The 230686-nt window shown below is 43.3% G+C and carries 246 protein-coding genes and 1 pseudogene (1 of these 247 cut by a window edge); 119 read left to right on the top strand and 128 right to left on the bottom strand.

Annotation, left to right across the window (positions count from 1 at the left end):
* Both modB and modC read left to right on the top strand, forming a co-directional pair.
* On the top strand, positions 1-158 hold the 3' portion of the coding sequence (gene modB, locus AC6R00_RS15955) for a molybdate ABC transporter permease subunit (RefSeq protein WP_500641104.1). It extends 541 nt beyond the left edge of the window; the window shows 158 of its 699 coding nt (coding positions 542-699); its start codon lies beyond the left edge, outside the window; its stop codon occupies positions 156-158.
* A complete protein-coding gene (gene modC, locus AC6R00_RS15950) occupies positions 155-1261 on the top strand; it encodes a molybdenum ABC transporter ATP-binding protein ModC (protein ID WP_500641103.1) in 1107 nt (368 codons plus the stop codon). Before modB ends, modC begins: the two co-directional genes overlap by 4 nt.
* 41 nt (positions 1262-1302) lie before the next feature.
* On the opposite strand, the gene AC6R00_RS15945 is transcribed toward modC, so the two are convergent.
* Positions 1303-1740: a DUF3069 domain-containing protein gene (locus AC6R00_RS15945; protein ID WP_500641102.1), complete on the bottom strand. Its 438-nt coding sequence runs from the start codon at positions 1738-1740 to the stop codon at positions 1303-1305.
* A 224-nt stretch (positions 1741-1964) separates the two neighbouring features.
* On the opposite strand from AC6R00_RS15945, the gene AC6R00_RS15940 reads away from it, so the two are divergent.
* Positions 1965-2900 carry a GGDEF domain-containing response regulator gene (locus tag AC6R00_RS15940; protein WP_500641438.1) on the top strand — a complete coding sequence of 312 codons (936 nt, stop codon included), beginning with the start codon at positions 1965-1967 and terminating at the stop codon, positions 2898-2900.
* Here AC6R00_RS15940 and AC6R00_RS15935 read toward each other — a convergent pair.
* On the bottom strand, positions 2897-4132 hold the full coding sequence (locus tag AC6R00_RS15935; protein ID WP_500641101.1) for a GGDEF domain-containing protein: 1236 nt from the start codon (positions 4130-4132) through the stop codon (positions 2897-2899). The two genes, AC6R00_RS15940 and AC6R00_RS15935, sit on opposite strands and share 4 nt — an antisense overlap.
* Before the next feature lie 220 nt (positions 4133-4352).
* On the opposite strand from AC6R00_RS15935, the gene AC6R00_RS15930 reads away from it, so the two are divergent.
* The 21 genes from AC6R00_RS15930 (at position 4353) to AC6R00_RS15830 (ending at position 21166) form a co-directional block, all read left to right on the top strand.
* A complete protein-coding gene (locus AC6R00_RS15930; RefSeq protein ID WP_500641100.1) occupies positions 4353-4715 on the top strand; it encodes a late competence development ComFB family protein in 363 nt (120 codons plus the stop codon).
* Between the two features lie 20 nt (positions 4716-4735).
* Positions 4736-5014, top strand: coding sequence for an HlyU family transcriptional regulator (locus AC6R00_RS15925; protein ID WP_500641099.1), 279 nt, complete (start codon positions 4736-4738; stop codon positions 5012-5014).
* Positions 5015-5312: 298 nt separating this feature from the next.
* A complete protein-coding gene (pntA, locus tag AC6R00_RS15920) occupies positions 5313-6863 on the top strand; it encodes a Re/Si-specific NAD(P)(+) transhydrogenase subunit alpha (RefSeq protein WP_500641098.1) in 1551 nt (516 codons plus the stop codon).
* Between the two features lie 13 nt (positions 6864-6876).
* Positions 6877-8253: a Re/Si-specific NAD(P)(+) transhydrogenase subunit beta gene (gene pntB / locus AC6R00_RS15915; protein WP_500641097.1), complete on the top strand. Its 1377-nt coding sequence runs from the start codon at positions 6877-6879 to the stop codon at positions 8251-8253.
* A gap of 154 nt (positions 8254-8407) precedes the next feature.
* Entirely contained in the window at positions 8408-9859 is a 1452-nt protein-coding gene (gene vxrA / locus AC6R00_RS15910; protein WP_500641437.1) for a sensor histidine kinase VxrA, read from the top strand.
* Positions 9834-10493, top strand: a complete 660-nt coding sequence (vxrB, locus tag AC6R00_RS15905) for a response regulator transcription factor VxrB (RefSeq protein ID WP_500641096.1) — start codon at positions 9834-9836, stop codon at positions 10491-10493. Before vxrA ends, vxrB begins: the two co-directional genes overlap by 26 nt.
* A complete protein-coding gene (locus AC6R00_RS15900; protein WP_500641095.1) occupies positions 10493-11371 on the top strand; it encodes a DUF2861 family protein in 879 nt (292 codons plus the stop codon). Before vxrB ends, AC6R00_RS15900 begins: the two co-directional genes overlap by 1 nt.
* Positions 11372-11430: 59 nt before the next feature.
* Positions 11431-12609, top strand: coding sequence for a conjugal transfer protein TraF (locus AC6R00_RS15895; RefSeq protein WP_500641094.1), 1179 nt, complete (start codon positions 11431-11433; stop codon positions 12607-12609).
* A gap of 90 nt (positions 12610-12699) precedes the next feature.
* Positions 12700-12849: a YoaH family protein gene (locus tag AC6R00_RS15890; protein ID WP_004742753.1), complete on the top strand. Its 150-nt coding sequence runs from the start codon at positions 12700-12702 to the stop codon at positions 12847-12849.
* A gap of 523 nt (positions 12850-13372) precedes the next feature.
* Positions 13373-13456 carry a M15 family metallopeptidase gene (locus tag AC6R00_RS15885; protein WP_500641436.1) on the top strand — a complete coding sequence of 28 codons (84 nt, stop codon included), beginning with the start codon at positions 13373-13375 and terminating at the stop codon, positions 13454-13456.
* On the top strand, positions 13453-13863 hold the full coding sequence (locus tag AC6R00_RS15880) for a hypothetical protein (RefSeq protein WP_500641093.1): 411 nt from the start codon (positions 13453-13455) through the stop codon (positions 13861-13863). The genes AC6R00_RS15885 and AC6R00_RS15880 overlap by 4 nt, the downstream gene beginning before the upstream one ends.
* Positions 13863-14018 (top strand): hypothetical protein, encoded by a 156-nt coding sequence (locus AC6R00_RS15875; RefSeq protein WP_500641092.1) that lies wholly within the window; start codon positions 13863-13865, stop codon positions 14016-14018. The genes AC6R00_RS15880 and AC6R00_RS15875 overlap by 1 nt, the downstream gene beginning before the upstream one ends.
* Positions 14019-14391: 373 nt before the next feature.
* Entirely contained in the window at positions 14392-15072 is a 681-nt protein-coding gene (locus AC6R00_RS15870) for a hypothetical protein (protein WP_500641091.1), read from the top strand.
* Between the two features lie 93 nt (positions 15073-15165).
* Complete coding sequence (locus tag AC6R00_RS15865) at positions 15166-16068, top strand: hypothetical protein (protein ID WP_500641090.1); 903 nt, start codon at positions 15166-15168, stop codon at positions 16066-16068.
* Between the two features lie 121 nt (positions 16069-16189).
* Positions 16190-17404, top strand: a complete 1215-nt coding sequence (locus AC6R00_RS15860; protein WP_500641089.1) for a DUF6161 domain-containing protein — start codon at positions 16190-16192, stop codon at positions 17402-17404.
* A 141-nt stretch (positions 17405-17545) separates the two neighbouring features.
* Positions 17546-17854, top strand: coding sequence for a hypothetical protein (locus tag AC6R00_RS15855; RefSeq protein ID WP_500641050.1), 309 nt, complete (start codon positions 17546-17548; stop codon positions 17852-17854).
* Between the two features lie 590 nt (positions 17855-18444).
* The gene (locus AC6R00_RS15850; RefSeq protein WP_258455580.1) at positions 18445-18774 is read left to right on the top strand and encodes a hypothetical protein; all 330 of its coding nucleotides are present in this window, start codon (positions 18445-18447) and stop codon (positions 18772-18774) included.
* Between the two features lie 160 nt (positions 18775-18934).
* Positions 18935-19453: a cysteine hydrolase family protein gene (locus AC6R00_RS15845; RefSeq protein ID WP_500641088.1), complete on the top strand. Its 519-nt coding sequence runs from the start codon at positions 18935-18937 to the stop codon at positions 19451-19453.
* A gap of 223 nt (positions 19454-19676) precedes the next feature.
* Complete coding sequence (locus AC6R00_RS15840) at positions 19677-19922, top strand: hypothetical protein (RefSeq protein ID WP_021485064.1); 246 nt, start codon at positions 19677-19679, stop codon at positions 19920-19922.
* A 152-nt stretch (positions 19923-20074) separates the two neighbouring features.
* On the top strand, positions 20075-20626 hold the full coding sequence (locus AC6R00_RS15835) for a hypothetical protein (RefSeq protein WP_500641087.1): 552 nt from the start codon (positions 20075-20077) through the stop codon (positions 20624-20626).
* Between the two features lie 213 nt (positions 20627-20839).
* On the top strand, positions 20840-21166 hold the full coding sequence (locus tag AC6R00_RS15830) for a hypothetical protein (protein WP_500641086.1): 327 nt from the start codon (positions 20840-20842) through the stop codon (positions 21164-21166).
* A gap of 39 nt (positions 21167-21205) precedes the next feature.
* On the opposite strand, the gene AC6R00_RS15825 is transcribed toward AC6R00_RS15830, so the two are convergent.
* The gene (locus tag AC6R00_RS15825; protein WP_425666994.1) at positions 21206-22162 is read right to left on the bottom strand and encodes an IS110 family RNA-guided transposase; all 957 of its coding nucleotides are present in this window, start codon (positions 22160-22162) and stop codon (positions 21206-21208) included.
* Positions 22163-22517: 355 nt separating this feature from the next.
* Between AC6R00_RS15825 and AC6R00_RS15820 the strand changes: the two genes are divergently transcribed.
* The 8 genes from AC6R00_RS15820 (at position 22518) to AC6R00_RS15785 (ending at position 27065) form a co-directional block, all read left to right on the top strand.
* Positions 22518-23006 carry a hypothetical protein gene (locus AC6R00_RS15820; RefSeq protein WP_500641085.1) on the top strand — a complete coding sequence of 163 codons (489 nt, stop codon included), beginning with the start codon at positions 22518-22520 and terminating at the stop codon, positions 23004-23006.
* A 452-nt stretch (positions 23007-23458) separates the two neighbouring features.
* Positions 23459-23767: a hypothetical protein gene (locus AC6R00_RS15815; RefSeq protein WP_500641084.1), complete on the top strand. Its 309-nt coding sequence runs from the start codon at positions 23459-23461 to the stop codon at positions 23765-23767.
* A 198-nt stretch (positions 23768-23965) separates the two neighbouring features.
* Positions 23966-24316: a hypothetical protein gene (locus AC6R00_RS15810; protein WP_500641083.1), complete on the top strand. Its 351-nt coding sequence runs from the start codon at positions 23966-23968 to the stop codon at positions 24314-24316.
* A gap of 122 nt (positions 24317-24438) precedes the next feature.
* The gene (locus tag AC6R00_RS15805; RefSeq protein ID WP_500641082.1) at positions 24439-24780 is read left to right on the top strand and encodes a hypothetical protein; all 342 of its coding nucleotides are present in this window, start codon (positions 24439-24441) and stop codon (positions 24778-24780) included.
* A 150-nt stretch (positions 24781-24930) separates the two neighbouring features.
* Positions 24931-25296 carry a hypothetical protein gene (locus tag AC6R00_RS15800; protein WP_500641081.1) on the top strand — a complete coding sequence of 122 codons (366 nt, stop codon included), beginning with the start codon at positions 24931-24933 and terminating at the stop codon, positions 25294-25296.
* Positions 25297-25473: 177 nt separating this feature from the next.
* Positions 25474-25812: a hypothetical protein gene (locus tag AC6R00_RS15795; RefSeq protein WP_500641080.1), complete on the top strand. Its 339-nt coding sequence runs from the start codon at positions 25474-25476 to the stop codon at positions 25810-25812.
* On the top strand, positions 25796-26215 hold the full coding sequence (locus AC6R00_RS15790) for a hypothetical protein (RefSeq protein WP_500641079.1): 420 nt from the start codon (positions 25796-25798) through the stop codon (positions 26213-26215). Before AC6R00_RS15795 ends, AC6R00_RS15790 begins: the two co-directional genes overlap by 17 nt.
* Positions 26216-26489: 274 nt before the next feature.
* Positions 26490-27065, top strand: a complete 576-nt coding sequence (locus tag AC6R00_RS15785) for a hypothetical protein (protein WP_004744200.1) — start codon at positions 26490-26492, stop codon at positions 27063-27065.
* Between the two features lie 219 nt (positions 27066-27284).
* On the opposite strand, the gene AC6R00_RS15780 is transcribed toward AC6R00_RS15785, so the two are convergent.
* Entirely contained in the window at positions 27285-27707 is a 423-nt protein-coding gene (locus AC6R00_RS15780; RefSeq protein ID WP_500641078.1) for a phage protein, read from the bottom strand.
* A 361-nt stretch (positions 27708-28068) separates the two neighbouring features.
* On the opposite strand from AC6R00_RS15780, the gene AC6R00_RS15775 reads away from it, so the two are divergent.
* Positions 28069-28440: a regulator gene (locus tag AC6R00_RS15775; protein WP_500641077.1), complete on the top strand. Its 372-nt coding sequence runs from the start codon at positions 28069-28071 to the stop codon at positions 28438-28440.
* Positions 28441-28447: 7 nt separating this feature from the next.
* On the opposite strand, the gene AC6R00_RS15770 is transcribed toward AC6R00_RS15775, so the two are convergent.
* The 15 genes and pseudogenes from AC6R00_RS15770 to AC6R00_RS15700 all read right to left on the bottom strand — a co-directional run bounded on the left by AC6R00_RS15770 (position 28448) and on the right by AC6R00_RS15700 (position 37895).
* Entirely contained in the window at positions 28448-29518 is a 1071-nt protein-coding gene (locus tag AC6R00_RS15770) for an MBL fold metallo-hydrolase (protein ID WP_500641076.1), read from the bottom strand.
* A 16-nt stretch (positions 29519-29534) separates the two neighbouring features.
* The gene (locus AC6R00_RS15765; protein ID WP_500641075.1) at positions 29535-30095 is read right to left on the bottom strand and encodes a hypothetical protein; all 561 of its coding nucleotides are present in this window, start codon (positions 30093-30095) and stop codon (positions 29535-29537) included.
* 4 nt (positions 30096-30099) lie between these two features.
* The gene (locus tag AC6R00_RS15760) at positions 30100-30849 is read right to left on the bottom strand and encodes a hypothetical protein (protein WP_500641074.1); all 750 of its coding nucleotides are present in this window, start codon (positions 30847-30849) and stop codon (positions 30100-30102) included.
* Positions 30850-31004: 155 nt separating this feature from the next.
* Positions 31005-31412, bottom strand: a complete 408-nt coding sequence (locus tag AC6R00_RS15755) for a hypothetical protein (RefSeq protein WP_500641073.1) — start codon at positions 31410-31412, stop codon at positions 31005-31007.
* A gap of 35 nt (positions 31413-31447) precedes the next feature.
* Positions 31448-31909: a hypothetical protein gene (locus AC6R00_RS15750; RefSeq protein ID WP_500641072.1), complete on the bottom strand. Its 462-nt coding sequence runs from the start codon at positions 31907-31909 to the stop codon at positions 31448-31450.
* Positions 31910-32289: 380 nt separating this feature from the next.
* Positions 32290-32481 (bottom strand): hypothetical protein, encoded by a 192-nt coding sequence (locus AC6R00_RS15745; protein ID WP_500641071.1) that lies wholly within the window; start codon positions 32479-32481, stop codon positions 32290-32292.
* 2 nt (positions 32482-32483) lie between these two features.
* Positions 32484-33872, bottom strand: a pseudogene (locus tag AC6R00_RS15740) (zonular occludens toxin domain-containing protein); the annotation flags it as partial.
* A 33-nt stretch (positions 33873-33905) separates the two neighbouring features.
* Entirely contained in the window at positions 33906-34250 is a 345-nt protein-coding gene (locus tag AC6R00_RS15735) for a hypothetical protein (protein ID WP_500641070.1), read from the bottom strand.
* Positions 34251-34258: 8 nt separating this feature from the next.
* Positions 34259-34876 carry a hypothetical protein gene (locus AC6R00_RS15730; protein WP_500641069.1) on the bottom strand — a complete coding sequence of 206 codons (618 nt, stop codon included), beginning with the start codon at positions 34874-34876 and terminating at the stop codon, positions 34259-34261.
* Positions 34855-35529, bottom strand: coding sequence for a hypothetical protein (locus AC6R00_RS15725; RefSeq protein ID WP_500641068.1), 675 nt, complete (start codon positions 35527-35529; stop codon positions 34855-34857). The genes AC6R00_RS15730 and AC6R00_RS15725 overlap by 22 nt, the downstream gene beginning before the upstream one ends.
* Positions 35530-35646: 117 nt before the next feature.
* Positions 35647-35877, bottom strand: a complete 231-nt coding sequence (locus tag AC6R00_RS15720; protein WP_500641067.1) for a hypothetical protein — start codon at positions 35875-35877, stop codon at positions 35647-35649.
* An 8-nt stretch (positions 35878-35885) separates the two neighbouring features.
* Positions 35886-36119 (bottom strand): transcriptional regulator, encoded by a 234-nt coding sequence (locus AC6R00_RS15715; RefSeq protein WP_500641066.1) that lies wholly within the window; start codon positions 36117-36119, stop codon positions 35886-35888.
* Positions 36120-36122: 3 nt separating this feature from the next.
* Entirely contained in the window at positions 36123-36431 is a 309-nt protein-coding gene (locus AC6R00_RS15710; protein ID WP_500641065.1) for a CTX-RstB family phage integration protein, read from the bottom strand.
* Positions 36422-37678 carry a replication initiation factor domain-containing protein gene (locus AC6R00_RS15705; RefSeq protein ID WP_500641064.1) on the bottom strand — a complete coding sequence of 419 codons (1257 nt, stop codon included), beginning with the start codon at positions 37676-37678 and terminating at the stop codon, positions 36422-36424. The genes AC6R00_RS15710 and AC6R00_RS15705 overlap by 10 nt, the downstream gene beginning before the upstream one ends.
* On the bottom strand, positions 37671-37895 hold the full coding sequence (locus AC6R00_RS15700) for a hypothetical protein (RefSeq protein WP_069666308.1): 225 nt from the start codon (positions 37893-37895) through the stop codon (positions 37671-37673). The genes AC6R00_RS15705 and AC6R00_RS15700 overlap by 8 nt, the downstream gene beginning before the upstream one ends.
* A 132-nt stretch (positions 37896-38027) precedes the next feature.
* Here AC6R00_RS15700 and AC6R00_RS15695 point away from each other — a divergent pair, with 132 nt between their 5' ends.
* Positions 38028-38396 carry a DUF3693 domain-containing protein gene (locus AC6R00_RS15695; RefSeq protein WP_500641063.1) on the top strand — a complete coding sequence of 123 codons (369 nt, stop codon included), beginning with the start codon at positions 38028-38030 and terminating at the stop codon, positions 38394-38396.
* 8 nt (positions 38397-38404) lie between these two features.
* Here the strand turns inward: AC6R00_RS15695 and AC6R00_RS15690 are convergent, their stop codons facing one another.
* Positions 38405-38677 carry a transcriptional regulator gene (locus AC6R00_RS15690; protein WP_171325074.1) on the bottom strand — a complete coding sequence of 91 codons (273 nt, stop codon included), beginning with the start codon at positions 38675-38677 and terminating at the stop codon, positions 38405-38407.
* 40 nt (positions 38678-38717) lie between these two features.
* On the opposite strand from AC6R00_RS15690, the gene AC6R00_RS15685 reads away from it, so the two are divergent.
* From AC6R00_RS15685 to AC6R00_RS15550, 28 genes are all read left to right on the top strand, one after another.
* On the top strand, positions 38718-38966 hold the full coding sequence (locus AC6R00_RS15685; protein WP_500641062.1) for a hypothetical protein: 249 nt from the start codon (positions 38718-38720) through the stop codon (positions 38964-38966).
* Between the two features lie 74 nt (positions 38967-39040).
* Positions 39041-39400: a hypothetical protein gene (locus tag AC6R00_RS15680; RefSeq protein WP_500641061.1), complete on the top strand. Its 360-nt coding sequence runs from the start codon at positions 39041-39043 to the stop codon at positions 39398-39400.
* The gene (locus AC6R00_RS15675; protein WP_500641060.1) at positions 39340-39969 is read left to right on the top strand and encodes a hypothetical protein; all 630 of its coding nucleotides are present in this window, start codon (positions 39340-39342) and stop codon (positions 39967-39969) included. Before AC6R00_RS15680 ends, AC6R00_RS15675 begins: the two co-directional genes overlap by 61 nt.
* 160 nt (positions 39970-40129) lie before the next feature.
* The gene (locus tag AC6R00_RS15670) at positions 40130-40279 is read left to right on the top strand and encodes a hypothetical protein (RefSeq protein WP_500641059.1); all 150 of its coding nucleotides are present in this window, start codon (positions 40130-40132) and stop codon (positions 40277-40279) included.
* Between the two features lie 130 nt (positions 40280-40409).
* On the top strand, positions 40410-40718 hold the full coding sequence (locus tag AC6R00_RS15665) for a hypothetical protein (RefSeq protein ID WP_500641058.1): 309 nt from the start codon (positions 40410-40412) through the stop codon (positions 40716-40718).
* Positions 40719-40906: 188 nt separating this feature from the next.
* Entirely contained in the window at positions 40907-41149 is a 243-nt protein-coding gene (locus AC6R00_RS15660) for a hypothetical protein (RefSeq protein ID WP_171325458.1), read from the top strand.
* Entirely contained in the window at positions 41139-41609 is a 471-nt protein-coding gene (locus AC6R00_RS15655; RefSeq protein WP_500641057.1) for a hypothetical protein, read from the top strand. Before AC6R00_RS15660 ends, AC6R00_RS15655 begins: the two co-directional genes overlap by 11 nt.
* Positions 41593-42090 carry a hypothetical protein gene (locus tag AC6R00_RS15650; RefSeq protein ID WP_500641056.1) on the top strand — a complete coding sequence of 166 codons (498 nt, stop codon included), beginning with the start codon at positions 41593-41595 and terminating at the stop codon, positions 42088-42090. The genes AC6R00_RS15655 and AC6R00_RS15650 overlap by 17 nt, the downstream gene beginning before the upstream one ends.
* Positions 42059-42778, top strand: a complete 720-nt coding sequence (locus AC6R00_RS15645) for a hypothetical protein (protein WP_500641055.1) — start codon at positions 42059-42061, stop codon at positions 42776-42778. The genes AC6R00_RS15650 and AC6R00_RS15645 overlap by 32 nt, the downstream gene beginning before the upstream one ends.
* A gap of 106 nt (positions 42779-42884) precedes the next feature.
* On the top strand, positions 42885-43016 hold the full coding sequence (locus AC6R00_RS15640) for a hypothetical protein (protein ID WP_257214423.1): 132 nt from the start codon (positions 42885-42887) through the stop codon (positions 43014-43016).
* Positions 43017-43025: 9 nt separating this feature from the next.
* Entirely contained in the window at positions 43026-43847 is an 822-nt protein-coding gene (locus AC6R00_RS15635; protein WP_195876971.1) for a major capsid protein P2, read from the top strand.
* Positions 43848-43856: 9 nt separating this feature from the next.
* Positions 43857-44129, top strand: a complete 273-nt coding sequence (locus AC6R00_RS15630) for a hypothetical protein (RefSeq protein WP_500641054.1) — start codon at positions 43857-43859, stop codon at positions 44127-44129.
* A gap of 9 nt (positions 44130-44138) precedes the next feature.
* Positions 44139-44279, top strand: coding sequence for a hypothetical protein (locus AC6R00_RS15625; protein WP_171323606.1), 141 nt, complete (start codon positions 44139-44141; stop codon positions 44277-44279).
* Positions 44279-44482, top strand: coding sequence for a hypothetical protein (locus tag AC6R00_RS15620; RefSeq protein WP_195876938.1), 204 nt, complete (start codon positions 44279-44281; stop codon positions 44480-44482). Before AC6R00_RS15625 ends, AC6R00_RS15620 begins: the two co-directional genes overlap by 1 nt.
* A complete protein-coding gene (locus tag AC6R00_RS15615; RefSeq protein ID WP_500641053.1) occupies positions 44463-45386 on the top strand; it encodes a hypothetical protein in 924 nt (307 codons plus the stop codon). The genes AC6R00_RS15620 and AC6R00_RS15615 overlap by 20 nt, the downstream gene beginning before the upstream one ends.
* Complete coding sequence (locus AC6R00_RS15610; protein ID WP_500641052.1) at positions 45383-46033, top strand: hypothetical protein; 651 nt, start codon at positions 45383-45385, stop codon at positions 46031-46033. Before AC6R00_RS15615 ends, AC6R00_RS15610 begins: the two co-directional genes overlap by 4 nt.
* Positions 46033-46446, top strand: coding sequence for a hypothetical protein (locus tag AC6R00_RS15605; RefSeq protein ID WP_500641051.1), 414 nt, complete (start codon positions 46033-46035; stop codon positions 46444-46446). The genes AC6R00_RS15610 and AC6R00_RS15605 overlap by 1 nt, the downstream gene beginning before the upstream one ends.
* Before the next feature lie 16 nt (positions 46447-46462).
* Positions 46463-46891: a M15 family metallopeptidase gene (locus AC6R00_RS15600; RefSeq protein ID WP_099608738.1), complete on the top strand. Its 429-nt coding sequence runs from the start codon at positions 46463-46465 to the stop codon at positions 46889-46891.
* The gene (locus tag AC6R00_RS15595; RefSeq protein WP_272274104.1) at positions 46888-47298 is read left to right on the top strand and encodes a hypothetical protein; all 411 of its coding nucleotides are present in this window, start codon (positions 46888-46890) and stop codon (positions 47296-47298) included. Before AC6R00_RS15600 ends, AC6R00_RS15595 begins: the two co-directional genes overlap by 4 nt.
* Complete coding sequence (locus tag AC6R00_RS15590) at positions 47295-47453, top strand: hypothetical protein (RefSeq protein ID WP_180275383.1); 159 nt, start codon at positions 47295-47297, stop codon at positions 47451-47453. The genes AC6R00_RS15595 and AC6R00_RS15590 overlap by 4 nt, the downstream gene beginning before the upstream one ends.
* 367 nt (positions 47454-47820) lie before the next feature.
* Positions 47821-48129, top strand: coding sequence for a hypothetical protein (locus tag AC6R00_RS15585; RefSeq protein ID WP_500641050.1), 309 nt, complete (start codon positions 47821-47823; stop codon positions 48127-48129).
* A 165-nt stretch (positions 48130-48294) separates the two neighbouring features.
* Positions 48295-48600 (top strand): DUF6678 family protein, encoded by a 306-nt coding sequence (locus AC6R00_RS15580; protein WP_494504996.1) that lies wholly within the window; start codon positions 48295-48297, stop codon positions 48598-48600.
* Positions 48601-48754: 154 nt separating this feature from the next.
* Positions 48755-49039 carry a hypothetical protein gene (locus AC6R00_RS15575; protein WP_500641049.1) on the top strand — a complete coding sequence of 95 codons (285 nt, stop codon included), beginning with the start codon at positions 48755-48757 and terminating at the stop codon, positions 49037-49039.
* Positions 49040-49176: 137 nt separating this feature from the next.
* The gene (locus AC6R00_RS15570) at positions 49177-49602 is read left to right on the top strand and encodes a hypothetical protein (RefSeq protein ID WP_500641048.1); all 426 of its coding nucleotides are present in this window, start codon (positions 49177-49179) and stop codon (positions 49600-49602) included.
* 148 nt (positions 49603-49750) lie between these two features.
* Positions 49751-50146, top strand: coding sequence for an ACT domain-containing protein (locus AC6R00_RS15565; protein ID WP_500641047.1), 396 nt, complete (start codon positions 49751-49753; stop codon positions 50144-50146).
* Between the two features lie 129 nt (positions 50147-50275).
* Positions 50276-50800 carry a DinB family protein gene (locus AC6R00_RS15560; protein ID WP_500641046.1) on the top strand — a complete coding sequence of 175 codons (525 nt, stop codon included), beginning with the start codon at positions 50276-50278 and terminating at the stop codon, positions 50798-50800.
* A 147-nt stretch (positions 50801-50947) separates the two neighbouring features.
* Entirely contained in the window at positions 50948-51331 is a 384-nt protein-coding gene (locus AC6R00_RS15555) for a nuclear transport factor 2 family protein (protein WP_500641045.1), read from the top strand.
* A gap of 139 nt (positions 51332-51470) precedes the next feature.
* Entirely contained in the window at positions 51471-52034 is a 564-nt protein-coding gene (locus AC6R00_RS15550; RefSeq protein WP_500641044.1) for a VOC family protein, read from the top strand.
* 118 nt (positions 52035-52152) lie between these two features.
* Here the strand turns inward: AC6R00_RS15550 and AC6R00_RS15545 are convergent, their stop codons facing one another.
* Both AC6R00_RS15545 and AC6R00_RS15540 read right to left on the bottom strand, forming a co-directional pair.
* Complete coding sequence (locus AC6R00_RS15545) at positions 52153-52512, bottom strand: hypothetical protein (RefSeq protein WP_500641043.1); 360 nt, start codon at positions 52510-52512, stop codon at positions 52153-52155.
* A gap of 4 nt (positions 52513-52516) precedes the next feature.
* Positions 52517-52810: a hypothetical protein gene (locus tag AC6R00_RS15540; RefSeq protein ID WP_500641042.1), complete on the bottom strand. Its 294-nt coding sequence runs from the start codon at positions 52808-52810 to the stop codon at positions 52517-52519.
* Positions 52811-53022: 212 nt separating this feature from the next.
* Here AC6R00_RS15540 and AC6R00_RS15535 point away from each other — a divergent pair, with 212 nt between their 5' ends.
* Positions 53023-53601 (top strand): hypothetical protein, encoded by a 579-nt coding sequence (locus AC6R00_RS15535; protein WP_500641041.1) that lies wholly within the window; start codon positions 53023-53025, stop codon positions 53599-53601.
* Between the two features lie 202 nt (positions 53602-53803).
* On the opposite strand, the gene AC6R00_RS15530 is transcribed toward AC6R00_RS15535, so the two are convergent.
* The 3 genes from AC6R00_RS15530 to AC6R00_RS15520 all read right to left on the bottom strand — a co-directional run bounded on the left by AC6R00_RS15530 (position 53804) and on the right by AC6R00_RS15520 (position 55363).
* Positions 53804-54226 (bottom strand): phage protein, encoded by a 423-nt coding sequence (locus tag AC6R00_RS15530; RefSeq protein ID WP_500641040.1) that lies wholly within the window; start codon positions 54224-54226, stop codon positions 53804-53806.
* A 441-nt stretch (positions 54227-54667) separates the two neighbouring features.
* Entirely contained in the window at positions 54668-54979 is a 312-nt protein-coding gene (gene yciH / locus AC6R00_RS15525) for a stress response translation initiation inhibitor YciH (protein WP_054962890.1), read from the bottom strand.
* A gap of 6 nt (positions 54980-54985) precedes the next feature.
* Positions 54986-55363 (bottom strand): DUF3319 domain-containing protein, encoded by a 378-nt coding sequence (locus tag AC6R00_RS15520; RefSeq protein WP_500641039.1) that lies wholly within the window; start codon positions 55361-55363, stop codon positions 54986-54988.
* Positions 55364-55462: 99 nt separating this feature from the next.
* Here AC6R00_RS15520 and AC6R00_RS15515 point away from each other — a divergent pair, with 99 nt between their 5' ends.
* A complete protein-coding gene (locus tag AC6R00_RS15515) occupies positions 55463-56419 on the top strand; it encodes a tyrosine-type recombinase/integrase (RefSeq protein WP_500641038.1) in 957 nt (318 codons plus the stop codon).
* Here AC6R00_RS15515 and AC6R00_RS15510 read toward each other — a convergent pair.
* Positions 56416-57408 carry a D-alanine--D-alanine ligase gene (locus tag AC6R00_RS15510; protein WP_500641037.1) on the bottom strand — a complete coding sequence of 331 codons (993 nt, stop codon included), beginning with the start codon at positions 57406-57408 and terminating at the stop codon, positions 56416-56418. The two genes, AC6R00_RS15515 and AC6R00_RS15510, sit on opposite strands and share 4 nt — an antisense overlap.
* Before the next feature lie 155 nt (positions 57409-57563).
* Positions 57564-58139 (bottom strand): SPOR domain-containing protein, encoded by a 576-nt coding sequence (locus AC6R00_RS15505; RefSeq protein WP_500641036.1) that lies wholly within the window; start codon positions 58137-58139, stop codon positions 57564-57566.
* A gap of 218 nt (positions 58140-58357) precedes the next feature.
* Between AC6R00_RS15505 and AC6R00_RS15500 the strand changes: the two genes are divergently transcribed.
* The 3 genes from AC6R00_RS15500 (at position 58358) to arsB (ending at position 62684) form a co-directional block, all read left to right on the top strand.
* On the top strand, positions 58358-61039 hold the full coding sequence (locus AC6R00_RS15500; protein WP_500641035.1) for a bifunctional acetate--CoA ligase family protein/GNAT family N-acetyltransferase: 2682 nt from the start codon (positions 58358-58360) through the stop codon (positions 61037-61039).
* Positions 61040-61182: 143 nt separating this feature from the next.
* Positions 61183-61524, top strand: coding sequence for an ArsR/SmtB family transcription factor (locus AC6R00_RS15495; protein ID WP_004742710.1), 342 nt, complete (start codon positions 61183-61185; stop codon positions 61522-61524).
* 89 nt (positions 61525-61613) lie between these two features.
* Positions 61614-62684 (top strand): ACR3 family arsenite efflux transporter, encoded by a 1071-nt coding sequence (gene arsB, locus AC6R00_RS15490; protein WP_500641034.1) that lies wholly within the window; start codon positions 61614-61616, stop codon positions 62682-62684.
* A gap of 52 nt (positions 62685-62736) precedes the next feature.
* Here the strand turns inward: arsB and AC6R00_RS15485 are convergent, their stop codons facing one another.
* From AC6R00_RS15485 to AC6R00_RS15460, 6 genes are all read right to left on the bottom strand, one after another.
* On the bottom strand, positions 62737-63603 hold the full coding sequence (locus AC6R00_RS15485) for an EAL domain-containing protein (protein WP_500641033.1): 867 nt from the start codon (positions 63601-63603) through the stop codon (positions 62737-62739).
* 261 nt (positions 63604-63864) lie between these two features.
* Complete coding sequence (locus AC6R00_RS15480; protein WP_004742707.1) at positions 63865-64260, bottom strand: GFA family protein; 396 nt, start codon at positions 64258-64260, stop codon at positions 63865-63867.
* Between the two features lie 19 nt (positions 64261-64279).
* The gene (locus AC6R00_RS15475; protein ID WP_500641032.1) at positions 64280-65137 is read right to left on the bottom strand and encodes a mechanosensitive ion channel family protein; all 858 of its coding nucleotides are present in this window, start codon (positions 65135-65137) and stop codon (positions 64280-64282) included.
* Positions 65138-65296: 159 nt separating this feature from the next.
* On the bottom strand, positions 65297-65764 hold the full coding sequence (locus tag AC6R00_RS15470; protein ID WP_004742705.1) for a DM13 domain-containing protein: 468 nt from the start codon (positions 65762-65764) through the stop codon (positions 65297-65299).
* Between the two features lie 76 nt (positions 65765-65840).
* The gene (gene pepT, locus AC6R00_RS15465; RefSeq protein WP_500641031.1) at positions 65841-67070 is read right to left on the bottom strand and encodes a peptidase T; all 1230 of its coding nucleotides are present in this window, start codon (positions 67068-67070) and stop codon (positions 65841-65843) included.
* Positions 67071-67252: 182 nt separating this feature from the next.
* Positions 67253-68461, bottom strand: a complete 1209-nt coding sequence (locus AC6R00_RS15460; protein ID WP_500641030.1) for a NupC/NupG family nucleoside CNT transporter — start codon at positions 68459-68461, stop codon at positions 67253-67255.
* Between the two features lie 537 nt (positions 68462-68998).
* Between AC6R00_RS15460 and AC6R00_RS15455 the strand changes: the two genes are divergently transcribed.
* Entirely contained in the window at positions 68999-69445 is a 447-nt protein-coding gene (locus AC6R00_RS15455) for an exoribonuclease R (RefSeq protein WP_500641029.1), read from the top strand.
* Between the two features lie 122 nt (positions 69446-69567).
* Positions 69568-70488, top strand: coding sequence for a hypothetical protein (locus AC6R00_RS15450; protein WP_500641028.1), 921 nt, complete (start codon positions 69568-69570; stop codon positions 70486-70488).
* Between the two features lie 34 nt (positions 70489-70522).
* On the opposite strand, the gene AC6R00_RS15445 is transcribed toward AC6R00_RS15450, so the two are convergent.
* From AC6R00_RS15445 to AC6R00_RS15430, 4 genes are all read right to left on the bottom strand, one after another.
* Positions 70523-71248, bottom strand: coding sequence for a carbonic anhydrase (locus AC6R00_RS15445; protein ID WP_500641027.1), 726 nt, complete (start codon positions 71246-71248; stop codon positions 70523-70525).
* Positions 71249-71417: 169 nt separating this feature from the next.
* The gene (locus tag AC6R00_RS15440) at positions 71418-72515 is read right to left on the bottom strand and encodes a Fic family protein (RefSeq protein ID WP_500641026.1); all 1098 of its coding nucleotides are present in this window, start codon (positions 72513-72515) and stop codon (positions 71418-71420) included.
* A gap of 301 nt (positions 72516-72816) precedes the next feature.
* Complete coding sequence (gene tdh / locus AC6R00_RS15435; RefSeq protein WP_069669486.1) at positions 72817-73848, bottom strand: L-threonine 3-dehydrogenase; 1032 nt, start codon at positions 73846-73848, stop codon at positions 72817-72819.
* Positions 73848-75044, bottom strand: coding sequence for a glycine C-acetyltransferase (locus AC6R00_RS15430; protein WP_239855288.1), 1197 nt, complete (start codon positions 75042-75044; stop codon positions 73848-73850). The genes tdh and AC6R00_RS15430 overlap by 1 nt, the downstream gene beginning before the upstream one ends.
* A 225-nt stretch (positions 75045-75269) precedes the next feature.
* Here AC6R00_RS15430 and AC6R00_RS15425 point away from each other — a divergent pair, with 225 nt between their 5' ends.
* Positions 75270-76184, top strand: coding sequence for a LysR substrate-binding domain-containing protein (locus AC6R00_RS15425; protein ID WP_494503537.1), 915 nt, complete (start codon positions 75270-75272; stop codon positions 76182-76184).
* Between the two features lie 29 nt (positions 76185-76213).
* Here AC6R00_RS15425 and AC6R00_RS15420 read toward each other — a convergent pair whose 3' ends face one another.
* From AC6R00_RS15420 to AC6R00_RS15405, 4 genes are all read right to left on the bottom strand, one after another.
* Positions 76214-77680 (bottom strand): PepSY-associated TM helix domain-containing protein, encoded by a 1467-nt coding sequence (locus AC6R00_RS15420; RefSeq protein ID WP_500641025.1) that lies wholly within the window; start codon positions 77678-77680, stop codon positions 76214-76216.
* 119 nt (positions 77681-77799) lie between these two features.
* On the bottom strand, positions 77800-78165 hold the full coding sequence (locus AC6R00_RS15415; RefSeq protein ID WP_500641024.1) for a hypothetical protein: 366 nt from the start codon (positions 78163-78165) through the stop codon (positions 77800-77802).
* A 122-nt stretch (positions 78166-78287) separates the two neighbouring features.
* Positions 78288-78671: a cytochrome b562 gene (locus AC6R00_RS15410; protein WP_500641023.1), complete on the bottom strand. Its 384-nt coding sequence runs from the start codon at positions 78669-78671 to the stop codon at positions 78288-78290.
* An 81-nt stretch (positions 78672-78752) separates the two neighbouring features.
* Complete coding sequence (locus AC6R00_RS15405; RefSeq protein WP_500641022.1) at positions 78753-79496, bottom strand: phosphatase; 744 nt, start codon at positions 79494-79496, stop codon at positions 78753-78755.
* 180 nt (positions 79497-79676) lie between these two features.
* Between AC6R00_RS15405 and AC6R00_RS15400 the strand changes: the two genes are divergently transcribed.
* The 5 genes from AC6R00_RS15400 to AC6R00_RS15380 all read left to right on the top strand — a co-directional run bounded on the left by AC6R00_RS15400 (position 79677) and on the right by AC6R00_RS15380 (position 86956).
* Complete coding sequence (locus AC6R00_RS15400) at positions 79677-82553, top strand: HD domain-containing phosphohydrolase (protein WP_500641021.1); 2877 nt, start codon at positions 79677-79679, stop codon at positions 82551-82553.
* A 363-nt stretch (positions 82554-82916) separates the two neighbouring features.
* Entirely contained in the window at positions 82917-84419 is a 1503-nt protein-coding gene (gene zwf / locus AC6R00_RS15395; RefSeq protein WP_500641435.1) for a glucose-6-phosphate dehydrogenase, read from the top strand.
* The gene (gene pgl, locus AC6R00_RS15390) at positions 84416-85132 is read left to right on the top strand and encodes a 6-phosphogluconolactonase (RefSeq protein WP_500641020.1); all 717 of its coding nucleotides are present in this window, start codon (positions 84416-84418) and stop codon (positions 85130-85132) included. Before zwf ends, pgl begins: the two co-directional genes overlap by 4 nt.
* 35 nt (positions 85133-85167) lie before the next feature.
* Positions 85168-86616 (top strand): decarboxylating NADP(+)-dependent phosphogluconate dehydrogenase, encoded by a 1449-nt coding sequence (gnd, locus tag AC6R00_RS15385; RefSeq protein WP_008079725.1) that lies wholly within the window; start codon positions 85168-85170, stop codon positions 86614-86616.
* Positions 86617-86812: 196 nt separating this feature from the next.
* Positions 86813-86956, top strand: coding sequence for a hypothetical protein (locus AC6R00_RS15380; protein ID WP_500641019.1), 144 nt, complete (start codon positions 86813-86815; stop codon positions 86954-86956).
* 62 nt (positions 86957-87018) lie between these two features.
* On the opposite strand, the gene AC6R00_RS15375 is transcribed toward AC6R00_RS15380, so the two are convergent.
* Positions 87019-87915, bottom strand: coding sequence for a LysR family transcriptional regulator (locus tag AC6R00_RS15375; protein ID WP_500641018.1), 897 nt, complete (start codon positions 87913-87915; stop codon positions 87019-87021).
* Positions 87916-88167: 252 nt separating this feature from the next.
* On the opposite strand from AC6R00_RS15375, the gene AC6R00_RS15370 reads away from it, so the two are divergent.
* Positions 88168-90324 (top strand): TonB-dependent hemoglobin/transferrin/lactoferrin family receptor, encoded by a 2157-nt coding sequence (locus AC6R00_RS15370; RefSeq protein WP_500641017.1) that lies wholly within the window; start codon positions 88168-88170, stop codon positions 90322-90324.
* A 446-nt stretch (positions 90325-90770) separates the two neighbouring features.
* Here the strand turns inward: AC6R00_RS15370 and AC6R00_RS15365 are convergent, their stop codons facing one another.
* The 4 genes from AC6R00_RS15365 to AC6R00_RS15350 form a co-directional block, all read right to left on the bottom strand.
* Entirely contained in the window at positions 90771-91022 is a 252-nt protein-coding gene (locus AC6R00_RS15365) for a hypothetical protein (RefSeq protein WP_171323520.1), read from the bottom strand.
* The gene (locus tag AC6R00_RS15360; RefSeq protein WP_500641016.1) at positions 91022-92740 is read right to left on the bottom strand and encodes an SgrR family transcriptional regulator; all 1719 of its coding nucleotides are present in this window, start codon (positions 92738-92740) and stop codon (positions 91022-91024) included. The genes AC6R00_RS15365 and AC6R00_RS15360 overlap by 1 nt, the downstream gene beginning before the upstream one ends.
* Before the next feature lie 77 nt (positions 92741-92817).
* A complete protein-coding gene (locus tag AC6R00_RS15355; protein WP_500641015.1) occupies positions 92818-93051 on the bottom strand; it encodes a DUF3389 domain-containing protein in 234 nt (77 codons plus the stop codon).
* 2 nt (positions 93052-93053) lie between these two features.
* Positions 93054-93500, bottom strand: coding sequence for a hotdog fold thioesterase (locus AC6R00_RS15350; RefSeq protein ID WP_500641014.1), 447 nt, complete (start codon positions 93498-93500; stop codon positions 93054-93056).
* A 104-nt stretch (positions 93501-93604) separates the two neighbouring features.
* On the opposite strand from AC6R00_RS15350, the gene AC6R00_RS15345 reads away from it, so the two are divergent.
* A complete protein-coding gene (locus AC6R00_RS15345; protein WP_500641013.1) occupies positions 93605-94393 on the top strand; it encodes a M48 family metallopeptidase in 789 nt (262 codons plus the stop codon).
* Positions 94394-94435: 42 nt separating this feature from the next.
* On the opposite strand, the gene AC6R00_RS15340 is transcribed toward AC6R00_RS15345, so the two are convergent.
* The gene (locus tag AC6R00_RS15340) at positions 94436-95518 is read right to left on the bottom strand and encodes a site-2 protease family protein (RefSeq protein WP_500641012.1); all 1083 of its coding nucleotides are present in this window, start codon (positions 95516-95518) and stop codon (positions 94436-94438) included.
* 253 nt (positions 95519-95771) lie between these two features.
* Here AC6R00_RS15340 and AC6R00_RS15335 point away from each other — a divergent pair, with 253 nt between their 5' ends.
* A complete protein-coding gene (locus tag AC6R00_RS15335; protein ID WP_004742678.1) occupies positions 95772-96329 on the top strand; it encodes a PhnA domain-containing protein in 558 nt (185 codons plus the stop codon).
* 63 nt (positions 96330-96392) lie between these two features.
* Here AC6R00_RS15335 and pulA read toward each other — a convergent pair whose 3' ends face one another.
* From pulA to AC6R00_RS15310, 5 genes are all read right to left on the bottom strand, one after another.
* Positions 96393-102434 carry a pullulanase-type alpha-1,6-glucosidase gene (pulA, locus tag AC6R00_RS15330; protein WP_500641011.1) on the bottom strand — a complete coding sequence of 2014 codons (6042 nt, stop codon included), beginning with the start codon at positions 102432-102434 and terminating at the stop codon, positions 96393-96395.
* A 324-nt stretch (positions 102435-102758) separates the two neighbouring features.
* Positions 102759-103457: a DUF1223 domain-containing protein gene (locus tag AC6R00_RS15325; RefSeq protein ID WP_500641010.1), complete on the bottom strand. Its 699-nt coding sequence runs from the start codon at positions 103455-103457 to the stop codon at positions 102759-102761.
* 129 nt (positions 103458-103586) lie between these two features.
* Entirely contained in the window at positions 103587-103778 is a 192-nt protein-coding gene (locus tag AC6R00_RS15320; RefSeq protein WP_004742675.1) for a hypothetical protein, read from the bottom strand.
* Between the two features lie 286 nt (positions 103779-104064).
* Entirely contained in the window at positions 104065-105024 is a 960-nt protein-coding gene (locus AC6R00_RS15315) for a TerC/Alx family metal homeostasis membrane protein (RefSeq protein WP_239856160.1), read from the bottom strand.
* 498 nt (positions 105025-105522) lie between these two features.
* Entirely contained in the window at positions 105523-107274 is a 1752-nt protein-coding gene (locus AC6R00_RS15310; protein WP_500641009.1) for a bifunctional metallophosphatase/5'-nucleotidase, read from the bottom strand.
* Between the two features lie 231 nt (positions 107275-107505).
* Between AC6R00_RS15310 and AC6R00_RS15305 the strand changes: the two genes are divergently transcribed.
* The gene (locus AC6R00_RS15305) at positions 107506-109137 is read left to right on the top strand and encodes an ATP-dependent endonuclease (protein WP_500641008.1); all 1632 of its coding nucleotides are present in this window, start codon (positions 107506-107508) and stop codon (positions 109135-109137) included.
* A 111-nt stretch (positions 109138-109248) separates the two neighbouring features.
* On the opposite strand, the gene AC6R00_RS15300 is transcribed toward AC6R00_RS15305, so the two are convergent.
* The gene (locus AC6R00_RS15300) at positions 109249-109734 is read right to left on the bottom strand and encodes a DUF1097 domain-containing protein (RefSeq protein ID WP_500641007.1); all 486 of its coding nucleotides are present in this window, start codon (positions 109732-109734) and stop codon (positions 109249-109251) included.
* A 165-nt stretch (positions 109735-109899) separates the two neighbouring features.
* The gene (locus AC6R00_RS15295; protein ID WP_049846217.1) at positions 109900-110805 is read right to left on the bottom strand and encodes a LysR substrate-binding domain-containing protein; all 906 of its coding nucleotides are present in this window, start codon (positions 110803-110805) and stop codon (positions 109900-109902) included.
* Between the two features lie 250 nt (positions 110806-111055).
* Between AC6R00_RS15295 and focA the strand changes: the two genes are divergently transcribed.
* On the top strand, positions 111056-112504 hold the full coding sequence (focA, locus tag AC6R00_RS15290) for a formate transporter FocA (protein ID WP_500641006.1): 1449 nt from the start codon (positions 111056-111058) through the stop codon (positions 112502-112504).
* Positions 112505-112616: 112 nt separating this feature from the next.
* Here focA and AC6R00_RS15285 read toward each other — a convergent pair whose 3' ends face one another.
* The 3 genes from AC6R00_RS15285 to AC6R00_RS15275 form a co-directional block, all read right to left on the bottom strand.
* The gene (locus AC6R00_RS15285) at positions 112617-113186 is read right to left on the bottom strand and encodes a YceI family protein (protein ID WP_500641005.1); all 570 of its coding nucleotides are present in this window, start codon (positions 113184-113186) and stop codon (positions 112617-112619) included.
* Positions 113183-113722, bottom strand: a complete 540-nt coding sequence (locus AC6R00_RS15280; protein ID WP_500641004.1) for a cytochrome b — start codon at positions 113720-113722, stop codon at positions 113183-113185. Before AC6R00_RS15280 ends, AC6R00_RS15285 begins: the two co-directional genes overlap by 4 nt.
* Positions 113723-113863: 141 nt before the next feature.
* Positions 113864-114112, bottom strand: coding sequence for a DUF2164 domain-containing protein (locus tag AC6R00_RS15275; RefSeq protein ID WP_038197765.1), 249 nt, complete (start codon positions 114110-114112; stop codon positions 113864-113866).
* A gap of 103 nt (positions 114113-114215) precedes the next feature.
* On the opposite strand from AC6R00_RS15275, the gene AC6R00_RS15270 reads away from it, so the two are divergent.
* The 4 genes from AC6R00_RS15270 to dcuC all read left to right on the top strand — a co-directional run bounded on the left by AC6R00_RS15270 (position 114216) and on the right by dcuC (position 118468).
* Positions 114216-114851 carry a hypothetical protein gene (locus tag AC6R00_RS15270; protein WP_239854648.1) on the top strand — a complete coding sequence of 212 codons (636 nt, stop codon included), beginning with the start codon at positions 114216-114218 and terminating at the stop codon, positions 114849-114851.
* 76 nt (positions 114852-114927) lie between these two features.
* Positions 114928-115716: a lipase family protein gene (locus AC6R00_RS15265; RefSeq protein WP_500641003.1), complete on the top strand. Its 789-nt coding sequence runs from the start codon at positions 114928-114930 to the stop codon at positions 115714-115716.
* Between the two features lie 283 nt (positions 115717-115999).
* On the top strand, positions 116000-116845 hold the full coding sequence (locus AC6R00_RS15260) for an EAL domain-containing protein (protein WP_500641002.1): 846 nt from the start codon (positions 116000-116002) through the stop codon (positions 116843-116845).
* Between the two features lie 255 nt (positions 116846-117100).
* On the top strand, positions 117101-118468 hold the full coding sequence (gene dcuC / locus AC6R00_RS15255) for an anaerobic C4-dicarboxylate transporter DcuC (protein ID WP_500641001.1): 1368 nt from the start codon (positions 117101-117103) through the stop codon (positions 118466-118468).
* Positions 118469-118532: 64 nt separating this feature from the next.
* On the opposite strand, the gene AC6R00_RS15250 is transcribed toward dcuC, so the two are convergent.
* On the bottom strand, positions 118533-119165 hold the full coding sequence (locus AC6R00_RS15250) for a response regulator (RefSeq protein ID WP_500641000.1): 633 nt from the start codon (positions 119163-119165) through the stop codon (positions 118533-118535).
* Entirely contained in the window at positions 119152-120885 is a 1734-nt protein-coding gene (gene narQ / locus AC6R00_RS15245; protein ID WP_500640999.1) for a nitrate/nitrite two-component system sensor histidine kinase NarQ, read from the bottom strand. Before narQ ends, AC6R00_RS15250 begins: the two co-directional genes overlap by 14 nt.
* Positions 120886-121127: 242 nt before the next feature.
* Between narQ and napF the strand changes: the two genes are divergently transcribed.
* The 6 genes from napF to AC6R00_RS15215 all read left to right on the top strand — a co-directional run bounded on the left by napF (position 121128) and on the right by AC6R00_RS15215 (position 125706).
* Entirely contained in the window at positions 121128-121610 is a 483-nt protein-coding gene (napF, locus tag AC6R00_RS15240) for a ferredoxin-type protein NapF (RefSeq protein ID WP_500640998.1), read from the top strand.
* Between the two features lie 14 nt (positions 121611-121624).
* Positions 121625-121936, top strand: coding sequence for a chaperone NapD (locus AC6R00_RS15235; protein ID WP_004748082.1), 312 nt, complete (start codon positions 121625-121627; stop codon positions 121934-121936).
* Positions 121933-124422, top strand: coding sequence for a periplasmic nitrate reductase subunit alpha (gene napA, locus AC6R00_RS15230; RefSeq protein ID WP_500640997.1), 2490 nt, complete (start codon positions 121933-121935; stop codon positions 124420-124422). The genes AC6R00_RS15235 and napA overlap by 4 nt, the downstream gene beginning before the upstream one ends.
* 72 nt (positions 124423-124494) lie before the next feature.
* Positions 124495-124950, top strand: coding sequence for a nitrate reductase cytochrome c-type subunit (locus AC6R00_RS15225; protein WP_004748078.1), 456 nt, complete (start codon positions 124495-124497; stop codon positions 124948-124950).
* Between the two features lie 26 nt (positions 124951-124976).
* Complete coding sequence (locus AC6R00_RS15220; RefSeq protein WP_004748077.1) at positions 124977-125555, top strand: NapC/NirT family cytochrome c; 579 nt, start codon at positions 124977-124979, stop codon at positions 125553-125555.
* A gap of 13 nt (positions 125556-125568) precedes the next feature.
* Positions 125569-125706: a TIGR02808 family protein gene (locus tag AC6R00_RS15215; protein ID WP_500640996.1), complete on the top strand. Its 138-nt coding sequence runs from the start codon at positions 125569-125571 to the stop codon at positions 125704-125706.
* A 303-nt stretch (positions 125707-126009) separates the two neighbouring features.
* On the opposite strand, the gene galE is transcribed toward AC6R00_RS15215, so the two are convergent.
* Both galE and AC6R00_RS15205 read right to left on the bottom strand, forming a co-directional pair.
* The gene (gene galE, locus AC6R00_RS15210) at positions 126010-127023 is read right to left on the bottom strand and encodes a UDP-glucose 4-epimerase GalE (RefSeq protein ID WP_500640995.1); all 1014 of its coding nucleotides are present in this window, start codon (positions 127021-127023) and stop codon (positions 126010-126012) included.
* Between the two features lie 61 nt (positions 127024-127084).
* The gene (locus AC6R00_RS15205; protein ID WP_500640994.1) at positions 127085-129076 is read right to left on the bottom strand and encodes a diguanylate cyclase domain-containing protein; all 1992 of its coding nucleotides are present in this window, start codon (positions 129074-129076) and stop codon (positions 127085-127087) included.
* A 222-nt stretch (positions 129077-129298) separates the two neighbouring features.
* Here AC6R00_RS15205 and AC6R00_RS15200 point away from each other — a divergent pair, with 222 nt between their 5' ends.
* Genes AC6R00_RS15200 through AC6R00_RS15190 form a run of 3 tightly spaced genes read left to right on the top strand, consistent with a single transcriptional unit; the run spans position 129299 to position 131687 of the window.
* On the top strand, positions 129299-130054 hold the full coding sequence (locus AC6R00_RS15200) for a 5-oxoprolinase subunit PxpA (RefSeq protein WP_500640993.1): 756 nt from the start codon (positions 129299-129301) through the stop codon (positions 130052-130054).
* Positions 130051-130758 (top strand): 5-oxoprolinase subunit B family protein, encoded by a 708-nt coding sequence (locus AC6R00_RS15195; RefSeq protein ID WP_500640992.1) that lies wholly within the window; start codon positions 130051-130053, stop codon positions 130756-130758. The genes AC6R00_RS15200 and AC6R00_RS15195 overlap by 4 nt, the downstream gene beginning before the upstream one ends.
* Entirely contained in the window at positions 130755-131687 is a 933-nt protein-coding gene (locus AC6R00_RS15190; RefSeq protein WP_500640991.1) for a 5-oxoprolinase subunit C family protein, read from the top strand. Before AC6R00_RS15195 ends, AC6R00_RS15190 begins: the two co-directional genes overlap by 4 nt.
* Positions 131688-131707: 20 nt before the next feature.
* Here AC6R00_RS15190 and AC6R00_RS15185 read toward each other — a convergent pair whose 3' ends face one another.
* The 3 genes from AC6R00_RS15185 to AC6R00_RS15175 all read right to left on the bottom strand — a co-directional run bounded on the left by AC6R00_RS15185 (position 131708) and on the right by AC6R00_RS15175 (position 136557).
* Positions 131708-133153 carry an FAD-dependent oxidoreductase gene (locus AC6R00_RS15185; RefSeq protein WP_500640990.1) on the bottom strand — a complete coding sequence of 482 codons (1446 nt, stop codon included), beginning with the start codon at positions 133151-133153 and terminating at the stop codon, positions 131708-131710.
* Between the two features lie 288 nt (positions 133154-133441).
* Positions 133442-135883: an ABC transporter permease gene (locus AC6R00_RS15180; protein WP_500640989.1), complete on the bottom strand. Its 2442-nt coding sequence runs from the start codon at positions 135881-135883 to the stop codon at positions 133442-133444.
* 2 nt (positions 135884-135885) lie between these two features.
* Entirely contained in the window at positions 135886-136557 is a 672-nt protein-coding gene (locus AC6R00_RS15175) for an ABC transporter ATP-binding protein (RefSeq protein WP_500640988.1), read from the bottom strand.
* On the opposite strand from AC6R00_RS15175, the gene tesA reads away from it, so the two are divergent.
* From tesA to AC6R00_RS15150, 5 genes are all read left to right on the top strand, one after another.
* Positions 136556-137155 (top strand): multifunctional acyl-CoA thioesterase I/protease I/lysophospholipase L1, encoded by a 600-nt coding sequence (gene tesA / locus AC6R00_RS15170; RefSeq protein WP_500640987.1) that lies wholly within the window; start codon positions 136556-136558, stop codon positions 137153-137155. The genes AC6R00_RS15175 and tesA overlap by 2 nt on opposite strands.
* A gap of 77 nt (positions 137156-137232) precedes the next feature.
* On the top strand, positions 137233-138423 hold the full coding sequence (gene fabV, locus AC6R00_RS15165; RefSeq protein WP_500640986.1) for an enoyl-ACP reductase FabV: 1191 nt from the start codon (positions 137233-137235) through the stop codon (positions 138421-138423).
* A 216-nt stretch (positions 138424-138639) separates the two neighbouring features.
* Entirely contained in the window at positions 138640-140562 is a 1923-nt protein-coding gene (locus AC6R00_RS15160) for a bifunctional diguanylate cyclase/phosphodiesterase (protein WP_500640985.1), read from the top strand.
* Between the two features lie 78 nt (positions 140563-140640).
* Positions 140641-142296 (top strand): P-loop domain-containing protein, encoded by a 1656-nt coding sequence (locus AC6R00_RS15155; RefSeq protein WP_500640984.1) that lies wholly within the window; start codon positions 140641-140643, stop codon positions 142294-142296.
* A gap of 64 nt (positions 142297-142360) precedes the next feature.
* Positions 142361-142894, top strand: a complete 534-nt coding sequence (locus tag AC6R00_RS15150) for a GNAT family N-acetyltransferase (protein WP_500640983.1) — start codon at positions 142361-142363, stop codon at positions 142892-142894.
* Here the strand turns inward: AC6R00_RS15150 and AC6R00_RS15145 are convergent.
* Positions 142891-143508, bottom strand: a complete 618-nt coding sequence (locus tag AC6R00_RS15145) for a DNA-J related domain-containing protein (RefSeq protein ID WP_500640982.1) — start codon at positions 143506-143508, stop codon at positions 142891-142893. The two genes, AC6R00_RS15150 and AC6R00_RS15145, sit on opposite strands and share 4 nt — an antisense overlap.
* Before the next feature lie 132 nt (positions 143509-143640).
* Complete coding sequence (locus tag AC6R00_RS15140) at positions 143641-144480, bottom strand: isopenicillin N synthase family dioxygenase (protein WP_500640981.1); 840 nt, start codon at positions 144478-144480, stop codon at positions 143641-143643.
* A 229-nt stretch (positions 144481-144709) separates the two neighbouring features.
* Between AC6R00_RS15140 and AC6R00_RS15135 the strand changes: the two genes are divergently transcribed.
* The gene (locus AC6R00_RS15135) at positions 144710-145321 is read left to right on the top strand and encodes a DUF2238 domain-containing protein (RefSeq protein WP_500640980.1); all 612 of its coding nucleotides are present in this window, start codon (positions 144710-144712) and stop codon (positions 145319-145321) included.
* On the opposite strand, the gene cutA is transcribed toward AC6R00_RS15135, so the two are convergent.
* Together cutA and helD are read right to left on the bottom strand one after the other, a co-directional pair.
* Positions 145285-145605: a divalent-cation tolerance protein CutA gene (gene cutA, locus AC6R00_RS15130; RefSeq protein ID WP_500640979.1), complete on the bottom strand. Its 321-nt coding sequence runs from the start codon at positions 145603-145605 to the stop codon at positions 145285-145287. The genes AC6R00_RS15135 and cutA overlap by 37 nt on opposite strands.
* Before the next feature lie 9 nt (positions 145606-145614).
* On the bottom strand, positions 145615-147675 hold the full coding sequence (gene helD, locus AC6R00_RS15125; protein WP_500640978.1) for a DNA helicase IV: 2061 nt from the start codon (positions 147673-147675) through the stop codon (positions 145615-145617).
* A gap of 242 nt (positions 147676-147917) precedes the next feature.
* Here helD and yccS point away from each other — a divergent pair, with 242 nt between their 5' ends.
* From yccS to AC6R00_RS15105, 4 genes are all read left to right on the top strand, one after another.
* On the top strand, positions 147918-150086 hold the full coding sequence (gene yccS, locus AC6R00_RS15120; protein WP_500640977.1) for a YccS family putative transporter: 2169 nt from the start codon (positions 147918-147920) through the stop codon (positions 150084-150086).
* 202 nt (positions 150087-150288) lie between these two features.
* Complete coding sequence (locus tag AC6R00_RS15115) at positions 150289-150450, top strand: hypothetical protein (protein WP_004743716.1); 162 nt, start codon at positions 150289-150291, stop codon at positions 150448-150450.
* A gap of 53 nt (positions 150451-150503) precedes the next feature.
* Positions 150504-150785, top strand: coding sequence for a hypothetical protein (locus tag AC6R00_RS15110; protein WP_500640976.1), 282 nt, complete (start codon positions 150504-150506; stop codon positions 150783-150785).
* Positions 150786-150873: 88 nt separating this feature from the next.
* Positions 150874-152133, top strand: a complete 1260-nt coding sequence (locus AC6R00_RS15105) for a hydroxymethylglutaryl-CoA reductase (RefSeq protein WP_500640975.1) — start codon at positions 150874-150876, stop codon at positions 152131-152133.
* Between the two features lie 48 nt (positions 152134-152181).
* On the opposite strand, the gene luxQ is transcribed toward AC6R00_RS15105, so the two are convergent.
* From luxQ to AC6R00_RS15075, 6 genes are all read right to left on the bottom strand, one after another.
* Positions 152182-154728, bottom strand: coding sequence for a quorum-sensing autoinducer 2 sensor kinase/phosphatase LuxQ (gene luxQ, locus AC6R00_RS15100; RefSeq protein ID WP_500640974.1), 2547 nt, complete (start codon positions 154726-154728; stop codon positions 152182-152184).
* Positions 154728-155825 (bottom strand): autoinducer 2-binding periplasmic protein LuxP, encoded by a 1098-nt coding sequence (locus AC6R00_RS15095; protein WP_500640973.1) that lies wholly within the window; start codon positions 155823-155825, stop codon positions 154728-154730. The genes luxQ and AC6R00_RS15095 overlap by 1 nt, the downstream gene beginning before the upstream one ends.
* A gap of 147 nt (positions 155826-155972) precedes the next feature.
* Positions 155973-157130, bottom strand: a complete 1158-nt coding sequence (locus AC6R00_RS15090; protein WP_500640972.1) for a conjugal transfer protein TraF — start codon at positions 157128-157130, stop codon at positions 155973-155975.
* An 85-nt stretch (positions 157131-157215) separates the two neighbouring features.
* On the bottom strand, positions 157216-157518 hold the full coding sequence (locus AC6R00_RS15085; protein WP_500640971.1) for a GIY-YIG nuclease family protein: 303 nt from the start codon (positions 157516-157518) through the stop codon (positions 157216-157218).
* Positions 157518-158171 (bottom strand): YceH family protein, encoded by a 654-nt coding sequence (locus tag AC6R00_RS15080; protein ID WP_500640970.1) that lies wholly within the window; start codon positions 158169-158171, stop codon positions 157518-157520. The genes AC6R00_RS15085 and AC6R00_RS15080 overlap by 1 nt, the downstream gene beginning before the upstream one ends.
* A gap of 34 nt (positions 158172-158205) precedes the next feature.
* Complete coding sequence (locus AC6R00_RS15075; RefSeq protein WP_500640969.1) at positions 158206-158400, bottom strand: hypothetical protein; 195 nt, start codon at positions 158398-158400, stop codon at positions 158206-158208.
* Positions 158401-158584: 184 nt separating this feature from the next.
* Between AC6R00_RS15075 and AC6R00_RS15070 the strand changes: the two genes are divergently transcribed.
* Positions 158585-158902 carry a DUF496 family protein gene (locus tag AC6R00_RS15070; RefSeq protein ID WP_004743727.1) on the top strand — a complete coding sequence of 106 codons (318 nt, stop codon included), beginning with the start codon at positions 158585-158587 and terminating at the stop codon, positions 158900-158902.
* A gap of 306 nt (positions 158903-159208) precedes the next feature.
* Positions 159209-159448 carry a YgjV family protein gene (locus tag AC6R00_RS15065; RefSeq protein ID WP_174263834.1) on the top strand — a complete coding sequence of 80 codons (240 nt, stop codon included), beginning with the start codon at positions 159209-159211 and terminating at the stop codon, positions 159446-159448.
* Between the two features lie 85 nt (positions 159449-159533).
* Here the strand turns inward: AC6R00_RS15065 and AC6R00_RS15060 are convergent, their stop codons facing one another.
* Entirely contained in the window at positions 159534-160151 is a 618-nt protein-coding gene (locus AC6R00_RS15060) for an OmpA family protein (protein ID WP_500640968.1), read from the bottom strand.
* Positions 160152-160430: 279 nt separating this feature from the next.
* Here AC6R00_RS15060 and AC6R00_RS15055 point away from each other — a divergent pair, with 279 nt between their 5' ends.
* Together AC6R00_RS15055 and bamJ are read left to right on the top strand one after the other, a co-directional pair.
* On the top strand, positions 160431-161051 hold the full coding sequence (locus AC6R00_RS15055; protein WP_500640967.1) for a thiol:disulfide interchange protein DsbA/DsbL: 621 nt from the start codon (positions 160431-160433) through the stop codon (positions 161049-161051).
* A 17-nt stretch (positions 161052-161068) separates the two neighbouring features.
* On the top strand, positions 161069-161542 hold the full coding sequence (gene bamJ / locus AC6R00_RS15050; protein ID WP_500640966.1) for a BamJ family beta-barrel-assembly machinery protein: 474 nt from the start codon (positions 161069-161071) through the stop codon (positions 161540-161542).
* A 74-nt stretch (positions 161543-161616) separates the two neighbouring features.
* Here bamJ and AC6R00_RS15045 read toward each other — a convergent pair whose 3' ends face one another.
* From AC6R00_RS15045 to nrdD, 5 genes are all read right to left on the bottom strand, one after another.
* Positions 161617-162009: an NUDIX hydrolase gene (locus tag AC6R00_RS15045; protein WP_500640965.1), complete on the bottom strand. Its 393-nt coding sequence runs from the start codon at positions 162007-162009 to the stop codon at positions 161617-161619.
* 213 nt (positions 162010-162222) lie between these two features.
* The gene (locus AC6R00_RS15040; RefSeq protein ID WP_500640964.1) at positions 162223-162879 is read right to left on the bottom strand and encodes an ATP-dependent zinc protease family protein; all 657 of its coding nucleotides are present in this window, start codon (positions 162877-162879) and stop codon (positions 162223-162225) included.
* A 62-nt stretch (positions 162880-162941) separates the two neighbouring features.
* A complete protein-coding gene (locus AC6R00_RS15035; RefSeq protein ID WP_367939014.1) occupies positions 162942-164123 on the bottom strand; it encodes an amino acid aminotransferase in 1182 nt (393 codons plus the stop codon).
* Between the two features lie 174 nt (positions 164124-164297).
* On the bottom strand, positions 164298-164765 hold the full coding sequence (gene nrdG, locus AC6R00_RS15030; protein ID WP_425667038.1) for an anaerobic ribonucleoside-triphosphate reductase-activating protein: 468 nt from the start codon (positions 164763-164765) through the stop codon (positions 164298-164300).
* Positions 164766-164834: 69 nt separating this feature from the next.
* The gene (gene nrdD / locus AC6R00_RS15025; protein ID WP_500640963.1) at positions 164835-166955 is read right to left on the bottom strand and encodes an anaerobic ribonucleoside-triphosphate reductase; all 2121 of its coding nucleotides are present in this window, start codon (positions 166953-166955) and stop codon (positions 164835-164837) included.
* 293 nt (positions 166956-167248) lie between these two features.
* On the opposite strand from nrdD, the gene AC6R00_RS15020 reads away from it, so the two are divergent.
* Positions 167249-168136, top strand: coding sequence for an endonuclease/exonuclease/phosphatase family protein (locus tag AC6R00_RS15020; RefSeq protein ID WP_500640962.1), 888 nt, complete (start codon positions 167249-167251; stop codon positions 168134-168136).
* A gap of 19 nt (positions 168137-168155) precedes the next feature.
* On the opposite strand, the gene AC6R00_RS15015 is transcribed toward AC6R00_RS15020, so the two are convergent.
* Genes AC6R00_RS15015 through AC6R00_RS14995 form a run of 5 tightly spaced genes read right to left on the bottom strand, consistent with a single transcriptional unit; the run spans position 168156 to position 173767 of the window.
* Entirely contained in the window at positions 168156-169202 is a 1047-nt protein-coding gene (locus AC6R00_RS15015; RefSeq protein ID WP_500640961.1) for an efflux RND transporter periplasmic adaptor subunit, read from the bottom strand.
* Positions 169195-172536, bottom strand: coding sequence for an efflux RND transporter permease subunit (locus tag AC6R00_RS15010; protein ID WP_500640960.1), 3342 nt, complete (start codon positions 172534-172536; stop codon positions 169195-169197). Before AC6R00_RS15010 ends, AC6R00_RS15015 begins: the two co-directional genes overlap by 8 nt.
* Before the next feature lie 17 nt (positions 172537-172553).
* On the bottom strand, positions 172554-173012 hold the full coding sequence (locus AC6R00_RS15005) for a DUF6691 family protein (protein WP_500640959.1): 459 nt from the start codon (positions 173010-173012) through the stop codon (positions 172554-172556).
* Positions 173013-173019: 7 nt separating this feature from the next.
* Positions 173020-173436 (bottom strand): YeeE/YedE family protein, encoded by a 417-nt coding sequence (locus AC6R00_RS15000; protein ID WP_500640958.1) that lies wholly within the window; start codon positions 173434-173436, stop codon positions 173020-173022.
* 19 nt (positions 173437-173455) lie between these two features.
* A complete protein-coding gene (locus tag AC6R00_RS14995) occupies positions 173456-173767 on the bottom strand; it encodes a metalloregulator ArsR/SmtB family transcription factor (protein ID WP_500640957.1) in 312 nt (103 codons plus the stop codon).
* A gap of 164 nt (positions 173768-173931) precedes the next feature.
* Between AC6R00_RS14995 and AC6R00_RS14990 the strand changes: the two genes are divergently transcribed.
* From AC6R00_RS14990 to AC6R00_RS14975, 4 genes are all read left to right on the top strand, one after another.
* Positions 173932-174117 carry a YgaP family membrane protein gene (locus AC6R00_RS14990; RefSeq protein WP_004743759.1) on the top strand — a complete coding sequence of 62 codons (186 nt, stop codon included), beginning with the start codon at positions 173932-173934 and terminating at the stop codon, positions 174115-174117.
* An 11-nt stretch (positions 174118-174128) separates the two neighbouring features.
* A complete protein-coding gene (locus tag AC6R00_RS14985) occupies positions 174129-175832 on the top strand; it encodes an FAD-dependent oxidoreductase (RefSeq protein ID WP_500640956.1) in 1704 nt (567 codons plus the stop codon).
* A gap of 187 nt (positions 175833-176019) precedes the next feature.
* Positions 176020-176202 (top strand): hypothetical protein, encoded by a 183-nt coding sequence (locus tag AC6R00_RS14980; protein WP_069669565.1) that lies wholly within the window; start codon positions 176020-176022, stop codon positions 176200-176202.
* Positions 176203-176344: 142 nt separating this feature from the next.
* Entirely contained in the window at positions 176345-178114 is a 1770-nt protein-coding gene (locus AC6R00_RS14975; protein ID WP_500640955.1) for a choice-of-anchor I family protein, read from the top strand.
* A gap of 76 nt (positions 178115-178190) precedes the next feature.
* Here the strand turns inward: AC6R00_RS14975 and AC6R00_RS14970 are convergent, their stop codons facing one another.
* The 5 genes from AC6R00_RS14970 to AC6R00_RS14950 all read right to left on the bottom strand — a co-directional run bounded on the left by AC6R00_RS14970 (position 178191) and on the right by AC6R00_RS14950 (position 189634).
* Entirely contained in the window at positions 178191-178670 is a 480-nt protein-coding gene (locus tag AC6R00_RS14970) for an aminoacyl-tRNA deacylase (protein ID WP_500640954.1), read from the bottom strand.
* A 251-nt stretch (positions 178671-178921) separates the two neighbouring features.
* The gene (locus AC6R00_RS14965) at positions 178922-179230 is read right to left on the bottom strand and encodes a DUF8220 family protein (RefSeq protein WP_171803035.1); all 309 of its coding nucleotides are present in this window, start codon (positions 179228-179230) and stop codon (positions 178922-178924) included.
* Entirely contained in the window at positions 179227-179376 is a 150-nt protein-coding gene (locus tag AC6R00_RS14960; RefSeq protein ID WP_500640953.1) for a polymorphic toxin type 37 domain-containing protein, read from the bottom strand. The genes AC6R00_RS14965 and AC6R00_RS14960 overlap by 4 nt, the downstream gene beginning before the upstream one ends.
* Positions 179377-179657: 281 nt before the next feature.
* A complete protein-coding gene (locus AC6R00_RS14955; RefSeq protein WP_500640952.1) occupies positions 179658-183266 on the bottom strand; it encodes an RHS repeat domain-containing protein in 3609 nt (1202 codons plus the stop codon).
* 92 nt (positions 183267-183358) lie between these two features.
* Complete coding sequence (locus tag AC6R00_RS14950; protein WP_500640951.1) at positions 183359-189634, bottom strand: LamG-like jellyroll fold domain-containing protein; 6276 nt, start codon at positions 189632-189634, stop codon at positions 183359-183361.
* Between the two features lie 463 nt (positions 189635-190097).
* Between AC6R00_RS14950 and AC6R00_RS14945 the strand changes: the two genes are divergently transcribed.
* Positions 190098-190343 carry a hypothetical protein gene (locus tag AC6R00_RS14945; protein ID WP_500640950.1) on the top strand — a complete coding sequence of 82 codons (246 nt, stop codon included), beginning with the start codon at positions 190098-190100 and terminating at the stop codon, positions 190341-190343.
* 121 nt (positions 190344-190464) lie between these two features.
* Positions 190465-193221, top strand: a complete 2757-nt coding sequence (locus AC6R00_RS14940) for an immune inhibitor A domain-containing protein (protein ID WP_500640949.1) — start codon at positions 190465-190467, stop codon at positions 193219-193221.
* A 75-nt stretch (positions 193222-193296) separates the two neighbouring features.
* Here the strand turns inward: AC6R00_RS14940 and AC6R00_RS14935 are convergent, their stop codons facing one another.
* Positions 193297-194736 carry an aerolysin family beta-barrel pore-forming toxin gene (locus AC6R00_RS14935; RefSeq protein WP_500640948.1) on the bottom strand — a complete coding sequence of 480 codons (1440 nt, stop codon included), beginning with the start codon at positions 194734-194736 and terminating at the stop codon, positions 193297-193299.
* 421 nt (positions 194737-195157) lie between these two features.
* Here AC6R00_RS14935 and AC6R00_RS14930 point away from each other — a divergent pair, with 421 nt between their 5' ends.
* Complete coding sequence (locus tag AC6R00_RS14930) at positions 195158-196399, top strand: SGNH/GDSL hydrolase family protein (RefSeq protein ID WP_500640947.1); 1242 nt, start codon at positions 195158-195160, stop codon at positions 196397-196399.
* A gap of 51 nt (positions 196400-196450) precedes the next feature.
* Here the strand turns inward: AC6R00_RS14930 and AC6R00_RS14925 are convergent, their stop codons facing one another.
* From AC6R00_RS14925 to AC6R00_RS14885, 9 genes are all read right to left on the bottom strand, one after another.
* Positions 196451-197620 (bottom strand): MFS transporter, encoded by a 1170-nt coding sequence (locus AC6R00_RS14925; protein ID WP_500640946.1) that lies wholly within the window; start codon positions 197618-197620, stop codon positions 196451-196453.
* A complete protein-coding gene (locus tag AC6R00_RS14920) occupies positions 197617-198309 on the bottom strand; it encodes an aspartate/glutamate racemase family protein (RefSeq protein ID WP_500640945.1) in 693 nt (230 codons plus the stop codon). Before AC6R00_RS14920 ends, AC6R00_RS14925 begins: the two co-directional genes overlap by 4 nt.
* A gap of 427 nt (positions 198310-198736) precedes the next feature.
* Positions 198737-200515, bottom strand: a complete 1779-nt coding sequence (gene phaC, locus AC6R00_RS14915) for a class I poly(R)-hydroxyalkanoic acid synthase (protein ID WP_500640944.1) — start codon at positions 200513-200515, stop codon at positions 198737-198739.
* Between the two features lie 55 nt (positions 200516-200570).
* Positions 200571-200918, bottom strand: coding sequence for a phasin family protein (locus tag AC6R00_RS14910; RefSeq protein WP_004743779.1), 348 nt, complete (start codon positions 200916-200918; stop codon positions 200571-200573).
* Positions 200919-200953: 35 nt separating this feature from the next.
* Positions 200954-202162 (bottom strand): acetyl-CoA C-acetyltransferase, encoded by a 1209-nt coding sequence (locus AC6R00_RS14905; RefSeq protein ID WP_425667016.1) that lies wholly within the window; start codon positions 202160-202162, stop codon positions 200954-200956.
* Between the two features lie 12 nt (positions 202163-202174).
* The gene (locus AC6R00_RS14900) at positions 202175-202915 is read right to left on the bottom strand and encodes an SDR family oxidoreductase (RefSeq protein WP_500640943.1); all 741 of its coding nucleotides are present in this window, start codon (positions 202913-202915) and stop codon (positions 202175-202177) included.
* A gap of 657 nt (positions 202916-203572) precedes the next feature.
* Positions 203573-206635, bottom strand: a complete 3063-nt coding sequence (locus tag AC6R00_RS14895) for an efflux RND transporter permease subunit (RefSeq protein ID WP_500640942.1) — start codon at positions 206633-206635, stop codon at positions 203573-203575.
* Positions 206632-207687, bottom strand: a complete 1056-nt coding sequence (locus tag AC6R00_RS14890) for an efflux RND transporter periplasmic adaptor subunit (RefSeq protein WP_500640941.1) — start codon at positions 207685-207687, stop codon at positions 206632-206634. The genes AC6R00_RS14895 and AC6R00_RS14890 overlap by 4 nt, the downstream gene beginning before the upstream one ends.
* Before the next feature lies 1 nt (position 207688).
* Positions 207689-208765: an efflux RND transporter periplasmic adaptor subunit gene (locus AC6R00_RS14885; protein WP_500640940.1), complete on the bottom strand. Its 1077-nt coding sequence runs from the start codon at positions 208763-208765 to the stop codon at positions 207689-207691.
* Positions 208766-208946: 181 nt separating this feature from the next.
* On the opposite strand from AC6R00_RS14885, the gene AC6R00_RS14880 reads away from it, so the two are divergent.
* Positions 208947-209678: a TetR/AcrR family transcriptional regulator gene (locus tag AC6R00_RS14880; RefSeq protein WP_500640939.1), complete on the top strand. Its 732-nt coding sequence runs from the start codon at positions 208947-208949 to the stop codon at positions 209676-209678.
* A gap of 190 nt (positions 209679-209868) precedes the next feature.
* Positions 209869-210132 (top strand): hypothetical protein, encoded by a 264-nt coding sequence (locus AC6R00_RS14875; RefSeq protein WP_500640938.1) that lies wholly within the window; start codon positions 209869-209871, stop codon positions 210130-210132.
* A gap of 2 nt (positions 210133-210134) precedes the next feature.
* Here AC6R00_RS14875 and AC6R00_RS14870 read toward each other — a convergent pair whose 3' ends face one another.
* Positions 210135-211028: a LysR family transcriptional regulator gene (locus AC6R00_RS14870; RefSeq protein WP_500640937.1), complete on the bottom strand. Its 894-nt coding sequence runs from the start codon at positions 211026-211028 to the stop codon at positions 210135-210137.
* Between the two features lie 120 nt (positions 211029-211148).
* Here AC6R00_RS14870 and AC6R00_RS14865 point away from each other — a divergent pair, with 120 nt between their 5' ends.
* Positions 211149-211787, top strand: coding sequence for an NAD(P)-dependent oxidoreductase (locus tag AC6R00_RS14865; protein WP_500640936.1), 639 nt, complete (start codon positions 211149-211151; stop codon positions 211785-211787).
* A 44-nt stretch (positions 211788-211831) separates the two neighbouring features.
* Here AC6R00_RS14865 and AC6R00_RS14860 read toward each other — a convergent pair whose 3' ends face one another.
* The 27 genes from AC6R00_RS14860 to AC6R00_RS14730 form a co-directional block, all read right to left on the bottom strand.
* Positions 211832-212167, bottom strand: coding sequence for a nucleotide pyrophosphohydrolase (locus AC6R00_RS14860; protein ID WP_500640935.1), 336 nt, complete (start codon positions 212165-212167; stop codon positions 211832-211834).
* Positions 212168-212237: 70 nt separating this feature from the next.
* On the bottom strand, positions 212238-212717 hold the full coding sequence (locus tag AC6R00_RS14855) for a GNAT family N-acetyltransferase (protein WP_500640934.1): 480 nt from the start codon (positions 212715-212717) through the stop codon (positions 212238-212240).
* 157 nt (positions 212718-212874) lie between these two features.
* Positions 212875-213024 carry a hypothetical protein gene (locus AC6R00_RS14850; protein WP_500640933.1) on the bottom strand — a complete coding sequence of 50 codons (150 nt, stop codon included), beginning with the start codon at positions 213022-213024 and terminating at the stop codon, positions 212875-212877.
* 119 nt (positions 213025-213143) lie between these two features.
* Complete coding sequence (locus AC6R00_RS14845) at positions 213144-213365, bottom strand: VF530 family protein (protein ID WP_004743799.1); 222 nt, start codon at positions 213363-213365, stop codon at positions 213144-213146.
* A gap of 120 nt (positions 213366-213485) precedes the next feature.
* Positions 213486-213833: an SH3 domain-containing protein gene (locus tag AC6R00_RS14840; protein WP_500640932.1), complete on the bottom strand. Its 348-nt coding sequence runs from the start codon at positions 213831-213833 to the stop codon at positions 213486-213488.
* A 66-nt stretch (positions 213834-213899) separates the two neighbouring features.
* Positions 213900-214310 (bottom strand): GNAT family N-acetyltransferase, encoded by a 411-nt coding sequence (locus AC6R00_RS14835; RefSeq protein ID WP_500640931.1) that lies wholly within the window; start codon positions 214308-214310, stop codon positions 213900-213902.
* Positions 214311-214395: 85 nt separating this feature from the next.
* Positions 214396-214863, bottom strand: coding sequence for a GNAT family N-acetyltransferase (locus tag AC6R00_RS14830; RefSeq protein ID WP_500640930.1), 468 nt, complete (start codon positions 214861-214863; stop codon positions 214396-214398).
* 11 nt (positions 214864-214874) lie between these two features.
* Positions 214875-215213 carry a hypothetical protein gene (locus AC6R00_RS14825; RefSeq protein WP_500640929.1) on the bottom strand — a complete coding sequence of 113 codons (339 nt, stop codon included), beginning with the start codon at positions 215211-215213 and terminating at the stop codon, positions 214875-214877.
* 14 nt (positions 215214-215227) lie between these two features.
* Positions 215228-215872 carry a glutathione S-transferase family protein gene (locus AC6R00_RS14820; RefSeq protein WP_500640928.1) on the bottom strand — a complete coding sequence of 215 codons (645 nt, stop codon included), beginning with the start codon at positions 215870-215872 and terminating at the stop codon, positions 215228-215230.
* A 171-nt stretch (positions 215873-216043) separates the two neighbouring features.
* On the bottom strand, positions 216044-216790 hold the full coding sequence (locus AC6R00_RS14815) for a PhzF family phenazine biosynthesis protein (RefSeq protein ID WP_500641434.1): 747 nt from the start codon (positions 216788-216790) through the stop codon (positions 216044-216046).
* 173 nt (positions 216791-216963) lie between these two features.
* Positions 216964-217464, bottom strand: a complete 501-nt coding sequence (locus AC6R00_RS14810; RefSeq protein WP_500640927.1) for a GNAT family N-acetyltransferase — start codon at positions 217462-217464, stop codon at positions 216964-216966.
* Positions 217465-217642: 178 nt separating this feature from the next.
* A complete protein-coding gene (locus AC6R00_RS14805) occupies positions 217643-218167 on the bottom strand; it encodes a GNAT family N-acetyltransferase (protein ID WP_500640926.1) in 525 nt (174 codons plus the stop codon).
* 67 nt (positions 218168-218234) lie between these two features.
* A complete protein-coding gene (locus tag AC6R00_RS14800; protein ID WP_500640925.1) occupies positions 218235-218750 on the bottom strand; it encodes a GNAT family N-acetyltransferase in 516 nt (171 codons plus the stop codon).
* Positions 218751-218905: 155 nt separating this feature from the next.
* A complete protein-coding gene (locus AC6R00_RS14795; protein ID WP_500640924.1) occupies positions 218906-219784 on the bottom strand; it encodes a transglutaminase-like domain-containing protein in 879 nt (292 codons plus the stop codon).
* A 151-nt stretch (positions 219785-219935) separates the two neighbouring features.
* Complete coding sequence (locus AC6R00_RS14790; protein WP_500640923.1) at positions 219936-220343, bottom strand: NUDIX hydrolase; 408 nt, start codon at positions 220341-220343, stop codon at positions 219936-219938.
* A 138-nt stretch (positions 220344-220481) separates the two neighbouring features.
* Positions 220482-220886 (bottom strand): GFA family protein, encoded by a 405-nt coding sequence (locus AC6R00_RS14785; protein WP_500640922.1) that lies wholly within the window; start codon positions 220884-220886, stop codon positions 220482-220484.
* A gap of 137 nt (positions 220887-221023) precedes the next feature.
* Positions 221024-221518: a GNAT family N-acetyltransferase gene (locus AC6R00_RS14780; protein ID WP_500640921.1), complete on the bottom strand. Its 495-nt coding sequence runs from the start codon at positions 221516-221518 to the stop codon at positions 221024-221026.
* A gap of 39 nt (positions 221519-221557) precedes the next feature.
* Positions 221558-222196, bottom strand: a complete 639-nt coding sequence (locus tag AC6R00_RS14775; protein ID WP_500640920.1) for a DJ-1/PfpI family protein — start codon at positions 222194-222196, stop codon at positions 221558-221560.
* 116 nt (positions 222197-222312) lie between these two features.
* A complete protein-coding gene (locus AC6R00_RS14770) occupies positions 222313-223287 on the bottom strand; it encodes a D-2-hydroxyacid dehydrogenase family protein (RefSeq protein WP_500640919.1) in 975 nt (324 codons plus the stop codon).
* Positions 223288-223328: 41 nt separating this feature from the next.
* The gene (locus AC6R00_RS14765; protein ID WP_500640918.1) at positions 223329-224171 is read right to left on the bottom strand and encodes a DUF3626 domain-containing protein; all 843 of its coding nucleotides are present in this window, start codon (positions 224169-224171) and stop codon (positions 223329-223331) included.
* A gap of 143 nt (positions 224172-224314) precedes the next feature.
* Entirely contained in the window at positions 224315-224869 is a 555-nt protein-coding gene (locus AC6R00_RS14760) for a chloramphenicol phosphotransferase CPT family protein (RefSeq protein WP_500640917.1), read from the bottom strand.
* A gap of 181 nt (positions 224870-225050) precedes the next feature.
* Positions 225051-225431, bottom strand: a complete 381-nt coding sequence (locus AC6R00_RS14755; protein ID WP_500640916.1) for a SpoIIAA family protein — start codon at positions 225429-225431, stop codon at positions 225051-225053.
* Positions 225432-225652: 221 nt separating this feature from the next.
* Positions 225653-226228: an NADPH-dependent FMN reductase gene (locus AC6R00_RS14750; RefSeq protein ID WP_500640915.1), complete on the bottom strand. Its 576-nt coding sequence runs from the start codon at positions 226226-226228 to the stop codon at positions 225653-225655.
* A gap of 136 nt (positions 226229-226364) precedes the next feature.
* The gene (locus tag AC6R00_RS14745) at positions 226365-227024 is read right to left on the bottom strand and encodes a hypothetical protein (RefSeq protein WP_500640914.1); all 660 of its coding nucleotides are present in this window, start codon (positions 227022-227024) and stop codon (positions 226365-226367) included.
* 198 nt (positions 227025-227222) lie between these two features.
* Positions 227223-227678: a hypothetical protein gene (locus tag AC6R00_RS14740; RefSeq protein WP_500640913.1), complete on the bottom strand. Its 456-nt coding sequence runs from the start codon at positions 227676-227678 to the stop codon at positions 227223-227225.
* Between the two features lie 573 nt (positions 227679-228251).
* Positions 228252-228725, bottom strand: a complete 474-nt coding sequence (locus tag AC6R00_RS14735; protein ID WP_500640912.1) for a hypothetical protein — start codon at positions 228723-228725, stop codon at positions 228252-228254.
* An 85-nt stretch (positions 228726-228810) separates the two neighbouring features.
* Positions 228811-229392, bottom strand: a complete 582-nt coding sequence (locus tag AC6R00_RS14730) for a selenoprotein S family protein (protein ID WP_500640911.1) — start codon at positions 229390-229392, stop codon at positions 228811-228813.
* 424 nt (positions 229393-229816) lie between these two features.
* Here AC6R00_RS14730 and AC6R00_RS14725 point away from each other — a divergent pair.
* On the top strand, positions 229817-230686 hold an 870-nt coding region (locus tag AC6R00_RS14725), incomplete at its 3' end, for an IS110 family RNA-guided transposase (RefSeq protein WP_500640910.1).

Raw genomic sequence — 230686 nt, 5'->3', positions numbered from 1 at the left:
CCCTTCCACTCGCAATGTACACCTTTATCGAAACTCCAGGCTCTGAAGCAGAAGCTATGAGACTATGTTTAATCTCGATAGCGATCGCGCTTGCGTCGATGCTTATTTCTGAGTGGTTAGCTAGGGTGAGTGCGCGCCGATTGGGAGCAAGCCAATGAAGGGAATAACAGCACGTTATCAACAGCGGCTTGGCGACGTTAAGTTCGATATAGACCTGACACTACCAGAAAAAGGCATTACCGCCGTCTTTGGTCGCTCTGGGGCAGGTAAAACTTCGCTGATTAACGCTATTGCAGGTTTAAAAAAACCTGACAATGGCTTGATTGCTATCGGCAACAAGACGCTCTTTAACTCAGAACTTGAAATTGATGTTCCTGTGCATTTACGCAATGTTGGCTATGTGTTTCAAGATGCACGTTTGTTTCCCCATTTTAAGGTAGAACGAAACCTCAATTATGGGGTTTCCATCCCAGATGAATCCCACTTTGAGCAAATTGTTCAGTTGTTAGCGTTAAAACCTTTACTAGGGCGCTATCCGAACCAACTTTCAGGTGGAGAAAAGCAACGTGTGGCGATAGGTAGGGCGCTGCTGTCTAAGCCAGATATTCTATTGATGGATGAGCCTCTTGCCTCACTCGATTTACCGCGTAAGCGAGAAGTGATGCCATTCTTAGAACAACTCTCGCAGAACATAGAGATCCCAATAATTTATGTTTCTCACAGTTTGAATGAAGTATTACGTCTTGCAAGTCACTTAGTTGTGATTGACGAAGGTAAAGTTGCGGTGTCTGGCCCAATTGAAGAGGTTTGGTCATCACGAGCCATGAAGCCTTGGCAATCTTTCTCTGAACAAAGCTCATTGTTTGAAGCCAGGGTCGTAGAACACAACAATCAGTATGCGTTGTCTAAGGTTGAACTCGCTCCCGACGTTGCCCTGTGGGTACAAAAGATTGACGGTGAGCTAGGTTCGCCAGTTAGGCTACAAGTCAGAGCCAACGATGTTTCGATAATGCTTGATGAGCCTCAGCGGACGTCTATTCGAAATGTACTACAAGGTAGAGTGTCGAGAGTAGAAACGCACGCTAGCAGCCAAGATAGAATCAGTGTATCGGTTCAAGTTGAACTGTCACAAGGGTGTTTCTTGGTGGCAACAATTACTGCTTGGGCAAGAGATGAATTAGAGCTCGAAGAAGGGGCTCTGGTTTACGTTCAAATCAAAGGTGTGAGCGTCACTCAACGAGATGTCGTAGTATCCAATTAAAAAACGCCGCGGAAAGCGGCGTTTAAGTTTTTAGCACTCAATTACTTCGCGAACACGTCAGTAAAATCACGTTTTAGAATAGGGTCACGACGTGCTTTTTTGATTTGCTTAACCATGTCTTTAACACAGTTGTGTAGGACTTGGTCTAGTAATTCTGCACGGTACTCTTCTTTTTGCTCATCTGTCATATCTTTTGGAAGGTTTAGCGTTGGAAACTCTTCCATTACATTGAGTCCAGCAAAGGCTTGGCTCACAGATACTAAAGCATGAAATTGTTCAAAATTATCTAGTACATTTTGTGCGCTGCTTGGCAGTTCATTCCACGATTCACGAACCGCTTCCTCAGAAACTTCATGGATTGACGTTACCATTAAGTGCATTGCTTCTGGAACTTCATCAAATTCAATCACTTGGCGCAACTCAGCAGACACTTCTGCAAGATCTACTTTAGGCTGTTCTGTTTGATCAACGTCAGACATGGATAATATTCTCTTAAAATGTGTGTGTATCGGCGCTATCGTAAAAAATTAGGGATAAATGTCAACCTTAAATGGATGATTAAACCAAGGTGGAGTATGCTTTTGTTAAGCATGTGATTTCTTAGCGATTTTGTTCGTATAAAGCGGTAAGGGAAAATGATTCATATAGGCTAAGACCAAAACGAATTAAAGGGTAATTAATAGTGGAAATAACGGGTTCGTCGATGAACATCTTGCTGGTTGATGACGTTCAAATGGAGCGTATACAGCTGGCGATCAGGTTAAAACAATTAGGGCATACAGTTGAAATGGCCAGTTCGGGTCAAGAGGCTCTGGAGATGTATCCTAAGTTTGAACCCGATCTTGTTCTACTTGATATTTCAATGCCTGAAATGGATGGATTTGAAGTCTCGGCTAAAATCAGAGAATGCTTCCCTGATTGGGTACCTATTATATTTTTAAGTAGTCACGATGAACCGACGATGATTGCAAGTGCCATCGAAGCGGGTGGTGACGACTATCTAATAAAGCCCGTAGACAAGATCGTGCTTAACTCTAAGTTAATAGCGATGCAACGTATTGCTTTTATGCGTCGAGAGCTTAAACAAAAGTCTGCCGCACTGGCGAAAGCAAATGAAGAGTTAGCACAATTAGCACAAGAAGATGGTTTAACCAAAGTAAAAAACAGACGTTATGTTGACGAAAAGCTCACTGAGATGATTTCATTGCATGGCCGTCACCAGCTTCCTCTAAGTATTATTTTACTCGATGTCGATCGATTCAAACTATACAACGACAATTATGGGCACATTGAAGGTGATCGCTGTTTAATAGAAATCGCTTCTACATTATCCAAGTTGTTTACGAGAAGCGGGGAAGTCGTAGGTCGTTATGGCGGTGAGGAGTTTGTTGTGTTACTCGGCTATACCGATGATGAAAAAGCGACGAAAAACGCCGAGCGAATCAAATCGTCTATAGAGGCTGCAAACTTGAAGCATGAATATAGCGATGTTGCGCCAGTCGTGACGGTGTCACAAGGTGTATACCAACTCATACCAAATGGACGCGAAACTATAGAGCAACTCTATGAGCTCGTCGATAAGCGTTTGTATCAAGCTAAGGTTAACGGAAGAAACCAGTACGTAGTGAGTGACGATTAATTAATACAGACCTGGTTTCTGCCTGCTTTTTTCGCTTTGTATAACGCGTTGTCGGCAGCTTTCATTACTTCAGACACCTTATTAGATTCTGAACTGTCGGCGACACCAATGCTTATTGTGACGTTAACATATTCTTGCTTCTTCTTTGCCCCGCGGCTTTTAGAGCCTACTTTATCGTCTTTTGGGCGCGCATCTTGATTTCGCAATACCATGTTGTAGTTTTCAATCGACGCTCTTAGCAGTTCTAAATGGTCACGTGTATCGTCAGCTAATTTCCCTTTGAAAAGCACGGTAAACTCTTCACCACCATATCGGTAGACCTTCGCTCTACCTCCAACATGCTCAAGTTTGGTTGCGACAAGCTTTAATACATCATCGCCGGTATCATGCCCATAAGTATCGTTGAACGATTTGAAGTGATCGATATCTAGCATCGCAATGGTGTATTTACGCCCGAGGTGTTTTAAGTCTGACTCAAGAGCAAGCCTCCCTGGGATCTCAGTGAGCGTATCCATAAATGCCAGTTCATAGCTTGCAGAAAGCAGGTAAACCAACAGAAGTACTCCCGCTAAGGAAAATAGGGTGCTAGAAATGTAGGTGACATCAAAAAATACAAACGTTGTGGCAGATAACAGCGTTGCAGAGTAGAGCACGACATCAATTATGCTATTTCTGTTCAAGACACATATAGCAAAAATAAGCACCATGGCGGTGAGAAAAACAACCAGAATAAAGGGAAGCTTTGACACCTGTGGTAATACAAACAAAAACGTTTCGTTGATGTTTTCAAATCCGCCTTCGTAGAAATAGGTCAATATCAGATACGACCAAAGCAACAACATGGCGATCTTAAACAGATATAGCCCAAATGTACGAGTGAACAGAGAGGAATCTTTGTAGCTGTAGACAAAAATCAAAGCGATAGGGAGTAATGCTGCGAGCAAAGATAGCTCTAGGATAGTTGTACCTGATGATAAAGGAGATTGCAGCCTTTCCTGTATGACCCAATAGGAAACAGCAAGCGCTGAGGCCACCATCGCTATTCGACTTTGTTTAAATGCGTTAGCTAGCACTATAGTTATAGCGAAGAGTACAAATGGAAGCTTTGTCACTATTCCTAGATTCGAATAGGTGAGGTTGATTACATTGTTCATTCCAAATGCAATAAACGTCAGCAACATCAAAGGTAGCGAAAGACGGAACCAGTTTGTAGTGACTACAGAAAACGACATTCAACCTAGCCTAATTGGATCTTATTATTGATTGGTAACTTGTTTAAGAATACTTTTATTTGATGAATTTCCAAGCTTTTTACTAAACTTATAGATGAAAATTAGGGACACGTTTATATAGTAGTCACAAATTGGCGTTGAAATACGCAGATCCGTAGAAAGCGGTGACGAATTGAAACATACTAGGACAAAGAGTGGTCCTTACAAGGAGTTGAGTAATATGCAGATAAGTGTGGACGTACATAATTATATGGAGACATTAGTCGGTCAAGAACTTGCGAAGTCCGAGTATGTTGATAAATTTGACCATGAGCAGCTTGCCGATCTTGCATGTTTAGCTTTGTCTCAGTTACGACCTGTGTATATTCGCTATGATATAGACTTTCTATCCGCTTTACCGGAAGAGAGGCTTGTTACTCTTAAAGAATACGCAGCAACGGCAATCGAAGCTGCAAGCTGTATGATTGTTGACGACCGTAGAAAAAACAGGAAAGATGAAGTTCTTGTCGTGTTTAGCAAGCAGATGTTTGACGATGACATTGAGCTAGAGTGGTTCGAAAAACCTCTGCTTAACAAAAAATAATCATTACCAAGGAGTACTCTGTGGGACTTTTTTCTCGCTTGTTTGGTGGTCAAAAAGAACAACCTAAAGTTGAAGTTGAGCCAGTAGAATACAAAGGCTTTCTTATCTATCAAGAGGCTTTACCAGAAGGTGGGCAGTATCGAATTGCGGGTAGAATTACTAAGCAGTTTGGCGAAGAACTGAAAACACACCGTTTTATTCGTTCTGACGTACTGCCGAGCGAAACCGACGCAAATGAATTTATGCTTAAGAAAGCGCAAATGTTTGTAGACCAAATGGGCGACAACATTTTTCAGTAGATCCTCTCCAAATTGACAAACATCATAAATTTAAGAGCCATTAGTCGTTATTCTGATGGCTCTTTTTGTATGTGGATGTCACATAGTCAGTTGTTTTAATGAGACTTTTCGCTTACTGGTTTGACCTCTTCTCACTTTAATATAATGTGGTTAGGTAACAAATTGATAAGCAAAATGATTCATTACCATCGGTTATAAGTAATGATATTTTGTATTTTTGTTACAAAATGCTTGAAGTATCTAAAAACGTTGGATAAAAACAGAACAATCATTGTTGCGAATAGTCAAGGAATAGCTAATGCAAATTGGTGTGCCAAAAGAAATACTCGCCGGAGAAACGCGAGTGGCTGCATCGCCAAAATCGGTTGAGCAGTTATTAAAATTAGGCTTCGAAGTCAGTGTTGAAAGCGGAGCCGGCGAATTAGCGAGTTTTGAAAACTCTGCTTTTGAAGCTGCGGGAGCTAAGATCGTTTCCACTGAAGAAGTTTGGAACTCAGATCTTATCCTCAAGGTCAATGCTCCTCTGTTTTCGGAGGAAACGGACGAGATAGCATTATTGAAAGATGGTGCAAGCTTGATCAGTTTTATCTGGCCAGCGCAAAATCCAGAGTTAATGGAAAAGCTTTCTAGCAAAAACATTAACGTAATGGCAATGGATGCCGTGCCGCGTATTTCACGAGCACAGGCTTTAGATGCACTTTCTTCAATGGCAAACATCGCCGGTTATCGAGCCGTCGTTGAAGCGGCTCATGAGTTTGGTCGTTTCTTTACTGGGCAAATTACCGCTGCGGGTAAAGTTCCACCAGCCAAAGTGCTTGTCGCAGGCGCTGGTGTAGCCGGTCTTGCTGCAATTGGTGCTGCCGGTAGTCTAGGTGCGATTGTACGTGCGTTCGATGTTCGCCCTGAAGTAAAAGAGCAAGTCCAGTCAATGGGCGCAGAGTTCTTAGAAGTCGACTTTAAAGAAGATTCAGGCTCGGGTGACGGCTACGCGAAGGAGATGTCCGACGAATTCAATAAAAAAGCAGCTGAGCTTTACGCTGAGCAAGCCAAAGATGTTGATATCATCGTAACAACGGCGCTTATACCAGGTCGACCAGCTCCAAAGCTAATTACCAAGGAAATGGTTGATAGCATGAAAGCGGGTAGTGTGATCGTCGATTTGGCTGCAGCCAATGGTGGTAACTGTGAATACACGGTAGCGGATAAAGTCATCACGACAGAGAATGGTGTAAAGATCGTTGGCTATACCGATATGGTTGGTCGTCTGCCGACTCAGTCTTCTCAGTTATACGCAACTAACATCGTTAACCTTCTCAAGCTGCTTGCAAAAGAGAAAGATGGCAACATCAACATCGATTTTGAAGATGTGGTTTTACGTGGTGTTACTGTTGTTAAAGAAGGTGAGGTTACTTGGCCAGCACCGCCAATTCAGGTGTCTGCTCAACCAGAGCAAAAACCAGCTCAACCTGCTGCAAAGCCTGAAGCTAAAAAAGAAGAACCCACTTCTCCAGTGAAGAAAATAGCCGGTCTAGCTGTAGGCTTGGGTGCGTTTGCATGGATTGCTTCAGTGGCACCAGCGGCATTCTTATCTCACTTTACGGTATTTGTTCTCGCCTGTGTTGTCGGTTACTACGTTGTTTGGAATGTAACGCACGCTCTACACACACCACTTATGTCAGTAACTAATGCTATTTCAGGCATTATCGTGGTGGGCGCGCTATTGCAAATCGGTCAGGGAAATGGGGTTGTTTCATTCTTGTCGTTTATTGCTGTATTGATCGCCAGTATCAACATCTTCGGTGGATTCACCGTCACCAAGCGCATGCTTGAAATGTTCCGTAAAGATTAAGGAGTAACAGGGAATGTCTGCAGGATTAGTACAAGCAGCTTATATTGTTGCTGCATTATTCTTTATTTTGAGCTTAGCAGGATTGTCTAAGCAAGAGTCTGCAAGATCGGGTAACTACTACGGTATTGCAGGTATGACGATCGCCTTGATCGCAACGATCTTTGGCCCAGAGTCTGAAGGTTTCGTTTGGATCATCATCGCCATGGTTGTCGGTGGTGGTATCGGTATCCATTACGCTAAGAAAGTTGAGATGACAGAAATGCCAGAGTTAGTGGCAATTCTACACAGCTTTGTTGGTATGGCCGCGGTACTGGTTGGCTACAATAGCTACATTGATGCGCCAGAGGCCGCAACGCACGCAGAACACGTAATCCATTTAGTGGAAGTGTTCTTAGGCGTATTCATTGGTGCGGTTACCTTTACGGGCTCAGTTGTCGCCTTTGGTAAATTGCGCGGTATTATTTCATCTTCTCCTTTAAACCTTCCGCATAAACATAAGATGAACCTAGCGGCGATTGTAGTATCGACTCTGTTAATGCTTCATTTCGTTAATGCTGATGGCAGTATGTTTGCACTGATAGTGATGACGTTTATTGCCTTCGCTTTCGGGTATCACTTGGTGGCTTCGATTGGTGGTGCGGACATGCCAGTGGTCGTGTCAATGCTTAACTCATACTCTGGTTGGGCAGCAGCGGCGGCAGGTTTCATGCTAGCAAACGATCTATTGATTGTGACTGGTGCGCTTGTGGGTTCTTCAGGTGCGATTCTTTCTTACATCATGTGTAAAGCGATGAACCGTTCATTTATCAGTGTAATTGCTGGTGGATTTGGTCAGGAAATCGTTATTTCATCAGATGCTGAGCAAGGTGAGCACAGAGAAACTAATGCAGAAGAGGTCGCAGAGCTTCTAAAGAACTCGAAGTCTGTTGTAATCACTCCTGGATACGGAATGGCTGTGGCTCAGGCGCAATATCCTGTTCATGAAATAACGGAGACGCTACGTTCGCATGGTGTTGAAGTGCGCTTCGGTATTCACCCAGTCGCTGGCCGTCTACCAGGTCATATGAACGTACTGCTTGCAGAAGCTAAAGTTCCATATGATATCGTGCTAGAAATGGATGAGATCAACGATGACCTTTCTGAAACAGATACGGTACTGGTTATCGGCGCAAATGATACGGTGAACCCAGCGGCACTTGACGATCCAAATAGCCCGATTGCTGGCATGCCAGTACTTGAGGTGTGGAATGCGAAGAACGTTATCGTGTTTAAACGCTCGATGAATACAGGTTATGCAGGCGTGCAAAACCCACTGTTCTTCAAAGAAAACACCCAGATGTTATTTGGCGATGCAAAAGAGAGTGTCGAATCTATCTTCAAAGCATTGTAGATTCAGATTACACTATACAGAAGCCAGCATTACGCTGGCTTCTTTCGTTTCGTGAGTACCATTTCTGACATTGATATTACATTTCAGTTTTATATTTTTGCCATAATGTTTTACTCTAAATCATAACTTACTGATTTAATGAATTTTTGCATTGATTAAGACAACAATTAAAGCGATCGCAATAGGTATTGCGGTCCTCTCAGGTAGCGCATCTGCAGAGTCTTTACCGGAGCGTATTGACCGATTTGTTGATCTTTTCGATCAGGAACAGGCAACCGTTTCTTACGATATCCGTAGCTTACAGTCTGATTACCCGACTAGGCTTCTAACTCCGGAATCGATGTTGCCACAGACGTCGGCGTATCCACTTAAAGATGTGCAGAGGTTATACAAGTTAGCGCAAAACTGTACAGGAAAGCTGCCGCTTAGCCCTTTGATTACTGAGCCACTGGTTTTTACACGAGCGATGTGTAAAGGGAATAAGCTTAGTGAAAAATGGTTTGCCAGAAGTGCATTAATTCACCCAGGTGGTGGAACCTATGCAAGTAGATATGTTCAAACGTATCCAGAATATATTGAACAACTGCAGCAATACATGCACATAAAAGAGCGTCCTTTGGCATCCGACTCAACGTTATTGGGTCGACTGCAAAGGATGAACGAAGATACCATGGTAGCACTCATTTCTGGCTCTAGCATGTTTATTGAACGCAATGAGCTGTGGTTAAGAAAAAGCGACAACTATTTAGTTTATCCAGAACGAATTTGGAAACAAGCTGTCGAAGACGCAGGGCTGTCGTTTAGCTTGAGGAAAGAGTCAAGCAGCTGTTTTGTGCAACGCGGTAACTTATGTTGGGATGTTGAAGACCATTCGGACGTCTTGCGTATCAGCATGGTTGCTCTGGTCATTGCCAACATATTGTTAGTACTAGGCTGGTCTGCGTACCGTTGGAACACTAAGCGCCAAGAGATGAAAAGCAGAATGTTGATTCTGCAAATCTTGACTCACGAACTGAGGACGCCAATTGCCAGTTTGTCTTTAACAGTAGAAGGGTTCAGGCGCGAGTTTGAGCACTTACCTGAATCCGTTTATGATGAATTTCGCCGTCTATGTGAAGATTCAAGACGATTACGTCAGTTAGCTGAAGCGAGTAAGGATTATCTTCAGTCAGATAACAAACCGCTAGCGACTGACTGGGTACCCTCTGTAAAAGAATGGTTAGAGTTTAAAGTAGAAGAAGAGTTTGGCGGGAAAGTTAAGCTCAATGTAAACCAAGATGTCGCAGCTAAATTGAATGTCTATTGGCTCGGCACTTGTATAGATAATTTAATCCGCAATGCCAATAAATATGGGGTTGCGCCTGTTGTACTTGATGTGACAACAGAAACACAAAAAATTACGGTTAAAGTTCAAGATCAGGGTGATCTGTCAGCAAAAGATTGGCGACAGTTACGCAAGCCATTTGTCAGTAAAAGTGGCCTTGGTCTTGGCTTAACCATAGTGGAATCCATGGTTGGTCGAATGGGCGGTAGAATGTCGTTAATTGGCCCACCAACAGCGTTTATTTTGGAGATACCTTGTGAAACAGACACTGCTTCTTGTTGAAGATGATAAAAACTTAGCTGATGGTCTTTTAGTTAGCTTAGAGCAAGCGGGGTATGAGTGCTTCCATTCAGAGACAATCGCGGATGTAGCACAGTATTGGGACAAAGCGGATCTCGTTATACTTGATCGTCAATTGCCAGATGGCGATTCAGTTGATCACCTTGTAGAGTGGAAAAAGATCAAAGATGTACCAGTGATCTTGTTGACGGCGTTAGTTACTGTAAAAGATAAAGTGATGGGATTGGACGCAGGTGCTAATGACTATTTGACTAAGCCATTTGCTGAAGCTGAGCTATTTGCACGCGTCCGTGCTCAGTTAAGAGCGCCAGAAGGTGAAGCACAAGATGACAACAAAGTCGTCACTGACCACCTTGTAATTGACAAAGCGACACGCGAAGTAACCTATAAAGATGAGTTGGTAACTTTGACACGAACAGAGTTTGACCTACTACTGTTTTTGGCAAGTAATCTCGGTAGGGTATTTACCCGTGATGAGCTATTGGATCATGTATGGGGTTACAACCATTTCCCGACCACACGTACAGTTGATACCCATGTACTTCAACTTCGTCAAAAACTACCTGGACTCGAAATCGAAACATTACGTGGCGTTGGCTACAAAATGAAAGCTTAATGGATAGAGCAAAGTTATTGCTTGGCGCACTGATGGTCAGTGCGTCAACAAATGCGGTACAAGTGCCGTGGTTCGAAAGCAACTCGCCTTTAACACAGGCTCATAGGCACTTATTAAACAATGATTTACCGGCGATGTTTACTTCGCTAGTAGAAGTGTGGCAGCTTGAAAAAAATCGCTCTCTCACACCCCACCTAAATGATCTTTTTCTTCAATCTTTAGATGTAGATTGCGGAAAAAGTCTAGATAATCGCTCATTACCTGAGTGGATTAGTAATGTCACCGTTCGTCGAAGTGAAATACAAAGCCCTGGCAGGGACGCGTATCGAGCGATTATTGAGATTGAATCAAATCGTGATATCAAAGATATTTCTTTAACGCGATGGGTCTCTAAAAACCTTTCTACCGATAACTCTTTCATTCAATCAGTATCTACCAACGACCTTGGTACTCAAAAATACATAAAGCGATATAACTTGAACAGTAGACTCCAAAGCGGTCTATTTAGAATTGATGTTACCGCTTCGGATGAATCTTCTTGGAGTTCTTGGCTTGTATTGGGTGAACCTAAGGCCGAAATGACCGTTCGTTGGGACGCGAAAGCACAATGGAAACTCGAGAGGAACGCCTTACTAAATCCTAATTGCCCACTGCCTAAGCTTGATGTAGCACTTTATGACTACATTGATGGCAACTACAGCCAAGTCTGGGGGGAAAGTTATGATTCCGATTATCCTACCTCGTTAGATAATGGGATTGTTGACAAAGGTAGGTACGTTTTAGCCGTTTCGATCAACCACCAAAGATGGCAAGGACCGATAATTGTTGAACAATCACAAATAATTAGTAAGACCTATGATGTTTCAGTGGAGGAATAACTAAAGTTAATAGACAATAGAACGATATAAACATATGGAACTAAAAAGTTTATACAATTATGGAAAATAAAATAAAACTTCTTACATTGTCTATTGCACTTGCAGCCAGCTCTGCCTCCGCTGCAAATTACGCTATTGAAGCCCGCGGAGACGCAATGGGTGGAGTAGGTGTCGTTTCTGCAACTTTTTTAACCGCTCCTTTCTATAACCCTGCTCTTACCGCAATTTATCGCCGAAATGATGACTATGGCATGATCACTCCAAGCTTTGGTCTCTCATACAGCGACGAGCACATGATGGTTGATGACCTCAAGAAAGCGGCAGACCTTATCGAGCAGGGTACTAGTAATCCTGCTGATCTCAATGCCGCCGAGCTTGATGCCACTTTAAAAGCATTAGACGGTGACATCGCCAAACTCGAAATAGGTGGTGTGGTTGCATTTGCCATCCCAAACAAATTTCTAGCTGCTAACGTGTTTGGTAAAGCCTACGCAGAGTCCTACGCGAATCCTCTCATTGCCAGTGATAGCACCAACCCTGACAATGATCTAAGAATCCTAGAAAATGCGCAAAATAGTACCGTCAATGCGGTTTCAGTAGGGGTAACTGAAGTCGGTATTTCGTTGGCAAAGTACCAGACTTTCCTTGGCCAGCACATTTCTTTCGGTATTACACCTAAACTGCAACGTATATACACCTATGTCTACGAAGCAAGTTTTACCAACTACGATATCAAAGACGTTCGTGATAATGGTACCGGTGAAACCATGTTCAATATGGATGCTGGCTTCCTTTGGTTTTATGGGCCTATGCGAGTAGGTTTTTCGGCAACTAATTTAGTGAGCCGAGACATTAAAACCTTAACGATTCCATCTTCAGTAAGTGGTAAACCTGATATTTCTTACTCTTACCAAATGAGACCGCTCTATACAGTTGGTGTCGGCTTAGTTGCTGATTATGCCACTATCAGTGTGGACTATGATCTCAACGAAGAAGAACGCTATACAAATTTCAACGACAACACACAAATGCTCAGAGTCGGTGGCGAAATTGACATCATGCGCCAGCTAAAACTGCGTGCGGGTTGGAATCGAAATCTAGCTTATGACAATCTCGATGACACAGTAACGGCTGGTATTGGGTTGTCACCACTAAACTTATTCCAATTGGATATCGGTGCTAGCTACACGAATGAAAACTCGATGGGAGCTTATATTAACTTCTTAACAAGTTATTAAGCTTCCGGGTTAAGGATAGGGGAGCGAAGCACTAGCGCTTACAACCAAATCGTACTATAGTCGGCTCCTAAAGTTTTAGGAGCCTTTTTTATGTTTGATGATCTACCGCCACTTTCGCATGAAGAACAGCAAAAAGCTGTCGAGAAAATCCAAGAGTTAATGGCAGAGGGTATTAGCACAGCTCAAGCGATAAAAATGGTCGCTGAAGAAATTAGAGCCGAAGCAGCCAAGCAGCAGTAGAAACAAACTCAACTCAGCAATAAATACACAGAAGAGCAGGGAGCTGCTCTTTTTTGTACCTGTATATTTTGATGCACTATAACAGAATTCCGTATCAACATGCATACTCGTCCGCACTTGCACATCGACCATAACAAGATAAAACTCGAACCAAATCATCATTTGTAATAAAACTGAAAGTCACACCTAAGAAACAGTAGTTTCAGTTAATATCGATATTAAACAATAGGATAGCTCAGTTGATTGTTCTAGGTAAAATGGGTCTACCTAGCGGTGTGTAATAAAATTACATAATTGTAATTCTAGTCTGCAAGCGCTTACTATCTTCCAGTGTATTGTTCTGGCGCGTTATCGTGTAACTCATAACATCCAAACTAAGTCTCCAACGTTGATAGTTCGTAACGGATTAATAATTGATTTTTAAAAGGTACGAAAAGCGTTCGTATCTACGATGATGGGCTTATTAACGAGCGCATACATATAGTTACGCCGTCACTATGTGTAGATGCAAAGGAAGAAGTAGTTGTTGTGGAATGTATGGGGCGGAGACTGGACGTCGTTTAAAGATGGTCCACACATCGAGCTCGATCGTCAGGTGTACCCATGATTGGTGCCATAGTCAGTTTGTTTAATGGCGGACTCGAAACTTATAGGCAGTATAACCGCAATAAAGCCGAAGCCTTAAAGCGCAAAGATGAGCTCGACCAGGAGAAACATCAGTCGAGGGTACGCCGATTGCAAAAAGGCGAAGAGCAGGCCAGTAGCCTTGATGAAGTCAGCATCAGAGAGCGCGGATTCAAAGACGAATTTATCCTGCTTGTGGTGTTTATCCCGCTTATCTTGTCATTCATTCCTGACTACGCGCCCTATGTCGAACAAGGTTTTGAGGCGCTTCAGAATATTCCCGAGCCCTATTGGTATGTCGTCGGGGCTGTGGTCATCGATACCCTTGGCATGCGCGCCATGGTTCGCTATCTGCTGGAGTTCTTCTCAGGCAAGTTCAGGGGGCAGTAATGGGATTACTCGAAGCGATGATCATCTCCTTAATCACCGGTGTGGTTTCAAGTGCTGGCACCATTGCGGCGCTCAAAACCGACATCAACTGGATGAAGAAAGTGCAGCAAGACCAGGAACAACGGATACGCAAACTGGAGGACTCTCATGGCTAAACGATGCTGTAAGTGCAAAGGCCGCAAACAAAACGGCCAACTCAAGAAAGGGTATACGCTCAGAGGTGGACGAGTAGTGAAGGCCACTGTCACAAGAAAGCGACGAAAGACACGACGCAGACGTTAAACAAAACCGCTCAAGATTGGGCGGTTTTTTGTTTCTAAGGCAATCAAATTTTGATTTAAAGCATGTTATACAGAATTAGTATGCACTTTAATGCACTGATTGATTGCTCCAATTTTAAGCTACTGATAGATTTCAGAAAAAATAGGACAATGTTAGCCGTGATAGGGCAAAAGGCAGAAGTACTCTATGAATTAAAAAAGAAACTTTCTGTCTAATAATTGTTAGGCTTCCTAGGAGGGGCACTAGATGATAAGACAGGCGATTTGGGCATTTCTACGTCTTGTAGTTGTTTTATTTCTATACCTGCCCGTAGCGTATGCGTCTTTGATCATTATTCAAACATCTCGTCCTCGATTCCTCGAAATGAACTGGGATGCCTACATTTGGTTTACGGTCTTGCTATTGGTCGTAGGCTATTGCTTGCTTCGTTTTTCACGTACAAAAGAATTTGGGAAGCTGTTTCTAATTAGTGTACTCGGGGTCTCTGTGCTAATGATGTATGAAGGTCAGTCTTATACATTCAGCACCCAGGACATATCGGCGAATGCCTTGTACGTGGCTTTTCTGTTCCTGATTCCTGCAATTCACTTTATATTGCCTTCAATATGGACGAGACCGTTTTTGTTTTTGCTTCCTGTTAGTGCTTTGAGTTGGTTTTTACGAATGTCGATATATCAGCCAGTTTGTTTTTCTTATGAGATATACGTAACTAAGTCAACGTTGAGCCCAGAGCAATACGATAAGGTTTTTGAATTAGTGCTACAAAGCTTCCCAACCACGTTTATCGGTGGGTCAATGGCATTTGGGCTATTAATCCCATATTGGTTCGCATTGTATGGTCCTAACCCTGCTTCAACGTACAGAAGCCTAACAATAAATTTAAGAGTGATTCACAACGCTTGGCGCCGTCACTTCAAGTCAGTTTAGTGTTTATGGCACAATGCTTTAGGTAAGGTGTTAGCGTTGTTCACACCTTAATTTGGCGTTAAATTGCCCTAAAATTTCTGGATAGGAGTAAAAATGTCTAGCCCAATAAAATCAAATCTACAGAACACTAGGATAGCTATTCAACCATATATTGAATCTGCTCTTATAGACGGAGTTGGGCTAGGGCACCGTTCAACGCTGTATGGCTCAGTAAAGAGCTATCAGAAGCTCGATGAGCCAGCGATTGTCTCAAGCTTGTTTCAATATTCGTTACCTGAAATACAACGTGTATTAAATTTTTACTTGAACCAAACAGGGGTTACGGCTCAAATTCAAGGGCATTTTTGTCATCAACGTCCGATAGTTACTTGGAATGGCGCTCCAAAGAACCCTGAACTAGGTGATTTGTTTGTAGTGCATATGCATTATGATAACAATCTCTCTGTTTACATGAATTCTTTGTTGTTACAGGCAAAGGTATCGAGCGCAAAAGGTGACACGACTAATGTTGGTAAAAGTGATCAGCACCAGTTGTACTTATATGAAAAATGGCCGAAATTTGATTATGCAAGACCTCAGAAAATCGTGGGTCGGGACGTTACACCTAAAAAGGCGTTTGATGGTGCACAATACTTATTGCTTCACGGAGACTTAAAGCAGTATGGCACGCATCAAAGTAATGGCTTCAAAAATAATACTTCTTTCAATATTGCCCAAGCGAGTAGTTCTCTGAAAATAGATAACCCATTGTCAGAGGCTCTATTAGATTTTTTATGTGGTGATACTGGGCAACAGTTCTATGATACCAAACACCCCAAATACTCGGAATGGTGTAAAGTTTGCTGGGATCTGTTGCTTGATGACTCTAGTTATAATGCGAAGAAAGTAAACAGAATTAACGAACCCCGCCTATTGAACTTTAAATTATCTGCATTACCTATTAGTACAGTTATCATTCAAACAGGCTTAATCAACCTTCCACAGCAATTTGATTAAAGCAATTTAACAAAGCATTTAAGAGTGATTCGCAACGCTTGGCGTTTTCGCTTCGCTCAAGTATAGCCAAGCGCTGCTCACACCTTAATGCGGCGTTAGCATTACACAACTAGAGAAATATATGAGCAAAGAATTTAAACTTGTCATTAATGATGTAGCTGGAAAGCGGTTTGATTTCACTTTATATGACGATTTTTATAAGTTCTGCGAGCTAGAACGAGATTGGTGGCAAGAAAAAGAGTCACTGATCAAGAGCAGAAATATGTCACCAGCGACTTATATTCAGATAGCTTCGCGTTTCGATAACATCCTGACTCAGCTGGATAATTTCAGAATCGAAGAATGGGATCAAAATACTCTAAATAACCAAGTATCAAACCTTCAACGAAATCAGCTCAGTGTCCTTAATCAGTCGTGGTTATGGAGTGGTAACTCTTTTAGTGAAGCATTGGTCAACTGTAATGCTTCCTACAACGCTTCTGTAGCCAATCAGTTCAGTACTGCGGTTCTCGGTAAGCTACAATTCTCGATATCAAATAAAGACTCTCTAATTGGAGCAGTTCTAGCTTACGAATTTTTTGTTGTTGAGTCTTCCATCACTTCCAGAACTAAAGCAGAGCTAGCTGCGATGGATACTGTTCGTGACAGCATCCAGAGGCATAATTCGAAGTTAAGTGAAGAGCTTGACGTGTTTAAGGGTAATTTCTCGGAGTGGTTGATATCAACAAAGACAGAATGGAGTGACTGGGAACAAGAACAGGTTACCAAAACAGCAGACGCTCATGATGAGAGGCGTGCTGAGTTCATAAGCTTCATGGATGGTTGCAAGGTTCGTATCGAAGACTTAGAAAATACATATCAAGAAAAATTGAGACTAGAAAAACCAGCAGAATATTGGAAAAAGTCCGCCAGAAAGTACGGAATACAAGGTAGTCTTTGGGTTACAGCTTTGGTTGCTGTTTCTTTAATGGGTATTGTGTATTTTTATGATTTCTTTAGTTCTTGGTTACTCGGACAAAAACTAAAAGTAGAGTTATCTTCTTTGCATGGTGCTTTGATATTTGCTTCAATTTTAACTGTCTATGCATTCTTAATTAAAGCACTATCCAAGTTAACGTTTAGCTCGTTCCACTTAATGCGAGATGCCGAAGAGCGGGAGCAGCTAACTTATTTATACTTGTCTTTAAATCAGGATAGTCAATTGGATTCAAGTTCTAGGGATATAGTCTTACAGGCATTATTTAGCCGAACTGATACTGGTTTGTTGGCGGGAGACTCTTCGCCCTCAATGCCAGGGCTTAGTGAATTGATTAAGTCGAGTCTCAAAGGCAAGTAATGCTAACAAACTGTTTAAGAGTGATTCGCAACGCGTGGCATTTTTACTATGCGTTGCTTTAGGTGTTTAAGGTGGTATGCGGTGACTTCGGCATTGCGTTGCTCACACCTTAACAGGGCGTTATACGTTCTTGAGGTTCATATGATTGGAATTATCGTAAAAACAGAATCAGAAATTGAAGACTTGCCAAAGGATTGGATTCCTATGGAGTTCAACCCTCTTAAGTTAAACCAAGTATTTGATAGTATTTTAGGCTTTATTCCAACTCAACAGCAGTTTGTGTACGAGAATGGAGAAGTCTTGATTCATTTCGATGTTGATAGTTTAAATGAACCAAGAGCTATCACTTTTAACTGCGTAATGTCTCAAGCAAACGCAGAGATTATTGAATTTTTGGCTATTGGACTGGCAGCCAGAGTTTTTGATAGCGAAAGCTGCAAGTTTATCTAGTTGGCAAAATGAACGTATAACAATCTGTTTAAGAGTGATTCGCAACGCGTGGCATTTTCAATATGCGTTGGTTTTAGTGTTTAAGGTGGTATGCGGGAGCATTAGTATTGCGTTACTCACACCTTAACAGGGCGTTATGTGTCTATTTTGAATTCAATCATATAGACTCCACTTTTAACCGAAATAGTGATCTCGGGCTCTGTGTTAATTAGGTTTCAGTATGTTGTTTTTTATAGCAATCCTAACGACTTGTTACTCTTTTTATAAGGTGTGGAAAGGAAGCAATGGTATTGGACTCAGTACAATTGTATCAGGCGGGGCATCATTAGCGTGCCTAGACGTTTACTCAGTTAACATTATGCTAATGATAAGCTCTCTTGTGCTGCTTATTTTAAACGTTGTCCTCCACTTTACTCCGGACAAAAAAGTTAAGTACCACTAGAAACATAACAAACTGCTTAAGACGGACTGCCAACGCTCGGCGAATTTACTTCATAATTTGTTCTGTGTTTACGGTGGTCCGTTTGCGTTTTGTGGTATGTTGTCAGCCACTTAGCAGGGCGTTATGTGCCCATAGAAGGAAGATTACTTTGGTTAGCGATTATATAGAGTACTTTCAACATATTGTCGAGTTGATACGAGAAGACTTATCTGTTCAGGGTTTCAATGCTAGTTCATTTGTATATACCGAAAAGAGATATGAAAAATACCGTATGAAAGAATATGAGCTTGAAATGGTTGTTGATGAAATTGTTCGCCACGATGCTTCGGTATCAAACTCTCAAGTAGCTCTTTCGCTAGATAATGTACATGAGCTAATGAAAAGTAAAGAAGAACATTGGACTCAAGTCGATATTATATTTCGCAATGATAAAGTAAAAATAGAGTTATCTCGTCATGAGCTGCCAGAGCCTTGGTGAGGTGAGGGACTACAGCACATAACAAAGCGTTTAAGACGGATTCTCAACGCTTGGCGGTTTCAGTTCCAGTTAAGTTAAGTGTTTAAGGTACGATGGTTTAGGTTTGGTGGTTAGCGTTGTTCACCACTTAACGCGGCGTTAGCCCTATTAGAGGAAAACAATGAAATCTGCAGTATTAGTTATTGATGTTCAGTCGATTCTGTTCGACCCAGAACCTCAACCATTTGAATCACAAATCGTACTCACCAAAATTAATGAGGTGACGAAATTGGCGCGTGCTAAGTCTGTCCCAGTTATCTTTGTCCAGCACGAGCAACCTAAATCTGTTATTGAATACGAAAGCGCTGGTTGGGCGTTGCAGTCGAGCTTAATTACACAAACTGGTGACCGTTTCGTTCGCAAAACAACACCAGACTCTTTCCTGAATACTAACCTTCAAAGTATTTTGAATGAACTCGATGTAGATAGCTTAATTGTGTGTGGCTACGCCTCAGAGTTTTGCGTTGATACCACCATCCGCAGAGCTGCAGGTTTAGGCTATCCCGTAACTTTGGTATCGGATGCTCACACAACTCATAATAAGGAGCACGCCAGTGGGGCTCAAATTCGAGAGCACCACAATGCCACGTTACCTAGTATTTCTAGTTTCGGTGTAGAGGCGTGCGACCTTTGGGCATAGGGCTAACAAACTGTTCAAGAGGGATTCGCAACGCGTGGCATTTTTACTATGCGTTGCGTTTAGTGTTTAAGGTGGTATGCGGCGGCATCGGTATTGCGTTGCTCACCCCTTAACAGGGCGTTATGTATCTCTATTACATGGAGTAATTAATTTGAGTTGGAATCTTACTATCTGGCGGTGGAGGTCAGATCTAGACACGATGGCTAAGCGGCGGAAGTTCAAAATGGGAACAATCGCAGCGGAGTTGCTAAATACTGGCTGTCACAATGCAGTAGGTGAATGTGACTTTAGTGAGTTTCTAGAAGAAATAAATGACCTCTTCGGGCTAGATGAGTTGGAGCGTCCATTTGTTCTTGAACATTATAGAGACTACATCGTGTTTAATTATAGTTCAGATGTTAGGTTTACTCTTGTGCCTCAATTAGGGGCTATTGCGCAAAAACACGGTTTCAATGCTGTCGAAGGATAATACATAACAAACAATTTAAGAGTGATTCAGCACGCTTGGCATTTTTGGTTTGGGTTGAGTTTAGTGATTACGGTGGTCAAATTGAGTGTCGTGGTGGCGTGCTTCACACCTTAATTGGGCGTTATAGCAATATCCGTAGTTAAAGGAATCAGATGAACAAAATACAAATAGTTTTAGTCATGGTCTGCATGATTGCCCTCGGTTTCATGCTTGGCGGTGGCTTCAACTCTGCCGAACGACATACAATGACTCAAGGTGAAGGTCTCCCTTTATTTGAAGTCCAAGTTGCCAGCTCTTTCCCTGTGAAACCTCTGGAAAAATTCAATATTTCAACGGATAGCCCAATTACTACCTTTCGAGTTCCTTTATCGCTAGAAAGCAATCCTAAGCTTAGTTTTCTATCAGACTTCGAAGTTACAATCGATAACGAATCTGGATCGGTGGGGCGAATTAAAGTCGAGCGAGGTTTTATTGGTAAGGGCAAGTGCATTGCAGCACTTGGTACCTTGGTCGAAAAGCTTCAGGGTCACTATCCAGAATTTCAGTTTGAACCTGGTAAGTCGCACTACTCGAAAACGATTGGGGACTTGCGAGCGGGAGCTTCATGCTCAGTTTATGAAAAATCCCCATACGTTTCGTTAGAGTTCTACTTAGAAAGTAACTCTGTAGTAGATAATATCCTTAAAGCTTTTGCGCAAAGATAAAGCTATAACAAACAGTTTAAGAGTGATTCGCAACGCGTGGCATTTTCACTATGCGTTGATTTTGGTGTTTAAGGTGGTATGCGGCGGCATCGGTATTGCGTTGCTCACACCTTAACAGGGCGTTAGGCAAAAAGCGCAACCTTATGTTACCTAGCCAGTTAATTATGTTCTTCGATTTAATATATGCTCCGACGAACCTAAGCGGAGGATGCTATGAACGAAAAACTAATCTTATTACTAACAAGTCTTGCATTAGAAGGGTGTAGTAGCAAAATGACTGATTCATATGTTGGCATTTTCACAAAAATGAATGGTCAGGAAAAAGAGTGGTCCGTTCCAGCCTATGCATATCAACGGGAGTCAGGCCAATTTGTGATTAAGTATCAAACCCCGGAAGGGGATGGGGCATCCACGCCTATTATGGAAGAATTTGGAGATGAGTGTCGGTTTGACCTGAAGGTTGGCGTTAAGTTGTTGTGCTCAAACAAAAGTTCTGATCATAGACAGAATTTTTCGTTCGTAGGTGAATATAGGCCTTAAAGTCACAATTTACCTAACAAGAGACTATGGCGTCAATAGTTAATTTTTGGCGCTATTGTTATCCCACATTACACCGTCTCTGAGCATCGAGTTTAAGATCACAACCATCTTTCTCATGCAGGCAACTATGGCGACTTTTTTGGGTTTTCCTGCCGCAAGTAATCGTTCATATGTAGTCTTAAAAACAGGGTTACATTGGATGGCAGACATCATTGCCATATACATAACGGTTCTAACTTGAGTCCGACCTCCTTGTATTATGCGCTTTCCTTTGTAACGACCACTTTCTCTAACGATGGGTGCTACACCAATCAAACTAGAGGCTTGTTTATTGGTGATGTAACCAAGTTCGGGGACGTTACTGATGATGGATGCGGCCAGTATCTTACCGACTCCAGGCATGCTTTGAAGTATCTCATTCTTAGTCTGATATTCAGGAGAGATATCGATGAGCTTTGTGATTTTAGCTTCTACTTTTTCAATTTGATTTTTAAGAGCGGTTAAGATGGGCGTAATGGTTGAGGCGATGTTCTTTGGCAATATTTGTAGTCGGTTTCTTTCCATGGTCTGTATGGAGAGTAACTGATTTCGCCTTGATACTAAGTCACTCATTAATCGGATATTTTCGGCTTTTAGCTCGGTTAAGTCAGGCTGAACTTTCTCAGCATAGTGGGCAATGAGCGCGGCGTCTAAACGGTCGTTCTTAGCTCTTTGTCCGATAGCACCAGCGAACCTTTTTATCCTCAAAGGGTTAGCGATGACATAGGGTAGCTTTGCTTGGTCACAAGCAAGGATGAAGGGCATTTCTAATCGTCCAGTAGCTTCAATCACGACACGCTGAGGTTGGTGTTTAGCGATAGCTCTGACGGCTTCTTTAATGCCTTTGTCATTGTTAGGAACGGTGAAGTAAATGTCGAGCGGACGGATATAAATATCTAATTGTGATTTGCCAGTATCAACGCCGACATTAATGTTTTGAAGTGTGTTTGTATTCATAATAAGCTAACTCTTGCTTGCAAATGCGGGCTCGAGACCCAGAAGACTATTCGAGTGTGGTGCTTGGAGTTCTATCTGACGTTCGAACTTGTTATCGGTCTCTCGATAGAGGAGCCATCATTTAATCGAACTATCAGATAGAAGAACTTTAGTTGCAGCTAAAGTCTGGGTCTCACCTTACCCGATTGGTGAGCTTATTATCCATACAATAAATTTAAGAGTGATTCACAACGCTCGGCGCTTTCACTTCAAGCAAGTTTAGTGTTTATGGCACAATGGTTTAGGTAAGGTGGTTAGCGTTGTTCACACCTTAATTTGGCGTTAGGCTGCTTTTATAAAGAAAGAAATTAAGGATATGAAAAGATTATTATTAATAGCATTCAGTGTTGCTCTTGTAGCTTGTAGTGCAACCGAAGAAACTAAAGTGCACCCTAAGATAAAAGTGGATAGATCGTTATTTTCTGGTACATGGCGTTGCGCAACTTCTGAAAACTCAGAAGATAATGAGATAAGTTACGATGGTAAAACGACTTATGCTAATAACGGGTTATTAAATGGTCAGGCTTTGTTTATTATTGAGATGCCGGATGGCTCGGGCGGGTTTGTGTATGAAGTGAAAATCAACGGTACCTGGGAGCTGAAACACAATGAAGTACACGAATATATAGATAGTGTTTCAGTCAAATCGTTTAATGATGCTTCAGTACCATTTGAAGAAAGGTTTAGGAAAGCAATTGAAGAAACAAAAGTGTCAGTGTCAACTATTCTAGCTATCGATAGCAAGCATTTAACTTGGCGTAGTGAAAGTGGTGCTGTTGACTCTTGTATAAGAGTATTAGAATAAAAGCCTAACAAACTGCTTAAGCCGGACTATCAACGCTCGGCAATTTTAGTTCTCGTTTGGTGCAGTGTTTACGGTGGTTAGTTTAAGTGTGGTGGTAAGAGTTGCTAGCCACTTAGCAGGGCGTTAGCATTCTAGGAGGAAGTATTCAGATTATATCATTGATAGCTCCATTGATTTTTGTATCGTTTATTGTAGTTAAGGCAAGGTTTTCGGTATATCACAATACTCTTGACAATGGTGTCTTGACTTATGTTTCAGCTTTCTTGGCGGTCTCATTAACTGCGATTTTATACGTCTATAAAATGAGAAGAGTTAGACGCGCCGAAAAGATAATTGTGGAACATGGAAAGTATGGAAAGAGTCCTAACTCGGCAAATCGTTTGTTACCATTTCTGGTTGTTCCGCTGTTTATCTTAATAAGAATTGTCTTATCAATTTCTAATGAAAGATATGTGGATGACGATGTAGTAAAAATCAACTACACGGTTACGTGTAAAGGTGAGCGCTCAGTTAAAGGCGGGAGAATAAAGTATCTATGTATCAACGACGGTGCAAGAGATCTGAAATATGATTCAAACGCCATCGCATCTCATTATTTTTCTATTGGAGAAGAAATCATCGCCACGGCTCGCAGAGGTTATTGGGGGTATTTGGTTATTCAAGATCTTCACAAAAAGAAAACTCGCAAAGCACTCGATGCGAAAGCTGTGACTTGTACTGGGCTTTCTGCTTCAGAGTGTGCTCGATACTTCGCTCCATAGAGAAAAGCGTCTGGATTTAGGCTCAAGTGCTAACAAACTGCTTAAGACGGACTATCAACGCTTGTCGATTTTACTTCCAGTCAGCATAGTGTTTACGGTTATTAGGTTTAGTATGGTGGTTACGTTGCTAGCCACTTAGCAGGGCGTTAGGTGAAAGGAGGTACTTTGATAACAAAGAATGACTGGAAAACCGTATCAATGCCCACGAATAAAACTGAACTAGGCTTTAATATTGTTTTCTCGAATGCTGACGCTAGAAAGTTGCTTTGGGGCTACAAGCCTGTAGATATGGAAGACAAATGGTTTGTATATTCAGAAAATAATTGGGTCTATTTTGTTCGCAGCTGGACAGGCCATTACATTTTCGGCATTGAACTATCTGACGCACTAGATGGAAAACTAGTTGTGACTTCCAGCTGGGTCAACACAGACACGAAACAATACCGTTCACAAGGTAGAGAACAGGACTGTCGTTTGTTAAGTGGTATTATCAAAGGCAAATTTGGTGTGATCGGAACACCTAACAAATCGCTTAACAGGGACTCCTAACGCTTGGCCACTTTCATTCAAATCAGCTTCAGTGTTTAAGGTATAAATTTTATGTCGGGTGGTATAGCGTTATCGCCCGTTAGCAAGGCGTTATGTTATTAGAGTAAGTGAGGTGTAAGTTCATGAAGTTAATAAAGTTAGTTTTAGCCCTGGGCATAACGCTATTCAGTCCAGTATCTTTAAGTGCAGGTCCAGTTAAGGTCATTACTTTTTCAGGTCCCGACGATATAAACCACGCGAACATAGTTCAGATTGAGATTGAAGGTGGGCTAGCCAATGAGATCCTTGCAGAAGGTTGCAATACGAGGTTTGCCGCAATTAGAAACACTTTAGAGAGGCAGCATATGATTAGCTATGTTTTGGCAGCATACGCGACCAAAGAGAGTGTACAGCTTGTTCTTAACCCTTCAGACAAGTATTTCCAAGATAGATGTACTATATCCCGTATTAGTAGTGCTAATTAACATAACAAACTGCTCAAGAGGGATTCGCAACGCTTGGCGCTTACACTTCAAAGCAATTTAATGTTTATGGCACCAGGCTTTAGGTAAAGTATTGGCTGAGCACACCTTAATTGGAGGTGAGCTCTCTTTACGTAAAACAGATGTTAGAGAATGAAAATCAAATCAAAAATTATACTTGCAATATGTTTTGCAGCGTTTGGTTCATCAGCTAGTCAAAACGTCGAACCCACATCAGTGGTTTTAAACTATGGTAATTCATCTCTATCTGCTGAAATTTATGAAGATAGAAGATTCGAAACCATAAGAGATAATGAGGAAGAAAATGTTGAGTTTTCCGGCTCAGTAACGAAAGACTCCTTGGATTACCTAGTCGATGTGTTAGTCGTTCGAAAAAGCAAAGTTCGTAAATCAAGCCGTGAGTTAAATACAACCGTTTTGGTGCAGAGCGATCAAATAGAAACGCCAATAATTATTGGTGGAGTGAACAGTGAGATGTTTAGTATAACTCTAAAATAGTGGTGCAATAGGGATTTGTAACGTGTGGCATTCAAAGTTTGAAGCTACTTAAAAAGTGAGGACGTGTCTTTGACAATCGAATCTGTGACAGTAATTCAATATGCGTACAGGTTCATTTGTTATTCGTGATGACGTCGATAGACTAGCCACAATCAAATACAACTACGTTGAAACGTTATGTCGTTAAAGGACTACTGCTCGATAAAAGGATTAAAGCTGTCATCACGCTCTCAATCGACGTTGAAAATCATCGATTATAAAGTGGATTTAGCCAACTACTTAGCGGGTGTAATGGTGGCCAGTCCTATCCTCGAAATCTTTCGAATCCAAGGCGGCGGTGTCGTTCAAAAAGCCCAAGATATCTATGAGTACCACTGGGATGACTTTGGCCAGGCTATGGCGTCGGTGAATCCCGTCTTAAGAAAACAAGTCTACAACCTAGCAAAACAGGAAGAGCTATTTACCTATGGAGAAGAACAAAAATTTTGGAAGTGCGTCAGTGAAGCGGCTTTGTAGCTTATCGTTGGTTTTGTTGGCGGGGTGTGCTTCTCCGAGTTTAACCGAGCCGTACAGTGCCTTGTTGGCACAGAAAGAACACTGTTTCGAGCTGGCCAAGTCAGGCAGTGATGTCTTCCCACAGTCCGAATGGTTGGCTAATTTGCCCAATGAAGAGCAAAAAGTTGCGCTCAGTTACTTGGCGCAGTACGCCTACAATCAGTGTATTGACGAGCAGGTCAGGGCAGTGAAACAGTCCGTTTCGCAGCAGTCGCAAGATATCCAGACGTTTTTCAACGAGTACGTTGGTTTGCATGAGTTCAATGGTGAACTGCCCCCTGGTGTTGATCGCCAAGCGCTCCTGACATTACAAGATCGAATCCGGACGCCCTTTGTCGCCAATGACGTTTACGAGTCCCTGTAACCGAGAAAGCCGAACGTCAGTTCGGCTTTTTGATGCCCCTCATCCAAATCAAAGCCAGCTTTCGACCAAAATCTCACAAACACCACTGAAACAACGACTAAATAATCATATTGCTTGATTCAGTTTCGTATCCTGTTGTTATCGCATCAATTGTCCTTGAGCGGCGCATTATTTCATTTAATTAATCCGGTTTACGCTCGCGCCAGCCACTAAAACGCCCTTAACTTATTCGCGACCTTGTTCGTCACCATCCACTTAAAAAGGCGCGAGATCCATGAACAACACTACGCCCATCCAACGTCAGTCGATTGATGTGCAGTTCTTGCAAGATGTCATCAATCAAACGAACCTCGAGTTGAAAGTCTCTTCGCTCAGTGAGCAGAGCTACCGCGCGCTGGCTTGCGAAGAGAGTCCGGTCTTGGACTGGCTCAATCACTACCATTTATCGTGCTTCTCCGGCCGGGCCTTTCATATCGGCGTGCAGCGTTTCAAACAACCGCGACCCGGACTGTTAGTCGGTGTGTACGACAGTCGGGTAGGGAGACAGCATACGCTGCTCCTTGAACCCTTAGATGGGCGTGCTGCTCAGGCTATGACCGAGCGATTGATGTCGGTGATCACCTATATTGCGCTGTATTTTCTGTCGACGTATCCCAACAGTGTCGGCGTGTACCTTGTCGATCCACCCAAAGCGTTTCTGTCGCATTATGGCTTGTACGGCTACAAAGTGTTAGACAGCTGGCACGAGGTGCCGGTGATGTTTGCCACCTTTGACAGTCTGTTTGAGCGTCAGCAAGACGTGCTGTTCGAAATGTTGCTGGATGAAGAGTTGGATTTGTTAGCAGATTAACTCAGGAGAACGTTATGTTAAATCGAAGACGCGTACGGCTGCGACCAGCGCAAGGCCAAGTCAAACAAGTGCTGCTCAAGACCGCCGCGGTGTTGCTGCAGGACGACCGCTACAAAATCCCCATCGATGATGACATGCCACCGCCCAGCACCATTCAACCCACGCCATCGCGCCGGACTTAATGTCCGGCGTGTGCGTCTAGAGCGTCAGGGGCTGACATCATTTGAACTTACTCGGTACCAAGGGGATCGGTTCGACACGGCGGCCACCACGAAAAGGCGGCAGATTGGGCACCGGTAGCGTCGGACAAGGATCGTGCAGTCGGCCATACAATTTGACCAACTGACGATGTTCATCGCGCCAGTAGACGAAGTTTTCCAGCTCTTTGGGGTTAAACTCGCGTCGATCGGGCGTAATGAGCGTGGCGCGCTCTTCATGGACGCGAAAGCCGTCCCAGCGAATATCGAGCGGCAGATAACCGCGGGCTTTAATGTTCAGCAATTTCTCAGCGAGTGGATTAACCGGCGTATAGCCTAAAATCCAACGTTTGACGGTGACGGGTTGCACGTGAAAAAACGCGGCGGCTTGGTGCAGATCCATAAATTGTTGGTGAACCAGCTGACGGAAGTTGGGTGTGAGCATGTGATTTTCCTCCAGAAAATAATTTGCGCAACGATTGTTTATTCCTTTTTTTATTGCGAGATTGATAGATGAGAACAATCAAAAACGCCGAAAAACACAAAATTCGCATTTTGTATTTATTAACCCAATAGCGCAGTTGACCGACCAACGGGGTCATTAATGGTATAAATAATGGTAATTGTTGAAGCAACACAGGATGTTAGTGAAACGCGTTTGACGCGAATGTTGGGTGTGAGCAAGGGTTTGATTTTCTGGGACTTTTGGATACCTAAGTGCGCATTATGCGTGTTTATGTTCAATGAAACTTGTATCACTACAATTTATGGATTTATAAACTCTTTCGCTTTTGAGAGAGTGAATCATGAAGTATCACGAAATGACCAAAAACTACATTTTTCGTGAATTTGAATGCGGTTTGACAGTAGAAGAGACTGCGGAACTTTGTTTTAAAAGTGTGAGGACTGTCAATGAATGGGATAAAGGGAGGGACATTCCAAGAGAGTGCAGACGTTTAATGCGGATGGCTAAAAATAGAGAGCTATTTCATACAGATGAATGGAAAGGGTTTCTAATGAAAGCTGGCAAATTAGAGTTACCTACAGGTCAATCGGTTAGTGCTCAGGAGATTTTAGTTGGAATAGCAATTATAGAAATAGAGTCCGAACTCGAGCTGCTCACAACATCGAAAATTTTAAAATATGCTAGAGCGATATGCCAAATAAAGGGGCTGTAAGCCCCTATTAAAGCTGCGTGGCACTACCATATAAGACGTGATTAAAAGAGCTACTTGTCTGCTCCGCTAACACATAGCCTAAGTTTAAATCCAACGGCTTAACAACGACGTTAGGCGATTTTTTTTGAGCGATCTTCGCGGCTTTAGTTGGAAGAACTTTGTCTGCTTTTAGGTACTTTGGCTCTGTAGTGCAAAACAACTTACTTGTGTGCTGTTTATACATTTGCACGCAAGCTCTGGTAGGCAGGGGACTCTTACCTTTTTCAAATGTTGTGATGACAGACAAAGCGTCCAACTCAACTTTTCTAGACCAGAAGCTTTGATGATAACCAGTTATCGAACCATGGTGAGAGATCTTAAAAAAGTTAACTGAACCATCTGTAGGGGAAAGGACAGAAGTAGAAACTGAATTCCAACCACTTTCAGGATGAGCATCTGTCTCAAGGTCTGCTCCGAATATCGCACTTCTACCTATATTCTTGAGATCTAAATTGATCACGACACAGTAGTTATTCGGGTTTTCCCTAGGAGCCATTGGTGCAGCATCTTTATCTGTTTCGTGAAGTAACTTGGCAAACTTCAGGTTAGCTTCTTGTATATCATAGTTAGAAGGTGACAAAGCTATCAAGTCAATATCAGAGTTTCTAAAGATGGTCTCGTTCTGTTTTAATGGATGAGGTCTTCTACTATTTGTGTGTAAATAAGTTAGTATTTTGGTGATTTCTGAAACACCAGAGACTCTATCGCCGGACTGAGCTTCATCTAAAGTAATGTAATACTTGATAGCCTCATCTGCTGTTAGAGCTTGAGAAATATATACAGGGGTCGCTGGATCGCATCGCTCTATCAAGTCTTTCATTCCAGAGATATGGTCTTGATGAAAGTGCGTGATGATGATTTTTTTAATTACTTCATAGGGGTTTAGGCCAATAGACTGAAGATACCATGCGGCAATTGGAGCGTTTGATTTCGGGTGTCGAAATGAATCAATAACAAGCCATGAATTTTCTTCGTACTCAACTAGTATAGACTCACCAGTTCCTCGACCTAACACAACTACTTTTACGTTATGAGACACTTAATTACTCTTATTATTATGAGAACAATGTTTTGAGTTGAGCAACTCTTTTGTCTATTTTGCTCTTGTGGAATTGACGTCTTGTAAACACTCTTCTCATTTTAAAGGATGAGAAGGTGGTGTTGCGCTTCGAATATGATGATTTCTTCTTGTTAAAGCTAGTTGTGGTTTCAGTGCCAATTCTCCAATAAAAAATAGCGTTTTCTTTTATTAAAGTTTGATCATCGAGAGAAAATTCATCAAAAGGCACTTCCAGATCCATTATGTGGCTGTTTGAGTGCATATCGTAAACTCTGGCTTCCAATGTTTGCTCTTCTCTAGAAATCGAAGCAGCTACGCAATAGTACTCAGCTTCTAGATCTAATGACTGTGTTACAACTTTGGAGTCAACAATATCAGGGGTATTTGAAGGATCAATACTTTCTAAATGAGTTTCAACATCAATGGCAGTATTGAGTTTCGAGAATATTTGTTTCACGTTCTCGACAACACGAAGCCCAGAGCTAGCTTTGTTTAGTTCAGGTTTGATGTCCGAAGAGTTTAGAACTGGTTCTAGTAATTCTGCTGTTAGTGCCATAACTTTATACCGATGCTAGCTCATTTAGTTTGATGTCAGCTTCTTCTTTTAATGCGTCCAAATGGATATCTAATGTTTTACGAACTAGATCCATTGCTGAACAACTGATTGATACTGAGCTGGCAGGAATAGGAAAATGATAGTTGAAGTTTATTGACGTAGCAAAATCCAACGTTTGTGTTTCAGATTTAAATAATGGACGAACTGTTACATTCAATTCTGTGTATGAACCTTCAGGAAGTTCTACAACGGACTCTTTGTGACTATCAAGTCTCATTGAAACGTGTGTAATACCAAGTTTCGAGTCTTCAGCTTCTTGATTCGGAGTAAAAACGTTTCTCCAGTGTTCTTTCGGTACAAGTTTATGACCCAGAGCGTCCCAATCTTCTCTTGATTTGTTAGTGATGGTATAAGTTGAGTTGATCCCTACTGCATAAGCTGAAGTTGTAATATGCATTTCAATCAACGAATAAACTAGGTCTTTAAAAATCGTATAAGATCCTTCGTCGATTAAAGTAACCATCAATCGTTTGTCAGCTGTATTGAAAGAAACTGGAGTCATTTCAATTTTAAACCAAGTAAATTGAACTTGAATAGCATCGATATTCAGTTGTTGAATCTTAGCTTCTTCAAAGTCATTTTCACTAATAAGCTCATACTTATGAAGCCACTCTGGAGTGAAGTTGAGGGGATTGAATGCCCCTAAAAACGCTACAGATAGATGTTTTTGGTGAACATCAAAGTTTGGTTTCATTTATTTTCCTGTTAACAACAATATGAACTTTGAGGAGCATTAAAGCATTTTTTTTGTGTTTGAGAAAGTAATAGAGTAATGAGAATCAAATGAATGTGATGTGAGCTAGAGGACTTTCACCCCGTATTACTATACGGGGTGCATCAATACGCAAACTAATGCGGCTTTCTTTTACGTCTTTCAATTTTCCATAAAATGCCAACAACACTTAAAGCAATTAAAAAGCTGAACACATACAAGTCATTCAGAGCCATAAGCATGGCAATAAACCCAGAAGTAGAGATAACAGCCCCTAAAAGTCCATAGGTGTCTAGATAAGTGGATCTTTTATCATTGTCAGAGAGCTTTATGTCTCGACAGCAAACCAAACCAAAGATATGGAAGGGTATTGAGAAGATGAGAAGTAAACTTGCAATCACTTTCATTTTTTCATTCTGCACAGTAGATACTGATTCGATAAAAATAAACGAAGCGAAAGAGACAGCTAACATACTTGATTGAACCCACTCTATAGTTCCGTGAAAGTACTCAGAGTATCCTTTCGTGGAGTCGGTCTTTTCCATGATTTCTCCGTCTAGTTTTGGTTGTGGGTTGACTACTACAGCGCATTCCCAGTGGTTTTTACAGTTCTTTCCCAATGTTGCTTAACTGATGCAAACTTCTTTGTAGAGAACGTGTAGCTTTCACTCTCAAAGACAACCTTTACATCAGCATTACGGGAGAATTCTTGCTTAACAAAATCTTTGCCTTTCTGCGATTGAGGCATCCAGAAGTTATCGCCACCAATACATTGCGAAACGTAGTTTACCCATTGGTATTGAATCTTAACTTTCTTATATGCTGCACGAGATCGACAGTAGCTGTAGGGTTCGTGGAAGGCCACAATAGATGAATTATTGCCGACGGCGATTAAGTTAGCTGAAAAGCGTTTGTTTTCCTTTGACCTGATATAGTGGGCCAGCCCCTCAACATTCCATTGTTCATTTTCATTCTTTTCGATTAAGTCCGCATAAGCCAGATTGGACGCTAGGGACAAAAACAAAATAGCATATTTCATCATTTTGTTTACCTTAAGCCTTGTAGTCTATTTATTGATTTTTTGGATGTTCTACATGAAAGGCATATGAATATCAAACCAATTTCATTTGGATATGACGTAACGCCCACACTGCTATGCTCGCTGCTCAGTCTTCGCGACTGCGCATAGCGTGTGGGGCTATTCAGGCGGGTTGCAGAAGCATTGAAACCCACTGGTGTGGTGAATCTCTGCAAGGGATATCCTAGCAGGAAGGAGGGGCATTTTTCTCTCAAGCGTTAGCGAGACTGACCGCGCCGATTGAGTTGGGTGCAAAACAGGGAGAGAGTCGGGCGGCTTGGTGCCTCGTTCGCGCTGCGCACTCTCTTTTCCCTGCGGGGCTGAACCGTCACCAGTGACGGGACTCATTTAGACGACATCGAGACAAGCTTGCCTGTAGCGATACTGCGAAGCACACTGATGGTTAAATCTTCATTATCACACATCATTTGTGCCGCTTGTTTTAACTCGCAGTCTTTATCTTCAGGCACCCAGAGCGTGATTTTCTTCAGCCCTTTGTCTTTCTTGCGTTGCTCATATGCTGAATTTCGACTCATGGTTACGCCTCTTGTTTCTTAGCCAGATTGAAGATATCGACTTGTTCTAAGTCTTGTTCTCTATCCGGTTGCGCTTCATCACTGGGCGCGTTGTAGGGTTGCAGTGGAGGGCAGGTGAGTAGGCGCAAGGTGTTTTCCAGTTCGACTTGGATTAAACAATCGTCGAGCGCTTCAAACTGATAACCATACCGCTTGAGTACCGTTGAGCTGATGTAATAACTGCCTTCTTGTTTATCGATACGGAATCGATAATCAAAGGAGGTGAACTCATCATGGTCACGTACCTTAAGAACACTGGTCAGGTACACTGACTCCGCATTGTTGAACACCGGAAAGTACTGATAAAACGGGTTCACATTATCAGTATCAGTTTCAAAATGACCTTGAGCACCACCATTGCTAGAATCCACGCTAACGTGACTTTGCGTATGACTTTGGTTTTCATCCACAGATACGCGAGTGCCATTCTCATCACTCGATGAACTGGCGCTGACTTCCTCACTAACTGCTTCAGTCGTATCATCAGAATTGCTGCTATATAACGCATACGCTTCCCTTACAAAATTTCCCAGAGCCAACAGGCCAATAAGAACCACCGCGATAAACTTGGGTGATTTTAAAATCGTGATGTCTGCTTTTGATTCGTTGAAACCACCTGTCCCCGTCGATTGGTAGAGAGCAAAGACATCAACGGGGATCTTTTTATTCGTACAAGCTGCTAAGTCCTGTTTCGTACTTGGCGCCGTTTTGGTTGATTTGGGGCGGTGGTTGTAGATACGTGGGCGACGCTTGCGGAAAAACGTATCGGTCGAGGTGTGAGAAAATGCATCGGTCGCACAGCCTTGCATCCATTTGGGTATCGAGGTGTAATCCGGTGTCAGTAGAATGACATCCCACTGATATTTACGGTGACGCATAAACGCCCCGTAGAAATTATCGGGATACAATAAGCGCCCCTGGTCATCGAGTTGCGTCTCGCCAGTATCATCCGTATCGCCTTCATCCAGATTGGATGTATCTGCCATTGTCCAACGTTCATAAAACAAATCAGCATGACCGTCCGGCAGGTGCTCTAAGAAATCCTCTAAGGGACGTTTTAGTGACTTCTCCCGTTTAAATCCCACTTCAGGCGCAAAGATATCCTGACATTCATCTATCACAACCAGAGAGTTAACAGGCATCCAGTTAAACCAGTTTTGCCACAGCTCAATGCCTTGCATCTTACGACTGAATATCCGGATAAGGCGCGCACTGACTGGAAACTTTTCACCGAGAATTCTCTCAAGTGAGTCAAGAGGTTTAAGCCCCTCGATATTCGTGACCACCACACGACCAGCTCGAAGGGCAGGCACAATCTCAAACCAAACTACATAGGCGGATTTATACGCCCCGTTAGAGCCATGTCAGAAAATAAACCGCCATGATTACCACCCCATAACACGCAGTACAAACGCCGTAGCGGCTGCATCGATAATGATGCGAATCGCATCAACAATACCGATGGCGTAACACACATGACGTAAATCCGGAGACAGTTGATTAAACGCCCCGTTGAGCACCGTATACACTTCGTAATCTTTGAGCAGCATGGTCGCCACTTTGAACGCGAGCTTAATCATTGATAGCTCGAGATAAAGATAGAGCTTAATCAGCCACAACCACGCGTAAGCAAAAACATTCATGATCATGTCGGGAATCGAAAACAAGAAGTGCTTAACGTCACTCCCTATACCTGCCAAAAACTCAATCACCGAGTAGAGATAATCCATGGTTCCCCCTAAGACACACGACCGGAACTGAGCACGATTAATGCACCAATCAGAGTCGCCACCAAAATAATCACGCCTCGTATCAAATCGATATGAGGACCTATTTTTTCCATCAGACTGAAATCAACAGACACATTGCGACCGTGATTATCCAAAACGAAATGAGACCCTTGATAAGAGCCGTTATTGAAGTGCATCTGACCCATATTGAAAGGGGATTGAGACAGGCGGGTTTCGATATCTGACTCGATACCTTTGATATCTTTTTCAAGCCCTGATAGCCCATCTTTAAGCTTATCGGTTAACACTGGCGCTTCCGGTTCAGTGAATGTTTTACCGCTTGTTTTGAGTGATTCAATCGCGTTTCTGATGCCATTCAGCTTGCTAACCTCATTGCTCGAAGCCGCAGTAATGTCATTGCCGAGTCTATCCACTGCGTTCGTTACCTTACCCACCGAGTTATCGATATTTTTAAGCGAGGTTTCGCTTTTTTCAGACGCATCATCGACCGACTTTTTCAGTTTGTCGGACTTATCCTCGTTTGACTTTTTGATGTCATCTAACTTGGTGCTTAAGGTATCCAAGCGCGTGTTTGAATCAGACTTCATACCATCAATGGCAGACACCACATCTTTGTTATCGCTGGGTTTGTCTGGGTCGGGTTTAGGGTCGGGTTGGGTTTTGGATCTGGGTTGCCGCCGCCAGAACCTCCACCGGAGCCGCCACCTGAACCACCTCCCGAATTACCACCTCCGTTGTCACCACCGCCTGTTTCATCACATTGCCAAGTGACGTCATTACGAGACTTGCAACTGTAAGAAAACTTGCCTTTACGGTTGCGACAAAGGATCATTTTTTCTTTCTTCAGGGCATTGAATTCGTCCGATTGGCAGTAATCCTCACATTGGCCTAATGAGTTAGGTTTTGAACCGTTAGGACATAGACAGTTACCTTCTAAATCAGGCTTCTGACCCGATGGACATTGAGCCTCACACTTACCCGTTTCTGAGTTAGGAGCCTGACCGGATGGACAACCAGCACTCGTCACATAAAAGGTGAATCGGTGTTCTCGTCCGTTCTGCTTGCCATAAAACGCCTGTGAATTGGCATAACGAATATACGCAATCCCTTGCGATGCTAAGCAGCCCTTGAACAAGCTATGGTCGGAGGCGGGACTCGTTTCAAATACATAACCGCGACAATAAGGCTCCATCACATAACCTGCACTGGCACTGAATGAGGCGGCGAGAAGAAGTAGGGGTAGAATCAACCTGATCATAAAATTATCCAGATAAAAAAGGAGGCCGAAGCCCCCTCTAACCTGATATCACGCCCGTATAGACCCCATAGCAAAAGCACAAGGCCATGACGGACGCTAACCCAACTGAGACAAGCATTAGCGTTTAGCTAACCAAGTCACCACCATGCCAACACCAAAGCCAAGGGCAGCAAGCGCAATCACACCAGAAGTGGTGGTTTGAACCAGTGCTTTACCCGCAGTGATGGCTGATGTGATAGCTGTTGTGTTGTCGTCAGCTGCCATCGCTGAGCTAGACAGAGTCAGTGCTACACCTGCTTGAGCGTAACGATTTTGAGCGACTTTTTTTACAATGTTCATGTATTTCATATTGTTACCTATTTTTTTCCGAGATATTTAATAACGCGGCCAAGGACATGGCCAACGATGAACGTAACCAGAAACTGACCTAACAACAGCTGGTACAGCGACTGGTCAAACTGAAGCAGTGAATAATCAAACTGACTATTCACCAGTTGGGTCACCTCGTCCTTAGAGAGCACCATCAATGCACAATCATTGTTTGTAGATTGAGTGATGACCCCTTTGACGATAGCGACGCAAATAGACATGGATTAGCCTTTGATTGGCTTGATATCGACCACGATGTTGCGCGCAGGGTTCTGCGGGTCAGCATCCAAGTGCAGCTCACACATCATGGGAAATTGGTTTTCTAACTCTTTGAATGCCGTTACCAGTGAAGGATTCGGATTCATAGCGATTTGTTTCTTGTCCAGACCGACCGCCTGACATTGGCCTTTTTCAGACGTCCAACCTTCGTTGGGCGAGAGATAGTTGACCTGTGCAAAGTTGTAAGGACGGTCATCTTTTTTCGATAGACCTTGCGAGTGTTCACACCCGATGACGACTACGGTTAATGGCATGGTATTTCTCCAGTTTTTTCTAGATGTAAGTCCCGACCGACTGGAAAGTTAATCCGGTCGGGGATGTCGTTGAGTTCGAGTCCCTTCGTCAGGGTTTCGAGTATTTGTTTATCGTCGTCGTACAGTTGGCGCATGGCGTTGACCAATTTGCCGTACTGAACGCGAGCGTGTTTGACCGCGTTTTCAAACGAGGTCATGAATTTGATTTTGGTGGTCGAGATAGCAATCGGCTCGACATCGTCAATCAGAGAGGCAAGGGCAGGGTAAGAGCCTGCAAAGTACGGGTCGGGGTCGATTAACACCTCAAGAGGAATGACTCTGTAACGGTTACCAATCTGAACTTCAAAGCGGTTCCAGTTGGGATACTCTTCGCATTTCATCTGCGCGGCTTTATCGTAAGCGCGGAACACTTTGCCGTTCTCACGTGCACCGACATAAAAGGTATGACCCGCATCAGCGACAAAACCACACTTCTTGCGGTCTTGGGGTGACATACTTTGATAGCCACGAAATTCACCGGCACTGGGCGGCGTACCACGAGTAATGAACTGACCATCAAGGTACTTGTCTTTGATGTCTTCGATAGAAACGTTACCCTGTAAGTCATCAAGGGCAATATCAACCCGCGTCAATTTGGCGCCAACCATTTGCTTAAGTGCCTTATACAGGGCTTCCATGTTGACGGCCTCGCAGCCTTTACCAGAAAACGACACGTAGTAACCGAAGTTCGCCGCACCCCAAGCGACTAATCCCGCTTGAGTACCATTGCACAGCAGTTTTGCTGAGTAGCGATAGCCAGAAAAACCACCGCGACGTTCAAGCGTCCATTCGTTTTGCTCGTAGCTGATTTCGTCTGCCAGAACCTCTAGGAAAGACTCGATTTCGCCATGACAAAGGGTGTCCAACATATCGATGCCGATATTGCTAATAAGGCGTTGATAACATTCATTAAAAGACACATCGGTATCAATGCGGACATCAGCATTGATAAGCTCCTTATCCAGAGCCGCAAAGTACAAATCCTTGTTGGCAAAGTCTTCTGACTCGATACAACCAAGCACTTGAGCAAGGTTTTCCCCAAAGTGGGCAATCTTGGTTTGTTCTCGGTGAGCAATGGCGACAGCGTTTTGCGATTCAAACTCATTGATTTGCTCTAAAGCAAAGCGTTGTTTCGCCATGTCTTTGCAGCGCTCAAGCAGTAAAGGCGAACCGGAGAAGCTCACGTAGTCAATGACGGTCTTATTCATCGTGAAATACTCGGTCAAAAGCGCCATTGGCACGTAACTCAGATTCGTTTTCGTGGGTGATTTCAATCAGTTCACGGTCAGATTCACACGCATAGAGGTACATTTCATGTTTGGTTTTGAAGTATTCCGGCATGCCATCAATCGAACACCAGAAGCCATCCGAGTGGTGCTCAAAGTACACAGGATTTTTGCGCGTGGGTTTCGAAGCAAAGCTCATAATCAAAGCCTAAATGGTTGAGTACAGAAAATTTTGTATTAGTAAATACAAGAATCTCTGTACTGTCCATACAGGAATTTCAGTACTAATGAGCTAGAATGATCGGAAATGGAACTCATAGGGAGTTTGAAAATGTACACAGAAAAACTCATAGATGCTTATAAAGAGCACATGAATTACATTCAATACAAACAAGTCGCGTCTGATTTAGGCATTAGCGTGCAAATGCTGACAGAAATTCGCAAAGGACGCGCATTTCTTAAAGAAAATCTGGCACTTATGATTGCTGACCAAATTGGTGAAGAACAAGAAACGGTTTTAATTGGTTTAGCGGCGGATAAAGCGAAGACGCCACAAGAACAAGCGTTGTGGGCGAACATTGCAAAAAAGTTTAACGGGCGCGGTTTACAAGGAATATCAATGGCTTGTGGTGGCTTGGTGATGTGGATTGGCAGCCCTAGCGAAGCTATAGCCAAGTGCGCATTATGTACGCTAGGGTAAAGCCCCGATCAATCCGGTCTTATCTCATCTAACACCTTGATGACACGTTCGTTTTTCTGCTTATTGGGTAGGAGCCCAAGCACGACATTTTGATCGCTTTCGCCGAGCATATCGGCGATGCGAAACGCAATGTCCCAATCCATACCACACGTTCCTTTTCGCCACTTTCTTAAGCGACTATCCGTAACTCCAATCTTTCTTGCAAGCTTGTACTCAGTTTTAATTTGGTACTTAGCTTTCACTCGATTAAGCAACGCATTTGTGTAGTTAAAAACGGGCATAAAGTCGGCTCCTTTGGACACATTCTAGGCAGGTCGATTCGTGTTCTGCAAGATTGTCAACGCATTGACCATACGAAAAAACTTTCAATACAGTGATACGCGTCCAGTACGTGATCGTGTAGGAGCGGAGATGGCGAGCAAACAGCAAATTGTGTCGGTTCTGAGTGAAGCAGAGAAAGAGGCCGAACAGGGGCGTTTAGACACTAGCTTACGATTACTCATCGTGTCAATCCGAGAACTGCTGACGTTGTTAGAGCAGGGTGTGGACGATGAACCGCGCGCGCATTAATACCCGTGTGCGTCGTTATCGCGAACGCCATCGCCGTTGGCCACGATCACGTCGAGCTACAGAAGGAAAGGAATATGCACAGCGAACTCGACGACCAACGAGTGTTACAGATCTGCCTCGCTCACCTTGTTGCAGCGATTAAGACTTCAAAGGATTTACGCGAAATCAGCGGCGATCCCTCTGTTCAAGCCAGTATGCTTTCACCATTGCTGATCCTCAGCAGTGATTTGTTGACCAGCTCAACCCGTTATCACAATGTTGGCGGAGAGTTGGCAAGCTATGCCATGAACTACAGTCTGCGCATTGCAGAAACGCACTGCGGGAAAAGAGACGTGCTGACCGAACTGACTGACAAGCTTGAGCACTATATTGAGTGGGTCATACGGGCACAACGCACCAAACAATCGGTGACAGTGTCACAGATAGTGCAATGAGTGGTCGCCGTTTTACCCGTCGTGAACGACCTTTCGCCGCCATGCACCGTGAGCGTTGGCAATCTTTACTCCGCGATCCGTCTAAACACGTCTATTTGCTGTCGGATTCAGGCAAGGCCACACAGCGTCAGTTCTTGCGCGACATCGCTATGGTCATGGATTACCTGGTCAGTGAGCTCGAATTTCGTACGCGTAAGGTTGGGGTAGCCACTCAACGTGGTTTCTTACTGCGCACTTGGGCCAATGTGGCTGAAGGGACGGGATTGCCGGTTTGGCGGGTGAAACAGTGCGTGTCGTTTGCCAAGCAACGCGGCTGGCTGACGTCCACCCAACCGAGACACAATGAAAACGGCCAGTGGTATGGCTTAGCCTCGATTAAGCGTATCAGTGAGCGCTATTTTACCGACTTAGGGCTGCGCGGCGCCTTTCATAAAGCGAAAACGGCGGCGAGCGAGACTATTAAGCAGATGGCCATTCGTACCGGTGTTCATGTCCGTTACCTGCTTACGCCCATTACGCTGCTGCGTAAATTTGCCCGTCGTCACGACCAATCCCCATTAAAACGTTGATCCACCCACTTAGGATCGATCCGTTTACTGCACGCTAAATCCCTGAAAAATCGTTGTTTCTGCCCGTAAACGCGGCGTCTATGACGCTTTTATCACAGCTATCCACCGTTTCTGTGGATAACGCGGTGACTAAGCGGTGGTTTGTCATAGTAACTGCTCCATGAAACCGGAACTTAACGGTGTGATCCATAGTCTTCGACTAGTGATCTTTCTAAAGAAAGATAATAGTGATGATGAGTGTTATCCCCTGAAAAGCGGGGATAACGTTGAGGAAGCGGCGTATCTTGCTCGCCAGCGAGCTGACGCCTAACCCGGCTCGTCACCGTGTCGCAAGATCTGAACATTCAGGGGTAGGCTGTGTGAATGAAGCAAAAATGTCATTGGTGGCCGTTACATTAGTATATACTTAACCACAAAGGTGTATGAGTGGGAGTTTTGCGATGATCTATGTTGAAATAGCGTTATCAATAATGCCAATTGTTATTTTCGGCCTTATCGTGAAAAGCCATCTGTCTGCTTCGATGATACGACGCGTCTACTTTACCTCTTTCTCATTGGCTGTCGTATACCTCAGTTATGCCGTGGTGGTCAACGTTGGGTTACTTCCAGAGCCTGTTGACACATCATCGTGGTTGATAGGCAATAATTTAGTCCTTCCTATCGACTGTGTCCTGATCGTATTCTTGTATCTGTACATCCATACCATCCTGCCTCAAACCGCAGAGCCTAAACACCACCACTCCAGATAATCATTCGCTGTCTCACCGTGACAACTCACCAAGAGCCTGTGGTGGGTATAGAGCGGTGGGACAGCGCATCTGTCTCTTTAGTAAATCGGTTCTAACTATTGAAAATGGTTTATTAATCGTCATAATCTAAGTGCTAACGTCGTGAGACAGGGGCATCCATTCACCAACGTCGTGAGACAGAGGTCAGTATGACAATCAGACAACAAGAGTTTGCCGACTTGATGGCCAAACTCGATGACATCGAGCAGGCGCTGGCTCAATCTGCGCCAGATTGGTCAAGTATTCCTGCGTTTAAAAAACCGATGGTCGCCATTCAAGCGGCTGAGCAGGCCAAAACCCACATCGACACCACCGTCACTACCATTAAAGCTATTACCTTAAACTTCCATCAACGGCTCACTGAGCTAGAGGAGGCGCAGCATGGCCAGTAAGAATCCCATCAAAGGTTACATTGCCTGTCCGACGCAGGGCTGCGGCGAAGTGTGTACCGTGCATGCCGTTGGCGAACACCGCGTTTTAGAAGGGGGCGATCCACCCAAGAACAAGCGCCGATTGGGCCAGCTCTACACGATTTGCCCCAACTGCAAAGCCAATCAAAGCGCAGGGAAACCGTTTCAAGACTGGTTAACTCACCACATGAAACCGACCCGTGAAGAGGTTACCACTGGTTATAAAAACAGTACCCCGCAAAAGCCGCACTCAGTAACTGTTAGTAAACCGGACGAAACCAATCACGACGGGGCTTGCGAGGAAAATCCGATAACCGAGCCGAAACCGGCCAAGATAACCAAACGAACCGTCGCGGGCGCATTAGCCTTTGTCGGCGGCTGCGCGTTGCTGTTTGTCTTGCTGACGAAGAACAAGGAGCCTAGTGATGAGCGAAACCAATGAATTGGACGTGACCACGCCCGTGGATGAGCGTGATCTCACCGCACAAGCGGCCATCAACGAGATGCAGCAAGAAGAACACGTGACTGAACAGGCCGAAAGCGACACCGACGAGCAGGAAGAAGCCAGCTTTGATCCGGAGACCTCGCGCCAAATGTTGGGTTATGGCTTAGGCATTGTCGAGTTCAGCGTCGGTGCGGCGTTTGATGTGCCGTTTGAAATTGATGAGAACGTCGGTAACAAGTGGCTCGATGCGGCCACGCCAATGCTGCAAAAGTACGGACCGGCCGGTTTTGCGTGGTTTGCCAAGTATGAGAAAGAGCTGGTCTTTGCCATGGCGTCGTGCACCTTGGTCGGCGGTTGTACGCTTCAAGTGCGTCGACTGCGTCAGGAGAAAGCGTTGTTAGCGGCCAAAGCGGAGAAGGAAGCCAATCAAGCGCAAGGAGAAACGGATGAAACTGCCCAGTCCGATCAACAAGAATAACGCACTCAATGCGCAGCACGTGTGTTACATGGGCACGACGGGCAGCTGTAAAACCACCGCCATTCGTAAACTCAAGTTGATCCCCAAGTCGGCCCAGGTGGTGATGTTTGACCCGTACGCCGAGCACTCCGAGCAGCGACTTGAAGGGCTGAAAGTCGTACCGTGTGCATCGTTTTCCGAGTTCTATCAGCGTGCCTGGTATGGACGAAAGCAACGCAAGCCGTTTCGTCTGGCTTTAGTCAACCAAGAGCGGAGCCGCGATAACCTTGAGCGTTTTGCCCAGATGGTGTGGTCGTTGGGTGATGGCCAACACGCGCATGAGCTGCATTGTGTGATTGAGGAGCTTGCCAAGTGCACCAACAACACCGCCAAACTCGATGGCGTGGCGGGTGAACTATGGACAGGTGGCCGCGGCTTTGGGTTGGTGATGCACGCCACCTTTCAGCGCAGTCAGGAAGTGCCAAAAACCGTGCTCGATGAATCCAAGCATATCTACATTGGCGCGGTCAGCTCGAAACGTAACGCGCGCTACATCGCTGACTATTATGACGTGCCGTACGAGTCCATTCTTTCGCTCAAAGGCTGTCATGAGCGGGAGCATTTAGGCAAAGGCAAGTATGCGGATTACATCCTCAAAAGCCCCGGGATTGGTAATCATCGGCAAGGGAAAATCTATCCCGTGCGGTAAGGGTTAACCTATTAGGTTAGAGTCACTGCCTAATAGATTTGACTGGCTGACGTTATGGTGAGAATCGTCCTAGGGTCAGGGCATCCATTTCAATGAGGATGTCACTATGCGATTGAATGCTCGTAACGTTGCCATCATTGCTGGCGTATCAGCTTTGACGACAGGGGCGATCATCTTGGCCGTCAACAATAAAGTTGGTGGTCTCGATAAGCTTCTCGGCAAGTCCGGTTGGTTCTAAGGGGGCGCTATGTCAGTCAAACCAATCAAACTTAACTCTATGGTCGGTGCAGCTTGGGGACAAAAAGGCACACTGCCTATACCCAATGGCCCGACGTATCACGAATTGGTGCTCGAAACCAACGCCGACGCGCAGGACATGACGCGAATTTCCATCACTTTGAATGCTGAGGAAATCTACGTATTGACCGGCGAAGAGCTGTTGATGCTTGAGCGCTATAAGCGCCGCGATCCCACCAGTGGCCATTACATTATTCCGTTCAGCGATGTCGTGGCCAGAACCAAAAACGGGGTGCGCTACACCGGCTTAGTCACGGAGCTGGGTGACAACATTCACCTTGATATTCAGTTCCGAAACAAGCGCGCGGATGCGGATCCACTCACGATCCAAGTACATGCTTGGGTGAGTAACGCACAAGCGATGCGTGTCGTGGTGCCACTAGTGAAACGTGAAACCATGCCCGCCAATGCCGCAGGCGTCAACGAGTTTACCAACCTGATCGCCAGTCCGCTCATCAGTATTCGCCGCATGCACTTTATGCACGACAAGATCACCAAGTTGGAGATTGAGCGTGATTTCGTTAAAGAATTTGAAGCGAATAAGTTTATCGCTGAAGCCAACGCCAAACGTAACGAACGCACGCCTCAGTCGGGCTATTTCCACTTCGATCCGATTGTCCGTGGTTTCTCGATTGATGAACTGTTTCCCACGCAGCACAGTTCGAACTTGAAGTTCTCGGTCACCACCGAAGATGTGCCAGGTTCGATTCCTATTTTGGTCGAATCGGTGCGTTTAGAGCGACCGGAAAAACTGCAAGGTGGCGCGGCCTAAGGAGCGCCCATGAAAAGCTTTTTTGATGATTTACTGGAGTTTGGCGCGGGGGCTTTGGACTCCGTTGGCGAGCACGCTGACTGGCTGTTCGACATCAAGGATCAAACCTCCAACCCAAACAAAACCCAGCAGCCCAACCATCCGCAGGTCGATAACGCCGGTAATGTGGTGACGCGGCCGCAAGGCGCGAAGTCTGGCGTCGATCCGATGGTGTGGTATATCGGCGGTGCGTTAGCCGTAACGAGCGTGGTGCTGCTTGGGGTGATGGCGTTTAAGAAGTAGGAGAGACCGATGCCACTTTTATTCTGGGCACTCGGCGGTTTTGGTGTCGGCAGCATGTTTGGTGTAAGCGCCAGTAAAGGCCTGAATAAACTGTTGTTGCTCGTCGGGATGCTTGCCGTGTTGCTGTATTTCGCCAAAGGAGGTCTGTGATGCTCGGTTCATTAACGTCGTTAACCGGTGGCGGAGGCTTACAAGGCGGCGCCTCAGGACCCGCGATGTCGGGCACATCGGGCAACACCACCAATAACATGGGCTTTACCGGCGGTGGGATCAATCTCGGTGGCACCAGTTCCCAATGGTGGCTCATCGTGATGTTGGTGCTGCTTGTCATGTATGTGGCCCTTAAGAAGTAATCTTCAGCGTGAGCAATGGAGTCGGGTTAAAGACCAACTGAAACCGGCACTGAAAGACTACTTCAAGGATGCCGAACGCGCGGTAAAACAGGGCAGTGAACAGGTTTTTCGCCTTGATAACACCGTGATGCTGTTAAGGGGTGAAGTACTCAAAGACGGCACCAAAGAATTGGTGGTGGTGGCCTTAGTCGGTGATATGGCCGCAGGCACATTGGGCGCGCTCAATCATGCCAGGGCCTACGGTTTTGACTCAATACGGGCACACTTCTTTCGCGCTGGCGCGGAGCGGTTTATCCGTGAGCGGCTCAAATTGCCCGTTCAGGAAATTGAACGCCGAGGTGATGAACGCGTTTTACGAATAAGGTTTGTAGATATGGGTGGCAGAAGCTCTTCACAAAGTCGACAAAGCACGGTCACAACGACGACCAATACCAGTGGTAGTGCGGCGGCAGGCCGAGATAACTACGGCATCATGGTCGCAGGGGTCAATGATTCCGATATCAATCTGACCATGACCGACCACGGGGCAATGGCCATTGCTGGTAATCTTGCCGAGGAAGCGCTCGACTTTGGTCAGCAAACCCTACGCTCAAACGAAACTATCGTGACAGGGTCACTCGATACGGTCAATAACACCGTCGATGAGGCGTTTAACTTCGGTACGTCTGCCCTTGAAGAAACCTCAGAAGTCAGCCAGTACGCGATTGATTCAATCAAGTCGATGGCCGGACAACAAACCGAAACCACCAAAGCAGCCCTCGCGATGGCCAGCAGCGCCAAATCGCGCGAGCAAACCGGTGGCCTTGAGTCGGATAACAACTTACTGAAAAACATTTCTCTGATTGTCGGCATTGCCGGCACCATCATCACCGTCGCGGTGTTGTACAAAGGGAGCCGCTCATGAGACAAGTCCACACCCTCGAACCCCATCAAACGCTCAGTTTTAACGCCGGACAGGCGGGTAAGTTTCTTATTCTGCGTGAATCGACTCATACCTTGATGATACACAGCGATGTACTGCGTCCAACCGAAATTCAACGCGGCGATACGATTGATGTGACCAAGTTTGATGAGCTGACACTGGAGAACCATCACGATGACGCCGCGACGTTTGAATATCAAATCAGTGACGTACCGATTTTAACTCAAGCGCAGAAAGTCGATGTGTCGAACGCGGTGGTGGTGCACGAAGTGCAGCGCCCCGTGAGTGTGGTTGAGATACAACGGGCGGTGAAAGCCCAAATTCAGAACGAATTGCTTAATGTTCACGTCGATAACGAGACGCTGAGCATGACGCCTAGCGTGACTTTGTACACCTACGCGGCGGTTGAAGAAGGCGTGTTTGAGCTCAATGGCAGTGAGCAGACTATTGCCGGCAGTTCTGAGCGTAAAGCGCTGTTTCTGCAGGTACCGGATGACAATACCGAGCCTGTTCTGGTGCAAGGCTTTATGGTCGTCAATCCCGGTGGCCATCTGCCACTCAACACCAATCAGGCCATCACGCTCAAAGGTAAGGACGGGGAAACCGTCAGAGTCGGGGAGATGCGCTGATGCTGATGCTGTATAACCCACCACCGAAAGCCAAACCTGATATTGAAATCGCCACCGAATCACAAGGCACGGTCGGCGATGCGGCGATTTTTCACTTTACCGACTACGTCGAACTGGTCGATTTGTCGTTTAAGCGCACATCACTGAGCAATCGCCAAACGGTACCCGCGCAATTGTGCAGTCTGACGCTGTCATTTCTGAAAGGTGACCAACTTGTCGAGCGTCGTTATCTATATTTGTCTTTCGCCGCTGGCGTCGATCATCACTATCCGATGACCCTCATCAAGCCCAAAGGCGCGGATGAGCTGCAAGTGGTGAGTAGCTTGGCGCTGGTCTCACGGATTGAAACGCGTTTGATCTTCAAACAGGAGGTGCCCGATGCGGTGGGCATTCCCCCTCTTATTAATGGTTAGCCTGGGAGTGTATCTGATGAACAAAAAACAGGTCGATAAAGCCGTCAGCGGCTTTGCGCTGTCGGTGCGCAGCGAAACCAAATTGATTGGTGTGCACCATGATTTAAAGAATGTGGTTAGGCGCGCGCTTGAGCTCAGTCCATTTGATTTTGGGATTACCTCGGGCAAACGGACAGCCGAAGAGCAATTCCAACTTTTTCAGGACAAGGCCAGTCAGCTTGATGGTTACTCGCGTATCAGTCGCCACCAAACCGGTCACGCGATCGACTATGTCGTGTATGACGAAGATGGAAACGTCACATGGGGCTTCAGTTACTACGAACAAGTGAGTTGGGCGTTTAAACAAGCGGCCAGAGAACTGGGTGTGCCGATTGTGTGGGGCGGCGATTGGACCTCGTTTAAAGATGGCCCGCATATTGAGCTCGATCGACAGGTGTACCCATGATTGGCGCGATTGTCAGTTTGTTTAATGGCGGACTCGAAACCTATAGGCAGTATAACCGCAATAAGGCCGAAGCCTTAAAGCGCAAAGATGAGCTCGATCAGGAGAAACATCAGGCGAGGGTGCGTCGATTACAAAAGGGCGAAGAGCAGGCTAGCAGTCTTGATGAAGTGAGCATCAAAGAGCGCGGTTTTAAAGACGAGTTTATCCTGCTTGTGGTGTTTATCCCGCTCATTCTTTCCTTCATCCCTGATTACGCACCTTACGTCGAACAAGGTTTCAACGCGCTACAGAACATTCCCGAACCGTATTGGTATGTGGTGGGCGCCGTCGTCATTGATACGCTTGGCATGCGGGCGATGGTGCGTTATCTGCTCGAGTTCTTCTCAGGCAAGTTCAGGGGGCAATGATGGAATTACTCGAAGCGATGCTCATTGCTCTAATCACTGGTGTCGTCTCAAGCGCAGGCACCATTGCGGCGCTCAAAACCGACATCAACTGGATAAAGAAAGTACAGCAAGACCAAGAGCAACGGATACGCAAACTGGAGGACAGTCATGGCTAAACGATGTTGCAAGTGCAAAGGCCGCAAACAAAACGGCCAACTTAAGAAAGGGTATACGCTCAGAGGTGGACGGGTAGTGAAAGCTACCGCTACAAGAAAGCGACGAAAAACCAGACGCAGACGCTAAAGAAAACCGCTCAAGATAGGGCGGTTTTTTGTTTCTCTTAGCCTCAAATCTTGATTTAAAGCATGTTATACAGAATTACTATGCACTTTACTGCATTGATTGATTGCTCTAATTCTAAGCTACTGATAAATTGCTGAAAATAGGACACTATTAGCCGTGATAGGGTGAAAGACAGAAATACTCTATGACTAAACACAGAAAATTTCTGTCTAATAACTGTTATACGTTCTTGAGGTTCATATGATTGGAATTATCGTAAAAACAGAATCAGAAATTGAAGACTTGCCAAAGGATTGGATTCCTATGGAGTTCAACCCTCTTAAGTTAAACCAAGTATTTGATAGTATTTTAGGCTTTATTCCAACTCAACAGCAGTTTGTGTACGAGAATGGAGAAGTCTTGATTCATTTCGATGTTGATAGTTTAAATGAACCAAGAGCTATCACTTTTAACTGCGTAATGTCTCAAGCAAACGCAGAGATTATTGAATTTTTGGCTATTGGACTGGCAGCCAGAGTTTTTGATAGCGAAAGCTGCAAGTTTATCTAGTTGGCAAAATGAACGTATAACAATCTGTTTAAGAGTGATTCGCAACGCGTGGCATTTTCAATATGCGTGGTTTTAGTGTTTAAGGTGGTATGCGGGAGCATTAGTATTGCGTTACTCACACCTTAACAGGGCGTTATAGGGCAGGTGATATTTATGCTTAGCGTAATGAATAAGACAAAATGGAATGAGCTGCGTCTTAAGATGTCTGCACTTGAAGTTCATAGGCCCAAGTGGCGAACAAAAGATATAGAAAGCGGGCATATCTCTGAGTGGGATGGTGACTGGTATTATCATTTTGAACTAGGTGGCTTTCGCTATATCGAATGGGTTGAATTACAAACGAAAGACTCTATTCATCATGAGCTAATTAGAGTTGAACTACAGAAAATTAATCTTCCTGGTAATGAAATCAAGAATGGTTTCAGGGTTTATGGTCACATAGCTGACGGGCAGTTTGTTGAATATATTTGAGTTTGCCCTATAACAAACTGCTCAAGACGGACTATCAACGCTCGGCAATTTTGGTTCTAGTTTGGTAAAGTGTTTACGGCGGCTAGTTTGAGTATCGTGCTATGCGTTGCTAGCCACTTAGCAGGGCGTTAGGCCGCCAGAATGAGGACCGGAAATGGAAAGATTTAAACCCGATGAACTAGAGAGAAGAGTTGATGAAGTCCTATTTTATTTCTGGGATCCAATAGGCATTAACAGTTATGTATCGGCTAGGGCTGAGTACCGTTCTTATGTACCTAAAGTTCTAGTAGCTCTTGAAAGTGGTGGGTTAGATAATGTTATAAATCTACTCATGCACCTAGAAAAGCATATGGGGTTGGAGCCTCAAGAGAGTAACGTACAAAAGGTCGGTAATCTTTTATTTAGCCATAAAGATGCGATCGAAAAAGGGCATGCCTAACAAAGCGTTTAAGGCGGATTCACAACGCTTGGCGATCTTAGCTCAAGTTGAATTTAGTGTTTAAGGTACAATGGATTAGGTTTGTTGGCTGGCGTTGCTCACCACTTAACGCGGCGTTATGTGTTTGTAGGATTAAAATGAAAATATTCGAAATTCAGCTAGGAAATTCAATTGGCCCAGTCAAGCTCGGGATGACAGAAACTGAAGTGAATAATGTTATCGGAACACCTAATTCCATTCATGGTCATCGCCATCATTTTCTAGACGGGCTCATGGTAGATTTTGATAACGAAGGAAAAGTCGAGTTCATTGAAGCGGCAGAATCTGACTTGTTCTCAACGACATTGTTTAGTATTGACGTACATCGAACACTAGCGACTAATGTGCTCGAACGAATGCTATTAGAAGGTAACTACGATCATTCAGATCCAGAGTTAGGTTATAGCTACGTATTTAAGGAGTTTCAGTTATCGTTCTGGCGTTCAACTCTGCCTGATGTGGAAGAAGGTGAAGGGTTGTTTTTTCAATCAGTTGCAATTGCTACCGAGGGTTACTTTGAGTAAACACATAACAATCAATTTAAGAGGGATTCACAACGCTTGGCATTTTTGCTTCAACTTAAAATTTAGTGTTTATGGCACAATGCTTTAGGTAGGGTGGTAGTGTTGTTCACCCCTTAATTGGGCATTAGCAATATAAGAGGAAATCAATATGTCAGGGATTACAGATTTAGACGAACTGCTACGTTCGATGAGCCCCAAATTAGTAGAAACTGAGTTTGTATTTTGTACTGTTTCTGGTCAGCTCGTAGACTACGTTCAGTTAAATCCAGTCGCTACGTTTGTTGAATCTGAGGGCTTAACTTTGGTTCTTGAAAAGTCAGTCGCAGAGAAAGCTGCTTTGTCGTTTGATGGTACGTATAGCCAAATCACTTTGACGGTTCACTCTAGCTTGGAAGCTGTCGGTCTTACAGCAGCAGTAGCGAGTAAGCTAGCGTCAAAGGGCATTAGTGCTAATGTGATTGCAGCTTATTATCACGACCATATTTTCGTTCAAAGTAGCAAAGCTGAAGCGGCAGTTTCAGCATTAGAAGAATTCAGTGCTTAAGGTTGAGCCATATTGCTAACAAAGCATTTAAGAGTGATTCGCAACGCTTGGCAGTTTCGCTTCGCTCAAGTATAGCCAAGCGTCGCTCACACCTTAATGCGGCGTTATGTTTAATTAGGGACTACACAGATGAAACAGCAATTTATTCTAATGTCTGAGTACAATCAATGGATGAATGCGTCACTACTCTCGCATCTAAATGAAGCTATTGAACCTGATATTTACGAGGAAAAAGGCGCGTTTTGGGGCTCAGCTTTCAAAACCATAAGCCATGTCTTCACTTGTGACTTGATGTGGTTACACCGATTTATCAATGTCCAGAGTTCCTATGACTTGGCTGAAAGCCTGAGTGAATTTCCACACCCTACTTCTAATAATACGCATTGTTTCGATACTCTAGATGAACTGAGTGCAAGTCGTGTAAAATTAGATAGAGTAATAGCTGACTGGGTAAGCTCAATCAGCGATACTGAGTTTGATTCTAATGTGGTATATCAAAACTCTTCAGGTACGGAGTTTTCAGAGCCCTTCGCATCGGTATTACTGCACTTTTTTAATCACCAAACTAATCATCGAGGTCAAGTTACAACTCTACTTAGTCAAAGTGGTGATAATTCGTATTGTACTGACCTACTCGCTCTAATCCGAAAGTAAAAACATAACAAATTACTAAACAGGGACTCCTAACGCTTGGCGACCTCAGTCGCACTTTCAGCTCAGTGTTTATGGAACAATATTTAAGTTGGGTGGTATTGCGTTATCGCCCGTTAGTAAAGCGTTATGCAAATGAGGAGAATTAACATGTTAGATAGTGAAAAAGTCGAATTAGTTGAATCTTATGTCAGTCGCTACAATTCTTTTGATGTGTCTGGACTACTCGAGCTCCTTGACGATGATGTAGTGTTCGAGAATGAGTCAAATGGAGAAATTACTGCTCGTTCAGACGGCAAAGCTGAGTTTGAAAGTTTGGCTTCTGAGTCGGCAAAGATTTTTAGTGCTCGTCAGCAAGTTGTGACAGCTATAGAGATGTCGGAGCTGGCAGCGACGGTCAACATTGACTATACGGGGACTTTGGCAATAGACCTGCCTAACGGTCTCAAAGCGGGTCAGGTTTTGGAGTTGAAAGGTCAAACATACTTTGAGTTTCAAAATGGCAAAATCAGCCACATAAAAGATGTCAGCTAAATTTGCATAACAAAGCATTTAAGAGTGATTCGCAACGCTCGGCACTTTTGGCTTAAATCAGTTTTAGTGTTTACGGCACAATGGTTTAGGTGTGGTGGTCGCGTTGCTCACTACTTAATTGGGCGTTAGGATATTAAGGATGAAAATGGAAATTATGGATGAGATTATCTTTCCAAACATTCAGTTAAGTCATATTGAACTATACGTTCAAGACCTAGCTAAGATGGAAGACTTTTACAAAAGTAAATTAGGCTTTGTTGTCACTGATAGAGGTGAAGGGCAAAATGGTATGGTTTTTTTAAGTCGGAACCCAGAAGAGCATCATCAATTTGTTTTAAGTCCAGTGCAATCGCACAGGACTCTTGAAAGTCCAGTTGATCATATCTCTTTTAGAGTTAAAAATATTGATGAATTGAAAGCCTTCAATTCATCATTAAAGTCAGTTTCTGAAATAAGTTTGCAAACAGTATCTCATGGCACTACTTGGTCTATATATTTTCGTGATCCTGAAAACAATAGGCTTGAAATTTTCACAGATACTCCCTGGCATGTGAATCAACCCTGTAAGTTCGCTGTAAATTTAGATTTATCTCATGAAGAGTTAATCAAATTTACAGAGAATGAGATTAGAAATATGCCTGGATTTTCTCCAAATAGTGATTGGGAAATAATTCATAAGAATAGTTTAGGTGTACTTGGTTAGCCATATCCTAACAAACATTTAAGAGTGATTCTCCACGCTTGGCATTTTGGGTTTGGGTTTACTTTAGTGACTTTAATAAGAAATCATGCAACTAATAAGGCCGCGTTAGCGGCCTTTATTATTTTCTTAGGGAAATGGGGATAATAAGCAAGATGATGAAGAGGGCGTACAGAAGCGGCAACAGTGAGACTGCGACGCCTGCAAACGTCGCTTGACTGTCAAACACATTGGAAAAGGTGGCGATAGTGCCAGCGACAACGCCGAAGAACCCTGAAGCAAGCGCCGTAATCGATACGGCAGAAAACAGTTTGTCTTTAGAGTAAAGAAAACTTCCCACGCCAACCAGAAGTGACGGGATAAAGACGGTCACAAAGGAAGTGACGTCACCGTAGCTCTCGACGCCAGCGAGAGCCAATAACGTTGAGACCACATACAGAACTGCAAGAACATAGATACAATAGAAATACTGAAACTTCATGCCATTACCACCAATAACCATACATAATGCTATTCGGATCTTTGGGTAATCTCATCATAGAATCTTGGTCTTTTAAATACCTATTCTTGAAATTACGTGCTCTTGCTCCAGAAGGTGGCAAATCAGCGATCGCTTCAACCAGTAATGTCATTTGTGGACCCGATAAAGGCACGTTTGACTCTAACGCTTGGTGAAGCGCAGGGACCAGGACTTTATACAAACGATTCGCCTCCAGTTTACTGGACACTCGGCCATACACTTTATCTAATGCTTCCACGAGTAAGGATTGAGCTGACATAGGCACTCCAATTTCAGAAAAAGCCAACAAACACCAATGAAACAACGACTAAATAATCATATTGCTTGATTCAGTTTTTTATCGTGTTGTTATCGCATCATTTGAGTCTTGATGACGCATTATTTCGTGTAATTAATCCTTGTTTACGCTCGCGTTAGCCTCAAAAAAGCCTTTAACTTGTTCGTCACCATCCACAAAAAGGCGCAAGACCTATGAACCAAGCCGCACCATTAGAACATCAGTCGATTGATGTGCAGTTTCTCCAAGAACTCATCAATCTCACCCCCCTCGAGCTGAAAGTGTCTTCTTTGAACGAGGAAAGCTACCGAACTCTGGCTTATGACGAACGTCCCGTCCTAGATTGGCTCAATCACTACCAGTTAACCTGCTGTACAGAGCGCGCCTTTCATATAGGCGTGGAGTGCTTGCAACAACCCCGTTCGGGTTTTCTGATTGGCGTGTACGACAGCCGAATAAAGAGACTGCATACTTTGTTACTTGAGCCGTTAAGTGAGCAGGCGGGCAGGGTGACGAGCGAGCGTTTAATGTCATTGGTCACCTATGTCGCGCTGCATTTTCTCACGACGTACCCCAACAGTGTCGGGGCGTATATTGTCGATCCCCCCCAAGCATTTCTAACGCATTCGAGTTTGTTCGGTTACAAAGTCTTAGACAGCTGGCATGACTCGCCTGTGATGTTCGCCACCTTTGACACGCTGTTTGAATGTCAGCAAGACGTGTTTTACGCCATGTTTAATGAAGAGGTCCTCTCGGTTGAGGACGACCAGTGACAGGAACGCACATTATGTTAAAACGACGCGTCGCACAACGGCGACCGCCACAGCACCAGGTTAAAGATGTTTTGCTCATGACCGCCACGGTCTTTTTACAAGACGAGCGCTACAAAGTGCCTATTAATGGCGAGGTGTCACCTCATCCCAGTGACACCCAACCACCTCAACAACGCCGGACTTAACGTCCGGCTTTTTCGTGTCATTTGAGTTTACTCGGTACCCAGGGCTTGGGGTCGACACGACGACCACCACGAAAAGGCGGCAGGTTGGGCACCGGTGGCGTCGGACACGGATCGTGCAGTCGGCCATACAATTTGACCAACTGACGGTGTTCATCGCGCCAGTAGACGAAGTTTTCCAGCTCTTTGGGGTTAAACTCGCGCCGATCGGGCGTAATGAGCGTAGCGCGCTCTTCATGGACGCGAAAGCCGTCCCAGCGAATATCGAGCGGCAGATAACCGCGGGCTTTGATATTTAGCAGCTTTTCCGCCAGTGGATTGACTGGCGTAACACCTAAAACCCAGCGCTTAACGGTGACGGGTTGCACGTGAAAAAATGCGGCCGCTTGGTGCAGATCCATAAATTGTTGGTGAACCAGCTGACGGAAGTTGGGTGTGAGCATGTGATTTTCCTCCAGAAAATAATTTGCGCAACGATTGTTTATTCCTTTTTTTATTGCGAGATTGATAGGTGAGAGCAATCAAAAACGCCGAAAAACACAAAAATCGCATTTTGTATTTATAAACCCAATAGTTCAGCTTACAGACCAACGCGGTCATTAATGGTATAAATAATGGTAATTGTTGAAGCAAAACAGGATGTTAGTGAAACGCGTTTGACACGAACTTGGGTGTGAGCAAGGAGTTGATTTTCTGGGAGTTTCCGACACTTAAGTGCGCATTATGTACGTTATGTTAAATTAAATTCCATGTTAAGAAAGGACATCACCGTCCTTTCTTCTCTGGCTTGCAATGTTGCGTTATGAAATTCAACATAACTAGATTTACCATAAAATACCTAATAATCAGTTCGATAATCAGAGATTAACTCATTGGTTATTGGTTTAGCCACCTGCAAGCTTTACTGTGTGGCCTTTCTTTTCAAGGTGTGCTTTGATCTTGTCACGAGCATCGCCTTGAATTTCAATTGTGCCATCTTTTACTGAGCCACCGCAGCCACAAACTTTTTTAAGTTCTGCTGCTAATAGTTTTAGTGGCGCATCGTCTAAATCAAGACCGGTTACGATAGAAACGCCTTTACCTTTGCGTCCTTTCGTTTGGCGTTGGATACGAACGATACCGTCGCCTTTTTCACGTTGAGGTTTGTCTTCTTCAGGTTTGATGCGACCTACGTCAGTGCTATATACAAGAGTCATACAGTTCTACTTCTTTTGTTGCTGTTCAGCTTTTTGCTTAGCGACCAAGTATGCCTCTATGTGCTTCTGAATAGCAAGCTTTCCACCTTTGATTAGCCTACCGTTAAAGAAACAGTACCAACTGTTTACGTCACCTGTGTCATTTTTGATGGTGTAGCCGTGGAAATTCTCTTGGGCTGGTTGCCCATCAGCTTTCTTTGTATTCGCCAGAGAATTGAATTCTTTAGGATCGATAATTGTTGCGGTATCACAAAACCAATCAATGCTCTTCTTAACGGCTGCCATACTTCCTGACAACACGTGTTGCTTGATTTGTACTTGCCAAATTTCTGTTGAGTTTCCAGCAGATTTGAGGGTGAAACCTCGGTAAGTTGCAGCAGCCATAGTCATTATTATCTTTGTATTCAGATAGTTTAATAATAATTGTAAATCTCTCATTATCAAGTATATTTATCATACGTTTCGTGGTTATGGTGCGTTAAAATGCGGAAAAATGTTCGCGTCGTCACATGTGAAGATGAGAGAAAACAATTCGTTAATAAGTTATTAAACAATATAACTATCGAAGAGCTAAATGAATTAATGAATGGTGAATACGCCCGCAACTCTCTGTTAGCTATGCGCAAAGATTGGAATCTATTTAACGATTTTTGTGCAAATAAAGCTGTACATTCCCTGCCCGCCGCTTCTACTGCAGTACGTTTGTTCTTAGAAAAAGAGTCTAAGCAAAGGAAATATTCGACCATTAAACGTTACGGTGTGACTATTGGTTTGGTTCATAAGACTCTAGGAATGCCTGACCCTACTTCCAATGTTTCGGTTAGGAATTTACTTGCGGCTCTTCGAATCGATAAGAAGGCAGATGCGAAATCAACCACCCCTTTTAACAAACGACATCTTGACGAGTTAACAACCCTACTCGGTTCTTCAACACATCTTCGCGATATTAGAAACTTGGCAATATACCATCTGATGTTCGAGTGTATGCTTAAACGTTCAGAATTGAGAGATCTCAGTATTAGTCACGTTTATTCTGAGGACTCTACCTTTAGGATATGGATAGAGAATGAAGAGTATCAACTTTCATATGACGCCAGTGAGATTTTAACTCGCTGGATAAATGTACGTGGTAGCCTTAATGGCGCTCTTTTTAACTCTGTAGATAAGCATGGTAACTTAAGTAATGAAACGCTTAACGACTCTTCAATATATAGGATTTTGCGCTCGGCCAGTGACAAACTAAAACTCGATGTTCAGTTCTCTGGTCAGTCGCTACGAGTTGGAGCCGCAAATGAGCTTGCTTCGCAAGGTGTGAAAGTGAAGGACATTCAACGTTTTGGTCGCTGGAAAAGTGCTGCTATGCCTTATCAATACATTGGCAATCAATCGCAAGCAGCACTTGAGCGTATGGTTTACAAAAGCTTTAAACCTTGGGACTAGAGAGAACTCTTCACACAATCTGCCAAGAAACCCGCAAATGAATGTCCGTTATGCTCTAGCATTTTCGGGAACATTGAAATCGGGGTCATTCCTGGGAACGTATTGACTTCGTTAAGGTAAATCTTTCCATCAGGAGTTAAGAAGAAGTCAATTCGAGACAGGTGACGTAAACGCATTTGAGTGAATACTTTTTCTGAGCTCTGACGAATCAATTCAAGTTGCTCTTGGTTAAGGTTTGACGCCTCTACCTTAGTGACCGAATGGCTTGAAGCACTGTACTTTTCTTCGTAGCTATAGAAAGCATCTTCCGGTGCGATGATTTCACCTGGCTTTGATATATGAAGTTTACCTTCGTACTCATACGCTGCAACTTCAAGCTCTCTCGGTTTCACTGCTTGCTCGACTAATACTTGATCTGAGTAGCCGAAAGCATCATCTAGCGCTTTTTGAAGTTGAGAAACATCCGTTACCTTGTAACATCCTACAGATGAACCCTGTCTAGCGGCTTTAACAAATACAGAGCCCCACTCTTTAAACGCGGCTTTGCTACGTACGTATGCGTCTTGATTGTTTTCAGATAAGAAAATATAAGGCGTGTTAGGGATACCTAATGCGTCATACCAAAGCTTGGAAGTTATCTTGTTGAAACTATTAGTGCTTGCTTCTGGGCCACAACCTAGATAAGGAATACCGGATAGCTCTAGCATCGATTGAATATCACCGGTTTCACCTGGGAATCCGTGAATACAGGGAACAACAAAGTCCAACTTGGTTGAACTAGTATCTGTGTTTATTGTGCCGACATTGGTATCTAGATAGGCCAGTTCACCATCTTTCGTAAACCAACCATCGGTTTTCATTTCGATACGAACAACATTAAAGCCTTGCGTTGATTCTAATTGGGACTGTAAGAAATCGGCGGAGACGAGTGAGACTTCATGTTCTGAAGAACCACCACCGCAAAGGAGAAGAATAGTCGTATTTGTCATTAAAAATCTTTCCGTGAGACAACAGGGAGAATCTCAGACCATGATAATAAAAACCGCTATGAGTTACACGGTTTTACCAGACAAAAATCCTTATTGTCGGTTAAATGAAGAAAATATAGGCGATAAAAAAGGGGCTAACGCCCCTTCTGTCTAAATCAATTTAACTTGTTAAGCGTTGGGTACTGTGAGTTTTTTATGTCATCAATACTTTTAACGAATGGCTTAAGTGTGCGGAATTCTGTAGGAAGATCAGAAATCGCTGCTTTTGCTTCTGTACGTGTCGCATAGTCACCGTAAAGAACAGTATACCATTTGGTGCCATTTACAACTTTATAGTTTTCCCAAACTGGCTGGTTGTCTTCACGTGGTAATTTACGCGCAAAGTGATCCACTTTAGTTTGCGAACCCACAGCAACTACCTGAATTGTGAAGCCATAGCGTGGATTCATTGCCTGTTGCTTGGCTGTTGGTGGGATAATAGCAACAGCCGGTTTAGGCTTAGCTTGCATCTTCACTGTTTGATTCTGTTGAGCAGGCGCTGTATTCACGACTTTAGCAACGTTATCTTCAGAGATGCCGTTTGTCATTCCTTGCTGAGTTACGACCGGTTGCTCAACCTTTGCCGTTTTGTAATCCTCACGATAGCTTTCTGAGCTCACGTCTGTCACATAATCGCTCGAAACACATGCCGAAAGCACCACTGATAAGCCAACTATTGCTATTTTTTTCATGAATTATTCAAATGCCTTAACTAGAAATTACTGTAAATCATGCCGTTAGATAGACTTAGAATCAACCCAACATTTTAATTATATATCAATACTCTGTGACACATGGCACAAACTTCACTTGTACCTAAGTGATCTGATTAAAACAACATCAAAAATGGCAAGTATTGGTACTCGTTGTTAGATACGATTAAACGTATCGCCCCTTTAGGAGCCTTGCAATGAGCCATCTTACCCATCTATTGAGGCCACAATCCGTCGCAGTTATCGGCGCTTCAACTAAGCCAATGCGTGCTGGCAATATCGTAATGAAAAACTTACTGCATGGTGGGTTTGAAGGTGCGATTATGCCAGTGACCCCGAGATACTCCTCTGTCTGTGGTGTTCTCGCCTACCCTTCAATTGAGCAACTACCGATTGTGCCCGATGTTGCGATCTTATGTACCCACGCCAAATACAATGAGAAGATATTTGAGCAGTTGGCGGAAAAGAAAGTAAAAGCGGTGATCGTGCTTTCAGCAGACATGCACTTCGCTAACGATAAAGGCGAAAGCATTCAAGACGCTTGTTTAACTGTTGCCAGAGCCAACGGTATGCGCGTTCTGGGGCCAAATAGTTTAGGTATAATTTTACCCTGGGTTAACTTTAATGCGTCTTTCTCTCCTGTCACCGCCATAAAAGGAAAAATAGCCTTTATTTCACAATCAGCTGCAATGTGTACCACTATTCTGGATTGGGCGAACGATAAAAACATTGGCTTTTCTGCTTTTGTTTCGCTAGGAAATGCGCTTGATATCGATTTCGCGGATCTACTTGATCATCTCTGTACCGACTCCCATACTGAGGCGATCCTCCTTTATGTCGACACGATCAAAGATGCGCGCCGCTTTATGTCAGCGGCTCGTGCGGCGTCTCGTAACCGTCGCATACTGGTTTTAAAAGGTGGTAAAACGTCTGCTGGCCGAATTGCCGCAAGAGCGCATACGGGTGGCGACGATACGTTAGATATTATCTATGACTCTGCTATTCGCCGTACCGGTATGCTAAGGGTAAACAACTCACATGAGCTGTTCGCAGCAGTAGAAACATTGACCCATTCTGTCCCTCTTCGCGGTGAAAGACTGGCGATTATTACTAATGGTGGCGGCCCTGCGATTATGGCCGTCGACACGCTATTGCAGCGTGGCGGGAAACTTGCGGATCTATCCGAAGAGTCAATTGAGAAACTGAGTGAGATTCTACCCGCCAGTTGGAGTCACAATAACCCCATCGATATGGTCGGTGATGCGGATGAAAAACGCTACGTTAACACGCTGAATACAGTGATGGATGCCGACTGTGCTGATGCGATTCTTATTATGCACAGCCCATCTGCTGTCGCCCACTCTGAACAAACAGCTCGTGCCATCGTTGATGCGATTAAATCGCACCCTAGGCATAGACGTTTTAACTTTTTAACTAACTGGTCTGGAGAATTAACCGCCAAACCCGCTCGCGATATTTTTACTCAAGCCGGCATACCAACCTATAGAACCCCTGAGAGCGCGGTAGTTGCCTTTATGCACTTGGTGGAGTACCGACGTAACCAAAAACAATTGATGGAGACACCAACGACTGCAGAACCAGTACATATTGCAGAGCTCAATGAAGCCAAAAAATGGATCGAAAACAAACTACTGGATGTAAATACAGTATCCTTAGATACACACCAAATTGGCACCTTTTTACGCCACTTCAACTTTAAAGTGTTGCCAACTTGGATTGCATCAGACTCAAGTGAAGCCGTCCATGTCGCTGAGCAAATTGGTTATCCAGTAGCCGTCAAACTTCGTTCGCCAGATATCGCGCATAAATCCGATGTCCAAGGCGTGATGCTTAACTTACGTAATAGCAATGAAGTTGCCAGTGCTTCTGAAGCAATACTGGATCGCACTAAACTCTCCTACCCGTCGGCTAATATTCATGGGCTGTTAGTACAAGGAATGGCAAAGTTAGCAGGTGGAGAAGAGATTCGTATCAAAGTCAAAACAGATGAAACCTTCGGCCCTGTTATTCTTATTGGTCAAGGCGGTTCTGAGTGGGATGAATCAATAGATGCCGCTTCAGCGTTGCCTCCATTAAATATGGCGCTAGCTCGCTATTTGATTGTACGAGCGATTAAGAGCGGAAAGATACGTCCGCAAAAATTGCCAGAGCCTATGGACATTCATGGCTTGTCTGAGCTGCTTGTTCGGGTGTCTCAAATGGTGGTTGATTGCCCTCAAGTTTATGAGCTGGATATACATCCAGTACTTGCTAATGGTTCTGACTTTACGATACTCGATGCAGACTTAATCCTTAAGAAATATGAAGGAGATGCTCAGCAGCGTCTCGCTATACGCCCTTACCCGGTTGAATACGAACAGATCATCACGCTTAAAGATGGAGAAGAGGTATTGTTAAGGCCGATTCTTCCAGAAGATGAGCCGCACCATGCTGATTTTATCCATAACGTATCCAAAGAAGACCTCTATAAACGATTCTTTACTGATGTTGGTGAGTTTAATCATGAAGCGTTAGCCAACCTGACTCAAATCGATTATGACCGCGAAATGGCCTTTGTTGCGGTTAGCCAAAGTCGTGTAGGAAGCCCGATCATTGGTGTTTCTCGGGCTCTAATTAATCCAGACAATACTGATGCTGAATTTGCGATTCTTATCAGGTCTGATCTTAAAGGTAACGGTTTAGGTAAGGTTTTGATGAAGAAGATTATCGAGTACTGTCAACACAAAGGAACTAAGCAGATGTCGGGCATGACCATGCCAACCAACCGCGGTATGCTCATGCTAGCTCAAGGGCTAGGATTTAAGTTAGATGTGCAGTTTGAAGATGGAACTGCAGATATGGTACTCCCCCTCAATTAGCCTCGGCTGTTTATAGTTAAGTCGCTCGTCTCGGGCGACTTGACCTTTTCGTTCAGAAACTCTTTGGTATTTATCTTGCGCGATGAAACTTGTCGGAGTATGATTAATCGTAATTCGACGATAGACTATAGAGTGAGTAGAAAATGTCTAATCCGTGCAGTAGCGCTAATACAAAAGCTTTCGAATCTTCAGAGCAAGATCTGGCGCTAGAACAGAAGTTCGCGACACAAGCGAAAGCCTTGTCTCACCCTGCTCGCGTCCGTATCGTGAAGATTCTTTTAAACTTAGAAAAGCTGGGTGGTTGTTTAAATAGCGATCTAGTCTCAGAGCTCGGTTTAGCGCAATCTACCGTATCTGAACATCTGCGAATCCTCAAACAGGCAGGATTTATTAGCGCGGAATCAATACCACCTAAAGTCTGCTATCGTGTTGATAAAGCAGAAATTGAACAGTTTTCGAATCGTTACGCGTCGATATTTAGTTAATAGTTAACTTACATGGGGGAAGATATTATCTTCCCATTTTTCAACTCCTCAAAATCGTCATTCGACGATAAACGAATAAGAGTGTTGCAATGAATCAACAAGTCGCTACAAACCGCACGGCGCAATCGGCGGCATCCAATATGAGCTTTTTAGATCGTTACCTAACGGTATGGATTTTTGTTGCTATGGCTATTGGTATTGGTGTGGGTGTTGCTTTTCCTGAAGTCGCACAGTGGAATGAATCTATGTCCGTCGGAAGCACTAATATCCCACTTGCCATTGGCTTAATCTTAATGATGTATCCTCCGTTGGCGAAGGTTAACTATGGTTTGTTAGGTAAGGTTCGAAAGGACAAAAAAGCAATCAAGTTGTCTTTGTTTATGAACTGGATTGTCGGTCCTATCTTAATGTTCGTACTTGCTCTGGTATTCTTAGGCGATAAACCTGGGTACATGGTTGGTATCATTCTTATAGGATTAGCCAGGTGCATTGCAATGGTATTAGTTTGGAATGACATTGGCGGCGGCAACAAAGAGTACGGTGCTGCTCTGGTTGCATTGAACAGTGCATTCCAAATTGTAACATACAGCTTTATGGCATGGCTTTTCATCACTGTTCTTCCCCCTTTACTGGGATACCAAGGATTTGACGTCGATATCTCGATGATCGACATTGCAGAAAGCGTTTTGATTTATCTTGGTATTCCCTTCTTAGCAGGTTTTGTAAGCCGCAAATGGTTGACTAAGTTAAAGGGAGAGCAATGGTATAATGATGTGTTTCTGCCACGTATCTCACCGATAACCTTGATCGCTTTGCTAGCTACTATCGTTCTGATGTTTAGCTTAAAAGGTGAAATGATTTTCGAGTTACCTATGGATGTGGTTCGAGTAGCGATTCCATTAGCGATTTACTTTGTCGTCATGTTCTTTGTTAGCTTCTTTGTCGGTAAGAAAATGGGGATCGATTATGATAAGAATGCCTCTATTGCATTTACAGCAACTGGTAACAACTTTGAATTAGCGATTGCGGTGAGTATTGCGGTGTTTGGTCTTAACTCTGAACAAGCATTTGCGGGTGTGATTGGCCCACTGATTGAGGTGCCGGTTCTTATTGCACTTGTTAATGTAGCGCTGAGAATGAAAAATAAGTACTACGCTTAGTTTATAGCTAGCCAAGACTAGGTGTTTATTCTCTAGTCTTGGCTTTGCAGCTTCAGCAGAATAGTAGCTGCGAACGCACTTGTTCAAATGGCATCGGTTTGTAAAAGTAATACCCTTGTATCGACTCAATGCCCAAGCTTGAAATGAACTCAAGTTCTTCTTTTGTCTCTACCCCTTCTACGGTAATTTCCGCACCATAGAGCCTGACTAAGTCGGTTGTAAGACGGAACATTTCTCGACCATTTTTATTGCCAATGTTAGTCACTAACGAGCGGTCGATTTTAACTTTGTCGTATTCATAATTGATTAGGTTACCAATAGAGGAATACCCCGCGCCAAAATCATCTAGTGCAATGCTTACACCTGCACGTTTTAGCTTGGTGAACACTTTACGCATCAGGTTTTCGTCTTGAACCAGCACATCTTCAGTGATCTCTAATTCAACTTGATGATACTGGAGGTCACTTTGGTCAATCATCGAAAGTACGGAGTCAGCAAACCCTTTTATAAGAAAGGTTTGCGGCGAGACATTGAGCGAAACTTTAAAGTCGGGAACGACCGCTAACGGTGACACTTCCTGCAACGCTCTTTTGATGACCCAGGTATCGACTTCCGGTATTAGCCCCAACTTAGCAAAGCTTTGCAAAAATGTCGGAGGCGTAATGAGCCCTGTCGATGATCTGTGCCTAATTAAAACTTCGAGAGTCGTTATGCATTGTCTCTCTATATTCATTTGAGGTTGATAGTAGAGAATGAATTCACCGGATTGTTGAAGCTCTTTGATATGCAAATAGGCTCTTTTCTCTTCACCCTGACAGAGGAGAGCTCTACGCGCATTAAGTGATACGTGTAATTTATCGTGAAATAGCTTGTTAGTTTCTTCTGAGCTTACAAAAGGACAGATGAGATTTTCGTTCATTAAGGAATCAAACCAAATTTTATGAAATTGCAGTAGCGCTTGTGATAAGCGATGTGTTGCCAAAGACACAGAAATTCCTTAATGAAGTGGTCTATCCGTTTGCTGTGTTCAAACTGTGAGTAATAGACCACTAAGTTCATATTGGCAATTGAACGCACCATACTTGAAGTTTTTGGTTTGTTCTAATTAAACATTTGAATGTGACGATAACAAATGCTTATCAACACGATTGCTGCTGAAATTCTAGGGTGATTCAATTCATTAACGATCTGCAGGATGATTTACGCCATCATGCGTGACAATGTCACCTAAATCAAAAGGATTGACTCCTTCTAAACAGCCGACATTAAAGCCATATTCGTCAGGGAATGAGCGCCTTTGATGGTGGGTGTAAATTCCACAGTTAGAACAAAAGTAATGTTTAGCTGTGTTGGTATTAAACTGATACAGCTTAAGCTTGTCTTCACCTTTGAGAATGCGAATACCATCTAACTTAACCGACGCGACAATAGCGCCCTTTCTACGGCATATAGAGCAATCACAGCGGCGAGGCTTCTCAATTCCATTTGGCAGGCTAAGTTCCAATTCAACCGCACCACAGTGGCAACTCGCCTTATGTTTGGATTGTATTGGTGTGTTCCCTACTTGCTTAATCATTTATCCTCCTGACATTGTCTTATACTTTTTCTACTTCTTTTTCGTTTGAAAATCGCTCCTCATAGATTTGCATAAAGTCGGCACGAATTTCTTGTTCTAGATGTGTTGCCTTATCCGTTGGGCAGAACAGCATGAAGTGAACAATCTGCTCGCCTGTGCTGCCACTAGTTATATGAATGTGAGGTTCTGCTCCTGGCAAATCGACACCTGCGTGCTTTTCAATCACCGTGTTGTAGCGCGTCGCCACCTCATAAAAGTAACTTGTGTGTCCATCGATCTTTTCTAGCATCGTCGGGATCAATGGATAAAGATTAACAAATTCGGGTACAACGATAGAAAAATCGTGGTACACATAGCGCTTCATAAAGTTGAGGTTTTTTACTGGATAGGTAAAAAACATGCTGTTTGGTAACGTCGCGGTTTTACCTGTGTAATGATACTGGCCGTGATGCAAATCAATTTCCTGGATGACCGTTGCCATCATATTGTGCTCGATGACTTCACCACAGATTTTTCCGACTTCAATCCAATCGCCAATACGGAATGAACGCGAGCTCGCGCGTTGAATCGATCCTGTGAAACAAAGAATGATCTCCTTTGAAGCGACGACGATTGCAACAGCGATAGCAGTTACTGAAAGTGCAAATTCATTGATCTCTGATTGCCAAAGAATGAACAGTAGAAGCACGGTAGTGATAAAGGTGCCATTCTTTGTTCGTGACATCCAACTGCGTTGTTCTTCTGACACAAATGCCACATCTCCACGAATCATGGAAAGAACCATTCGGCGAACAATTGAGATCAGAATAATGATTAACGCGGTGAAAACGAGTTTGTGAGTTAGAAGAAAATCGATTACGGCTTGTACTTTCTCCACGCTCTGCTCCTATTATTGAAAAGGGGCAAAAGCCCCTTTGTTTAGTTTGTATTTTTGTAGTTTTACATGCGTAAGAACTAACTTCCCACACATCTCATGAGAGATCTAGTATCGCGATGCAATATTGCAATAGATGTTCTGAACCTAGACAAATTTGAGTTATTTATAACGCGCTGAGGTAATGAACTCGCCAAAAGTCTCGCACCAGACAATAACCGTGTTGTAGTCCTGAATAGCAAAATCTTGAGGGAGATTTACGGTAAATCGATCGAAGCTCTTTACTTCCCCAACCTGCACCATCGTCTGCTTTTGAGCATTAAAATCTGCCTCTGTTTCAACAAATGTTGGTGAAAAGTACAGTTTATAATCAGGCCCAGGAGCTAACTCACCGACAAAGGCCACTTTATCTGCACTGATCGAGACGGAACCCTCACCCCAGTGGAGAAAATCACTGTCTTTGCGGTCTTTCTGAAATGAGGCGTTATAAATTGCGTTGTTAGTAACGGTTTGAACGTCGCTCATGCTTGGAGATGTTGGTTGGATAAGGATGGGCAACGCATAAATTCCGAGAGCGAAGCCCAATCCAATACACGCACAATGCGTAATGATCAAAAGGAGTTTTTTCATCCTGATATCCATTGAAGTAATCTATATTTATAAATGTATATGATTTTCAATGAAATATCAGGTTTACGTTAGGTGTTTATTGGTATTTAAGTGCTGTTTTCTCTGCAATAGTCACAATTACTTTGACGGCTTGCTCCATACCTTCGATAGAAATGAACTCATGAATACCATGGAAGTTGTAGCCACCTGTAAAGATGTTCGGGCAAGGTAGTCCCATAAATGACAGTCTTGCTCCGTCTGTTCCGCCACGAATCGGTTTAATTTGTGGTTCAACGTCGCAAGCAATCATGGCTTCTTTCGCTAATTCAATGACATGAGGGAATGGCTCTACTTGTTCTCTCATATTGAAATAGCTGTCAGTCAGTTTTAGTTCTACACGTCCATGTTCAAGCTTTTCATTGAGCTCTGCCACTTTATCAACCATGAATTGCTTACGCTGCTCTTGCGCATCACGATCGAAATCTCGAATGATATAACCTAGTTCGCTTCTCGCGACTGACATCTCGGCTGATTTAAGGTGATAGAAACCTTCATAGCCTTCTGTACATTCTGGCGTTTCCGTAGCAGGCATCATCAGTTGAAATTGTGCGGCAATGTTCATGGAATTAATCATTTTGTTTTTGGCCGTACCCGGGTGAACATTCACACCATAACAAATTACATCGGCGCTGGTGGCATTAAAGTTCTCGTACTCAAGTTCACCAACGGGGCCACCATCAATGGTATACGCCCATTTTGCGCCAAATTTTTCAACATTAAATAGGTCCGCACCGCGACCAATTTCTTCATCTGGGGTGAAACCAACACAAATATCACCGTGTGGTATCTCCGGATTTTTAATTAACTCTGAGATCGCAGACAGGATCTCGGCGATCCCTGCTTTGTTATCTGCGCCTAGAAGTGTTGTTCCATCGGTTGTAATCAAATTATGACCATGTAATTTATGAAGTTCAGGATACTGTATTGGTGAAAGTACCTCATCTCCTTTACCAAGTGCGATATCACCACCTTGGTAATCATCAATTATCTGCGGTTTTACATTTTCACCAGACGCGTCAGGCGCTGTATCCATATGGGCGATAAATCCGATTGCAGGTACCTCGTAATCGACGTTACTTGGAAGTTTCGCCATCAAGTAACCGTTGTGGTCCAAAGATACATTGGATAAACCGAGTTCTTGCAGTTCTGTCTTCAAAAATTGGGCAAACGTAAGCTGGCCTTCACTACTCGGGCAAACAGAATTTGCTGGGTCTGATTGAGTATTAAAAGCCACATAGCGCAAAAAGCGTTGAACTAATTCATTCATAGTAATATCTCTTATAATTCTGATTGAACTTAGAACATCCTACGCCTTCTGATTAGCGAATTTTTGCTATAAATCAGGTTTTAAGCAATCAGTGCCATACATGATGTAATTTTAGGTTTCAGTATTTTGGTATAAAAAAACCGAACAGTTCCCTGTTCGGTTTATAAACGTTCTTATAAAGCTTATAGCAAGATAAAGATTCCAGCTAAACACGCGCTCATTAGGTTAGCTAACGTGCCAGCTAGCACCGCTTTAATACCCAGGTTAGCGACCTCAGAACGGCGCTCTGGCGCTATTACACCAATTGAACCAAGCTGGATGGCGATTGAGCCTATATTAGCGAAGCCACATAAGGCGAAGGTGACAATGACCTGAGTATGTTCAGATAACATTGCTTTGTGCTCAACGAAGTCAATAAATGCAACAAACTCATTCATTACAATCTTTTGACCAATGTATGAGCCCGCCATTAGTACTTCATTTGACGGTACGCCAATTAACCATGCAAGCGGTGAAAACAAGTAGCCAAATAGCGCTTGAAGAGTCACTCCGGTAAAACCGGCAACTTCGCCTAAACTTTCAAGGCCAGTGTTTACCATAGCGATCACACTAACAAACGCGATTAGCATAGTACCCACTGCAACAGCGACCTTCATGCCGTTCATCGCGCCACTTGCAAGCGCATCGATAACATTGCTCTCTTGAGCTTTGTCCATCTCGATATCGGATTGATCGATTGGCGTTTCACGCTCAGGAACAATGATCTTAGCCATCATCAAGCTACCCGGAGCCGCCATGAAGCTTGCGGCAATCAGGTATTTCAGTTCTACACCTAAACCTGCGTATCCGCCAAGTACGCTACCTGCTACGGAAGCCATACCACCGGCCATTACAGCAAAGAGTTCAGAACGAGTCATACGAGAAAGGAATGGACGAACAAGAAGTGGAGACTCGCCTTGAGAAAGAAATATGTTGCCAGTCGCAACAAGAGACTCAGCTTTACTCGTACCTAGAAACTTCTGAATACCACCACCGATAAACTCGATGACTTTCTGCATGATACCAAGGTAATAGAGTGCTGAGATAAGGGCACTAAAGAAGATAATGATAGGAAGAACGCGAACCGCGAAAATAAAGCCTGTATTAGCAAGGTCACCGAACAGGAATCCAATCCCTTCATCGGCAAAACCAAGCAAGCTAGAAACACCGCTACTTAGACTTGTTAGGGCCGCTTGACCCCACGGGAAATAAAGCACCAGGGCGGCAAAACCGACTTGAAGTAACAGCGCACGAGACACTGTTTTCCAGTTAATTGATTTACGACTTTCAGATAGTAAAACCGCACACAATAACAATGCGATTACACCGATTAAGCCAAACAAAACATTCATTAAAGATTACCTCTACAAGCATTGAATAGGCAGCTGGTCCGGTCCATGGGGTCATTCACCATTCCCTGTGACGGCTTGTATTGGTAGAGCTGTTACTCTCAACCGGGCGGAAATTATAGCGCCAGATATGAGATATTCATCACATATTTTCACGCAAACGTTCAACCGTTCACTCAGTAACCAAACTTATGCATGAATAGCTATTGAATCTTTTCAAACTCCCATTTGTACTGTTTGGGCAATATGAACTCTATTGCTATAAAACATTGAACTAAGATCACAGTATTGAGCAATATACATTACAAAACTCATCATAAAGTTTGCGGTTCTAGGGAAAGCATCTAATTTTAAGTAAGAATTCTTAACGTACTTTTTGGTAACAAAAATAGATTCTCTAACAACGTCAATGGCTACTAGCAAACACAACGAATATTGCCCCGCAGATTTTGCGGGGCTTTTTTATGTTGGGCTTTCAAGTAGTAATTATTGTTAAAATCGTTAGAATACCTACCCATTTAATTTTGCCAAAAGACCAGCATGCAACGTGATTACACTTATCATTGCTTAACTCAGATGCCACGAGAAGAGCTAGAAGAACTCAGCCTAAGAATGGTTCACCGTTTGGTGCCAGAGGAATCTATGACTGAGCTTTTTACTTTTGATTTAGATGAAGCTGAAAACGATGATAAGCTTCAAGAAGCGCAATTCGACGCGATGTTGCGCATGAGTGCTATCGCGCTTAGCGAGCTCCCTGCTCTGTTTGAAGAATCAGAAAGCAAGAAACAAAATATTGAGCGTATGCAGCGCTTGTTATTGTGGCATTTCTACTCGGTTTCTTTTCATCTTGAACGAGCGATCCCTCTCGAGACTCATTGCAATCACGTTGAAATCATTGTCAAACAGTCACCACAAAATGCTCTTGAATGGGTAACGACGCTGACCGATCTGCTACGCCAGTACGCACAGATAGCTCAAGGTAAATAAAGAATTCGCCAACCGTTATTAGGTTGGCTCTATGAATTTATTGCCGTGACTCGATAAAGTATTGACCTTCTGAATATGTTTTCGACATACTCTATCTCTAAGCCCCAGAATGTATTAGTCAATTGCGCTACCTAGTTCTCATCTCTACCTTTTTATCTGCAGCAACGTACGCCGATGGTGAAATCGATTACTCCGATTGCCATAGCCAGCCTGATAGCGCTCAAATCCTTGATTCAGCTTTTAACTATGTGAATACCAAGCTTTGCGAGCCTGCGATCTGGTTCGACAGTTTTTTCGTTGATGAGCGTTCCGATCAAGACGCGCGAGCTGGTAGCACCGTCCGTTGGAGAAATGACTTCTCGTATGTCGAGGGGGAAGGATACAAGTTTAAGACTCGATTCAAAGCACGGTTTCATTTGCCGAAAGTGACCAAGCGTTTAAAAGTGGTCTTCGAATCAGACGAAGAAGACGGCCTATTCGACCTGTTTCCTCAAACTGGCGAAGATGCAGAGAATACGCTTGGTCTTAGGTACGATTGGCTGAGTAAAGAACGCTATAGTTTTAACCTTAAGGTCAATGCGAAACCAGGTATCGAAGGACGTTTTCGATATACCTACCCCATTAGTGACGATTGGTTACTGCGCGTTACTCAAAAGTTATATCAGAAGAAAAGCGTTACGGGTGAATCTACCGATATTGACTTAGATTATTCGATAAATCGTGAGTTTTTGCTTCGCTGGAGCAACTACGCCCTGTATGAAAGTGATATTAAAGGTTGGGAAGTGGGTACAGGTTTAACGCTCTATCAGCATATATCTGACCAACAGGCACTTAGCTATCAAGTAAGCACCTCAGGAACCAATCGACCTTTTCATTACATTAAGAACACACATGTATCAGTCACATACAGGCAAAACTTTTGGCGCTCCTGGTTGTTTTACGAGTTAATACCTGAATACAACTGGAATCGTGAACAAGACACGCAAAGAGCAGGTGAAGCAAAAGCAACGTTTCGATTAGAAGTCCTGTTTAACAATATATAAAAAGCGCCAGATCAAACTGGCGCTGTGTGCTTCTTTATTCGTTGTCTAGCACCAAACGGGCATTCTTTGCTTGTATCGGTCTATTGTTTTGCCCCATGACTCGTTTAAGCAATTGGGTTTGGTCCTTACTTAAAGTCTGCGGTTGCTTTAGAACAAACCAGCGAACACCTTCCGAACATGGCGGCGTTGTTAGTGAGCCGTTAAAGCGATAGTAGTGCTCTGTATCCGGGATCATATCCGCTACGTTAATAGAATGATTCAACGAAACAGTTTCACCTGACTTTGGTAATGTCTCTAGTAGAGTGGTAATTTCACTATTGCTAGTTACAGACGTGTTATACATAACAGCTAGCACCGCTAGGTTGCCATTGCTATCCGCATTTACGAAGTGGGCTTCGAGTGGGAAACTTTGACTCTTGATTAGATTTTCTGATGGTGTATGAAAGTGAAACTGAACGAGGTTAAACGCCTTGCCATCAACAGTGAAAGTATTATCTCCTTCAACCACTCCTTGTAGCGTATGTCCATTGTTGGTCAGTGCTGTGACCTGTCCAGAATAATCTAGATTTAACTCTGCGATGTTTGCTGCTACTTGATCTTTAACGTCTATTGGGCTTTGGTTCTTCCCTGTTTCACACTCTGCTCCAAACTTTCCCCAGTGCTCTGGTCCTGTATCTCCTTCATAACTCCATTGTGCAGAATGTACAGTAGTAACGACTAGCGCTGTTGCTAAGCCAATTGATAATAGTGTTTTGTTCATTTTTATTCCTATCTTTCACTAACGTTGATTTGCCATAATACGTTGGTGAGAAATGCCATGAACAGATAGAAAACTATGATTACCTACAATAGTTGGAAGCAGGTGCAAAGGATTTGAAATCTATATAAATATCAATGAATTATTATGAGAGTTTACGCTGTTTTTGGCTTTACTTAGCAAGCACATACCGAGTACTTCGTCCCGCACCTGATTTCACTAAACACCCCTGCTCTACTAACGCAGTTAAATGACGAGTCGCTGTAGGTTTGCTGACTTTCGCCACTTTGTGATATTGGGAGGTATTGATACCATCAGCAAAGTCACCGTCAAGCATTCTATTTAGAACTTTCACTTGCTCTGCCCCTAGCCGAGTCTGATCGACATCTCGCCAGAAATTGGTTTTAAATACCGTTTGTTGAATCTCTTTTAAGACCTCATCAAAGGTTTCATTCAGTACGTCGAGAAACCAGACTACCCAGTCGGTAATATCGACATCACCCTTCTGCGTTTTTTCTAATATTTCATAGTAGCTTTTGCGATTTGCAAGTATGCCTACTGACATCGCATAAAAACGAACTGATTGCTGATCCGCTTGAGCTAGAGCTAAATCGGTTAACAAACGCGTGATTCGCCCATTACCATCATCGAGTGGATGCAGAGTAACAAACCACAGGTGTGAGATGGCCGCTCGAAGCAATGGATCCATAGTCGAGTCTTGCCTTGAATGATTGAACCAAGCCACGAACTGATCAAGATCCTTATCAAGCCTCTCTCTCCCCGGTGCTTCAAAGTGAACAATTGGTCTATCGATTCGCCCCGATACTACCTGCATGGGCGCAGTCCCTCTGAGTTGACCGCCAACAACAGGGTTAAACAGCGCGTAGCCTTCAGGGAAAAGTCTATCGTGCCAATGTAGGATTCTTTCTAAGGTAAGAGGTGCGTCAAGATTATCGACGGCATCAAGCATAATCTCGGCAAGCCCATCTGTTTGTTCCGTCGTTGGGAAAGGACGCTCTTCTGTCAAACCGAGTTTGTTCGCGAGCGAAGAACGAACTGAAAATGCGTTCAGTTTTTCACCCTCTATCGCACTAGAATGGACGATGTTTGCTAACAAGGTATCGAGCATACTTTGATTCTGATCATGAGGCTGGCTAGTCATCCTACCCAGTAAGACACCTTGGTTTAGTCGTGTCTTCCTAAGCAACGGATCTACGGCCGTTTCATCCCAACAAAAGTGAGGCCAATTTGTTTGCTCCCAGATCCACATAACAACACCTTGATTTGAAAATTGCTCTTATTCAAATCATATTATGATTTGAATAACTAAATTATTCAAATCATGTGGTGATTCGATTAGGTTCCTTATTCGAATCACCCGTTAACTAGAAATGGGAAAATCTACAAGGCACTATTGCTGGATACAAAAAAGACGCCTCGATTTAACTCGAGGCGTCATTCAGTTCTTGGGGCGTTTCTAGGTGGAAATCAGGGCTATTTGTTACTATTCACTGCCCGGATAATCGGTAACTAGGTAGATAGCAACAAACCTCTATTAACTTAGTATTTCCCTACTCCCAATCTAGGATAACTTTTCCAGACTTACCGCTACGCATAGCGTCAAAACCTTGTTGGAAATCATCGATCTTGTAGTGATGAGTAATGATTGGCGTTAGATCTAGGCCAGATTGAATCAATGAAGCCATCTTGTACCAAGTTTCAAACATTTCACGACCGTAGATGCCTTTGATCACTAAACCTTTAAAGATTACTTGGTTCCAATCGATGCCCATATCTGATGGTGGAATACCTAGTAGTGCGATACGGCCACCATGATTCATTGTTTTTAGCATCGAGTTGAACGCAGAAGGTACGCCAGACATTTCAAGACCAACATCAAAGCCTTCTGTCATGCCAAGCTCTTCCATAACGTCTTCAAGCTTTTGCTCAGCAACGTTTACTGCGCGAGTTACGCCCATTTTACGAGCTAGATCTAAGCGGTATTCGTTAACGTCAGTAATGACAACGTGACGAGCACCTACGTGTTTAGCAACTGCTGCCGCCATGATACCGATAGGACCAGCGCCGGTAATTAATACGTCTTCGCCAACAAGATCAAAAGACAGCGCCGTATGAACAGCGTTACCAAACGGGTCAAAGATAGAGGCTAAATCGTCAGAGATACCTTCAGGGATCTTAAATGCGTTAAATGCTGGAATAACAAGATATTCAGCGAACGCACCTTCACGGTTAACACCCACGCCGACAGTATTACGACATAAGTGTGTACGACCGCCGCGACAGTTACGACAGTGACCACAGGTAATATGGCCTTCACCCGATACTCGGTCGCCAATTTCAAAACCGCGAACTTCTTGGCCAATACCTACCACTTCACCGACGTATTCATGGCCGACAACCATAGGCACAGGGATTGTGTTTTGCGACCACTCATCCCAGTTATAGATGTGAACGTCAGTACCACAGATTGCCGTTTTCTTAATACGGATAAGAAGATCATTGTGACCAAGCTCTGGCTTGTCCACTTCTGTCATCCAGATGCCTTCTTCAGGCTTAAGTTTTGATAGTGCTTTGATTTTCATTATTTAATGATCTCCATGTCACGACCTACTTCGATAAATGCATCGATCGCTCGGTCTAGCTGCTCACGTGAGTGTGCTGCTGACATTTGTGTACGGATACGCGCTTGACCTTTAGGTACGACTGGGAATGAGAACCCAATAACATAGATACCTTTTTCAAGAGCGCGCTCTGCAAACTCGGCCGCTACTTTAGCGTCGCCAAGCATGATTGGAATGATTGCGTGGTCTGCACCACCCATAGTGAAACCTGCCGCTTCCATACGCGTACGGAAATGCGCTGCGTTTTCCCATAGTTGGTCACGTAGGTCGCCGCTTTGCTCTAGAAGGTCAAGAACGCGGATAGAAGCGTTAACAATGGCCGGGGCAACTGAGTTCGAGAACAAGTAAGGACGCGAGCGCTGACGTAGCCAATCGATGACTTCCGCTTTACCAGATGTGTAACCACCTGAAGCACCACCCATCGCTTTACCTAGCGTACCCGTAATAATGTCGATGCGATCTACGACATCATGGTATTCGTGCGTACCCGCACCGGTTTTACCCATAAAACCAACAGCGTGAGAATCATCAACCATAGTCAATGCGCCGTACTTATCTGCTAGGTCACAGATAGCTGGTAGGTTTGCTACCACACCGTCCATAGAAAACACACCGTCAGTCACGATAAGAATATGACGAGCACCCGCTTCTTTAGCCGCGATAAGTTGCTGCTCTAGCTCTTCCATGTTGTTGTTCGAGTAGCGGAAGCGCATAGCTTTACACAGACGAACACCATCAATGATTGAAGCGTGGTTAAGAGCATCAGAAATGATTGCATCTTCTTTGCCTAGAATGGTTTCAAATAGGCCTGCGTTCGCATCGAAACAAGAGGTGTAAAGAATCGTATCTTCTTTACCTAGGAACTTTGACAATTTTTGTTCTAGTTCTTTATGGATGTCTTGTGTACCACAGATAAAGCGAACAGAAGCCATACCGAAACCGTGTACGTCCATACCTTGCTTACCCGCTTCAATTAGCTCTGGGTGGTTCGCAAGACCAAGGTAGTTGTTTGCACAGAAGTTAAGTACTTCTTCACCAGTAGAGATCTTAACAGCCGCTTGCTGCTGAGACGTAATCACACGCTCTGACTTGTAAAGACCCTCAGCCTTTACTTCTTCAATTTGGGTTTGAATCTGTTCGTAGAATGCAGAAGACATTTCAAATTCCTTCCTAGTTATTATGCGCATTGCTTATTGTAAGGTTCTAGCCGATTGCTAGAGCCAAAATCTGATGTTGTAAGTGTAATTCAAGCACGTGTTTTTCATTATCCCGTTAGTTGGAAAAACATTATTGAATCTAAGGCACAAATAACGCCTTTTAATGATGACCGTCACATTTATAGGGTATAGAATGGCTATAAATAGTTATTTGAAGCCATTGAAATGAAGAACACGAAGTTGATTGCTCTACTTCCCGATCTAGCGAGTTTTATTCTGATCGTTGATGAAGGGAGTTTTACTGCTGCGGCTAAGATTCTCGATGTGACCCCTTCTGCACTAAGCAAATTGGTAACGCGACTAGAGACATCCCTTTCAGTCAAATTGTTCGAGCGCACTACGCGTAAGTTGATTATTACCCACTCTGGTCAACAGGTGTATGACCAAGCTTTAGTGATGGTTGATGCAGCAAAGCGCGCAGTGGAACTCTCGACAACAGACCATCAAGATATGTCTGGAGCATTAACAGTTGCAGCGCCTGAAGCATTCTTAAACTCCGTATTACAGCCCCATGTTGTACCGTTTTTACAAAAGTACCCTGAAATACAGCTAAAATTGCGCGCGGCAGATGGTGAAATCGACCTAATCCGTGATGGTATTGATGTTGCGTTTAAACTGACGGATAAGCCTGACGAGAACTTGGTACTCAAAGAAGTCAGTAAAACCAACTTAGTTCTTTGTGCCAGCCCCGACTACATTGCCAAACGCGGGATGCCTAAACACCCAACACAGCTGACTGAACACGATTGCCTCTATCTCGCAGAAACCGACAGCGATCATATATGGGATTTCTTTAAAGAAGACGAGTATCACTCAGTGGGAGTCTCAGGTCGTTACGCGGTCAACCATTCACAGATGCGATTAACTGGGGTTAAAAATGCGCTAGGTATTGGCATTTTTCATGACTTTGTTGTCTCAGAGGCGATTGAAAACAACGAAGTGATTCCTGTACTCGCTGATTGGACGATAAAAAGTAACTATCATGGCGCAATCGCCATGCAATACCCGCAAAACAAATACATGCCAGCCCGATTGCGTGGATTTATTGATTACATGACGCAGCAGTTGAGCGCAAGATAAGAACAAGCCCCGAAATCGGGGCTTGTTGTTTATGACAAATAGGCTTTCAATTTTGGACTTCTTTTAACGAGCAACGTATCTAGGATTAATACGCTAATGATGGTCACGCCAGCCAAAGGGAAAAGAACGCTCACCAATATTATGGTTGCGGCGCCAACCTTCCAAATACCGTCTTGTTCGAAACGGGCTGGCACACCCAACTTATTCTGATTAGACGGGCGACGTACCCACCACATCAAAGCCCCGGTAACTGAAATAACGATAAACGCTAAACAGAAGAAAACATTCAGCAATTTATTTACGATGCTTAAATCACCTTGGTGAAGTGAAACCCCAGCGGCCATCAACTTAGCGACAACATTGTAGTCATCCCAAGTAACATCAACGAGCACTTCTCCAGTGTATTGGTCAAAGTGTGTCGTCCTATCTTTTCTTGGGTCAGTAACATCTCCCGCCATTGAGTTAGCAGATACAGTGTAAACGCCAGTCTCAGATTGAGGTAAGTAGACTTTAAATTGGGTGAAGCCGAGTGATGTTGCTTTGCTTATGATGTGATCGATTCCTACGCTCTGAGAGATATCGAAAGGTTGAGCAGAATGATGCTCGTGATGCCCTCTATGATAACCTTGCGATTCAGGCACTGTAGCGAGTTCTAAGTTCCAAGGCATTTCTTCCTCGCTACCGTGGTTCAAGTCTGCGTGAATTAAAGAAGATTGCGGTTTCTCCCCCCACGTGTAATAGGTAGGGAATGTATTCCAACCTTGGACCATTTTGGCGCCCCATACCCCTGCCCATGCAAGACCGGAAAGTAGAAACAGCAGTAAAACGATCGAAAGTGTTCCCCCTAAGTTGGCGTGGAGATCTCGCATTAGAACACGCGAACCACTACGCATACGTATTTTGAGAAAACCAGCCTTAGTGGCATTATCTGTTGGTAACCACAGATAAATGCCGCTGACCACCAGCAGAATGCCTAAACTCGCAGACACTTCAATCAAGTAATCTCCTGATTTACCAATCAGCAATGTTCCATGGATATCATTAGCAAGTTGATACCAACTGTCACTGCGATCGATTTCGCCTAGAACTTCACCGGAGTATGGATTGACCGTCACTAAAACAGACTGACCATCTTCATGCCTAACATTGAATCTGTTCGCCTTTGCACTTGAGTCAGACGCTACAAATTGGGTGATTTGCGAGTCTGGATACTTTTCCTTGACTGAACGCAGTTGAATAGAAGGTGGTAGAGTTTGCGCCTGCGGAGCAACTGCGATGATTTCACTGTATCTTGCTTGTTCAATTTCGTCATCAAATAGCATCACAAGCCCAGTAAGACTTAACATGAGCATAAATGGGATAACGAAAAGACCTGCATAGAAGTGCCAACGCCATGTGAGAAAATAACGTGCTTTTGCTTTAACCTTGTTTGAGTCGTCACTTTGAGATGAACGTAGTGAGCCCTTAGGTTGAGTCTGAGATTGACTACCCAACATTACAATTTCCTTTTTGAGCGCACAGCAAAAATCCCGAAACATAGTCGAGTCGTTAGTGCTGAGCTTTACTTTACTAAGTGGCGTATTGGGTCAACAGACCCTAGCCTTTGTTATTTGATTTATATGAAGTTGATTGTAGTTAGTGTCGGTGGCGCTCGTGGGACAGCGAGCTGAAATCGTTCACTTAGAGCCAAATAAGCGTACGAGTCGAATGTCGCTATCGATGTTCTTCTAGAGTGAGTGGGTGTTGGAAGTGTGTCTTGGTGGAAGCTTGAGAAGTGACTAAATGGACAAGGCTTACTGTGCTGAGTTTCAACCTTTCCCTCTTCGACTTGGACTAGCTCAAATCCATTGATGGTACAAAGTGTCGCCCACACGCCAGCACTGGCACCATGAGCATTGATTACAGGCATCAAAGTCACAAGCACCCAACTTAGGGCACTTGCGATGAGCATAGTTCGCTTGAAGCTTGATGTCCGTATCATAGTCACTCTCAATCAATTGAGAGTAAATATATAACCTTTTACTAACAAACTCAGTAAGGCTCGCTAAAAAACCTAACAAGGATCATGGTATTAGCATTGCCAAATCGAAATTTGCTGACTTATTAGCCGAACAGCTTGCTCCAAATACTTGGGTTACGTTTATCGTGGTATTCCACTCGTAGATCATCGACAGTTTTTAACTCAGATTTTGCCGCTTCTAGATCGCCCGAGTCTAGTTTCTTCTCAACAGAATCAAGCGCTACGGAAAGCTTACTAAAGCCCTCAAAATAAATATCAAATTTTTCAGGTGGGTAATTACCGCGCTTAGACTGCTCGACTAACTCAGAAAGGTTACTTACAGCAGATTTCATTTCGCTAACTTCGGTCGCTTCAGCGGCATGTTTAAACTCTACTTTCATCTGCTTCATTGCAGCTTTAAGATCAAAATCACTCGCAAAAACTTGTGCTGACATGGCTAAGGCTAAAACTGGGATTAACTTTCTCATTATATTTTTCTTTTGTGTGGGAATAGGAACAGGGAGTGTACTGAATTTAGTCAGCACACTAGAAGCGAATATTGTATCAACTTATAAATGCTGATACTCAGAAATGGTTGAATGACCTCGAAGCACCAAGAACGCTAGGAATTGCTTTACACTGTGCGTAATGACTTGCGAGTCATCCACCCCGACTTTATCTAAAAGATCTGAGACTTTTGAAAGGTTGCCTACATCTTGGCAAAAGTGAGCGTCACTGCCTGTTGTGAAGTAAACCCCAATCTCTTTACCGAGTTTCGCAATCTCCGCGCAACGTTCAACACTGCCTACGCGACTATTGCCTTTTAAGGTAGTGTTATTAATTTCTATGGCAACGTTATGCTCTTTCGCACATCTCAACACTTGTTCATAATCAAAATCGAAGTTGGGGTTACCTAGATGACCAAGTGCATCTACCTTACCGCTTTTAATGGTATTTAGCAGCGCTAGCGTATGAGATTGTTTGTCTCTTGGCTTGAAAACAGGCTCATGAAAGCTCGCTATAACCCAATCAAGGCTTTTATAAGAAGTCGGATGGACATCCACCTCCCCGTCTGTATTGAGAATATTTGACTCTACACCACGGATTACCGCAACACCTTCAATGAACCTTGGTAAGACACGTTGGTTGGAAAAAAACCAATAGTGGGGTGCACCTGGCATTGATTCAGCATGATCGGTGGTGCAGAACATCTCTAGACCATTTTCTTTCGCCATCCGCGCGTTTTCTATCAAAGTGCTGTAGGCATGACCGCTGGCGTATGTGTGAGTATGGGTGTCGATAACGAGGTTCATAGATCTTTTTTAACAGTGAAGGTTGCTCTTATGTTATCAGCCAATTTAACTTCTTGCTTGTACTTCATGCTCTTCAATAGACAATAAAATACAGATAACAATTTATTATTAATAATTTGAAGTTTTGCAGGATTCAGGAATTGATCGATACTTACTAGGTGTCGTGTTTATGGTCGAGCTATGAAAAAACGCCGCTACTCTTTAAGTATTCATATCACTACTCTGTTTCTTGTCCTGACTACATTAGTAGGTTCAGTACTCATTGCTATTAGCTATAAACACGCGCAAGAGCTGCTTATTGGCAGCGCTAAAGAACTAAGCAGAGAGAATAGCCGTAAGCTTGAATCTACTTTTCAAGTCAAAGCTGGACCAATATTAACCACACTCGATTTTATGTCGATGAGTCGCGCCATTGACGACCATAACTCGCCAATCAAGCACATTCGCTTTTTGACTTCACTACAAACTATCTTTCAGAGAAATCCGGGCGTCGTGGCGCTCTACTATGCCAACGAATCTGGTGACTTTACTCTAGTGAGAGCATTAAGAACCAATGCTGATCGTGAGAGATTTGATGCTCCGAATAAAGCGTCACTGATGATAAATACAACACGTGTTTCTGGTTTAAACGAGTTCTACTTTTTAGATGGAGCATACAGAAGCTTAGGACATCGTAAGACAAAAGATAATCAGTTCGACCCTAGAGTTAGGCCATGGTACATCAATGCTGACAAAGATGGGGTTATCAGGCTGACAGAGCCATATTTTTTTTACTTTCTCAAAACCAATGGCGTGACATTGTCACGTAAATCCCCCGATGGTACCAAAGTTGTCGGAGCGGACTTCACCCTAACGTCCCTCTCAGATCAAATCAGTCAAATGGGCTACTCTGAAAACACCAAGCTGGTGTTGTTTGATAACCAGTTTAAGGTGTTAGCTCACCATAATCTAAATGATATCGAAGAAACAGATGGTGAAATCACTTCAAGCTCGCTATTAGGGACCGTATTTGAACGGGTGATTGATCGTAGCTCAAGCCAAATAATTTACGAAACGGTCGTAGCTGATAGCAAAAAATGGTCTGTCACTTTAACGCCAGTTAGTTTGAACAAGCAAACTCGGTTATTACTAGCTGAAGCAACACCTCAAGACGACTTGCTTGCTTCTTTGCTCTCCATGAGGGATAAACAAGTGAGCGTAGCCATTGCGATGCTACTCATGAGTTTTATCGTTGTGTGGCTGGTTGCGCGGCGCTTAGCCAATCCGTTGCACGCATTAATGCGTCAAACCGATAATATTGCTCGTTTTGATTTCAAGAAAACACGTTACTCGAAGAGCGTAATTAAGGAAGTAGCAAACCTTACCGAGTCGATAGAGCTAATGGAGCACACCTTATATGACTTATTGCGACTACTAAGAGACACGGCGAGCAATACTGACTTTTCAGTTTTGGCAAAAACAATCGCGCATCAAAGTTTCTTGGTTACAAGAGCAGAAACAATCGTACTTTACATAAAAAACGAAAAAGAAAGTCGCTACTCTGCTGCTGCAAATCACGCAATCATCCCGTTCAAGATTGATGTAAACGAACTCATAGAACATACAGCATGGGTTAAGACTGAACTAGCCAAGGGTGAAATCGTCCATCTAAATCGTGAAGATAACGCCGTAGCGAATTATCGAGAGTCTCTTTTTAATTCCGATGTCTACCTGTTTCCTTTACTCAACCGCGATAATCAGCCGGTCGGAATTTTGCTATTAGGATATGAGCGCGCAATTACCCAAGCACAAGCTGATAAACATGCATTTTTGAAGGAACTGTTGAGTTTTGCTGAGATAGCTAAAGAGAATATTGACCGAATCGAGCAACAAAAAGAGATGCTTAATGCATTTGTCGAACTGATTGCCTCTGCCATTGATACCAAATCGCCCTACACAGGCAGCCATTGCCAACGTGTGCCCGAGCTAACCAAAATGCTTGTGCAAGCCGCGGTTGAAGATGACACTCACTTCCCATTATTCAGCATGTCAAAAGAACAGTGGGAAGAGTTGCACTTAGCCTCGTGGCTCCATGATTGCGGCAAGGTAACCACGCCGGAATACGTTATCGATAAAGCCACCAAACTAGAAACAATTTATGACCGTATTCATGAAGTCCGTATGCGGTTCGAACTATTAAAATCACAAGCTGAGATTGAGTATTGGAAAGGGGTTGCTAATGGCGAGGATGAAGAGAAATTGAGCAACACTTTAGAGCAAAAACATCAACAGTTAGACGATGATTTTGCATTTATTGGTGAATGTAATCTCGGTGGAGAGTCGATGAGCAAAGATGCCCTTGATCGCCTCAATGCCATTAGTCGGTACAAATGGACAAGAACGCTAGACGATCAAGTTGGCGTATCATGGGTAGAAAAGGCGCGCGCTGGCGATCGTAAAAACCTTCCAGTACAAGAAACACTGCTAACAGACAAGCAGGTACATGAGATCCATTGGGATAATAACAGTAAACCTCAGGACTTTTGGCAGGAAGAATTCGTACTAAAACCAAGCGATTTGAAATACAACCGTGGAGAACTGTACAATTTATCTATTGAGCGCGGTACCTTAAACTCAGAAGAGCGCTTTATTATTAACGATCACATCATTCAAACCATAATGATGCTCAAACGTTTACCTTACCCAGAACATTTGAAAAACGTTCCGGAAATCGCTGGCGGTCACCATGAACGGATAGATGGTCGCGGATATCCTAAGGGGTTATATGAAGAAGAGCTCTCCCTTCCGGCAAGAGTAATGGCGATAGCTGATGTTTTTGAAGCACTCACGTCTAGTGATAGACCTTACAAGAAAGCAAAGACTCTATCCGAATCCATTGAAATCATGACGGATATGGCCACCAGTGGCCACATAGACCCGAAGTTATATCTCATTTTCTTAGAACAATCGATCGACCAAGAATATGCACATCGATTCCTCGATAAGACGCAAATAACCGCTGTTGATCGCGAATCTCATACTAGACGAGTAAAAACCTTCATAAAATCACACTTCTGATCCTACCAGTTACACTGATATAGAGTTTTAGCTCCAATCCAGGCCCGTACCATAAAATTTCGCTCTAGCTTTTATTATCAACAAGTTACGTTAACTACTAGTCAATATTTAATCGATTGCCCTCTCAAAGGTTGATGTATGTCAAATAGTCATAGACAATACGCTGCCATCTGTGAATATCGCCGTGACTTGTTACTAAACCAGTTGCAATCAATAATTCAAATGGCATGAATTTTTGGTTTTGCCTATCAATACAATAGGTACGACCTATTTTATAATTTGAGGTGTCGTTGATACCGTTGGCAAACTTTAGTGCCAACAACTTAGGCACATGCTAACTACCTCGTTTCTAAGGGAAAGATGATGGTAATTCCAGAAAACAGCAGCATCGTTATTTTTGGTGCTTCGGGCGACTTAACCTATCGCAAGTTGATCCCTGCTTTATACCACCTTTACTCCAACAAACAGCTACCTGAAAACTTCGCTATTTTAGGTGTAAGCCGAACTGAATACAGTGATGACTCCTACCGAGAAAAGTTGAAACGTTCACTCCAGGAAATGGAGAAGACTGAACCAGCAACTCTCGATGCTTTTATTAATCATTTGCATTATCAGGCAATCAACACATCTGACACCGCTGACTACAGCAAGCTTTCGACGCGTCTTGATCAACTTTCTGAGCAATACGCATTTGATCAGCGAAACACCCTATTCTATCTCGCTACGCCTCCAAGTTTGTACAGCGTTATTCCAGCAAGCCTAGCCGCCCATGGACTAAACAGTGAAGAAGATGGATGGAAGCGCCTGATTATTGAGAAGCCATTTGGTTATGATCTTGAATCTGCTCAAAAACTAGACAATGAGATTCATGAACATTTCCAAGAGCACCAAATCTATCGTATTGACCATTATTTGGGTAAAGAGACGGTACAAAACCTGCTGGTATTCCGCTTCTCTAACGCGATGTTCGAACCTCTATGGAACCGCAACTTCATTGATTATGTAGAAATCACTGGAGCTGAATTCTTGGGTGTTGAAGAACGTGGCGGGTATTACGACGGTTCAGGCGCGGTTCGTGACATGTTCCAAAACCACTTGCTGCAAGTTCTCGCTATGGTTGGTATGGAACCGCCAGCGCAGATCAATGCAGACTCAATGCGCGATGAAGTTGTCAAAGTTCTTCAGTGTTTGAAGCCGCTAGAAGAAGATGATTTGCGTAACAACCTAGTATTGGGTCAGTACACAGAATCAGACGTGCGTGGAGAGTTCCTGCCTAGCTACCGTGACGAACCTGGTGTAGCGGAAGACTCTCGCACCGAAACGTACGTTGGCCTTAAGGCATACATCAACAACTGGCGTTGGAATGGCGTGCCATTCTACGTACGAACAGGTAAACGCCTTCCGACTCGCGTTACTGAAGTTGTCATCCACTTTAAGCAAACACCTCACCCAGTATTTGGCCAGAATGCTCCGGAAAACAAACTGATTATCCGCATTCAACCAGACGAAGGGATTCAGATGAGCTTTGGCCTTAAAGAGCCAGGCGCAGGCTTTAATGCTAAAGAAGTGAAAATGAACTTCCACTACGCGTCTCTGCAAGAAACGCAAATGCTAACGGCATACGAGCGTCTTCTGCTTGATGCACTAAATGGCGATGCAACTTTGTTTGCACGTAGCGATGCCGTTGAAGCGTGTTGGAAATACGTTCAACCAATTTTAGACTTCAAACAAGATCCACAAGCCCTATTTGGATACGCTTGTGGTACGTGGGGACCAAAAGAATCTGACGATTTGTTACAACGTGACGCACGCGCGTGGCGATTCCCATGTAAAAACCTCACAGATACGGATTATTGCGAACTATGATCAATCACAAGATTTTTCAAACTGCCGACCAAGTTGTAGAAAGCCTAGCGAATGACATGAAGGCCTTCAGTGAGCTTGACCGCCCTGTTCACGTTTCACTGTCTGGCGGCAGTACCCCAAAGATGCTGTTTAAACTTTTGGCGCAGGCACCTTATGCTGAAGGTATTCAGTGGAAAAACCTACACTTCTGGTGGGGAGACGAGCGATGTGTTGCCCCAGATGATGCAGAAAGCAATTACGGTGAAGCAAACGCTCTTCTATTTACAAAAGTGAATCTGCCTGCTGAAAACATTCACCGTATTCGCGGTGAAGATGAACCAAAGGTTGAAGCTGAGCGCTTTGCAAATGAGATGGCTGAAATCATCCAGACTGAAAATGGTACGCCTGTCTTCGATTGGATACTTCTTGGTGTTGGCGCAGACGGTCACACGGCTTCGCTATTCCCAGGTCAAACAGACTATCAAGATGAGAACTTATCGGTATTAGCTTCTCATCCAGAATCAGGACAAATCCGCGTATCTAAAACCGCTAAGGTATTAGAAGCCGCGAAACGTATCAGCTACCTTGTACTTGGTGCAGGTAAAGTAGATATCGTAAACGAAATTCATACCACTCCTGCTAGTGAGCTGCCATACCCAGCAGCTAAGATCCAGTCTAAGGCTGGTGAAACGGAATGGTACTTAGATTCAGACGCAGCAGCAAAAATCGCTTAGTGCGAGCGTCCAAATTGGAAAATTGGAGAGAAATAATGAAAGGTGATATCGGTGTAATTGGCCTAGCGGTAATGGGTCAAAACCTTATCCTAAACATGAACGACAACGGCTTTAAAGTTGTTGCTCACAACCGTACTGCTGCGAAAGTAGACGAGTTCCTAGAAGGCCCTGCGAAAGGCACTAACATCGTTGGCGCATATTCTCTAGAAGAGCTAGTTGAGAAGCTAGAAGCGCCACGTAAAGTGATGCTAATGGTACGTGCTGGCGCAGTTGTAGATACGTTTATTGATAACCTAATTCCACTTCTAGATGAAGGTGACATCATCATTGATGGTGGTAACACTAACTACCCAGACACAAACCGCCGCGTTGCACACTGCCGTGAAAAAGGCATTCACTTCATCGGTACAGGTGTTTCTGGTGGTGAAGAAGGAGCACGTTTTGGTCCTTCAATCATGCCAGGTGGCGCTGCTGAAGCTTGGGAAGCGGTTAAGCCTATCTTCCAAGGTATCTCTGCAAAAACTGACGCAGGTGAGCCATGTTGTGACTGGGTTGGTAACGACGGTGCTGGTCACTTCGTTAAGATGGTACACAACGGCATCGAATACGGTGACATGCAGCTAATTACTGAAGCTTACCAGTTCATGAAAGACGGCCTTGGTATGTCTGCTGACGAGATGCAAGCGGTATTTGCTGATTGGAACAAGACAGAGCTAGACAGTTACCTTGTTGAAATCACAGCTGACATCCTTGGCTACAAAGATGAAGACGGTGAGCCTCTAGTTGAGAAGATCCTAGATACAGCAGGTCAGAAAGGTACTGGTAAATGGACGGGTATTAACGCACTAGACCTAGGTATCCCACTAACGCTTATCTCTGAGTCGGTATTCTCTCGTTGCCTATCTGCACTGAAAGACCAACGTGTTGAAGCTGAATCTCTATTCGGTAAAACAATCACACCAGTTGAAGGCGACAAGCAAGAGTGGGTTGATGCACTGCGTCAAGCGCTACTAGCATCTAAGATCATCTCTTACGCTCAAGGCTTCATGCTAATGCGCGAAGCGTCTAACGAAAACGGTTGGGACCTAAACTACGGTAACGTAGCACTAATGTGGCGTGGTGGTTGTATCATCCGCTCTGCATTCCTAGGCAACATCCGTGATGCGTACGAAGCGAACCCAGACATCGCATTCCTAGGTTCTGATGAATACTTCAAAAACATCCTGCAAAGCAGCCTAGCAGCATGGCGTAAAGTAGCAGCGAAATCTCTAGAGTCTGGTATCCCAATGCCATGTACGATTTCTGCGCTATCTTTCCTAGACGGTTACACAACAGCTCGTCTACCAGCTAACCTGCTTCAAGCGCAACGTGATTACTTCGGTGCTCACACTTACGAGCGTACTGACCGTCCACGTGGTGAATTCTTCCACACTAACTGGACTGGTACAGGCGGCGACACGGCTTCTACTACCTACGACGTGTAAGAATTAGCTGAAAGGATGAGAAAGGTATTTATTAATACCTAAATCTACTTCTATAATTTAGCTGTTATGGAGGATGTTAACTTAGTTAGCATCCTCTATTTTTTGAAACCTACAACATGGAGTCTCCATCAAACGATGGTGATTAGGTGAATTGTCTAACCTGGATGGTTACAACTGTAAAATAGAGGTTCTTTCGATGACTATTAATAAGTACTTTGTTTTCGTTCCACAGCAAGAAGAGCACGGGATGAATAAGGAACATAAAGTGGAAAACGAACAGGAAACTCAACGTCAGGCTTTAGTAAAACAGGCACAACAGCAAGGTGGTGTGCGAGGCTAGGTTTCAAAAAAATAAAAGGGAGCGATTAGCTCCCTTTTATTTTATTAACCGAAACGCTTTGTTTAAATCTTAGACGACGCTTTGAAATGCTTGATTAAGTATTGAATACACCAAGATTTAGCTTCACCAATTTTATTGCGCTTCCAAGCTAAGATGATCTCAATGGGTTGAGACTGAGTATCCGCAATTTGCTTTAAATCGCCACTTGCGATCAATTGGGTTGCGAGCTCTTTTGGTAAAGTACCAATACCCAACCCCGTGCGTAAAGCTTCTACTTTCGCAGAAAAGTTAGTCACAGTTAGTCTTGGTTGTCGCTGAGTAATATTGACACTTATTGCTGGCTGCTCACGGGCTGTATCAGCTATCGCTATAACACGATATTTTTCTCGCGCCTGCTCGTCAAATACCCCACTCCGTTTGTGTACATAATGATCAGTCGCTGCAACCCAGATCATTTCCATCTCACCAATGACCTCTGCTTTAACATCTTGAGGCAAGGTTTCCATCTTTGGGCAGACCAACAAATCCGCTCGCCCTGAGCTTAACGCTTCCCAACAACCTGCGAGTATTTCTTCTTGGAGCTTAATTCTTGTTGAGCTGACATTGCTTAAGTCATTAACAAGGTTAAAAAAGTTGGCAACAGGAATGATCCCATCGAACGCTAGGGTAATGTCAAGCTCCCAACCATTGGCCAAGACACTTGCGTCGTTAACAAGTTTGTCTGTCGCGACCAGAATGTCTCGTCCACGCTCAAGTATTAGCTTTCCTGCTTCAGTAAAATTGGCTTTATGCCCTGAGCGGTCAAAGATCATGATATCAAGATCTTGCTCTAGTTTCTGAATCTGGTAACTCAGTGAAGACGGCGCCCTATCAAGCTCATTAGCTGCGGCAGCGAAGCTTCCACGCCGATCAATTGCATCAAGTATATGAAGCGCTTCAAGTGTTATTGGACTTTGCAATATTACCTTCCCTATTAATAACCACCACCTATAACGTGGCAGCCATCACATTTACTAATGGCAATTTGAACCTTTACATATGTAAACAGATTGTTTAACTACCTGTTATTTATCAGCTTTATTCAAGACAATGTACTGATAGAGCAATAAATACACTATTTATGATAATGCAAACAATAGTAATTATCATTTAGATCCAATAGAATTCTGCCCGTTCAAAGAAAACCTATATGGATCAAAGGTAATTATAAAATGTATAAGAAAACTTTCCTGTCAGCTTCAATTGTTTTGGCCCTTGCGTCAACTGCTCATGCAGAAGAATATGCCCTCTTCGATGAAGTTGTTGTTTCAGCGACTCGTACTGAACAAAACAAAGCGGATGTCAGCTCTTCTATTGAAACAGTTTCATCCGAAGAAATCGACAACACACTTTCGACAGATGTAAAACAAGCGCTTAAGTATACTCCTGGTGTTAATGCTCAAGGTTCCGGACGTTTTGGTATCTCAGGCTTCAATATCCGCGGTATGGAGCAGAGCCGAGTTAAGGTAATGGTTGATGACGTTCAACAACCAGTACCGTACAACTCTGGTGGCGGTACTCAGGCTAAACATCAAAACACATTTGAAATCGATACGCTTCATAGCATCGAAGTCAATAAAGGCGCATCGTCATCCTTATATGGTTCTGATGCACTTGGTGGTACTGTACTGCTACGTACTAAGAATCCGGACGATATCCTCATCACTGATGGCGATGAACACCGTTTTGGCATTAAAACTGGCTACACATCTGCTGATGAAACATTCAAAACGACCGGAACGTGGGCAATGCGTAAAGACAAGCTAGAAACGCTGTTAATGCTTACCTACGCAGACGGAAATGAGACTAAAAAGCATGGCGACGGAGCCGATATTGAAGGTGATGATCGTGGTGCAGCCAATCCAGCAGACAAGAAAGTTCAAAACCTTCTAGCAAAAGCTTACTACCAGTTAAATGAACAACATCGCTTGGGAATAACAGTCGAGCATCATGACTTCAAGTACGAAGAAACGGATCTAGAAAAGCTATCGTCGACTCCACCTTATAACTACAGTAACGCTTTCAATGACGACAATAACAAACGAACTCGTGTGACATTGGAACATGAGTGGATGCTTAATGCTGCTATCGCCGATCAGCTAAACTGGTCTTTATCTTACCAAGATTCACAATCCGTTAATGATAATGGCGATACTACAGATGCTAAAGGCAAACGAGTCCGTGTTCGCGATACGCAAGACAATTCAATCCAGTTTAACTCACAGTTGAACAAAATCATCGAGAATGACTCTTCTACACACGAAGTGACTTATGGCCTGAGCTATATTAAAAATGACTTTGAGCTAAGCAATACTGATTACTTCCTTGACTCTGGTACGTCTGCACCGAGCACTAAAGGTACAAGTCCGAACGCGACTCTTACGCAATGGGGTGCTTTCGTACAAGACAATGTCTTCCTAATGGATGAAAAACTGGTTGTTACAGGCGGCTTGCGATTCGATTCATTTGAGTCAAATCCAGAGCAAACGCCTAGCTACACAAACACGGTATCTAAGAACAGCGATTCTGCCATTACAGGTAATATTGGTACTGTGTACCACCTGACTGACAAGTTCTCTACATTCGCTAAGATCAGTACAGGCTTTAAAGCTCCAACCGTGTATGACTTGTACTATTTGTATGATGAAGGTGCGATAGTTGAACCTAATCCGGATCTAAAAGCCGAAAGCAGCATTTCTTACGAAGTGGGCTTTAGAGGCAACAATGAGTTTGGCCGCTTTGAGCTAGCCACTTACTTCAACCAATACGATAACTTTATCGAAACTGTTGCTACGGGCTCTAATGGTTCTAAGACTATCTACACCAACAAGAACTTAGACAAAGTAGAAATCTACGGTGCCGAACTATCTAGTACCCTGCTTATGGACAAGGCTTTTGACTTACCAGAAGGTACATATACCAAACTATCTATTGCATACTCTGAAGGTAAGGATAAGAAAACAGGTGAAGCGATCAACAGCGTTGCTCCACTCACTTCTATCGTCGGTTTGGGCTACGATAACCCTAACCAAACATATGGTGGTGTTATGAACATTACTATGGTTGCTGCTAAGACAGATTGGACGTCAATGACCGATCGAATGGGCAATTCTGTCGAAAACGTTGATGTTAATGGATATACCGTCGTTGACCTAACTGCTTACTACCGTCCAATGCAAGATTTAACATTGCGAGCAGGTCTGTTTAATGCTCTAGATAAGAAATATCATCTATATGATGACTTATCAGGTAAATCTAGTGTCTCAAACATGGACTACTACTCTCAACCTGGTCGAAACTGGGGTGTGAGCCTAGATTACCAATTCTAATTTAGACCTTTAAAACAAAAGCCAGCTATCAAGCTGGCTTTTTTAGTTAATTACCTACTTAAACTATAACTATCAGCAAGTTAAAGGTAATAAAAAAGCCCCTAAACTAGGAGCTTTCTTGGGTATATTCATCAAAAAGTATAGAAAAATGGTATGAATAGACCGATTATTTAGCTGCTGCCATCTCTTTCTTAACCATTACAGCTGCTGCAACGATGAAAGTGATGATAAGACCTAGCTCCATTACAAACCCCTAAAGTAAAGTTGGAAAAACCGAAAAGAAACTGCGGCTATTCTAACACCATTAAAAAACAATGATACCCCTTAACGAGATTTTTACGTTTTATATCGATTGAGATCAAATATTGCGTCGTGATGTCTATTTTCTACAATCTTACTAATCAATTAGTTTATAAAATGGTTTAGAGAATTGTTCTAATGCGAAGCTATTTCATAGTAACTTTGCCACCGATTATTTTGTAAGCAGGAGTGCCTCTAATCAAAGTCTCTCGGGCAAACTCGCCACCACATTGAGGGCAAATACAGGGCTGTTCGGTGTAATCAGAAACGATCCTTTCCTTAAAACATTTCACAAGAGACCCTTTGCCCCCCTTTCGGTACTTAAACAACTGGGTTTTACATTTTGCGCAGTAAATCTCGACCGTTTTAGACGGTTGTTTCTTATTAGGTTTCGCCACTACCCTTCCTCTTGATGCGAGTTTTTTGCCTCAGCCATTTCAGGTTTGACCCAAACTTTGCTGAAATCAAACCATCCGAGCGCATTACATTTCGCATTTTGTAACGAACCACAATGGTCTTTACTCACACCTAGCCAACAATGAAACATTGGAATGAGTTGCATCTTTTCTACTAGAGACTTTCCAAGCTCTTGTGCAGGGAAACTAGCATTTTGTGTTGCTTGCCACTCTTGTACGACTTTAGTCCAATGTTCAAAATCCTCTTCGCGGCTAAGTGCCTCAATATCGCTATTATTGAGCAGCCACCCTGCTAGTGAATCATCCCTGTTGGTGGTGATTCCCATCGGCTTAACCCAAATGTCCACTTCTGAAGTATCTTCAACGGTCAAGTCATAGTTAATAAAGTTAACGCTCAATCCATCCTCTTTAAGCAAGCCTTCAATACATTTGACCAAGGTTGGGAACATTGGGTGCTGACCGTGGTAAGCAATAGTGACTGAACGATAGGAAGGTGGTGAGGTATAACCATGCCTTGTATGGTGATACCAACCTGGCTTTAACCCATGCGCAGGAAGTACTCCTAGTTCGACGATTTTCTCTTGAGGTAGATGCTGGAATAAATTTAATGTGCCCAACTTCTGGGTGAAATAATTCGCCCAATCATTGGCCGCCGCTAGTCCATTTTTTCGGTTGAGTAGTAAATAGGTGCAACCCGGATCGAGGTCTACGCTATCAGCATAGTTGGCCACTTCAGGTTTAAGGGGTTTAGATAAGCTCGGGAAAATCATTGAAGAATGAAGATCATCAATCACCCACACTTCGATTCGGTCTAACAAAGGTCTAAAACCAAAGTATCCATCAAACGCCTGTAAAACGAGACGTTTGTTGTCGTTTTGAATGACTCGATATGGTCCGGTACCGACTGGAAATAGATCATGGTCCTCTGCTCTATTCTCTTGCGGTAACATTATTTTCGCGCAAGACTCTGATAGCAGAAGCGCTAATTGATAATCATCGCGTGAAAGTTTTACATCAACGATTAAGTGACTTGGAGAGCTCACCTCTGAGATATGTGAAAACAACTTCTTCTGTTTCAATGCAAACAAGTTGTCAACGATCGTTTGACAAGTCAGCAAATCTCCGTTGTGAAACCTAACACTCGGACGAATATAAAAACGCCAATGTCGAGGCGTGAGCATCTCCCATGAATGGGCCAAATCAGGTTGAAGTTCTTCACTGTCATCGATATAGGTTAAACCACTGAATATCTGCTGAACAATATGCAGTTCAGAGCGTCGAATCGGCAATGTAGGGTTTAACGTAGAAAGTGCGCGGTAATATGGCAGCCTAACAACTTGCTGGCCTTCCTGATGAACGATGCCAAGGTAGCTTTCAACCACTTGAGCAAGTTTTGCCGTATCTTGGTCTAAAACTTTTAGCGCTTGGCCAATTTTCCCCTCTTCAAGGTATCGTCGCGCTAGATTTTCGCTGACGTCAGCTCGACTACGTTTAAAGATTAACTGAGATAACTTGCCTCGACCGGGAGCTGGGTGCCATTCCAACCACCCTTCTTCTTCCATTTTGTTCAGAACAATTCGAGCGTTTCGACGAGTACAAAACAGTATTTCGGTGATATCTTCAAGCTGGACACCGCAATCTTGCCCCTTGTAATGCTCAAACAAGGTTTCAAACTGTACTCTAAGTCTTGGACTGCTCATAAAGAGGAAATCTCATTCTAGTTAACCTAGCCCCAAGTTTCCTCATTTAACTATCTCGAATCAAGACAAAAACACAATTATTGGACTTTGCTGCCGATTTGCTCAGCAATCTGTAGGATTTGTTGTTCATTGTCCAATTTAATTGACCACTTGGTTTCGCTGCCGTTTGCGGCAATAACATTCGCCCCTCTACCTATCAAAGTGATAGCATCGGTTTGCGCTTGCAGCGTTACCATGTGCTCACCAGAAAGCTTTACCACGACTTCGTGGTTAGTCACTATGATTTTTCCGCTTTTAAAAGGAATCATCATCGTTATAGCCCTTTGTCTGACGACGCAGATTTTTTATGTTTAACGGCGATGGTCAACCGGCTTGTACACACCAAGCGCTCGCGCTCATCAGTAATGTTGATTTGCCACACTTGCGTGGATACCCCTAAATGAATTGGCTTGGCTGTCCCAATAACCTTACCGCTTCTCATTGAACGTACATGGTTGGCATTAATATCTAGGCCCACGCAATAACTTCCTTTTGGAACACAGAAATTAGCAGCGACTGAACCGAGCGTTTCGGCCAAGACAACAGACGCACCACCATGCAGCATACCAAGCGGTTGGTGAGTAAACGAACAAACAGGCATAGTGGCCGTTATAAAGTCATCACCTACCTCGGTATAAATAATGTTTAGGTGATCTATCAAAGTATTTTCTGACGTCTTATTAAGGGCTTCGAGACTGATCGATTTTTTCCAGATTGTCATTATGCATTCCACTACTGAATGTGATTACCAAGAATTGTACGCTAATGCTATGATGTGTATAGCTAAATAGTAAGTTTAATATTGCGATTGAAACGGAGAATTCAATGCAAAAGTGGTTTAAATTCGTCACTCTCACTGCCGCGATGGCAATAACAGCGTGTACTTCTTCCCCGACAGGTCGTAACCAGCTGCTTCTTTTTTCTGATTCAGATATGAGTAGTTTAGGTGCCCAATCGTTCGAGCAAATGAAGAAAGAGCTCAAAATCAGCTCTGACGCCAAAACAAATGCTTATGTTCAGTGTGTAACAGATTCGATTACTCAACATGTCCCGAAACAACCTGGGTTTGATAGCTGGGAAGTCGTCGTGTTTGATAGTGATCAAATCAATGCTTTCGCGTTACCAGGCGGCAAAATTGGTGTCTATACTGGCTTGCTTAAAGTAGCGGTTACTCAAGATCAGTTAGCGACCGTTATTGGTCATGAAATCGCACATGTCCTCGCCGATCACAGCAACGAACGACTGTCTCAATCTCAAATTGCCAATGCCGGACTTCAACTGACCAATATAGCACTCGGTTCTTCCGAATACGCACAGTATCGAGGAGCAACCATGGCAGCTCTTGGGTTAGGCGTACAATATGGCGTTTTAATGCCCTACGGTCGGACTCAAGAATCGGAAGCGGATATTGTCGGGTTAGAATTGATGGCGAAGTCTGGTTTTGATCCTAACCAGAGTGTCGATCTATGGAAAAACATGGCTAAGGCATCTGGCGGTGCTCAACCGCCTGAACTGCTCTCAACACACCCTTCTCATGGAACTCGAATTCAGGACCTATCCGCTAAAATACAGACGCTGCCCGATAACAATGTACAACGTCCGAACTGTATTTAAACATTTAAAAAGGGAGCAACATTGCTCCCTTTTCTCTTTAGTTTATGTACCTAATATAAGCAGTGGTAAGCTCAACAATTGATCCCCAGTTGAAGCAAAGAACCAAATAATTCCAATCAATGAAGCAACAAGCCCAATGTACCAAACAGCAGCGACAGCTTGACCGTACCTATCTAGCGGAAGTAAGTGACTATGATGTCTTCCTCGCCACTCAATCACAATTTCCAGCATGCCCATGATAAGCAAGAAACCAAACAACGTAAGCCCTAGTGAGTAGCTTAACACCACGCCACCAGCGGCCGCTGCGGTACACAAAACTATTCCCGCCACACTGTTCATCGAGAAACTGATACTCTTTAATACATGCCCGCCGTCGAGTGGCAATATCGGTAGTAAGTTGAATAGATTTAGAAATGCATTAAATACCGCTAACCCTGCGAAAAACATCTCGCCAGTGATCAAGTGAGCAATGAGCAAGATGACAGACAGAATTAAGCCAAACATCGGCCCCATGATTGAAATGACGACATCTTGCCAACGGGTGTTTATCTTTTCATCGCTTAAAGCTAGCCCACCAAGAAACGGCACCAAGTAGATGCCTTTTGTCTTCATACCGAAGTACTTCATCGCGCGAACATGGCCATATTCGTGAAAAACCAAACACGCAATCAAAGCCAGCGCAAATTGAAAAGAAAACAACCATGAATACGCCGCTAAACTTGCCGACGCAAGCACTACTTTAATCAGCTTTGCACTCTTAAGCGCTTTCATCCCAAGCGATAAGAGGCCAATAAGGCTAAACTTTCTTTCTGGCTCAGGCTTAGTAAACGGTGTTTGCTTTTCTATGTCCTTAGTATTACGACTTCCTTGCTCAATGACTTGGTTATCGACTGTCGCGACATATTCCAAGTCAAATGGTTGCCATATCAGATTAGTTTCTAATTTACATGCCAGCTCTTGCTCACCATTGAGCAAAGTAAACTCATGGTAGGATTTCTCACCACGGTCAGCATTGGCATCAAGCTGAGACACGAGTTGATTGTTCCAAAACAGTTGCTGCCAACCCGCCATAGAGCCTTCGAGTCTAAGTGGTTTACCCAAAAACTCGATTGATAATAATTCCAATGTCTAACCTACTAAATTGATATAACAACGAGTCTGATTATGCCAATCTAGACTAAATAGGTAAAGTAATTGCTATCAAGGTGACACTGTCACCACGAATAAGGCATTGATTGTTCGAATTATGTTGTGCAAATTTCTTATGAAAAGTAAGAATTCGTCGATTTATCGATTTGTATTTGGATTACGCTTTATTTTTGACAGATAAAGTGGATAATAGCCGGCGTTATTAACACCTATAAAATGTGAGTCCATTATGTCTTCTGAAGCAACTATGCTAGAACGCTGCCAATCAAAATGTGAATTATGTGCTGCTGATGCACCATTAACGGCATACGCTGTTCCCCCGCACAGCCATGTGACAGTAGATTACGGAATCATGGTTTGTGACAAGTGTCTTGGTGAGATCGAAGAACCAAAAGACATCAACCACTGGCGTTGTCTTAACGACAGCATGTGGAGCCAAGTTCCTGCTGTTCAAGTTACTGCATGGCGTCAACTTACTCGCTTGAACACTGAGAGCTGGGCACAAGATGCGCTAGACATGATGTACATGGAAGAAGAGCAAATGAACTGGGCAATGACTGGCATGTCTGCAGACGACAAACCATTCGATTGCAACGGCGTTGAACTTAAAAAAGGTGACGACGTAACGGTAATCAAAGACCTGCCAGTTAAAGGCACTAACCAAGTCATCAAGCAAGGCACGGTTATCCGTGGCATCAGCATTGGCGACGATCCTAAGCTAGTTTCCGGTAAAGCGAACGGCGGCCAATCTATGTACGTTATCGCTGAATACTGCCGCAAGAAGTAATTAGATAAGCTTCGAAATAAGAAAGGCGCTCTATTGAGCGCCTTTTTTGTTAGGAGTTGATTGTTACTTGAGAAGAAGCAATCTACCAGTCAATGGAGGAACTTCAACAGCTCCATTGACAGACTGAACATTGATAGTTTCACCTGTCATTAGATCGACAAACTCTGTTGCAGATTTAACACGTGATAAATCGACGTTTAGCGTTCGTTGGCTCTCTCCCGTATTCAATACATAGATGATTTGCTGATCGCCATTGACTTTAAGATCCGCGTATAACGTATCGTCTAGCCAAAGGTTTCTTCGCTCACCATTGTACAGCGCTGGGTGCTCGCTTCGGGCTTTCATTAGCTTAGCAACGTAAGCTTTCAGATCACTCTGCTCTGCGTTAAGTGTTGTTGCTGTCACTCCTTCCACTTTTGCACTTGAGCGAGCAACGTGGTCGTCGCACATGCCCTGCGTAACGCAATCAGAAGTTACTTTCGCTGCAAAGTTTTCAACTTCATCACCAATTTCCTCTCCATAGTAGAAAGTAATTGGCCCTGAGTACGCTGCTAAGAAGCTGTATGCGGCTTTATGGCGTGGGAAGTAATTATTCAGCCCACCACGTTGGATCAAATCACCAAAGCGAACCAGATCGTGATTACCAATCATTAAGTTCGGCATTGCATGATAAGGCGCTTTTGTTCTTGAGTTCCAATCCGCGTCGAGTGCACGTGCGTTACTCTTAGCACCAGATTCTTCAACAGCAAGCGCCTGAACTAAACCATAACGAAGTGGGAAATTAAACGCTGATGAAAGCCCTGGCTTGGCATCGCTACCATAGACAGTACGAGTAATTTCATCTGCACTGCTCCATGCTTCACCTACCATGTAACCCAGAGTGCCCCATTTCTTACCTGCGATAACATTTTCCATCGATGCTTTTTCAACAGCCGTTCGGATATTGCGCCAGCTATCAAGAGGGACTTGGTAAGCTTGGTCCAGTCTCCAGCCATCAATGCCATACTCTTTAATCCAGTATGTAGCGACTTCAGTGAAGAAGGCTTCACTGTCAGCGTTCGGATAGACAACATATTGGCCCGGATAACCTGATTCCTTTCTCAAACTTGGCACTTTACCGGTCGGTGACGGTTTAGCACCACTAATATGAGTATGACCAAACACACCATCTAAGAACACATACAGCCCTTTCGCATGAGCGGTATCAATGAGCTCTTTTAGCTTCTCGTTGGTGCCGAATTTAGGGTCTACATTAAAGAAGTCACAGGCAAAGTAGCCCGTCGCATCAAGCTTATCATCACCACCTTGACCAGCACATGAATCAAACACTGGCGTTAACCAAAGCGCATTCATGTTTAGGCTCTTAATATAATCAAGGCTGTTAATGACCCCTTGAAGATCCCCTTTATGATGAGAGTTTCCATAACCTACGCCATAGTCATGATTCGAATCTGCATCAACAAAGGATTCAACCATGACTTGATAAATACGCAGGTCACAGGCCGTGTTGTTATCGCTATAACATCCGTAATCGAGACCAGTATCTTTCACGTTAACGACTAAAGATGACTTATCTTTCGCATTTAGGCTAAAGTCATAAACACCTTGCTTAGTGACCGTGACCTTGATGTTTCCATTACCCGCATCTTCAAGCGTTATAGAGCCATTGGCCACCGAGAATGAGCCAAAGCCAAGGTTAAGTGTGCTCCAATCTGACGAAGCAATCTTAAACTCATACACACCAGGCGTTAGATACCCGTTGAATGTATAAACACCATCGCCTTTGTACTGCATTTCACTGCTCGTGTTCCAACCATTCATAGAACCGCGTACGTACACCTTAGTCGTCCCATAAGGCGCGACATCAACTGGCTTGTTATCAACAACGAGTCCTTCACCTTGACCTCCACTCTGCGGCAAGACAAATACAGCTGCGGTCAGTGGAGGAACCGTAAAGTTCTCGTTGGCGAACGTCGCTTGTTTAACGATAGGATCATCTGAATTTCTCAACGCGTCATGTAGAACAAAATCTTTTGCCCCCGCTACTTTGAGGGTTTGCTCAGAAGTATTGGCATTGATTACGACCATTAATGCATCATTGTTGCTATCGAGATCAGCACCTACAGAAATACCATCGTTGACTGACATAGCAATTAAGCCCGGTAAGGCATTGCTTCCGGTATTGTGGAATCGCACGCGATCGACGACCTCTTTTTCAGAAACAAGCTTGAGAAGAGGCGTTGAAGAACGAACTTGCAATAATGCTTTAAACGCACTGTCTGTCCATTCGATATCTTTCGCCGACGCAACGGTATTTGGGTTGCTGATGATAGATTTAATCGCATTCCAGTTAGCTTGATCTTTGTCTGCTCTTGGTAAGCCGATATTCCAGTTGTTCGCTTGTTTGCTGAAATCAACCTTGTTATACCAATCACCACTGTCGTAACTATCACGCTCCATTGATTTAGAACGAAGTAGTTCTGAGCCCATATGAAGGAACGGTACGCCTTGACCGAGCATCACCGTCGACAATCCAACAATCTGCATTCGGGCTCGTTGCTCTGCCGTCATATCTGCAGACGCTTTATATTGGTTAAAGTCCCACAAGGTCTGGTTGTCATGCTTAGAGACATAATTGATCGACTCTTGAGGGTCTAAAGTATAGGCTGCGCCTTGACCACCATATTGGTAGTCTTTGCCATACACTACGCTGCCACTAAAGGTTTCAAGAGGGTAATTTTGTAGGTTACCTGTCATGCCATAACGGATTAGATCCATTTTCGACTTCAATGCGTCATCAAACCTGTCTCCAGCGTTTGCAAAGCCAGGAGTCTTCAGCAGTGCATCGCCACTATCGAAAGGACCACCTCCGCGTACTCCATCACGAAGCCTATCGTTATAGGTGCCGATTCCTGTGCCCGCCATTGGCCATTGCGTTGCGTTTTCACCACGTTGACCATTTGCAACTTCACCAAAGTTCCAACCTTCACCATAGAACCAAGTGTCTGGGTCAACTTGTTTCGTCTTATCATAAACATGCAGCATGCTCGACTTCATCAAGTGGCCCATTAAATCAAAACGGAAACCATCAATCTTGTAGTCTTGAGCCCACATCATTACGCTATCTGCAACTAGCTTTTCAAACATGCGGTTTTCTGATGCGGTGTTATCACAACAAGTGGAGTTTTCTACCGCCCCGGTAATCGGGTTTAGACGGTGGTAGTAACCCGGAACGGTTTTATCGAGCACAGATTTGTCGTAAAGACCGGATGAATACGTATGGTTGTACACCACGTCTTGAACCACGCGGAATCCCATTTCATGCAGTTTTTTGACCATTTCTCGATATTCACGAATACGGTCTGTGCCGTCTTTTGACACTGCGTAGCTACCTTCCGGCGCACTGTAGTGGAACGGATCGTAGCCCCAGTTGAAACCATCGAGTGGCCTGATGTCAGTAAGAAGCGCTTGTGCCTCACCGGTATTAGGATCGGTCTTTTCTAGAAGGGATAAGATCGTCGAACTATGGCTGGTTCCATCTTCACACAATTTCGCTTTAGGATTAACTGAACATAGTTTACCCACAGTATCATTTAGGTTGACCGTTTTAGATTCCTGTTCCGGAATAGAAGCAAGGTCATAGCTTGGCAACAAGTGAATCGTTGTTAAACCAGACTCCTTCAACGACTTGAGTTGCTTAACACTGTCACGCTCATCTTCTAAGAAAGCGGTATACTTACCGTTCCTTTCAGGCGTGCCATGCTTGTCACTAACGCTGAAATCACGAATGTGCAATTCGTAGATGATATGGTCTTCAGGATTTTGCAATACCGAGACATCGTGCGAGTCCCATCCGTTTGGCTTAGTTTGCGCAGAATTTAAGTCCACAAGTTGAGAATGTAAGCTATCTGTACTCAGAGAAAGTGAGTAAGGATCGGTACTCATCATCCATTCAACCTGATCTGTTTTCGGGTGGTAGGCTTTGACGCGATAACGGTAGAAGATATTTTCTAATGAAGAACTACCTTGGTAACCCCATACACCTGTGTCTGAGTTTAACGTCATCTTAATCGGTGACACTTGAACAAGTGCTTTGTCACTATCGTATAGATAAAGCTCCACATCTTGAGCTGTTGGTGCCCAAACCGCGAAGTTAGCCGTATCACCGTCAATCCAACTCCCGAGCTTCGCTTCATCGGCATCGTTTGGTCCACTGGTGTAAAGCGTATCTATCACTCCTGGGATCTGAATGCGTGTCGCGACCAAAGGTTTGCCTTGCTCATCAAGAGCAACGGCAATTAATTGCTGCTTAAGTAATGCTTTCGCCTCTTCCGCGGTTACAGCCAGATTGAACTGAACTCGACCTTTAAGGTGTGGGAATTTGGCATTATCAACTACGCCTGCTAGCCCTAGATCGCGTTTAGTAAACATCTCAGGTTTAGTTATATCACCCGCTCCCGCATAGGTAGACCAAAGCTGGTAACTTTTCGCTTGTGAATGATCAAACCAAGCTAAATTATTAAGATCTAGCCAGTGTGCTGCAGCGCCAGAGAGTTCAACAACCGTTTGTTCGTTCGGAGAATACTTAAGAGTTGAACTACCGTGAGTGGTATAGAGAGTATTGCCTTTGGTAAATTCAAGTTTGAGATCGTCGCCACCCAACGCCTTATCATTGCCTTTATGTACGATGAAGTTCATACATGTGCCGTGCGCATCTTTAAGGGATACAACAAATTTAGCGCCGAACTCAGGGTCAATTTCCTTCCAAGCAAGCGGGTTCGCCCAATCGACACCTTTCAATGCATCGTCACTTACTGCATCACAGCTTCCATTGTTCCAAAGGTGCAGTCCCCAATCGGCGTAATTGCCGTCTTCGCGCTTGTAATAGATAACCGCTTCTTGATACGTTGGGGCGGGTTCTGTAGACGTATTATCAGGGCTCTTAGGGTTAGGGTCGATGGAGTCAGGTATCCCATCTCCATCATCATCACTTGATGCAAAGTCTCCTAGACCATCGCCGTTAGTATCCTTGCTTTCGAGTCTATCCTTTGGAAATGCATCACTGTTATTAGGCGCACCATCACCATCAATATCTGTGTCTTCTGAATCTGCAATCCCATCTCCATCATAATCACTTGGCTTACTTTCTGCTGAGTAGGGATTGCTTCCCAGACGTTCTTCGTCAATATTGCTCCAACCATCGCCATCGATGTCTGGGTCTAAACTATCTGGAATTTTGTCTCCATCAAGATCAGCAGGTTGACTAGAAGCACTGTAAGGATCGGTGCCTAATTCACGCTCCACTTGGTCTGAGAATCCGTCATTATCATCGTCTGTATCACGATGGTCACCAATTCCATCATTGTCACTATCAACGGACTCTTGAATATCGTGGGGGAAAGCATCTACGCTGTCTGCAACGCCATCGCCATCTGAGTCCAAAGTCACTATTGGATTACCGCCATTCAGTGCCAGTGTTATGCCTTCTAGTGTTCGGTTACCGCGTTTCTTTTCTTCACCTAAGGCCTTTGTACCCTGCTCTATTGTGTCTAAAAGTGGCTCTAAAGTTTGCTCTTCAATAAAGTCAGGTAAGATTTGACTTAGGGCTTTCGCACTTCTTGCTACAAGCGTATTGCCATTTTCAATGTAATCGGCATCTAGATCGAGATGAGGCTGCTTTAACTGACGACGGAGTTTTTTCAGTGCTCTCTTTTCACTTTTTCCATCCATCATTTGTAGCGATACATAGGTCGACAGTGGCGTAATGTAACTGTATTCCGCTGGAGCGATCATAACATACTCACGCGCTGCTGTTACGCCGGGAATATCGCTATCAATCGACTCCCCTCGTTTTACTTTCGCAATCAGGTGCGCGTTTCTATCACGCTTAGAGAGCCCACTGATATCAAGTACCGCATAGCCTTTCTCGTCTGTGATAGACGAAGGCTCATCGCCATCTTGCTTGTAGTTTCCATTTACGTCTAGCCAGACTTCGGCTTTTTCAATGTAGCCATCCATCACTTGTACTTCTAGCTGATCATTACAGCCAGCTAGTAGCCCAAGCGACGCCATGGCGATGCTGAGTTTGGTTGGTTTGATGTTCATTTTTATATCCATTTTAAATTCACGTTCTAAGGTCAAACTTGTTGAAATAAAGTCACAAAACCTCAGGTTTACGTTATATTTGGACATCAAAATCTCACCTCATCCTATAAAACCTCTCTCATAGGCGTAGACAAAAAGGAGTAGAACTGTTTTTGGATTGAATCTCACATAGCTAAGGCTGAATTCGATCGGAACATTACACTCATGTGGCACATAGAGTGAGGAAAGTGGCACTTTGTAGCAGTAGATGGCCGATTATCTGTAGGATTACAACAATGTGCCTCAAATATGAGAATTATGATCTAGTACGTGTTCTAGCGAAAGTTACTCTATCTTGCCAGCAACTGTCTGAATTCGATTGAAACTTCCAACTGGAGTGATCCACGCAGCAACGGCATCTATATCGCTCAAGTTCCCTTCATAAGTAAAAGTCCAATGACCTTCTGAAGAGCGAGCTTGTGATCGGCTTACTGCGATAAAATCATGCTCTAGAGTCCTTCCTCTGTTTTCACCTGCTCGAATCTGCGTCGTTTGATTGTTTGAAAGAAAGATGATCGTTGCATCCAATGTCGAGTCATCATCGTATTTCAGTTGGAAAGCATTATCCTTTCTTACTAAGGTCAAGCGTTTTGCCGCAGTTTGCTCGTTTTCAGGCAGCTTCCTGTTTACCCAATTGAAAAAGCCTCGCCACTCTTTACCGTCGACGACAAAACCGGGAGTGTAAACACTTCCCACTACATCATAAGCGTTATACAGGCGTTGTAATTGGGAGAACTCTGGCTTAGCAAACTTATCTTTCCATCCGAGATAATCCCAATAATCTACATGATAAACTACAGGGATAAGCTCGTCCCACAAGCCACTATTGTTTTCAAATTTAGAGATGTATTTGTCTGCTGGTGGGCAGCTAGAACACCCCTCTGAGGTAAACAGTTCTACTACCTGAGCTGGCTGTCCTTCGTTAACCCAGATTTGGCCCGCGGATACGGTAGATACAACGGAGAGAGCGATCAAAGCGGTCATCATCAAATCCTTTCTGTGATACTTTTACTTATCTGAAGAGATTGACCGCCTGATGTTCGATTTAATTTCCTGAAAGCAAAAAAAAACGCTAGCGTTCTGCTAGCGTTTTAGTGAAATCTGAAATCGAAATTAACGATAAAGACCAATATCTTTCTGCATATGACCCGATAGATCACTCGCATAGTGAGAGCGAGGTTCACTGTTGTCAGTGAAAAGAATATCTAATAGGTGTGCAATCAATCCTTTGAAAGAAACCGCGTAGGTTTTTTTATCCATAGAGATAGGAGCTTCGATGTTACCGATTTGCATTGCTTGTGCCATGATTGCCTCTCTATAAACTGTGTAATTCGTTTTGATGCGGCAATATTAAGCAATAATTTACTGCTCAAAAAATGACTATTTTTATATTTTCGGATTAGTTTTACTTATAAAACAAACCATTAACAACGCGCCTTACCTATTATGCAAGTTAAGTGAATAGTATTTCATTACAACCCGTGAGATCTGAATTATTATTTTCTGAACAATAAAAAAGCCGCCCTCAGATCACAAATATTTTACAACATATTTGGTTTTAGTGGCGGCTAGTCAGTTTTAAATTATTAGTTTATTTATCAACAACTACATTAGTTTTCATTGACTCATTTCTCTGCTTAATGACAGAAGCTATAACGGCAATTGTCATCGTCGTTAGCAGAACCAATAAAGAGACGACCGTCGGGATTTCCCACTCTGAACCAACAAGCATCATCTTGATTCCGATGAAAACCATGATGAAAGACAGAGCCGGTTTAAGATAGATAAACTTATCCATCATACCTTGTAAAACGAAGTACAAAGAGCGTAAACCAAGTAATGCAAATACGTTAGCTGCTAGCACTAAGAACGGTTCTCTTGTTACCGCAAATATCGCTGGAATTGAATCAAGCGCAAACATAACATCCATAAACGCAATAACCGCAATCACAATGAACATTGGAGTCGCAATACGCTTACCCTGCTCTACGATTGTCAGAGCGTTGCCTCTATAGCTTTCACTTACCGGAATAAATCGGCGTATAATTCGCTCAGGTAGTGGGTTGATTTCTTCATCCCCTTTATCTCTCGCAAGCTGGATACCTGTCCAGATGAGGAATAACGCAAACACGTATAGTACCCAGTGGTACTGAGCAAGCAGTTGAGCCCCCACAGCAATCATTATCGCACGTAAGATCAGCGCACCTATCACACCCCATAGTAAAGCGCGTGGGCGTAGGTGTTCAGGAACTGCATACTGATGGAAAATAATCGCAAACACGAACAGGTTATCGACACTCAACGACTTTTCTAACAAATAGCCAGTGATAAATGAAACGGTCGCTTTCTCAGCCGTGTACTCACTACCCGGTGCATAGAAATCCCAGAATAAGTAGATGGTAGCTGCAAACAAAAACGCTAAAGCGAACCAAAATACGCTCCAAACCGCTGCTTTCTTGATCGTGATTTGTCCACCGCGCGTTTGCCATATATCAAGCGCAACAAGGGCTAGTGTCAATATGCCGAAGCTAAAGTAAGTAATTGGGGTCATAAATCCTCCAGAGGCGGAGGGATCGGATGTATATTGAAGTGTGACGATCCCTACCGCAAACAAACACTCTACCCCAATGTTTTTAAACACTGGTGTAGCATTTGATTACGTTGGTCTCGTCGAAATACTGCCTGATAGTGATTATCAGCAATACTTATACTTACCGGATAGAACTGCGTCTAACGAGATGACGATAAGTAAACCAGAGGCGACTACTCCCCAAACAAGGCGAATACTATTCCTAAATTGAGCGTGAGTCCATATTAAAAATCAAAAAGGAGCAAATTATTTGCTCCTTTTCCACTGCGTTCCTGCGGTGATATTTGTGACGGTAACATTGGCTTATATGGCCTTATACTCCACCGACAGGAATAAAGTAGACCAGTGCAGACCAAACGCCAACCCAGCTAACGACGACGGCAACATCTATCCAATCTTTACTCCACATAATACCCTCCTTTGAGTACTATTTATTCGTAGCACGAACCCATGGAGTATTTAGCAACCTTTATGCCATCGTTGGATAATCACGTCACTCACGTCACGGTTTAATACTTCTGGTTTGTCTGTGAGTAGGTTGATAAAGCAATCGGCCATAGAATGCGTCGTGACTACGCCTTCATCTTCCATGTTGCTGATAGCTTCATAACCTTCTTTCCCCTTCATGGTATAGGCGGAAGACGTTCCTATATAGAGGCGTTCGCTCTCTATTTGTTGCCATTCTCCGCTTTCGTTTTTCAGCTCAAGATGAGTGATTCGCTGGCCTTTTTGCTTTGAAGGTTGATATTCAAAGCGCAGATTATGGGTATAGGGATAAGAGCCGTCTCCTGTCCCTTCAATACCATTATTGAGCGCATTATCTAATGCGCCTTCAAGGATAAGCGGCAAGTATTTACCTTGAATCGTGTACACACCGATAGGAACGGCAAAAGGCAGCAACTTACCGGCAACATCCGCTACAGAGATATTGCCAGGGTTAATTGAATTTCTTACACCGCCCGCATTATGAATTGCAAAATCAACGTTATACCCGCATTGCTTCATCGTGTAAGTAAAAGATTCAGCGACAAGAGGCGCGAGTTCACTGGCACCTTGTTCATCAGGCACTCGTATATGACGCAGTTTTCTATCCGCTTTCGCGATGATCTTGCGCTGTAATTCACGTACTTGCGTGGTGTATTTATCGTTGAGAATATTTTGAACAGTGATGTCTTTTTTGCACACAACCACATTTGGGTGGTTATCTATAAAACTTCTCGCAACATTGTAAGGGACTTCATTATGAGTTTCGTTCATGCTTGCATCGATGAACAATCTTCGCCCTAGTAATAAATCATTTTGACCTTTAAACGAGACTAAGGCCCCTTGCGCATCGAACTCTAAGTCACAATGGCCAATTGACAACGCGTGGAACCCCGCTTGAACAACATGAGTTTGGTTCACTTTAATTCCGTACTCATCTTCTTTAGCAAGACCTAGCTGACTAAAGTCACCCTGTAACCTGTGACTATGTCCACCGACAATAACGCTGATCCCGTCAACATGCTTTGGCAGTTCCATATCCGCCTCGTAGCCCATATGACTCAGCAAAATGATTTTATTAATCCCTGCTTTATGGATCTGCTCTACCGTATTCTTGGCGGTTTCAATTGAATTGATAAAAGGCGTATCCCAATCTGGGTTTGAGATATCTGCCATCTTATCTAGCGCTAGTGAGAATATAGCAACGCTGTCATCGCCAACCTGTTTCTCTATCCAATTAGCTGCTTTGTTTTGCGAGTCGAAACTAACGATGGCTGGGTTATCTGATAGTCGACACGTTTTATCACGCAGCTCATTGCTCAGATCCCAGTTGCCCGCAAGCAACGGGAACTTGATTAATTTAGCGAATTGAGCAACGGGTTCGTTACCCATGTCTAACTCATGATTGCCGAGAGCCATAGCATCTATTTGTAGCTCATTGAGCATGGTGGCGTTAGCTTCGCCTTTAAACAATGAAAAATAGAGTGTGCCTTGAAAACAATCACCGGCGTGCAAAAATAAAAACTCTGAACCACTTTCTCTCGCTTCACTTCGTAGTTGGTTGACACGTGTCTTTATACGGGCAAAACCACCAGCGCTGACAAATGGCGAAAGTGCTTTGCCGTCAACATCAATGGTAAGTTGTAATGAAGTGGGTGCGAAATAGGAATGGGTATCGTTAATGTGAGCTAGTCTTAATTTAGTTGTTTTATTGTTTTTATCTGTCATATCTTCTCTCTCTTTTCACATTATCCTACCGTATTCCATATGACAGAATCATTATATTTCACACTTAATTTAAATATGGCGTTCTATATACATAATTTTCTGAGAAGTTTGTCATTATTGAGCAAGACTTAATCACAAACGAAGTTATGCTTTGGATTGTGACCTAAACGCCTGCTGACACACAAGTTTTCGATTATGCTTAAATTAACCACAGCGTAATGGAGCCACTCTATGAAGCTAGAGCGAATAGAAATTTCTGGTTTTCGCGGAATAAAACGTCTTTCTATTGCATTTGATGAATTAACCACACTTATTGGTGAGAATACCTGGGGCAAATCATCGTTACTTGACGCGCTGTCTGTCGCCCTACCGCCTGAAGGCCTCCCCTATAGCTTCGAGCTTACAGATTTTCATGTCGATTACTCAATTGCCCACCCACAGAGTCAGCACCTACAGATTGTTCTAAGCTTAGTGTCAACGGACAAGAATGAGATCAATTCTGGACGTTATAGGAAGATCAAACCGGTATGGGTACAAGATCCGCAAGGGACAAACCGAATCATCTACCGTCTTAGCGCCTCTAGAGACCAATACGATATCAAAACCAACTACACATTCCTCGATTTGGAAGGGAATCCAATCCCCCTGCACCATTCTGAAAAGCTTGCACAAGAGTTAATGACGCTCCACCCAGTGATCAGACTACGCGATTCAAGGCGATTCGAACGCCCAATCGCCGATGCTAAAGACGTGAATGCGCGTGTAGAGAAACGTATTGATAATACCTGTCGACGATTGATGGCGATTCCCGGCCATGTGAACAAAGGCGAGATGCGCAGTAGTCTTAATTCAATGAATGCGTTAGTTGAGCACTATTTCTCGTTTAAATCGAACTCACGTAAAAATTTGCGTAAGCAGCGTGACGGGATCTTCTTTAATGCATCTCCAGGCTCGAAAAGTATTTCTCAGGTTGTTGAGGAAACCAAAGACAAGCAAACTCGTTTATTGTTTATGGGCTTACTCAATGCTTATTTGCAAGCTAAAGGGCCGACAACGTTAAGACGTTGTGCTCGACCTCTTTTGATCATCGAGGACCCAGAAGGTCGACTCCACCCCACGCATCTATCTAGAGCATGGGGGTTGTTGCAGCTTTTGCCAATGCAAAAAATCCTGACCACTAATAGTGGCGAACTGCTTGGGCAAGTACCTCTCGCGAGTATCCGTCGCCTAGTTCGACTTTCTGACCGAACGATAACAAAATACATTCCCGACCAAGGGTTAGGCAAAGACGAATTAAGACGCATAGGTTTTCATATCCGCTTCCATCGCTCTGGTGCACTTTTTGCACGTTGTTGGCTGTTGGTTGAGGGGGAAACAGAAGTGTGGTTATTCAACGAATTAGCCAACCAATGCGGCTATAACCTCGCTGCTGAAGGGGTTCAAATCATTGAATTTGCGCAATCGGGGTTAAAGTCTCTGATCAAAGTAGCAAAAGCATTTGGTATCGATTGGCATGTGGTAACGGATGGCGACGCGGCGGGTAAGAAATATGCCGCAGCGGTGAAGGCTCAGCTGGACAACGATCAACAAAGACACCGACTTACCGAACTACCTGACCGAGACATAGAACACTACTTATACAACAATGGGTTTGAACCATTTTTTAAGAACATGGTGCGCATTCCATTAGACCACCCGATACCTGCCAAAAAGGTAGTGACTCGAGTTCTGAAAAAGTTTGCCAAGCCAGACCTCGCTCTAGCAATCGTCACTCACTGTGAGAGCCAAGGGATTGAAGGGATTCCTATATTACTACGATGGACCTTAAAACGTGTCGTCACAATGGCTAACGGTAATACATAAAAAAGCGGCATCTAATCATTAGATGCCGCGTATCAAAAATGCTGCTGATACAAATCAATCGGGGGTAATCCTAAACAACGTCGGTAATGTTGCTAGGATGAGCATCAAAGGCTAAGAGCGCGTCTGTAGACGTGCATTAGCCTGAGATTGAGTCGACTTTTGATGAACCCACATACCACTCGCTTTCATTAAGTAGCCGAAGATACCACCTAAGATCAAAGAAGGTATAACAAGTTTCCAATTACCATCTGCAGCGAATGTTGCACAAGAACCTATAAAGGTACCTGGAATGTAACCTAGCCAAGATTGTTTAGCTTGCACGCACATGAAGAACGCAACAACTGCAGTAATGACATAGCCGAGGATCTCAAGCGAGGCAAATTGCGAAGCATGAATAATCACCATCGCCCAAAATACACCACTCATATTCGTTATTAAACTTACTGATAGCCCTTTTAAGCCGTCATTTGGTGAAGCAAAATAGCTGGTACAGCCTAAGAAACCTGCCCAAGATAGCAGCCCTAAAGAGATAGCTACCCATCCCCATAATCCGGATAAAATGCCTGTAGTAAGTGAAATTGCGACAAGAGTGCTCATTACGCCTCGCTCAGTGTGTGGTTTCACACATCAAAAGTACAAGTGCGCATAATAGGTAAAATATCGACACCCAAGTAATACATTGATCACATTATCAAAGTAACAGAACATTAATAGATCATGGTTATTGTGATGCAATCGATATTTCAACAGTTTTAGTAAATACTAAAGAACCGATGGTTTACCTTTCATCATTCTAGCCCCCTCTCTTTTAATACACTCTACTAGCGGGTTTTCGACCATATCAGCGCGCCAAACAAACGAGAGCGTTCGTTCCATCGTAAGCTCAGGAACATTGAGTGCCACTAGCTGTCCGCTTTCAATTGAGCGTTCAACATCTAGATAAGGTAAACAGGTAAGATACTGTCCATTTTCGACCATACTGCGCAAAACAGGAACATGCTCATATTCACGCCAGACATCTAAGTCTTCAATAAGATGGTGAATAGAACTATCAAATATCATTCTTGTACCGCTACCATGCTCTCTCAGCACCCAACGGGCTTGTTCAAGCTGTGCAAGGCTTACGGTTTCGTGGCGCGCGAACGGATGATGGGCTGCGGCAACTACCGTCAAATGATCTCGACACCACACCTCTTGGTTTAATCGGTTGTCGTCACAGCGACCTTCGATAATCCCGATGTCATATTTATAGTCAAGTACGCCCTGTAAAACGCTGTCAGTACTTTTCACTTTGAGCGAAATGCGCATCTCTGGAAATGAATTATCAATAATACTGATAAGGTCTGGCACTAAGTGTTCCGCTGGGGTTTGGCTTGCGCCTAGCTTTAAATGCCCACTTAATAAGTGTTGCTCGTAAAACCCCATTTCGATTTGCTGAGCATCTTGCAACAAGCGTTTTGCTTTTGGTCGTAACCACATTCCCCAGTGTGTAAGCGCCATTTGCTTGCCTTGCCTTTCAAATAAAGGTCTGCCAAGCATCTTTTCTAATTGAGCGAGCGACATACTAGTCGCCGATTGCGTTAACGCAAGCTTATCGGCGGCCAAACTTACACTTCCCGTATCAGCAACAGCATCAAAAACTGCGAGCTGTTTTAATGAATATCGCATAGCGCTCCTATCCTTGTTTCCAATATTGAGTTGTTGTCTGTAACACTCTGATCTCTCGCTAATTGCACTTCCAATAAGCAAGTCGTTTCATTTTACCTATCAAACTTTCCTTATCAATATTTTTGATGTGGTTTTTAAAAATTATCAATTTTACCTGTAGTTGTCAGTTACCTATTCTGATTTGGCAGCGAACATAACGTCGCTGAATTTGTAAGGAGGTTTACTATGAAATTTGCATTTGGGAGTGGTTATGGCGTCAGCACAAACGAATAATCAATACTTTTCGCCCATCGAGATGATGGCTGAAGCTGAAAAATTTTCTCTCAGTAAAGCAAAGAAAAGCAGCGGAATGACGTTAAGTCTTGCCATTATGGCAGGCGCATTCATTGGTCTCGCGTTTTTGTTCTACATCACGGTGACAACCGGCAGTGCCGAAGCTGGATGGGGATTAAGTCGCTTAGCGGGCGGTCTTGCTTTTAGCATGGGGCTTATTCTTATTGTGATTTGCGGTGGAGAGCTATTTACCAGCTCTGTCCTATCAAGCATTTCATGGGCGAACAAACAAATTAGCTTTAGCAAGATGCTTTCTATTTGGGGCAAAGTTTATCTTGGTAACTTTGTTGGAGCCATGCTGCTACTCGTTATCGTTTCTGCAGCTGGTCTGTATCAAATGGACCACGGCCAGTGGGGTCTCAATGCTCTAAACATCGCGCAACATAAATTGCACCATACTCCTGTTCAAGCTTTTGCTCTGGGCGTTCTGTGTAACTTACTGGTTTGTTTGGCTATATGGCTCACTTTCAGCAGTGCCAATGCGATGACAAAAGCAGCAATGACCATCATGCCAGTTGCGATGTTTGTTTCTAGTGGCTTTGAACACTGCGTCGCAAACATGTTTATGGTGCCGTTGGGTATCGTTATTCACAGCTTCGCACCAGAAAGTTTCTGGGAGCAAATCGGAGTCGCATCCACTCAATATGCTGACCTCAACATTCAACAATTTGTCTTCGCCAACCTTATTCCTGTCACGTTAGGAAACATCGTCGGCGGCTCTGTACTCGTAGGACTGGCTAACTGGGGAATCTATCGTCGCCCACAGTTGAAAGCGGCAAATGTACACGCAATCACTACAACAACTCAGATTAATTCGGCTAAGGAAATCACTATGAACAGCAACATTACTGCATCAGCAATCATGAACCAGCAACCTCTAGTACTACGTGCAGAAATGCCAACGTCAGTGGCGATCGATACTCTGCTAGACAACCATCAAGTCAGTGCTCCGGTTTGTGACGTTGAAGGTCGATTAGTCGGGTTCTTCTCAGCTCATGACGTCATGGTTGATCTTTGGTGCCAAGACTACATTCCAGCTCAAGACCAGAAAGTCGTCGACATTATGTCACGAGACGTTGTTGCCATCGATGCCAATGACAAGTTGGTCGACATTGCTGAGTTCTTATGCATTGATAAAGAACAGCTTTACCCAACGACTAGCATGGGGATTGCCACTCAGTTCACGACACTTTCTTTAGAAGAGCGTGCTAAAGCAATGAAAGTAAGTAAACCGCATGTGCTGCCAGTGTTGGATAACGGCGCATTAGTTGGTGTGATTTCACGTGAACATGTATTAGGTGCTCTTCGCCCTATCTATGGGGAGCGCGTGAGCGTTGTAGAACAGCGCGAACTTGAATCAGCGTAAAGATAAAACCTAACAACGATATGGCTAGATTTTTGGTTAGGAAATAAGTCGCTTGACCAAAAAAGCCCCCAACGTAAGTTGGGGGCTATTTTGTCGTTAAGCAGTAAATGAATTACTTCTTGATACCTTCTATGTGTAGTTCCATATCAACGTAGCTTGATGCACCCATCACTGGAATATTGAAGTCTGCAAGTTCTAGGCGAGTTGAGCCTAAGAAACCAGCACGCTCACCGCCCCAAGGGTCTTGACCTGCACCAATGAAGGTCGCATCAATAGTAATTGGCTTAGTTACACCGTGTAGGTCTAGGTCGCCATTAACTTCAAGCTTACCATTGCCTTTGTCGACAACACTTGTACTTCTGAAGGTCGCAGTAGAATACTTCGACGCATCGATAAAGTCTGAGCTGCGGATGTGCTTATCGCGCTCAGCATGGTTGGAGTCTAGACTCGTCGTATCTACATTCACTGTCACTTTTGATGCAGCAACGTTAGCTGGGTCGTAAGAAAATTCGCCATCAAATGTGTTAAAACGACCTTGAATAAAGCTATAGCCTAGGTGACTAACTTTAAAGTTAACCGAAGCATGAGCACCTTTTGTATCGATCATGTAATCCGCCGCGCTTGCACCAAATGGTAATGCCATTACCATTGCTAATCCGGTAGCAAATAACGTTTTTTTCATTTTGAAGCTCCTATCATTTTGCGTAGCGTGTTGTCTTTATTAATAAAGTGGTGTTTCAAAGCCGCAATAGCATGCACTGCAGCAATAATAATCAGTGACCAAGCAGCGTAAAAGTGAACTTGACCTGCGATGTCAGCTTGGTTTTCAAACAAGGCACCTAAACCTGGCACTGTAAACCAAGTGAATACATCGATGCCTCGTCCATCTTCAGTAGAGATTAAATACCCTGAGGCAAAGAGTGCCAAAAGTATCGCGTACATTCCTAAGTGAGCCAGCTTGGCACCGATGACCTCATAGGCTGCCCCTTCAACTTTAGGTGACACCGTCACTATTTTCCAAAAGAGTCTAAATAGGGTTAATCCCGCCAATAACAAACCAATGGATTTATGCCAATGAGGTGCTGTGCGGTACCACTCACTGTAGTAAGACAAATCAACCATCCATAGACCTACAGCAAACAAACCTATTATCACTAATGCAGAGAGCCAATGAACGCCTCTTGCAACAAGGTTGTAGTTTTTTACTTCCGATTTCATCTGACAGTCCTAAAAGTTAATGACTCTTGTTTTAATTCAGAGTACATATCTCATCTTTCTTGCAACAGATTATTTACCATTCTTTACATAAGCGAAATGTCTTTGACTTGATTAAGTCGTTCGAAATTTTTGAAGGAACTTTTAAAACTCACTTTCTTGTTCTATTTCGTAGATTTCATCTGCGATATCAATAATTTTCCTTTCGATTATCGATTGCGCGTCAGACAGTCCTTTGTTGTAAAACGCAGCGCCAAATTTGCTAACAATGAAGTCAAAAAGAAAATCTGCATCGAACTGCCCAATTTCAATATCAAGCTCTTCTTCTATATAGCTTTGAAGTTCTCTCGACATCGCCTGCTTTTGTTGTGATGTAAATTCAATCTTAGACATAAACCCTTCAAGTCCCTTATTATTTTGCCGATTAAGTGTAACGAAAGTTAACTAGCGCGTGTTAGGCTAGTATCGCATATTGCTCATTATGGAGAGATGGATCTTGTTATTGGATGTGCTGGTTCAAAGTGTTAATGAATTTCAGGCCGATTGTATGGCGTTGTGTGAAAAACATTATCCGACCATTCACAATAAAGGGATGAGTGAGCATCACTTGGGTCTCGCATTTGCTCGACGATTGTCGCGCACGCTCACAGAGTTTGGACACGATTATGAATACAAGCCTCTCGACAGCAATCCAAGTGCTGATTTCCCACACCACTATCGAGTTAGCTCTGAGATCGGAACCGTATGGGTACTCACCTCTCACTTAGTCAGTGCGGGACCATCATGTCGTAAAAAACTGTTCAGAACGATTGCTCAGTGGCAGGAAGAATATGGATATGCTGTTCAGCCCAACGATCTTTTGCTTCTGCTGACCGACCACTGGATTACTCGTAATAAGCAAAGCCGTGAGTTACTTCATTGGTGGACTGGTCAGCTACCCGATGAGATTGACGAATATCGCATTCAAGGAATAACACTTTATGAGAGCGAGTCGCTACTCGCACAGTCTCTAGAGCAACATTTCAGCATCAGCCCATACTTTGTAAAATTTACTCATCCACTAAAGAGAGCGACAGATAAGCAGCTTGTTAGAAAATACATCCAACTCTACTCGGTTATCCAACTAAGTTAATTAAACGCTTTGTCATAACACATTCACTGTTTTCTATCATACTAATTAGGGGATTGTGTCTGCCTAAGAGTATCGAGTGAAGACGTTAAAGCGCTATCAGTATGAAAGGTACGCAGTGCTGTGTAACCTTGCCTATCACCCCTTCCTTCGTCAAACCCAATATGGTTTTTCGCCCAAGGGACAAAAAGTTATCTGTAATCGTTTTGGACAGCCAATGATTCGCGTGCTCTGGCATGAAGACAAAGAAGAGGCGATTGTTGTTATTAAAGGATCACATAATCCTTATGATTGGCTGCTAAATCTCGCACTATGGCAACGTTGTTGTCAGGAATTCGAACTCCCTTATTCTATACATGCTGGATATCACTTTTTACTTCGCCAAGAAAGTCAGCCTAAACGAAATAAACAACTAATAGGCACCAGTGTCATCGACAGGCTGTTCAATACTCTTGAAAAACTGGTTGCAGGTGGGAAACGTATTACATTTACTGGCCATTCATCAGGTGGAGCTTTAGGCTGCGTACTCGCCGATAAGCTAGAGAGACAAAGCCCCAAAAGCATCAAACGTGTTGTTACCTTTGGCCAGCCTGCAATTGGGGGATATCAGTTTGGCAATCACTATCTTCTTTCTCATAAAACATATCGTATATGCTGTGATTTAGACATCGTCACTTTCCTTCCCCCTATACCTTATATCTATTCCCACGTTGGTAAGATGTTGTGGCTGTATAACGGAAAAATACACGAGAATACACCGACATGGCGAAGGCTATCATTATCAATCGTGTCTTGGATGATGCGTCCCTTTTCTTACCACTTAATGTCTAAATATATTCGCAATAAAGATTTCTTTGATGAACGTTGATGAGAGCTTCGCCCAAAAATCTAGTGATTCAATGAGAGTTATGTTTTGTTACTTTTCAAAATAATATAACTTGAAAAATAACCTTTGACGTTATTGATATTACAGCCATTAAAACTTACTGATAAATGGCAATGTATTACTCGAATTCGAGCTCAGTTCAAAACTTTAGACGTCTAGAAGTAAAGAACCATTGACAGCATTGTGTCGATGTCAATATTATGTCAAAAGTTTGCACTATCCCATGCGGAATAATTTGTTTACACGATAGAGGTCGGTAGTACGTATGATTCTTTCCACTAAGCAACAGTTTGTGGATTGCCTTTCAATGAATGAGGATTCTCAATATATTGGTACCTATAAGAGCCTAACGCTCTACAGTGTATACCAGCCTATTTTCGATGCCGACGATAACATTATCGGAGTTGAAGCCCTTGTTCGCATTGAAGACTCTGTTAAAGGGACGATTAGACCCGATCAGTTTTTTCAAAGCCACCAAATCGATTTTGATGACAAGATCAATGTTGAGCGCCTAAGCAGAGTTATACACATTCGTAATTTTGCACGCTCACAGTACCGCCACCTTAACTTATTTCTTAATGTCTTACCTTCAGCAGGTGAATATTTCGCTTTAGAAAACATCGATTCAAGCTTACTTTCTCAACGCTTAAAAGCCCTTAATATTGAAAACTCCCAGCTAGTAATGGAAGTCGTTGAGCTTGATGCGTCTAATGAAGATCACCTAAAACTAGCGATGAAAAAGTTGTCTGAGTGTGATTATAATATCGCTGTTGATGACTTTGGAGTTAATGCCTCAAATCGCCAGCGTGTTGAACGGTTAAAGCCAGATATTGTAAAGCTAGATCGTTCATTACTCATTTCTTACATGACAGGCGATCAATTTCCGTTATTGTCTGCTGTTAAACTTGCCAAGAATCTTAGTGCGAAAGTTGTCGTAGAAGGTATCGAAACTCAACAACACCTTTTTGCTATGCGAAGCTTAGACATAGATTTTTTTCAAGGTTATTTTCTAGCGCTTCCAGAGCCATTACCTGCTATTTATGATGATGAAACGAACAATTTTAGTTCACTTGGCGACCCAAGCATCGTCTATCGTCAGTCGTATCGATAAAGCACGCCAAAAATCATTCACCGAAACAATAATTGATCTAGTTAATAGTTCTACACCTCGAATTATCACGAACATTTACATCTTAAAAACGATTTAACTACACGATCTTATACGAGTATTAATACATTTATAGATTTTTTGTTCTAGATCATCAGAAGCTTAACTATCACTCGTGCCACAGCATAGAATTCTGTACATTCCTTTTCATAGTTTGAAACAGTTTCTTTATATTTTTAATATCTTGAGGAGATTTCTATGCTGGAACTCTTAATTGGATTAGTCGTCACTGTTGCGGTCGGCTACTTCATTGTTAAAGGTTACAAACCCGCTGGAGTACTTTTGACGGCAGGTGTGTTGCTACTCATCCTTACTGGCTTAATCGGACACACAGTTCTCCCCGCTAAAGTCGCATCAACCGGAAACATGTTTACCGATGCACTAGAGTACGTGAAATACATGCTTCAGTACCGCGGTGGCGGTCTTGGTATGCAAATCATGCTGCTTTGTGGCTTTGCTTCTTACATGACGCATATTGGCGCTAACAATGTTGTGGTAAAACAGTTTTCTAAGCCGCTATCCTTCATCAAGTCTCCATATGTATTACTCGTTGCTGCCTACATCGTAGCCTGTTTGATGTCTCTAGCCGTAAGTTCAGCAACAGGCCTCGGCGTTCTCTTGATGGCAACGTTGTTCCCTATGATGACAGCAATGGGTATCTCACGCCCAGCTGCCGTCGCAGTCTGTGCTTCACCAGCTGCAATCATCCTTTCACCAACTTCTGGTGATGTGGTTATTGCCGCTGAAAAATCAGGCCTTGCACTAGATGTATTTGCTGTCCAAACCGTACTTCCAGTCTCTATCTGCGCAATCATCGTTATGTCGGCCGCGGCTTTCTTCTGGAATAAATATCTAGATAAGAAAGACAACTCTCCTATGGAACGCGTAGACGTTTCAGAGATTGAAGTGAATTCACCAGCGTTTTATGCGGTCCTACCGTTTCTACCAATCATCGGTGTTTTCTTATTTAACGGTCGCACTATCCCTGGTCTATCTTTAGACATCTACACCATCGTTGTTCTTTCAATCTTTATAGGTGCCTTAGTTAACTTTGTTGTTAAGCGTTTCGACGGACAAAAAACACTCGAGGATCTCGAATCCTGCTACCAAGGAATGGCGGATGCTTTCAAAGGCGTTGTAATGCTATTGGTTGCGGCAGGCGTATTTGCGCAAGGCTTGATGTCTATTGGTGCTATCGATAACTTACTTCACCTTGCTGAGACAGCTGGCGCAGGTGGTATAGCACTCATGCTTATCCTAACAGGCTTGACTGTTGCGGCAGCTATCGCGACAGGTTCAGGTAATGCACCTTTCTATGCATTCGTTGAGCTAGCACCTTCACTGGCGGCTAAAATGGGTCTAAATCCAGCGTTCTTGATCATCCCAATGCTACAAGCGTCTAACTTAGGTAGAACCATTTCACCAGTATCAGGTGTAATTGTTGCGACGTCTGGTATGGCGAAAATCAGCCCATTTGAAGTAGTAAAACGTACCTCTGTACCTGTACTTTGTGGTTTAGCAACCGTTATCATTGGCACGCTAGTACTAGTACCAATGTCAGCATAAATTCCGAAATCTATATACGACAAGGGCGCTCATCTGAGCGCCCTTTTTTGTAATGAGTATGATGCTATTTAATTTCACCATATCGCTCAAGATAGAGCACGGTTGCCGCTGTACGTGAAGGAACCTGTAGCTTTTTGAGTAGACTCTTCATATGTACCTTAACGGTAGATTCAGAGATAAACAGAGTATCGGCGATTTGCTTGTTTCTAAGCCCTTTCGCGACTTCTTTGAGGATCTGCATCTCACGGTCAGTGAGTTCGTCAAACACGGTTGTACTGTTTTCTCGGTCTGCTAAGTATTTGGCGACTTCTTTACTGTAAGATTTATTACCCTGTAACGATAATTTTAATAACTCAATTAGCTCGTCCGGTTCAGTATCTTTTAATAAGTACCCGTCTGCACCCGCCTGAACAATCGCTTCGATATCCGCTGGGCTATCTGATACGGTCAAAATAACAATCGTCGCATCACAGTCATCGGCACGCAGTGCGTTTAAAGTATCTAAACCTGACATCCCTTTCATGTTTAAATCGAGTAAGATCAAGTCTGGCTTGTGCTCATGATTTTGAGCCACTGCCTCAGCCCCATTGCTGGCTTCAGCGACTACGTTAAATTCATCCTCAAAACTCAATAATTGGTTGATACCGCGGCGCATCAATGGATGGTCGTCGACCAATAAAACTCTACACTCTGTCAATGTTTGAATCCTTTATCTTTGGATACTCTAAATATACTTCACAGCCTTGATCAGGATTAGTGGAGATACTCAACTCACCATTCAGCCGAGAGGCGCGCTCTTGCATGATGCTTAAACCGTAATGATTGGCTTTTTCTGTGGTTGAGTCAAAGCCTACTCCGTCATCACGAACCGCGACTTTGATATGGGTATCACTTTCGTTGCACTCTATTGTTATTGTCTTGGCATTCGCATGCTTGATCGCATTGGTTGTAGCCTCACGAATCAATTGCAGCAAATGCACTTGCTGATTAGTATCGAGCTCAATTGAAGAGAGCTCATTGGTTAATTTAATTTCAGCGTCTGTTTGATCAGATAGCTGTTCTGTCATTGTATGTAGCGCCGAACCAAAACTGCCTTCTTTAATTGACAATCTAAATGTCGTCAGTAGCTCTCTTAACTGTGTGTATGCAGCAGACAAACCTGTATCAAGCTCGGCAAGAACAGGTGTCGTCTTGGCTAGCTCTGGCGTATCAGGAAGCTTTTTCATACCTCGTTTTAAGATAGAAACTTGTATTTTCAAATACGAGAGAGCCTGAGCGAGAGAATCATGCAGCTCACGAGCGATTGTGGCACGCTCTTCCATCACTAATAATTGCTCAGCTTGCCTTTGCGCCTGATTGTAATATACCGCACGGGATAATATCTGTACAAAGTTGTCAATCAATGCTTGATCTGGGCACGGTAATGAGACTTTCCAATACAAAGTACCGAGCTCAATACCATCCAAAGAAAGAGTCTGACTCTGACATTGCTTGGTGCATTTCTTACATCCATTACCTTCAGTCAATAAGATCGGCCTTTCACCCGGCTCATTGATTTCCAAACGTACTGATGTGATCCCTTCTAGGCTAACAATATGTTTTAAAATTGCTGAGAAATTATCTTGTGTGATTCGTGAAACCGTGAGTTCTTGGGAAGATTGGTAAAGAACACGTAGTGAGTCATTCGCATGTTGCAGCTTTTGAGTCTTTTCATTGACCGCCAGTTCTAAACCGCGATAAAGACTTCCGAGATCTCTCGCCATTTTGTTGAACGCTTTGGACAAGATACCCATTTCATTTTCACTGTCTATATTCAACTCGATATTGAAAGATCGCGATTGAATCTGTTCGCTTGCAATGACCAGCGAGTTTAGCGGCTTAACGATATGCTTACGCGTGTAGTGGACAATGAAGATACTGATCAACAGCACTCCGCCCAGTCCTAAACCACCAACCCAAGCTAAAGAAATCAGTTTCTTTTCGGAATAGTCTTGGAGCTTAAAAACAAAGGAATCGATCTGATTTACAAAGCCAGCTACCAAGACCAAGTATCGGTCTCTTTCATTGCCTTTCAGTACATGCTTTAGCTCGTGCCAACGTACGATCAACCGATAATAGTCGTGGGTAATGTCTTCGGGTACCGCCCAGTTTTGAAGAGCTTTCATCGAATCGGAGTAAATCGAGCGTTCAAACTGAATAATATGCGTCGAATAGTCGACCGATTCCGACTGGATATCATGCGCAAGTCGGTAACTTTGCATCCGCATTGAACCCGCTACGTTCACTGCTTCCGCATCGTTCAAACTTGAAGCTAGAGTAAAAATTGCGAACCCAGTCGTAGTTACAGACAAAAGCAAAATTAGCACCATTGCTTTAGCAACCGTGGTGGTTACAGAGCTTTTCACATTTTTTAACACTCGAACATTCAAACCTTAAATAGAAAACCTGCGATTAAATACTAAGCTTATTAGTAATTGTCGCGACAATATGTGATCACTTACGCGTAAGTTTGTTGATCTAAAACAATTTTAGTCGGCATTACCCCCAAGGGGGTATTTATACAAATATGTCAAAACCTACAATTCATGTAAGGATAAATTACAACTTATGAACAGTTATTTAGCCATAAAAACAACATCTAACAAACTTGGGTAAGAGTGTGGTAGACCTTACTAAAAGACGGCTATTTTCAAAACGTCTCGTTGACGATAACACTATTCGTCTACCTTGGCTTGTGAACAGTGCCGAATTTACTGACTTGTGCACACGTTGTGGTAAGTGCAGTGAAGTCTGTGAAACGAACATAATTATTAAAGGTGACGGTGGTTATCCTCAAATCGATTTTTCTCGCGGCGAGTGCACATTTTGTTATCAGTGCGCAGATGTATGCCCAGAACCATTATTTGCTGATGAACAATCTTTACCTTGGAATGCTAAAGCCTTAATCAATGAGGCATGTTTAGCGAAGCAAAATGTCGAATGCCGAAGCTGTGGCGATATGTGTGACACCATGGCAATTAAGTTCAAACTAGAAATAGGCAAAGTCGCACAACCCAATTTAGAACTTGATGAATGTACAGGATGTGGCGCTTGCGTAGCAGTTTGCCCTACTTCATCCATCAATGTGAGCCATTTAGTTTAATACGGAAGAAGTTTATGTCACTGAACGAAGTGCATATTTCGAGCTTAGTCGTGCATTGTTCGCCAGAACATCTCGGTGAAGTTAAATCTCAAATTGAGCAGTATGACAATGCTGAGATCTACGGAGACAGCCCTGAGGGCAAAATCGTAGTGGTATTGGAAACTGAGAATCAAGGCTTTATCACCGACACGATTGAAACCATTAATAACCTCCCAAATGTGTTGAGCACGGCTTTGGTTTATCACCAAATCGAAACCGGTCTCGACGACGAATCACAAAATAACAACACTGGAACTCAATATTCCCAAACCGAGGGTGAAGTATGAAGATGACAAGACGAGCGTTTGTTAAGGCAAACGCAGCAGCATCAGCGGCAGCAGTTGCGGGCATCACCTTGCCAGCATCTGCTACGAATCTGATCGCTAGCTCAGACCAAACTAAAATCACATGGGACAAAGCACCTTGTCGTTTCTGTGGTACTGGCTGTTCAGTTCTTGTAGGTACGCAAAACGGCAAAGTTGTTGCGACACAAGGTGACCCTGAAGCACCTGTCAACAAAGGACTAAACTGTATCAAGGGCTACTTCCTGTCTAAAATCATGTACGGTCAAGACCGCTTGACTCAGCCACTACTTCGTATGAAAGATGGCAAGTACCACAAAGACGGTGACTTCACTCCAGTTTCTTGGGATGTTGCTTTTGACACTATGGCTGACAAGTGGAAAGAAGCACTTAAGAAGCAAGGCCCTTCTGGCGTTGGTATGTTTGGTTCAGGCCAATGGACGGTAATGGAAGGTTATGCTGCTGCTAAAATGATGAAAGCAGGCTTCCGTTCAAACAACATCGACCCTAACGCACGTCACTGTATGGCATCTGCGGTAGGTGCTTTCATGCGTACATTTGGTATTGATGAGCCTATGGGTTGTTATGATGACTTCGAAAATGCGGATTCGTTCGTACTTTGGGGCTCTAACATGGCAGAAATGCACCCTGTACTTTGGACTCGTATTACTGACCGCCGTTTAAGCCACCCTCACGTTAAGGTAAATGTACTTTCTACGTACTACCACCGCTCTTTTGAATTGGCTGACGAAGGCTACATTTTCGAACCGCAAACAGACTTGGCAATCGCTAACTTCATTGCGAATTACATCATTGAAAATGATGCAGTTAACTGGGACTTCGTTAACAAGCACACCAACTTCAAACAAACGGCAACCGACATCGGTTATGGCCTGCGCGACGACGATCCACTGCAAAAGGCAGCGGCGAACCCGAACTCAGGTAAAATGTCTTCAATCTCTTTTGAAGAGTACAAAAAGTCAGTTGCACCGTACACACTAGAAAAAGCATCTGAAATGTCAGGTGTATCTAAAGAGAAACTGATCGAACTCGCTAAGCAATATGCCGATCCAGACACCAAAGTTATGTCTCTTTGGACTATGGGTATGAACCAACATACGCGTGGCGTGTGGATGAATAGCTTGATCTACAACATCCACCTACTAACAGGTAAAATCGCGACTCCGGGTAACAGCCCATTCTCGCTAACTGGTCAGCCATCAGCTTGTGGTACTGCTCGTGAAGTGGGTACATTTGCTCACCGCCTACCTGCTGATATGGTCGTCGCTAACCCTAAACACCGTAAGATCGCTGAAGGTATTTGGAACATACCAGATAGTGTTATTCCACCTAAACCTGGCTACCACGCGGTACTTCAAGACCGTATGCTTAAAGACGGTAAGCTAAACGCTTACTGGGTAATGTGTAACAACAACATGCAAGCGGGTCCAAACATCAATGGCGAGCGTTTGCCAGGTTACCGTAACCCAGAAAACTTTATCGTTTGTTCTGACCCATACCCAACAGCCACTGCGCAAGCTGCTGACTTAGTCCTTCCAACAGCAATGTGGATTGAAAAAGAAGGTGCTTACGGTAACGCAGAGCGTCGTACTCAAGCTTGGTATCAACAAGTGGGTACTGTCGGCGAGGCGAAGTCTGACTTGTGGCAAGTCATGGAGTTCTCTAAACGCTTCAAAATGGAAGAAGTTTGGACTGAAGAACAACTTGCTATGGCGCCTCAGTACCGCGGTAAAACCATGTATGACATGCTATTCGCAAATGGCGTTATCAACAAATTCCCTATCGAAGAAGCACGTGAGCTAAACGACGATGCGCACCACTTTGGCTACTACGTTCAAAAAGGTTTATTCGAAGAGTACGCTGAGTTTGGTCGCGGCCACGGTCACGACTTAGCACCATACGACGTTTACCACCAAGTTCGTGGTCTTCGCTGGCCTGTTGTTGATGGTAAAGAGACGCTTTGGCGCTACAAAGAGGGCTCCGATCCATATGCGAAAGCGGGCTCTGGTTGGGACTTCTATGGTAAGCCAGATGGTAAAGCGCTTATTATCTCAGCACCTTATGAAGCTCCACCGGAAGCACCAGATTCTGAGTACGATATGTGGCTATGTACTGGCCGTGTTCTTGAGCACTGGCACACAGGTACTATGACTCGCCGCGTACCTGAGCTTTACAAAGCGGTCCCGGATGCAGTGGTCTACATGCACCCTGCTGATGCCAAAGCTCGTGGTGTTCGTCGTGGAGAAGAAGTTCTTATTGAAAACAAACGTGGTGAAGTTCGTGTTCGCGTAGAAACTCGCGGCCGTAACCGTCCACCTGAAGGCTTGGTATTCGTACCATTCTTTGACGCACGTATTCTGATTAACAAGCTAATTCTTGATGCGACTGATCCTCTGTCTAAACAGACAGACTTTAAGAAGTGTCCAGTTAAGATCACTAAGATCGCTTAATTATGAATACTCTGACTGCCCTATTTAGGGCGGTCAGAATCAAGAATTTAGCCATTAGGCGGAGAATGAATAATGAAAAAATTTCTAATTGCACTGTTATCGGTAGGTGCTCTAGTAAGTGGCGCTGCAGTAGCTGAACTCGAAAACCCAGGTGGTATTGGCGGTCTAGAATCACTACGTGGAGCAAGTGAACTTGAAGCAACACGTTCAGCTGATGATTTTAAAAAGTATCCTCGTGAGCAAGTTTTAGAGAGTAGCTTTGTTTACCAGCCACCTCTAATTCCACATAACATTCGTAGCTATGAAGTATCATTGAACGCGAACAAGTGTTTATCTTGCCATAGCTGGAAAAACGCCAAAGAGATGGGCGCGACCAAGATCAGCGTAACCCACTACGTTAACCGTGAAGATGCTGTACTTGCCGACATGTCTCCTCGTCGTTACTTCTGTCTTCAGTGTCACGTTCCTCAAGCAAACGCGAAACCTTTAATTGAGAACGATTTCAAGAGTGTGGATGCGCTTAAGTAATCACGTGAGTAAATAAGAGGTTATCTATGAAATTATTGAAAGCGTTTTGGAAGCGGTTAGCAAGCCCGAGTAAAGCAGCAGTAGGTGTGGTTTTATTCATGGGTTTTGCTGGCGGTCTTCTATTCTGGGGCGCATTTAACACGGGTATGGAAGCGACCAACTCTGAAGAGTTCTGTTCAGGTTGTCACGCTCCTATCGTTGCAGAAATTCAAGAAACAGTGCACTACTCTAACCGTTCTGGCGTACGCGCTATCTGTTCAGACTGTCACGTACCGCACGAATGGACAGATAAGATCGTACGTAAAGTTCAAGCGTCTAAAGAGCTGTTTGCACACTTTGTTACTAAGACTATTGATACACCGGAAAAATTCCAAGAGCGTCGTGCTCACCTTGCGGAACGCGAGTGGGCGCGCTTGAAAAAGAATGACTCTCTTGAATGTCGTAACTGTCACCAGTTCGAATACATGGATTTCTCTGAGCAAGGTTCAAGAAGTGCCAAACAGCACTCTACTGCCCTAGCATCTGGTGAGAAAACGTGTGTAGACTGCCACAAAGGCATCGCCCATAAACTACCAGATATGCATGGCATTGAAGGCTGGCAATAAGGAGCACTGAATAATGAGTACTTTAGAATCTATTATTTGGCATGTTCTTGGCTATAGCGCTATGCCTGTTATCATCTTGTCCGGCTTCGCGGTCGTTGCCGCTATTTCGGTATGGTTGCTGTCGTTAGGAAAAGATAAAGAGGCTGAGTAGCCCTGACAATTTAGGGGGAGTGACCTCCCCTTATAAGTTTCGGTTCAATTTTGCCTATTTTGTATCGAACATAAAAAAAGCCACCTTAGTTTCGCTAAGGTGGCTTTCTACTTTTCGTTGGTTGTTATACCAATCACACCAATTATCTGGTCATTCTTGCTTGTTAAAACCGCTTATAACTGCGTTAAAGCTGTGTCTTCAAAGAATGGTGAAGGTAGAAAAACTAGCTAGCTACAATCTTTGCCTTGTTCTTAGCGATTTTTCCTAAGCAATTTTCTGAACATCTAATTAATGCGATTGGTATTACTCTGGATAACCATTCGGGTTATTCGATTGCCAGCGCCAAGTATCTTCGGTCATTTGCTCTAAACTACGAACCGCTTGCCAATTAAGATCTTGCTTTGCTTTAGCCGGATCTGCCCAGCATTCAGCAATATCGCCCGGTCTACGTTCAACGACTTTATAAGCAACGGTTTTACCCGATGCTTTTTCAAATGCTTTGACCATATCCAAAACACTAGATCCATTACCTGTTCCTAGGTTGTAGATATGTAAACCTGAAGTTTGTCCAACTTTCTGTAAAGCAGCAATATGACCATCAGACAGATCCATAACATGAATGTAGTCACGTACTCCAGTACCATCCGGTGTCGGGTAATCTTCACCAAATACAGATAGACACTCTCTGCGCCCTACTGCCACTTGCGAAACGAAAGGCATCAAGTTATTCGGAATGCCCTGAGGATCTTCACCTAACTCACCTGACGGATGTGATCCAACAGGATTAAAGTAGCGGAGCAAAGTAATACTCCAATCTGGGTTAGCCTTTTGGAAGTCGGTCAAGCACTCTTCAACCATAAGCTTACTGCGACCATAAGGATTAGTTGCACTTGTAGGAAAATCTTCACGAATAGGCACTGAAGCAGGGTCACCATAAACCGTTGCTGAAGATGAGAACACCATTGTTTTCACGTGCGCTTCACGCATAGCGTCAATCAAAACAAGTGTTCCGTTGACGTTATTGTCGTAGTACTCCAGTGGTTTTTCCACCGACTCTCCTACGGCTTTCAGTCCTGCAAAGTGAATAACCGCCTCTACACTATGTTTCTTCAATACTTCGACAAGCTGGGCTTTATCACGAATATCTCCATGGACGAAATCGAGTCTAGTTCCTGTGACTTTCTCGATTCGATCTAACACCGACTGCTTACTATTATATAGATTGTCATAAATCACAGGAGTCATTCCTGCTTCAATCATCTGAATACAAGTGTGGCTACCTATATAACCCATTCCACCGGTTACTAAAACTTTCATGTCGCTAACCTTTTAAAAACATGCTCTTATACTAATTCAATTTACCTCTTAGCCAAAGTGGCTAGCTGACGTTTGTTTCGTTTTTCTCAAGATGGATAACATATTGCCCCTTTCCACTGGTTTTAGCATGATACATCGCCGTATCCGCCGCTTTTAACAACGCTTCAATATCAGATTCTCGCTGCTCGGTATATTGAACTCCTACGCTTGCTCCCACACTCAGAAACTGATTTCTATATTCTATACGTTGTTCTAAACGCTGAATGGCTTTACTTGCGAAGGACGTCGCTGCATCTTTGTCGATACAACTGATGACGACGACAAATTCGTCGCCAGAAAGCCTAGCGACGAGATCACCTTCATGGACGAGTGCAAGCAGTCGTTTAGCTACCTGCTTTAACACTTCATCTCCTGCATCATGACCATATGTATCGTTAACAGATTTAAATCCATCGAGGTCAATATAGAGCAGTGCTAAACCACAGCAATTACGACGTTCCGTTTTTAACATTCCGTCAAGCACTCTATACAATTCAGTTCTGTTGGCTAACCCGGTCAATGAATCATGGTGAGCAAGGTAGTCGAGCCTTTCCATTTCTTTGTCGCTTGACAGATCGCTCAACAGATAGACGAAATCATATTCATCTTGTTTTTCGCTACTCGCTATTCGCGATACTTTGACAAACAGCGGGACTTTCTTGTGTCCGAGCTTGTGTTGCTCCCAGACTTCGCCTTGCCACTGACCATGTTTAACGACTGATTCCTTAATCACCGGCATAAGAGATTTGAATTGCTGCCAATCAAATATTTGATCAGGTCGTTTTCCCAATAAATCTTGCTGGGAGTGACCAAGAAGCTTCGATACCGCAGGGTTAACCATCGTAATGGTGTCTAACTGGTTCGTAACTATAAGGCCATCCTTGCTATTCTCAAACACGCCTGCGGCGAGTCGTTGTCTCCTCTGTGCCGATTCCACTTCAGTCACATCTTGTATGGCAAATAGTACCTGTTCACCTTTACTCAACTGAGTAGCATTAACACACAAAAGTTGATGGTTTCCAAACACGTCGCGTATCCACAACTGCCTATCGGAGATTTCCGCATCCTTTTGTAGCGCTGTCGATATAATTGGTTGTCCACCATCGCCAAGCAACTCCGCAAGTCGCGCGCCTTTAAGATAAGCGGGAGTGCGACGAAAAATATCACAGGTTGCTGCGTTGAAATGCACAACTTCGCCAGCTGCATTCAACACGACTAGCGCATGCTTGACCGTTTCAATAACTTCATTAGCGAACGATTTTTCTTGTTCCAGTTTTTTTAATGTATTAGTAACTTGTATGTCGCGTTCATTTAATCGGTCTAACATGGTATTAAACGCTTGAACCAGCCCACCTATCTCATCATCTGCGGCATGAGTTATGTTTAACGTTTCGCGTTTATTTTCGATGTAGGACCAAATTCCAGAACTCAACCTGTAGACGGGCCTAATAATGTACATTTCCACCATCAGGTAAAGGACAAGTGCTGACACGGCGAGTAACAACAGATAGTTCATACTACTAGACATTGCGTCTAGATAAATGGCATTAAGTGATTGTTTAGATAGCGTAATGCGCAAATGCGCGATCACATCTGAATCACTTTTAATGGGCACCAGTAAAAAGATATGCTCATCACTCATGGCATACCGGTTGTTTCGAATCTCTGCTCTCTGCTTTTCCGTTGGTACTGGGGCGATCGCGCCCTGCTTCTCATACATCGCAAAAAGCTGGCCATCGGTCATATAAAGCTTTACCCGGACGACATCTTCATCGGCCGCAAAAGCAACCAATATTCTTTCTGCAGTGCTTTTGTCTCCTGCAAGAATAACGGTTTGGAGGCTATACGCGACACCAGTTGCCAAAACACCAGCTCTATTTAGGAGATTATCTTTTTGAGTGAGATAGGACTGAAGCAATGAATATCCCTGAGAAAAGACAAAAACAATCCCTGTAAAGAACACAATCGGTACAATTAGCTTACTCTTTAGAGATAAATGCCTAAATGGTATCAATCTAACTCCTGTACTCACTGACGATTAGAAAACGGCTTGGCTCCATTGCTATATGTATCTAGTAGCAACACTCTCTACAAACGATAGACACTTAGTTCATGGATAGCGCCCCGAATTGAACTGTTTTTATTAATTATTCACCAAATAATGAGTTTGATCACTGTTTAGCAAAAGTAATTGAAACATCTTAGTAGATGATTTAAATAAGGAAATTTTTCGTCAATGGAAAAACGTTCGATCTGTCTTAATTGTGATATGGGGGAAAGTTTCGGCGCTTGGAAAATGGGTGCCGATGAATCTGTAATGCCCCATATCCACATGGCGAATATCGCTTGTGGCTTTCATGCATCTGATCCGCAAGTGATGAATGAAACGATAAAGCTTGCCATCAAGTACGATGTTCAAATTGGCGCTCATCCTAGTTACCCTGATTTGCAAGGATTTGGTCGGCGCAGTATGAATCTGGCTCCCGATGAAATCACTAATATGTTGATCTATCAGATTGGGGCCCTAAAAGGGCTCGCGGATAGCCACAACAAAGACCTTAGCTATGTGAAACCTCATGGTGCTCTCTACAATGATATGCTTAAAGACCTTTCTATTTTCGAGTCTGTTGTAGATGCGGTATCAAGCTTTGGCTTACCACTAATGACACTTGCCGTCGCTGACACCCAACCTTACCTAGATATCGCAGATCGCTACGATGTTCCCTTGTTGTTTGAAGCATTTGCAGACCGCAGTTATTTGGCGAATGGATTTTTGGCTCCGCGTGGACAAGACAAAGCCGTGTTAACGAGTCACGAAGATATTTTGAGTCAGGTTTTACAAATTGCACGTTACGGAAAAGTCCGAACTATTGATGGATTCTCTATCCCACTTGAAGCCGATACCATTTGTGTCCACGGCGATAATCAAGAAGGTGTCGCTATGATTAAACAGATTAGATCTCTGCTTGATAAGGAGAATCACAATCCATGATTATCGATACCTCTATCGACCCCGTCGCGGAGTGTTCAATTTTGATCCGCTTTCATAGCGAACCCAATGATCACCTATCTTGGGTTATAGGCGAAATTAGCCAATATCTCACCAATCAACTCGGTGCTTGGGTAATGAATGTAACCCCATCTTTTGATTCAATTCTTGTTGACTACCTTCCACACCGCATTTCTATTTTTGAGTTCGTCCCTTATCTCGAAAAATTAGTAACTCAAGCGCTACTCAACATGCCAGAAGCACATGTTTCTGAAGTCATTGAGTTACCAGTTTATTACGATCTTTCCGTCGGCCCTGACCTAAAAGATTACGTAGAATCAGGCCACTCCATCGAATCCGTCATCAAAGCGCACTCGGAAACGGAATATACCGTTGGAGCAATAGGATTTACCGCAGGGTTCGCATTTCTCTCTGACGTTGCAGAAACCATTAGACGACCTAGAAAGCCGACCCCAAGAGTAACCGTGCCTAAAGGTAGCGTTGCCATCGCCAACAATCAAACCGCCGTGTACCCAAGTGAAACACCTGGAGGTTGGAATATCATCGGCAATTGTCCTGTTGAACTTTATCACCCAACAAGCGCTAAAATTTTGCCCTTTTCTATAGGGACCAGAATTAAATTCAAAGCGATTAACCAGAAAGAGTTTCTAAAGCTTGGCGGAACAATCAGTGAGGGGTGGCAATGACAATTGAAAACTATATTGAAGTGGTTAAACCCGGACAACAGACGCTTATTCAAGACTTTGGCCGGTTTGGTTTAGCACATTTTGGTATTGCTCAAGGAGGCCCTGTAGATGATTACGCCTACAGCTGGGCAAACCATCTTCTGGGTAATACCATCAACATGCCAACGCTTGAGATCACCTTAGGTCAAGCAGAGTTTTTGATCCATCATTCTTGCGAGCTTGCCATAGCTGGAGGCGATTTAAATGCAAAATTAGATGGAATAAGTATTGAAAACTGGTCTACATTTCGTGCCTTAAAAGGACAAACAATCACTTTTGGCCTTCCGCGTAACGGTCTAAGAGCCTACCTAGCCGTTAAAGGAGGATTTGATGTACCGACTCAACTCGGTAGCTCTGCTACTGTAGAGCGTGATCAATTAGGTGGGCTAAAAAGTGGAACCTCACTACAAGTTGGTGATGTTTTACCTTTTAGCCAACACACTATGTCATCAAACTCTGTACAGATGACCTTCAGATATAAGCCTGACTATAACTTGCCGTTAGAACTGCGTGTCATTGAGGGCTATCAAGTGAATGATTTTTCTCGAGACGCCGTTAATTCACTGTACGCACAAGAGTTTGAAGTGAGCCAACTCGTTAATAGGATGGGATATCGGCTTTCAGGAGCCACAGTGAAGGCGCCCAACAAAGAGTATCTGAGTGAAGGGATTGCACTTGGCTCGATCCAAGTAACGCCAAATGGAGAACCAATAGTCTTGTTAAATGACAGACAAACTATTGGTGGTTATCCGAAAATTGGCTGTGTTGCCCGCATAGATTTACCACGACTAGCACAGGCAAAACCAGGACAAAAAGTGAAATTCGTTCGTGGTGATTTACTTGGTTTACAAGACGTATGGGGACAGTGGGCTCGATTTTTTGGCTATTAGGGCGATTTTATCGCCCCTCTCTAGCTCAAACTACCGTAGTACTTAGCTAATTGCTCTGGGTACGCCCTCTCTGTAGCGAGCTCTCTCGCTTTTGCTTCTATATTCTCAGCCGACAAGCTCATTGTCACTGGGTGAAGCGATTCAATATTGTTATCTTGGTAGTCATGTAATCGCCACTCCTTCACCAATTTAATCGCTGCTTCATAGGCAGACGATCCTTTTACTACTTCAACCCTAGCGTAATGCTCACCTTCAAAAGTGACATCCGCAGCTCTGAGGGTGTCGTCTCTTCCCGGTATCTGCTGTGCGCCAAACAGTGGCGTGCCATGTTCTTTTGCTTGCTGGTAATCTGGGATAAATCGCGCCATATGAGCGATAGCCTTTCGACTTCTCTCGACAATGACCTCTTGATTCCAGCCTTTCTGAATTTTGCGCTTCAATCGTAAAGGTAAATGCGGTTGTGATGTCGATTCATTCGACGCGACTAAGCCATCATCAAATAAAGTGATATCTTTCGTCATGCCATGTAACTGAAACACGCCATCGGGATAAGGAGTGAGCTGCGCCATTCCATTTGGCGTTCCCCTCGGTCCGTGGAAAATTACTTCAGGCCAAAGCTCGTTGCATTCGGCCCAACGAGTGACATAAGCAGCTTTAAACTCGACCAATCTTTCGCGTGGTTTATTCGCTAAGTCGTCGATAGAACCTGTCTCATAACCACAGGCGTTAACAAGGAAATCGAACTCTAAGAATTGCGTGTGCTCACCTTGACTAACACACTCAATCATCCAACTGTCAGAACGCTCTTCTACCCCTATTACCTGTGTATTAGTCATCAAGGTACAGTTTGGAATCGCTTCTAAGGCCAAAGTCGCAGATGCAGCAATACGGAACACGCTCCATCCATGCTCCTCCACAGCAACAACAGGGAACTTAAGCGCATCTAAATCAGTATGTTTTGCGAAAGGAATCATCCACTCGTCGATCGTTTTTGGTTGAGGCGGTTGTTTTTGCTCAATCAGTTCATCCAAATCTTCGCGACTGTAGAATTTGTAATAGTCACTAGGCTCACCTAACACTTTGTTCGCTGGATCTTCAGCGACTAATTCTGCATAGCAAGATTGAATGGTAATGAGCCTTTCATACAACTCTTCAGGACTTCCGCCATCGGAATATGGCACCGCAATTACGGTCGGTCTGCGATTGATCGTCTGTGGATAAAGACGTGCAGTATCTATAGATTGCTTAAGCAACTCAATACACTGTTCAGTAGAAATCTCTCTGTACAAATTTCCACCAGCATGAAGATGACATATTGGAGGGCCGCTGATCAGCCCATTTCCCTTTTCAATAAGGTGGACACTTAAACCTAGTTCGGCCATGTGAACTGCAGCCGTAGCTCCAGCAATACCGCCGCCAATAATTGCAATTTTAGGTGAACTTTTTGTTTGGGTCTTAGAGAGCATTTATATGGCTAATTCATTCATTCTAAGTGCATTTTACTGGTAATACTAAATGAATAAAATCACAAATTTTTCATGGAGAAATTATGACGTTTTTTCGAAAAAAAAATGAAAAAAACTGCTTGACTCAAAAATGGAGAAGTTACAAATAATCACTTTTGTGAATAACAAATCTTTGCTGAGCTACGCGTGCTCGGGGCTGAGAGAAAATTGAAGTTATCTACAGGCCAAGTTATCCCAAACTTTATCCACTGTTTTTGTGGATAACTGAATAACTTGACCTGCGTAATTTCAGCTAAACGCTTTATTGATAGGGGTTAAGAGACGATTTATCAAACTGTTCACAACTAAAGCAAGTGTGAAAAAAGTACCAATTGGTAGTAGTATCCAGAGCATCCAGTGCATCTGTGGTTGAAGCTCAAATCCGAATACCATTATCGCGCCTACAACGATTTCTGAGCCGACAATCGCGATAACACCTGCGACAAGCGCCATTAAACCATATTCGGCCCAGATGGTTTGTTCTACTCTCTTTTTACTTGCCCCCAAAGTACGATAAAGCTGAATTTCTTCTTGTCGTTGACCTAAGCTCAATCGAAGCAAAGTGAATATCAGTAGAAGACCCGATAGAACACCAATACCAGCAAGAAGTGTAATAGACCAGACAATCTGCCCTAACAGTTCCTGAATTTTTGCTCCCATCACTCTTATGTCCATTAAACTGACGGTTGGATGTTGACGTGATAGCTGATTGAGGAGAGGGTCATGCTCGTCTTCGACTTTAAAGCTCACTAAATATGTCGCTGGAATATTCTCTAGAACATCAGGCGTAAAGATAAAGTAGAAGTTTGGCTTCATATCCCGCCACTCTACATGCCTAATAGAATTAACTTGCGCTTTAACTTCAATACTATTGATAACAAATTCAAGTTCGTCACCAATACTCAAACCTAAGTCATTTGCGACATCTGCTTCTACTGAAACACCATTGCTTTGAGTCCACTTTCCTGATAGCACTTCATTATGCTCTGGAATACCGGTTGCAAAAGTGAAGTTAATTTCACGCCTTAACGCATCACTACCTTCTTCTCCCTTAGCTCTACTTTTTGCATCAACGCCGTTAATGTTCACAACACGGCCTCGAATAATTGGGTAGTCTTCTGAACGCGAGATCCCCGCATCATCAAGGACTTTTAGATAAGCGTCTTTTTCATAAGGGGCGATATTCAGAGCAAACGCATTAGGCGCATCTTTGGGCAAAGTTCGCTGCCAATCAGTCAGTAGGTCTGTTCTAACAAGCCACATGGTGGAAAGCAACATTAAAGAAAGCGCGAGTGCCCCAAATTGGATTCCTGTTGCCATTGTTGACCGATTAATCCTGCTTAACGCCAATTTTAGCGCTGCGTTAAGTGGGACTTTACCTAGAGCGCGAGTAACCAACACACTGACAAAGGCCAGTATTACAAATAACGCAACGATACCGCCTAACACAATCCATACTAACAGGTTGTCATAATAGGCTAGGAGCATGGGAATGATAGGAACCAACACCAACCAGTACCTGCCCTTTGAAGCTTTGGATTCTGCTTGAGGTTGCATGACGTTCACCGCACTGACATTCGTTAACCCCACCAGTGGAATCCCTAACGCAGGAATAGCGATTAGAACACTGGTAAAAACAGAAATGATGATCGGTTTCAAACCATAGGTCGGTAATGGGTTAGGCAGCAATTCGACAAGTGGAATACGTAATAGGTACTCAAGTACGACGCCTAAAGAAACACCAAGCATAACAGCCGCAATCAGTAAGATAGACACTTGAGTCAACAACCAGCGTACTATCCATTTTTTACTTGCGCCTAAACTCTTTAGCATGGCTATTGTTTTGCGGCGTGTTGTCACGTAGTGCTGACAGGTTAACACTAAGGTTGTCGCCGCCATGATCACCACAATGGCGACCGTCAGTGATAAATACTGCTCGGTACGCTGAAAAACTTCGTTAGTACGACTTGCGCTATTTTGATCTCTCCAGCGATCACTTGGCGTTAGCTCTATATTGGATTTTAAACGTTCGATATTTGCTTCATCACCATTAATGAACTTACTGTAGCGAACACGACTGCCTAACTGCACCGCTCCCGTGCGCTCGATGTCATCGCTGTGAATAAACGCTGAAGGCATCTGTTGAAAAGGATTAAAACTCAGCCCAGGCTCTTCCACTATTCGCCCTGTAACTATGAAATCAGCATCACCAAGAGTGACCGCGTCACCTATAGAAACACTCAGCTGCGAAAACAGTCGTTCATCGAGCCAAAGTTCGCCTTGCTTAACATGGCTGTAGTTTTGCTCGTCATCGGAGAGCACCATCTCTCCTTGCAACGGATAAAGACTATCGACCGCTTTGACCGTGATAAGCTTCATGCCGTTATCACTAAACGCCATGGTTCCGAAGCGGGTTTGTGAGGATGTTGTAAGCTCATTTTCTACAGCAAGCGTCTCAAATGACTCACTAATCGGGTTCGATGATATAAATACCGTGTCCGCAGTTAGCGCCTGTTTCCCCTGTTTAACAACAACCTGCTCCATTCGCTCTGCTAACGCTGTTAACGCGAAAATACAGGCAATGATCAGGATTAGAGCGATAGTGACAGGCCAAAGTTGCCCTTGCCTAATCTCACTAACGCTCCATTTAACTAACCGCCTATTCAAAGAGGCAGAAGCTGAATCAGACATGGTTAATCCTCCAACTTGCCAGCTTTCATCTTAAAGGTTCGATCACAGCGCTCAGCTAATTTTGAATCATGTGTAACCAACACGAGTGTCGTACCATGCTCTTTGTTAAGAGAGAACAACAGTTCCACGACTGTTGATGCGGTTTGTTGATCTAAATTGCCCGTAGGTTCATCAGCAAATAGTATTTTAGGCTGAATCATAAATGCACGTGCCAACGCAACACGTTGCTGCTCCCCACCCGAAAGTTGAGAAGGAGAATGATGAATACGGCTGCCAAGGCCAACAGATTCTAACAAACTGATTGCTCGTGCCTTGTCTTCCGGCTCTCCTTTCAGTAAACAGGGCAAGGTGACATTGTCTAGCGCAGACAGACTAGGAATAAGAAGAAAGCTTTGAAAGACAAATCCGACAGACTCACTGCGTATAGCCGCACGCTCTTCGTCCGTAAGACTATGAAGTGGCTTACCTAAAAGATCCACTTCCCCTTGTGTAGGCGTATCTAATCCTGCTAGCAGAGTCATCAGCGTCGATTTTCCTGCCCCAGAGGTACCAACAATCGCGACACTCTCCCCTTCTTTGATGTCTATATTTACATTATCAAGGATTGTTAATTGTTCTTGTTTGGTAGAGACTATTTTAGACAATGATTGTGCTTTGATTACGGATGTTTGCATGTTTCGACTACTTTCCCTTGTTCTTATAATTTTGTCTGTAAGTCCTGCTTACAGCAAAACCCTTATGATTCTAGGTGACAGCTTAAGCGCTGGTTATCAAATGCCTATTGAACAGGCCTGGCCTTCTCTTCTTACGGATGACCTTGCCAAAAGCGGTCAACAAGTATCGGTCATCAATGCCAGTATCTCTGGTGATACCACTGGTAATGGTCTGGCACGGCTTCCTCATTTACTCCATCAACATAACCCAGAATATGTCCTCATAGAGTTAGGTGCTAATGATGGTTTACGTGGCTTTCCAACCGGCATTGTCCAAAAGAACCTATCTGACATGATCACTATGATTCGAGATTCAGATGCAACGCCACTGCTTATGCAAATTCATATTTTGCCTAATTATGGAAAACGCTACACCGAAGCGTTTGCCTCTGTCTACCCGAAAGTGTCACAAAACCTTGATGTACCTCTGCTGCCCTTTTTCCTTGAAGGCGTCATCATTAAGCCTGAATGGATGATGTCAGATGGTTTGCACCCTAAGCCGGAAGCTCAACCATGGATTTCAAATTTTGTTGCAGATGAGTTAATAAATCACTTCTAATTGCTTCAGCTCAATAAACTTTACAAAGCTTTACGCTAGCTTGGGTTAGTTGCCAATCGTTGGCTAAAGGAGACCGTATGATTATTGAGCCCATCATTGATGGTGTTGTCGCGCGTAGTGCCCACCCGCTTGGCTGCGCGCAATATGTATCCAATCAAATCGAATATGTAAAGTCTGCCAATCCAATTAAGCAAGGTCCGAAAAGAGTGCTCATTATCGGCGGCTCTTCAGGCCTTGGTTTGGCGGCCAGAATCGCCCTCACTTTCGGCGGGGCAAAAGCTGACACCATCAGTGTCTCATTTGAAAAGTCACCGTCTGACCAAAGTTCCGGTTCCGCAGGATTCTACAACAATTTCTATTTTAAGAAGTTTGCCGAGCAAGAAGATAGACTCGCCATCAATATCCACGGTGATGCGTTTTCGACACAGGTCAAAGATGACGTAATTGAAGCGATAGAAACCTATTTCGAAGGAGAAGTAGACCTCGTCATATACAGTTTAGCCAGTGGTGTTAGACCTAACCCTGAGACAGGTGAACTATGGCGTTCCGCTATAAAACCCATTGGCGAAGAGGTAACAGGCGACACACTTCTATTAGAATCGGATAAATGGCATCAAACAACGCTTCCAGCGGCAACAGAACAAGAAGCTTTGTCGACGTTAAAGGTTATGGGGGGTGAAGATTGGGAGGATTGGATTAACGCCTTGATCAACTCAGAGTCAATTGCACAGGGTTGTAAGACTATTGCGTTTTCGTACGTAGGGCCTGAGTGTACTCACCCTATTTACCTCGACGGTACGCTAGGAAGGGCTAAAATCGACCTACATCAAACCAGCCATTCGTTAAATCTCAAACTCGCTAACTATGGTGGAGGAGCCTATGCCACTGTGTGTAAAGCTTTGGTGACCAAAGCGAGTGTTTTTATCCCTGCACTTAGCCCTTATATCATTGCGCTTTACAAAGTCATGAAAGAACAAGGAACGCATGAGGGCTGCATCGAGCAAATGCAGCGTCTTTTTGCTACAAAACTTTTTCATTCAGGTCCGCCCCCTGTTGATTGTGAACGCTTGATTAGAATGGATGACTGGGAGTTAGATCCAACCACGCAACAACGCGTGACTGAACTGCTCGAAATACTGAATGAATCAAACTTTAAACAACTTGCCGACTATGATGGGTTTAAGCAAGAGTTTCTCAATTTGAATGGATTTGGTTACGAACATATTAACTATTTAAACGACATAGATATTGACAATTACATCAAATAAACTTGTTGTTTAAAAACAACCTCTCATTTATGAGACAAACATATAGACAGAGCCTTAAACAACCGTTTAGGGCTTTTTTTTAGCGGATCCATGATGCATGCTAACTCTCAAGTTTGCGTCAATTACTTAATCTTTGTTTCAATGACTGTTTCTACGACTATTATTAAAGAGAGCAAGGAATGCTCGGATTGGTACACTAGCCCACAGGGATCAAATATGTCTAAGTTGAATACAGGGACGATTACTATTCCTGAAGACATGAGTGATAATTGGCAAACCATCGTCAATCTACTCGCAGAGATAGTTAACGTTCCTGCAGCATTGATTATGAGGATACATAAAGAGCATATTGAAGTATTCTCAGCAAATAATAATCGCACTCACCCTTACCATGTCAGTGATAGTGAAAAGCTAGGGCAAGGTTTGTACTGCGAAACTGTTGTAAACAGTAATAGGCAGCTTGTTGTCCCCAACGCCTCTGCTGACGAAAAGTGGCGTAACAATCCAGATATGAAATTTGGATTACTTGCTTATTGCGGCTTACCCGTACGTTGGCCAAATGGTGATATGTTCGGCACGATTTGTGTTTTGGATGATCGAGAAAACCCGTTTGGCGACACATACCAACAACTACTGGTCTCCTTTCGAGACTCAGTGGAAGCTCAACTAAAAACACTTTATCAAAATCACTATTTGCAACAGCTAAATCTGGAGCTTGAATCTAGGGTCAGCACTCGCACTCAAGATCTCGTCGATCTGAACTATTCTCTCAACTTAGAAATCGACAAACGCCGTGCCGCTGAACGTAAAGTTCGTTATCAACAATTGCATGACCTAGGTACAGGCTTTTTGAATAGAAGTGCTTTGGAGTCAGAAACACAACAACTGCTCGACACCTTACCTTTAGAAGCTCATCTAGACGACCATTTTAAAATCGGCCTTTTACACATCGGTTTTACTAACGGACGCCGAATTCAAGCTAAATATGGTTATGGAGCTTGGGAAGATGTCCTTAAGGAATTCCGGCAGCGACTCACTCATCACACCGAGTTGAACGTCATCACAGCCAGACCATCATCGACAGATTTAGCGTTTGTTTTCAGAACCCATCATTACGAAAGTGATATCAATACCTTGTGTCGAGAACTTGTCGAAGTGAGTCAAACTGAATTCATCGTAGAAGGCGAACACCTGCACTTGCATAGTTATATTGGTGTGGCAAGTTCTGACGACACCCATTCCGCAAAGTCATTGCTTAAGTATGCGGCCGAAGCAATGCAATCATGCAAAGATTCCGGGCATAAATTTAGTTTCTATTCGCAAGATATTTCAGACACCCAAAAAAACATCAGCCAGCTTGAGAGTTACTTACTACAAGCGGTCCGAAATGATGACTTATTGCTCTATTTCCAACCAAAAGTGTCGCCGCTGACTCATCGTTGGATTGGTGCTGAGGCCCTACTTCGTTGGCGTCACCCCATTCTTGGCGATATTTCAAATGAAACATTGATACATTTGGCCGAACAGAATGGTCTAATTTTTGAAGTCGGAAGCTTTGTCCTTCGTTCTGCAATACAGAAAGCAGCTGAATGGGCGAATCATGTCAACGATTTTGTCATCAGTGTCAACGTTTCAGCTGTGCAACTTCAGAGCCCACAGTTTGTTAATCAGGTACAAGATTTGTTGGTTGCTTACCAACTACCAGCACGCTATTTAGAACTGGAAGTGACAGAAAGCGGCTTAATCGCGGATGAGATAGTGGCACGTAATACACTGATTTCCCTTAGCGATCTAGGCGTGACATTGTCACTTGATGACTTTGGTACTGGTTATGCGTCATTTAATTATCTTAAGAAATTTCCATTTGATGCTATCAAGGTTGATAAAAGCTTTGTACATCAGTTGTCACACAGTGATGAAGATAAAGAAATCGTCCGCTCTATTATTTCAATCGCCAAAAAGCTTAACCTTAAAGTCACAGTTGAAGGCATCGAAAACAGCGAGCATGAGTCCTTTATACTGGCGGAAGGCTGCGACATCGGTCAGGGCTTCTTATATGGTAAGCCAATGCCATATGATGAGTTTGAAGCCCACCTACTAAATCAAAATAATTTATCTCCCAAGTACTCATACTCCTAGTAAGCTCACAATCACTTTACTCTGAGACGAGCGATTTCTATAATCCTCGTCTTTCTTGTTCCCACAATAGAGATCAATATGGATCAACTCTCCGCTGCACTGAAAAAAATAGAAAAGCAAAACTACCATGCCTACCAACAGATCAAAGGCCAGTATGATTTTGGCGACTATACATTCCATATTGATTATGTTCAGGGTGAACCTTACGCCTCTGCGTCGCGTGTTCGTGCCGTTCGTCCTTGGTCAGTCACAGGATTAGCTTGGCTACGTGATACATCCCCTTCATATCAAATTGCAGCCCGCGATTTTATAGCGCGAAGCTTTGCCCAGTTTGCCAAACAAGAAGCGAGCATCAGCATTGCACTGACAGGTCAAACAGTGCTGGATAACACCGCCGTGTTGTTTACCGAAGAAGGGATTGAGCTAAGGTTTAGAATCAACTTACCAGCAGAAGGTCGATCAGTGCTCGGTAAAAAAACTGACAACATACTGACCTTCCATCTACCTAAATTTATTCGCAAAGCGACGCTGGAACGCGAACTCGATCATCAAGCGCTGATCAAGCACTGCCAAGTGATTGAAGATCAAGCGGCTCTACGTAGCCAATTAGAAAGCAAAGGGCTGCTTGCGTTTGTCGGTAACGGTTCTGTCTTACCTCGAATTTCAGGAAACTGTGACTTGCCGATGAAAGAGGCCGTTGAGTTTGTCGCACCTCAAGCGCTTGAAGTGACTTTAACCACCCCGAATAACGGTGAAGTTAAAGGTTTAGGTATTCCTAAAGGAATCACGTTAATCGTCGGCGGTGGCTTTCACGGTAAATCAACCTTGCTCAACGCCATTGAGCGTTCAATTTACGATCACATCCCGGGTGATGGCCGTGAGCGCGTGGTAACGAACACGCTCGCTATGAAGATAAAAGCGGAAGATGGCCGCTGTGTCCATTCGCTTAATCTATCTAATTACATCAACCATCTGCCAATGGGTAAGGATACTTCAGATTTTTCTACCCAAGACGCTTCGGGTTCTACATCACAAGCCGCTTGGCTGCAGGAGTCCATTGAGTCCGGCGCTAAGGCCATTTTGATTGATGAAGATACTTCAGCAACGAACTTTATGATTCGAGATGAGCGCATGCAGGCGTTAGTGAGTAAGGGTGATGAACCAATTACTCCTTTGGTAGACCGTATTGCACAACTTAATGAACAACTCGATATTTCAACCATCGTCGTCATGGGCGGCTCTGGTGACTACTTAGATGTTGCTGACACTGTCATTCAAATGCATGACTACCAAGCAATCGATGTGACGGAAAAAGCCAAACAAGTCGTCCAATTACACCCGACACAAAGACAAAATGAAAGTGAATCTAATCTTGAGTCATTCCGCCCGCGAGGATTTAACTGTGCAGCGCTACAGAAAATATTGAGCGAAGGTAAATTCAGAATCGCCGCCAAAGGACGAGACTCATTAAGATTTGGTAAAGAGTACACTGATTTAGCGGCCTTGGAACAATTAGAATCAAATAACGAACTCAATGCCGTTGGCTGGGTTTGGTTTCAATTCGCTCAGCAACCTGGTTGGTCTAAGCTTCCAGCCAAAGATATTGAACGCTACTTAAGTGACGATTGGTACACAACCATGCCAAATCAAGGTGACTTAGCCAAACCGCGCGTACTTGATGTTCTAGCGGCCCTCAATCGCATGCGTAAGTCTCAATTTCGACCTTCCAAATGAGGTTAAAACTGTAAACTGATGTATAAAGCGCCTATTGATTGGGCGCTTTTCTTTTCTAACTACTATGAACTTCACTATTACCACTTCAAATCTCATTCTTCGCGACTTCACTCCATCAGATGTAAAACATTATGTCGACCAATGCCAAGATCCTAAATACCAACGCTATTACAACGAAGAAGATTGCTCAGTAGAAAAAAGTACCCTACTTGCAAATATGTTTATTGAACAAGCTTTAGAGTCACCACGAACCCAGTACCACCTAGCAATTCAGTGTAAGTTCTCAGGCCACTACTTAGGTCTTGCAGCGTTACGCCTAGAGCCAAACAATCAAGCCTCAATCGGCTGCGGCTTGGCAAGAAACAGGCAAGGAAAAGGTGTTGCTGAAGAAGCGATGCTCGCCTTGGTTAACTATGGGTTTAATCAACTTGATGTGATGCGCGTCTACGCGGAGACACTCTCTAGCAATAAAGCGGCGATAAGACTCTGTAAACGTGTTGGTATGTCGATTGATTGTGAACGCACCAATGACCGATTCTTCAAAGAGAAATGGTGGAGTACTACGATTTTAGCTCTTAACATCCAAAAGGATCATTAGTGACGCAAGATATTCCAAGCCTCACACAACACTCTGAATCTATCGCTATCACCATTATCTCGATCAGGGTGCCATTTTAATGCGAGTTTACGCCATGTTTTGCGTATCTCAGTTTGAGAAGCGTCATGCGGCAGTTCAAACAAGCTTAATGCTTTGGCGCGATCCATCTCTTTGCCATTGGTACTTCCGACAAACTCACGGTAACGGGTCCAGAACTCATTAAGAAGACGTTTCACCTCTCCCTCTTCTGCTTCATAGTTTTTCCAATGGATATAGTAGTCCCTTAGAGGATCATGGTGATCCACTTCATGGCCAGGCACTTGATGTGAAGGCATCAAAATAATATCCATAGCTTGCACCTGTAACCAGTTATCGGGATAGAGTGTTTCCTGTAACTGATACAAAGCATTCATGATTAGAAAGTTGCGTTTAAACAAGTCCTTTTCTGGTGAATCGTCAAGCAATGGAATGAAGCCCAAATCACCAAGATGAGAAGCTAGTGTATGAACTTTCCATCCACTTGGCTTTTTCCGAAGTACTTCAAGAATTGGCCAAAGCAAAGGGTTTTCCATGTATTGCTGAAACTGCGCTGTGAGTTCTTGTCGTTCTTGCATAGACTACCTTATCTCCTTCCTTTTCAATAAATGACATAAAGCGTCCTTTGTCGAGTTTCTACATTGATAATTGTCGCCTGCGCCATAAAAAAAAGAGCCGCATTCGCGACTCTTTCCTTATTGAGTTTATGGTTAAATAACACCCAATTCGCGTAGGCGCTCCATAAGATAGCTGTCTGCAGTATGACGTTCAGAAAGCACAACTTCAGGCTTAGGGTGCAAGAACAATGGCAGTGAGATGCGCGACTGCTCTTGACGAGCGCCAGTCGGATTAATCACTCGGTGCGTCGTTGATGGGAAGTAACCACCCGACGCTTCTTGCAACATGTCGCCAATATTGATGATTAAGTTGCCAAAGTCACACGGAACGTCTAGCCAGTCACCTTCTTTACTCAAAACCTGCAATCCAGGTTCGTTTGCAGCTGGCAATACGGTTAATAGGTTAATGTCTTCGTGTGCCGCAGCACGGATAGCACCTGGCTCTTCATCACCAGTCATTGGCGGGTAGTGAAGAATACGTAGTAGTGTCTTGTTGCTTCCATTGATCATGTCTGACAGTGCAACAGAGAACTTTTCTTGAACTTCCGCAGGAGCGTGAGCTTCGACCCAACCTAAAAGCTCTTCAGCAAATGCATTAGCTCGGTTGTAGTAATCCATGATTTGCTCTTTTAGCTCTTCAGGCATTTGCCCCCAAGGGTAAACGTGGAAGTACTCTTTAATATCTTTTACTGTATGGCCCTTTGCCACTTCAGAAACACTCGGTGGGAAGTAGCCGTCTTGTGTTTCTACATTAAAACGAAATTCATTTTTACGCTCAGTCATAAAGAACTTGTACCAATTCTCGTAAATAGACTCAACGAGCTCTTTTGGAATTGGGTGATTCTTTAGAACACCGAAGCCTGTTTCACGTAGAGACGTAACAAACAGTTCGGCAGCATTTTCCGCTTGATAATCGACAGTTTCCAGTTTCATGACTTTTACTTTCTAATAGTTATGTATGTGAGCAAACGATTGTAGTTGCGACAAATAAGTAAAGCAAACGATAAGCTGCGAGTGACATTCATTTGAATACAGAGTGTGCAAAAAAGCTAAGTTTCAACATATTTTGTGACTACGAGCGGATTTTGAGCATCAAAAAAACAATTGTACGGTGTTTTATTAAGTGCCATTATAGACCTGTATCAATCAAAGGAGAAATTTGATGAATAGTGGTTATTCAAAAACGTTGATTACACTTTCAATTGCCTACAGCTTCGTCTTTTTATTTTCAGCTATAGAGCCTTTGTCACGCGCGGTTTGGTTAGCGGAAATTATCCCAGCAGCATTAATATTCGGGGTAATATGGACAGTGTCACGCAACTATCGGTTTTCGAATACCGCATACCTACTAATGTTTGTTTGGTTATCCCTACACACTGTTGGTGCCAAGTATACTTTTGCGGAGGTCCCTTTCGATTGGTTTAATCAGCTTATTGGCTCTGAGCGCAACAACTTCGATCGCGTAGCGCACTTCTCTATAGGACTTTATGCCTACCCGATTGCAGAATACCTTATTGATAAGAAAAAGGTGGGATTTGGCATTGCAACGAGCTATGCGCTATTTGCTATCATGGCACTAGCAGCGGGATATGAAATCATCGAATGGTGGTACGCTGCCCTTGCCGGTGGTGACGAGGGCATCGCATTCTTAGGTTCACAAGGCGATATCTGGGACGCTCAAAAAGATATGTTGATGGATACACTAGGCGCAATCAGTTCTCTGGTATTACTGACTTCTCAGCATCGAGTATTTTCTTCTATCCACGCCAAATAAGGATTAAACCCTTCAACAAACGGAACTTGGACGATTTGCGGCACATCGTAATCATGTACTGATGCGATTAGCTGTTCAAGTTCCGCATAGCACGCCTTCTTTGTTTTCATGATCAACAAGGTTTCTTTGTCACTACACAGCGAGCCATTCCATACATAGTGGCTTTCTATTGGCATAGTCTGGATGCAGGCCGCCAGCTGCTTTCCGAGAATTGTACTTATAATGCTCTGACTGTTTTCCACACTATTTGTCGTCGTCAAAACGATACAAAATTGGCCGCTCATTACTTTCCCTTATTTTTGATTGATGATTGGGTAGTCATCATTGATTAGTTCTTTAACAAAGCTTGAACCACTTCCGGTATAGGTGATCCATACCTTTCTCTTAGCGCGTGTCATTGCGACGTAGAAAAGCCTTCTTTCTTCCGCATATGGGTACTGGTCATCAGATTGGGTTAGCGCGCCATCAATATGTAGAGCTTTCACACGAGTTGGAAACTGCCCTTCATCTACATTTAGGACAATAACAAAATCCGCCTCTTTACCTTTACTGGCGTGACAAGTCATAAATTGAATATTCAATAACCCGAAACGCTTTTGCCAATCCCCGAGAAGTTCAGGTTTGTGGTAATGGTTTCGACCTAGCAACAAAACGCTCTGTGTCGATTTAGCACTTCGATTGAGCTGATCAAGCACCTTTTCAACGTTAGCGGTAGGCGTCAGTGTCACGGCTTTCGATTTTTGCTCTTTATGACTGTTCAACTGTTTTTCTAATTGAGCAGGGTTTTGTTGCACAAATCGATTGGCTACTTCACCGATCTGGTTATTGAATCGGTAAGTTGTATCTAAGTGATGAACGGTCGAGTGAGGGAACCGCTCTGCAAACCCTGTCGTGAGATCCACGTCTGAACCTGCAAACTGGTAGATCGATTGCCAATCATCACCTACCGCAAATAAAACGCAGCCTTGTTCTTGTTGGCATAGAGCTTCGAACAATGCGAGCCGCTGGGGCGATATGTCTTGATATTCGTCGACCATAATGTAACGCCAAGGCGCTTTAAATTTGCCTTTTCTAACATATTGGGTCGCACGAGTAATCATCAGATTAAAATCAATGTGCCCCTGCTCTTTTAGCTGTTGCTGCCACGCTTGAAAACACGGCCAAACTAAGGCGAGCTCACTGTTTAGGCGCGTATACTCAGGATGGTCAACAAGCCTCTGCTGAATTTCTTTTTTTGTTGTTCCCGTGGCTGCTAATTGCATGAGTTGTTTTTCCAACCACGCTATTAATTTAGGGTTTTCAACATGACTGCCCAACTCGTCATCACCTGCGAGATACGCGATAGGCCATTTAGAAAGATGTTTTTGCCAACGTTTAAAGTTTGTCGGCGTCATCCAGTGCTTTTTGAGCCAGTCGATACACCAATTTTGACGTTGATTATCTTCCAAGGCCAACGGGGAAATAGTCACACCCTGAGGGTCTACTTGATTTAGTATATGTAGGCCAAGTTGATGGAACGTATTAACTTTTACGCCTTCCGCACTTAACCCGATTTTGTCACTCAAACGCTGATTCATTTCTTCAGCCGCGTCTCGACCAAAAGCTAACATCAGGATGTCTTCTGAGCGAGCTAAATGACTCTGAAGTAGATAGGCAACACGAGCCGTAAGCACACTTGTCTTGCCCGAGCCTGCCCCCGCTAATACAAGATTGTTGTCGTCATTGAGTAAAACCGCTCTTTTTTGCGAGTAATTTAAAGGTGAGGTTTCGATTTGTGAAAAGAGCACTTGCCAGTTCTCAAGCTCGGTTTCCATCCAATGCTCATTCCTTACTCTTAATTCAGTATCTGAGCGAATAATCCAAGGTTCAATGCAAGCCATTCTACTTGGCATGCGTAGCATCGCATCGTCGAGCGTAATCTCCATTTCGTGAAGATCTTTGGTTATCTGATCTCGCCACTTTTCAACTGTCGAGTGGGTTAAAAAAGAAGGTTGCTTAGTAAAGCGTTGTACGCTCTCCTCCCACTGAGGCAAATACTTGATCAGTTGCTGACACTGATTTTTATGCCATTGTTGATACGCAGCAACCGCGTATCTGGCAAACTCACGACATTTGTTTAAAGGAAGTCCTTGTATTAACCAAGCTCTCTGCTGCCCTTCATGGTGGTGGGCAAAAAACATCAAGCTGCCCCAGATAAGGCCATTTTTAACTTGTACGCGACCACTCCAAACATTAAACGGGATATGCTCTTCGCTTGATTCCGAACTGAGTATAAGTGAATCTGACGTAATCTCGATGTGGTAGTATTCGTGTTGAACAAAAAACTGTGCAGTCTTGTTAGCGGTTAGCTGCATTCTTTTTAGCCTATAATCTGTCTTATCAACATCATAACTGAATTACCTTTTCTTTTTTAAGTTTCAAGCAAAATTTCTCGTTAAGGTCCCTGTTTTAAACCACAATTTGATCAATTCAATAGCGTCAACCTGTTTGTTGCTCAAAACTTCTGCAAACTCTCTGGTATCTTTATTTAGATCAGATCGTTACCATATAAGCCATGCTAATGTAGCTCCACTTGCGAATACAAAGTTATCTGATAGTGAATTTATATAGTCAGCTCCGCCATTTCTGGGCAAACAAAACGTTTAACTATAGCCTTCTAATACTCGTCACCCTTTTAGGCGTGGTGATACCGACATGGTACTTGCAACTCAATACGCTTATTGTTCCTTTGATTCTGGGGATTATAGCCGCGGCTCTTGCAGAAAGTGACGACAGCTTCACTGGAAGGTTAAAGTCCCAATCGTTAACTTTGATCTGTTTTGCCATCGCCGCTTTATCCATTGAAATGCTATTTGCTACACCGTGGCTGTTCGCTGTTGGTCTTTTTGTTTCAACATTCGGCTTCATCATGCTGGGTGCTATAGGTCCTAGATACGCTAGCATCGCCTTTGGTTCATTGCTCATTGCGATCTATACCATGTTAGGTGCGCATGAAAGCACCAATGTTTGGTTTCAACCTTTAATGCTCCTTACTGGTGCAACCTGGTACTACTTTGTTTCTATGGTTTGGCATGCACTATGGCCAATGCAGCCCGTTCAGCAAAACTTAGCGAATGTGTTTCTTCAGTTAGCCAACTACCTCGATTCGAAAAGTCAGCTATTCTATCCGGTTTCTAATCTCAAGCCTCAGCCGTACCGTATTGAAGAAGCGCGGCTCAATGCCGCAACGGTTAATGCACTGAACTCTTGTAAAGCGACGTTTTTAACTCGTTCTAAGCGCGGCCATGTAGACGGTGCCAGTGACCGATTCTTAAACACCTACTTTCTCGCTCAAGACATTCATGAACGAATCAGTTCAACTCACTATCGCTACCAGGAGCTTGCAGAGCATTTTGAGCGTTTTGATATACTCTTTCGGTTTAAACACTTGCTTCAAAACCAAGCAACTTCATGTCGTGAGATTGCTGAGGCGATACGACTCGGTAAAGAATATCAACACAATGATGACTCGGTTTTAGCGCTTGATGAGTTACAGAACTCTTTAACCTATCTTCAAGACCAACAAAACCCTAAGTGGCGTTTGTTACTTGCTCAGCTCGGCTATCTGTTCAATAACTTAGCGACGGTTGAAAAGCAGCTAAGCAATGTTAATAACCCAGATACAAATAAACTAGAAGAAGACGTATTAGACGATACAGAAGCTCACACCTTGAAGGTAATGTGGCAACGCGTAAAATCAAACTTCACTAAAGACTCGATGCTTTTCAGACACGCTGTAAGGATGTCAATAGCATTGACACTCGGTTATGGCATTATTCAGTTGTTTGGAATTGAACGCGGTTACTGGATTTTGCTAACGACACTATTTGTTTGTCAGCCCAACTACAGTGCCACGAGACAAAAACTGGTTGCCCGCGTACTGGGTACTTTCGCTGGCATATTTATTGGCGTACCACTTTTGACCCTCTTTCCATCACAAGAGAGCCAGTTATTATTGGTCGTGGTATCGGGAGTCGCCTTTTTTGCATTTAGGCTTGCAAACTATGGCTACGCGACTGGCTTTATCACTGTCTTAGTGCTGTTTTGTTTTAACCAACTAGGACAAGGTTTTGACGTTATCCTTCCACGTATCGCTGATACCTTGGTTGGCTGTATTCTGGCCGTCGCCGCAGTAACCTTTATCCTTCCCGATTGGCAATCAAAGCGTTTACATAAAGTAATGGCAGACGCTATTGCGGCCAATCAGCACTATCTTGGTCAGATTATTGGTCAGTATAGAATAGGCAAAAAGGACAGCTTAACATACCGAGTCTCAAGGCGAAGCGCGCACAACCAAGATGCCAACTTAACTGCAGCGATTAGTAATATGCTTGCAGAGCCAGGTCGATATGTTGCTGCTATTGATGAAAGCTACCGCTTCTTAACCCTAAACCATGCCCTTCTGAGCTATATCTCAGCCTTAGGTGCACACAGAACACGCATCGCTGATGAAGAGACTCACAAATTAATTCTCGATGCCCATCGCGTTATCCACCAGCACCTGAACGTGTTATTTACTCAATTAAACGAACACTGTAATACATGTGACACAACTGATATCGACGATCCGGTACTGGAACAACGATTAGCAGAGTGGCGCGAAGAGGATGACAGTTCAGTGCGTATGGTATTGCAGCAATTGCACTTGGTTTACCGAATGCTGCCAGAACTGCATTCCCTCGCAAGCAAATTTGCAGTTCGTGTTTCGCATAAATCGGCTGAATAATAGCCTGTGTTAGTATTTTTATTACGCAAAACTCCGCAGCTGCTTACTTATTCTTAACATGCCCTGACATTGTTCGGACAAAAAACCGACAGTGTCAAAATAAACTTGTCTGTACGATTATTCGTACGAGAGTAAGACGATGAAAGGAGACATCTCTTACCTGTATAAATCTGATACATCAACGATTGGCAGGTGCAAAAATATGACTCCCCAACAGTTTGAGGCAATGAGAGCTCAGCTCAAATCACTCACCCCTCAGCAACTGAGAATGCTAAGAGGCGAGATCAACAATAAGCTCGATTCTGACGACAGAGTAGTGGTGAATGATGAAGAGTTAAAAATGATTTCGAGCCTATTTTCTTAGCACAACTTGCTCAAAATGCAAACACACCTTAAGCTTAAATTAAGGAGGTGCTTATGCCTGTTTCTTCTGTTCAGTCTGGCTATCAAATCATTGATATGTCATCTAAGATGGCTGAAGACGCTGCGCATGAAATTCAACGTAGTCAACAACTCCAATCTATGCCAAAAGACAATACCTACGACTTCAATCAAGTAGAGTTTAAAGTCGCCCCTCCACCTTCAAATATTGAGTCTCTGACAAAACTGACTAGTGCCGAACAGTACAGTAAAATTGGTACCAATGTTATGCAAAGAGACCAAGAAATGATTGGGACGCTTTTAGATATTCATGTTTAGCGACTAATTTGTAGCAATCCGTTAAGCAACCATTGTGTTCCCTACTCCATACGCTAGAATGCTCGCAAATTTATCGCTTTAAGCCGCAATGCCGAAATTAAATCTTTCTCGCCAAGATAAAACACTTTTCACCAAAACAGAATCCGATGGTTCTACATTAGAACAAAAACTCAGTCCGCACTTTGAACGTTCTACACTCAGGTTAACTCCAAGCCCGTATATATCAGAGAAGGCTATTGCGAAACGTTGGTCTAAGCTAGAACATCTAACGCAACAAGATCTATTACTCGATACACAAACTCTGGCTCACGCAGAACTCTATAACAAGAACATAGAACACTTTATTGGTACGGTTAAGCTGCCTGTAGGCGTTGCTGGCCCCTTAAGAGTGAATGGCCTTCACGCTAGCAATGATTATCTTGTTCCACTTGCGACAACAGAAGCAGCACTGGTTGCTTCATACAATCGTGGTGCCCAACTTATCACTAATGCGGGCGGTGCAAGCGCAATGCTAATCAATGAAGGAGTTACGCGCACTCCAGTTTTTATATTTGATTCATTGGTAGACGCAGGTCAATTTGTCGCTTGGGTTGTCACTCAGTATGAGCACTTTAAGCATCTTGCTGAGTCTACGACTTCACACGGCACGTTGCATGATATCAACGTCAATATTGAAGGTAATCATGTTTACCTTGTGTTTGAGTATCATACTGGTGACGCTTCTGGTCAAAACATGGTAACTATCGCAACCAATGAGGTTTATCACTACATATTAGCGCACTCTCCTATTGAGCCCAGAGAAGCATTTCTTGATGGCAACTTGTCAGGCGATAAAAAACCAAACTCACATACGCTGCGCCATGTTCGCGGCAAGAAGGTCACGGCTGAGATCCATCTAGACAAAGAGCTGATTGAGAAATATCTCCACACTACGCCTGAAAAAATGACACGTTTTGGCCAAGTCACTACAACTGGCTCCGCCCTAAGCGGCGGTATCGGCGTCAACGCGCACTATGCCAATGCATTAGCAGCTTTCTATATTGCCTGTGGTCAAGACGCGGCTTGTGTCGCTGAGTCAGCCGTTGGCATCACTCGGATGGAAGTAAATCAAGACGGTGGTTTGTACGCATCTGTTACCTTACCCAACTTGATGGTTGGCACTGTTGGTGGTGGTACAGGCTTACCGACGCAAAAAGCTTGCTTAGATATCATGGGGTTACACGGTAATGGAAAGGCGAAGGCGTTAGCTGAAGTTGCAGCAGCTTTATGCTTGGCTGGTGAACTCTCTATCGTAGGTGCGTTTTGCGCTGATCATTTCTCTCGCGCTCATCAAAAACTCGCGCGATAGACGCTAACCATTTTGGGGCGCTTCCTGTTTAGGTCGCGCCTTTTGGTATTACTCTACTAACGAGTAGTGATGCTCTTTAAAGTAGATAAAGGCTTTGTTTAATGCAGCTTCTTTGATTGGTTTGACAATCACATAATTTGCCCCTGCCCGTAGAAACTCATTTTTAGTTTCTTGCATACCGTCTGCGGTACATGCATAGATAGGGACACTAAGCCCTAAATCACTACGAATGATTTCGGTCGCTTCAATACCACCTAAGTTGGGTAGTTGATTATCCATTAACACTAAAGAGATCGATGAATCTGTCTTTAGCAAGTCGATCGCATTGATACCATCTTCTACCCAAGACACTTTCATCCCGTACTTCTCACAGAAAGCTTTCGCAATGAAGGCATTGGTATGATTGTCTTCCACCAAAAGTACATGAAGAGTTTCATTAAACAAGGTTGCAGGATCAGCTTCAAGCCCTCCACCACTCACTACTTTCTCAGTGCCAATCTGGAGCGGGACATTGACGGTAAAACGAGTACCTCTGCCAACGGCACTGTTTACGCTAACCTCACCTTCCATCAGATTGACAAGACTGTGGACGATTGCCAAACCTAAACCGCTCCCTCCGTATTCACGTGTGGTAGTCGCTTCGGCTTGTACAAAAGGTTCAAAAATATCCTTTAGACGTTTTTGTTCAATACCAATACCGGAATCCTGTATATCAATCGTGAATATGCAGCCTCCATTTTTACGTTCCCGGTTTAAAACGATTCGTACGCTGCCCTCATGGGTAAACTTAACGGCATTGCTGACTAGGTTGAAAATTATCTGATTTAAGCGCACTTGATCACTGTACACCCATAAATCATCTTCAATGTTGCTCTCTACAATAAATTCAACTTCTTTACTGTCGCAAAGTGGTTTAAATATTTTATCTACAGTACTTGTCAGCTCTATGAGCCTGAAAGCACTTTTCTCAATGTGAAACTTTCCTTGCTCTATTTTTGAGAAATCAAGAATATCATTCAATACAGCTAACAAATGCTCACCGCTGTTGCATAGGATATCCATGTGCTCAACATCTTGTTCGCTTTCCATTTTGCCTTTTAGCAGCTGAGAAACGCCGAGGATCCCATTCAGCGGCGTTCTTAACTCATGGCTCATACGAGCTAGGAAATCCGCGCGTGCTCTCGCTGATTCTTCCGCCTGCTCTCGCGCCGCCTCACTTTGACGTTCAGCCTCAATAAAGCTCGTAATGTCTTGCCCTTGAGCCATGATATGTGTGATATGACTGTCGCTCGAGATAGGTGATAGATTCCAACGAAATGTCTTATTCGCTATGGTAGTGTTAATACCGGTAAGTGTCGCACCTTGCGCACACATTCTGATATGAGGCTTTAAGCTATCAATAAGCTGTTGTTGCGCTTGGCCTCGACGAAATGATCTTTCAGCGGCTGGATTAAACCGGTTCAATTCTCCGTTAGCCTCCCACAAGGTGATAGGAGACAAGGAAAAATTAAACAGTTCTGTAAACTGCTTCTCTTGTTCGTGCAGCCGCTTAAAAGAACGTTCAAACGAGTTTCCAATTTGGTCAAACTCTTCAATACTCGAACCGACAAACTTGCTGACTTTCTGTTCTTGTATAGTCGCATCGGTATAGTGCATCAAACTTTGTAATTCATTTGATACTCTTTTCCCTAACCAAACCCGAGTGTAGATTGCAATGCAAATGACCAGAATAGTGGTAATCGTGATCCAAATATAATGACTGCGAACAAACGTCATGACGTGTTCGTTGCTCTGTACCGTGTATACGGAAAGAAAAGTTGGAACATTATTAACCGTTAGATCAGTTCTAGACACCATATAACGGCTTGCATTGAGTGATTTAGAAGCTTGTTCTAACCACTCGATGTGTTTAGTGCTCTGTTTTTTTGTGTTTGTCGCAATGACCTCTGAACCAACAGCCAGCAAAATCTCGTCGGCATTGCCGCCTTTCGCAATAGCATTTACAAGCGCAAAGTTGTTGTTTAGCACAATCCCTATGTATAGATGCCCTACAACCTCACCAGAGCTGATGTCCACTATCGCCGTGCGACGCATACCTAGGTAACGTACACCCAGAGAAGATGGTGTCTGCGAAATATGCCATTCAGGTCCGGTCATCATTTCCTTGCTTAGATGATTGATCTGGCTCTGAGACATGCCATAAAACTGATAGTTGCCATCATCCCAAATCAACTTGTTTCCGCTTCTGATATATCGAAAGTCCGGCGCGACATCAGGTGAAAGTTGATCAATGCTGTTGAAAAAGCGGTCTAAAGAGTGTGCGTCTTCCTCCTGGGTTCCCTCTACTAGCAATTTGTTTCGACTATAGCTATCTTGTGTAATTTCCAGCGATTTGATTCTAAGATTAAAAATCTCTTGAACAAGGCTTTTCGTCTGTTGCTTAGTTCGAGCTACTTCTTGCTCAACAACATCACGATTCACCTGATAGTTCTGAAGCACTATCACCACGATCAATACACCAATACAAAGAAAAATTGAATTGGTAAGTATTGTCGCTAATTGGCGCTTTCTGCCTTGTTCTTTAGTTAGTCGCATTACTGATCAGAATACCTAAATGCACGCTGCTTAAGCTTTTCTATACGTGCAGAACTGTCTTTATTCGTAACTAGCTCAAAATCACCTGAGTATACGTGGGGGACGCTGCGTCCTTCGAGATCCCATTTGATCGCTTCTGCCATCGCGATACCAGTATCATCATTCATACGCATTGCCGTGACGTTTAGAGCGCCTTCACCAATCGCTTTTAATTCAGCAGTACCTCCTCCCCAGCCATTTAGTAGCACATCTTTCCTTCCCAGTTCCGCTAGTGCATCTGCTGCTCCAAGCGCTACATCAGTTGAGCAAGCATAGATAAACTGGATATCCGGATCTTTGTTCAGAGCAACTTTCGCGGTTTCATAGCCTGAAGATCGTGTCGCTTTGGTGTAGAACGAGGAGGAAAGCTTATAGGTGTCGTGGTGGCTCATCTCTTCTATAAACGTATCGCCTCTAGCGTCACTCACATAGCCTTCAGAAAAGTAGAGAACCGAATAACGGCTATCTTTAGGTACCATGTTTTTGTAATACCCCTCAATAACGCGTGTACCTTTGATGTGGTCAAACCCAACATACATAAAGGGTTGCTGTTCATCCCAAGCCCTAACCGGCGTGGTAATATTTTGTAAAATCAACTTGGTATCAGTCGAGCTCAACACATGCTCGATAAACTTACGATGTCGTGTGGTATCGAGCGTGAAAATAAGGTAATCAGCCTTGTTTTGAATGGCTTCTAGTAACGATAAGCTTTGTTGCCTTACATCGACACTCGGACGAGTAAAGACCTGATTTATTTCGTAGTTCACTCCAAGCTTTTCTAATCGCATTTCAAACGCTTTGATATTACGACTCCAGTAGTCAGAGACTTGCTGTCCTGGGTAAACCACCGATATGGAGATAGGAGAAGATTGTTGCGCTGTTAGAGGGGTTGGATACTTTCTAACCGTTTGACTCAACTGCTCGGTCAGTTCTTTTTGTTTTGGGTGTGCTTCTAGATATTCGTCATACTGCCAATATCCATTCAGAACTTGAGTGGTGTGAGCCGAAGCTGAAAATGAGCACAATACCAGTAAAGGCAATATTGCATATTTAGACATTTGGTTCTCTCTTTATCTAGCCAAACAGAACATATATTTATTATATTAGTCTTTTATATAACAAAGACTAATTAGTAAGCCGAGATTGCTTTTATAATATGCAACTTATTAATTTTTCTCGGCTTTTCTTATTATGCCTAATCCTATTTAGAACGTAAAAGACAAATTCCCAGATAAGCCAAATTGGTTGTCTCCGGCATAACTACCAGCCAAATCGATACTAACCAAATCACCCGGACTTATCCCTAGTCCTAATGTAAAAGAGCTATCTAAGGTATCTTCGATATCCATCTCATACCCAGCCCTTAACTGCGCCCAGCCAAACGCGTTACCTTCAACGCCTAAACGCAGAAACTGTGTATCATCAGCAAGTTCAGTAAAACGTTTTTGCTTGGTTAAATCCCAGTCTATGGTTGTCGTAAAATACTCCATCGTGTACGCACCAGAGACGGTAACCTGCGGACTAAGCTTATAGGTACTAACCCCAGCAATGTCCAATGTATCAATTTCTTTGGAAAACAGATCTTTAACAGCAAAACCTAGACGGTATTCATCAACGAACCAAATAGCCCCTAAATCGAGATTAAAGGTATTTTTCTTGGTTTCACTCTTATCATAGTCACTGACATCGAAATCCTCGACGGAGATGTTCTGCTTGTAAGTTTTCAGCTGTTGATACTTAGGGCTAACGCCAATCGACACGTCTTGCCCTTGAATAGTAAAGCGCTTCGCAAACGCAATACCAAACTCGGTATAGCCGAAGGCAATCACGTCGACGTTTGAAGCTTCATACCTTGTTTTTACATTAGCCGGAGCATCACCGCCGTTAGGAGCAATTTTAGGTGCCGCGATAACTTCAGCGTAGCCACGTGAAAACACATTGGCTGATACTACGTTAATTGGGAATGCAACAGCCAAAGCCGCACCACCAGTTACAGAGAGGGCTTTGTTGTCGGAGAGTTGAGTGAGGTAGCTATTAAGCTGAGCAGCTTGCGCGGGGTCCGTACTGCCGCCACTTTCAAATGCTTTAATGGTATCTTGTAAGCTATCGATGGTGTCGATGTTTTCGTCCGTATCTCTCAGGTTTGCTCCTATTGCAGGAACAAGTAGCCCAAAATCGTCTTCATCGCGATGAACAGAAACTAGCGCGGGGTTGTAAAAAGGTGCGAGAACATAATCCGCACTTGTTACCCCCGTATTACCCATCCCGTTACCACGGCCATCAGGAACCACGGTTGCTGCATGGGTTCCACCCACTACGACTAAGGAACTAACCACCACTGATATTTTAATTAATTGATTCATATCCGTATCAACCTTTTTTATTACTCATAATCAAGATTAATACAAAATCAGAAGTTTGTAGGATTATTAATCAATTAGTCCCATATCAATCGACAACAAAATTTTGCTGAGTGGTGATAAGTTGCTCTTTTTTGTATTTTGGGAGGCGTTTGATCTGATATTCGAGTTTAGAGGCAGTGCTGCGGTCTGCTCCGGCAGGTTTAAACCACTCGAGTTTTAAAGGGCCCTTACCCTTAAGCGCTTTAGCCCCGACGCCCTGCTGATGCTGTTGAAAACGGCGTTGTACATCTGTCGTAATGCCACAGTAGAGCGCATTGTTGCGCATTCGAATCAGATAAACATACCACTTCGAACACGCACCATGCTCATCCTGTTTTCGGTCTGGCATTATTCAGTGAGCTGCTCAACAAGTGAACGTAATTCAGACAATTCTGCTTTAAGACTTGCCACTTCCTGCTCCAACTCATCAAGTCGACTGTTATTATTACCCGCAGTTGTTGGTGCCACAGTCGCTAATGCTTCAATATCAACCTCACCGCTGAAGAGGTGCATGTAACGGGATTCGCGTTTTCCCGCTTCACGTGGCAGTTTAACCACTAGCGCGCCCTCTTCTCTCGACGCCATATTTTCGAGTACCGACTCAAGCTCTTTAACATCGGAGAAATCCGCTAATCGATTTGTTCGTGTACGAAGCTCACCAGGGGTTTGTGCTCCACGGAGAAGTAAGCAGCAGACAATGCCCTTCTCTTGTTTTGTGAGCTTAAGATCTCCAAACTCCGTGTTACAGAAACGGTGCTGGAACTTATTAGCTCGGCTGTTAAAGCCACTTTCATCGCTCACAAGTCTACGTGCGATTAAAGCGTCTACAGCATCTTGCACTTCTGCATCACTTAGCGACATTACAGGCTCTCGGTTACTTTTTTGATTACATGCCGTCGTTAAGCTATTGAGTGTGAGTGGGTAGTAGTCAGGCGTAGTGACTTCTTTCTCGATAAGACAGCCAATTACGCGCGCTTCTATATGGGATAGCTCGATATTCATGTTATTTCCTTATTCTTTCATCTCAAACACAAATCTAGTGCTCGGCGAGGATGGGAACTTTTTTAACATTTCCGTTCTCATCGATCATCACTATTTTGCTTCGATTCAGCTCTACTTCGGTCACTTCTTGTCGAGTACGCTCTTTTTTATAAGCACTAATTAGCTTGCTTGCTCGTGGAGTTTGATCTTCAGACTCACACTTTGGGATAACGATCTGCGACATTCGCATTTTGGATTACACATAAGCTTCTAATGCCTGAATCATATCTCGAAGTTTCATTACTCTCAATTGGATGCAAACAGATTGGCGATAAAACCGTCAACGTACTGTAATGATTGATCTTAGGACTGTTCTCATGCGGTTTGTTGTGATTTAATCCTTGTTAGTTATTCGAAAATTAGGAAAGGGACCTATGAGTGGTGTATTTGAAATCGTGTCTCAAGCACGTCGTAAGAATAAGCTAAAGCGTGAGCTTATTGATAACGAAAAGAAAGTACGTGACAACCGTAAGCGTGTTGACCTACTAGAAAACCTGCTTGATTACATTAAAGCGGACATGAGCAACGAAGAAATCGTTGGCATCATCAAAAACATGAAAGCAGACTACGAAGATCGTGTCGATGACCACATCATCAAGAGCGCAGAAATTTCTAAAGAGCGCCGTGACATTAGCCGCCGTATCCGTGAGCTAACTGAAGAAGACAAAGTGATTCAAGGTAAGAAGAAGTAAATTCTATTACTGCTCAAAATTAAAGCCTACACCTCTGTGTAGGCTTTATTTTTTCCGAATAATCATTCGGCTGTTAACCAACATAATTGGTTATTATATTTCTGTAGGTAACGTAAAACGTTTGCGTAATCGCTAACCTTCTCCGTTCCTATTTTTGGGGCTTTCATCACACATTTAGCCCTGTTATATTTCACACCAGTTAATCATTTAGACCATTCGAGGCACGGAGCTTCCTCACTTATCTCAAGAAGAGAAGAATTGGTACCGACCGACGTCGGCAAAATTATAGAGGGTCAAATTATGGATATGGTTGAAATTTTAGGTTACGCAGCGTCAATCATGGTTGCGATTTCACTAACAATGAAAGATATCGTTAGACTACGAGTATTAAACTTCATTGGTTGTGCATTATTCACTGCGTACGGTCTGATGATTGATGCTTGGCCTGTCGTTGTAACTAACGGCTTCATCGCATGCGTTAACGTATACTTCCTTGCAAAAATGCAAAGTGAAAAAAAAAGCGAACAAGTTAAAAGCGCCGCTTAACTAAGCCTACCTATTTAAAAAAGCCCCAGATTAGGCAGCTAATCTGGGGCTTTTTGTTGTCGTAATATACATTAAGTAATTAGAGTTAGTTATTCGCGACAATAAACAGCACTTCTACTCGACGGTTACACGCTTTACCAGTCTTAGTTTTATTGGTACAAGCCGGGACATATTCCCCATAACCGCGGGTAAAAATTGAATCCATAGCGACATTGTTACGAACCAACTGCTGTTTAACCGCTGTCGCTCGCTTAATCGAGAGTTTATCATTGAAAGTCAGAGCCCCAGTGCTGTCTGCATGGCCATCGATTACAATGTCTATCCCTGGTTGCGTAGATAGATAGCTACCCATCATATTTAACCAGTATTTAGAATCAGGAGAGACATGCGAAGAGCCTGTATTAAACTTGATGGTATCTTTCAATTTAACCATAACGTGGTTGCCTGGTAGCAGTTCATAATCAACACCGTTGCTCACCAGGAAGTTCTGAAGGTCACTGTAGCTTTGTGTGCGTTGCTGACCCATCGGTCCTTTGACACCTGAAGAAGCCAATACTGGTGCAGCTCCCCACTCGGGATAGCGTACTTCAAAGTCTGAAGTTGGCGCTGTATCCAGAAGGTCCCCTCCTAGCATTGTCATATCGTCTGGCAAACTGCCACACCCAGAGAGCGCTAGAATTAAAGGAAAGATTAAGTACTTCATTGATTCACCGTGAGTTCCATGCCAATACATAATCTATATCGGCAATCTCGCTGTTACTTTAGCCACCGCGGTAAATTTTTTTCCTTTTAAGATAATTATAGTGAAATTAGCTCAAGCAATAATCAAAGTTCACGATTAGAAATAGTTTTAACCCTCAAAGCAGTCTCACTATTGTTTCTCTTCAGGATAGGAACAAGTAGAATCAACACACGAATCACTCACGAGTAAACGCTTTAAAATCTCTAGTTTCGTTTACTCGCGACAAATAGAGAAAAACATATGAAAAAAATTGCGTTGCTTTTCCTTATCGCCGCCACTGCATTGATCGTAGGTTGCTCTGATAACTCTCAACCTGTTGAGGGTAAACAGTACGAGCAACTACCCGCAAATCTATCCACTTTTAGACTTCCTCAAGTCACTGAAGTTTTCTCTCTAAATTGTGGCCACTGCCGTCATATGGAAAACGAAATCCCTGAGATTGAAAAGCTCACCGGGCAAAGCATTGGTAAAGTTCATGTGACTTTCAATGAGAGCGCTCAAATTGGCGCGATGATTTACTACGCTGCGGAAATGCAATTGGGTAAGAAGCCTGATCATGACATGATGACAGAAATGTTTGCTGCAACTCAAATGGGGGACGGCGCAACACTTTCAGAAAAGAAAGCAGCGCTTGACCTCGTATTCCACAGTCGCGACCTAGTCAGCCCTTACGACTTCAACGAAGAGCAACAAAAACAACTGTTCGCAGCGATACAGATCGCGGATGATATTACAACCAAAGGTCAGATAAATGCGGTACCAACCTTTATCGTCAATGGTAAATATCAGATTATTACCAGTGGTCATCAAGATGCAGCAGGTATTGCTGATACGATCAACTTTTTACTTACTCAACCTTAATTCAACGGATAGGATTTATGTCTAAATTTGTCTTCCCGATTATTATTTTCGTACTTGCGGGATTCTTCATTTATCGTACATACACAAACCATAAGGCTAGCGAGTCAAACTTCGCAGCAGGTCAAGCCTTCTTACTTGAGAACCAGAAGAAAGACGGTGTTGTGATGACTGAAACTGGTCTTCAGTATGAAGTACTACACAAAGGCGAAGGTAACGAACATCCAACACCATCTAGCAAAGTTAAAGTTCATTACCATGGTACATTGTTAGATGGAACCGTATTTGATAGTTCTGTTGAGCGTGGCGAGACTATCAGCTTCAAGCTCAATCAGGTAATCAAAGGTTGGCAAGAAGGGTTAACTTATATGTCTGTAGGTGACAAGTTCCGCCTTTACATACCTAGTCAGCTTGCATATGGCAAGAACGGAACAGGTCCAATCCCACCAGCAGCTACCTTAATCTTTGATGTAGAATTGTTAGAAATTCAATAATCGAACACTGATGATTTAAGATAAAAAAGCCAGTCAACTTATTCGTTGACTGGCTTTTTTAATACTGATTGATTCTATACCAGTTTTTCTTGCATCAAGTGACGCTTGATAAAGTCTACATCCGCTTGGTAAAAATCGTTCAATGGAATTTGATCTGGTGATAACCAATGAAACGTCTGCTTCCTATCGCTATCAACCACTTGTGGTTCTTGCTGTTCGTTGGCATTAAAAATCGCATAATAGATGCGTCCGCCAAAATCATTAACAGCGCTATACGTCGCCGAATGCTTCACGCTTTTCATCTTCGTTTCTTCAAACAGTTCACGTGCAGCTGCGTCAGTACCCGACTCGTTGTGATTAACTGCACCACCTGGAAACTCAAACACCATACCCTTTTTGGCACGATAGCGCTCTTGAACCAGCACCTTGCCATTCTTACGCACGATAGCCATCGACAGGTGTTTCATATTTGACTCCTTTCTCATTATACTGTTCGCAATATCATAAGCTTATTTATATGGGGGAATTGTTTATGAATTGCGACGTACCGACAAACTTCACCCGAATATTAACTTAATGGCATAAATTTCAAAGACGCAAACGATAAAAACATGATCTAGGAATTAAAAAAGCCAGCACATTGTTTGTGTGCTGGCTTAATCATTAGTGAGTTAACGTGCTTACTTGTGCTTATCTTGGATGTATTTTTGGCTAACATCGACAACGGCAACATCTTTGAAAAAACTGCGACCAAGAAGCAATGGGAAGGTAAGATGTGTACGATCCGCCAGAGTAAAATCGGTCTTATCTTTTAAATCGCCTAGCTGAACCCAAGCTTCTACGACGGCACGTTTATGTGAGTCTTCGGAACTAGACTGTCGGACCTTAACCCAGCGTTTAACAGGGAGGGCTACTTCCTTGCTCTTAATACCATCGTGCTCAATTTTAAACTTAACCCAGTCTTTACCATCACGTTCAAAAGGAACGATATCTACAGCGCTAATAGAAGATGTGGTTGCGCCTGTATCTACACGCGCTTTGAAGCTTTCTTCTAAGCCAGGGACATAAACCCACTCTTCAGCACCTAACAAAAGCTTTCCATCTTGGGTTTTCTTAGGTTGCTCTTTGACGACAGGAGGTTTCGGTTTCTCTTCAGGCTTAGCTGGTTTTTCAACCTCTTCTTTTGGCTCTTCAACCTTAGGTTTTTCGACCTCTTCCTTAGGTTGTTCGACTTGAGGTTTCTGTTCTGGCTCGACGGGCTGTTGTCCTGTGGTTGAACACGCCATCAAACCGCCACTTAAAAGAAATGGAATCAGTGTTTTCCACGTTTTATTCATTTGTTCACCTAACTCGACAAAACAGAAGTGCACAAAATGGGGCTTAACGAGCCCCATTACACTTAAGATACTTTAATTATCGCTTCGGCAACGTAAGGAATGTCCTTTTCAGTCAGTCCAGCGATATTGATTCGACCATCACCTACCCCATAAATGCCATATTCTTCACGGAGTTGCGTCATTTGGTCTTGGCTAAAGCCTAGCACAGTAAACATACCTTTGTGACTTTCTATAAAGTCGAATTGTGAAGTATTGTGGTTATTTCTCAATTCATTACATAAAGTCTGGCGCAAGCTGACCAAACGTTGCTGCATTTCGCTTAATTCTTGTTTCCACACACCTGTCAGTTGATCACTTTGCAAAATGGTCTTAACCAACGCTGCACCGTGATCAGGTGGCATAGTGTAAGTTGCGCGTGCGAGCGTCAATAGCTTACCTTTTGCGTTGTTCACATCACCTTGTGATTTGCCTACCACGATGGCAGCACCAGTTCGCTCACGGTATAAACCGAAGTTTTTAGAACAAGACGTGGTGATCAGCATTTCTTCTACGTTGTCCGCCATAAAACGCAGACCTTTGGCGTCTTCTTCTAATCCATCACCAAAGCCTTGATACGCGATATCAACAAAAGGAATGAAACCATTTTTCTGAGAGAGCTCAGTGATCGCTTGCCAAGCAGCAAAATCGATATCAGCCCCAGTTGGGTTGTGACAACAACCGTGGAGCAAAACAACATCTTCTGGCCCCGCTTGGGCAAGATCTGACATCATTTTGTCGACATCAACCTGCTTAGTTTCAGGGCTAAAGTAGCTGTAATGTTTTACTTTTAAGCCAGCGGCTTCCATTACCGGACGGTGGTTGACATAACTTGGATTAGAGATCCAGACCGTGGTATTAGGCTGAGCCACTTTCATTAAGTCACCAAGCATGCGCAGCGCGCCACTCGCTCCCGGTGTTTGAATTGCAGCCACGCGATCCATGGCTGACGTGCCATCAAGCAGCAGATTAACCATCGATTGGTTAAACTCTTCACAGCCAGCTAGGCCAACATATGATTTGGTTTTTTGCTCAGCGACAACGATATCTTGAGCTTGAGAAATAGCTCTCATCACTGGTGTTTCGCCAGCGCTGTTTTTGTATACCCCAATGCCAAGATCCACTTTTTCAGCTCGTGGGTCATTGCGATATGCAACAGATAAAGAAAGAATAGGATCCAATGTAGGAGTCGGTAAATGAGAGAACATGAAAGTCACAACCCTTTGAAATTCAAGTAACGAACTTCAACTTACCATCTAATCGATAGATCTAGAAATAAAATTTCATCCTGTCAGAGCAAAACAGGATAAAAAACCAAACCAATTAACAATTATTTAACTTTTACATTTACAACAGAGAAATCTACTGGATGATTTACAACACTACAGCTTAAAGCTATGGATGATTTGGTTCGAGCTCCCACGCCACTCTAAGTTTAAGTCTCGTTTGTCTTGCTCATATTTGCCATCAATCAACGTATCAATGTACTGAGTAATTTCCCTTTGTTCGTCACTTAGCTCTGCAAGTGTATATCCCGTCCAAACCCAAATGTCTTTATCCGGGCATTCTTGTCGAACGCGTTTAACCAATTTTAGAATATGTGGCACATTTGCAGGATGAAGCGGATCGCCGCCTGATAGGGACAAGCCTCTACGCTTTATTCTTGTATCGTTGAGATCCGCAATGATTTGGTCTTCCGCCTCTTGGGTAAACAACACACCAGAATCTAATCGTTGCGTCGATTGGTTGTAACACCCTCGGCACTGGTGAATACAACCCGACACAAACAGCGTACATCGTGTTCCCGGTCCGTTAACGACGTCGATTGGATAATACTGGTGGTAGTTCATGATATCGCTCTTTAAATAAAATGAGCCCTAGCTAGGGCTCTACTACAGGTCATTTCTTGCGAAGAAGGGTTACAGGTGCTTCACGCGTCGTTTCACTTCTTCTTGCTTGCCGAAGTTGAACGGTCTTGCATCTGGACTGCCTAGGTAGCCACAAACACGTCGAGTAACCGAAACTTTGGTCGAATCGTGATTACCACAGCTTGGGCAGGTGAATCCTTTGCTCGTACAATCAAACTCGCCGTTGTAACCACACTCATAACACTCGTCGATCGGTGTATTGGTACCGTAGTAAGGAACGCGGCTGTAGCTGTAATCCCAAACGTTTTCTAGCGCTTCAATGTTACGCTGCATATTTGGAAACTCGCCGTAACAAATAAAGCCACCACTTGAGATGTACGGATACGGCATTTCAAAATCGATCTTATCGTATGGGTTAACCTTCTTCTCAACGTCAAGGTGGAAACTGTTTGTGTAATAACCCTTGTCTGTTACCCCTTTGATAACACCAAACTCTTTAGTATCAATTCGGCAGAATCGGCTACACAAGTTTTCACTTGGCGTTCCGTATAGGCTATAGCCATAACCTGATTCCTCAGCCCATTGATTCACTTTGTCTTTAAGATACTTAACCACATCGATCGCTTTCTGACGTAATGCAGAATCATCGTAAACATGGGTCTCATCGCCAAATAGAGCATTAATGGTTTCATGGATACCAATGTAACCGAGTGAGATTGATGCACGACCATTCTTAAAGATGTTCGCGATTGGCTCATCCGCTTTTAGGCGAACGCCACAAGCACCTTCCATATAGAGAATTGGCGCAACACGTGCTTTAACGTTTTCAAGACGAGAAATTCGCGTCTCTAGTGCGCGGCGAGCAAGATCTAAACGCTCTTCAAGCAACTTGTAGAACTGTTTTTCGTCGCGGTTTGCTGCAATTGCAATCCTAGGTAAGTTCAAACTCACAACACCTAGGTTGTTACGACCTTCGTGGACAAGCTCACCATTTTCTTCGTATGTGCCCAAGAAACTACGACAACCCATAGGCGTTTTAAATGACCCGGTGATTTCAACCACTTTGTCGTAATTAAGAATATCTGGATACATGCGCTTAGAAGCACATTCAAGCGCAAGCTGCTTAATGTCGTAGTTCGGATCTTCTGACTTGTGGTTCAAGCCATCCTTGATGCCAAATACCAGTTTTGGGAACACCGCTGTTTTGCGGTTTTTACCTAGACCGGCAATACGATTCTTCAGAATCGATTGTTGAATAAGTCGCGAAGCCCAGCTTGTACCAAGACCAAAACCAAAAGTGACAAATGGGGTTTGACCGTTTGCTGTGTGAAGTGTGTTTACTTCGTATTCTAGAGACTGAAATGCGTCATAACACTCTTTCTCAGTGCGAGCCGTTGCAAAGGCTTCAGGGTTAGGAATATCCCACTCTTTAGCAATTTCTAAATGCTTGTGATAGCTCGTCATCACGTATGGCTCAAGAACTTCATCAATACGGTTGATCGTCGTACCACCGTAAATATGACTCGCGACTTGGGCAATAATCTGCGCAGTAACCGCTGTCGCTGTAGAGATTGATTTTGGCGTATCAATCTCGGCATTACCCATCTTAAAACCGTGAGTAAGCATGCCTTTAAGATCAATCAGCATACAGTTAAACATTGGGAAGAACGGCGCGTAGTCTAAATCGTGGTAGTGAATATCACCCATTTCATGAGCTTGAACGATATCACGCGGTAAAATGTGGGTCTTCGCGTAGTGCTTCGCAACAATGCCTGCTAATAGATCGCGCTGAGTAGGGATAACCTTACCGTCTTTGTTGGCGTTTTCGTTGATTAAGTCTACATTGCTTTCTTCAATTAAGCCTTCAATCTCGCGAGTCAACGCACTTTGCTTCTCGCGCGCAATATCACGATCATGTCGGTATTCAATGTAAGCACGAGCAAGAGACTTGTAAGGCCCTTGCATTAACTCATTTTCTACTCGGGTTTGGATGTCATTGATGTGTACTTCATCGTGATCTTTTAGCTGAAGCTCCACCGCAAGTGCTACATTCAGTGCATAAATTGCGATTTCTTTATCAACGTGCTCTGCTGCTGATTCCACTGCAGCTTGAATACGATCCCTGCTAAACGGAGCTCTTGAGCCATCACGCTTGATTACGATAGGTTTCACCTTTTCTCCTTACCCCAGCATACTCACAGACTTATCCACAAACACACTATATAGGGCGATTTATTTTTCGACTGACACTATATGTTGTGGCGTATTTAACGAAATGACACAGGAGAAAGTATTGATTTTGATCAATAAAATTAGACCCTCGCTCAAGATCAAATCGATCTTAGTGGCACTGATCTCAGTTGCAAAGAAAATGATGAAAATTAGAAAAATGCAACAAATCCTACTTGCATTTTTGGGATGTCTTGTAGCATAAAGGCTGCAATATATTTCATTGAGTTAAGCCTATGCTACCCCCTAAAAAGTGGTCACTTTTTGTTTCTCTGTTATGTTTGCTCTCTTTTTACTCTAGTGCCAACGACTCCATTTATACGACTTGGAATATTGAGTGGTTGAGCGACACACCTTCTGAGCAGTTTTCTTCATCACAGCGAAACGAAGATGACTACCTCGCTTTGAGCCGTCATTTTGATTCTATTGCCCCTCAAGTTCTCGCCTTTCAAGAGGTCAACGACCCTGTCGCGTTAAAGCGCGTTATTGGCTCTGACTATCAATTGTTTTTTTCGCAAAGAAGCTTACCGAGTAATAGAAAGCATCAGTTTGACGAGATTAATCAATACACAGGGTTTGCGGTAAAGAAAGGAATAAACGTTTCTAATCGCGAAGATATCCGTCTCGATAGCAGTAGCAACAGTAAACTGAGATTTGCGACTTATATTGTGCTAAACCCAAACAGTGCTCATTCAGTCCATGCTTTGTCTGTCCATTTGAAAGCACGTTGCTCTGGTGCCTACCGCAATAGTCGCGATTGTAAAACGCTAAAAAAACAAGGCAAAAACCTAAATCTTTGGATTAAAGAGCGAGAGTCGAATGGTGAGTCTTACGTTATCTTGGGCGATTTTAACCATAACCTCAGTTACCAAGGCGACTGGCTATGGAAAGAAATGACCCAAGGCACCTCTGCTCGCCTCGCATCAAAACAGACCAAGGCTGAGTGCAAAGTTAAATCGCGTAACAACCCAAAAAGGACTCACCAATTCAGGTCATTGATTGATCATATCGTTGTTAGCGAAGCACTCACGACAACAAAGCCTGAGCAAAACGTTTTTCCAGTGTCAGACGTCCTCGATTATACACTGAGCGATCACTGCCCATTGAGCATGCAAGTACATTAGGGCTGTTTATCTTTCGTGGTTAAATATCGCTCGGATTGAGTACCACGATATCCCCCGCCTTAAGGCCTTTGCGTACACGGAAATCTTCACCTAGTTGAACTAACCGTGTATGCACCTCACCACCTTGAACGACTTTGACATAATCCAGTTGCCCTACCTGATAGATGGCCTCTAACGGCACACGTACGACTTGCTGTGTGCCTAGCTCGACTGACACTCGCGCAAAGTTACCCGGGTATACTCTTTTCTCGGTTTCAAACGCTAATTTAATGAGATAGCTACGAGAGCCAGCGTCTGCTGACGGTGTAATTTCACTCACAGTAGAATCTATGATGATGCCATTAGTGGGTAAATCTAATGCCAGTGTTTTACCCAGCTCAATATGAGGTAAGACAGATTCTGCAATATCTGCCTCTACGACAAGAGATTGCGGGTTATACATAGATAATAAGGCGGAGCCCGGTGTCGCAGTATCCCCTTGATGCGCCGTTTTCTGAGTAATGATGCCATCAAAGGGAGCCGTTATAACGCTATAGCCAAAAGTGGTTTCTGCCTCGGCAACAGCGGCTTTAGCTTGCATTAGCGCTGCTTGAGATGTTTGTAGATGATTCTCTGCTTGGTCATATTGTGACTGAGGCACTAGCTTTCTGTTCAGGAGTTCCTTAACGCGTTGATACTCTTTTCTCGCATTGTTTAACGTTGATTGGGCAGAGACAAGCGCTTGCTCTGTCTGTTCTACCTTAGCATCGAGATCCCCGCTCTCTAGCCGTATCAGAATATCGCCCTGCTTTACCTGATCACCAACGCTCACAATAACTTCAGCGACGGTGGCGGTTAACCTTGAGGCAACCGTCGCTTTTTGTTCAGCGACAACACGTCCTGAAAACTCTCTTTTTATCATTTCTTCACTTGCGACAAGCTTAGCAGTATCAAAGCTTGGAGCGCTCATCATACGGACTTGGCGCTCTACCGGCAGTTTTGGCGTAAACACTCCCGCCATATACAAGAACAGAGCAGCTAAACCGCTAAACAGTAATCCACCAAGGAGCCAAGTTTTCTTATTCATTGTCGTCTCTCCTGCTTTCTCGGTGTTTTAATTCTTTGCTATGTATCGGCATACCATGCCCTTCAACTCGCTCATATGCGAGGTTATAAACGACTGGAATCACAATTAAAGTGAAGATGGTTGAGGCTGCGATACCGAATATGATCGCCCACGCTAAGCCGTTAAAGATTGGGTCTAGCGTGATAATGACATTCCCCAACAGCGTTGTTCCTGCAGTGAGCAGTATCGGCCTCATTCTTACTGCACCAGACTGGATTAGTGCCTTGTGTAGTGACTCACCACTGGCAAGAGATTGCTGAATAAACTCAATCAAAACCAGTGAGTTGCGCACTACAATACCCGCGAGAGCAATCATACCAATCATGGCGGTCGCAGTGAACAGCGCAGGGTTTGGATAACCGTTAATCTCTTGACTCATACTGTTAAGCAGCCAAAATCCGGGCATGATGCCAATAACGGTTAAGGGAATTGCCAACATGATGATCCCAGCAACCGCAGGTAAGCTTGTTTGAACCAGCATAACGATAAACACGCCAAATAGTGCTGCGCCATAGGCAATCCCTAAGTCTCGAAACACATCGACGGTAATTTTCCATTCACCTTCGCCGCTCCAGACTACGTCGATATCTTCGTTAACCTGCCAAGGCTTACCGGAGCCATTGTTTAGGTAACTACGTTCACTCCATTCAACCCAGTTTTTTTCAATCGGTCTATTTTGGTCAGCTATGACATCGGCAATGATTTCACCGGGCACTCGACCCGCTGTTTCTGCGTACACATAAACAACAGGTTTTAGGTTCTTATGATAAATCGGCGTATGTACAACGCGTTTTTCAAACCGCCCTATCTCTCCTAACTGTACCAATGGTTGCGGCGCATCAACCAGCGAGCCATTGCTGAGCGTCTTCACTACACCTGCTTGCCCCCTAACATAAAGGCGTAACAGACTATCAAGATCATCCCTTTGGTCCCGCGGTAAGCGAATTTCTACCGCCAGTGGGTTCACCTCTCGATTGGAGCCCAAATGACCAATCACATAACCGTTGTTTGCCGCCGCTATTGTCTCGTTAACTTCTTGTATCGACACACCAGACAAGGCAGCTTTTTCTTGATCGACGATAAATTGCCAAGCTTCTAGATGCTCATCAATGCTAGTCTCAACTTCTGTGACAAAAGGCTCTATAGAAAGGCGCTCAGCAACACGCTGTGCCTCCACCATTAGCTCTTGGTAAGAGGTATGGTCTTCACCATAAACTTCAGCGGTAATTGTTGATATAACTGGCGGCCCCGGGGGAACTTCGACAAGCTGAATTGATGCATCAAAACGATGAGCAATCTGTTCTAAATCACTGCGAAGTCGCGTCACTATTTCATGTGACTGCATAGAGCGTTGGTCTTTTTCTGCCAAAACAATCCGTAGCTCGCCTTGATGCGGTTGGCTACGCATAAAGTAGTGCCTCACCATACCGTTGAAATCCATTGGTGAAGCAATACCCGCAAAGCCAGAGACCGACTCCACTTCAGGTACAGTCACTAAATAGTCAGAAAAAACACGCAGCGTATTAGAGGTATCAACAAAGCTAGAGGATTCAGACATGTTTAACACCAACTGAAATTCGTTTTTGTTGTCGTAGGGTAAAAGCTTCAGTGGTACAAGTCGCATTGCCGGTAAAAGTGCCGCAGCAATAAACAAGCCCGCGACAATCGTCAGAAATAGCCACGCTTTTTTACGGCTTTTAAGCAGTGGTGTCAGCAAACGTGCATAACCCTGATAGAGCGTTGATGACTCGAAATCATACTGACCTGACGAAGCGGCTCCTTTGAGGATCTTCTTAGCAAGCCAAGGTGTGACAAAAAACGCCACTAACGTACTCACTACAACGCTCACAGGTACATTAAAAGCTAATGGTGCCATATAAGGCCCCATCATCCCTGTAATAAAGAACATTGGCGTAAATACAATGACGATAGCAACCGTCGACATAATCAAGGCGCTACGTATTTCTCCCATCGCAAGTACAATAGCCTTCGAGCGAGGTAGATTTTTGCGTTTCAAATATCGTTCGATATTGTCGATGCTAGCTATTGGGTCATCCACAATCAAACCCAAAGCCAGAATCAGCGCAAACAAGGTGACTCGATTGATCGTGTAGCCAAACAATAAATCTAGTCCTAAAGCCGCGCCGTAACTCAATGGAATCGCAATACCGACGACAAGCGCACTGCGCCAGTTTAAAAACAAGCCGACAAACACAACAACCGTCAGTACTGAAATGGCTAAACTTGAGACTAGATTGGAAACCTTGTCATCCGCGGTTTTACCGTAGTCTCGAATGATGTCGACTTTGACCGAGGACGGGAACTGATTTTGTTGCAACTCATAGAGCTTCTCGACCGTTTGACTCGCTACATCTACCGCATTCGCCCCTTTTTGCTTAGCGACTGAAATGAACACCGCCGGATGTTCCACTTTGTGTTTCGCATCAATGTACCAAGTGTCGTTGGAAGGCTCCGCTGCACGCTCAATTACCTTCGCGACATCACGAAAAAACACCGGTTTGTTATTGACGACGGCGACAACCAGATCACCGACCTCCTGAGCACTGGTAAGCAGTCGACCCGACTCTATGAGATAGCGATTGCCGTCAATCTGAGTCGAGCCCGCTTGCTGTTTATTGTGGCTAACGTCAAAAGCAAAGTTTAAATCCCTTAAGGTGATCCCAAAACTTTCCATCGCAACTGAGTCTAACTCGACACTAACGAGCTTAGATTCCCCACCGATCACTTGAACGCCATTTGTTGATGGTATTGATTTGATGCCCAGTGTTGCTTGATCAGCAATGCGCTTGAGATCGTGCCTATCTACCTGTTTAGGGTCGGTGGAATAAAGCGCCGCAACTACGATAGGCACATCATCTATTTCGACGGGCTTTACGAGCCAGCGAGTGACGGTAGGAGGAACATGATCTTGATTGGAGTAAAGTTTGTTATATAGCTTCACAAGCGCATCTTCACGCGGTTCGCCGACAAAGAATCGAACAATAACCTGTGCGGCGCCATCTGATGAAGAAGAATAAACGTACTCAACGCCATCAATTTGGCTGAGCAATTTTTCGAGTGGCTCAGTCACCTGTCTTTCAACTTGTTGTGCACTTAAACCTGGCGCTTCAATCAGCACATCCGCCATTGGTACGACAATTTGAGGATCTTCTTCTTTAGGCGTCAGCCATAGAGACACCGCACCAACTGCTAATAGAAAAACAATGATAATGGGCGGAAAGAAGCTGTTCATTATCGAATGAACGACACCATCCTTGGTCGAACTTCTATTCATTCTGTTCTCCTAACGCACTAATTCGCTTTAATCGGTGAGACGGACTTTTGAGTTGATGAATCTAACGCCTTAATGAATAGCGAACCTAGAAGCATCGAGCTGAAAAATAACAATATATCACTATTACCAAGCGCCAAACTTGTCACCGCAGGTCCAGGGCAAATACCGGCTATCCCCCAACCTAATCCGAATACAGCTGCGCCAATAACCAGTCTGACGTCAAGGTTAGTTTGAGTTGGGATTGAAAGAAGCGAACCATCCATCGCCTTAGAGGTTTTCTTGATATGTAACCAATAAAAAGGCATAAACACCAACAACGCCCCCCCCATAACAAAAGCAAGACTCGCGTCCCATTCACCCATTACATCAAGGAAGCCGACCACTTTCTGTGGTTGGATCATACCTGACATCGTCATTCCTACACCAAACAATAGTCCGCTAAATAACGGAGCTAAACGTAAAATAGTCGATTTCATCTGTCACTTACCCAAGTATATGAAGTCGCACGTAAACCGTGACAGCGGCTACACACATAAAGATAGAAGTGGCGACAATTGAACGTTTCGACAATCGTCCTATGCCACATATCCCGTGTCCACTTGTACAACCATTGGCAAGGCGAGTTCCTGCTCCAACAAGCAGACCTGCTAATACAATCCCCATCATTGGGGTATTGCTTGTATCCGGCGCATCAACCCCAGTCAGCAAAACAGTTATCACTCCACCAGCAATCAAGCCAATAGCGAAGAGCAATCGCCACCAATAATCGCCCTCTTTTGGGCTAATTAAGCCATTGATTACGCCGCTAATCCCAGCGATCTTGCCGTTTATCAGCAGCAGTAATACAGCCGAAATACCAAGCAACATTCCCCCAACTAGGGAATCCCAAGGAATAATCATTTCTTCAATCACCTTAAAACTACGCACCACAAAATACGGAATGTAATGTTTGAATCAGGGTCTCGACTCGTGGATCAGACAATGAGTAGAAAACCTGCTGAGACTCTTTACGCGCTTTGATTAAATTTTGTTTTCTCAACACAGTTAGATGCTGGGAAAAAGCAGACTGACTAAGCGAAGAACTCGACTGTAGCTCCCCAACTCCCACCTCTCCCTGAGTCAATTGACACAACACCATCAATCTTTCCGGATGAGCCATCACTTTGAGTAATTCGGAGGCTTCTACTGCATTGCTCTGCATCTCTTTTAAATCAGAAAATTCAACATTCATACAATCACTCCAAGTACCCAAACTATATTAGATGATACTTACAAACATACTTTAGTCAATACTAATTTAGCTTTTCAATATTTAGATGGATTAACATTAGACAATGCTAATTTATAACTCTATAGTAGATCCCAACAATGCATGAATGAAACGGATGCTTTGTTATGACACTAGAAAATGCTATTCGAGTTCTTGCCGGTGGAATGGTCATTTTATCAGTTGGCCTGACAATGACAGTCAGTTCAAACTTTGTTTGGTTGACGCTTTTCGTCGGAGCAAATTTGATTCAGAGTGCGTTCACAGGATTCTGCCCAGCGGTTGTTGTACTAAAGAAACTTGGGTTTAAGTAACAGAGGTTGATATGACTAAGATTTTAATTGTTGGTGGTGTAGCTGGTGGCGCTTCCGCTGCTGCTCGTGCACGCCGTTTGAGTGAAGATGCCGAAATTATCATGTATGAACGAGGTCCATTCGTTTCGTTCGCAAATTGTGGCCTTCCTTACCATATTGGGGGTGACATCGAAGAGCGAAGCAAATTACTGCTGCAAACTCCCGAAAGCTTCTTAGCTCGCTTTAATGTCGACGTGCGTGTGATGAATGAAGTGGTCTCTATTGAGCGCAGCAGTAAAACAGTTACTGTACGAAATCTAATCGATAACAGCGAGTATACAGAAAGCTACGACTTTTTATTGCTTAGCCCGGGCGCTGGCCCTGTCGTTCCGGCAATTCCGGGGATCGATAACCCACTCACTCATTCGCTGCGTAACATTCCTGATATGGATCGCATCATTCATACCATCCAAATGAACAAGCCTGAACATGCAACCGTGGTTGGCGGAGGCTTTATTGGCCTTGAAATGATGGAAGCTTTCCATCAGCTAGGGATCAAAACCACCTTGATTGAAATGGCCGACCAAGTGATGACGCCTGTCGATCGCGAAATGGCTGGCTTTGCTCATGCTGAAATTAGGAAAAAAGGCATCGACTTGAAACTAGGGGTTGCCCTTGAAGCGGTTGAGTACGTTGCGAACGAACATATCGCCTCACTTGAGTCAGGGGAAGATTCGGCACATCAGCACATCGAAGGCGAGCTAAACCTAACACTGAACAATGGTGAAACCTTAACCACAGATATTTTGATCATGGCAATTGGTGTACGTCCAGAAACCAAGCTAGCTCAAGAAGCAGGACTTCAAATTGGTGAGCTAGGTGGTATCTACACCAATGAGATGATGCAAACCAGCGATCCAAGTATTTACGCGGTTGGTGACGCCGTCGAAGAAAAAGACTTTGTCACTGGTTCACAAACTTTAGTACCGCTTGCAGGCCCAGCCAACCGCCAAGGTCGTATGGCCGCCGACAACATGCTAGGACGCCAAGAAACCTATCAAGGTACACAAGGCACTGCTATCTGTAAGATCTTTGATCTCGCAGTAGCATCTACGGGTAAAAACGAGAAGCAACTTAAACATGAAGGCATTGACTACGAAAAAGTCTACGTTCACACAGCCAGTCATGCGAGCTACTACCCTGGCGCTGAAATTGTCTCATTCAAGATGTTGTTCGACCCTAAAACGGGCAAGATCTTTGGTGCGCAAGCGGTAGGTAAAGATGGCGTTGATAAACGTATTGATGTAATGGCGGTTGCACAGCGTGCAAGTATGACAGTAGAACAGCTTCAACACCTTGAACTCACCTATGCGCCACCTTACGGCAGTGCCAAAGATGTTATTAACCAAGCTGCATTTGTCGCCACAAACATCATCCAAGGTGACTCTACCCCGATACATTTTGATCAAATAGATTCGCTTAGCGATAACCAAGTGTTGCTTGATGTTCGCAATCCCGGTGAACTAGAGAATGTTGGATTTATCGAAGGAGCAATCAACATTCCTGTCGATCAACTACGTCGACGTATGGCTGAGTTACCAAAAGACAAAGAAATTGTCATTTATTGCCAAGTTGGGTTACGTGGTAACGTTGCTTACCGTCAATTGGTGAATAATGGGTACAAAGCGCGAAATCTCATTGGCGGTTACCGCACTTACAAATTTGCTCAAGCCTAGCAATCACTTGCAGACATCTAATTAAATCAAATTTGGGGAGCTTCGCTCCCCTTTTGTTTTTGCTGCAAGCGAGATCACTACTACCTTGGTCTAGTCATGGATTTAAATTGATCCAGATCATTTTACCCTGATTTTAGTAAGGTTATGTTGTTATTGTGTTAACGGAGAATTAACAAGGAAGTATCAAATGGAATTAAAAAAAGACCCTCGCTGCTACACTGACGTTTGCATTAACGGCAAATGGTTTCATCACGACCACTGCACAACAAGTGCTTACATGCTGAAAGGTGGCGCTTCATGTGCGGTTGAATTAGAAAGAATGCCAGAAACCGAGTCTGAACTGATAGAGCTGATCTCTTCACAGTTTTAAGTTCGTAACCCAAACGTTATCGCTGCCCCTTTGTTACAACCCAACTTTAAGCCGATAACTGTTATCAGACTGTCATCAAATCAACATCCTAACTAAATATATCCTTCATAGAATTCTCTAACTTTTTCATGGAGGATATATTTTGTTAACTCGCTCTCTATCAACCACTTCACTCGCTATCAGCGCAATTATTGTCAGCGGTTGTGCAACTCAACAACCCAACGATGTTTCTGTTCAATGCTCACCTACCCAATCTGTCGAAATTTCCGAAAGCTCTTTGTCTGGCTTAACCCTTGTTGGGTCTTATGTGTCTAATAGTCCGTTTGATTCGTCGGCCGCTGAGATCGTCACCTTTGATAGTTGTACCGATCAATTGTTTGTCGTTAATGCTCAGTCTAAACGTGTGGACGTACTTGCACTCAATGGAAACAACCAGCCTTCTCTAAAGACTGAACTTGATTTGAATGTCGCCGCTTCTCACGCCAACATTCGCATTGGCGCTGCGAATAGCGTGGCGGTCTATGAAGGGTTACTTGCAGTTGCGATAGAAAACGCAGTTAAGCAAGAAAATGGTCTTGTGGCTTTGTATCGAGCTGACAGTCTAGAGCTCATTACCACATTTGAAACTGGCGCACTACCCGACATGGTTGCTTTTTCAAAAGACGGCCAATACATCGCGACCGCTAATGAAGGTGAGCCAAACTCCGATTATACGATTGACCCAGAAGGCAGTATCACGCTTATAGATCTAAGCCAAGGGCTTGGAAAAGCTAAATCGTTCCAGATAGGCTTTAGTGACTTTAATCAAGGCCAACCTCGTCATCATGAACTTGATAATGACGTCAGAATATCTGCCCCTAACGCTAGCGTCGCGCAAGATCTTGAAGCAGAGTATCTAAGCTTTTCTGATGATGGTTATCTATACGTGGCTCTACAAGAAAACAACGCACTTGCCAAAATAGATCTCAGCACCAAACAAATAGAGCGAATCAAAGGTCTAGGTGAAAAACATTGGGCAGACAATAAGCTCGATGCGTCTAACAAAGATAAAATCATAGGAAATTTTCAGTCCTATCCAATGCTTACCGGGTTGTATATGCCTGACTCGATAGACAGCTATCAGGTTGATGGTAAAACTTACGTGATCAGCGCTAACGAAGGAGATGGGCGGGAATACGGTTTTAAAACGACTCAGAAAGCTTGTGAGAACCAGGGTTACAATTGGGACGGAGATGACTATTCCGGCAGTGACAAATATGGCTCTGAGGTGGACTTTTGTATCGCCTATTCTGATGAAATCAGAGGTGCCAAGTTAAAAGTGCCGTCATCCCATCCATTGTCATCTGCGCTGAAAGACAAAAAACAGCTCGGCAGATTAAAAGTGATTAAACCAGAGGGTCAGCTGAGTGATGATTCGCACATACAGTCTTTTGGTACGCGCTCTTTTTCTATCTGGGATGAAAATGGTCAGCTTGTGTTTGACAGCGGCGATCAGTTTGCCGATATCGTCTATGCTACTCAGCCTGAGCACTTAAATAGTAGTAACGACAGCAATAGCAGTGCCGATAGCCGAAGTGATGATAAAGGTGTCGAGCCTGAAGCCATTGAAGTAGCAGAGATCAATGGACGCCAAATTGCGTTTATCGGTTTGGAACGCCAAGGCGGAATCATGGTTTATGACGTGACCAACCCACATTCGCCGATGTTTCTTCATTACAAGAACAACCGTGATTTTTCAAAACCTGTCTGTACTGAGGTCGATGACGGCGATTGTGTCAATGGAAACTACAACCCGGAGGCTGGTGATTTAGGGCCAGAATCAATTCATTACTTCACTCGTAATGGTCAGCATTTAATCGCTGTGGGCAATGAGGTTAGTGGCACGACGACCGTTTATCGACTTGAATTTTAATTAGGGCCATAGTCACCAACAGATAAAGAATCAAAGCCATCGAGGTTATCGATGGCTTTGAATTTTTGTGGCTGTCTCAGTGAAACAGTTCACTACTAAACCTCATCATTCTACTTTCACCCATTAATCTTTGGAAAGACTCTTGGTCAAGCTTGATTAAGGTTTCGTGGTCTCCAGCCTCAAGGTAGACATAGTTTTGCCGCGTTAACACTTCATCGAACGTCATCGACATATGATATGCGCTCCCAACTGGTGGCACCGCACCGTTCTCGCAGTCTTCAAACATCTCGTACAGTTGCTTCTCTTTGACAAGATGAAAACTCGCGTTCAACTCCTCATTAAGCCTTGAAAGGCTAATCTTATTTTTGGCAGGCAATACAGCCATCATATGATGACCGTCATGATCCTCTAACACGATCCCCTTAGCTAAAGAAACCAAGGGAATTCCGGCCGCCACACCACTTTGCAGTGAGCTTTGGCTATGGCTATGTCGAACAGTGCCAAACGGGATGTTATGTTCACTCAAATAGCGATCCAATCGGTTTGCAATACTCATCTTTGCCTCCGTAAAGCAATACCCTATTTGAGTATAGACTTCCTAACATGCGCTCTCCATGTGGCTTTTTTGTTCGAAAGATGAATCGCCTAATTATTCTGAAACAAGGTGTTTACCATTTGACAAAAGTTATCAAACCATTGTGGCTTGAAAGTAGCATCGAATATTAACTTTCACGAAAAGGCTCTACCCTATAGCATAAAGAAAGACCTGAACCCAGGTTCAAAGTATTACCAAAGACAATGTATGGTTTATTCCTGTCGTAATTTAGAACCATCGGGATTACATGCTTCTTCGTCGATCAAAGTTGGGTAATAATCTTTTTTATCTTCCAATCCATAAAATATAGTGCCATGAATCCCCTGAGCATCGCACTTCCGGACTCTTCGACTCCACAAATTCTTTAGAGTTTGTTTAACAACTAAATTGTCCGAATCAATATCTTCTATAAATGCAATGTTCGTGTTGGCAGGAAACAACACTGAAAACTCCTCGTCTGTTGCCGAAAAAATATCATATGTTGCATTAATTGCATCATCTATAATCTGTATGTTCTTCATTTTCTTACTTTTCCTCCTGGGTATACATTACGATGTCGGCCCCGTCTTTGACGTGGTTTCTTAGGAGTCTGCACATCCCAATGGTCTCCACCATGGTCAGCTTTTCCCCCTGTAGGAACCCAAACGTCCCCTCTATGATCTATCAAATACCAAAGATATGAGCTAACCCAAATGCTCCAAACAGTACTAATAAAGAACCTATTAATACCCGGCGAACTAATTTCTGAACATATCGACCCTTTCGCGTTAGCTTATTTTGGTGGAAAAATATGATAAAGAAATCCTCTAAGTACCGCGAATTATTCTTATTCTCACTTTTGAAGTAACAAATTATAAAAATTCCAACGGTAATCGTAAGACCAAATATCCCCATTGAGGTAATCATAAGGATAGATAAAATATTATGTAGTAGTACCAAAACAATCCCTTAATATATAAATGAAAATGTAAAGCTTACATGCGCTCCAGCACTCATACCTACATTCATAGTGTTCGGCGAGAACTTGGGGCCTGGGTTGAATAAGTCTGTTGGGTTTCCTTTTCGTCCCGTATTAAAGTCCGTACTAGAAGTTGCACCGATTCCATATGGACCAATATTAGCCCCCCAATCAGCTTCCGTTCCAACTGATAGATCTAGTCCAGTAACACAGTCTTGTTTGTGTTCATCTCCATTATCGTTTGGATCTAGATTCCAGCCCGCTCCCGCTCCGACGCCTACATGAACTTTGCCATAAGACTTACCATTATTAGGATTACGCCCAACACATACTCCCCCTCCCACTCCGACGTAAACTTCATAACAAACAGACAAACGCCCATCTGGATCAACATACCCTAACGGGTCACCATCCACATACGCATAGAGGTTAATCCCGCCTTGCTCTTGTAGTGGATCGCGGTTAAGCCAACGTCCTAAATTGGGCATGTAAAAGCGATAACCGAAGTAAACTATACCACTGGTAAAATCGCTGCGTTTGGTCGACATGCCAAACGGCTGTAGAGCGAAATCATCGCCACTTACTCGACCGTAAGGCGAATAACCTCGCTGACTGAGTCTTTCTCCGGCCTGCTCAAACACACCATAGACATGACCAAGATGGTTAGTCATGTAATAAGTATTTTGCTGGCTCTGCTGACGCATTAATAAGCCAGCAACACCGCCTTTTCTATCTGGTCGCCACACATTGCTTGCTAAAATGTTGTTTTCGCTGTCACGCTCTTGAAGCTCAATAAGACCTAAGCGAACAAAACGTTTCTCTGCAGTTTTAATATTGTTTTCAAAGCGCTGATACACTCTTAGAAAATGATCGTGACCATATTCAAAGCGCTCCTCTACCTGAGCGCCATTTTTCTCGAAACGAATCTCGGTCAGTCTGTTTTCAGCGTCATAGTCTGCGAAAAATGGAGTCTCACCTGATAATAAGCCTTGACTTAAATTCCCGTCTGCATCGTAAATAAAAGCCTTGCTATCACCATCCCACGAGGAAATCTGGTTAAGCGAATTGTACGTGGCTTGTACTTGTGGTCTCTCTAGAGGAAGTAACTCACTAGACTCTAATTGGGTTAGTTTACCTGCAACGTCAAAACCGAAAACAAAGTTACCGACAGTCTTCTCACCTTTTCGATACTCCAATTTGGAGATATCACCAATGTCGTCAAAACTTAATACCTGTTCCATACCGTTGGGGTACGTCAAACGACTGGCTACATTTTGCGGTGTATCGTCGTAAGTGAGTTCAAACACTTGCTCTAACGCTGATACACTGGTCAAACGCCCAAATGTATCGTACTGATACTTGCCAAAGTTAAGACCGTTTAACGTGACTGCTGAAAAACGGTTGAGCTTATCAAACTCTAGCTCTATGGTATCGTCCTGCCACGGGCCATCGATACGCTTAAGTCGACCATCGGGATAATAGTGATAACCCGTCGTACCTTGAGCATCAGACACTGAGCTCAATCGGCCCAATGTGTCGTATTGGTAGGAAACCTCAGGCGTCGCATCACTGTAACTGACGCGAATCAGTTGTTTTTTGTCGTTGTAATGAAACGACTTGGTGATGCCACGGGCGTTAGTTGTACTGCGAACATAACCTTGCTGATAGTCGTGTGTGATTTCACTACCATCGGCATAACGCTTGGTTGTCAGCTGGCCAACCGAGTTGTATTCAAATTCGGTTTTGTTTTGATTGGCGTCGATTAACGCTTCAATACGCCCAGAAGCATCACGCTCTATTCGTGTCACACCTTGCATAGGATCAACGATAGCAACCAGTTGCTTGGCTGAATTATATTGATATTGGTAAGCTCGACCTCCCGGAAGAGTTTCGCTCTCTAAAAGGCGAGGACAACTCCCATAAACAATCTCTGTATCACGAGAGCCCTCTTCGCTGACATGAGTGAGTTGGTTAATTCGGTCATAACGGTACTGTGTGGCTTTACCATGTATATCAGTAACTTGGGTTACACGCCCTAGCTCATCATATTGATATGAAGCCAACGCTTTACCCTGACTAACAATCGATTCGAGTCGCCCAGATGAGTAACTAAAGTCGACAACATTACCGTCAGCATCCGTTACTTGGGATAACTGCCCTTGGTCGTTGTATTTGTAGCGAGTTTTAGCTCCGTTTAAATTAGTAGCACTAATCAGTAAGTTATTTTGGCTGTATTCAAAACCCTTTTCGCCTGTCGGCGTGACAGCTTTAATTAAGTTTTGGCGGTCATCATAGACATAGATCGTGCTGTTATTAAGCGTATCAGTAAACTCCACGACCTTACCAAACGAGTTGTTGCGATACTTTACTGAATTTCCATCTGAGTAAATAGTTTGGGATAAATTTCGATTATTGTCGTATTCGAAACGAGTCCAAGTACCGTCAGGCTTAGTGATCTGCTGAACGCGTGAATATCCTTCGGAGTATCGTTGATAGTCGTATACAGTTTTGGGAACGTCAGGCTGACTATTGTTGACATTGACATCTACGTAATCAACGTAGTGCTGTGGCGAAACGTACCACGCTTTACCTGTTTGCGAGTTGTAAAAAAACTCTTCTTTGAAGCCTAAGGGGTTCACGACCGTCATTCGACTGCTCATCCCCATTGGGTCGCCAAACGCAGGATACTCGTCAATTCGACTAGAGTCTGGTTCCCCGAGTTCAACGATGAACTTTGTTGTTCCTTTGGCATCCGTTAACGATGAGATTATCCCCATATCATCGTAAGTAATCTGCGCTGAGTACCCTTGCATGTCCTCTAGCGAGATTAGCTCACCTTTCTGGTTGTAATCGAAATGAGCTTTATAGCCTGTTGGACCTGTCACTGAGACAACTTGCTTGGCCTGGTTATAACTAAGAGTAAGGGTTTGCTCTAGTGCGTTAGTCACACTCATTAGCTGGTTGTCTTGGTAGGCAAACTTAAGCCCGTTACCACTTTGATCGACCACAGAACTTAATCGGTAGTCGCCATTATTAACCTGAGTAAACGTTTTGTAGCTACCATCAACATATGTTGCTTTGATCACGTCTTCTTCAACACTCAGACGAGGCAATAGTGTCGCTTCTCCTGAGAGCAGCGACTGCGAGTTCAAGATATAGTTGGTTCCGACTTGTTGGTATTCATCGACACGTCCAGTACCTGACACCAATACCAAAGAGCTTGAATCTTTTGGTTTAGAAACGTAATCAGCGTAATTGTGTGTCCAGCGTGAACCCACTGAGCTTTGTTTGTCTTCTTTTCCTAGTGCGTTATAGGTAAGGGTAAACTCAATACTTGGCCCGTATGCTGAATCTATCCATATTGGCGTATCTTGAACGACTAGGTTAAGGTTGTTGAAATCAAAATGCCAAATCGGCGCGCCTCTTGAGGTATAACAATCCTCTTCGTTGTTACTAGTCCCACCACGATGAGAGTGACTTTTCTGATAAGCACTGTCAGATACCCCTAACGGTCCTGTAGGTGGTTCCATTGCTGGCGCGCATGATTGAAGTAGCGCAAGAACGACAATGGCAAGCGCGACAAAAATAGCCAAAAGCATCAATATTTCCTTAATTGGATTGGTTACTTGTTGTTTTTAAAAGGGAACAGTTCCAGTTTGAGTTCTTATATTTAGACGTTGTGTGCCCTCTACTACTCACTTTCATTGCTCTCTTGAGAGCACGGAGAAGTCGCATTCTTTAGCTCTTCCGCATCAGAGCGTCCATCCCCATCAGTATCTGAATTATGAAGATCTGTGCAGATGTGATTTTCAACAAAATCCGGAATGGAATCACCGTCAGAGTCTTGAAGTTGGAGGCTTTCGATATGAGTCTCCCCTAAGAGCAGTAGATCATACTCATCCCTAGCTATATTCTTGACCCAATTACCTTTTATAGAACTAAAATCGTACATCGCATGCAAATCTTCAGCGCCCTTATCAGGTGTTAAGGCCATATAAGTCTTTATCTCATTATCGGAGAGCGCTTTATCCCAAATCTGCACGTTGTCTATAAAACCATCAAAGTAATCAGAGCCCTGCCCTTGTTTATTCAATGCACCTAACCACAATGCATGGTTAAAAGGTCCAATAATGCTTGACCATGCACGAGGATTTTTAGTTATAAGTACCCCGTTAACAAATAACTTTATCTGCTCATCACTTATTACCAACGCGAGATGGTTCCAGTCATCGACAGAATATTCTGGTTCATTAAAAGAATACCCACTTGTTCTATCTTCACCCCAAGCAAACTTTCTCTGCGCATAATGGACACCGGCATAATAATGTTGCTCGCTGTTTTCACTTACACCTGACAACTGAGATTCTAAACTGTCTGATTTAAACCAATACATAAAGGTCGAGCTGCTGCTTTGAGGGAAGAAAGGGGTGATCGCATAACCTTGACTAAGCGATAACGCCCCAGAGTCCACCGATGTCTCAAGCAAATGTTTCGTTTGTGTTTTTCGGTAATCGTCCCAATTAGAAATCCCGTTGCCATTGCTGTCGAAGTTGGCATCTGCAATTAAGCCGTCACTGCCATGAGAACGTTCAAAATCGTCAGTTAGGCCATCATTATCACTGTCAGGATCACAAGGGTTGGTAATAAGAATAAATGGTTTACCCACTGACAGTTCATCACCATCACTGATCCCGTCACCATCGCTATCAGCGGATAAACCATCAGTACAAAATGCCAACTCTAATCGGTCAACCAACCCATCACCATCACTGTCTTCGTCGCTCGGTTCCGCTACTAAGTGGGCACCATGAGTTAATGTGAGATCGTATTCACCTGTAGCCAGATTCATGACCCAATCGCCTTTTGACTGAGTAAAGTCGTACCATGCTGCTAGGCCTTCATCACTAGGCGCCGGCGCGGTAAACATATACTGATAGATTTCCGAAGGACTGATTGCGCGATTCCAAATACCAACATTGTCGACCAAGCCCTCCATATACTCCTTTGCTATACCATTATCGTTTACAGCACCAATATAGGTCGCCCAAGCATTAGACAACTCTGCTCTATGTGGATATTTTTCATCAACCTTTAGGCCATTGACATAGAGCTGGGTCTTACCACTGTTTGAAAGAATTAGAGTTAGATGAACCCAACCATTCTCAGATAGATTTCGAGGCTCAAACCTCTGACTATGCTTGTCGCCGAACGTCACATCACCATGTGAAAAACCTAGCTTGTGCGTGTCCATGTTTCCCAGCCACTGCTGGCCCTTTGCCTGATACTGCCCCCAGAACATTAACGTCATATCGTGGGAGTCAAAAAAGTGATTACTAATCGCGTAGCCACTATTATCACTAAGTTGTAAAGCGCGTTTTGCATTCATCTGAGACGCTTGAGGCAGCTCTTTGACTTGTGAGTTTGCATAAGCTTGCCAATTGTTTCGCTCATCTGCCGAATTAGCCATACGCCCAGAGTCCGCGATTAAGGGATTAGTCTGGTGCTCAAGTTCAAAACTATCAGGAATATTGTCGAGGTCGGTATCTACCAAGCAAGGGTCAGTAATCGTTGAGTAGTTTGAGTTTACGCCATACTCTTGCCCATCTAACAAGCCATCTCCATCGGTGTCAGATCGTGTAGCATCTAAGCAACTGGCTATTTCTAACTTGTCATCCAGACCATCCTTATCTAAATCAACAACTGGACGCTCTGCTGAAATTTTCGCGCCGTGAACAAGTTTCAAATCATAAAGGTTTGTCACCTCATTCTTAACCCAACCATTTTTAGTGTGGTCAAAGCGATACAGCCATTCCAAGGTACTGTCTGACTCAGGATTCGGCGGCGTGATCATAAAGCGGCGGACTTCTTCACGAGTGAGTTCACGTTTCCACTTTATGACGTTATCCAGTTTGCCATTCATATGACGCCCAGCCAGCCCTTCTAAATTGGCCGCGCCTAAGTACAAAGGGTAACCAATCGTTTCTAGAGTGCTCTTACGTAGCAGTGCTTGCTGCCCATTGACATAAAGCGTTGTGAACTCACTGCCAATAGTCAATGCGATATGGTTCCACTGCTCATTAACTAATTCATGGTCATAAGCTATCTCGCTATAGCTATCGGTTCTATACAGCGCACCATACATACTATGGCCCAACGCAAATGACGAGCTATTGCTCACATCTGTCACCCCAGAGAGCGATTGATCGTAAACAAAAAGTTTTTCATTGGGTTTATACCAAAACATAATTGTGACTGGGTCTGATGTCGGGTAGTAACCTGTAATGGCGTACCCTTCTGAACCTTCGACGTCTAAAACTCCAGGTTCGTTTTGCTCACTGACCGATTGAAACTCATCACTTTGGTTAAGTTCTTCTATATAGCGTTCCCAATGTGTCTGCTGACCTTGTGCATCAACAATATGACCATCGGCTAATGCTGGATTCATGCTATTGATAACTTCAAACGCATCGTCGATGCCATCATTATCGGTATCTGAGGTGCATGGATCTGTCGTCACTTTTTGACCGTTGATAATCACACCAACATTGATTTCTTGCCCGTCATTCAGGCCATCGCCATCGCTGTCGCTTTTCTCAGGGTCTGTACAATAGGTGGTTTCAAACTCGTCACTCAATCCGTCTCTATCGCTATCGCTAGATTGCTCCGATTCAATAATATGCGCACCTTTAACCAACTTAAGATCATAGGTATCAGTCGCTGTATTTTTTACCCAGCTACCTAGGTACTGCGAAAAGTCATACCAAGCAACTAAGCTTTTGTCGCTTTTCTCGGGATGCTTGCGCATATAGTTGATTATGTCCTGCTGAGAAAGTGGCTTGCTCCAAAGTTGAATATCATCTATCTGACCACTTTGGTGAAACGAGTCTTCGCCAAGATAATTGACCGCACCAAACCACATAGCGTAGGTCGAAGCTGCATCGCTACCTAAATAGTCGTTAATGCTAACCACTTGTTCTAGCTGGCCATTAACATAAAGTTTTTTGGTGTTATCAGAGATAACCAACGATATATGCGTCCAGATATCATTTTTTACTGTAGCGCTAGTTTCTAATTTCTGACCCCAAGAGCGAGCAAAGGGCTTGTTGAGTTTGTCGATACCTAAATAGTGTCCTCTATAGGTATCTTTCTTTACGCCACTGTACTGCGCCAAATCTGACTTATCAGGTTTAATCCAATACATTAAGGTCGCTTGCTGTTGGTACTTGTCAAACGAGATACCCGAAACCGCATAACCTAGGTTACCCGACACGTTAAGCTCACCACTACCGCTTTCAACCTTTTCGCCTTGGGCCAGTAGCTGTTCTTTACGACGAGTCGCATAGAACTGCCAGTTAGTGATGTTTCTCTGTGGCGACACTTGGTTAACATCGTGGAGAGTGGGGTCAAGCCCATTTTCTTGTTCAAACTTATCGTCAATACCATCATTGTCGGTATCGATCGAACAGGGGTTGGTCGATTTTAACCCGTTAGCTGACACGAGCTCTTGTCTATCAGGTAGGCCATCGTTATCTGTATCTGGCTGATTGGGATCAAGACATAGGCCTGATTCAAATGCATCTGAAAGGCCATCGCTATCGCTGTCTTGCTTTGGTTCGGCAAGTTTCAAGCGGCTGGCATCGGTTAACTTGAGGTCAAACTTGTCATTGGCTTTGTTGTAAACCCAAGCACCACGAGACTTAGAAAAGTCATAATAAGCGACTAATCCTTGCTCTTTACCCTGTGGGGGCTCGGTCATATAACGGCGTACTTGGTGTTGGGCTAATGAGCGTTTCCAAAACTGAACATCATCGATTACACCATTCATAAAATGCTTTGGCGTACTCGATACATTCTGAGCACCAACCCATAAAGCAAGGGTCTCTTCTCGAGAGAACCAAGACGGCACTCTACCGCTGTAGGCCAACTCGCCATTCAAATACACTTGAGCATGGTAAGTACCGGAATTCCAAATCAAAGCAAAATGCTGCCAGCTATTTGTGACAATTGGCTCACTGTTGTAAACAGAAATAACGCTAGAGGACTTATTATATGTACCTTTGATTGCCCTATCTCTACCTATTCCCAATGCGAGTTTATGCCAACCTGAGCCCGAAAAGCCAGAATATTGCTCCGACAATATTTTAGGTTTGAACCAATACATTAACGTGAAATCTTCACGGTTATTCGTAAGCCCGGTAATGGCATAGGCCCGGCTGTCCGTTAAATCAAAATGCCTGTCTTGAACAATGACATCAAGATTGCCGTCGACACTTTCAGAATGCGATACATAACCTTGCCAATACGTTTCTCCTGTATAAGAGTCAAGTTTTACAACATCATTTACAGCTGGGTTCATTCCCAACTGATATTCGTAGTCATCTGGAATACCATCATTGTCACTATCCACTTGACAGGCATTGGATATAACGTCGATTCTGGAACCAATACCAAATTCTTCACCGTCGGAAACCCCATCGCCGTCACTATCGGGACTATCACTATTAGTACACAGAGTCTGTTCAAATGTATCGGCGAGTCCATCGCTGTCTGTATCAAGATAATCTTCTTCTGGTGATAGTATCGCACCTGCCGTGAGTTTTAAGTCAAACTTGTTCGTTACTTTATTTTGAACCCATTCGCCGCGGCTGTAATTAAAATCGTAGTAAGCAATCAAATTGGGACTGGTTGTACTGGTGAGAGTAAACATACTCTTTACAACATCTTGATGCGACAGTGCTATATTCCAAACACTGAGGTTATCAACTATTCCTTCGATACTTTCCGGTTTCCAAGCTCGTTTATGGTGCCGAGTACCGAACCAAAGCGCATACTGGCTCGCTTGCTTGAAGGTTATCCCTTCTAGGGTATCTTTCAACTGACCGTTGATGTATAGCTCAGCTTTACGATTGGCGTAAGTCATTGCAAAGTGGGTCCATTGCTCGGCTGCGATAATTTCTCCTTTGAGCATCCTCGATTTGTTGCCAACCCCGAAGCTGATCTGGTTACTCTCATTAATTCCTAGATAAAATCGGCGATCACTATCGTCATGACTACCCATGGTTTGTTTAGTGTCGCTATGAGAGTACTTAATCCAATAAGTTAAACTCAACGCTTCTTCATTGGGCACAATACCTGAAATGGCGTAGCCATCACTTTGGCGTACATCGAGCACTCGTGGTTTAGAAATCACCTCGACTTGCTGCTGTTGATGTTTTTGCGCAATCCAATCTACATATCCCAGCCAAGCGTCACCACGGAAGCTGTCTACCACCATGGGATCGGTTCCCACTTTTACTTCGTAGGCATCTTCGATTCCGTCGAAATCACCATCTTGAAGACAAGGGAAAGAGGTCGTTACGATTGATTCGCCAAAGCGTATTTCTTGGTTGTCAGCAAGACCATCGCCATCGCTATCGGAGTGTTGAGAAGAGGTGCAGAGGCTCTCTTCAATATGATCGGGGAGCAGATCACTATCACTATCTAATGCAGAGAACGTACTATTATTACTGGCACTGCTTATGCCATGACCATTGTTCGCAATGACTTTCCAGTATCTGGGCTGGCTATCTACAATATGATTCAACTCGACCATTATCTGAGTGTCTTTGATACCCGTTTTAAACTGCTTGAGATTCGATTGGTCTTTTCCAAACCAAAAGTCATAAGAGGCAGCACCGGTGACGGCTTCCCATGAGAACAAGACAGGCTGACTGAAATTGAATACCGCCCCATCGACGGGTGCATTTAGAACGGGGCTACTTAATCGCGAACCATCGTAACCATGTAAGATACTTAAACGATTTCCCAGAGCATCTAGGTTGTGATAGTTACTCTCACCAGTCCCCTTTTCACTCACCAACTGTCCGCGCAAGTTGTATCGATACTCAATTTGGTTTGCACTGGTATTAAAACAGAAGGTTGCCGAAAAAATAAGGCAAAGTCTCAGGAAGACACTTAATTCACGCACAAGGTTTGACCAATAGGGGAAATGACGAGGATTGATGGTATTAAATCTATCGACAATAATGAAATAAACTAGCTTTATGTGGCTATAAGCCTTTCTTATACCCCTAAAATCAAAGCGTATAATTTACAGTACGAATGCAACTTCAAACTTTTAAATATTTGTGTTTCAAAATTTAGACAAAATAACTAAGTAAAGTCTAATTCACTAATTTAATGCACACTAATATTCACCCCCTAGATATATGGTCTGAATCTGTTCTGTAAATATGTAACTTACATATTTACCAGTTATTTATTCCTTTCAATAGAATATATATACGATTAATTTGTTAATAGAGCCTTTATTTTATATTCACTTTTTATGTTGATAAGAAGACATAGACCCACCAATGAGATCCCACACAGTTACATTTGGGTTAAATTAATTATATTTTGTTACAAAACACAGCGTTATAAATAATAATATGAAATCAGTCAGTGGGTTATTAATTCTAGTTTGTTCATCCGCAATCTCAGGCGGCATTGATGACGAGCGACTGCTAGAATCACTTATCAAACAAGGTATTATTTGTGAGGACCAAAGCGAAATTGAAAAGCAAGAGTCATTACAAATATATCTCTCTCAGAAATTTTCTAAAACCTCAAAGCAATCCCATAAAGAAGATCCTTCTGACGAAAAAAGTACCGACTGTATTTCAGTAAAAGAATAACGATACTCCCGTTAGCTAATATCTCACACCAAACTTTAGGTGCTCGATTATTGGTGCTAACAGCGTCGTTGTGTCTGCTATTTGGCAGATTGTTGGCAATAGAAATTAATAAGGAAATATAATGAAAATGATGAGGAAATCACTGTTGGCATCAGCAGTGTTCACTCTATTTAGCACAAGTGGTAACGCTCAGACTCCGATCGATCTGGGTGTCATTAATGAAGACAAAGTCATTGAAATGCTTGTTGCCCAAGGGAAACTTAATCCCGATGCTTCTATCGAAGAGCGTCAAATAGCGCTTGATAAGTTTATCGATGGAAAACTAAACCGAGGATTTAAGGGCGACGCGCAATTTGGCAAGAAAGCGTTAGAACAACGTGCCAAAATCCTTAAGTCAATTGAGTTTGATAAAGGCTTGCGAAGAGCTCACGTCTTTTCGTTCGATGCTAACAACAAAAGAACGGACAAAGTTTTAGCCGTATTGGTGGACTTTCCAGATTTACCTTGGGATGAAAATAGGCTCACGAAAGAGCATACAGAAATGCTCTATGACCGATACGAGCCAAGCCACTATCAAGAGCTTCTGTTCTCTGATAGCGGCTATACTGGGCCAAATGGTGAGAATTTCATTTCGATGCGCCAGTATTACGAACAAGAATCTGGTGATAGCTACAGTGTTTCTGGTCAATCCGCTGGTTGGTATCGGGCCAAAAATAATGCCTCGTTTTATGGAGGTAACTCCCCTACTACAGACAATGACCAAAATGCGCAGGAGTTGGTTCGTGAAGCACTTAACCAACTTGCGAATGACCCAACCATTAATCTAGCCGACTATGACATTGAAGATCGCTATGACTACGACGGTGATGGCAACTTCCGCGAACCCGATGGTGTAATCGATCATTTGATGGTTTTCCATGCGTCAGTGGGTGAAGAAGCTGGTGGTGGTGTACTCGGAGCCGATGCGATATGGTCTCACCGATACAATCTAGGTAAGTATCACGTCTTGTCTGGTACTTCTAGCACCGTACCTGGTCGATTCAACGGACAATACGCCGCATTTGACTATACGATTCAGCCTATCGACGCTGCTGCTGGTGTTTGCGCACATGAGTACGGTCACGATTTGGGATTACCAGATGAGTACGATACTCAATACACAGGTAAAGGAGAGCCTGTTTCGTATTGGTCTATCATGTCTTCAGGCAGCTGGGCAGGTAAAATTGGCGGCACACAACCAACCGCATTCAGCTCTTGGGCTAAACAGTTCCTTCAGGCTTCTATTGGCGGTCGTTGGGTGGCCAATGATGTGGTAACTCTAAGTGATCTCGAGAATAAGCCACTTGAAATCAAGCTGCATCAAACAATTGACAACGACAAACCCAACATGGTTCGCGTTGACCTGCCTCTTAAACGTACTGCAGGGCTTGCACCTTTTGAAGGTAAATTCGGCTTCCATAGCGGTAAAGGTGACGATCTTAAAAACAGCATGGAACGAAAAGTAACGTTGCCAGCTGCTTCCAAAATCACGCTAACTTTTAAAGCTTGGTATCAGATTGAAAAGGACTACGACTTTGCCCGTGTGCTTATCAACGGCCAACCGATTGCAGGCAATATCACAACAAATGAAGATCCTAACAGCACAGGTTTAGTTCCTGCTATCGCTGGCGACTCGAAAGGCTGGGTTGACGCTGAATTCGATCTCACACAATGGGCCGGACAACAAGTTAACCTTGGTTTCGACTACGTGACGGATGGTGGCCTAGCAATGGAAGGTCTTCATGTAGACAACATTGCTTTAGATGTTGATGGCACACTTTCTTCTCTCGACAACGCAGAATCACAATCTACTTTCGCCCTTAATGGATACCGTTTAAATGATGGCTTCAATGAAGCTCCACACTACTATCTACTCCAGTGGCGTAGCCATGCAGACGTGGATGAAGGGCTCAAGAACATCAAACGTTTCGGCCAGATGATGTCTTTCGAACCAGGTCTGATCGTTTGGTACGTTGATGAGTCGATGACAGACAATGCGGTTGGTAAACACCCGGGTGAAGGCTGGCTTGGCGTTGTCGATGCTGACCAAAATGCAATGGTTTGGGATAAATCAGGTACAGCAGCACAGACCCGCTATCAAGTTCGCGACGCTGCATTCTCACTTCAAGACCAAGCCACTATGCGACTTGTAAATGCTGATGGAGATGTACTGGAAGATGTCAGCCTAATTGCCAACAGTTCATTTTCAGATGACCAAGATTATTCCAACCCAGGGGCACCTGATTCAGGTCGTTTGTTGACTGAATTTGGTGTAGTCATTGAAGTTATCGAGCAAGATCCTTCAAACAAATACGGTGTGATTAAACTTTCAAAAGTTCAGCAACCCAATCTACCCCCTGTTTCGATCTTTGAGCTTACAGTAAACGGTCTCGATGTTACTGCATTGAACTCTAGTGTTGACTCAGATGGTGAAATCTCTGCTTACCTATGGGAGTTTGGTAACGGCGAAACCAGCACAGACGCAGCCCCTAAATGGCAGTATTCAGACTCTGGCTCTTACACTGTTTCGCTTACGGTTACTGACAACCATGGTGCTAGCCACACAAGTAGTCAAACAGTAGAAGTGGTTGCTCCAAATGTGTTGCCTGTTGCTAACGCGAAGTACATTCACCTCGGACGTTGGGTAACCATGTGGTCAACAAGCCACGACCCTGATGGCCGTATCGTTGACACCGAGTGGGTTTTACCAAATGGTAAAGTCAAACGTGGACGTATTTTTACTAAGATTTTCCCGAGCTATGGAAAACATGAAGTGAAAATGACCGTTATGGATGATAGCGGAAGTAAAACCACGAAAACCATTGTCGTCGATCTTTAATAACCGACTTGCTTCTCCCTATTCCCATACTTCCATGTGAAGTTTTGCGCGGCTCTCAAGAGCCGCGCTTTTTTCTTAAAGTTTCGGTACTGGCACAACTTCTACACTGAAGTTTTTAATACCATATTGTTCCAACTCATCATCTGTTAACGAATACTCTGCAGAACGCTTCGTTCTACTTCCTAAAGGAATCGTCTTGCCAAATCTCACATCAGAACCAAACGATGCATCGGCAAAAAACTCTCCAGTAATTTGCGTCTGTATTGGTCTGAGAACCTGACCTAGTAAACTTTTCACATTGTCAGCACCATATTCTCTGAGCAACCAAGGCCAGTCCCATTCGTTCGAGGTTGCAGGAATATTGCGGTGCTCATATTGGTACTTGAGGTTTTTGTCGTTGCCTCCATTGCGTCCAATTACCCAGTTTGCGGTATAGGTAGGTCGGTCATCAGGGTGGTGACTCAGAGCATTTCCAGACCAACGCATAAAGCCCGTTAATGCGAGTTCATAACTTAACTCAGCATTAAACGTGTAAGGGTAGCTAATTGATGAACGGAAAACCTCCATAAAGACTTCTTGCTTCGTGTTAGGGGCAACATTAACAACAATCGTATTTGAGATCCCCTTAGACTCAGAGTCTCCGTTTGTCGTTGCCCAGCTTTGATTTGCACCAATCTCTATCGACAACTCAGTTTCCCCCACAAGAGGCCACTTAAACTTATTCTTCGTTGAGACTTTTTGACTCAAGCCATAAGTGTCTGTTTTGGACCAATTTGTCGATTTCTCGTATTTAAAGGTAACTCGATATTGTTGTTCGAGGTCAGATTCATTGGTCACAACCTCTGAGCGACGACCGATCAGTTCTTTATCTGATTGGGTAATTTGGCCTGCATTAAACGTTTCCGGATCAATGTGATATTCGAAACCTGATATATCCATTTTTAAACGTTCGTTGCATCGGTAGCCTTCACAAGATCCCGAATTATCCGCATCAATATCATAGTTTCCTAACCCATCGGTAGATGTGATCATATCATCACCGACATATTTGCTACCTGTACCACCAGCCCAGCCAAAGCCAAGATAATGAGCCAGCAATGCTAGCGGTTGATAAAACTCTTTCTTATTGACTAGGTACCATTCGGTATGAGCTTCGTCATTTTCAGGCAATACAAGCGCTGCATAGTCCGGGATACTGTGGTCCGGTGGCGTGTTGTATGTACACCATGTTGTACCAGCTAACCTGTCTTGCTTGATAGTTCCATTATACCCCGACCCCATCAAGACATAGCCATCGGCAATATTTGTGATTTGCCATGGACCCATTTGACCTACTAAATCAGATTTAATTGGCATGACTTCTTCTGAGGTGATAGGTCTAAAACCAACCTCACAGCTTTGACCCTGAAGTTTTATATCTAAAATGTCTACCGCTGCATATACATTAGATTGCATCATGCTAAAGACAATTGAACTAGCGACTAACGATGTTTTAAAAACCTTATTCTTATTCACGTTATTCTTCCTGTTAATAAATAGAATACAATGCGAAATGCTCTTGTTTTCGCACATATTTTTTACTTCTTTTAACAGTTATCAATAAAGCCAAATTTATTATTAACGGACAAAATCTCACATTGACATATTAAATTTATTCAGAGGCATTGTTGTTTATTTTTCAATCTGTTAATTTTAAATTAGCGAATAATTACATTAGCTTTTGTTAAATTAATCACAACTTAAATTGCATATCCTAAATTAGCAGAATAAATAAGCGACAAATCTAAATTAGTACTTTCTTAATAAGAAAATAATTTGATCTTAGTTCACCTTTATAAACATTCATAAAACCAATTCTTTGACTCGACACATTCTCATATGAGATACAGGTCAGAGGAGTTAATACTCTATTAACCAACAATTATGAGAACGTCTTATGAAGAATGCACTTTTATTGGCTAGTTCGTTAATTGCAGTTCCTGCCGTCTCCGCTGAACTACCAACCACACCAGAGGCTGTAACAGCGGCATACGCAGCGTCTGTTCAAAACGATGAAACATACACCTACGTCAGATGTTGGTATCGCCCAGCTCAAACTCACGACGATCCAGCAACATCATGGGAATGGGCTCTGGATGAAAATGGAGACTATCTAAAGGTACGAGGTTATTGGTGGTCGTCAGTTTCGTTTAAGAACATGTTCTACACCAACACACCACAATCAGAAATTAAGCAACGCTGCCAAGAAACACTCAATGTTACCCACGATACGGCCGATATGCTTTACTACGCTTCCGACAATCGCTTTTCTTACAACCACTCAATATGGACAAATGACAGTACATCAGTGAGTAAGATTAATCGCTTAGTCGCATTTGGTGATAGCCTTTCAGACACTGGTAACCTGTTTAATGGCTCGCAATGGGTATTCCCCAACGCTAACTCTTGGTTTTTAGGGCACTTCTCAAATGGATTTGTGTGGACAGAGTATTTAGCTGAAGCCAAAGATGTTCCTCTGTATAACTGGGCTGTCGGTGGCGCTGCTGGGACAAATCAATACGTTGCATTAACAGGGATTTATGATCAGGTCACTTCCTATCTTACATATATGAAGATAGCCAAAAACTATGATCCTAAAAACACATTATTTACCCTTGAGTTTGGCTTAAATGACTTCATGAATTACGACCGCGAAGTCTCTGACGTAAAAGCGGATCTAAGTAGTGCCCTAATCAGACTGCGCGATGCAGGGGCGCAACACCTGATCCTACTGACACTACCCGATGCAACCAAGGCTCCGCAGTTCAAGTACTCAACTCAGCAAGAGATTGAAAAAGTTCGTGCAAAAATTGTGGCGTTTAATGCTTTTATCAAAGAACAAGCAGATTTATACAAAACTAAAGGTATGAATGTGGTGCTCTACGATGCGAACACCTTGTTCAACGCAATGACCAGTAAACCTGAAGAGCATGGTTTTGCCAATGCCAAAGATGCTTGTTTAAATATCAATAGAAGTTCGGCACTTGATTATTTATACAGCCATAGCTTCACTAACGATTGTGCTCATCACGGTTCAGATAAATACGTTTTTTGGGGCGTGACTCACCCAACAACCGCGGCGCACAAATACATCGCTGACAACATCATTAAAGAAGAACTAAACAAGTTCCCATTCTAATATAAAGGCAGAGGTTTTATCCTCTGCCTTTCTTTTTAACCCTTTATTTTCTTACGCAATTGCCTTGTTAGCCCTATAGGTGTTAAGACCAAAGATAGCAATAACCGCGAGAACAAAAGGCAATACATAAACATTCATCGTTTGCCAACCGACGGTTGACTCTAACCATCCAGACATAAGCGCTGTAACCGTGACACAGCTAAATACAAAGAACTCGTTAAAGGCTTGCGCTTTCGATTTATTTTTGGGCTTGTACGACTGACTGAACAACCCAGTTGCGGCAATAAACATAAAGTTCCACCCCACCCCCAAGAGAATCAAGGCTACGCTAAAGTGCCAGATCGATTGCCCATGTATATTGATGGCAATACATAACACAAACAGTAAGCCTCCCGTAAGAATCATGATTCTTGAGCCAAAACGTTCGATCAGGTTTCCGGTGAAAAAGGCAGGGACAAACATTCCAAGTACATGCCATTCAATCACACCCGCCGCTTTATTAAAATCGAAACCACAACCTATCATGGCAAGAGGCGTTGCCGTCATCAAAATGTTCATCACCGCGTACGCAACCATCGCCGCAAACACTGAGATCATAAAGTTCGGCGCTTTAATAATCTCGCTAAGCGGTTCGGAAACAACCTGCTCATGATGCTCGGCAGGTGCAGGAAAACGAATAGTTTGCAGCAAACAAAGCGCGATTATATTGAGGACGATTAACGACATGAACGCACCAACGTATAGTCCATCAGAAGACCACTGCTGCGAATAGACAGCTAGGTTTGGTCCTAGCATAGCGGCTAACACTCCGCCTGCCATCGAGATAGAAATCGCCCTGTGTCTTGCGCTCTCGTCACATACTTCGATTGCCGCAAAACGATACAAAGTACCGAAGCCGATACCAATCCCCAAAAGAAATGTTCCGACACAAAACATCGAAAAGTCTTGTAGTGACAGCGCGTAGGTAGCTATCGAAGCGCCACTGATACCAACCAGATTGCCAATACTGAACCCTTTCTTTCGCCCCAATTTCCCCATAATTAAAGAAGCGGGAATCGTCGCACTCATTAAGCCTAGAAACTGCAATGCCACAGGTAGCGTGATAAGACTGGAGCTAGGCGCTAATGTTTTACCCACCAAGCCGATAACCGATATTAATAGTATGTTACCTGTCATCAATAGAGCTTGGCATAATGACAACAGCCAGACGTTCCGATTCATTTTAGCGCCTCTTCGACTGCCGCATTAGCGTGAATTGCGACGGTATCTAACAACGGAACCTGTGTATCACTCTGTTCAACAAGCAAACCTATCTCAGTGCAACCTAAGATAACCCCTTCTGCACCTGATTCGGCAAGGTCATCAATAATGGTAAGGTAATCATCTTTTGAGCGCCTGTTAATTTCCCCTAAACAAAGCTCGTTGTATATGATGTCGTGGACAAGCTTTCTCTGCACCCCGTTGGGAACGATCACTTCTATGCCAAATTTTTCGGTAAGCCTTTGCTTATAAAATTCCTGTTCCATCGTAAATGCAGTGCCAAGGAGGCCGACTTTAGTAATGCCTCGCTCTTGAAGCTCAACTCCCGTAGCATCAGCGATGTGAAGCAAAGGTATAGAAACTGACTCTTCAACTTGCTCGGCTACTTTATGCATAGTGTTTGTCGCAATGAGAATGAAGTCAGCTCCTGCCTTTTCAATAGATTGCGCTGCTTGGCAAAGAATGCTTGCGTTAGCTTGCCAGTCACCCGTTCGCTGTAAAGCCTCGACTTCGGCAAAGTCGACACTGTTTAGAATAATTTTCGCCGAATGCAGCCCACCTTTAGCACGTTTAACACCGTCGTTTAACTGCTGATAGTAAGTCGCGGTTGACTCCCAACTCATACCGCCAATCATGCCAATTGTTTTCATTCCTTTCCCCTCGACTGACTTAATACCAATCACACCAATTATCTGAACATCTAATTGATGCGATTGGTATAATTAATTTAATTAAACAGATATCTAAAAGCATTACAAACAAAAAAGCCCCTAGCGTTGAGAAGCTAGAGGCTTTTGCTTTAGGGTCTGTTGACCTTTTGCGGTTAAATTTTGTTCGAGATAAAGGCGTTTTAGTCGCGGCGAGAGGTTTGTCGCCTAGTCATTCTAAGCAAAACACCTCTCAACAAAGAGTAAAACGCTTTTAGCCGAACCCTTCGGGCAGCGTTTGTGGCTCCTTTCTGCTGCGTTATCGGCTTATCTGGTAGAGCAACTACAATTCAAAGCCTCTGCCTTGCATAAAGAACCCACAAACTGCTGCAAAAATCAGCGCAAAGGGTCAATAGACCCTAGAAACAATCTAGTTTGTTTCTTTAATTGGCAATACCTGCTTGACGTAATTGCCGGGCGCTGGTCCCAATACTGGGAACTGTTCACTACCTACTTTGAACGGTTCAACTTGCTCGTCAGGATTAAAGCCAAGTAGCCAATGATGCCAATGTGTCCACCAAGAGCCTTCTGTATGGTTCGCGTTTGCTAACCATTCATCGGCATTGTCGTCCAAAGAGTCGTTGGTCCAGAAACCATACTTTCCTTTTGCAGGATGATTGACGATACCTGCAATGTGTCCAGACTCACCAAGCACGAATGTCTTGTTACCGCCGACATTTAGCGCGCCACGATAAGTCCCTTGCCAAAGTGCGATATGATCTTCCTTAGTAGAGATAAAGTAACTAGGCACTTTAATCTTGTTCAGGTCGATCCAGACACCGCCAATTTTCACACCCTTGTCTTCTACCAACTTATTGTTTAAGTAGAGTTCACGTAACATGAAGTTGTGGGTATCCGCGGCTACGTTGGTACTATCACTGTTCCAGTACAGAAGATCAAAGTCGACTGGACTATTACCTTTTAGATAGTTATCAACGTAGTAATTCCAGTAGAGGCTGTTTTCACGCAACAGACTAAACGTCACGCTCAGCGAGCGGCCATCCATATAGCCTTTAACCGCGTTCTGAGCTTCTATTGCATTGATAATCGTATCATTGATATACGCACCAACTTCTCCCGGCTGAGAGAAATCTAATAGCGTAGTGAAGAAAGATGCGCTCTTGATTCGCTTCTTCATTCTCTTCGCTGCATAGTAAGCAATCGTAGACGCCAGCACAGTACCACCAATACAGTAACCCGCTGCATTGATTTGATCTTGCCCAGTGATGTCTTCAATGGCCGATACCGCTTTTGCCACGCCATCGGTTACATAGTCACCAAATTCAACGTTGCGCTGTTCTTTGCCCGGATTTCGCCACGACATCATGAACACAGCGTGTCCTTGCTCAAGAAGCCAGCGAACCATTGAATTCTTCTCTCGTAGATCAAGAATATAGTACTTGTTGATAAACGGAGGCACGATCAAGAGCGGCGTTGCGTTTACTTTTTCCGTCATTGGACGGTATTGAATCAACTCAAACAGCTCATTTTGGAAAACGACGTCACCTTGCGTATTGGCAATATCCTCTCCGATTCTAAATGCGTTGTTGTTTGTCATTCGAATCTTGAGGATATCAGCACTCGACTCTACGTCTTCTTTAAGCTGTTCTAGTCCGGCAAGTAGATTTTCACCATTTTGCTCTAACGTTAGCTTAAGCAGTTCTGGATTGGTGGCGATATAGTTGCTCGGAGACATAGCATTGATAGCTTGGCGTGAGAAAAAGCTGATTCGTTCTTTGCTTTTCTCATCTAGGCCTTCGATGCTTTCAATCGTCTCTAGGTAAGTTTTACTAAATAGAAGATAAGACTGCTTGATGAAGTTGAAGAAGATGTCTTTTTGCCACTCTTCATGGGCAAATCGTTTATCACCTTTTTCTGCTTTAACAATTTCTTCTGTATTGGCAGTCAATGCTACATTTTGCCAAATTTGTAATTGCTGCTGCCACCAGTCCGCTTGAATTTTTAACAATGCAGCGGGTTGATTCGCGGCACTTTCGAAGAGCTTGGTAGTATCTTCGAAGTTGACCTCTTGCATTGCTTTATTGAGGGGAGAGTTCGCGGCTGCCCTGCTGAGTTCTAGATCTTCCCACCATTTTTGATTGGTTTCTTGGAGCTTAACAAGGTAGTCCGAAAAGAAGTGTTGTAACATATTGCTACTCCTAAGATCGGAAAAATGCCGCCTTTCGGCGGCAGAGAAGTCAGTGTTACGCTGGAGTCACTGTCTTAAGGTTTTCCGATGTCATTTGCTCAACATCATCTTTAAACTCTTTGGCGATAGACTGAAGCTTGTTGCTGTCGTCCATCATCTGTTGAGATAGCTTAGTAAGCACATTAAGCTGTTGGCTATTGAAAGCTGTTAGTGATGTTACGTCTTTTACTTCACTTGCTGCCTTCATTTGAGTTAGACCCATTTCACTGTAAGTGCGGATGGCATTTAGTTGAAGCTCTGTAAGCACTTCTACATTTTTTGTCACAAGCTTGTTGAACTTCACGTATGGTTCTAGGCCTTTTTCAGTTTGGTCAGTAAATGTTTTGAAGAAATCTGTGTACATGAGTATCACTCCTAAGTTAAGTCCATTTAAATGGTTTAGTTAATTGATTTGATTACAACTGCAGTGCCCATACCGCCACCTACACACAGTGAAGCGACACCATATTGACCTTGCCCACGATTTAGTTCGTGGATTAGTGAAACAAGGATGCGGTTACCCGAAGCACCTAGTGGATGGCCTAAGGCTATCGCTCCACCATTTGGGTTGGCTTTATCGAGTATGGAAGAAACAGACACTTGATGTTTGTCCGCTAACTGATGAATAACGCCAAGCGCCTGAGCGGCAAACGCTTCATTCAACTCGTAGACATCAATATCATCGGTTTTAAGCTCAGCTTTTGCTAACGCTTTAGTCACTGCTTCGACTGGGCCAAGTCCCATAACTTCAGGTGCCAGACCAGACTGAGCGTAACTTACGATTTCAGCAACTGGTGTGAGCCCATGTTTTTTCACTGCTGACTCACTTGCAACAACAATCGCACTCGCGCCATCGTTAATTCCTGAGGCATTGCCCGCTGTCACCGTACCTTCACGGTCAAAAGCTGGTCGAAGTTTTGCTAATCCGCTTAATGTTGCTTCTGGTTTTGGGTATTCGTCCGTATCAAAAACAATCGTTTCACGACGTTTCTTCACATCAACGGCAACAATCTCGCTTTTAAATTTGCCAGCTTCGATTGCTGAAACAGCTTTCAACTGACTTGCAAGCGCATATTCGTCTTGCTGCTCGCGAGAAAGACCGACTTCTTTCGCGACATTTTCTGCCGTCACACCCATGTGGTACTGATTGTAAACGTCTGTTAAACCGTCATTAATCAGCAAATCAGTCAGGTTCATGTTGCCCATTTTATGGCCATCACGAATACCTGAAGGAACGGTGAAAGGAATCTGAGACATCACTTCGACACCTGCAGCAACGACTACTTGAGCATCACCAGAGCGGATATGGCTTACTGCGTCCATGACTGTTTTCATTCCGCTGCCACACACCATATTCAGTGAATACGCAGGAACTTCATTTGGAATACCGGCATAGATTGCCGCTTGGCGACCAACGCCCATGCCTTGACCAGCAGAGACCACATTACCAACAATTACTTCATCAATAGAGTCGACACCCACGCCGCTTTCAGAGACTGCAGCTTTAATAGCAATTGAAGCCAAGTTACCTGCTGAAATATCTTTCAGTGAACCGCCAAAAGCGCCAATCGGTGTGCGTTTAGCACCAACAATAAATACTTTTTCCATTATCCCTTCTCCTTAATGCATGTGTAAGCCGCCATTTACAGAGAGCGTTTCCCCTGTAATGTAGGCACCAGCTTCACTTGCTAAGAAAGAAACGGATTTAGCCACTTCCTCTGGAGTCGCTAAGCGACGCATTGGAATTTGAGCTTTAATAGATTCAAGCACTTCCGGTTTCATCTCTTCCACCATTGGTGTACCTGTGTAACCAGGGGCAACGACATTGACGGTCACACCCGAGCGAGCACCTTCAGCAGCCAAGGCCTTAGAAAAGCCAATCATGCCCGCTTTAGCAGCAGAGTAGTTTGTTTGTCCAAACTGACCTTTGATACCGTTAACTGAGGAGATATTGATGACTCGACCGTTGCCCTTCTCACACATTGCAGAGAACAAAGGCTGAGTAACATTGAACACACTGTTCAAGTTCGTTTCAATAACCTCTTTCCAAGCGGACGCAGTCATTTTTTTAAACGTACCGTCGCGTGTAATCCCAGCATTGTTGATGACAACATCAACCGTACCTTCCTCCACAAGTAGACTTGCTAGACGCTCTGCGCATTGCTCGGTATCAGTAACATCAAGTTCGAACAAGCGTACCTGATCTTCACTGAAACCTTTCTCGTTAAACCATTCTTGAGCACATTGCTTTTTACCCGTGAAATGGGTGGCGATGACACGAAAGCCATCATTCACTAATTGGGTAGTAATAGCAGAACCGATTCCGCCTTTAGATCCGGTGATCAAAGCGATTTTCTTCATTAAGAGACTCCATTCTTAACAGCAATAAATAACCAAACGATTTTTTAGTGATGCTCGCCATTAAGCACCAACCAACGTCATTAATAAATTCTTATAAGACTTTTTCTTGCGTCTTTTAATTATCAAAACTAATGCCTATTTATTACAGTTCAAATACTTTTCGAAATTAAGTGCATAAAGTTGAACAATGTCTCATATAGAATGTAATGTTATATAATTGTTAAGTTGCGGTAAGTTGTTGTTTTAGAAGAATTTGTTGTTATCAATATGTAAATCATTAAACTCTATCATACTGTTTAATAAGGTTTTTCTTCAAATTACACTCATTTCATTAGTCTTCATCACTCATTAAACAAATGCTATTCGCTGCCATTATCAATCCGTTTTTTATGACTATATTGTTACTAGCGGACATTGACTTTTGGTGGATTAAAACGCTATTTAGTTTAATACAAATATCAACTAAATTATTTAAGCCACTGAATAGAATGATATTTCATATATATTTCTTACTTATACTTTAGTATTAATAAAACAAGAGATTTAGGAAAGTTAATTATTGACAAATAAGATAATAAAAATCAGAAAAAGGAAGATAAAAAAAGCCCGGATAAAAATCCGGGCAGGCTTAAAGCGAATCGTTATTCAGTCCATGAATTATCCGGCAGTGGATGGTTTGATTCGATAGAAGATGGCGAAAAGTACAGGCACTACAATCAATGTAAGTACCGTAGCAAAGCCTAGTCCGGCCATGATTGTTATCGCCATGGAGCCAAAAAATGCATCAAACACTAGAGGTATCATCCCTAGAATCGTTGTTAATGCCGCCATGCTGACAGGGCGTACACGTGATATCGCACTATCAAACACGGCTTGATAAGGGTCCTTACCAGAGCCGAGTTCGATATTGATTTGATCAAGTAACACAATGCCATTTTTCAGAATCATTCCACTTAAGCTCAGCAGACCTAGAAAGGCAGTGAAACTAAACGGCATATCCGTCGCAAGTAAACCAATAGAAACACCTATGATTGATAGCGGAACGGTAAACCAAATAACCAATGGCTTTCTAAACGAGTTAAATAGCAGCATGGTAATAATGAACATCAATAGGTAGCCCATCGGCAATGAACCGAACAGCGCCTCTTGAGCGTCTTTTGACGACTCATATTCACCACCCCAGCTAATTGAGTAGCCTTCTGGCAGTGCCAACGCTTCTACTCGTGGTCTAACTCGACTAAATAAGCTCGCTGGTGTTTCATGCCCCAATACGTCGTGGTCAGCTAACACTGTCAGCGTACGTTTTCTGTCTCTGCGCTGAATAAGTGGCTCTTGCCAATCAAGCGCAACGCCATCGATAACTTGCTCTACTGGAATATAGCTTTGTAGACTTGGGCTCCATATCTTAACGTTAGCCAATGACTCAAAATCAACACGCTCTTGCTCAGGCAATCGAGCAATGATTGGGAGCATGTGTGTGCCATCACGAAGTAAACCAATCGGTGTGCCACCAAAAGCCATTTGCAGCGTATTGGATAACTCCTCTTTAGAGATACCTAAACGACGTGCTTTAGATTCATTAAACTGAGGAACCAGTTCTTTGGTACGTTCACGCCAGTCGTGTCGAACATTTCGTGCACCAGGGTCTTGCAAAAGTACATCTTCGACTTGTAGCGCGATGTCTCGTAGAACTTGAGGATCTGGACCTGTAATCCTAGCTTCAATCTTAGAAGCCGGTGAAGGGCCGAACTCCATTAATTTAAACTGAAAAGTCGGTTGATTGAATGTCACTGAAAGGTTTTTGTCTAACTCTTCCAGTAGCTCAAACATAGTTTCACGATCTTGGGTGCGAACCTGTAGCTGCGTATACGCCTCGTAACTCTTCTCAGGTTGGTAAGTCAACGCAAAACGCTGTAAACCTTGACCTGTCGTTGTAGATACAAACTCAACATTGTCTTGCTCACGAATGTACTTCTCTACTTTCTTGGTTTCTTCAATCGTCTCGCGAATATCCGTCCCTTCAGGCATCCACATGTCGACATAGAACATCGGCGTGTTTGATGGCGGGAAGAACTGTTGCTTGACCATACCGAAGCCTGCCACCGCAACCACTAGCAAACCCAGCATACTTACAACGGTTAACCAACGGAAACGAAGTGCGAATTTTAAGCTAGCACCAAAAACGGTAAACAGGATGCCTTTGTAAGGATCGACTTCTTCTGTTGTGTCCCCCTTCTCCTCTTCTTTTAGCAGTAGATCCGCTAAGAAAGGCGTGAGAGTAAGTGCCGTAATCCAGCTTAAAAATAGCGAATAGCATAGTACCCAGAATAGTGAGCCCATGAATTCGCCCGTCGCATCTTCTGAAAGGCCAATAGGTGCGAACGCGGTGATAGCAATGACGGTTGCTCCCAGCAAAGGCCACTGCGTTTGTTTAACAATATCTACCGCAGCCTGAACCTTCGTTTTACCGCGTTTCAGACCAACTAAGATGCCCTCTACGACTACAATCGCATTATCAACTAGCATACCTAATGCGATGATGAGTGCGCCCAATGAAATACGATGAAGCTCCACATCATTTTGTTTCATTAGGATAAATGTACCCATAACAGTAAGCAGCAACACCGCTCCGATGATGATGCCGCTACGTAAACCCATCGCGAACAACAAAACAATAATGACGATCGCAACCGCTTGGCCTAGGCTCACAATGAAGTCATCAACTGACTTTTCCACTTCAGCAGACTGATTGTAAAAGTAGTTAATCTCAACACCCGCTGGGCGAATATTTTCCAGTACTTCAAGCTCAGATTCTAAGGCTTTACCTACCTCAACTACGTTGACACCCGCACCAAAGGAAATAGCAAGGTTGATTGCAGGTTTACCGTTAAATGTCACGACGTTTGAAGGTTTTTCTTGGATGCCACGGCTGATAGTTGCAACGTCTTTAAGGCGAATCAAATTACCAGTATCACGGCCATGGATGATGAGCTCTTCTAACTCCTGCTCTGAACTCATGGTCCCGTTTGGACGAATGGTTAATGTTTGACCGTTAACCATCACTTCACCCGCAGATTGAACACTGTTCTGCTGGCTCAAAAGACCAACAACGGTATTCATATCCAGATTAAGCGCTGCTAAACGTTCCAATGAGACTTCAACAAATAGCTGCTCTTGTTGATCTCCGGCAATGGCTACTTTACCAACCCCACCGACAAGTTCTAGCTCTCGGCTTAGATAGTCGGCGTAACGTTTAAGCTCGATGTAGTCATAGCCATCCCCCGTCAGCATGATCATGATGCCGTATACATCGCCAAAATCATCAATGATCTGAACTGAGTTTACACCGCTAGGAAGATTCGGCCTTAGATCATTGATCTTTCGGCGCATTTCGTCCCATATCTGCGGCAGCTCGTCCGGGCCGTACTCCATCTCCATACTCACCATGATTTGAGACATACCATTAGACGATGTAGACGTAATCTTATCGATGTAAGGTAACTTGCGGATCTCTTTCTCTAATGGATAGGTTAGCTCTTCCTCCACTTCCTGTGACGTTGCCCCAGGGTAAGTCGAAATAATCATCGCATCTTTAATCGTGAATGCAGGGTCTTCTAATCTCCCTAGATCCATGAAAGATGTATAACCGCCAATTGCCAGTATGATTAGAAACAACCAGCTAATAACTTTATTTTTTATCGAGTACTCAGCAATGCTCACAGCTCAGCTCCCTTGATTTTCATACCGTCGCGTAATTTTCTTAAGTTCGATTTAATCAATACATCGCCTTTTTCGATGCCAGTGCCAACCAAGGCACCATTGCCAGTTATCTGGTCAACCGTCACTGGATAACGATGCGCTTCACCTTGTTCAAGCTTCCAAACATAGAACTCTTGGCTTTGTTTACCCGCGTCAATTGCGGTCATTGGCACTTGAAATGCTCTATATGTATTCAGGCCAGCTTTAACTAAGTCGACCGAAACCTTTGCACTAGTACCAGGCAGAACCGGTTGCTCAGTTTGTGCCATTCTTAACCACAATTCATAGGTCTGGCTTTGCGGGTGAAGCTCACTGGTATGCTCGTAATACGCAATAGGATAGCTACCATTGTGACCAGCAAAAGTCGCCATTGGCTTATAGTCCTGCGCGTTAGTTTCCGGGTTTAACATTGCTAGAACCGAGTCAGACACTTCTATCTTTACGTAAACTTTGTTGTCTTGATAAATGGCAAAAACCTGCTCACCAGGCGAGACATTCTCAAACTTTTTCTTATCGACTGAAGACACTACGCCATCAAAAGGAGCACGCAAGCGCATGTACTTCATTGTTGCCTTTGCTGACCCGAGATTCGCTTCTGCTAGCTGGAAGTTCGCTGTTAGCTCATCAAGTTCAGCTCTCGAGATCATCTTATTTGCACGCAGATCCTGACCACGTTTCACCTGCTTCAGCGCAAGCTCATATTTCGCTTGAGCGTCGTTTAGTTTTTGTTTTGCTTTTGAATCATCAAGTATCGCTATCGTTTGACCTTTAGTGACATTGTCACCTTCCTTAACCAAAATTGATGCAATTTCACCATCTAAACGAAAGGCAAGTGGCGTTAGCTCAGCAGGCATTACCTGACCGTTGAAATTGCGATATTGGCTTTCGGATGCAGCTGCAACGCTAAATGTGTCCACAATAAATGGATTCGCTTCACGATGTGTTGAGTCTGGTGTACAAGCCGACAGCATGCCTACCGAGAGAGCCGCTAGCGCAAAAGTTCTGATACGCATGTTAAATTCCACCTTCTTTCGTCCATGCTTTAACTTGTTGACCTGGTGAAAGATTTTCCACTCCAGCTTGAACGATCAGATCACCACTCGTCACTCCACTAATAATGTTTCCATCGGTATCTAGCTCTACGTCAACCAAAGATAGAGTTTGAGTGCTAGCATCGAAACGATATAGCTGTCCTTGGCCTTGCTGCTTTGTTACCCAAGCTGCTGAAGCAATGTTAAAAATATCGGAGTTTTGATTGTTAAGAAGTTTCACCTGCCCCGTCATTCCCGGCAGTAAGTTGAGAGACTCTGGTCGCTTAAATGTTAAACTCGCTTTGTAGCTATTTGTATCTGGGTCTGGTTGAGTCGAAATTTCTTTAAATTCAGCTGGCATTGAAATTTGCTTGTGGCTATCCATCACGACTTGGAATGTCGAATCTGCGATATGATCTAAACCGTAGGTCTCGGCATAGCTCACCGGGACAGTCAACACAACATCTAGGACACTGTTGTCGATGAGATTTAGTACAGGCTGATTTGCGCCTACAACTTGATGCTCTTTGCTAAAGGTGATGGACACTACTCCATCAAATGGCGCGACTATTTGTGTGTAATCGAGATCTGTTTTTGCTTGCTCTAATGCCGCCTTTGCTGCTTTAAACTGAGTTTCATTTTGATCATAGGTATCGACACTGATTAACTTTTTATCATGCAATTGAGCTGCTCGCTCGAAAGCCGTTTTGGCTAAGTTGTATTCAGCAAGACGCGCATCAAATGCAAGTTGGTAGTCTGTAGGATCGAGTGCCGCCAGCACCTCACCCTTTTCCACAACCGTCCCCATTCGAACTTTAATACTCTCTATTTCACCCGCCACTTGAAATGACAAAGCTGCACGGTCGGTCGCATCAATAGTAGCGATAAACGAGTCGTAGTGGTTGAGCGATAAGTCGGGCACTTCCACCAGCTTAACTGGCTTCACGACTGGCTCACTGATTTCTGAATTTGCTTTATTGCAGCCTGCAACCGCAAGAGCAATAGCCCCAACGGCTAAAGCCTTTGTTACTTGTTTTATTCTTTCTGATGATGTGTCCATGATTTAGCATCTTTGTTTATTACACACCCGTGCAGTATATAAAGATTGTGCCCAAGATCAATATTTATTTTCCATGCGTACAATATAATAATTAAACGATCTATACTGTTTATAGGTTCTTTGATGAAATGAAATGAAATTTCTGGTAGAAAGAAGGCGTTCCACGAGATTGACGAGAATTATGACTGAAAGAAAGCAAGGCCGAAGAAGTGCTCAAGATGCGGAAAAAACAAAATGCGAGATAATGCGTGTCGCTACTGAGCTGTTCTGTGAATTAGGTTATGAACGTGTATCACTTCGAAATATCAGCGACAAAGCAGGTGTTTCTCATAGTTTGATCCGTCATCACTTTGGTAGCAAAGAGCAAATTTGGTACGCAATCAGTGATGGCCTTCACCATTACATGGAAAAGTACATCAGAACGATCATTCAACATATGCCCGCTGATGTCGGCTCAAACGTCAAGCTATACAACTTTTCTGTTCGACTTTTGGCACATATGCTCGAATTCAAACAGCCAATGCAGCTTATCGCCGATGCAGTCAGACAAGAAGACGCGCTCTTCGATTATTTCATCGATAATTCAGGTGAAATTGAACAACTTATTTTCCAATTGGCTAACCAATACAACGAACAACACCCAGAAGCTCAAATCAAGATATGGGAAATCAAGTGGCAAATGATCATGTATGCTCATGGTGCGGCCAGCTTAACGCCTTTTATGAAAGAAACTTGGGTAGATGAAACCGACTCTTTGGAAGTTTGTCTATTAAAGCATTGGGAGATGTACAACACTATGATGGCATGTCGCTTCCAAGTACCTGATGAATATATCTTGCGCCCAACGAAGGTGTCGGATTTGCTGTATGAAGTTGAATGTGACTTGAAAGGCTTATCTGAAGAGATTTCATAGCTTTTGCTACACAAACCCGCACAGATCGGCATTAAAACCATAGCTCAATAACCAACAATAACCAACAATAACCGTGCTTAATCAATCTGTTCAATATTGAAATGTTTGATTGGAATTTGATCCTAATCAATTCCAATCGAACTCGCTTATCGTATGTTCTGTACAAAAATTCACTTGAGTGAAGCTAATAATGATGAGCATACAAAACAATACTTCAATTACACTGGATATGATCCACTCAGCAATAAGCAAAGTCGAGATAGCCAGTAAAATCGATCTTGACGCTTTGAAGGAATTTATCAGCACAAACACTACCATCGCAGTGACCTCCTTCACCGAAATGAGCCAATGCGATAGCTTAGATGATAAATTTAAACTGGTTACTTCAAGTTTTCCTCAATTTATCGATCATTCCCAGCAACTGATTGAAACTTCGATTCTTCTTAGTTCATAGCGTTAAATCAAACGATTGATATCCTTAGACCAACAATTCGCTAAGAAATCGATAAAACTGCGTACTAATGGGGTTTGGTAACTTCTCGAAAGATAGACGGCCCAAAGCGCGTAGCTTGGTGACGTATACTCGGTAAGAATGTATTCTAGCTTTCCTTGTTCAACCAATGGGTTAGCTAAGTCACAAGGCGCTCTTATAATTCCTTTGTCGCGCATTGCAGCGGTCATTAAGGTTCCTAACTCATTGGCGCGAATCGAGCCTGCCACACTAGGTTCAAATACCTCCCCTCCTCTGACTAACTGCCAATGATTGGTTTCTAGGTGTATTAGACAGTTATGCTCTTCAAGATCTTTAGGGTTGGTCGGAGTGCCATTATCTTTTAAGTACTGTTGACTTGCACAAATGGCAGAGTCAATCGACATCAGTTTCCTCGCAATTAAACTATCGTCAGGCTTTTCTGTATAGCGTAACGCGATGTCTACCCGCTCATCGACTAGTTCGGTGAAGCTATCCGATGCGATAATATCGATGACCACGCTTGAGTTCTGTTGAGTAAATTCAATTACCGCATCAATCAGCATATTCTGTGCTAAACCAATGGGTGATGCGACTCTGATGGTACCCGTGAGCTCTTCGCTTAATTGCGTCGATTCAAATACCATTGCAGCTGTTTCATCAAGTATTTTCTGGCAACGGATGTACGCCTGCTCACCAGCTGCCGTTAAACTCACCTTTCGGGTCGTACGATGAAGCAGTCTCTGATTCAACCAACTTTCGACTTCTTGTACATGGCGTGAAACCTGTAAGCGACTCAACCCCAAAGATTCTGATGCCTTAGTGAAGCTTCTACGATTAGCAACTTCGACAAAGCTTTTAATCGCAACTAGCCGATCCATAACTTGATTAGTAACCTCAAATGAAACAATCAATGTCATTTTTGCCAGTTTTTCTCTAAAAACACAACCATTAGAGTGTACATAAGTTTTCAAGCAATCTATTCCAAAAGGGGAATTATCATGAAAGTTGTAGTATTAGGTGCATCAGGTTGGATCGGCAGCCACATCGTAAATGAAGCAAAGTTAAGGGGACATCATGTTATTGCTCTTGTCCGCAATGCTGAAAACTACGCAGTGGAAGACGTCGAAATACGTCAATTTGATTTGAACAGTAGCAATAGTTCGTTACTCGACGCAGTTCAAGGGGCAGATGTAGCAATCGCCTCTATTGGTGGACGCGCTAAAGGCAACCATGACATTGTTGCAGCCACGGCAAATCGACTTCTAGAAACACTGCCTGACGCGAACATCGATCGCTTACTGTGGGTTGGCGGCGCTGGCTCACTTGAGGTCGTTCCTGGTGTACCTTTGATTTCTGTCCCTGAGTTTCCTGCAGAATACAAAGCTGAAGCGGTTGCTCAAGGTGAAGCTCTGAATGCGTTTAAAGAGGCAAAAAGTCAGCTAGATTGGACCTTTATCAGCCCTGCAGCTGAGATATTTCCCGGAGATAGCCAAAGCGCATATCGAGTTGGTGGAGACCAGCTTTTAACAGATTCACAAGGTAATAGTCGAATCTCTGTCGCGGACTATGCGGTTGCCATGATTGATGAGCTCGAAGCTCATAAGTATTCAAAACAACGCATTGGCATTGCTTACTAACCTCAAAACAGTGGCGAGTCTCACGCTCGCCAACTCTTAATCCTCTAATTCAGCTCTTGGATTAACATTTCTGGTGTGAGGATCTTGGTCAAAAGATGGGATATATCAGGATCAGATATTGGCTCTAGCGCATATACCGGTTTTCCTAGTCCTAACGCGTAGCCAATATCTAGAGCCACACTTTTTCCTACATAGCCTTCAAAGTTTAGAATGTAGGTCATATCTGACTGCTTAATACGCTCTAAGCATCCATCTATGCCGCCAGATTGCTGAGGCTCTGATATCAATACTTCACAGCCCTCTCGTATCAACTGTGAACGAATAGCCTGCATCTGAGCTAAATTTTTGAAGCTTCCTGCAACGTAAACTGTTTTATTCATTCTAATTCCTAAATGTGAATGGCCATCATCTAGCTAGACTCTTCCCTAAGAATCGTTAAACACTGGCTTTTTATAGCAATTTCTCCATACCGAGAAGTGTCCAAGGCTTACCTTCAAATAGCCTGACATCAGACTGTTTCGAAGTGACACGAAACCCTAGCGATGCGTAACTATTTCTAGCGGCATGGTTTTGCTCGAACACAACTAAACTTAACTTAGATACTTGATAATTTTCTTGAGCTAACTCAAGAAGTTGAGTCAACATAGCCTTAGATATACCTTGCCCTCTAAAGCCGGAACATATATAGACGCGACATATTCTAAAGTGAGACTCCGAAATTCGAAACAACTCCACGTAACCCGCATTCACATCATTTACCGTAAAGACAAAAGGAAGTATTTCACGGTGCTGGCAGTGCTCGGAGATTTGATCAAGAGTCAGAGGAAACTCAAACTTAGGCCCACCCCACAAATAGTTCAGCTCACTTGAGTCTATCCACTCTATCAGCAATGGATAATCTTGCTGTTCAAAAGGCCTTAATTTCCCCATATTGCAACGTTCTCCCAGAGCTCGCTAGAAAATACCAAATATAACACGTCAATCATTCAGTATTTATATCGCTCCTAAGGACTCTGCGCAAAGGTTTTGGTGGGTGCTGAAATCAGGAGCGAAGCTAGCCGTAGTATCGGTCTTAATAGATTGTTCTTCAGCCGATTTGTAAAAAGATAGCTGAGACCAAAATTCCCACAACAAAACTTGGCGCGTGAAATCTTTGGCTTCTTGTCTGATGATACTCTTTGGCTAGGTCTTCTTGATAAGATTTGATGGCGAGTTGTTTAATATAACTGTTCTGCATGTTCGCTCTCCTTATTGATATAGTATTAGAGAGCTTAAAACCTCAAGTAAAGTTGAGGTCAAGGTAAGATTTCATGATTTTGTGAAAAGACAAACGCAGTGAATGCGCTTGTCTTTTGGCTACTTACAAAATGTTTCAATGTAGAGAGCTTCAACTTTATCTCTCGCCCATTGCGTTCGGCGTAAAAACTTCAAAGAAGATTTAATCGACGGATTACTGTAGAAACAGTTAATTTGAATTCGCTCATCCAAACCTTCCCATCCATAGTGTTCTTGCAAACGTACAAGGATCTTTTCTAAGGTTAATCCATGCAATGGATTGTTTGGTTGTTCTTGGCTCATCTGCGTCTTCCTAAGACATTAAGTCAATACGCCAGTTTAGCAGATCAATACCTGAAAGTTTTTGGTTTGTTGTATGAGAGTTTCGCGTCCCCCTCAAATAAAGCGAATCTCGTAAATGCTTTAGGTCAACGCGAGATGGTTTAATGGAGCCCAAGCTACCTGTTCGACAGAATCTACTTTTCGACACCATATCCAACCATTAAGCTCATAGATCTTCACCACTCGCTCGCCAAGATTAAGAGTGTGCTCAACGGCAGTATAGTCTTCCAGTACTGTTGCTCTACCTACGGCAATGTCTAGAATCTGTTTCGGAACCCAACCTTGTTTGTTATTACCGCGGCAAAGTACCCAATTTGCCCACTCTCCTTTAGGATCTGACTCTTCAATTAACTCTAATACCTCTCCCGTTACAACTTGAATGGGAGACTCTGGCGCATCTTGATATTCTTTTACAACCTTGTATTCCATGACGTTTCCTTGTTCCACTGAAGGGAATCACTTTCCACCAACTAAGCATAGTGCTTTCGTTGTTCTTTAGTTACGTGGCTTAAATTTTTTCGTCATTCCTTGGCAAGACGGTGACACCAGCCTATATCCGAGTTTTTCATAGAATTCAGGCTCATCTGCAATCATTGAGACGTATGATCCCTCTAACGCTACTGAAGAGAGATACATATCAATATATTCCATCACTCGTTTTCCTAAGCCCATCCCTTGATAGTTAGGGTCAACTGCGACATCGACTACCTCAAAATTACATGCGCAATCACCGACGACTCGGCCCATCGCAATGAGAGAACCCTCTTTCCGAATTGAGATCGCATATAGACTGTTTGGCAATGCTATTTGCGCTGCTTTTAGCGATTTAGCAGACAAGCCTGCGGCCACGCGCAGTTCGCAAAATTCGGCAGCATTAGGTGTTACTTCTTCATACTTAAATGTCATTAGGAACCTCTCTTTAACTACTGCTCTATATTACACAAAACACTGTATAAATGAACAGTAATATTTTCAAGAGAGATTAAAATCACTAAAGTGCCCACCGGAAGAATGGACGTTTACCTTCCATTCGTTCTATTTCAGCACCAAGCCTTGTGTAAAATTTATGTGCTTTGGTGTTGTATGGGCTCGCTGTCCATGAAATGTGGGATGCTAAGGCCTTTTTACCCTCTAATTTGAGAACCTGCATGAGATCTGCGCCATATCCCTTTGAGCGAGAATTTCCGCCAACAAACAAATCATCAAGCCAAATTGACGGCTCTCCGCTAAAAGATGAATAACGATAGTGAAATAGTGCAAAGCCCAACACTTCTCCATCCACTTCTAATATCAAAGCATGAGCAAAGGGTGACTCGCCAAATAACGTACGTTGAATTTTCTCAACGGTCGTTGAGATTTGCCCGTCAAACCCTTTCATGCTGCGGTCGAACTCGGCTTTTTGCTCAATGAGCTCAAGCAGTTTACCTGCATCTCGTTTCGACGCTTTCCTTACATTCACTTAACTTTCCCCTACAGCACAAAACACATTAACAAACTGAATGCGCCAGAAATAAATAGCAACATACTAATACCAACATCAAAATTTGACTGACTGTCATTGGCTTTGGGTTCATCGGCTATCGATGCTGCCATCCTTGTCGCTGGATTAGGGCTATGTCTTAAATAAGGCTCTTTACCTGGCTTCGCAATGAGATAAAGGCCGCTAAGACTCCATTGAATGAGCAGAGCGTAAAAAAAGTAATCACTGATAAAGTTCAGCTCGGGTACCGAAAACAATAACTCACTGATATGCAGTGCAAGAGAGACCAACCCATTAACCACGAGCACAAAGATTAAGATTCTTAGCACGCGTCCTCCTCCTATCAGTATGATTCAAATGGCGTAAGGTCTATACCTTCAATTCTGCAAACGTCCCTAATGGTGGGGTTTGAGCACAAACGCTTTAAATATGCGGCTAGATGGTCAAAAGCAAGTGGTGACTTTTTAACTGGCAATGACCACTCCGCTAGCATGAATAAGAAATAGTCACACGCTGTTAGCGTCTTGCCCAACAGGTACTCATTCTTTGCGAGCTGATCATTGATAATTGATAGTGCACCAGCGATTCTTTCGTCTTGAGCTTCAACAACGTTTGGAATGGTCGATTCATCATTGGTATGACGATGAGGATAATAACGAACCATAAGCTCAGCTTGCAGCGTATTGTTAAGAAATGCGAGCCATTGGAAAAACAGAGGTCGATTAGGATCGCCTATTGATGGCATTAGGGTCGAATCCGGGTGAAGCTCACAGATATGAATACAAATAGCAGGGCTCTCGAAAATAGCTTGTTCATTCACCACCAATGTTGGAATTCGTCCTGCGGGATTTAACTTAAGATAATCTGCCGATTTCTGAGAGTTTGACTTTTTATCGACTAACAATAACTCATAGTCTGCGTTTAAGTGATGAAGCAAAAAATGAGGAGCTAAACTCGCATTGTTTGGATAATAATAGAGCTTGAACAATATGGACTCCTTGTCTCTAAACTAGCACGCGATCTGGTGCTAATAGTTTGGTTAAGCAATTTACTGAATGTTATGTCTATTTAAAGTAGCTCTCCGACTACGAATACACAGTATGCACTGTACTTTGTCACCTAACGACGTATCGTAATGCAATGTATCACAAATTGGTTGTTACAGAGTTTCTCGCAATTTTGCGCTTGCTAACAACTCAATTGAATCTTCTGAAATACGCCTTACTTCAAAATAGCCACCCGATGAAGAAAGCTGATAGACATTCAAAGACTCATAACCAAGTTTCTTAAACCAATACGGTCCTAAAGAGCATTGTGCAGAGCCTGTCGCCATATCTTCAGGTATGCCGATTTTGGGAGCAAAATATCTTAAAACATATCCATTTGAGCCATTAGCAGCTGTCACGATTAAAGCGTGATGATCATCTAACTGCCTAAAACGAGCATCATCTGGCTGAAAACTCATTACTGACTCTATTGAAGGCAACACTAAGACTAAGTCTCGCGTTGAAAATGCCTCTATAGTGTCAACCGCCAAGTCAATAATTTCTGATGGAACGCCACAAGTTCTACCAGTCCAACTTGGTAGTATAAGAGCATATAATCCATTATTTATAGCAACCGACACCTCTCCATACTTACTACTAAAATCTACCTTGTCGAGTTTGTACTTAGAAATAATTGCAGCGCCAGCCCCCAAGCTTCCATGTCCGCAAAGGTTAATTTCCCCGTCCATGGCAAACCAGCGAATATGAAATTTTTCACTGTTCTTCACAACAAATGCGGTGACAGGTAGCCCCGCTTCACAAGTGATTTTCAGTAACTCTTCATCTGTGGGCCACTTATCCAGTTCTAATACACCACAAGGGTTACCCGAAGCAGATTCTCCACCAAATACATCATATATATCTACTTTGATATTCCACCATCCTTGCTTGCAGCTTAACGCCTAACTAACCAGTAAACAACGCAGCCATCCAGTTGATACCATAGTGTCGCGTACACCTAATTCATTTCAAACCAAAAGCGCTGAATGCTACCAATCTCCCTTAAACCTCATGTTTTTTAGCTACTCGACGCCTACAAAAACTTCTCAATTAGGACTTCGTCTACATATTCTCCACGAACTTTTGCATGATTCTTCGCAGTACCTACGATTTCAAAACCTTGTTTTAGATATGCAGATAAAGCTCGCTCATTGTCGCTGCGGACGTACGCAAACAACTTTTCATAACCTTTTTGCTTTGCAACGTCGAAAGTCGAGCTGAAGAGTTTTTTAGAAATTCCCTTGCCGCGAGCACTTTCACATACAAACGTACCAATAATGCCGACATGGTCAAAGGCCTTTGTGTATTGCGCAAATGGCTCAATATTTTGGAAAGCAATGACCTTCGAGCCACCATCAGACAAGGCAACAGTAAATACACCACGCTCTGGAAAATGAGCAATGAACTCCTTTTCTTGTTCCGGTGTGAAGGTCGTATCCAATACAGTGTATAAGCCTTCAACAATGATTGGGTTGAGGACGTTTGTAATACCCTCAGCGTCATCTAACGTTACCTGGCGTATAACTAAACTCATGCAACTTAACTCCTATTAAATTTGAAGCTAACTTGTACATGAGTTCACTGCTTGGGGCAACAACAAACGTAGCGCTTAGGTGCAAGCAACAAACCACCTTACCTAAACAATGCTACTAAACAACTAGGCTCACAATAAGTCAGATCGCCGAGCGCGTTAGCTAACCTTCAGCTGATTGTTAAAGCGCAGTTTGACAATGTTGCTCATAGTCAGACAACAATATTGAGTAAAAATACTCATCCCACCACACGTCATTCCCTTTGGGGATGCACTGGCGGAAATAGCCCTCTCGCACCATTCCCAGTTTTTCCATGAGGTGATAAGAAGCATTATTTTCTGGTTGGGCGGTCGCGATCACTCTATGAACACCAAGTGTTTTAAATGCATATTCTAGTGTCTGAGAGGCGGCCTCATACGCAAAGCCGTTGTTCTGATAGCGGGGATTAATAACCCAGCCAATCTCATAAGTATGATCGCCAAACCAAGCAAAAAATTCTACGTGCCCTATTACTTTACCGCTCTCTTTATGACAAATTGCGAACGCTTTAGAGTTGTTTTCGATGAACTTTATCACATCACCTTTCGTCAAAACCCCTTCAGGTAAGTAGAACGTAGTCTCACTATCAGACATATACTCATAAACATCTTCCACATCTTTGTCCAAAAAATGTCGGATATTCAAGTTTTGAGTTTCAATATTCATCGAACACAACCTCCACTATTTACCCTCACGTCTTGCGAATCTGCCAACAACGTTTTACTAAGTGAATTTACAACTGCGCGGTATAAACGCACACCTCACGCAACTGACCTTGAGCTCGAATTTTTTTGGTACCAACATACGTTGCACCCAACTTACTTATCACTGATTTCGAACGCTCATTTTCAGTTAAATGCATGACTTTGAGCTTGCTCAAACCTAGATTCTCTTGAGCATACTCAATAAGTGCTCTCGCCCCTTCTGTAGCATAACCGATTCCCCAAAAAGGAACACCCAACCAGTACCCTAGTGTTCCTTCTCCCTCTTCAAGCCGAGGAAAACTCACTGCACCAATTAGAGTATTACTACTCTTTAAAACCAAAGCGTAAACGATGCCTCTGCCGGTGTTAAATAGATCTTGGTGCGTACTAATCCAGTCACTAGCATCTGTTAGCTGGTATGGGTGCGGAATATTCGCTGTCATATCCGAGATGACTTTTTCACCCGCTAGTTCCGCGACTCTTATTGCATCAAGCTCAGTGAAGGGTCTCAGAATTAGCCTTTTCGTTTCAATTGTTGCTTGCATAATTTCCTCTTCACCTTATGGTATAACGCGGCCTTAAGGTGTGAGCAACGTATTACCGATGCCGCCGTATACCACCTTAACCACTAAACGCAACGCATAGAAAAAACCACACGTTGCGATTCACTCTTAAACAAATTGTTGTATGTATTCTGCGCCTACAGTGAGGCGTATAGCTCAGTTAATGTCGGAAACCTTGAGCAATCCCAATCAGTTGGAAGCTTTATTTCCTTACAAGATTCAACCAACTTTAGAGCTTTGGTGCTATCTGAATTACAGCTAGCATCTGCTAGCTCATCAAGCAGAGTGAGTTCATGCTCTCCCGAAATAGGGCTTATGAAATGGGGTAAAATGCCCCAACCTGTATCCCACGTATGCATTTCAAATTTCGATAATGCATACAAGTCACGGATAAGGCTCCCCTTGATAAAGGCTAAGCCTTTGAAATCCCGAAAACCAAAATTATCAGCAGATTCCAATTTTTCACGGCATAACTTCCAAGCCTTCCCTGCGACTATAAAGTTTGTCGTTGGCACGTCACAAGGATCAAAATCAAACTGCAAGATTTGATGATGAACATCGTCAAGTTGAGCATCAACAGCTACCCACCCCTTGTCACTATCCCAATACTCACAAACCCAGTGATCTTCAAAGTGATTTTGAGCTAGGTAAGTGGCAAATCCACTTCTTATTCGAGCTGGGACGCCTTTTGACCTTAAAATTGAGCAAACCATTATTGAAAAGCCTCTACAGATGCTGACCACCCTATGATTTGGTTTCTTGAAAGCATGAGAAGGTTCGCCCGATTTCAATACTGCTAAAGATACCAAATCCTTAGCATAACGAGTCTGCATTTCCGTAAGCTTGGCCGACGAGTGGACCTCTACATCATAGTGTTCAAGCCAATACGAATGAATAAGGTTCCCTTGAACAAACTTACATATACCCGGGATATCATCAGGTACTTCGCTGATATCTAACTGATTATCTGCAAGCTCTGTAAACTCGTTGTGTTCTATATAGTCGTTAACATCCATTTATTTTTAAAACCTTTATCGGATAAATTCGCTTATACACATCACGCTATGCTAAGTGGCTAGCAGCGTATATTGCGACAATTCAAATAACCACCTTAAACACTCTTGCTGACTAGAATCAAAGGTGCCGAGCGTTGGTAGTCAATCTTAATCAGATTGTTAAAATCTGAAGATGAGGAGCAACCCTCACTAGTTCTTTTAAGGCTATTTTGTCAGCTGCTATTTCAACCGCCGCTGACTCTATAGCACGCCACTCAATGCCCTCTGCTTCATAGGGCTGAATTTCGCCATCCCAGCGGCTTACAATAAAGTAGTGAACTAGTTGTAGCTCTTCAGTTGGGTGAAATAGTGAGCACAAATATTGATATGTAATTGGCGTAACATTCAATTCTTCTTTGACCTCACGAAACAAAGCTTGAACTGAAGTTTCTCCAGTTTCTATATGCCCACCGGGGATAGTGATTAAACCAGGATCGGGTTCTTTGTGCTCACTCCGTTTCTCCAAGAGAACTTCTGAACCATTTAGCATAATGAAAGAGACACATTCGTGAGCGTTCAATATGAATATTCCTTCTAATTTCTAACAATCTCTTAAGGCGTGAGCAACCCTCGCACCATAGCTAATCCTTTGTGTTATGAGCAATAAACTGGCTCAAAATATATGCGCCAAGCGTTACGAATTCGATTAAATTTCTTGTCACGCATTTTCTGGAGGCGCGCCCTTGAACTGGGGTACACCTTCAGCGATGAGTTCCCATGACGCTTTAGAATCTACATAAATATGGCGACTTAGCTGAATATTGGGATCTCCATTTAAGCAACCTAAGGTAACACCATGAACCATGCCTTTATATACACCGACCAACGTTGATCCACATTTCGAGCAAAACTGAAGCCCAAAGCCATGCTCACCGACATAAGAAGTTAGAAGCTCCTCACCACTAACCCACTCAAATTCACCTTGTTTAACAAGTGCGTAAGCAGAAGCTTGAGAACTAAATGCTTTGCGGCATCTGGAACAATGGCAAGAACGCGCGTCATAAAGACTACCTTCGACTTTATACTTGATTTCACCACAAAAGCATTCACCAGTAATAGTCATAACCTTTTCCTATGCATACGTGAGCAACACGACTGACAAACCTAAACCATTGTGTCGACAACACAAAAGTCGATTTAAAAACCCAAAATACTAAGCGTTGAGGTTCAACCTTAACCCCCTCATTACAAAGCGGAACTCTAGTTTAGCGACTTTTCTAACCAAACCGAGCTAATGTACTTTCCATTTTTCTTAGCATACTCGTTAAAGACGCCTATTTCTCTAAAACCAAAACGTTTATGCAAGGCGACTGAGGCGTCATTGGGCAATGCAATACCGGACAGTACCCTATGAACTCCATAACCAGAAATTGATGAGAATAGTTTTGAATATAGGCTTGAGCCCACTCCTTTCCCTTTTGCTGTCGAAGTTAGGTACACGGTAACTTCAGCAGTGTCCTCAAATGCTGAAATCTCCCTATAAGGTTGGGAACATGCAAAGCCTAACAATTCTCCATTTTCTGTAGCAACGAAAAGTTGATGCTTACTATCGCGCGAAAATTGAGAGAACCAATTTTCTCGATTTTCTTGGGTGAATGCACACTCCTCAAAACGCGCGTTAGTATTCTCAATATAATAATTGAATATGTCTGTGATCGCTGCAATATCAGTTAATTCCCCGACCCTGATTTCCACATAAATTCCTTTTATCTTCGAGCCCTAGAACGCCAAGCGTTACGAATCAACCTTTGACGCTTTGCTGCGCGAACCTTCTAGCTCTGCTGATTGAATAGTAGTGGTAATGAGGTCTTCAAAAAGCTCTAACTGCCCAGCTGGAATGAGTTGATTTTGTATAGTTTTACGTTTATCAGAATCGAATAGCCTCTCTGCCACCCAACCAATTAAATACATCAGTGAAAGACAACCTCCAGCAGTGGCTACACTACCTTCTACCACGAGAGGTAGATCTTGAACGTCTCCACCCATATTTTGCAGAACGCTCTTAGCGTCTGGATTGGTCGTTAACGGCTTACCTTTAAGTAACCCGAGTTCATGAAGGATGAATGATCCCGCACAAATCGAACCTATTAGCTGCTTAGTTGGGTCTAGATTTAGCGCCAACATAAATCCTGTATCTTTCATGGCTGCTGGTATACCACGTTTACCACTCGTGATAAGAACTACATCTTGATCCGTTACCTCTGAAACATGTCCGTCAGTTTTAACCTTGATACCAAGATGGGAGTAATGTTCAGGTTTAGTCCCTAGTATGCTAACCGTCCAACTATCGGGCGTTCGCCCAAGCAAGTCATACATAAGAAAGAAGTCTACATCAGTGAAATCATCAAACAAAACAACGCCGACTTTATACATAATATTTAATCTCTTTCGTTCATCTCATAGGGTCGCACAACGCTAAACTAAGGTTCGAACAGCTCTAACACCTTAGCTAATTTATTGTGTTTTAAACGATTTGTTATTCTACTTTTTTACAGCAATGATTTACTCGATGCCGATGTTGATGCATTACCCTGCTCGAAAGCTAAAATATTCTCGAATGCTATTTTGAAGTAAAGCTCATAACTGTTTTGCTCGACGTATCCTAAATGTGGAGTAGCCGTTACGTTAGGCAATGACAATAAAGGCTCGTTATCAAGCGATGCTGGTTCATTGTCAAATACATCAACGGCGGCTCGCTTAGTCGGTACTGCTACCAGCTCGTTATATAGCGCAGAGCTTTCGACAAGCTCTGAGCGGCTGATGTTCACAAACAGAGAGTCGGATTTCATTAAACTCAAGTCTTGGGCTGTTACGCTCGCCCTAGTGACCTCATTCAAGCGTAGGTGAAGTGACACGATATCCGAACCAGAGAAGAATGCCTCCTTTGATGCGGCGGATTCAAATCCGTGTTTAAGCGCAAGATTTCTTGATTGTTCACTACCCCACACAACCACTGACATCTCAAATGCTTTTGCATATTGAGCAATTCGTTGTCCAATTTTTCCGTAGCCCCAAATTCCAAGCTTCAAGCCCTTTATAGTTCGGCCCAAACCGAGTACACCTGAGTTTTGCCATTTATCGTTTTGGAGATTGGCTGAATAAGTTGGTATGTGGCGACTTGCCGCCATAATAAGTGCCCACGCCAATTCCGAAGGAGCAACCGGAGAACCACGACCTTCCAACACCTTGACCCCGTACTTTTCACATAAGTGGACATCAATATGATTGCTAACTTTTCCTGTTTGACTAATAACTTTTAGGTTGGGCAACTGAGCGAGAAGAGACTCTGTGATGACCGTACGTTCTCGAATTAGGACAAGAGCCTCTGCGTCTTTGAGCTCGGCTACCAACTCTGACTCAGGGAGTGTTTCGTTCAAAATGGACACATCATGGCCTGATAGTAGCTCGAAGCAATCTAGCGCTCTAACCGCACCCTGATAGTCATCTAAAACCGTTATTTTCACTGAACTCTCCTTGTTGTTATAACGCTGCGTTAAGTTTATTGTTATGCTCGTGCTGACTTATAGCCAAACCTAGCCAAGTAGTGCCATACTTTTTTAACATCTTGCTCTTCATAGCCCTGCTTGGTAACCGCTAAACCCAGTATCTTTGCATTTATGCTTCCATTTTGAGCTAGCTCTTTAGCTAGTTCTATATACTTCTGACCTCGATAGTCAGGATAACGATTCATTTCTTCAAGGCTAAGCTCATAACCATTATGCCATCTGACCGGAATACCCAAGCTCAAAGCTTGCTGTTCAATAGGGCTAGCGCGAAAAATTGGATCGAGTACAAGACATTCGATGTCGTCTTTTACTGAGATTTCGCCATGTATATGAGCTTCGATATAGTCGTCTAGCAAGTCTGAATTTGAAGCTAGCGCTTTATCTATTAGAGGGCTAACTCGATTGAAAATTGCAAAATCTTCAGGTTCGAAATAACTATCTGGATAACAAAACGTTGTTCGAGTAGAAACATGCGGTTTCAGTTGGAAGTATGAAGACCCAAAGCGAGGAGATGCGCCTGTTTCGTAGTTTCTAAAATTTAGAGCTCCATATTTTGGTCTAAGACTATTTGGAGCGTCATCGTATGCTCCGTCAAAGACATTTTGCTCCCAAAGCCAGCGTTCCCCCCCAACATGCGCCGTCAAACCGCCATTGCTGGTACCTGTTTCAAATTGGGATTTCAGACAGCCGTCTTGTGCAATTGCTTCAAGTATTGGCTTATTCCCAGCAGTAAAGCGATCAGGATGGAAGTTAATTGTAACAGCACTAACCATTGAAGAATCAGTACCTTGAGACTTGAGCCTGATATTTTCGATTGCTTTCTCTACTGCTTTTTGGTCCATAAAACTTCCTATTTTCGGCAAAGAGCATAACGCCCTAATACGGTGTAAGTAACGCAGTACCGAAGCCACCGTAGGTTACCTTAAGCACTAAACGCAACACATAGTAAAAATGCCACGCGTCACGAATCTGATTGAATTGTTTGTTAGCTTTGTTGTCCAATTTCTTCTTGCCCTCTCAGCCCTTCAAATGCCAAAGGTTTCAAGCCATTTTCAATGTACGTAATAATTTTTGATACGCAAGCATCAACGCTTAAGCTTGATGTGTCTAACTCAAGGTCGTAAGTACGATGACTGTGTACGCGATCAAACTGCAAGCGGGCTGCTCCTTGTTTACGGTCCCCCCTAGCCAATTCACGCTTTTCTAGTACTTCTAGAGGACAATGAACGCCAACAAAAACCACAGGCATACCTTCAAACGCTTTAACACATGCACCTAACCATTCTGGTTGCTGAAGTACGTAGTCTACGATGACGTTATTTCCTGCACGTGCAATAGCGGCTGCTGATTCATGGAAACCATTAACGATATTTGAAAATCGATTTTCCATTAACGTGGAATTATTTAGGTCACATTGAGCGATTTGAGACAGGTAAGTATCAACTGAGACATGTAGGTAAACATCGGCCAAAGCCTGTTGAAGTGCATGGCTTAATGTTGTTTTCCCAGAACTGGATGTTCCATTTAAAAATATAACCAAACGATAAGACTCTTCTTAAAATCAATATGATAGCGTCAGTGCACTTAGTCGCAAGGAAAATCTAACCCCGCGTTAAGGTGTGATCAACGCTACCACAGATTTTAGCAACTGTGCCCATAAACATTAATTTCAACGCACACCGAAAATACCGAGCGTTGCGTGTCTTAAACGCTTTGTGGTGTTAATCAGCCAGCCACTTCACCGCCGATTCGTAGTTAGCAAATGATTCCATTTCACCTGATATAAACCAACTGCCTACTTTGGCGGCTAGCTCCTGCCAATTTTTATCACCATAAATGGCTATTTTCTCAATTTTAAGACCAACCTTTAACCCAAGCTGAAAATCATCCCAAGCAGCCCGAAGCTCCCAACCTGAGAACTCAGTAATGTCGACCAACATTTTTATATGCTTTGAATTGATACCCTTTAAACTAGAATTCAAGACTGGAACAATAGCTTTATAGTCTTCGTGAGTGAGTTTACCTGTAGCCTTAAACACTAAAACAGATTCAGAGCCAATGCGCTCAATACCTATTGTAATTCCATGACGTTCTAAACTCATAGCGAATACCTAAAGTTGAATTAACCTGTACAGCTTAGGGTAAACGAGCGACAAAAGATGAGAACTAATTACCAGCTTCACGCGTAATTTCAATGATTAACGCCTCGCTAAGGCGCGACAGCGCTATAACACCCAAGTTGAACCATTGCACCGTAAACACTAATTTTAAATCGAAGTGAAATCGCAAGCGTTACAAATCACTCTTAAATTTATTGTTAACATTACAGTTCCCATCCAGACTTATATGTTCTAGCACTCAATAAACTACAGAGCTCATCCATTACTTTCATAGACTTTTCAAGCCTAGGTAGCCTGTCATCCGAAAGGGTATCATTAACCCAGTGACGATTATGAACATACAAGTTGTAAGGATTGATAATACACTTAAAATCAATGCTTAGTGATGTCGAGAGCGCAGAGTCAGCCATGTAGCTATGAGGTAGACCCGCTGAGGTTACAAACGTCACCACTTTATCGAAGAGTGCGCCAGTTAAGCTACCATCAGGAGGTGTAGACCCAACATATTCAATGTATTTTTTTAACTCAGAACAACATCCCCAATTATAAATTGGACTGCATAAAACAATACCACTCGCCTCAGACGTTAGCTTATGTAATGCCTTATATTGTTCCGTCTGATATATTTTGTCGTTGTCAAAATTTGGCACATTAAGTTCGGCCAAATCAACAAATTCAACTTGTCTATCCAGCGATTGTAGTTCGTCAATACATAGCTTAGCGATTTGACGACTTCGACTATTTGGATCCAAGCTCGAACTTACTACCAAAATGTACATGTTATCTCCTGTCGAATACTCACGCCCAGTTAAGGTGTGAGCAACGCAATATCTGAGCTTCCGTATGACACCTTAAACACAAAACGCAACGCATAGCAAAAATGCCAAGCATTGCGAATCACTCTTAAACAGTTTGTTAGGCCTCGCTTTCCAATGATGCTTCTTGATCCGTGCGATCTTCTGTATACAACCTAAAATAAACAACAGACATGAATATCATTAAGCTAGTCGAAATAAGCCCATACAAAATTTCGGATGCTATGTATAGTAACGTCGAAGAATCACCAACAAGGCCAAATGCGAAACCTAACAATATTTGTGAGCCGCCAATCAATGCAGTAACCATCATTAACCTACCAGCTATACCTTTCGTATCTTTCCAACTTTCGCCCAATGCCGAAAATGCTGGTTTGTCGTTTAAAATCGCCTCAAAGTCTGCAAACCCATATTTAGCTGCAAAATATAAACCCGGTACGATAAGCGCTATAAAGCCAACTAAAACAGCTACACCATAGAAAAAGTATACAGCTAATAACCGCCACCACTCATTCAAAGAGACCGTTTGCTCTTTAGGGGAACCGGAAGCAGCAAAAGCCATAAACTTGATGAAACGAACCATTAAATAAGTGTGAATAAAACTTATTGCCACAAGGTAAAAAACGTTGCCCCAATCATAAAACAACTCTACAAAAGGGCTAAGCAGTGACGTGACAATTACATAAGGCCCAAAAAGTTTAAAAATAGAGCCGACATTAGATTTGGAGAAATAAAAGCACTCCGTTAATAGTTTATTCATAGTGTCCATTCATTTACATACAATAGCCGATAGCATATCAAATATTTATCATTTCCCAAATTGGAGAGGCTCGGAGGTATAACGCCGCATTAAGGTGTGAGCGACGCTACCACTAAACTTAACCTTACCACCGTAAACACAAAACCCAACGACAGAATGAAAAATGCCAAGCATTGGGAATCTGTCTTAAACGCTTTGTTAAATTCCTTTTTGTACAACTTTTTTACCGCCAAACTTAGAAACAAAAATGTAGTACAGTTTTCTTAGCTTAAAGTCACCTAGCATCTCAAGAAATAGCAAATCTATTTCAGCTTTAGATATTGGTACTGTATCTAGATATTGATATAAGGCGTCATGGACTAGAGACGCATAGTAAGTATACGGTTTCATTGTTCTATAGTTTACGTGTCCGTCTGGGACACCAAGTATAAATAAATTGAGAACACTCACCTTGGGTGTGCAACCATCCCAACTATAACCATTTTCGTTAGCCTTAACCGTCACTAACCCATCGATTGAAATTTTTAACCACTTGGAGTCAAAAGCTTTTTCAAGCTCCCATTCAGTTTGATACTCAAAGTCATCATAGATTGTAAATATATATGGAAAGTTCCCGCTTCTAACGATTTCTCTTGGTTTTGGCCAATGTTCCATTTTTGACTCCTCTTATACAAATTAGAATTTAACGCCGCACTAAGTAGTGAGCAACGCCTCCACCACACTAAACCATTGTGCCATAATCACTTAAGACTGAATGTGAACTGAAACCACCAAGCGTTGAGCATCCTCCTTAAACGCTTTGTTAGCTACTTACACTACGCAACGCCTTCAGTAGTATAAAGCATATTGCCATAGCGAATAAGTTGATGGTTATAGTCGTAACTTCATAATTCAAACTTATATTAAACTTCAAACCAAAAGTTAAGCCAAATGCTAAATCTCTAGTTTCAAAACCAATGATTTGCAAACCATATAGCCATAAGCACCACTTTAACGCGAGCACACTATGATGATAAATACGGTATGCAAAATATGTATTCAAAATAAGCATTAAAGTTAATAGCGCGACTAGAACATAAATAAAAACCGGCTGTTCCACTATGCTAGGAACAAATATTCCCATAAAAACAAAACCAGACAAACTACTTAATGCAAGTAGCCAATACGAAAATTTAGTATATCTATTGTGATTTTCGAACATATTTTCCTCATGTAGCTAACGCCTTGTTATGTTTGTATTACAATTGGAATATTTACATTGGTAAGTAAGTCTACAAACCTTTGTTCAACTCCAGTCATAAAAAAGTAGTCATCTTTAACATTCGCACCCGCAAGTAAGACATTACCCGAATAAAACTGCCATTCACTAATTCCCCACTCTAAATCTGCCTTAAAGCACATGAGGCCTCTTCCCATTGCTCTTGAAATAATAGGAATGGTGTTTCGATTAAAAGCATAATGTTCCGATGTTTCACTAAACCTGCAAGTCTTATGACTAAAGAAGAATATTCCCTTGGTAAAGCTACCGAGAGAGTACTCAGCAACGTCAGTTTTAAACTGCTTTTGTCGCTTAGAGCTACTTCCATCATGTGATATGTTCAGTTGAACTGAGAAGTTATCGCACCTTAAATGCAAGAGCTCATCGAGAATCAATATACTCGCTTTAAAAGTAAGCTCGCTATCTTCTATTGCGATATCCATAGCTCTCCTTAAACACAATAACGCAACGCATAGCAAAAATGCCAAGCGTTGCGAATCACTCTTAAACAGATTGTTAGGTTTATGACTAGTTAAGAACTCTTTCTGTATCACCTTGCTCTTGATGGTAATATTTTACTTCTTCTATCTTTTGCTTTGATTCTTCTTCACTTAATACTTTTTGCTCAGCTAACCATTTAAACTTGTTGATCTCATTAGCCAACTCGTTCTCCATGTTAATATCCGAATACCAAGCTAAAAGCTGCTCTTTACGTCGACTCATCAATGTATCGACTACTGCATCATGCTGTTTATCTTGTATGATAAGGACGTTAACCTCATCAGTGTTATAAACTGTGTAGGTAATTTTTGATACAACCGCCCAAATTAAACAAGCACCACCGATTAAGATCCACATTGGATCTAAATAAAATGCTTCACGCGTAAAACTGCCATATCCACTTTGAAAAACACCAATTACAATCCAAAGAATGCCTACATTTCTCAGCCATTCATTCTGTTCAATGATCTCTGAACTTTTATGTGGCAAGTCACCGTAGTAAAGATCTACATCACCTTTACCCGACGATTGCTCGTAGCCGTAATTAAACCGATCGTCTCCGAAACTGAACGTGAATTTATTCTTGCCTTTTTTTTGTACAACTTCCATTTCAATACCTTGTATCTAACTCATTGTTTAATTAGAGCAATGAGTAGACAGTCAAGTCAATATTCATCAGACAAATGAGTGACCAAGCACAATCAAAAACCTAACGCCGCGTTAAGTAGTGAGCAACGCCACCACAAGACCTAAACCATTGTGCCGTAAACACTTAAGCTGATTCAAACCAAAAATGCCGAGCGTTGCGAATCTGTCTTAAACGCTTGTATGGATAATAAGCTCACCAATCGGGTAAGGTGAGACCCAGACTTTAGCTGCAACTAAAGTTCTTCTATCTGATAGTTCGATTAAATGATGGCTCCTCTATCGAGAGACCGATAACAAGTTCGAACGTCAGATAGAACTCCAAGCACCACACTCGAATAGTCTTCTGGGTCTCGAGCCCGCATTTGCAAGCAAGAGTTAGCTTATTATGAATACAAACACACTTCAAAACATTAATGTCGGCGTTGATACTGGCAAATCACAATTAGATATTTATATCCGTCCGCTCGACATTTACTTCACCGTTCCTAACAATGACAAAGGCATTAAAGAAGCCGTCAGAGCTATCGCTAAACACCAACCTCAGCGTGTCGTGATTGAAGCTACTGGACGATTAGAAATGCCCTTCATCCTTGCTTGTGACCAAGCAAAGCTACCCTATGTCATCGCTAACCCTTTGAGGATAAAAAGGTTCGCTGGTGCTATCGGACAAAGAGCTAAGAACGACCGTTTAGACGCCGCGCTCATTGCCCACTATGCTGAGAAAGTTCAGCCTGACTTAACCGAGCTAAAAGCCGAAAATATCCGATTAATGAGTGACTTAGTATCAAGGCGAAATCAGTTACTCTCCATACAGACCATGGAAAGAAACCGACTACAAATATTGCCAAAGAACATCGCCTCAACCATTACGCCCATCTTAACCGCTCTTAAAAATCAAATTGAAAAAGTAGAAGCTAAAATCACAAAGCTCATCGATATCTCTCCTGAATATCAGACTAAGAATGAGATACTTCAAAGCATGCCTGGAGTCGGTAAGATACTGGCCGCATCCATCATCAGTAACGTCCCCGAACTTGGTTACATCACCAATAAACAAGCCTCTAGTTTGATTGGTGTAGCACCCATCGTTAGAGAAAGTGGTCGTTACAAAGGAAAGCGCATAATACAAGGAGGTCGGACTCAAGTTAGAACCGTTATGTATATGGCAATGATGTCTGCCATCCAATGTAACCCTGTTTTTAAGACTACATATGAACGATTACTTGCGGCAGGAAAACCCAAAAAAGTCGCCATA

This window comes from Vibrio sp. R10-SF1-ISO8 (assembly GCF_059833805.1).
The sequence above is the reverse complement of the archived record's forward strand: the minus strand, read 5'-3'. Positions and strand labels throughout refer to the sequence as shown.

Coding starts and splice junctions, on each gene's coding strand:
- modC (WP_500641103.1), top strand. CDS start 155: ATGAAGGGAATAACAGCACGTTATCAACAGCGGCTTGGCGACGTTAAG.
- AC6R00_RS15945 (WP_500641102.1), bottom strand. CDS start 1,740: ATGTCTGACGTTGATCAAACAGAACAGCCTAAAGTAGATCTTGCAGAA.
- AC6R00_RS15940 (WP_500641438.1), top strand. CDS start 1,965: ATGAACATCTTGCTGGTTGATGACGTTCAAATGGAGCGTATACAGCTG.
- AC6R00_RS15935 (WP_500641101.1), bottom strand. CDS start 4,132: ATGTCGTTTTCTGTAGTCACTACAAACTGGTTCCGTCTTTCGCTACCT.
- AC6R00_RS15930 (WP_500641100.1), top strand. CDS start 4,353: ATGCAGATAAGTGTGGACGTACATAATTATATGGAGACATTAGTCGGT.
- pntA (WP_500641098.1), top strand. CDS start 5,313: ATGCAAATTGGTGTGCCAAAAGAAATACTCGCCGGAGAAACGCGAGTG.
- pntB (WP_500641097.1), top strand. CDS start 6,877: ATGTCTGCAGGATTAGTACAAGCAGCTTATATTGTTGCTGCATTATTC.
- AC6R00_RS15900 (WP_500641095.1), top strand. CDS start 10,493: ATGGATAGAGCAAAGTTATTGCTTGGCGCACTGATGGTCAGTGCGTCA.
- AC6R00_RS15895 (WP_500641094.1), top strand. CDS start 11,431: ATGGAAAATAAAATAAAACTTCTTACATTGTCTATTGCACTTGCAGCC.
- AC6R00_RS15890 (WP_004742753.1), top strand. CDS start 12,700: ATGTTTGATGATCTACCGCCACTTTCGCATGAAGAACAGCAAAAAGCT.
- AC6R00_RS15880 (WP_500641093.1), top strand. CDS start 13,453: ATGATTGGTGCCATAGTCAGTTTGTTTAATGGCGGACTCGAAACTTAT.
- AC6R00_RS15875 (WP_500641092.1), top strand. CDS start 13,863: ATGGGATTACTCGAAGCGATGATCATCTCCTTAATCACCGGTGTGGTT.
- AC6R00_RS15870 (WP_500641091.1), top strand. CDS start 14,392: ATGATAAGACAGGCGATTTGGGCATTTCTACGTCTTGTAGTTGTTTTA.
- AC6R00_RS15865 (WP_500641090.1), top strand. CDS start 15,166: ATGTCTAGCCCAATAAAATCAAATCTACAGAACACTAGGATAGCTATT.
- AC6R00_RS15860 (WP_500641089.1), top strand. CDS start 16,190: ATGAGCAAAGAATTTAAACTTGTCATTAATGATGTAGCTGGAAAGCGG.
- AC6R00_RS15855 (WP_500641050.1), top strand. CDS start 17,546: ATGATTGGAATTATCGTAAAAACAGAATCAGAAATTGAAGACTTGCCA.
- AC6R00_RS15845 (WP_500641088.1), top strand. CDS start 18,935: ATGAAATCTGCAGTATTAGTTATTGATGTTCAGTCGATTCTGTTCGAC.
- AC6R00_RS15840 (WP_021485064.1), top strand. CDS start 19,677: ATGGGAACAATCGCAGCGGAGTTGCTAAATACTGGCTGTCACAATGCA.
- AC6R00_RS15835 (WP_500641087.1), top strand. CDS start 20,075: ATGAACAAAATACAAATAGTTTTAGTCATGGTCTGCATGATTGCCCTC.
- AC6R00_RS15830 (WP_500641086.1), top strand. CDS start 20,840: ATGAACGAAAAACTAATCTTATTACTAACAAGTCTTGCATTAGAAGGG.
- AC6R00_RS15825 (WP_425666994.1), bottom strand. CDS start 22,162: ATGAATACAAACACACTTCAAAACATTAATGTCGGCGTTGATACTGGC.
- AC6R00_RS15820 (WP_500641085.1), top strand. CDS start 22,518: ATGAAAAGATTATTATTAATAGCATTCAGTGTTGCTCTTGTAGCTTGT.
- AC6R00_RS15810 (WP_500641083.1), top strand. CDS start 23,966: ATGCCCACGAATAAAACTGAACTAGGCTTTAATATTGTTTTCTCGAAT.
- AC6R00_RS15805 (WP_500641082.1), top strand. CDS start 24,439: ATGAAGTTAATAAAGTTAGTTTTAGCCCTGGGCATAACGCTATTCAGT.
- AC6R00_RS15800 (WP_500641081.1), top strand. CDS start 24,931: ATGAAAATCAAATCAAAAATTATACTTGCAATATGTTTTGCAGCGTTT.
- AC6R00_RS15795 (WP_500641080.1), top strand. CDS start 25,474: ATGTCGTTAAAGGACTACTGCTCGATAAAAGGATTAAAGCTGTCATCA.
- AC6R00_RS15785 (WP_004744200.1), top strand. CDS start 26,490: ATGAACAACACTACGCCCATCCAACGTCAGTCGATTGATGTGCAGTTC.
- AC6R00_RS15780 (WP_500641078.1), bottom strand. CDS start 27,707: ATGCTCACACCCAACTTCCGTCAGCTGGTTCACCAACAATTTATGGAT.
- AC6R00_RS15775 (WP_500641077.1), top strand. CDS start 28,069: ATGAAGTATCACGAAATGACCAAAAACTACATTTTTCGTGAATTTGAA.
- AC6R00_RS15765 (WP_500641075.1), bottom strand. CDS start 30,095: ATGGCACTAACAGCAGAATTACTAGAACCAGTTCTAAACTCTTCGGAC.
- AC6R00_RS15760 (WP_500641074.1), bottom strand. CDS start 30,849: ATGAAACCAAACTTTGATGTTCACCAAAAACATCTATCTGTAGCGTTT.
- AC6R00_RS15755 (WP_500641073.1), bottom strand. CDS start 31,412: ATGGAAAAGACCGACTCCACGAAAGGATACTCTGAGTACTTTCACGGA.
- AC6R00_RS15750 (WP_500641072.1), bottom strand. CDS start 31,909: ATGATGAAATATGCTATTTTGTTTTTGTCCCTAGCGTCCAATCTGGCT.
- AC6R00_RS15745 (WP_500641071.1), bottom strand. CDS start 32,481: ATGAGTCGAAATTCAGCATATGAGCAACGCAAGAAAGACAAAGGGCTG.
- AC6R00_RS15735 (WP_500641070.1), bottom strand. CDS start 34,250: ATGGATTATCTCTACTCGGTGATTGAGTTTTTGGCAGGTATAGGGAGT.
- AC6R00_RS15725 (WP_500641068.1), bottom strand. CDS start 35,529: ATGATCAGGTTGATTCTACCCCTACTTCTTCTCGCCGCCTCATTCAGT.
- AC6R00_RS15720 (WP_500641067.1), bottom strand. CDS start 35,877: ATGAAATACATGAACATTGTAAAAAAAGTCGCTCAAAATCGTTACGCT.
- AC6R00_RS15715 (WP_500641066.1), bottom strand. CDS start 36,119: ATGTCTATTTGCGTCGCTATCGTCAAAGGGGTCATCACTCAATCTACA.
- AC6R00_RS15710 (WP_500641065.1), bottom strand. CDS start 36,431: ATGCCATTAACCGTAGTCGTCATCGGGTGTGAACACTCGCAAGGTCTA.
- AC6R00_RS15705 (WP_500641064.1), bottom strand. CDS start 37,678: ATGAATAAGACCGTCATTGACTACGTGAGCTTCTCCGGTTCGCCTTTA.
- AC6R00_RS15700 (WP_069666308.1), bottom strand. CDS start 37,895: ATGAGCTTTGCTTCGAAACCCACGCGCAAAAATCCTGTGTACTTTGAG.
- AC6R00_RS15695 (WP_500641063.1), top strand. CDS start 38,028: ATGTACACAGAAAAACTCATAGATGCTTATAAAGAGCACATGAATTAC.
- AC6R00_RS15690 (WP_171325074.1), bottom strand. CDS start 38,677: ATGCCCGTTTTTAACTACACAAATGCGTTGCTTAATCGAGTGAAAGCT.
- AC6R00_RS15680 (WP_500641061.1), top strand. CDS start 39,041: ATGCACAGCGAACTCGACGACCAACGAGTGTTACAGATCTGCCTCGCT.
- AC6R00_RS15670 (WP_500641059.1), top strand. CDS start 40,130: ATGAAACCGGAACTTAACGGTGTGATCCATAGTCTTCGACTAGTGATC.
- AC6R00_RS15665 (WP_500641058.1), top strand. CDS start 40,410: ATGATCTATGTTGAAATAGCGTTATCAATAATGCCAATTGTTATTTTC.
- AC6R00_RS15660 (WP_171325458.1), top strand. CDS start 40,907: ATGACAATCAGACAACAAGAGTTTGCCGACTTGATGGCCAAACTCGAT.
- AC6R00_RS15655 (WP_500641057.1), top strand. CDS start 41,139: ATGGCCAGTAAGAATCCCATCAAAGGTTACATTGCCTGTCCGACGCAG.
- AC6R00_RS15650 (WP_500641056.1), top strand. CDS start 41,593: ATGAGCGAAACCAATGAATTGGACGTGACCACGCCCGTGGATGAGCGT.
- AC6R00_RS15645 (WP_500641055.1), top strand. CDS start 42,059: ATGAAACTGCCCAGTCCGATCAACAAGAATAACGCACTCAATGCGCAG.
- AC6R00_RS15640 (WP_257214423.1), top strand. CDS start 42,885: ATGCGATTGAATGCTCGTAACGTTGCCATCATTGCTGGCGTATCAGCT.
- AC6R00_RS15635 (WP_195876971.1), top strand. CDS start 43,026: ATGTCAGTCAAACCAATCAAACTTAACTCTATGGTCGGTGCAGCTTGG.
- AC6R00_RS15630 (WP_500641054.1), top strand. CDS start 43,857: ATGAAAAGCTTTTTTGATGATTTACTGGAGTTTGGCGCGGGGGCTTTG.
- AC6R00_RS15625 (WP_171323606.1), top strand. CDS start 44,139: ATGCCACTTTTATTCTGGGCACTCGGCGGTTTTGGTGTCGGCAGCATG.
- AC6R00_RS15620 (WP_195876938.1), top strand. CDS start 44,279: ATGCTCGGTTCATTAACGTCGTTAACCGGTGGCGGAGGCTTACAAGGC.
- AC6R00_RS15615 (WP_500641053.1), top strand. CDS start 44,463: ATGTGGCCCTTAAGAAGTAATCTTCAGCGTGAGCAATGGAGTCGGGTT.
- AC6R00_RS15610 (WP_500641052.1), top strand. CDS start 45,383: ATGAGACAAGTCCACACCCTCGAACCCCATCAAACGCTCAGTTTTAAC.
- AC6R00_RS15605 (WP_500641051.1), top strand. CDS start 46,033: ATGCTGATGCTGTATAACCCACCACCGAAAGCCAAACCTGATATTGAA.
- AC6R00_RS15600 (WP_099608738.1), top strand. CDS start 46,463: ATGAACAAAAAACAGGTCGATAAAGCCGTCAGCGGCTTTGCGCTGTCG.
- AC6R00_RS15595 (WP_272274104.1), top strand. CDS start 46,888: ATGATTGGCGCGATTGTCAGTTTGTTTAATGGCGGACTCGAAACCTAT.
- AC6R00_RS15590 (WP_180275383.1), top strand. CDS start 47,295: ATGATGGAATTACTCGAAGCGATGCTCATTGCTCTAATCACTGGTGTC.
- AC6R00_RS15585 (WP_500641050.1), top strand. CDS start 47,821: ATGATTGGAATTATCGTAAAAACAGAATCAGAAATTGAAGACTTGCCA.
- AC6R00_RS15580 (WP_494504996.1), top strand. CDS start 48,295: ATGAATAAGACAAAATGGAATGAGCTGCGTCTTAAGATGTCTGCACTT.
- AC6R00_RS15575 (WP_500641049.1), top strand. CDS start 48,755: ATGGAAAGATTTAAACCCGATGAACTAGAGAGAAGAGTTGATGAAGTC.
- AC6R00_RS15570 (WP_500641048.1), top strand. CDS start 49,177: ATGAAAATATTCGAAATTCAGCTAGGAAATTCAATTGGCCCAGTCAAG.
- AC6R00_RS15565 (WP_500641047.1), top strand. CDS start 49,751: ATGTCAGGGATTACAGATTTAGACGAACTGCTACGTTCGATGAGCCCC.
- AC6R00_RS15560 (WP_500641046.1), top strand. CDS start 50,276: ATGAAACAGCAATTTATTCTAATGTCTGAGTACAATCAATGGATGAAT.
- AC6R00_RS15555 (WP_500641045.1), top strand. CDS start 50,948: ATGTTAGATAGTGAAAAAGTCGAATTAGTTGAATCTTATGTCAGTCGC.
- AC6R00_RS15550 (WP_500641044.1), top strand. CDS start 51,471: ATGAAAATGGAAATTATGGATGAGATTATCTTTCCAAACATTCAGTTA.
- AC6R00_RS15545 (WP_500641043.1), bottom strand. CDS start 52,512: ATGAAGTTTCAGTATTTCTATTGTATCTATGTTCTTGCAGTTCTGTAT.
- AC6R00_RS15540 (WP_500641042.1), bottom strand. CDS start 52,810: ATGTCAGCTCAATCCTTACTCGTGGAAGCATTAGATAAAGTGTATGGC.
- AC6R00_RS15535 (WP_500641041.1), top strand. CDS start 53,023: ATGAACCAAGCCGCACCATTAGAACATCAGTCGATTGATGTGCAGTTT.
- AC6R00_RS15530 (WP_500641040.1), bottom strand. CDS start 54,226: ATGCTCACACCCAACTTCCGTCAGCTGGTTCACCAACAATTTATGGAT.
- yciH (WP_054962890.1), bottom strand. CDS start 54,979: ATGACTCTTGTATATAGCACTGACGTAGGTCGCATCAAACCTGAAGAA.
- AC6R00_RS15520 (WP_500641039.1), bottom strand. CDS start 55,363: ATGGCTGCTGCAACTTACCGAGGTTTCACCCTCAAATCTGCTGGAAAC.
- AC6R00_RS15515 (WP_500641038.1), top strand. CDS start 55,463: ATGCGGAAAAATGTTCGCGTCGTCACATGTGAAGATGAGAGAAAACAA.
- AC6R00_RS15510 (WP_500641037.1), bottom strand. CDS start 57,408: ATGACAAATACGACTATTCTTCTCCTTTGCGGTGGTGGTTCTTCAGAA.
- AC6R00_RS15505 (WP_500641036.1), bottom strand. CDS start 58,139: ATGAAAAAAATAGCAATAGTTGGCTTATCAGTGGTGCTTTCGGCATGT.
- AC6R00_RS15500 (WP_500641035.1), top strand. CDS start 58,358: ATGAGCCATCTTACCCATCTATTGAGGCCACAATCCGTCGCAGTTATC.
- AC6R00_RS15495 (WP_004742710.1), top strand. CDS start 61,183: ATGTCTAATCCGTGCAGTAGCGCTAATACAAAAGCTTTCGAATCTTCA.
- arsB (WP_500641034.1), top strand. CDS start 61,614: ATGAATCAACAAGTCGCTACAAACCGCACGGCGCAATCGGCGGCATCC.
- AC6R00_RS15485 (WP_500641033.1), bottom strand. CDS start 63,603: ATGAACGAAAATCTCATCTGTCCTTTTGTAAGCTCAGAAGAAACTAAC.
- AC6R00_RS15480 (WP_004742707.1), bottom strand. CDS start 64,260: ATGATTAAGCAAGTAGGGAACACACCAATACAATCCAAACATAAGGCG.
- AC6R00_RS15470 (WP_004742705.1), bottom strand. CDS start 65,764: ATGAAAAAACTCCTTTTGATCATTACGCATTGTGCGTGTATTGGATTG.
- pepT (WP_500641031.1), bottom strand. CDS start 67,070: ATGAATGAATTAGTTCAACGCTTTTTGCGCTATGTGGCTTTTAATACT.
- AC6R00_RS15460 (WP_500641030.1), bottom strand. CDS start 68,461: ATGAATGTTTTGTTTGGCTTAATCGGTGTAATCGCATTGTTATTGTGT.
- AC6R00_RS15455 (WP_500641029.1), top strand. CDS start 68,999: ATGCAACGTGATTACACTTATCATTGCTTAACTCAGATGCCACGAGAA.
- AC6R00_RS15445 (WP_500641027.1), bottom strand. CDS start 71,248: ATGAACAAAACACTATTATCAATTGGCTTAGCAACAGCGCTAGTCGTT.
- AC6R00_RS15440 (WP_500641026.1), bottom strand. CDS start 72,515: ATGTGGATCTGGGAGCAAACAAATTGGCCTCACTTTTGTTGGGATGAA.
- tdh (WP_069669486.1), bottom strand. CDS start 73,848: ATGAAAATCAAAGCACTATCAAAACTTAAGCCTGAAGAAGGCATCTGG.
- AC6R00_RS15430 (WP_239855288.1), bottom strand. CDS start 75,044: ATGTCTTCTGCATTCTACGAACAGATTCAAACCCAAATTGAAGAAGTA.
- AC6R00_RS15425 (WP_494503537.1), top strand. CDS start 75,270: ATGAAGAACACGAAGTTGATTGCTCTACTTCCCGATCTAGCGAGTTTT.
- AC6R00_RS15420 (WP_500641025.1), bottom strand. CDS start 77,680: ATGTTGGGTAGTCAATCTCAGACTCAACCTAAGGGCTCACTACGTTCA.
- AC6R00_RS15415 (WP_500641024.1), bottom strand. CDS start 78,165: ATGATACGGACATCAAGCTTCAAGCGAACTATGCTCATCGCAAGTGCC.
- AC6R00_RS15410 (WP_500641023.1), bottom strand. CDS start 78,671: ATGAGAAAGTTAATCCCAGTTTTAGCCTTAGCCATGTCAGCACAAGTT.
- AC6R00_RS15405 (WP_500641022.1), bottom strand. CDS start 79,496: ATGAACCTCGTTATCGACACCCATACTCACACATACGCCAGCGGTCAT.
- AC6R00_RS15400 (WP_500641021.1), top strand. CDS start 79,677: ATGAAAAAACGCCGCTACTCTTTAAGTATTCATATCACTACTCTGTTT.
- zwf (WP_500641435.1), top strand. CDS start 82,917: ATGGTAATTCCAGAAAACAGCAGCATCGTTATTTTTGGTGCTTCGGGC.
- pgl (WP_500641020.1), top strand. CDS start 84,416: ATGATCAATCACAAGATTTTTCAAACTGCCGACCAAGTTGTAGAAAGC.
- gnd (WP_008079725.1), top strand. CDS start 85,168: ATGAAAGGTGATATCGGTGTAATTGGCCTAGCGGTAATGGGTCAAAAC.
- AC6R00_RS15380 (WP_500641019.1), top strand. CDS start 86,813: ATGACTATTAATAAGTACTTTGTTTTCGTTCCACAGCAAGAAGAGCAC.
- AC6R00_RS15370 (WP_500641017.1), top strand. CDS start 88,168: ATGTATAAGAAAACTTTCCTGTCAGCTTCAATTGTTTTGGCCCTTGCG.
- AC6R00_RS15360 (WP_500641016.1), bottom strand. CDS start 92,740: ATGAGCAGTCCAAGACTTAGAGTACAGTTTGAAACCTTGTTTGAGCAT.
- AC6R00_RS15355 (WP_500641015.1), bottom strand. CDS start 93,051: ATGATGATTCCTTTTAAAAGCGGAAAAATCATAGTGACTAACCACGAA.
- AC6R00_RS15350 (WP_500641014.1), bottom strand. CDS start 93,500: ATGACAATCTGGAAAAAATCGATCAGTCTCGAAGCCCTTAATAAGACG.
- AC6R00_RS15345 (WP_500641013.1), top strand. CDS start 93,605: ATGCAAAAGTGGTTTAAATTCGTCACTCTCACTGCCGCGATGGCAATA.
- AC6R00_RS15335 (WP_004742678.1), top strand. CDS start 95,772: ATGTCTTCTGAAGCAACTATGCTAGAACGCTGCCAATCAAAATGTGAA.
- pulA (WP_500641011.1), bottom strand. CDS start 102,434: ATGAACATCAAACCAACCAAACTCAGCATCGCCATGGCGTCGCTTGGG.
- AC6R00_RS15325 (WP_500641010.1), bottom strand. CDS start 103,457: ATGACCGCTTTGATCGCTCTCTCCGTTGTATCTACCGTATCCGCGGGC.
- AC6R00_RS15320 (WP_004742675.1), bottom strand. CDS start 103,778: ATGGCACAAGCAATGCAAATCGGTAACATCGAAGCTCCTATCTCTATG.
- AC6R00_RS15315 (WP_239856160.1), bottom strand. CDS start 105,024: ATGACCCCAATTACTTACTTTAGCTTCGGCATATTGACACTAGCCCTT.
- AC6R00_RS15310 (WP_500641009.1), bottom strand. CDS start 107,274: ATGACAGATAAAAACAATAAAACAACTAAATTAAGACTAGCTCACATT.
- AC6R00_RS15305 (WP_500641008.1), top strand. CDS start 107,506: ATGAAGCTAGAGCGAATAGAAATTTCTGGTTTTCGCGGAATAAAACGT.
- AC6R00_RS15300 (WP_500641007.1), bottom strand. CDS start 109,734: ATGAGCACTCTTGTCGCAATTTCACTTACTACAGGCATTTTATCCGGA.
- AC6R00_RS15295 (WP_049846217.1), bottom strand. CDS start 110,805: ATGCGATATTCATTAAAACAGCTCGCAGTTTTTGATGCTGTTGCTGAT.
- focA (WP_500641006.1), top strand. CDS start 111,056: ATGGCGTCAGCACAAACGAATAATCAATACTTTTCGCCCATCGAGATG.
- AC6R00_RS15285 (WP_500641005.1), bottom strand. CDS start 113,186: ATGAAAAAAACGTTATTTGCTACCGGATTAGCAATGGTAATGGCATTA.
- AC6R00_RS15280 (WP_500641004.1), bottom strand. CDS start 113,722: ATGAAATCGGAAGTAAAAAACTACAACCTTGTTGCAAGAGGCGTTCAT.
- AC6R00_RS15275 (WP_038197765.1), bottom strand. CDS start 114,112: ATGTCTAAGATTGAATTTACATCACAACAAAAGCAGGCGATGTCGAGA.
- AC6R00_RS15260 (WP_500641002.1), top strand. CDS start 116,000: ATGATTCTTTCCACTAAGCAACAGTTTGTGGATTGCCTTTCAATGAAT.
- dcuC (WP_500641001.1), top strand. CDS start 117,101: ATGCTGGAACTCTTAATTGGATTAGTCGTCACTGTTGCGGTCGGCTAC.
- AC6R00_RS15235 (WP_004748082.1), top strand. CDS start 121,625: ATGTCACTGAACGAAGTGCATATTTCGAGCTTAGTCGTGCATTGTTCG.
- napA (WP_500640997.1), top strand. CDS start 121,933: ATGAAGATGACAAGACGAGCGTTTGTTAAGGCAAACGCAGCAGCATCA.
- AC6R00_RS15225 (WP_004748078.1), top strand. CDS start 124,495: ATGAAAAAATTTCTAATTGCACTGTTATCGGTAGGTGCTCTAGTAAGT.
- AC6R00_RS15220 (WP_004748077.1), top strand. CDS start 124,977: ATGAAATTATTGAAAGCGTTTTGGAAGCGGTTAGCAAGCCCGAGTAAA.
- AC6R00_RS15215 (WP_500640996.1), top strand. CDS start 125,569: ATGAGTACTTTAGAATCTATTATTTGGCATGTTCTTGGCTATAGCGCT.
- galE (WP_500640995.1), bottom strand. CDS start 127,023: ATGAAAGTTTTAGTAACCGGTGGAATGGGTTATATAGGTAGCCACACT.
- AC6R00_RS15200 (WP_500640993.1), top strand. CDS start 129,299: ATGGAAAAACGTTCGATCTGTCTTAATTGTGATATGGGGGAAAGTTTC.
- AC6R00_RS15195 (WP_500640992.1), top strand. CDS start 130,051: ATGATTATCGATACCTCTATCGACCCCGTCGCGGAGTGTTCAATTTTG.
- AC6R00_RS15190 (WP_500640991.1), top strand. CDS start 130,755: ATGACAATTGAAAACTATATTGAAGTGGTTAAACCCGGACAACAGACG.
- AC6R00_RS15185 (WP_500640990.1), bottom strand. CDS start 133,153: ATGCTCTCTAAGACCCAAACAAAAAGTTCACCTAAAATTGCAATTATT.
- AC6R00_RS15180 (WP_500640989.1), bottom strand. CDS start 135,883: ATGTCTGATTCAGCTTCTGCCTCTTTGAATAGGCGGTTAGTTAAATGG.
- tesA (WP_500640987.1), top strand. CDS start 136,556: ATGTTTCGACTACTTTCCCTTGTTCTTATAATTTTGTCTGTAAGTCCT.
- AC6R00_RS15175 (WP_500640988.1), bottom strand. CDS start 136,557: ATGCAAACATCCGTAATCAAAGCACAATCATTGTCTAAAATAGTCTCT.
- fabV (WP_500640986.1), top strand. CDS start 137,233: ATGATTATTGAGCCCATCATTGATGGTGTTGTCGCGCGTAGTGCCCAC.
- AC6R00_RS15160 (WP_500640985.1), top strand. CDS start 138,640: ATGTCTAAGTTGAATACAGGGACGATTACTATTCCTGAAGACATGAGT.
- AC6R00_RS15155 (WP_500640984.1), top strand. CDS start 140,641: ATGGATCAACTCTCCGCTGCACTGAAAAAAATAGAAAAGCAAAACTAC.
- AC6R00_RS15150 (WP_500640983.1), top strand. CDS start 142,361: ATGAACTTCACTATTACCACTTCAAATCTCATTCTTCGCGACTTCACT.
- AC6R00_RS15145 (WP_500640982.1), bottom strand. CDS start 143,508: ATGCAAGAACGACAAGAACTCACAGCGCAGTTTCAGCAATACATGGAA.
- AC6R00_RS15140 (WP_500640981.1), bottom strand. CDS start 144,480: ATGAAACTGGAAACTGTCGATTATCAAGCGGAAAATGCTGCCGAACTG.
- AC6R00_RS15135 (WP_500640980.1), top strand. CDS start 144,710: ATGAATAGTGGTTATTCAAAAACGTTGATTACACTTTCAATTGCCTAC.
- cutA (WP_500640979.1), bottom strand. CDS start 145,605: ATGAGCGGCCAATTTTGTATCGTTTTGACGACGACAAATAGTGTGGAA.
- helD (WP_500640978.1), bottom strand. CDS start 147,675: ATGCAGCTAACCGCTAACAAGACTGCACAGTTTTTTGTTCAACACGAA.
- AC6R00_RS15115 (WP_004743716.1), top strand. CDS start 150,289: ATGACTCCCCAACAGTTTGAGGCAATGAGAGCTCAGCTCAAATCACTC.
- AC6R00_RS15110 (WP_500640976.1), top strand. CDS start 150,504: ATGCCTGTTTCTTCTGTTCAGTCTGGCTATCAAATCATTGATATGTCA.
- AC6R00_RS15105 (WP_500640975.1), top strand. CDS start 150,874: ATGCCGAAATTAAATCTTTCTCGCCAAGATAAAACACTTTTCACCAAA.
- luxQ (WP_500640974.1), bottom strand. CDS start 154,728: ATGCGACTAACTAAAGAACAAGGCAGAAAGCGCCAATTAGCGACAATA.
- AC6R00_RS15095 (WP_500640973.1), bottom strand. CDS start 155,825: ATGTCTAAATATGCAATATTGCCTTTACTGGTATTGTGCTCATTTTCA.
- AC6R00_RS15090 (WP_500640972.1), bottom strand. CDS start 157,130: ATGAATCAATTAATTAAAATATCAGTGGTGGTTAGTTCCTTAGTCGTA.
- AC6R00_RS15085 (WP_500640971.1), bottom strand. CDS start 157,518: ATGCCAGACCGAAAACAGGATGAGCATGGTGCGTGTTCGAAGTGGTAT.
- AC6R00_RS15080 (WP_500640970.1), bottom strand. CDS start 158,171: ATGAATATCGAGCTATCCCATATAGAAGCGCGCGTAATTGGCTGTCTT.
- AC6R00_RS15075 (WP_500640969.1), bottom strand. CDS start 158,400: ATGCGAATGTCGCAGATCGTTATCCCAAAGTGTGAGTCTGAAGATCAA.
- AC6R00_RS15070 (WP_004743727.1), top strand. CDS start 158,585: ATGAGTGGTGTATTTGAAATCGTGTCTCAAGCACGTCGTAAGAATAAG.
- AC6R00_RS15065 (WP_174263834.1), top strand. CDS start 159,209: ATGGTTGAAATTTTAGGTTACGCAGCGTCAATCATGGTTGCGATTTCA.
- AC6R00_RS15060 (WP_500640968.1), bottom strand. CDS start 160,151: ATGAAGTACTTAATCTTTCCTTTAATTCTAGCGCTCTCTGGGTGTGGC.
- AC6R00_RS15055 (WP_500640967.1), top strand. CDS start 160,431: ATGAAAAAAATTGCGTTGCTTTTCCTTATCGCCGCCACTGCATTGATC.
- bamJ (WP_500640966.1), top strand. CDS start 161,069: ATGTCTAAATTTGTCTTCCCGATTATTATTTTCGTACTTGCGGGATTC.
- AC6R00_RS15045 (WP_500640965.1), bottom strand. CDS start 162,009: ATGAAACACCTGTCGATGGCTATCGTGCGTAAGAATGGCAAGGTGCTG.
- AC6R00_RS15040 (WP_500640964.1), bottom strand. CDS start 162,879: ATGAATAAAACGTGGAAAACACTGATTCCATTTCTTTTAAGTGGCGGT.
- AC6R00_RS15035 (WP_367939014.1), bottom strand. CDS start 164,123: ATGTTCTCTCATTTACCGACTCCTACATTGGATCCTATTCTTTCTTTA.
- nrdG (WP_425667038.1), bottom strand. CDS start 164,765: ATGAACTACCACCAGTATTATCCAATCGACGTCGTTAACGGACCGGGA.
- AC6R00_RS15020 (WP_500640962.1), top strand. CDS start 167,249: ATGCTACCCCCTAAAAAGTGGTCACTTTTTGTTTCTCTGTTATGTTTG.
- AC6R00_RS15015 (WP_500640961.1), bottom strand. CDS start 169,202: ATGAATAAGAAAACTTGGCTCCTTGGTGGATTACTGTTTAGCGGTTTA.
- AC6R00_RS15010 (WP_500640960.1), bottom strand. CDS start 172,536: ATGAATAGAAGTTCGACCAAGGATGGTGTCGTTCATTCGATAATGAAC.
- AC6R00_RS15005 (WP_500640959.1), bottom strand. CDS start 173,012: ATGAAATCGACTATTTTACGTTTAGCTCCGTTATTTAGCGGACTATTG.
- AC6R00_RS15000 (WP_500640958.1), bottom strand. CDS start 173,436: ATGATTATTCCTTGGGATTCCCTAGTTGGGGGAATGTTGCTTGGTATT.
- AC6R00_RS14995 (WP_500640957.1), bottom strand. CDS start 173,767: ATGAATGTTGAATTTTCTGATTTAAAAGAGATGCAGAGCAATGCAGTA.
- AC6R00_RS14990 (WP_004743759.1), top strand. CDS start 173,932: ATGACACTAGAAAATGCTATTCGAGTTCTTGCCGGTGGAATGGTCATT.
- AC6R00_RS14985 (WP_500640956.1), top strand. CDS start 174,129: ATGACTAAGATTTTAATTGTTGGTGGTGTAGCTGGTGGCGCTTCCGCT.
- AC6R00_RS14980 (WP_069669565.1), top strand. CDS start 176,020: ATGGAATTAAAAAAAGACCCTCGCTGCTACACTGACGTTTGCATTAAC.
- AC6R00_RS14970 (WP_500640954.1), bottom strand. CDS start 178,670: ATGAGTATTGCAAACCGATTGGATCGCTATTTGAGTGAACATAACATC.
- AC6R00_RS14965 (WP_171803035.1), bottom strand. CDS start 179,230: ATGAAGAACATACAGATTATAGATGATGCAATTAATGCAACATATGAT.
- AC6R00_RS14955 (WP_500640952.1), bottom strand. CDS start 183,266: ATGCTTTTGGCTATTTTTGTCGCGCTTGCCATTGTCGTTCTTGCGCTA.
- AC6R00_RS14945 (WP_500640950.1), top strand. CDS start 190,098: ATGAAATCAGTCAGTGGGTTATTAATTCTAGTTTGTTCATCCGCAATC.
- AC6R00_RS14940 (WP_500640949.1), top strand. CDS start 190,465: ATGAAAATGATGAGGAAATCACTGTTGGCATCAGCAGTGTTCACTCTA.
- AC6R00_RS14930 (WP_500640947.1), top strand. CDS start 195,158: ATGAAGAATGCACTTTTATTGGCTAGTTCGTTAATTGCAGTTCCTGCC.
- AC6R00_RS14925 (WP_500640946.1), bottom strand. CDS start 197,620: ATGAATCGGAACGTCTGGCTGTTGTCATTATGCCAAGCTCTATTGATG.
- AC6R00_RS14920 (WP_500640945.1), bottom strand. CDS start 198,309: ATGAAAACAATTGGCATGATTGGCGGTATGAGTTGGGAGTCAACCGCG.
- phaC (WP_500640944.1), bottom strand. CDS start 200,515: ATGTTACAACACTTCTTTTCGGACTACCTTGTTAAGCTCCAAGAAACC.
- AC6R00_RS14910 (WP_004743779.1), bottom strand. CDS start 200,918: ATGTACACAGATTTCTTCAAAACATTTACTGACCAAACTGAAAAAGGC.
- AC6R00_RS14905 (WP_425667016.1), bottom strand. CDS start 202,162: ATGGAAAAAGTATTTATTGTTGGTGCTAAACGCACACCGATTGGCGCT.
- AC6R00_RS14900 (WP_500640943.1), bottom strand. CDS start 202,915: ATGAAGAAAATCGCTTTGATCACCGGATCTAAAGGCGGAATCGGTTCT.
- AC6R00_RS14890 (WP_500640941.1), bottom strand. CDS start 207,687: ATGCGTATCAGAACTTTTGCGCTAGCGGCTCTCTCGGTAGGCATGCTG.
- AC6R00_RS14885 (WP_500640940.1), bottom strand. CDS start 208,765: ATGGACACATCATCAGAAAGAATAAAACAAGTAACAAAGGCTTTAGCC.
- AC6R00_RS14880 (WP_500640939.1), top strand. CDS start 208,947: ATGACTGAAAGAAAGCAAGGCCGAAGAAGTGCTCAAGATGCGGAAAAA.
- AC6R00_RS14875 (WP_500640938.1), top strand. CDS start 209,869: ATGATGAGCATACAAAACAATACTTCAATTACACTGGATATGATCCAC.
- AC6R00_RS14870 (WP_500640937.1), bottom strand. CDS start 211,028: ATGGATCGGCTAGTTGCGATTAAAAGCTTTGTCGAAGTTGCTAATCGT.
- AC6R00_RS14865 (WP_500640936.1), top strand. CDS start 211,149: ATGAAAGTTGTAGTATTAGGTGCATCAGGTTGGATCGGCAGCCACATC.
- AC6R00_RS14860 (WP_500640935.1), bottom strand. CDS start 212,167: ATGAATAAAACAGTTTACGTTGCAGGAAGCTTCAAAAATTTAGCTCAG.
- AC6R00_RS14855 (WP_500640934.1), bottom strand. CDS start 212,717: ATGGGGAAATTAAGGCCTTTTGAACAGCAAGATTATCCATTGCTGATA.
- AC6R00_RS14850 (WP_500640933.1), bottom strand. CDS start 213,024: ATGCAGAACAGTTATATTAAACAACTCGCCATCAAATCTTATCAAGAA.
- AC6R00_RS14845 (WP_004743799.1), bottom strand. CDS start 213,365: ATGAGCCAAGAACAACCAAACAATCCATTGCATGGATTAACCTTAGAA.
- AC6R00_RS14840 (WP_500640932.1), bottom strand. CDS start 213,833: ATGGAATACAAGGTTGTAAAAGAATATCAAGATGCGCCAGAGTCTCCC.
- AC6R00_RS14835 (WP_500640931.1), bottom strand. CDS start 214,310: ATGACATTTAAGTATGAAGAAGTAACACCTAATGCTGCCGAATTTTGC.
- AC6R00_RS14810 (WP_500640927.1), bottom strand. CDS start 217,464: ATGAGTTTAGTTATACGCCAGGTAACGTTAGATGACGCTGAGGGTATT.
- AC6R00_RS14805 (WP_500640926.1), bottom strand. CDS start 218,167: ATGAATATTGAAACTCAAAACTTGAATATCCGACATTTTTTGGACAAA.
- AC6R00_RS14800 (WP_500640925.1), bottom strand. CDS start 218,750: ATGCAAGCAACAATTGAAACGAAAAGGCTAATTCTGAGACCCTTCACT.
- AC6R00_RS14795 (WP_500640924.1), bottom strand. CDS start 219,784: ATGGATGTTAACGACTATATAGAACACAACGAGTTTACAGAGCTTGCA.
- AC6R00_RS14785 (WP_500640922.1), bottom strand. CDS start 220,886: ATGACTATTACTGGTGAATGCTTTTGTGGTGAAATCAAGTATAAAGTC.
- AC6R00_RS14775 (WP_500640920.1), bottom strand. CDS start 222,196: ATGTATAAAGTCGGCGTTGTTTTGTTTGATGATTTCACTGATGTAGAC.
- AC6R00_RS14765 (WP_500640918.1), bottom strand. CDS start 224,171: ATGGACCAAAAAGCAGTAGAGAAAGCAATCGAAAATATCAGGCTCAAG.
- AC6R00_RS14755 (WP_500640916.1), bottom strand. CDS start 225,431: ATGAGTTTAGAACGTCATGGAATTACAATAGGTATTGAGCGCATTGGC.
- AC6R00_RS14750 (WP_500640915.1), bottom strand. CDS start 226,228: ATGTACATTTTGGTAGTAAGTTCGAGCTTGGATCCAAATAGTCGAAGT.
- AC6R00_RS14745 (WP_500640914.1), bottom strand. CDS start 227,024: ATGAATAAACTATTAACGGAGTGCTTTTATTTCTCCAAATCTAATGTC.
- AC6R00_RS14740 (WP_500640913.1), bottom strand. CDS start 227,678: ATGGAACATTGGCCAAAACCAAGAGAAATCGTTAGAAGCGGGAACTTT.
- AC6R00_RS14735 (WP_500640912.1), bottom strand. CDS start 228,725: ATGGATATCGCAATAGAAGATAGCGAGCTTACTTTTAAAGCGAGTATA.
- AC6R00_RS14730 (WP_500640911.1), bottom strand. CDS start 229,392: ATGGAAGTTGTACAAAAAAAAGGCAAGAATAAATTCACGTTCAGTTTC.